Origin of the sequence: Mucilaginibacter achroorhodeus, from assembly GCF_007846095.1 — a bacterium.
Taxonomy (GTDB): domain Bacteria; phylum Bacteroidota; class Bacteroidia; order Sphingobacteriales; family Sphingobacteriaceae; genus Mucilaginibacter; species Mucilaginibacter achroorhodeus.
This window is the reverse complement of the sequence record NZ_VOEI01000002.1, coordinates 457,651-688,336: the sequence shown is the minus strand read 5'-3', so window position 1 is coordinate 688,336 and position 230,686 is coordinate 457,651. Positions and strand designations below refer to the sequence as shown.

Below are 230,686 nucleotides of genomic sequence, written 5' to 3'. Positions count from 1 at the left end.
TGTGGGTATCAGTAACCATTATATATGGGATGCCGGCAGTGTTGTGGTTGATAAGGCTACCGGTCGCCGTTCAAGTATGCAGGCTGCGTACTCTGTACAGGGAACTGATTTCAAACAATCGGTACAATTTGGTCGCAACGCACTAAGCTGGTTCAGCAGTAACTGGCCGGGCGTACCTTACCCGTTCCCTAAGATGACAGCTTTCCAGGGTTTTGCCGATATGGAATACCCAATGATGGTGAACGACAGCCAAATGGGCGATCCGGGTTTTGCTCAACTGGTGCAGGATCACGAGATAGCACACACCTGGTTCCCTTTTTACATGGGTATCAATGAAACCCGCTATGCCTTTATGGACGAGGGTTGGGCTACTACACTTGAGTACCTGATAGGCACTGCCGAAAAAGGCAAAGAGAAAGCTGATGCCTTCTATAAACAATTCCGTATCAACGGCTGGATCAACAATAAATCGAGCAACCAGGATATTCCTACCATTACCCAAACCAGCGAACTTACCACCGGCTACGGTAACAATGCTTACGGTAAACCATCATTAAGTTACCTTGCCCTTAAAGATATGCTTGGCGATGAGCTGTTTAAAAAAGCCCTGCACGGCTATATGGACAGATGGCATGGTAAACACCCTATTCCCTGGGATTACTTTAACTCGATGAGCAATGTATCGGGCCGTAACTTAAACTGGTTCTTTAACAACTGGTTCTTCACCAATGGTTATGATGACCTGGCTATTAAAAATGTAGTTACCGGTAAAGATGGTTACACCTTTACGGTTGCCAACATTGGCGGTTTCGCTATTCCGTTTGATGTGGTTACCGAGTACACCGATGGTACAAAGAAAACTATCCACCAAACCCCTGCAGTTTGGGAAAAGAACCAGAAAGAAACGCCGGTTACCTTCAAAAATGAACGCGGCAAAAGCTTAAAATCCATAACGCTGGATAACGGCATATTTATGGATGCAACCCCGGCTGATAATGTCTGGATGCCGAAAAAATAAATTAGAAAGAGCCCTCATTTGAGGTCTCTTTTGTTTAAAGCTGTTATCATTCACTGGTCGAAGTTTAGCGCAGCGTAACTTCCGACCCGAAATGTGTTAACCTTGCAGCTTAACACGCAAGCAGGATGCTTGCAATACTTCAGATCGAAGTTAAAAACTTCGACCAGTGGAGTGCTTACCGCCTCTTGCGAAGGCCACATAAATACGTTAACAGTTGGTCCATCACCCAGTTGATTCATTTATTCTTTTTCATCCTATTTGTAAAACAAACTTTCACGGGGCAATTGAATTATCCAGCACAAATCATTGTAACAAAGATATTTCCATCAAACTTTCTTAAATAATTTAAAAAGTACACTATATTTAGCTAAACCAATTTCCGGGAACAATTAACATTGATCATAATGGCTGCAACTGAACCTGATATCCCTCCATCATCAGATGTAAATACCTCACCTTTCACTTATGAGCGGCTATATTCATTAGATGCGCTGCGCGGGTTTGATATGTTTTGGATCATCGGCGGCGAAGAGATCTTTCATACGATGGCTAAGGTTACAGGTTCGCCGTTTTGGAAGGCTTTGTCTACACAGTTCACCCACCCGGATTGGAATGGCTTTCACGTTTACGATCTTATCTTCCCGCTTTTCTTGTTCCTGGCAGGGGTGGCAACGCCTTATTCTGTTGGCCGAGAATTGGAAAAGGGCGCTACAAAAGGCCAACTGGTTTGGCGGGTTGTTAGGCGTGCTATCATTCTTATTTTACTGGGTCTGTTGGTCAATAACAGCCTGAAGGAGTTAAAACCTTTCGAGGAGATCCGTTTTGCATCGGTATTGGGCCGCATAGGTATTGCGTACATGTTTGCGAATCTTATTTATCTTTTTGCCAATCGCAAGTGGCAATTTGCCTGGTTTTGGATTTTTATCATCGGTTATTGGCTGTTACTCAAATTTACATCGGCACCCGGTTTTAAACCTGGCGATCTTACCATGGACGGCAACTTTGCCTCCTATATGGACAGGCTGATATTGCCCGGCAGGCTGTATTTGAAGATCCACGACCCGGAAGGTTTGTTCTCAACCATCCCGGCAATCAGTACAGGCTTGTTAGGTATCCTGGCAGGCACACTGCTCAAAACGGGTCATCAGCATAAAGGGCGGAAAGCATTTATCCTTGCTGCAGTAGGTGTGATATTCCTGATAGTAGCTCAGATATGGAACCTTGATTTCCCTATCAATAAAAACCTGTGGACAAGTTCGTTCGTGATGCATGTAGGTGGGCTTAGCTTGTTACTGCTTGCCTTGTTCTATTACATTATAGATGTGCTGGGCTATAAAAGCTGGGCTTTCTATTTTAAGGTGATCGGCATGAATTCCATTCTCATTTATATCTCCAGCAAATTTATCAACTGGAATTATGCCACGGCCGGTTTCTTTGGCTGGCTGGGCCAGTTAGTTGGCGACCCCTGGAACATTGTGGTAATGGCTATTTGCTTTGTAATGGTAAAATGGGCCATGCTGTATTTTCTATATCGTAAAAAAGCATTTCTTAAAGTATAACTCATATGAGAAAAACTATTTGCCTGTTAGGCTTAGCTGTTTTGTTGATCACCGGTAACCTATCCGCGCAGCAAAAACTGCCGAAGTTAATGCTCCGCCTGGATGATATAGGCATGTGCCACGCCGTAAACATGGCCATGCAAAAAATGGCCGACACTAAAATGCCGTTCTCGGCCTCGGTGCAATTTGCCTGCCCGTGGTACCAGGAGGCTGTTGCTATTTTAAAGAAAAACCCCCAGATAAGCGTAGGCGTGCACCTAACGCTTACATCAGAATGGCGCTATTACCGCTGGGGACCGGTAACTGGCCGCGAAGCTGTGCCAAGTTTAGTTGATAAAGATGGTTACTTCCATCAATCAACCGATGCCTTCGCTAAAAGCGGTTATAAACTTGATGACGTAGAGAAAGAGCTTTCGGCCCAGATTGAGCGTGCGCAGGCATCGGGATTAAAAATAACCTACATAGACCCGCACATGGGCATAGCGTTGTCTACGCCGGAGCTGCGTGCCCTTACTGAAAAACTGGCGCATAAATATAAACTGGCTATATCAACCCTCAGTGATGTGGTGTACTTTGGCGAAACCTACCACGAAATGTGGGGCGAACCCGTAGCAACCAAGAAATCGGCTTTCTTAAATTATGTAAGCACAAAATTGAGTGCTGCAAGGCCAAACCTGGTAGTAATACATGTTGGCTTAATGCAGCCCGAAATGAACGCGCTGTTTGATATGAACAGTAACATGATGAACGGCAAAGATGGCAAACCACTTACCAGCCTGCACCGCCAAACCGAATTGAACATGATGCTATCGCCCGAGTTTAAAGCTTTAGTGAACAAGAAGTTTGTGCTCACCAATTATACTGAATTGGTAAAGGAAAAGGGCCTCGCCGGCATGAAGAAGGAAACGGTAAAAAACTAAGCGGTTTACGCTTTTCCTTTGGCAGACTTTGGCGACTTGCTTGCCATTACAATAACGATAGCAATTACGCCCCAAAGCAGCATTTGCCAGGTGCTCATGTCCCAGCCGCCCAGCTTCCATGATAGCAGGCCAAAGTAAGTACCTGCAGAACCACCAATAAAATAAGTGGTCATGTAAATGGTATTTAAGCGGCTGTGCGCATGTTCGTCAAGGCTGTAGATACGTGCAAAGTTGGTTATCTGCGCAGCCTGCACACCTATGTCAAGGAAGAAGATAGCAACGATGAGCGCCACAAGCGAATAGGGTAATACTTTTATCAGCAACACACTTGCAATGATCATCCCAACGGATATCAACAAAGAGCGATGGGTGTCACCTTTATCGGCCAGTTTACCAAACCATGGTGCAACCATTGCGCCGCCTATAGCTATCAACCCAAACAGACCGATGGTACCGGTAGCGTAATTCAGCGGGTCTGAACTAAGGTGAAAAGTTAATGTTGTCCAGAACGAGCAGAATATCCCGAAGGTAAAGAAACCCAAAAGAGCAGCTTGTCTTAATATCTTAAATTCGGGTATCAGCGACAGGGCGGATTTTAGCAGGCTACCATAATTGCCCTTGAACTTAGCGGGTACGTTGGGCAGGTAAAATTTAAGCATAATGGCTACCATAAAAACCATTATGGCAGATATGCCATAAACCCAGCGCCAGCCCAGCCAGTCGGCAATTAAGCCGCTTATTACGCGTGCGCCTAAAATACCAACCAATATACCGCTAAAAACCTTGCCTACGGTTTTGCCGCGGTTAACGCTATCCAGCGTAGCTGCCATAGGCATCAGTATCTGTGCCGATGTTGCCAGCAGGCCTACCAGTAAGCTAAGCGCATAAACCTGGTATATTTTGGTGGCAAAGCTAAAACCGGTTAAAGCAACAATAAGCAGCGAGCTTAAAAGCAATATGAGGTTTTTGCGATTTACTTTATCGCCAAGAGGGATCAAAAAAAACATACCCAGGCCGTAACCCAATTGCGCAAACATCGATACCTTTCCTATTTCGGCACCGGTAGCTTGTACCGATTGCCCTATGTCCTTAAGAATGGGCTGATTATAATAGATATTGGCAACGGTTACACCGGCCGCAACTGCCATAACTGGTATTACTGCGGGGTGTAATTGGGGCGTGTTTTGGGTAGCAGTTGAGCTCATTTGTGGTGCAAACGTAAATAATTGAGGGTTGCGGTCAAACCCTGCACAAACTAATCTGCTTGTAACACGTATATTTGTGAGAGTTAACTGACAAAAGCACATCACAATGGCCAAAATTTGCGTTGTTGAAGACGAAGAAAAAGTATCGTCGTTTATAAAAAAGGGACTTGCCGAACACAATTATGAGGTAGACGTTGCCGCCACTGGAGAAGCTGCTTTAAAGTTATTTGACAGCAATGATTATGATCTGGTGATACTTGATGTGATGCTGCCCGATATGACAGGTATTGAAGTATGCCACCAGTTGCGAATGGACGAGCCGCAGATACCCGTTTTAATGCTGAGCGCCTTAGGTACTATAGATGATAAGGTTAGCGGTTTGCACTCCGGTGCGGATGATTACCTGGTTAAGCCTTTCCATTTTAATGAATTGCTGGCCCGTATAGAGGCCATGCTGCGCCGCCGTAAACTGGCCGACAGCGATAGCCACGTGCTAAGCTTTGCCGACCTGCGCCTGAACACCTGGGACAAAACCGCCGAGCGCGATGGTAAGCAGATAAACCTTACTGCAAAAGAATATAGCCTGCTGGAGTTGTTCATCAAAAACCCGAATAAGCTGCTTTCCCGCGAGCAGATTATGGAACGCGTATGGGGAATTAACTTTGATACCGGCACTAACATGGTTGATGTTTACGTAAATTACTTGCGCAACAAAATACAGAAGGGGTTTGAAAAGAAGCTGATACATACCGTTATAGGTATGGGCTATATTTTGAAGGATTAGAAATAAGTATCTATTTAGAAGTAGCGGGAGTGAGGAAGCCGGAGCGAGTTAAGCTCAAAAAAATACATCTTCTGCTTTGCAATTTCCCGCTTGTGGAAGATTTCTCCTCGTACCTCGTTCGAAATGACATTATGCGTTAAATCAATATTCCACCAACGTGAAAATAAAAACCCGCCTTTCGCTCAACTTTACGCTCCTCAGCTCGGGGGCGTTGTTGCTGGTATTGGTTGCGCTTTACATTGCGGTGTATTCGTTTTTTGTTGCTGATTTTTACAACCGCCTCGGCGACCGTGTTAACTTGGCCTCGCAGGTTTACCTGAAAGCCGACGAGCTTGCTGCAGATTCATTGATGCAGGTACAGGATGAATATCTGGAGAAGCTGCCCGATGAGGTGATACGCGTATACGACAAGGATGACATGTCGGCCTTTAAGGTTAACCATAATATTTACTGGACAAAAAGTATTATTGAACAGGTGCGCCGGGAAGGCCTTGTTGAATACGAGGAAGGTACCCGCAAGGTAGTTGGTAAGTTTTTCCATGATAACCAGGGCGATTTTGTGATACTGGCCTCCGCTGTAGACAACAATACGCCAAGGCGTATGCTGGTTTTGGGAGAGATCGCCGGTTCGCTGTTCATTATTTTCGGTGTATTGCTGTTTTTTGTGGGGCGGTGGTTCGCTCAGCGCGCTTTATCGCCTGTTGATAGCATAATAGCGCAAATAAGGCTTATCAGATCAAGCAACCTACACATGCGGGTTAACCAGGTAAAAAACAAGGATGAGATAGCAGTACTGATAGATAATTTTAACCGCTTGCTTGCCCATCTGCAAAATGCATTTGAATTGCAGCAAACCTTTGTAGCCAACGCATCGCACGAGTTGCGCACGCCACTTACCAGTATCATGGGCGAGGTGGAGGTTGCATTGGAGAAAGACCGCGAACCCAAGGAATATCAGCGAATTTTATCATCGATAGTAATGGACGGCGCACGACTGCAGGAAACCATTACCAGCCTGATGGAGCTTGCCCAGGTTGATCTTAATTATACCCGCGCAAAACTTTCGCCGGTTAGGGTAGATGAATTGATATGGGAACTGGACGAGCAGTGGACCATCCGCAAGGGAGCCGGCATGCTGCGTATAAAATTAGCAGACCTGCCCGAAGACGAAGCTTTGTTAACCATTCCGGCCAACAAGCAAATGCTTTATATCGCCTTAAATAATATTATCGATAACGCATTTAAATATTCAAATGCCAGGCCCGTTATACTTGCATTTGAAGCCACAGAAGCATGGATACGTATCTCCGTTACTGATGAAGGGCCCGGAATAAGCAAAGAAAATATCGATCGTATCTTCCGGCCTTTTGTGCGGGTAAATAAAGATACTATGGTGGCCGGCAGTGGGATAGGATTGTATATAACCGTTAAAATCATTGAGCTGTTCAATGGCACTATTCGCGTTGAATCTGATGGGCAAAACGGCAGCACCTTCATTGTGGAACTTACCAAGCCGGAGGAAATTTTGTTGTGATTTAAGGTATTAATTAATCGTTAACTATTTATTTATCAGGACACAAAATAAGCCTTACATTAATTCTAATTACTTTCTAATGCACCTTTAATGTAGCTTTAATTTTGGTGTGATAGCTTTGTTTCATCAAACAATCGCACTAATGTTACTCAGATATTTAAAGATATCCGCATGTTTATTTTCTGCACTTTTAATTGGTCAGCGAGCATCGGCACAAACCGATACACTCCGCTTAACTTTTCAGGATGCAGAGAAACTCTTTCTCACTAATAACCTGCAACTTATAGCGCAGAAGTATAATGTTGATGCATCCCAGGCGCTTATTAAACAAGCCAAACTATGGGACAACCCTGTGCTTAGCACTGATCAAAACATCACTGACGCCAACAAGAAATTTTTTGACCATAGCAACGGCCGCGGGCAAATTTTTGTTCAGTTAAGCCAGGTATTTACAACAGCCGGCAAACGTGGTAAGCAAGTGCAAATAGCCCGGGATGGGGTGCAGATACAACAAGCAGAGTTTAATGATCTGATGCGTAACCTTCGCTACAACCTTTTACTTGATTTTACGCAGGTTAATAACCTGATGGAACAACGCAAGGTTTACCAGACTGAGATCACTTCGGCAAGTGCTATGGTTAACGCTATCGATAAATCTTACCAAAACGGTAATAACTCGCTAAAAGATCTTATCCGTTTAAAGGCCTTGCTATTTGGTTTACAGAATGACCTGGTGGAAATAGATCGCCAGATAAATGATCTGGAAGCTGAATTGAAAACGCTGCTGGTTACAGATCCATCAAAATTTATTGCCCCTCAAATAACATTTACAAATAACCAGGTAGCATTAGATGTACCATCATTGATTGAACAGGCTAAGGCAAACCGTGGTGACTACTTATCTAACGTTTACCAGTTAAACCAAAACCAGCACAACCTTGCTTTACAAAAGGCAATTGCTGTGCCCGATGTTACCGTTGGAAGTGCCTTTGACCAGAATAGCAGCTATGCCCGTAATTATGTGGGATTGCAAATAAGCCTGCCGCTTCCTTTATGGAACCGCAACCAGGGTAACATTAAAAACGCCAGGCTTACGGCGCAAAGCCAGGAGTATACCCTTAAAAACGCCGAAGTAGGGTTAAATAACGATGTGTATTCGGCAGTAAAGCAGTATGGTTTAAGCCAGCAGTTGCTTGGTAAGCAGGAAGATGATTTTTACGATAAGTACGATCAGTTGTACCGTGGTATGGCCAAAGCTTACCAGATAAAGCAGATAAGCCTGCAAGAGTTTGTAGACTTTTTTGACTCGTACCGCGACACCAAGTTGAAAATACTTAATCAGAAACTGAACTTGCAAAAGGCCATTGCCGAATTAAACTTTGCCGTTGGCGCAACGGTGGTAGCACCTTTATAAGTAAGAAGTAAGCCTCTCCCCAATCCCCTCTCCGGGGGAGAGTGGCTAAAAGTTTCCCCTTTTGGGGGAGATTTAGAGGGGCTAAACAAAACATAAAAATAAGAATAACAACCCCCGCATAAACATTGATGAAAAAGCAATTCATATACTTAGGCCTCGGTTTGCTGGGCCTCACCGCCTGCCAGGAAAAGAAAACGGGTACCATGGAAACCAAACAGGTTTGCATCAGCGATTCGTTAGCTAAAATGGTTGAAATTGACACCGCAAAAAGCACCCAAATGGCAGATGAGCTTCCGTTATCGGGCGAGGTATCATTTGACGAGAATAAAGTGGTTAAGGTTTTCCCGGTAACCAGCGGCCAGGTAATGGAAGTAAAGGTTTCCCTGGGCGATAAAGTAACTAAAGGCCAAACGCTTGCCGTTTTACGGAGTGCTGATGTTGCCGGCAATTATACAGACCTGTCATCAACTAAATCAGACCTTTCAATCGCAAAACGCCAGTTAGACCAGGCAGAATACCTGTTTAAAAACGGTATCTCAAGCGAGCGCGATTACACCGAAGCGAAAGAGAATTACAATAAAGCGGTTGCAGCCAACTCAAAGGTAAAGCAGCAAATTGCCATAAACGGCGGCGGCAACACCAGCGCCAGCGGTACTTTGGTGATCAAGGCGCCGGGCAGCGGTTATGTTGTAGAAAAAAATATAGCTGCGGGTAACTTTATACGCCCGGATAACAGCAGCAGCCTTTTTACCATATCAGATATGAAAGATGTATGGATATGGGCAAACGTTTTTGAGACCGACATTGCCAAAGTGAAAAAGGGCTACGATGCTAAGATCACTACCCTTGCTTATCCCGATAAAGTATTCAACGGTAAGATAGACGAAGTAAGTTCGGTACTTGACCCTGATAATAAGGTGATGAAAGTGCGCATAGCGCTCAGCAATCCCGATCTGTTGCTTAAACCGGAGATGTTTACCAATGTGGTGGTTACCAATAAAGAATCGGCTACATCTGTGGCAGTACCAGCATCGGCAGTAATATTTGATAACAGCAAGTTCTTTGTAGTGGTATACAAAAGCAAGTGCGATCTGCAGGTGCGTGCGGTAGATACCATTAAAACCGTGGACAATGTAACTTACATTTCATCAGGCGTTAAACCCGGCGAAATGGTTGTATCTAAAAGCCAGTTGCTGCTTTACAACGCGCTAACGCAGGAATAGGGAAGCAAGATGTCAAGAATCAAGATTCAGGATAGAAGAAATTAGATATAAAGAATAGGATCAGGATTACAAGATCCAAGATACAAGTAGGAAAGCATAGTGCTTCTTCTGATTCTTGCCTCTTGACATCCTGCTTCTCTTAAAATTTCAACATGAACAAGCTTATCAAAAATATCATATACTTTTCGCTGAGGCACAGGGCGATGGTATTCTTCATGACCGGTGTGCTGGCTGTATTAGGCGTCTGGAGTTATTTAAATACCCCTATTGAAACCTTCCCTGACGTTACCAACACGCAGATCATCATCATAGCGCAATGGCCGGGCCGCAGTGCCGAAGAGATAGAGAAAATGGTGACCATCCCGATGGAGACCGTTTTAAACTCGGTGCAAAAGAAAGCTAACCTGCGCACTACTTCATCATTCGGTCTGTCATACGTGCGTATCATTTTTGATGATGATGTTGATGATGCTTTTGCCCGGCAGCAGGTAATGAGCCGCATCATGAACGTGGAACTGCCGGATGGTGTTAAACCGGAAATTGAACCACCTTATGGCCCAACAGGCGAGATCTATCGCTACACGCTTAAAAGTAAAACCGCATCCCTGCACGAGCTTACTGCCATACAGGATTGGGTGTTAGACCGCCAGTTTAAAGCTATCCCCGGCGTTGCCGATGTGAACAGCTTTGGTGGTGAAGAAAAAACTTATGAGGTAAGCGTTAACCCGGCGTTGCTTCGTAAATATGAACTTACCTCGCTTGATATCTACAATGCGGTTAACCGCAGCAACATTAATGTTGGTGGCGATGTGATTGAGAAGAATAACCAGGCCTTTGTGGTGCGCGGTATAGGTTTGATCAATAACATTGGCGAGATAGAGAACATCATCGTTAAGAATGTTAACAATGTACCTATCCTGGTTAAAAACGTTGCCGACGTTAAAGAAAGCGGTTTACCGCGCTTAGGCCAGGTAGGGCGCGACAAGAACAACGATGTGCTTGAAGGCATTGTGGTAATGCGTAAGGGCGAAAACCCAGCCGACGTACTGCAGCGCATCCGCGCCAAAGTTGTAGATCTTAACGATAACATCCTGCCAAAAGGCGTCAAAATAGATACTTTTTACGACCGTACAACCCTGATGGATTTTTGTACCGAAACGGTGATCCATAACCTGTTAGAAGGTATTGTACTGGTTACGGTAATCGTGTTCTTGTTTATGGCCGACTGGCGTACAACGCTTACTGTGGCCATTATTATCCCGCTTGCACTGCTGTTCGCATTTATATGTATGCGCATAAAGGGCATGACGGCCAACCTGCTCTCAATGGGCGCTATTGACTTTGGTATTATCATAGACGGTGCCGTGGTGATGGTAGAGGGGATATTTGTTGCCTTAGACCATCGTGCTAAAGAGCTCGGCATGGAGAAATTCAACAAGATAGCTAAGCTTGGCCTGTTCAAAAACGTGGGTGCCGAAATGGGTAAGGCTATCTTCTTCTCTAAACTGATCATCATCACCTGTTTGATCCCGATCTTCGCTTTCCAGAAGGTTGAGGGTAAGATGTTTTCGCCTTTGGCTTACACGCTGGCGTTTGCATTATTAGGTGCCTTGATATTTACATTGACGCTGGTGCCGGCATTATCAAGCATCCTGCTTAAAAAGAATGTAAAAGAGAAACACAACCCGGTTGTACTGTTCTTTGAGAACGGTATACGAAAGATGTTCAATTTTACGTATAAGAACCAAAAGCTAAGCCTGCTTTGCGCAACAGGTTTTATGGCGTTAACATTTATATCAGCCAAATTTTTAGGTACGGAGTTCCTTCCGCAACTTAACGAGGGTGCCCTTTGGGTAACCGCGCAGTTACCCATGAGTACCTCGCTTGATGCATCTGTTAACGTAACCAATAAAATGCGGCAGATCCTGGGATCTTTCCCCGAGGTTAGGCAAACCATGTCGCAAGTGGGCCGTACCAATGACGGTACCGATCCTAAAGGTTTCTTTAACGTACAGATACAGGTTGACCTTTTACCGAAGAAGGAATGGAAACGCCACATAACACAGGAAGAGCTGATAGCCGAAATGGATAAAAAGCTCAGTCAGTTCCCCGGTATCGTGTTCAACTACTCACAGCCTATCATTGATAACGTGGCCGAAGCTGTGGCAGGTGTGCCTGCATCCATGGCGGTGAAGATATTTGGTCCTGATTTTAAAACGTTAGACCAAAAAGCTAACAGCGTAATGGCTGTACTGAAACAAATAAAAGGTGTTGAAGACCTGGGTGTACTGCGCAATTTGGGCCAGCCTGAGTTTAGGATAGAGCTGGATCAGCAAAAAATGGCGCGCTATGGCGTAGCTACTGCCGATGCAAACTCTGTGATAGAGATGGCCATAGGTGGTAAGGCGGCAACTGAGCTTTACGAAGGCGAGCGCAAGTTTGATGTTCGTATCCGCTATCAAAAAGATTTTCGCGATACCGAGGAAAAGATCGAGAACCTGATGGTGCCAACTTTAAACGGCTCTAAAATATCCATCAAAGAGATCTCGACCATTAAACAGCTTACCGGCCCTGCATTTATTTACCGGGATAACAACACCCGTTATATAGCGGTAAAATTCTCTGTACGTGGCCGCGACTTGGGTAGCACCATCGCCGAAGCGCAGCAGAAAGTTGGCAAAGCCGTTAAGCTCGATAAAGGTTACACCTTTACTTGGAACGGTGAATTTGAGAACCAGATCCGCGCATCTAACACCTTATCGCGCGTGGTACCTATTTGTTTGCTGGTTATCTTCCTGATACTTTATGTAACCTTTGGTAACGCTAAAGATGCCATACTGGTGATCCTTAATGTGCCGTTTGCACTGATAGGGGGCATATTGGCTTTGCATATCACGCAGATCAACTTCAGTATATCTGCGGGTATTGGTTTCATAGCCTTGTTTGGGGTATGTATCCAGAACGGGGTGATCCTGATATCGGTATTCAAAAAGAACCTTGAAGAAAAAATGCCGCTGAACGAGGCGATACTTGAAGGTGTGATATCACGCGTGCGCCCTGTGGTGATGACCGCCCTGATGGCTGCCATTGGTTTAATGCCTGCTGCAATATCAACCGGTATTGGCAGCGAAACCCAAAAACCCCTTGCCATTGTGGTGATAGGTGGTTTAATAACTTCTACTATACTTACCCTCTTAATATTACCGGTGATATATGCTATGGTATATCGCCTGATACACCGTCGCGAAAACCGTAAATTGTTAAAAAGGATGGGTGTAGTGAGTGCTTAGTTTATTGTTTGAAATTGCATATCCAAATAACCCCGGCGCGAGGCCTGGCAGGATATGCAATTTTTTCTATTGATGTTTGAGTCTGTTGATAGCTTTATCCTGTAAGCTGCTCATCAAAACAACCATAGTAATGGCGCCGATAGTGGCAAACAGCATATCAGATTGCGTATCCCAAACATACCCTTGCGTACCCAAAAAGGAATCGCCTGATGAACCTGAGAGAACCGACACCAGCCACTCGATAAATTCGTAAGTAACGCTGATACTCATACAAACGCATACCGTTAAAAAAGCCAGCCAGCGTTTTCCGTTAATTATTTTCTTGCGTACAAATAGCTCCCTAACAATCATTGCAGGGACAAAGCCCTGCGCAAAATGGCCGATCTTATCATAATTGTTTCTCGACTGATGTAAGACATCGCGCAGCCAATTAAAAGCGGGCACCTCTGCATAGGTGTAATGGCCGCCAACGAATAAGATGTAGCAGTGCAAAAGAATAAACCAATAGGTAAGGCTGGTAAACCTGAATTTTTGATAGGTCAGTATCAATATAACAGATCCAATTATCGCCGGAAAGACCTCCAGCAACCAGGTGAAATAATCATGGGGTTTAATGGCAGATGTGGCAAGGCCGATAATAAATAGTACGACGAGGATAAGGTGCTTTCTCATTGCTGAAAGATATAAAAAGCGGTGAGAAGTGTAAAAAACTTCATTTGTAAATTGCTGGGAACCAGTTTTTAAATACTTGTTTTTTGATTAAAAAGCCTTTGCAGGGCAATCTTACAAACATTTTTTGCGTTTAAACAGTTGTTAAAACAGAACAAACGTAGAGCCTATAGAAAAAAATAATACACATTAACCAAACATTGAATTAGTTTATGAATTACGCGAAAAGATCAATTTTAGCTTTGGGTGTTGTATTATTTATAGGTGTTGCTGCTAACAATGCATCGGCACAAACCACGCCCGATACCGCCAAGAAAACTACTACAACCACCACAACTCCTGCACCTGCCCAGTCTGATGCAGCAAACGTTGTACAGGCCCTGCAAAGCAACTCGGATTACTCAACCGCTTTTGAGCTGGTAAAAGAAGCAAAGCTCGATTCTGCTTTAACAGTAGGTGGCCCTTATACCATTTTTGCACCAACTAACAATGCATTTAACGCACTGCCTGCAGGTACGATTGATGCCTTGAAAAAAGACCCGGCAAAATTGGCTACTATATTAAAAGGACACGTGGTAAATGGCACTTATGATAAAGCCGGATTAATTAAAGCCTTAAGTGCTGGTAAAGGTAAAGCTACCGTAACCACACTTGACGGCCAAACGCTAACCCTTTCTGTAACTGCCGATAAAAAACTCCAATTGACAACTGCAGCAGGCAAAAGCGCCCAGGTTGTACTGTACGACCTTAAAGGCGGCACCGGCGTAGTGAACGGTATTAATGCCGTACTGCAATAATTAATACACGGTCAAATTTAATTTATAGCATCAAGGGCCTGTTGATTTTTCAACGGGCCTTTTGCTTTAAAAGATTATTGACGTAGCTTTACTTTACTACCAATTGATAAATATTATGCAGCACAACGCAAAAGGCATCAGGCCGTTTATAGGCGCCAAGGACTACGATCTGTCGCGCGCGTTTTACAGCGCATGGGGTTTCGAGGAATTTGTTATCTCACCCGATATGTCGGTTTTTAAATTGGGCGATATGGCTTTTTACCTGCAAAAATACTATAACCAGGATTGGGTAGATAATACCATGCTGTTTATGGAAGTAGATAACGCGCAGCGCTACTACGAAGAACTGAAAGCGCTTGATCTGCCATCAAAATATCCCGGCGCCCGCGTGTCGCCGGTACGTGTGGATACCTGGGGCGACGAATGCTTTGTACACGACCCATCAGGCGTGCTGTGGCATATCGGGCATTTTAAGGGGTAGTTATTCAGTTTGCGGTTGCAAGTTTGCAGTCGGCAGCTTCCATTCATCTCTCGAGAGGGGTCGGAGTGTGTCATCTATGTCTGTCATGGTTAGGCTGTTGAACCACGAATCGCGCGCACGGTCTTCGACAAGCTCAGACTGACACTTGCTGAAATGATAGAAGAATGTATTATCTGGCCTTGTCATGGTGAGCCTGTCGAACCACATAAACTTTTAGTTCAGACACCTTTCACCATCTCCACGTGCGGGATGCCATCTTCATCGTAAACATCACCCTGCTCCACAAAGCCAAATGACTGATAAAATTTAAGCAAATACAACTGTGCGCCAATGCGTATAGGTTCGCGGCCAAATAGCTCATAGCAACCCTGTATGGAAGCTTCTATCAATTTCTTTCCTACACCGGTTCCGCGGTGGGCAGGGGAGGTGATAACTCTTCCTATAGACACTTCATCAAAAGATAACCCCGCAGGCAGCAAACGCGTGTAGGCTGCAAGCTGATCGCCGGCGTAATACAGCAGGTGATGGCTTTGCTGGTCCTTGTTATCCGGGTCAAGGTAGGGACAGTTTTGCTCAACTACAAAAACCTCCGCACGCAAACGCAGCAGGGCGTAAAGTTCATGCGTGGTAAGCTCGTTAAAATGTTTGATGGTGTAGTGGTAGTTCATATGGTTAGTAAACAAAGGTAAGATAATGGTGTAAACCTAAGGCTTTGTAATCGCGAATGCCCTTGTCCAATTAAAGTGAATGCATATTAGTATTTTGATTATAAACCTGATACATTATATTCGTGTTAACAAAAAAAACCTTATTGCATGAAAAAACTTTACACAATTCTAATTATTGGGATTTTTGCTTGTAAGCTATCTAAAGCCCAAGACAATGCGCAACTCCAGATTGATTCGCTTGAAAAAAAATTCACCTATCAACATGGTACCATCAAGCTTGGTAACGGTGTAGGTTCAATTACAGTTCCACCAGGCTTTAAATATCTCGACTCTGTACAGGCACTTAAAGTGCTTACCGTTTTATGGAATAATCCGAAAACAGAAAACATGACGCTTGGGTTTATTCTGCCCGAAAAGCAGGGCATTTTAACCACCGGCGGTTATGTGTTCAATATCCAGTATGATGCTATCGGTTATGTAAAGGATGATGATGCTAATGATATCAATTACGATGAACTACTAACCAACCTAAAGAAAGAAACGGCTGACGAAAATGACGAACGCACCAAAGAAGGTTACCAACCTATTGAAGTGGTTGGCTGGGCTGCCAAGCCTTATTACGATGCTAACCGCCATATCCTGCACTGGGCAAAAGAGGTTAAATTTGGTGCCGATAGTGTAAATACACTTAACTATAACGTACGTGTGCTTGGCCGTAAAGGAGTGTTGGTGCTTAATGCTATAGCAACAATGCAAGAGGTAAATGCCGTTAAAGCAGGTGTGCCGCATGTTTTAAATGTTGTAAACTTTGCAGATGGCTACAAATACACTGACTTCGATTCTGGCGTAGATAAGGTAGCTGCCTGGACGATAGGCGGACTTGTAGCCGGTAAAATACTGGCTAAGGTAGGTTTCTTTGCCCTGTTGCTCAAATTTTGGAAATTGATCATGCTGGCATTTGTTGCGGTAGGGAGTTTCTTCCGCAAGTTATTTAAAGGACGTAAAAAGGAAGAGCCTGTATTTGTACCGGAGCCTGCACCGGCAAATGAAAATACAGCATGGGTTGCAAGCGAAACAGCAGATAAACCGCTAAATGAATTAGCGGACGTGGAAGAAGAAAAAAAATAATTCAGAAATATCTTGATTTCAAAAAATAATACTTATAATTGCATCATGAAAACAACAACAATACAAATACAATTGCCGCAACCGATTAGTCGGAGGTGATTGGGTATGTATTGTAAAAAATAACTGAATACTTGAGATCCTCTTAGACATTTTCTAAGGGGATTTTTTGTTTTCAGGCCATTTCAGGGTAGTATATCAATTGGTTAGATTACCGCATTTGGGATGCGGAGGCTCCCGGTTCGAGTCCGGGTTACCCTACTGATTTATAAGGAAATATACCTTAATGGTTAGAGCAGTGCCCTTATACGGTACCGGTTGAAGGTTCAAGTCCTTCTATTTCCACTTGTTCTATTTTCCTGTGGTGCAATGGTAGCACGTCTGATTTTGGTTCAGAAGATCGTGGTTCGAGTCCATGCAGGAAAACATGGTTTTTTATCTGCAATATTAAAGTTAAAATCATCTACAGATGGGTAGGGGATGGTGTGTTTTTTAATAAAGAAAAATCTTTATTATATTCTGCCTTTGATTGGGGCGGCGGGGGTAGATGTCATGGTGAGCCCTTCGAACCACTTTTCGCTTTATAGGCCTTCGACAAGCTCAGGCTGACAATAATTTTTCCCTCCCGGGCGATTTGTTTTTTATTCCCAACATTTATACTGAATCCACCTGATGTGACCCACTCTTAATCAATTGCTTTAAACTTTCGCAAAAGCTGTTTGTTATTCATTGAAAACGCTAACGCCATGAACGACAAAGTATTTGCACAGCAATTTGCCCACGAGCTTGACATGGAAACCACATCAACCCTTAAATGCCTGGAGCGTATTCCGCCGGAGTTGTATAGCTACAAACCGCACGAGCGATCAATGGAAATGGGTTACCTTACCTTGTTGGTTGCCGAGATACCCTTGTGGATAGCCTTGATAATTGAACAGGGCGAAATCGATTTCGCCACCTATCAGCATCGCGAAGCTAAAACCACGCAGCAAATAGTAGATCATTTTAATGATAATATAGCTAAAGCTAAAAATGCGCTTAACAATGTTGAGGACGGCTTGCTGGAACAGCCGTTTTATTTAAAAAGAAGCGGTGAGATATTGCTGCAGTCTACCAAGCGCGAGCAGATAGAGAGTACCATTAACCACATGGTGCATCATCGCGGTCAGCTTACCGTTTACATGCGCCTCAATAATATTGATGTGCCGTCGATATACGGCCCTTCGGCTGATGACAGGAGCTACGGTGCCGCACAATCTTCATAATAACATATAACACAAATGAGAATAGTAACCCTAGAAGAGCATATCTCTTTCCCCGAAATGAATGAGTTGCTGCCGGCAGCTATTGTTGCGGCTAAGGATACATCCGGCCCAGCCGCGCAAATGATGCCCAAGTTGGCAGATATAAGCGGCGATAGGCTTGCCTCGATGGATAAGAACGGCATAACGGTGCAGGTGCTTTCTGTAGAAAATACCGATGTGAACTTGCTGGATAGCAAACAGGCACCGGGTTTTGCATCGCACTACAATGATCTGATAGCGCAAAAAATAAGCCATCACCCAGATCGTTTTGCTGCCTTTGCGCATCTGCCAATGACGGCCCCTGCCGCCGCTGCCGATGAGTTAGAGCGTACCGTTACCCAATACGGCTTTAAAGGGGCAATGATAAGGGGCCATACCAACGGCGAATTTTTAGACAACTCCAAGTTTGCACCGATATTTGAGCGTGCACAAAAGTTGAATGTGCCCATTTACATTCATCCCGGGATACCGCCACAGCCGGTAATGGATGCATACTACAGCAATGTTGGCGGTGTTGCCGGTCCGTTAAATTCATTAGCCTGCTGGGGTTGGGGCTGGCATTCTGAGACCGCTATACATGTGCTAAGGCTGCTGGCCGCCGGTACGTTTGATCAATTCCCAAAGCTTAAGGTAATCATAGGCCATATGGGCGAAATGCTGCCCATGATGTGGGTGCGCTCGCAACGCGGGTTTCAGCCGGGTGCAGGCGGTCAAAATCAGCGTGGCCTGCAGGAAACCTTTCGTGAACAGGTGTATATTACCACCAGTGGTTTTTTTACGCAGCCGCCCCTGCAAATTGCCCTGGACACCTTCGGCATAGATAATATGATGTTTTCCATAGATTATCCGTTTAGCACCAATGAAATGGGTGCGGATTTTCTAAATCAGGTAGAGCTGCCAAAAGATGACCTTGAAAAGTTTGCACATGGCAATGCGGACAGGATCTTAAAACTTCGCTAAAAATATTTTGCAATTTCCATATTAATCGTAATATTGCGATTGATATGGGAGTTACTAAATCAGAGATATATACGGAGGAGCAGAACAAGCTGGCTATGCAATTGAAGGCTATTGCGCATCCTGCACGTATTGCCATTCTGCAGGAACTCATCAAAGCCAATGCCTGCATCTGCGGCGACTTGGTTACCGAACTCGGCCTGGCACAGGCAACCATCTCACAACACTTAAAGGAACTTAAGAACGCCGGCTTGATACAAGGCACCATCGAGGGTGTTAGTGTTTGCTATTGTATCGAACCCAAAGCATGGAAAAGTCTGCAGGCAGAGTTAAACCAGCTATTTACTTCTTATAAAGACAATAATAACTGCTGTTAAAAAAATTTGAAACAATTAATCGCAATATTACGATGGAAACTAACGACCAACTAAAGGAAATTGTAAGGCAAAAGTACAGCGAGATAGCCTTGCAGGATAAGGATGTTAACGCATCATCATGCTGTGGCGCTACCGGCTGCTCAACCGAGATCTATAACATCATGAGTGATGATTACACCGAGATGGAAGGCTACAATGCCGATGCCGACCTTGGCCTGGGCTGCGGCCTGCCTACGCAATTTGCCAAAATTAGGAAAGGCGATGTGGTGATAGACCTGGGCAGCGGTGCCGGTAACGATTGCTTTATAGCCCGTGCTGAAACCGGCGAAACCGGCAAGGTGATAGGTATTGATTTTACCCCGGCCATGATTAATAAGGCCCGCGCCAATGCCGAAAAGCTTGGTTTTAACAACGTAGAGTTTAGGCAGGGCGATATTGAGCACATGCCGGTTACCGCCAACATTGCCGATGTTATTGTGAGCAACTGCGTACTCAACCTGGTGCCCGATAAGGATGCCGTTATCAGGGATATTTACAGGGTACTGAAACCCGGCGGGCACTTCAGTATATCTGATGTGGTGTTGGTTGGCAACCTGCCCGATGCACTCCGTAAGGATGCAGAGATGTACGCAGGCTGTGTAGCCGGGGCTATCCAAAAGAATGTGTACCTAAGCCTGATAAAAAGCAATGGCTTTACCAACATCACCGTACAAAAAGAGAAGGTTATTGTAGTGCCTGATGATATCCTGAACAAATACCTGGGCACTGCCGAACTTGAAAGTTTTAAAGCCGGCAGTACAGGCATTTTCAGCGTTACCGTTTATGCCGAAAAACCTTCGGACGCGGCTTGCTGCCCGCCGGGATGCTGCTAATCAAAGAACAACACACATGAAAAATATATTAGTGCTTTGCACCGGCAACAGTTGCCGCAGCCAGATAGCCGAGGGTTATCTGCGCTATTTTAGCGAAGGGAAAGCCAACATTTACAGCGCCGGTATCGAAACACATGGCGTAAACCCGCGTGCCATTGCTACCATGCAGGAGGACGGTATCGATATCTCCGCCCATACCTCAAATAATGTAGACGAGTATGCCAACGTGCCCTTTGATTACGTGATAACCGTTTGCGATAACGCCAAAGAGAACTGCCCGTACTTCCCGACCGAGGCCGTCAAACTGCACCACAACTTCCCCGACCCTGCTAAAGCGCAAGGCACAGAAGAGGAGATAATGGCAGAGTTCCGCAAGGTGCGCGGGATGATTAAGGATTATTGTAAAACGTTTACCGAAAAGTATTTAAGCTAATGCCAGATCATTGTGCGCCGGCTGCAGAGCGCAAAAAACTAAGTTTTTTGGATAGGTATTTAACCGTTTGGATCTTTAGCGCTATGGTTATTGGCCTGGGTATCGGTTACTTTGTACCATCGTCATCTGGTTTTGTAAGTTCATTTTCAAACGGGACCACCAATATTCCTTTAGCCGTTGGTTTGATACTGATGATGTACCCGCCGCTGGTAAAGGTAGACTATACCAAAATAGGGGAGGTTTTCAAAGACTTGAAAGTATTAAGCGTATCCCTTGTTTTAAACTGGATCATCGGCCCGGTGCTGATGTTTTTGCTGGCTATTGTGTTTTTGCACGATCATCCGCACTATATGGTGGGGCTTATTTTAATTGGTTTGGCCCGGTGCATTGCCATGGTGGTGGTATGGAACGAATTGGCCGAAGGGAACCGCGAGTATGCCGCCGGACTGATCACCCTTAACAGCATCTTCCAGATCTTACTTTACAGCGTATTGGCTTACCTGTTTATCACGGTGCTGCCGCCCATGTTTGGGCTTAAGGGATTCAGCATCAACGTTACCATAAAAGATATCGCCAAAAGTGTTGGCATTTACCTGGGCATACCGTTTTTAGCTGCGGTAGTAAGCCGGTTTATTTTAATTAAAGCCAAAGGCAAAGCCTGGTTTACAGATAGCTTTGTGCCCATGGTTTCGCCGGTTACATTGATTGCCCTGTTGTTTACCATTGTGCTGATGTTCACCTTAAAGGGCGAACTGATCCTGAAGATCCCGCTGGATGTGTTGCGGATAAGCATACCGCTGGTTATCTATTTTGCGGTGATGTTTGTATGCAGCTTTTTTATAGGCAAATGGTTCGGGGCCGATTACTCGCGCTCGGCAGCGATAGCCTTTACCGCAACCGACAATAACTTTGAATTGGCCATAGCCGTCGCCATAGGCGTATTCGGCATTAACTCCGGCGAAGCCTTTACAGGCGTAGTTGGTCCGCTGGTAGAAGTGCCTGCGTTAATAGGCCTGGTGAAACTGGCTTTTTGGTTTAGGGAGAGGTGGAGATTCAAGGGGTAGATGTGGGGCGCACGAAACTTTGTTAATCGGATTAGCTTTGTTAGATATTGTTCACTCCAATCTCCATAATCGGAGTTTGAAAAGACAATAGAAAACATTAAATTGCCTGTCTAAATCTTATTACAACATGGCTAAAAAGAATAATTTCTATTCTGATTCTTTTCGAATATTTAAAAAAATATCAAAAAAAATTGTTGATTCAGAATTGACTGACGATGATAATATCATTGAAAACGCTCTTTTTTTTGCAATTGGAATAGAAAAATTGTTAAAAGGGATAATCTATGACGTCAATCCATTATACATATTGGAAAGCCCAGATTTCAAAAATTCAGTGCCGCTATATTATGGATCGTTAATAAATGATAAGACGGAAATTACAAAAAGTCCGAATGGAGACGTGATTGCCTTTCACTCAAGTGTTTTACGAGCCGCTACATTCTCAAAGGCGATACTCGATAATAAAAACACATTAATGAAATTAAAAAATGCGCGAGACATTATCGTACATCACAATTATAAGAATTTAGAAATCGAGGAATTGAAAATATTATTAGAGCGTGATTTTTATCCTCTTTTATCGGCCATATCTGCCGAGCATAATTTGGGAGGACAAAATAATTTTTTTAGCAATCTACATTCTAAGCTTGCCCGAAAAAGTAGTACTCTTCAGAACGACGTTGAAAAGCAAATAAAATTGAAAATGGAAAGTGCATCTGCTCATTGGGCTACACTGAAAGGAAGTTCAACATTTGATCGAAAAGTGGGTGAGGCGAGAACTGCAGAATTATTAAAAAAGGTATTTGCATATCCTGCGGAATGTCCGAGTTGTAAAAATTATGGGGTTGTTTATACAGCACCATTGATGGAATTCGATAGTTACAAAAATGAGATGGTACAAACAGGGCTTGAAACAAAAGCCTTTAAGTGTGGTTTTTGTACTTTGGAAGTGGCTGATTATAAGGAGTTGGACTATTTAAAAATTAAACCTGATACTAAAAATAAAGACAAAATTATTTTAGAATACAAAGGTGATCTTGAAGTCCTCGAAAATTCAAAATAAATTTTTAAAATGCTGCACAGATTTGCAGACGCATACGTGCGCAATATGCTCATGTTAATGTAAGCACATGACACATTTAATCGTAGATCTATTATGTCAGAAGCTACCGAAAAGGAATAGTTAATAGGAAATAGCTGCGTTGCGGCCTTTTCTTTAATAACAATTATATAAAAAGTAATGCAAACCCTAACTGAAGAACAAGCAGATTATGTAATGGCGCATTACAGCAGCCTGCTTAATTTACCTGAGCAAAGGGCTTTGCGGCATTACAAGTCTGAAGTTAAAATTGAAGGCCCAGACGCTGAAAGGCTAAAGCGTGTTTACATGCGCACGGGCTGGCTTACAGATGATCCGGTTATTTTAAGTTACCTGCGTGAGGGTTATGTGAAATTTACGCTTAACTGTGCAAACCGTATAGTAAGGGATAATCCTGATAAAGTGTTTTTTAACCTCTGCCCAAATTGCCAAAGGCTGGCAAGAACACCTTATGCCAAACAATGCCGTTTCTGCAAGTACAACTGGCATTAAATTTTTTTGCGTTGACCGGTGTTCACGCCATAAACGCAATCACCTTAATTTTCCTCCACCATCGGCAGGTTCATGATATGTTGGCGGCTCCAGTTGGATAGCTGCGTTAGGATAGGGCGCAGTGTTTCGCCCTTTGGGCTTAGCGAGTACTCCACCCTTGGCGGTACCTCGGGGTAGGCCTTGCGGATAATGATGTCGTCGGCTTCCAGTTCCTTCAACGTGCGCGAAAGTACCTTAAGCGCCATGCCGGGGATTATCTTATGCAGTTCGCCAAAACGTAATGGGCCTCGCATCAGCAGCCACAAAATGGGTGGTTTCCACTTGCCGCCTATCACATCTATGGTAGCGGTGATGGGGCATTCTTCGGCTCCGTGATATTTTTGTAAATTATTTTCAGCCATAGCTTTACGTACAAACAAATACTACCAAATTGTTATTAGTAGACAAAAAGGTAACTACTTGACAAAAGTATAGTATTGGGATACATTTGTCAAAAAACAAAAGGAATAATCATATGAAAATTATAGTGATAGGTGCATCGGGCACCATTGGTAAACACGTAGTGAACGCATTGGCAGAAGGTAACGAGATCATCAAGGTAGGCTCAAAATCCGGCGATTACCAGGTAAATATTGCAGACGCGGCTTCCATCAAAAACCTGTTTGAACAGGTTGGTCCGTTCGATGCCCTGGTGAGCACCACCGGTGATGCTTACTTCGGCCCATTCAAAGACATGACCGAAGCCAACATGCGCGTAGGTATCGATAGCAAGCTGATGGGGCAGGTGAACCTGGTACTCATTGGTCAGCACTACATTAACCCAAAAGGCTCGTTCACCCTTACCTCCGGCAGTTTAGCCGACGACCCTGTGCCAATGGCAGCAGCCGCAGGTACCGCAAACGGCGCGTTAGATTCATTTGCCAGGGGCGCGGCCATCGAACTGGTGAATGGTGTCCGCATCAACACGGTAGCGCCGGGTGTAGTAGAGGAATCTCCTGCCTATTTCCCATACTTTAAGGGTCACATCCCGGTAAATATGCACCGCGTGGCGCAGGCCTACGTTAAAAGCGTCCTCGGCGCACAAACCGGGCAGGTGTATAAGGTATTGTAACAGACAAATACAGAAGCCCTCTCCAAATGAGAGGGCTTTGTTTTTGTACGATATTTAAGTTTGCCTTGAATTTCGAAAGGTTACTACGGCCATAACTATGCAAATTATTCCCAATATAGATAGTGACTCACCTTTACCGCTTTTGACGTAGCCGGTAAGCAGTAGAAAACCGATACTTGCAAGCGGTAAGATTGCCAGCAACGCAAAAAAATTTATGCTCACCTTTTTGTGTGCAGCAGGTATTATGCGCGGTTGTGGATATATATACAGATCATGTCTACATTCCAGGGTTTTTTTGATTTCTATCTCTGCTGTTAGTTCGTCGCTAAGCTGATTCCATTCTGGATAATTATCAAAATTGAATCTCTGATAAATACTAAGGAACCTTATTACATTGAACCTTAAATTTGGTTCGTTCACATGGCCGTACAAAAACTCATAGTCTTCTAAGTCATAAGCCTGCAGGCTTTCATAATCAGTTAATTTATAGCGGGGCAAAGATTCGATATAGAATACGGCTTCGGCAACATTGATAGTCTGGTTGTGAAACCTACGCCAAACTTCAGAAAGTAAAGCTCTTGTAATTACGAGATCGTCAGATTCAGGAACGGTTTGATTTATTACCCCTATCAACTCATTGTCATCCCGGCTCATAGATAAGGCTATAAACGTATAATCCGGTTCATCAGTGTGCATGATGATCTCGTCTGCCCACGCTACAACATCGGCCTTTGTTATCAAACCTATGCGTAATCCTAACCTATATGCCTGCAGAAGTAATTTATAATCTGATAGCGAAGCATCCATGTTTAAAAAATTAAAACGGCAATCTAATAAAGATTGCCGTTTGGTTGTTATCAATCCTCCGGCCTTTCCTTAGGGTCAGCCATGCGGACTATTCTCGGTTGAAATTTAGCCAGTACATCAACCAGGTCATGCTGTGCAGCTATTACGGTGTGTATGTCTTTGTACACCATCGGCGCCTCGTCAATGTCGCTACCCAACAGGGTTATCTTCTTATCCAGCAGTTCGGCCACTACCAGGTCGCGTTTAATGGTTTTAAAGGCCGCGCTACGGCTCATTAGCCGCCCTGCACCATGGCTCGCCGAATTGATAGAAGTAGCTTCACCTTTACCACGCACCAAAAAGCCCGGTGTGCTCATACTTCCCGGAATGATACCCAGTACACCCTCGCCGGCTGGCGTTGCACCTTTACGGTGTACCATTACTTCGGTTCCATCGGGCAGCTGCTCTTTCCAGGCAAAGTTGTGGTGGTTCTCTATTCGTGCCAAAGGCTCAAGCATCATTTCTTTAGCTATCTTGTTATGTATCTCGTGGTGATTGGCGCTTGCGTAATCACCGGCCAAATTCATAGCCAGCCAGTATTCATGGCCCTCTTCGGTATCCAGATCCAACCATGCCAAATGCTTGGCCTCATGCGGCAGCTTGGTTTTCTTCATGGCAATATCTGAGTAGTAATTGGCAATGCTTCCGCCAAAACCACGTGAGCCGGAGTGCGATAGCAAGGCCAGGTAATTACCGCCTGGTATGCCCTCTAAAGCGCCATCGGCTATGCTTAGCTCGCCCCACTCCACAAAATGGTTACCTGTGCCTGATGTTCCTAATTGCCTGTAAGCTTTGTTCTTTAACAAACGTATCTGTTTGGTTGCACTCCAGTCGGCACGGTCAAACAAGCTATCATCATAATGGGCACCACTTTCGCTACCGATACCAAAATGCGTGTTTTTTAACAGTAAGCTTTTCAGGTTATCCTGTTTAGTATCAATGGTTGTAGCAGGCAACTCAAAAATGCTTAAGCACATTCTGCAGGCAATATCCACACCCACAGCGTAGGGGATAATGGTATTGGCCGTAGTGGCCAGCACGCCGCCAATGGGTAGGCCATAACCCTGGTGTGCATCGGGCATAAGGGCGCCGGCAACGGCTATTGGCAATTGTATAGCCGTCCTCATCTGTGCCAGCGCCCCGGCCTCAATATGTTCTATCCCGTAAACCGGGAATTCCGCTATCTCTTTTTTAAGCTCATGCACGCTGCGCGCTTGTTTAACAAACTTGCCTTCTTTTCTCAGGTCGATAACCTTTTCGGCAATGTTCTTAAACTTGCCACCCTTTTTTAGTGCATACGGCATCGGGTCGTCAATCAACGATTCAAGGTTGGCCAGTATTTGCGGCTTATCCATCACCTGGTTCTTAAGCAAGCCATTAGCCACACGGCTAAATGCAACCAGCAGTTCCAGGTCGTTAATGCCTAAAGCACTTATTTCTCCGTTTGATATTTTTTCCTTTTCCATAACCTCTTTTTTGTCTCCGCCCCGTGTTAGGCGGAGACGTTTTTTATTTTTCTTTTCTTGATTATGATACAAAGTAAAATACCAAGTGCGCAGTGTTTTTGCGCAGTAAAAAATATTTTCAATAAAAATTAATTATTATTGCGAAACACCTATCACTAATCTTAAAGTGGAAACGATTCTAAGGTATGGCGGCTGTTGGATACAGACTGATAAAGATACTATCTACGGTAATTATGACGCATCGTTTGGAAAAGAACGCTGGCAGATAACGTTACAAAGCGAAACTTTTTGCTATATCAATGACAACGTAAAAACCTTTTTTAACGTTGCCGATGTCAAAGAAATCCAATTTGAGATTGGAGATCACCCAAGGCGCGGTTCATCTTCTTTGCCGCAGCCTTCTGTTTATGTAATTCTAAAAAATGATCCTGACCCTAAAGAATTTTTTCATTTCATCGTAAACGAAGAGTTTGTTTTATCTAACAAAACCCGCGCTTATGATGCTTGTGAAAAACTTGTCAGCCTTATAGGGGAGAGGTATGGTATTTCAACGTCTTATAAATTATCAATTGACACCAAAAAGAAAAGGAATGCGATAGCACTGGTACCACTTGTGTTAATTATTATCGTGATCGTACTTCTGCTGAGACTCAGACAATAAATTCAATTGCTCAACTATGCCTGTTAACCGCAACGCCCTTATCCGCTATCGCACTATCGATAACTGCCTGCGCAACCGTTTTAAGAAATGGACGCTTGAGGCCTTGATAGATGCTGTATCAGATGCCTTGTACGAGTTTCAGGGTATAGACAAAGGTGTGAGTCGACGCACCATCCAGGCAGATATTGAGATGATGCGCAGCAACAAACTGGGTTATGAAGCACCTATTGTTGTGGTTGATAAAAAGTATTATACCTATAGCGATAAGGATTACAGCATTACCAACATCCCGCTTAATCACCAGGATATGCAGGTACTTACCGAAGTATCAAACCTGCTGAAACAGTTTAAGGGCTTTAATCACTTTGCCGATCTTAACGAGATGGTGAGCAAGCTGGAGGATAAGATCTACACGCAAAAAACCAACAGCCCGGCAGTTATTGATTTTGAAAAGAACGAAAACCTGAAGGGGCTTGAATGGCTTGAGACCATTCGTAAAGCCATCGTTGCGCGCAAGGCTATCTGCGTAACTTACAGATCATTTAAGGCAAGGCAGGCCAGTACCTTTTGTTTTAGTCCGTACCTGCTTAAGGAGTATCGTAACCGCTGGTTTGTTTTAGGGGTATCACATGCGCGCAATAAACCCTTACTTAACCTGGCGCTGGATAGGACAGAGACCATTGAAGAACATCCGGATGAGTACATACCTAACCGGCAGATAGACCTGAGTACCTATTACGATGATGTTTTGGGTGTAACTAAAACCCCTAATCAAAGGGCATGCGAAGTTGTTTTCTGGGTAGATGACAGTAACGCGCCTTATGTGATAACGAAGCCGATACACCACACGCAAAAGTTTCTGACGGATGAAATGGACGGCAAGATATTCAGCATAAGGGTGATACCAAATTTTGAATTGGAGCGCGAACTGCTCGGGTTTGGTTCGAGGTTAAGGGTGCTTGGCCCCCGCAGTTTACGCAAGCGTATCAAAGAAGAACTGCAACTGGCAATAAATGGCTACGATGTACAGATACAGGCCATTAACGAAGATTCGGAAGGGACGGTGTAAAGAAATTGTCAGGGTCAGAATTGCCGTGCTTTCAGAATTAGATTGGTTTTTTAAACAGCTTGCGCGCATACCGGGTATGCTTAAGCACCACTGCCAAGATCCTGTCAGCGTTCACGGCGTTCACGGCGTTCACGAGTGTTCATGGCGTGAACATGAACGCTTGTGGTAAGGGGTGGATTGCAGGTAATGATTAGAAAAAGTAAGCCAAAGTAAGGCCTAACTAAGTACATTGTAGTGCACTACGAGCGCACCATGACACAGGACGAAGCCATCAACAAAAAAGCCGCCCCCAACCTAAGTCGGGATGCGGCTTCCTCAGATCACTCATCAACAAGAGATCATTTCCAGCCACCACCAAGCGAGCGGTAAAGCTCGGCTACGGCGCTTAGCTGCTGGCGTTTAATGGATGCCAGTTCCAGTTCGCTTTGCAATACATTACTTTGGGCGGTGATCACCTCAAGGTAATTCGCCATGCCGTTCTTAAACAGCAGGTTGGCGTTGCCGGTTGCCTGTTGCAGGGTGCTTACCCTGTTGGCAGCAATGGTTTGCTGTGCTTTTAGTTTTTCTATTTTTACCAAGGCATCAGATACCTCACCAACAGCATTCAACACCGACTGGCGGAACTGCAACACGGTTTTCTCGCGCTCAACTTTGGCCACCTCGTATTGAGTTTTCAGCCTTTTGCGGTTAAACAGCGGCTGTGTAATGCCCCCTGCCACCGTACCAAACAGCGAGGCCGGTAAGCTGAACCAGTTGCTGGCCCTGAACGAGTTTACACCACCCTGCGCAGTAATGGTAAGCGATGGGTACATATTAGCAGCAGCTATACCCACGTTAGCATTGGCAACGTTAAGTTCCAGTTCGGCGCTACGCACATCCGGCCTGCGGCTTACAATGGCTGATGGCAAACCTGTGGGTACGTTTTCCGCAACAGGCAGCTGATCTAAACGGGTATTGCGCTCGATTGCAGAAGGCAATGCACCTGCAAGTATGCGTAAGGCATTTTCCTGTATGGTGATATTTTGCTCAAACTCGGGTACCAATTGTGCAGCTGCCAGGCGCTGTGCTTCGGCCTGCTGAACGGCCAACGAAGTAACTTGTCCTGAATTGAATTGCAGGTTTAAAATACGCAGCGTGCTATCTGTAAGGTTTACGTTACGCTTGGCAATCTGCAACTGCTCATCCAGCATCAGCAGGTTGTAATAACCTTGCGAAACTGAAGCAACGATGTTGGTTTGGATAGCCTTGCGTGCTTCTGCAGTTTGCAGGTACTGTGCCAGGGCGGCCCTGCTTTGGTTACGGATCTTACCCCAGATATCTGCTTCCCATGACAGGCCAAGGTTAGCGTTGTAATCTTCAATGTGTTTAGCACCTAAAAACTGGCCTAAGCTTAAGCCGTTAAGGCTGTTATCGCTTGGGCGGGTGGTGTTGGCGGTAACGTTTAGGTTTACCTGCGGGGTGTAGTTGAACTTGATCTGATTAAATAATAACCGTGAAGATTCAATGTTCTTCAACGCGATCTGCAGATCATAATTATTGCGGATGGCATCATCTATCAGCTTTTGCAAGGTTGCATCAGCAAAAAAGTTTTTCCATTGGATATCTGCAATGCTGCTGGTATCAGCAGTAGTTACTGTATTCCTGAAAGCCACAGGCAATTCAGGCTTTGGTGTTTTAACGTCTTTTGAAACGTTACAGGCGCTTATTATCAGTGATAATACAAATAGCCCGCTTAATATCTTTTTCATTTTGTTGTTGTGTTGAGGACTCACCCGGTCATCGCTACCGCTTGACCACCCTCTCTCCGCTTTGCGGAAAGAGGGTTTAGCCTTTTATAACCCTCTTTACGGAACAGAGAGGGTCGACCAGCGTAGCGTGGTCGGGGTGAGTTGATTTATGATAATTCCGGTTCCAATTGTTTTGCGTGTTGGTCCTGGTTGGTACCATCCAGGTGTTTTTCTATCGGCGTACCGCTGATTTTTTCCTGCAGATGCTGGAAGATGACAAACAGTACCGGGATGATGAACAAACCTAACACTACACCGCTCACCATACCGCCAGCAGCACCAATACTGATAGAGTGGTTACCCTGTGCAGATGGGCCGGTTGCAATACTCATCGGGAACAAACCGAACACGAAGGCAAGCGAGGTCATCACGATAGGGCGGATCCTTAATCTTGCAGCTTCTATGGCAGCGGTAACCAGGCTCATACTCTGGCGGCGCTTCTGCACCGCAAACTCTACTATCAAAATAGCGTTCTTGGCCAGCAAGCCGATAAGCATGATGAGTGCTACCTGCACGTAGATGTTATTCTCGATACCTGTTAAGCCCAGTACAGCAAACGTACCGAAGATACCTGTAGGGATCGACAGGATAACCGCCAATGGCAGTATGTAACTTTCGTACTGCGCTGATAGTAGGAAGTAGACAAACACCAGACACAGCAGGAATACCACCGCTGACTGACCGCCTGATGAGATCTCCTCGCGGGTTTGGCCCGAGAACTCGTAGGCATAACCAGCAGGTAGTTGCTCTTTAGCAGTTTCCTCAATGGCCTTGATGGCGTCACCGGAGCTGTAGCCGGGTTTAGGTATAGCGTTCACCTCGATAGAGTTGAACAGATTGTAACGAGAGGCGGTCTCTGAACCATACACACGGGTTAGTTTTACCAGGGTGTTGATAGGCACGGCTTCGCCTGCTTTGTTTTTCACAAACACACGGTCGATAGTTGTAGGGTCGGTACGGTCGGCAACATCAGCTTGTACAACCACACGGTAATATTTACCGAAGCGGTTAAAGTCTGATGCCTGCGCAGTACCAAAGTAAGCCTGCATGGTAGACAGGATGTCTTTCACATTTACACCCAACTGATTAGCTTTCTCGTCGTCGATCTCTAATTGTAACTGAGGATAATCTGCTTTGTATGATGTAAAGGCGTAAGCCACGGCAGGTTTCTGCATCAGTTTAGCAATAAAGTTGTTTGCTACACCGCTAAACTTATCCAGTTTACCGTTGGTACGGTCTTGCAGCATCACGTCAAGTGCTTCCACGTTACTGAAACCAGGTACGGTAGGGAAACTAAACACGAAGAATGTACCACCTGTTACTGAACCCAGTTTGCCGCGAACGATGTTTTGGATCTCATCAATGTTCTTCACTTCGCCACGCTCTTCTGTTGGCTTCAACAGCAGGAATATAACGCCCGCTGAAGGGCTGCTTGATTGGGTTAAGAAGTTAAAACCCGATAGCGCCGTAACGAACCTTGCTGATGGCAATGTTTTTAACTGGTCTTCGGCATCTTTGAAGATCTTGTTGGTGCCGGCAAGTGATGTACCTGATGGAGTTGAAACCGCAATGGCCACAAATCCCTGGTCTTCCGTAGGTATAAAGCCGGTTTTGGTTCTATTCACCAGGAATACTGTAATAGCAGTAAGCAGTACAAGGCCGGCAACACTTATCCATTTATTTTTGATAAGTACTTTGATACCGCCAACATATTTATTGGTCATATAATTAAAGCTGCCATTAAAGCCTGCATAAAACCTTTGCACAAAGCCTTGTTTTGGTGCGTTATGGCCACCGGTGTGATTGTTTTTAAGGAACAATGCAGCCAGGGCCGGACTTAGCGTTAGCGCGTTTACTGCAGATATAATGATCGCGATAGCCATAGTTAAGGCAAACTGGCGGTAGAAGATACCAGTAGAGCCCGTCATGAAACTCACCGGCAGGAACACCGCTGCCATTACCAGTGTAATGGATATGATAGCACCCGTGATCTCATGCATTGCTTCGGTAGTTGCCTGCTTAGGCGAAAGGCTTGGGTCGTGCTCCATTTTGGCGTGCACGGCCTCAACCACCACAATGGCGTCATCCACAACAATACCTATCGCGAGGACGAGTGCGAACAGCGTAAGTAAGTTCACCGAGAAGCCAAACAGGCTCATAAAGAAGAACGTACCTACAATGGCCACCGGTACCGCAATTGCCGGAATAAGCGTAGACCTAAAATCTTGCAGGAACAGGAACACAACGATAAATACCAGCACGAATGCTTCTATCAGTGTATGCTCTACCTGGTTGATAGATTCGTCCAAATCGGTTTTGGTACGATAGAACTGGTTGTATTTGATACCAACAGGGAAGCTTTTAGATGCTTTCTCCATCAGTTTATCAATAGCTATTTGTATCTCGTTGGCGTTCGATCCTGATAACTGGATGATACCGATGATCACACCATCCTTGCCATTCAGATTACTATAGCTGTTGTATGAGTAAGCACCCAGTTCAACACGTGCCACGTCTTTAAGGTGTAGCACAGAACCATCTGCATTGGCACGGATAGCAATATTCTGATATTCTTCCGGCTTAGTAAGTTTACCCTTATATTTAATTACATACTCAAAAGCCTTATCGCTGCGCTCGCCGAAACGGCCCGGGGCAGCTTCAACGTTTTTATCCTGTATGGCAGCCATTACTTCGGCTGGAGTTATCTTGTAGGCAGCCATTTGTGCTGGGTTTAACCACACACGCATGCTGTAATCCTTAACACCACCAAATACCTGTGCAGAACCTACGCCGGGGATCCGTTTTATCTCGGGGATAATGTTGATCTGCGCATAGTTGGCAACAAAGGTTGCATCATACTTTTTAGGGTCTTCGGTGTATATGGCCATAGCACCTATAAAGCTGTTTTGCTGTTTGGTGGTGGTAATACCATATTGCACTACCTCGGCAGGTAACTGGCTGGTAGCCTGTGATACGCGGTTTTGCACGTTCACCGCCGCCTGGTCAGGGTCGGTGCCTTGTTTAAAATAAACAGTGATACCCAAAGTACCATCATTACTGGCAGTAGAGGTCATGTAGGTCATGTTCTCAACACCGTTGATGGCTTCTTCCAGAGAAGGTGTTACCGAACGTAAAATGGTTTCGGCGTTAGCGCCCGGGTAAACAGCGGATACCAATACTGCCGGAGGGGCAATATTGGGGAAACGCTCTAAGGGTAATTTGGTGAGGCCGAGGATACCTACTATCACCAACAGGATAGAGATAACGGTTGACAGTACCGGCCTTTCTATAAATTTCTTAAACATTTTATTAATTATTACGGAACTTTTTGAGCAAAGCAGTGGCTGAGAGACGCTGTTTTTACGTCTATGGTCGAATGGAATCAAGAGTCAGGATGTCAGGAGAAAAGATTTTTTATCTTGCTTACTGATTCTCATATTCCCGGATCTCTTTCTTTCCTGCTTGCTTCTTTTTCCTGATTCTTGTCTCTTGTTTTCTTGACTCTGAGCTGTGGGTTGCTTATCTGCTTGCTACTTTGTTACCCTGTGGTTGTGGTTTTATAACCATACCTTCCTGTAACTTGTCAACACCGCTGGTCACTATCTGGTCGCCGGCTTTAACACCGTCTTTCACCAGGTAATTGTTGCCGCTTGTGCCAATGATGGTGATAGGCAGTTTCTTTACTTTATTGCTATCGGCAAGGGCGTAAACAAACACCTTATCCTGCATTTCAACAGTAGCATCCTGCGGAATGATCAGTGCATTTGGGTGTGAGAGGCTTAACCTCACTTTACCTGTATTGCCTGAGCGCAACAAGCCTTGCGGGTTAGGGAAGCTCGCCCTTACACTGATAGCGCCGGTAGTTTTATCAAACTGTCCGTCTATCATATCTATATGGCCCTGTTTTGCATATTCGGTATTATCAGCCAATAATAAACCAACGGCAGGCAGGTGTTTCAATTTGTCCTGGATGCTGGCACCTGCATATTGTTCTTTAAAGGCTACGAAATCCTTTTCGCCTAAAGAGAAATATACGTGTACATTATGCACATCAGATAGTTGGGTTAACGCATCAACATCCTGCGGGGCAACAAGGCTACCTTGTTTTTTAAGCAAGCGGCCAATGTAACCACTAACAGGCGCTTTTATCAGCGTGTAACCTAAGTTGATCTGCGCGGTTGAAACGTTTGCCTTAGCCGACTCGATATTTGCTTTGGCTACCTGTTGTGATGCTTTGGCTGATTTAAGTTGAAAGTCTGATACCACTTTGTTTTGTACAAGCGGGGTAAGTTTTTCTACCTCTAAAGTTGAGTTGGCATAAGCAGCTTCGGCAGCGTGTTGTGCAGCCAATGCATTGTTTAAGGCAGCGCGGTAAGGCTGATCGTTGATCTTAAATATTGGCTGGCCTGCTTGTACAAAAGCACCTTCGTCAACAAATACTTTGTCTAAAGCGCCGCTTACTTGTGGCCTAACCTCAACGTTAACGGTACCCTCTATAGATGCAGGGTATTCCTGATAGGTTGTGGCATTGCCGGTTTCAACGCTGCTCACCGGTAGTACTGGCGGGGGCGGGGCCTGCGGCGTTTGTGGCCCGCTTGAGCAGCTGAATAATGATATTGCTATTATAGCAGCTAAGATAATTTTCATGATGATGAGTTTTGATGATGATTTACTTGATGTGAGTGCAGCCCTAAAGCTGCTGATATATAGTGTGTCGGTTGTTTTTGTATTGTTGTAGTACATGGCGCTAAATAGGTTGGGTGCTGATAGATGTTAAAGTTTCACTAAAAATATCACCGGGGCTAATAATGGCGGAGTGCAAAAGTTGTTAACATTGATAGATTATTTAACAGTGTTAAGTACATATTAAAAGTTGCTGATGATGTTTTCATGTCTTATAAAGTTTTTGAGTTTTAATTTAACACCGTTAAGTTGTTTAACAGTGTTTAAAAAAGCTTAAATTTTTTAAGGAGTGATAGACCTTATGATGCCAGTGATGGCATCTCTTAAAACCTGTTTATTTACCTCGTCAGAATTACCGCGATCTACCAGGTTAATTGAAACCAAACCATGTACTACCGACCAAAAGGTGTAATACTTGGTACAGATCACCTCAGACTCCATGTCTTCAATTTTCATGAGTTTGCCTATTGAGTCGGCTATAATGTCCCATGGGCAACCGGCTTCAGGTAGTTTGTTAACCATTTCACAGCTGCAGCTTGCGTTAATACCAAACATGATCTGGTAGAGCTCTTTATTAGCGAATGCAAAGTTCCAGTAGGTAAGCCACATATCCTCTAATTGCTTGGCCGGAGATGTGTGTTTGTCTTTTACTTCCTGCAGTTGTTTGGATAACTTTAAATACCCCTGGCGGGTAAGCTCCAATATTATAGCCTCTTTATTTGCAAAGTACTCATATATAATAGGGGCTGTATATTCAATGGCATCAGCTATCTTACGCATACTTAATGCCTGCCAGCCTTCTGTTTTTACAATATCAAAGGCAGCCTTCAGGATGTTTATCCTGGTATCTTCTTTTAGTCTCGCAATTCTTTCCTTGCTGGCCATGCCTTAATTTTTCTACTCCTATTAGATTATTTAACAGTGTTAAGCAAATGTACAACGTTAAATTAAACACCGTTTCATTTAATTGTCATTTGCATCGTAATTTTTAATTTTTTTCGATGCAGTTATGTTCTTCGTGAAATTGTACCAGTTTTAACATTACATCAATGGCAATGTCGTAATTTTTAGAGCCTACTACTTTTTTGTATTGGGCCTCAAGGTCTAATACCTGATTTTTAAGGTGATGGTAAAAGGTTTCGCCCTGGGTGGTGTAGTGCAACATTACAACGCGCGCATCATCGGGGCTTTTTTCGCTTTTAAGCATATTAATGGCTTCAAGCTCTTTTACTATTTTGCTTGTGGCCTGTTTAGTAACATTCATTTTAGCAGCAAGCTCGTTGTTTGAGATACCGCTTTTACCGATGGTCATAAACAGGGGCAGGTGTGCGCTGTTAAAACCAGGCTCATTAATGCGGCAAAGTTTTTTCCCCATCCACTCGTCCAAAAGGCGCTTAAGCAGATAAACCAGCTTAGGAGCAACCTTTTTATTTTCTTCAGTAATTAAACTTGGGTTCGCCATAATATCTTTTAAACTGAAAATAGGTCAACTTGGTTTACGAATTTACCATTAAAAGTCAAACTTAACAAAGAACCTCACGCCCCATTCTGGTGCGCCGGGATGGTCTAAGTAAGTAAAGCGTTTAACAAGATCAACACGTAATATTTTAAATATGTTACCAACACCAAAGCTACCCTCAACATAAGGGGTGCTGCCTAATGTGTAAGTACCCACGCCGCCCGCGCCTATATTAGTAGGGAATCGCAGTAACGAAGGATCGTTACTTGGGTTGTTTTCTGCACGTACACCGCCCCATAATGCTTTCACATCTATGATCTCGCGCAGCTTCAGTTTCTTAAGCAGGGGCACCTTATTAAAGAAGAAACCATTAAAGTTATGGTCTACAAAGATGCTGGCATAATGGTCGCTCACAAACTCCTGGAAGTTCATCAGATTGTACGACTGTAACTGAAACGCATAGGTTTGGTTAGCATGATGAATATCCAATAGCGGGAAAGGCACTTTGCCAAACAGGTAGCCACCCTCGGTAGTAACATCGGTGTAACCTAATTGCGAAAAGTAGAAACGTTTGCTGATGTTACCGATAACATTCTGGTAATTATACTGGCTGCCAAATAAACCTGACACACCCTGTGTATAGTTCAAAGTAAATATTGGGTATTTATCAGGGATTGGTACGCGGTAAAGCTTGCCCTGGTAAAAGCGCTCATGCGGTGCCCAGCGTATTTGTGCAGAAAATTCAGTGGTTTTTAGCTGGTTAACGTTATTTAGCGTGCCGTTTGGCAGCAGGTTTTGGTAAACCAGCGCACCGGCAGGGCTTTGTGCCCAGGTTTTAAAACCTAATGAGTAGGAAAAGTGGTTGCTGTACTCTTTTACATAATCCAACCGGAAAATATCGTTATACAACCATATATCGTTCACCCCGCGCTTAAATGATAGCAGGAAGTTGCTCTCCTGCACAAACTGCAGTTCCTGGCCCGGTATTTTGGTATCGTGCTGGAAGCTGGCGCGGATGTAATTCTGCGGGAACGAATAGATAGACTTATTATTAAGCGAGTAGGTACTGCTTAAAAAGTATTTAAAGCGTTCATCGCGGAAACCATAAGCGCCGTAAGTTTCAAAGTAGTATCTTTTGCTCAGCTCTGGTGTGGTACGGCCACCTATACGCAAGCGGAAACCTTCTACCGGGTTAAAGCTGTAAAAAGTGTTGGCGGGGCCCAACTCAAACTTACCGAAGTTTTTGTATCCAGCTAAAACCAGCGTTGCAATGTCCATGGTTTTTTTGAACGATGGGATAGTTTGCAGGCTATCAATATTCTTATAGATACTGGCCGATGCAGCATCAAGCGTATCCGGGCGTGCCTGTTCCCAGTAGGCATCGTTTTGTTCTTCGGCGTTAAGCGCAATCACCTGCGACGGGCCTTCGTAAGTTTTCTTGTCTGCAGGTTTATTCAGCTCAAAGTTGCTAATGTTCACCAGGCGCTCGCCATACATGCCGCCGCCTTTTTCCTTATTAAGAGCAAACTCTATCTTCAGGTCGCTTTGGCTCAGATGGTAACGGCCGTCAGGATTTTTCTCGAAAGAAAGATTGGCCTGCATCTGGCGCACAAAGTTAAGATTGATGTTTTTGTTGACAGTTAAAAAGGCATTCTGCACGGCATAGTTACCATCCATGGTAATGTAGATGCGGCCCTCAAACAACATATTGTTGGTGTTGCGCGGCGTAAAGCTCAACTCTATCAGTTGCGGCGTAACATCCTTAAGGGTATCAGTGATAAAGAATTTATAAAACGATGGTGAATTATCTGCAATAGGACTAAGTAACTGATTGCTGAGTAAGGATACATTGTTATCATAGATATTAATGTCCTGGTACATCCGGTCGAAGTATGATTTAAGACCATTGTTATCTACAAAGTTCTCATCATATTTAACCTGTTTGCTTGCAGTGATCACCTGCTTTTTAGCGTAAGGCACTTTACGATAATAGTTTTCAGAAAGCTTTTCTTCCTGGTAAACAGGTAACAGGATCTTGCCGCCCATTGCGGTAGAATCTGCCTGTTCACGGAAAAGGAACTGGTAGTTCTTAAAGATCTTTTTGTTCTTAAACTTTTCGCTTAGGTTACTTAACGATACGTTCATACGCTCGTACTGTTTGTATTGGGCGTAATCGTAATTCTCAACCTGGTTTTGTGCTTTGTGGGCAATTACTTTGCGTATCAGCTCCACAGCAGGGTTATTTTTATTGCTGTACTTCTTTTTCTTGCCGGACCTTACCATCACTTCGCTTAACCTGCGGTTATCTTCTGAAAGGGCAACGTTTATGGTTTGTTCCTGGTTGGGGGTTATGTTTCTTACGGCAGTACGGAAACCAACAAAGGATACCTGTATCTGCTTTACATCCTGCGTAGTGGTTATGGTGTAACGGCCGTCGGCATTGGTGCCGGCGCCAATGGTTGTGCCTGCAAAGGTCACCGTAACATAAGGCATGGGTTGTTTGGTTTTGGCATCGGTAACCACGCCGCTAACCTTTGTTTGCGCAAACGCCGCAACCGACGATAGCAATACCAAACAGGTTAAAAATAATTTATTAAATAGGGTAAAGGACAATTTCATTATTTGTGTTGAGATGTTAGATAGAGGTTTGGCTGATGTTTACCGGTTTTGCTTATAAACCTTCGCACTGCTTTTACAGATTCAGATGCATAGCTGCGCACGGTTAGCGTTAAAAATTCCATGTCGATATCGGCACCCAATAGGTTTTGCTTTAAACCTTCGCTAAGAACACCGATCACATATTGTGCGGGAGTAAGCTGTTGTTTAAGTTTAGCGTCGGTCCTATCAGTGCGGAACTGATCGGCCGTTTGCTCCTTAACCTGGAAAGGAACTGAGTTTGAATAAGGTAAAGTAAACGCTTTCATGAGTGCCCGTTATTAATGGCACAAATGTAAACCGAGTTGACTATATTCGTCAACTGAATTTACCATTTTTAACAGTTTTTAACTTTTGGCTGACAAAAGTCAGGCGGATGGAAAATTGGATGACAATTGAAATGTTAAAGGTGTGTTAAATGGACACTTAGATAGGGGCGGTTTCCCAAGTATAGCCTTGTAATTTTGCTTCTTCGTTAGGAAGGGCAGTGATGTTTTGACAAGCCTGTGGATGTACTTTTTCTTTTTCCGCTAAAGAAAAAGTACCAAAAAGAAAACTCGCTGCTACGGTAACGCGCTACAAAGTTTCTGCTGCTGCAATACCTGTGCGACCGCACGTTACGCTATGCAGCCTTTGTTCGGTTACGTTAGGTTCATCACGGCATTTATATTCTACTTTTCTTTCATCCTTGTCAGCAAAAACGCTTCGGAAGAAAGGGGGCAGAACAATAGTGGCCTTGTGTGTTGGCAAGGGCATAGCAATACTTGCCTGAAGCGATGGCTAAAAGCGAACGAAGTGGTGGCAAGATTTTGCAGCCCGTGGTTCTGACTGCTTGCAGGGTAAAGGCCCTGTGCGGCAAAAGAAGCCTCTTTGCTGACTTGATCTTTGGTTACTTTGTATCAAGACAAAGTAACAGCCCTCCGCGGCGATTGAGCATCACTATATCCTAAAATTCATAGACACATAAGGATACCAGCCTTCTTCAGAGTGCCCTACAAGCACTTGCAAAATAGTTAATCCGGCTGGAGAGAAGTACACACCGCCGCCAACTCCCTGGTGAATCTTATCTGATATCTCGCTTGGTGCCCAAACGCGGCCGGCATCGTAAAAACCCGTTATCCCTAACTGACCCGGAACGATGTAGCTATTTACATTAAAGAGTTTTACCCTTGCCTGCAAATTGTTGTAAGCCATGTGCCTGCCTGCAAAACGGTATTGCAGGTAACCTAACAAATTACCCTGCCCGCCCAAAAACATCGACTGGTAAAAAGCAGGCTGACCGAAGCTGACGCCTCCGCCAATACGATCTGAAATCACCACAGAACCATTGCCGGTGATCTTTTGATAAAAAGTAAACTCGGGCCGTATTTGCAGGTAAGCTTTTGAGTAGCTGTTTAAGCCGTCATAACCTTGCACATTCAGATTAAAATAATAGCCACCAACAGGCAGCACACCACCTTTACGCTGGTTGCTATTGAAATTTAGGGTAATGCCCAAATGCGCTTTATCCTTGTCTACAAAGGCACTGTCATAAGATCCTATTTTGGATGTGTTGGTGATAAAACGGCCCTCATTATCTTTCAGGTCGAGGTGGTAAAACTCAAAAGATGGGCCTGCCGTAAAGGTGCTGTTCTTGCCGACATTCCAGCGCAATGCGGCGTCAACCTGGTAGTTATCAAACCTGGTTCGGTAAAACCTGCGATAGCGGGGCTGGTTCTTATTTATTGGTGTGCCATTTCCTAAACCGAAGAAGTTTGCGGTATTGTCTGGTGCTTGTGCATAACCCTGCAATAAAATGTCGGCATTGCCTATCGCCTTTATCCACTCGCCATTATACTTCACGCGGAATGCATCAGTAGCAAATGCGTGTGTGATCATAATTTGCTGCGAACTTGTGTAAGGTTCTTTCCTGAAACCATCCTTTTTGATGTACTTAACGCCTGCGCCAATTAGCACACCGTCATCGGCATTTAAACCGGCGGTGGCAAGCGGCATCCAAACGTTGTAGAGGTTGGTTTGCAAAAAGCGTGTGTTGAGGCTGTCATTTGATAGATGTTTGCTGGCCCTGTTTTCTTGCCCCTCAAATTTGGCATCCTTGCGGGAATAAACCTGCAGTGTACTTTCCGAGTTTACAATATTATAAACCTTATCGCCCTTATCACCTATAAGTCTGATATGGATAGGAGAGGTTTTATTATCAACTGTTACCTGGTCGTCGCCCTTTGATGTATAAAAGCGAAGCTCATTAGTGTATCGTGGTTGATATATCATTGACATCAGCGTGTCTTTAACTTCACCTTCTTTATTGATCTTGTTTACCTGTACCAGTAAGCTGCTGTCCGGCTGGCCGGTTATCACTACTTTTTCGTTCTTATCGCTCAACCTCACATCAACAATGCGGTATATAAAGCGGTAATACCTGTCCATAGCATCAGGTAAAGCCGCCCTGCGCGATTTTAATTTCGCCAGCAATACATCGTGCCCCATTTTATAAGTATCGCCCGGCAACTGTTTAAGCGCTTCTTCAAAAACCACATCGGTTTGTGTAGCTATAAAATCATTTACAACTTTCATCCAATGCTCGTGCGACATCTGGAAATCAGGATAAGGGTTAAGAAAGCGGGTTTTGGCCAGGTTGTATTTTACCTTGGGAATGTTGTAACTAAAATCGCCAAGCAGCGGACTAATATATGGCAAAGCCGCTATGGTAGGGAATACCCCTTCTTCCAGGTGAAATACCTGGTCGCGGTCGCGCGGAACGGCCAAGTACATTTTGCCTTTGCCTTTTTTCACATCGGCCCAGCGCCATTGGTCTTCGTGGCGGTCCCAGTCGCCTATTAGCAGGTCCAGCATACGGGCTTTCAGGAATTCATCGCCGTCGAAATGATTATCGTTATCATCCATTAGCTTATCCAGCAATTTCTCGCTGTTATCTGAGTCGCCAATGGGTTCGCGTTCCTCCAGCAGGCAAACCATATTTTTAAACTTTGCGTTGTATTCGCCCAGCGCCTTATCCTCAGCAATCACACCAATAACCGGATGCGAATGCGGAACGCCGGCAGCTTTTGCCATAGGCGGCACTACCAGCGCCGAGAATGGGTGCTGACCGCTCAAAGCATCGTCCAGCCAATCTATTACAAATGTTTGGCGCAAGGTAGGGGGCAGCAATTTATCCGGCGTTTTCTCTACGCTGCGGATAACCCACTCTTTGCCATCTTTGTCCTTTAGGCGCAAAGATTTTGACTGCATGCCTCCACCTTCTTTTTCGGGCTCAAGTCCGCCCATTATTTCGGATATGCGAATAACCGGTAGCTTAACGGCGGTAGCCCATTCCTTACGATAGTTCTCGCCAAAAAGCCAGCGGTGTACCTTACCACGTTGGTTATAGCGTGGGTGCACCCTAACCACTACGCTATCGCGAAAGCGGTAATCAGGTTCAATATCTTTAGCTTTTTTTTGTGCAAAGGCTGATACCGTTGCCGTGACTAACAAAAGCGTTATAATGTGTTTTGCTGGTTTCATGTTTGATAAGTGCTTAGGGTTTACAGTTATCGTTTGTATTTAAAGAGCAAAATATTGCCGGGTTGTGTTTTGCTGCCTTCGTTAGATATGTAGAGGTTGCCTTGGTTGTCAAAAGCCATACCTTCCGGCTGTAAAAACATATTGGGGTCTATCGGGTATATCTGTTGCACGTTCCAGTTGGCGTCGGTAACAACGATCATCTTGTTTACTGACGACAGGATGTACCATTGCCTGGTTAACGGATTTTTAGCCAATGCCGAAGGATGGAACTTCATTTTTTTTGCACCTGCCAGTGCCGCTATTTTTTTAACATCGATACTGAAATTACCTGTTTTGTTCAGCGACCCGTTTGATGCCAGGCTTACGACGTAGCCATTGCAGATCTTGTTATGATCCACACCTTTACCAATTTTGCATAGCACGTAAAGTTTACCGCCGTAGGCATGCATGCCTTCGTATTCGCCGGCGGGCAATAGCTGTTTAAATTCCTGCACGCCGCTTGCATCTTTGGTGTGGATGCCGCTTAGCGGGAAGGTATAAAAATTTGCGTCGCTGCGCATCAGTATGGCGTAGTTATTCATAATAGCTACGTCCTCATAATCACCATGCTTGCCGAATTTGGTGTGACTGATGTTTTTACCACCCGGCTTAAACCAGAAAAGTTTCCCGTCCTCATCCTGCTCGGCATAAATGGTGCTTGCATCGCCGTTGTTAAAGGCTATGCCTGATATTTCCAGCAGATCGGCAGGCATATCATATTTAACCGGGTGGTTAAGATCGTATCCCGGCAGATTCCCCGATGCGCTTTTACCTTGTCCGCATGAAACGGTTGTAACACCAATAAAAAGTATGGTTATGAGGTAGCTTAGTTTTTTCATAGTGATGTTTTCAGATGCTGATAGATTGCCTTTTGCGAAGCTAATAGTTCACCGTCTGTTTCAGGCTTTAGCTGCTCCAAATGCTCGTTTAAAATTACAGCTTGTGCGGTATCATTCAACTGCAGTTCTATCAATTTTTCTATTTGTTGTTTAATGGCTTCGTCATAAACCGGGAAACAAACCTCAATACGGTGGTAAATGTTTCTGTTCATCCAATCAGCCGATCCCATGTAAACCTCCCGCTCGCCATCGTTGTTAAAGATAAAAACACGGCCATGCTCAAGGTAGCGGTCGATAATGCGTTTGATAGTTATATTTTCGCTAAGGCCTTTAACGCCGGGCACCAGGCAGCAGATGCTGCGCACTATCAACTGCACTTTAACCCCGGCCTGCGATGCCTCGTATAATTTATTGATAAGCACCTGTTCTTCCAGGTTGTTAAGCTTAATGGTGATAGCTGCGGCTTTGCCCTGCTTTGCAAATTCAATCTCGCGATCAATCAGATTCATAAAACGGCGCTGAAGGTTGAAACCTGCCACCAACAAGTTCTTAAAATCTATCTGGTTGTCTGCACTGGGTTTTTCTCGCTTCGCCAAAAATATAAACAGCAACTCAACCTCGCGTAGGATCTTGTGGTTACCTGTAAACAGGATATGATCCGTATAAAACTTTGCGGTGCCCTCGTTGAAGTTGCCGGTAGCCAGCAAACCAGTGTAGGTAATGCGGTCGCCTTTGCGGGTTTTCACCAGCGCAATCTTGGCATGCACCTTAAGCGCGGTAACGCTGTAGATGATCTGCACGCCGGCGTTCTTCATCTTTTTAGCCCACTTGAGGTTATTGGCCTCATCAAAACGGGCCTTTAACTCCACTACAACGTTAACTTTTTTGCCATTCCTGGCAGCGCTGATCAGTGCATTCACAATTCGTGAATCGCTGGCAACGCGGTAAAGTGTTACGTTGATCTCCTCTACATCAGGGTTGATGGCCGCCTCGTTAAAAAAACGAAGCACCGTATTGTATGATTGATAAGGCGTGTTAATAAGAAAATCACCTTTGGCAATAGTATCAGCCAGCGGTTCGTCTGTTGGTATGTTAAGTGAAAGCGAAGGCCATTTGTCGTAAACCAGTTCCGGTTTGCTTGCAGGGAAAGCCATCAGGTCTTTAAGGTTATGATACCTGCCGCCTTCTACTGCATTGGCCTTTTCCAAACCGAGATGTTCGGTTAACATTTGTACGATCCGAAACGGTGTATCTGCCTGATAAAGAAAACGGGTGGCAAATCCCTGGTCGCGCTTTTGAAGTTGTCGCTCTATCTGGTCTGATAACTCGCCGGGGTACTCGTCTTTCAGGTCGAGCTCTGCATCACGGGTTACTTTAATGCTGTAGCAGCCGCCAACGGTGTAAGCCTTAAATAACGCAGGTAGATTATCGCGAAGAATGTCGTCAATAAAACAGATGTGTTGCTCATTGCCTGCTTTGCTGCTGTAAAAGCGAGGTAAGCTATCTGATGGTATGTTGATGAGCACCAGCTTTTCCGCCTTAACGCCATCGTACAACTGTACCAAAAAGTAAAGCTTATTATTCTCCGGGAAGTAGGTGGTATCGGCATTGATAAATACCGGCTGTAAAAAAGCCAGTATGTCCGACTGGAAATAATCTGTTGTCTCCTTTTTTAAAAAGTCGGGTAACGGCTCATTGTATATCAGCGAAATATCGTTCTGTTTTAAAGCAGGCAAAAGCTGTTTGGTTAATATTTGCCCAAAGTGCTGTTGTTGTGCCATAACCATTTCACTGGCTTGCTGCAAAACGTTGGTTTGCTCATCGGTATCCAGTTCGTCGCTTTTTTTGCTTATCTTTTTTAAAGCCTGCAGCACCGGAAAACGCACGCGGTAAAACTCATCCAGGTTAGATGAGTAAATGGATAGGAACTTTATCCGCTCTATCAGGGGTACTTCGGGCTTGGCGGCCTCTTCAAGCACACGGCCGTTAAAGGTTATCCAACTAATATCGCGGTTAAAATATTTAGGCTTCAGCATGCTAATGTTTGTCTTTGGCATTATTTACGGTTGCGGCAATAACAAACGCCAGCACAGCAATAATTAATCCGAACATAAAGATATTATAGGCATTTCGCAGCAAGCGGTATTTCTTACCAAGTACCACACCTTGTGCGTAAACATCGCGGATGAGGCTACCATATAGAAAGTCTTTATCTTCCATCATCTTTACCATACCGTAGGTATAATCATCTAACGACATTTTGTAGAAATTGCCGAAGAACAGCAGGTTAACTCTTTTCTGGTCCACATCATCGCGCTGAAAGGTGCCCTTTGGTATTGACGGGCGGGTGGATAGGATAGAAAACGTCATGGCCAGTAAACTTACTGCCAGCAATATAAAAGTAGGAATAATGAGATATTCATACTCGGTAAGTTTACGCAACAGCAAACTGATTATAGCTGATAGGATGATGGAGTTAACCGTGATCATGATATGGGCTTTGTTGTCGGCCATATCGCTAAGGCGTTGATGGTTGCCGCTGCTTATCCTGAACATGGTTTCGATACCCTTGTCCGGGCGGTCTTCCTTTTTCTTCTTTTTGGGTTCTTCTATTTCCACTTCGTGATGTGTTTGAGGTTGGGGGGCAAGTGTGCCAGGTGAAAGTTTATGCTTGGCTTCGTAAGCTGCTAACTTATCTTTTAATATTTGAATGTTTTTTTGTTTGCCGCTGTTGAGCAGTACGTTGCAATAATCAGTATGATACTGATGAGCCTCTAAAAACCTGATGCTCTTTTTGCGCCACTCGTTCTTGCTCATTTCGATGCCGTGTACAGTAGAAAGCTCTTTAAGCAGTTGTTTATCTGTCTTAAAAAAATCATCGGTACCTAAATGGAACAGGTCGGCATCGCAAACTATTTTCTCGAGTTCTGTTTTGGGGCTTTGTGGCATTTGGGTAGCTATAATACAGCCTTCTATTTCACCAATAATCTGCGGGTCAACGTCATACTGTTTTAAAAAGTTGGCAGCCAGTTTAGCACCCTCTTCTTCATGGCGCTGCATATCAACCATGTAGCCCAGGTCATGAAACCAGGCAGCAGCATGTATGATAAAAAATTTTCGCTCATCTAACTGGTAGTGGTTGCCGATCTGGGTTGCGGCCGTAAGCATGTTTTCGGTGTGCTCAATATTGTGATAAACCAGCCGGTCATCGGCGTGTGTTTTATAATAAAGCAGGGCATAATCTTTAACCTTGTGAAGCAGGCCTGTATAACTCATGAGCTTTTGAATAAGTAGATGCGGCCCATTTGCTTTATTACCCGCAACTGACCTTTTAAACGTGTAAATATTTTTTACTTTGGTAAAAATAAAAATAAATATCACCCAAAAGTTAATGAAGCACGTTAAGGGAACATATCAATTGTGGATTATAGCTGTAATACAGTCCTTTCTCGTGCTATTTACCGCTGTTACTTCATTTGCACAATCGCAAATTCAACAATTTGATGACAGGATAATGCTTGATCTGGCGGCCAGCCGAACCCCCGGGCAAACCGAAGTAATGCTTTTTTTGTCAAAAAGCTACAAATATGTTGATGTTGGTGTTCCTGCCGGTTTGCTGGTAGGCGGCATCATTAGCAATGATAAGCAAATGCGCCAGAACGCTATGTACATAGCCAGCAGCACGGCAATATCTTACGGTGCCATGCTGCTTATAAAGCACCTCACCAAACGGCCAAGACCTTTTGTGCAAAACATTAACATTGTGCCGGTTTACCGTGCAAGCAGCACATCGTTTCCATCGGGCCATGCTACCAGCACGTTTTCAACCGCTATGGCGCTGTCAAATGCTTATCCAAAATGGTATGTTATAGCGCCATCGTTCTTATGGGCGGGTTCTGTTGCCTATTCACGGATGTACCTGGGGGTACATTATCCTACTGATGTTACTACCGGTGCTATTTTAGGTACAGGCACAGCATTACTGCTGCAGCCCTTAAAGAAGCTCTGACTCACCCGGTCTGCGTTACGCTGGACAACCCTCTCGTTCGCTTCGCGAAAAGAGGGTGAGAAGCTAATGCACTTGAGTAGACAGTGAGACACCCACCGAACAGGAACAGTTCTGGACGAATAAAATAGCTTCTTGATACTTATTTTAAAAGATTATGTTGCCTCAATCGTTCTTCTTATTAAAGTCATAAAATCGGCTTTGCAATAATATCGTATATGATATTGTATAATTTTGTATTATAATTTGTTGGCGCTAAGCTTTTAGCCCACTTTGTTACTAATGAATTTAAAAAGATATATTGATAGCCCGTTAGAGAATTGTATCTCTTTCCATGCGCTGATTGAGCACCTTGAAGAAGTTGCTGCAACCGGCCTGGGATTGGATGCGGAACGGGCAAAACATTTACTTGAACGCGTTGAACCATTCCCGGAGCTAAGGGAAGGGACAGATGATATTGAGTTGATTGAAAAACATATCGAACTGATCAAAGAGCTTTTGGCTGATCTTTTCCCGGCTATCCTCACAAAAAACGAGATAAAGGCCATAACTGTGCCTTTCCAGGATGTGTTGCTAAATCCAACCAAAAGGTTACAGAATATTTTAGCGGAAGCGGGTCCTGCTTTTGATATCTCTATACGAGATTTTAACGATCACCAGATATATGTAAGTACCTGCTGCCTTATTTTAAATGAGCATTACGGCACTAACTTCAATTTCTCCCGCCCGTTATTTTATGATATACCTAACGCGCAGGGTATCATGAAACATTATCGGATATTATACAATGCCGACTTTATGGACCTTATACCTACAGATAAAGCTGTAGATATAACGCCTGAAGACATTGAGTTGCTTCGTGATAATTTTGAAGATCTGGCGCTTTGGAAAAAGTATTTCCCAATCGGCAGCTGGATATTAAAGGGCTTTGCCATTTTGAACATGTATGATGCAACGGTTGAAAACGCTGTATCGGCGCTTAAAGGCACCTTGCTTGGAGGATCTCAGGGTAACGACCTGCGGGAGAAGGTACTGGAGGTGTTTCGCTCTATTTTCAAGATACCTGATCTTAAGCTTGGTTTTACTTCATTTAATGAGGCAGAGAACAAATTCAGCCAGGCTACCTTCAACTCTAAACTAAAAAGTTTTTTGTTAAAGGATGGTGATGACGAAGAGTGTTTTGAGGCTATCTGCGTAAAATCAATGCAGCAGTTGGTTCAGGAACAAAAGTATTTTGCTATCGCAAACGTTTACCGTTTTCTGCAGCAGGAGCCGGGCAACGTGATGGCGCAGCGGCTATTAGACCAGGGCGTACAAAGCATAATACTTGCACCGGTTGTAAAGAATGGTCATTTGCTGGGTATTATTGAGGTGGCATCAGAAAATGTTGGCGAATTGAATAGCGTTAATGCCAACCAGTTAGAGATCGTAATGCCGTACATTACGGACACTATTGACAGGCAGTACAGCTTTATGCAAAACCAGGTACAGGCCCTTATTCAGAATGAATACACCACCATACACCCAAGCGTTTACTGGAAATTTAGAAAAGAAGCACAAAAGGCACTTAAAGCCCGCGCTGAGAAGAAAGAGTATAATCTGAGAGAGGTGACCTTCCCTGATGTTGTGCCGCTTTACGGGCAAATAGATATTAAAGGTTCATCAGATACCCGCAACCGCAGCGTACAGCTTGATTTGCAGACGCAGTTGACTGATCTGATACCTTTATTTGAAGATTTGCACCAGGGTTCAAAGGATCCTGACCTTAAACAAAACATCAAAAACCTGCAGGAGCTTGTAATGGATGTGCAGAGCACATTAAAGGCTGATACCGAACAATTTATACAGAATTATTTAGAAACACATATACACCCTATATTACGATCTGCCCGCAACCTTACTGTTGCCCAGCGTAACGCCATTGATGATTATTTTACGCAGACCGAAAAGAGCGGTAAGTTTCATAACAATCGCCGCAAGTATGAGGATACGGTAGCGCTGATCAACCAAAAGATGGCATCAATTATTGACATGGCCCAGGTTGGTGCACAGGCAGCCTATCCGCACTATTACGAGCGTTTTAAAACTGATGGGGTAGAGCATAACATGTATATAGGTGCTTCCATCAGCCCGGCTAAGATCTACGATGTTACCAAGCTTTACAACCTGCGCTTATGGCAATTGCAGGTGATGTGCCAGATGGAACTGGAACAACGTTTCCTGAAAAGTAAATTGCCTTACCCGCTGGATGTAACTTCGCTGATATTGGTATACAGTCATGAAATGTCTATCCGTTTCCGCATGGATGAAAAACGCTTTGATGTGGATGGTAGTTATAACGCCCGGTTCGAGATCGTAAAAAAACGCATAGACAAGGCATTTATTAAGGGAACACAGCAAAGGATCACGGCCATAGGCAAGATGACGATAGTGTACTCTAACCACGAAGAAGAGGTAGAGTATCTTAACTATATCCGCTTTCTGCAGGCAAAGAAGTTGTTAGAAGATGAAGTAGAAATGCTGGAGGTTGAAGACCTGCAAGGCGTATCGGGATTAAAGGCTTTACGGGTAAGTATCTGTTACAACACCAGCCTGCCTGTTGCCGGGTTCTATACTTATCAGGAAATGCAGGAACAGAGTAATGTTTTTACCACTTAAGGCTGTTGCTTTGGCGCTTAAAAGTTCAAATAAGAAACCCCAAAAGGTTAAGGTTTGTATTAAGTTTATTAGTTTAGCAGCAGCATAATTACTTGATGGATACCGATACAACCCGTTTAAGCAGCGAAGAACTCCTTGAAATTATTTCTTTAGCCAATAAAGCTATAGCCGTATACACCGGAAAAGATATTATTATTGAAACAGCAACCGATGCCATGCTCCGTTTTTGGGATGTTGGCCGGGAGGTTATTGGTAAACCGCTTGAGGAAGCTGTACCTATTTTAAAAGATCAGGAATTTATAAATATTCTTCGCAACGTTTGGCGTACCGGGCAAACCTATATGGGAGAGGAAACGCCTGCGTTTTTAACCCGCGACGGGAAACTACAGCAGTTTTATTATGATTTTGAATACAGGGCTGTTTTAAACCCGGATGGTAGCACCCGTTGCATATTGCATACAGCAAAAGATGTTACCGAGCAAGTTCTTGCGCATCAGCGCGAATCTAATTTACAAACTGAGTTAAAGGCTATAAACGAAGAATTAATTAGTACCAATGAGGAACTCGCTGCGGCTAATGAAGAACTTGCTGCAAGTAACGAGGAGATGGCTGCCAGCAATGAGGAATTGCTTAGTACCAACGAGGAGCTTAACGAGGCCAACTACAACTTAGGCGAAAGCGAATCAAGGTTCAGGAACATGATCACGCAAGCACCTGTGGCTATAGCCATGTTTACCGGTGCGAATCTCGTGATTGAGGCAGCTAATGAACGCGTACTTAATATTTGGGGGCGAACGGATGATATCATAGGTATGCCAATAGCTGATGCCTTACCCGAATTACAAGGCCAGGACTTTTTGCAATTGCTCAACGATACCTTTAACACGGGTAAAGAATATTATGGTTCTGAGGCGGTTACCAATACTATGCACGATGGGCAGCTTTACCACGGTTATTACGATTTTATCTACCATCCGCTTAAAAACAGTGATGGCGTGGTATATGCTATATTGATGATAGCTACGGAGGTTACCGAACAAGTTAACTCCCGTAAACGACTTCAGGAAAGCAAAAACCGGCTTGCCAGTATGGTAATGACTGCGCCGGTTGCTATGACGGTGTTAAAGGGCCGCGACCTGGTAGTAGAATTGGCAAACCAACACATGTTTGAGATATGGGGGCGTACGCCGGGCCAGGTTATCAATAAAAAATTGCTGGATGTTTTTCCTGAACTGATAGGGCAGCCCTTTCCCGATATGCTGAAGGGGGTATTTGATACAGGTAAAAAGTTTGCTTTGCCAGAAATTTCGGTAGATGTCTCTACTGCTATGGGGATGGTTAACTATATAGTTGATTTTTCATACGATCCATTGTTTGATATGGAAGGCAACGTAGAGGCTATTATGGCAACGGTAATGGACATCACCGAAAGGGTAAGCTCCCGCAGGGAATTGCAGCAAGCCCGCGATACACTAAAGCTGGCAATAGAGTCGGCTGATATTGGCACCTGGTCGGCTGATCTGGAAACCGGTAAACTTACTTTTTCAGACCAGGCTTTGCGCTTGCAATCTATCCCTGTCGATGCAAACATCACATTGGATGAATCATACAGGCTTATATTACCGGAGTATGTTATTCCCGTTCAGGATAGCATACAACGCAGCATAGATACGCACGAGAGTTTTGAGGTTGAGTACAGGATAACTCCGATGGATGGCAGCAGCCCACGTTGGCTGCGTTCTACCGGACAAGCTTATTATAACGACAGCGGTAAAGCGTTGAGTATTGCAGGTACCATGCTGGATATCACCGAAAGCAAGGCGCACGACCAGCAGAAAGATGATTTTATAAGTATTGCCAGCCATGAACTTAAAACGCCTGTAACCAGCCTAAAGGCCGCCCTGCAATTGTTGGATAGGATGAAAGATAATCCATCTCCCGGCATGATGGCGCGCCTCATAGAGCAAAGCAACCGAAGTATGGATAAGATAAGCAGCCTGATAGAAGACCTGCTTAACCTGAGCCGTATGAACGAAGGACAGTTGCAGCTAAGCAAAACAACGTTTGATATTGTTAAATTGATTGACGATTGCTGCAGCCATGTGCGAGCAACTGGTAAACATGTAATTTTGCAAACAGGAGAAAATTATCTCGAAGTTTTTGCAGACGAACACCGGATAGATCAGGTAGTGGTCAATTTGGTTAACAATGCCGTTAAATATGCACCTAACTCTAAAGAGATAACGCTGAACGTTGATAAAACCGATGGCCGGGTAAAGGTGTCGGTTGTAGACAATGGGCCGGGTATACCTGCTGATAAGCAAGCCCGTTTATTTGATAGGTATTACCAGACAGATCCATCTGGATACAATAATTCCGGCTTAGGCTTGGGGTTATTTATCAGTGCTGAGATCATTAAGAAACATCACGGACAAATAGGTGTTAATAGCTCGTTAGGAAAGGGCAGCACTTTTTGGTTTACATTGCCCATAAAATAGATTAACTTTAAATCACCTTTAAGATCTTAATTTGAACGATACCTTTCCTGTTCCTGAAAATGAAGACGGCCGGCTAAAGTCGCTTTTTGCTTACGATATGATGGATACCGAAGCAGATACCGCTTTTGACGAACTTACTGCGCTTGCTTCAGAAATAGCACAAACACCCATTGCGCTGGTAACGTTATTGGATGGTAGCCGCCAATGGTTCAAATCGGCGCACGGAACAGAACTTAAACAATCTCCCAGAGAACACGCCTTTTGTTCACATACCATAATGGATCAGTCGCAACCGATGATTGTTCAGGATGCGCGGCGTGATGACAGGTTTAAGAATAATCCGCTGGTAACCGGTGATACACAAGTTGTTTTTTATGCGGGTATCCCGTTGGTTAACGAGGATGGTTTTGCCTTAGGGTCACTTTGCGTTATTGACCATGAACCTAAGCAACTGAGCGATTCGCAGATAAAAGCTTTAGGTACGCTTGCCAAACAGGTGCTTACACAAATGGAACTGCGCAGGAAGATCGCTCAACTGGAAGATATCAATAAGGCGTTAACAGAAGCCAATATCTTTATCCAGAAGTTTGCGCACATGGCCGCGCATGACATTAAAAACCCAATGAGCAGCATCATGTTAACGGCACAGGCGCTTGAGGCAAGGTTAAAAGCCGTTGGTGACGAAAAAAGCATGGGGTTGGCTGTAATGGTTTATAAAGCTGCCAAACGCCTTATAAATCTCCTTAACGAGATGCTCGATTATTCCAAAGAGCCATCTGCTTTAGTGCTGAAACAACAAGATGTTTGCCTGCCCACGTTGCTAAAAAGCATTGTGGACCATAGCGATCTTCCAAACAACGTTAATATTAGTTTACCACAGCACGAATGCATTGTGCGTACATCAGCCGTGGCGCTTGAGCAGATTTTTATGAACCTGCTTAATAACGCCGTTAGGTATAATGATAAGGAAGCAGGAGATATTAAAATAAGTTACACCGACGAAGGTGAACATCACAGCTTCACCATAAAAGATAACGGCATAGGCATAGCCGCTAAAAACATTGATCGTATTTTTGACCGGTCGGTAACCCTTAACAAGGTTGATAGATTCAACAAGCCCGGTAAAGGTTTAGGATTGTATACCGTTAAATCACTTGTAAATAAATTGGAGGGAGATATCAGGGTTGAATCAACTCTTGGAGAAGGTTCTGTTTTTACCTTCACCATTAAAAAGCAACTTGCTTAGCGGCTTAATCCCATACCACGTACCATTTCCCATCATCGTTTTTGGCATAACTTAATCCGTCGCTCATTTGGTGGACATCCCGGCCTTCATTACTGCTGTAATAATTTCGCCTTTCATAAATCCTGATGCCATTGTTTTCTCGTTGCAAAAAAACCATAAGGGCGTTCATGGACGGCCCTATCTCGTGCAACCACTGGCTATCGCCCTCTTTAACAAATGCTGAACTCATAATAGTATATTTAAAGTTTAGATATAACACTATTCGTGCCGAAACCTTGTTATAAATAAGATGGAACAGCTTAGCTTTTTTGATGGCGGCCTGCAAAGTACAAGGCACCTGCCGCTTCATCTGCTTGATTATCGCTCAAACTTCTTTACTGCCGGTGAGGGCAAGGGCTTTATGGAGAAGCTTAAAACGGATATAGACTGGAAGCAGGAGACCATCCAGATGTACGGTAAGCTATTGAATACGCCCCGCCTCACCGCCTGGTACGGCGATAACGAAAAGACGTACGCCTACAGCGGTAACAAATACTTCCCTATGCCGTGGACGCCCGAATTATTAAAAATAAAACAGCGTGTAGACGAAGCGTCAGGTATTCGCTTCAATAGCGTGTTGTTAAATTACTATCGCAACGGTAACGATTCTGTAGCCTGGCACGCCGACGATGAGCCGGAGCTTGGACGCAACCCGATCATTGCTTCAGTAAGTTTTGGTCAGGCACGGCGGTTTGATATCCGCCACAAGGAAGACCACAAGTTGCGCCACTCGGTAGAACTGGAGAACGGCTCACTCCTCATTATGAAAGGCGACCTGCAACACAATTGGGAGCACCGGGTACCCAAATCAACCAAAGCAGTAAAGGAAAGGATAAATTTAACTTTTAGGGTGATAGGGTAGGGGCTGCAAGTTACATCTCTTTTTGATTTAAACTCGCTATCAACCTCTCCTTGTATGATTGTCCTATAGCCAGATCACGCTCACCCACGCGCAAAAAATTACCTTCAATAAAGCGAATACATGTAGTATTTACCATGGTTGAGCGATGGATGCGGATAAACCCTGATGCAGGCAACAATTTCTCCATCCTGGCGAAGGTCATGTAGGTCACATAGGTTTGGGTAGTAGTATGCACTTTCAGGTAATCGCCATAGGCCTCTATATAAATAATATCGGCAAGATCTATCTTAACCAGGCGTCTGTCGACCTTTAAAAATATATGAGCAGGGTTATCCGGCTGCAAAGTGCTTACTAACCTATCGGTAGCAACGTCATTGGTAGTCCTGATCTTCTGGATAGCTTTTAAGAATCGCTCAAAGGTAATGGGCTTTAGCAGGTAATCTACCGCTTCCAATTCAAAGGCGTCAACGGCATATTCACTGTAAGCAGTGGTAAATATCACCTTTGGCGAATCTTTTAAAGACTTGATGAAATTGATCCCTGTAATGCCTGGCATTTGTATGTCAAGGAATATTACATCAACCTTATACTGGTGCAACAAACCGAAAGCCTCAACAGCGCTTTGGCAAGTGGCAAGGCAATTAAATCCCTGCAATTGGCTTATATAACCCTCCAGCAAATGGCGGGCAAGCGGTTCATCATCTACAACAAGGCAATTGATCATTGAGGTAATTGAATCGTTAAAGTTACGGTATAAATGCCATCGGACTGGTGCATAAGCAAGGTGTGTTTACCTGGGTAAAGTAGTTCAAGCCTTTTTCTTACGTTATGAAGGCCGATACCCCCTTCAATATCATCTTCGGCAGTCCACGCAACCGGGTTTGCAGTTTGGAATATCAGTTCATCATCATCAATCGCCAGCACTATCTTCACCCACTTGTCTGAAATGTTTTTCTGTAACGAGTGCTTAAAGGTGTTTTCTATCAAAGGTAAAAACAGGAGGGGTTCAATCTCAATGTGGCTGATATCGCCTTGTATCATTAACTCTATCGCTTCAGGCTTATCATGCCTCACGTTTTCGAGATGAATGTAACTTTTAATGAAATCAATTTCCCTTTCAAGGCTCACCTTTTCATGCCGGCTGTTGTACAAAACATAGCGCATGATGGCTGATAGGTCTGCAATCATTTGCGGAGTTTTGGGCGAAGCCTGCACACTTAGTGCGTACATATTATTCAGTGTATTAAAGAAAAAGTGAGGTTGCACCTGCTGTTTTAGATGGTCTAACTCCAGGCGAAGTTTAGCGGTTTCTAACGTGCTCAAATTCTCCTGGTTTTTAAATAGCAGGCGTATCACATAGATAGATGTTGCAGCCAGCAGAACAAGGCTGGTATAACCGAGCGTTTGATTAAAATATCCGTGAGAGAAATCTTCCGGATGGGCTGATTGAAGATTGTCTTTGTAGGCCTTCGGCACAAACGGCATATGTATCATTGCAATGGTTGTAAGGCGCCCCCAAATTTCATAAACCATGATGTAGACCGGTAAAAGCAATACAAACAACCAGTATTTCTTGCGACCTACTGTTAGCGGTAGGTATGCTCGGTAATACAATACTATCACGAGTATATCCATTATGTTTAGGAGCACCAAACTAAACGTGAACGATAGGTTACCCCAAATTTGATAGCCCACCGCAAACGGGCTTATCACGCTCACAAACACAAGATACGAAAGCTCGGCAATGAGGCTTTTTTGTTTATAAGTGAGCGGGGTGGTGGGGTAGGGCATAGAACAAAGGTAAGTTTACACACATTAAGATAATGAGTTTTTAGATGAATGGCTTGTTTTGCTCGTTGAATTTTAAAAGCGATGATTCAACGAGTTGTTGGGGCAGTTAATCGAAAATATTGAATGCTTGCTGGAGTCATTTGCATGTTTGAGGTATGAAAAAGCTACCCTTAACTCTCATCATAATTTTAACCTTTACCGTAGGTGTTACGCAAGCGCAAAACCGCAGGCAGGTTGATCATCTCGCTACTTTTGCTAAGGTGTGGGGATTTTTAAAATACTATCATCCTGCGGTAGCTAAAGGCACTGCCAATTGGGATAAAAAATGGCTAAATTCGGTGTTAACTATAAAGAAAATTGGTTCATTAAATGAATATAAAAATTTTATAATCAGCTTTTATAATAGTTTACCTAAACAAAAAATTGATTATAGTTTGATGCCACCAAACGGTGACTCTGTTTTTCGTGTATTTGACAAAAATGACTTGAGGGATTTCAAAATTCCTGCTCAGATGAAAGCAGAGTTCAGTGACCTTTACCTTCACCACCAGCCGGATTCTAATCGCTACGTCGATAATCTCTATAAGCCCGGTGTTACGCTCGATTATGTTTATTTCAAAGAGGAGGAATATCCAAAGCCCGACTATCCTGATGAAGCGCACCGGTTACTGGCTTTGGTAAGGTACTGGAATATCATTAATTACTGGTATCCTTATAAGCGGGAGTTTGCTCCGCACTGGGACAAGGTGCTTACCGATTTTATTCCACAATTTATCAATGCAGCCAATAAAGAAGAATATCGGCTGGTATTTTTAAAGCTTACGGCTCAGATAAAAGACAGTCATTCTTTTTTCAGGCAGAATGACTTTTACAATAAACGCCTGCAAAACGCGCCTTTCCTTTTGTATTACTCTGGCGGTAAATACTTTGTTGGGAACGACCAATATCCTGAGCTTTTAAACAAACAAGATATTAAAGCAGGTGATGAAATAGTTTCGATAAACAACAAAAATACAAGGGCTTGTGAGGATTATATAAAGCAATATTGTACAGGTAGTAATGAAGCAACGCTGCATAGAGAGATTGGCAGAAACCTCTTTAGAATGGATACCGCCAAAAGCGTTCAGATTACCATATTACGCAACGGAAAACTCATTACTCAACAATTGAAACTCTATTCTTACAGTGAGCTTTACCAATACCGCATTAAGCACCAACCAAAACTTTGGGAAGATATGGGGGACGGTGTATTCTACGTACGTTTCTGTAAAATAACCGATAGCAACCAATTGAAACAAATGTATATGGCTATCCAAAATGCTAAAACAGTAATATGGGAGATGCGCGATTATCCATACTTCCCTACAACGCAGATCTATCGCCCCGGTCTATTTGGAAACCAAACGAGCGAGGAAGTGAATTATAATGCCGAACTATTTTATCCAGGGATGTATAAGGCTCACAAAGAGGTTGGCGATATGGCTACGGACACTTTGAATTTGCCGCACTATAAAGGGCGCTTGATTGTACTTGTGAACGAGTTTACCCAAAGCCTTGCCGAAAGCGTTGCAGCGGCGCTAAGATGCCGTCCAAACACTATTGTAATGGGCAGGCAAACGGCAGGAGCAACCGGTAATATGTTTTTTACCGATTACCCAGGCGGAATAGCTGCCGCTTACACTGCAGTTAAAGTTGTTGGACCTAACGATAGTTTTAAGCAGGGGCAGGGCGTTAAACTTGATAAGGAAATAAAGATCAGTGCTGCAAAAATGCAATCTTCCCCTGATTATGAGCTGGAGCAAGCGTACCGGCAGGCTTTAAAGGATTTAAAATAATCCGCTATATTTGTTTGTCAATCAAATAATAAACCAAATGAAAAAGATTATTCTCTTTGCGATATGCTTAGGTTTTACCACCATTGCTTTTGCGCAAACAAGCATAAGACCTGCAGAAGCGGGTGTTACTTACGGCAAATCCGTTACTGCTGATAATGCTGTTACCACTGCTGATCTCAATAAAACGCTTTCAACAGATTCTGTTTACAACGGCAAGATCACCGGTACGGTTGTGGAAGTTTGCAAGAAGAAGGGTTGCTTTATGAAACTGGAACAGGCTAATGGCACACCTATAATGGTTCAGTTTACAGATTACGCTTACTTTATGCCGCAGAATATTGTGGGTAAAACAGTAGTGGTTGAGGGTAAGGCTAAAGTTAAAGAAACTTCAGTTGAGCGCCTGAGGCACTATGCCGCAGACGCGGGCAAAAGCAAAGAAGAGATAGCTGCTATAAAAGAGCCAAAGCGCGATATAGGCATTATGGCTGATGGCGTTTTGGTGGTTAAATAATCTGATCCTGACTTGGAACGATAGCATAAAGTCCTGCATATTTGCGGGACTTTTTAATTTTATAAATAATGCAGCAACAACCCAATAACCCATTGCATGGTAAAACTTTACAGGCTATACTTGAAGCATTAGTTGCTCATTTAGGCTGGCCCGAGATGGGCTATCGCATCCGCATAAATTGCTTCCTGGATACCCCCAGCATCAACTCGAGTTTAAAGTTCCTGCGCAAAACACCATGGGCACGCCAAAAGGTGGAAGACCTATACGTGGAATACTACAAAGAGTTAAACCCTTAATGCTTTTTAGCCTTGTTCATCTTTGCTTTTTTAGATGAACTGATGTTATAGGTTTTGGCATTCTCAGGCTTTTTCTCGTGGAACGCCGGGCCGGGTGTGTATTTATCTTCTGCTTTATGTACCTGCTTTGGGCGGGCGGCTTTCTCAGCTTCTTTTTCCTTGCGGTCTTTTTCTATCACCAGGTCGTCGGGCAGGTCTGCAGTTTGCATTTTTTGGCCGGTGGCCTGCTCAATTCGCCTTACCTGATCCAGCTCAAGATCTGTGGCAAAAGTTAAAGCGATGGTTTCGCTTTCCTCGTCACTGGCTTGGATTTCAACGTGTTTAATGTAAACTTCTTTATCGGCCGGGAGATCAAAATTAATGATAAACGGTACACCAGTAAGATCAACCTGCTCATCCAGTTCGTTAGCTATCAGCAATACCCTTAGTTTATCGTTACGTAAAAAATCAGCAACGTTATCTGCAACTGGATATTCGTATGATAATGGTTTAATAAAAGCGCTCGATAATCGTGCTTTCCTAAGCAGGCTTTTGTAGATGGTTTCAGCAGTAAGCCTGGTATTGGTGAATACAACCGTTTTAGTAAACACCTCAACATCCTGTAAAAACAGGTTTAGCAAATTTATCTTGGTGCCAAAGTTAGGTACGTGGTATAACATCTGCGGGAGCATACCCAATTGAGTTTCGCTCATTTCCTCAACCTCAACGGTAGATGGCAGATGCATAAGCGGATCTATCATTTTGGCAAGCTTATCGTGCATTACTTCGGTAAACACAAGGCGTTGCGCTTTGCCTATGCTTGTTGATAGCTCCGTGGTTGGCAGCTGCAAACCTTTTTTGACAATGGCATGTGCATCATCTATCACCAATAACTCAACCTTATTAAGGTTTAAGCCCAGCTTTAGGTAAATGGCGCGGGCCCTGTCAGGCGTGGCAATTACAATATCAGCACCTTCGGCAAGGTCGTCCATTTGCTGGTCAACACCGATACCGGCATGTAATAAAACTATGCGGATAGTTTTATTACGGTTAAGCAGATTAAAGCGTTCGTTAATAGCTTCAACACCTTCCTGGTCTGGCGATAGAATAAGCGCGGCAGGTACATTATCGGCACTATGTTTAAAACGGTTAAGCGTAGCAAGTACTAAGGTAGTGGTTTTACCACCGCCCTCTGGCGCAATAGCAATCACATCCTGCCCGCCATTGATACGGCTTAAGGTTTTTTGCTGTAACTCTTTAGGATTATCAAATCCCGCTTCCGTTAATGATCGTACCAGCTGTTTGTTCAGCTTAAATTTTTCTGCCCAGGCCATATCAACTTTAAAAGCTGCAAAGATAACTAATAAATATTTGCCGCTGATGATAGCTATTTTAAGGCAGCATTTTGAAATGACCCATATAAAGATATTTGCTACATTTAGTTTTACTAACCTGAAAAACCATGAGAAAGCTTTTTTTATTTGCCTGGATGCTGGGCATCTTCGGCCTAAGCGCCCACGCTCAGCAAAAATTTAACGGATTAGACAATAATATGGGTACCATCTTCCGCACGTCAGATGCGGTTAGCCGTTCTATTAGTCCGGAGAATTTTACAGGGGAAAAAGGCAAAGGAGGGATGGCGACAGAGGGTACAGGTAAGGCTGCTGCACGCGACCTGGGCCAGGGTTGGAAGGTGAGCCCCAGTGTGATCATAAAAAAACACACAACGTTCACCGTGGCCGAGATAAATGGCGAAGGTGCCATCCAACACATATGGATGACCCCTACAGGTAACTGGCGTTATTCTATTATCAGGATGTATTGGGACGATGAGACCACACCATCTGTAGAGGCACCTGTTGGCGATTTCTTTTGCATGGGCTGGGGGAAATATGCGCCTGTTAATTCATTGGCGGTAACCGTCAACCCTGGTAGTGCCTTTAACTGTTACTGGCCGATGCCGTTCCGCAAAAAGTGCCGTATTACCATGGAGAACATCGACGATAACGATATGGTGCTTTATTACCAGGTAGATTATACCCTGACCAAGGTGCCCGAGGATGCGGGTTATTTCCACGCGCAGTTCAGGCGGGTAAACCCCTTGCCTCATAAAAAGGACTTTGTACTGGTAGATAGCATTAAAGGCAAAGGCCAGTATGTAGGTACTTACCTTGCCTATGGCTCAAACAAAAATGGCTGGTGGGGCGAAGGGGAGATTAAATTTTACATGGACGGAGACACCAAGTATCCAACCATCATCGGCACCGGTACTGAAGATTATTTCTGCGGATCATACAATTTTGAGACCCGCAAACGAGACGAGCAGGGACGAGAAACCCGTAATTACACCGAATTCTCGGGCCCTTACACAGGTTTGGCGCAAGTGATAAAAGGGGATGGGTTGTACAACGTAGCGCAACGCTTTGGCTTATATCGCTGGCACATCGCAGACCCTATCCGTTTTGAAAAAAGCCTTGAGGTAACCCTGCAGGACCTTGGCTGGCGTGGCGACGGCCGCTACCTGCCCTTGCAGGACGATCTGGCATCAACCGTGTTCTGGTATCAGCAAGGTCCGCATGGCGCATTCCCTAAACTGCCAACAAAAGATGAACTGGAAGTTAATTAAAACTGTTGTTAGCTGCCTTTAAATAATTATATTGAGCCCTCCAATTATTAATTGTTAAATACACACATTAATGTCTAAAGACAAAAGCCTGGCCGCGGTTGCGCTCATTACATCCTTGTTTTTTTTGTGGGGGTTTGCATTAAACCTTAACCCAATACTTATCCCACACTTGAAAAAGGCCTGCCAATTAACAGATTTTCAATCATCATTAATAGATTCAGCATCATACGTAGCCTATTTTCTGTTACCTATACCAGCAGCACAGTTTATGAAGCGCTACAGCTACAAAGGCGGTATCATACTCGGCCTTCTGCTGTTCTCTGTTGGGGCCGCGCTGTTTTATCCGGCTGCTGCTGTACGTAACTATGCATTTTTTTTAGGTGCATTGTTTGTGGTTTTCTCAGGCATGGCTTTCCTGGAAACCGCTGCCAATCCGTTGATCACCTTAATAGGCGACCCTGCAAGTGCTACCCAACGTATTAATTTTGCGCAATCATTTAACGGTATGGCGGCTGCTTTGGCGCCGTTTATTGGTGGCACCTTCATACTCTCAGGCACTGTTTTAACAGATGCCCAGGAAAAGGCAATGTCGTCGCAACAGTTGGAGGCGTATCTAAATCATGAGGCATCCTCAGTACAGATCCCTTACCTGGTAATCAGCATTGCGGTTTTACTGGTGGCCATCTTTGTTTGGCGTACTGCTTTCCCGGCCATTAAAGAAGAATCTGCCGAAACAAAAGCGATAGAAAATAAACCGCTCCTGGGCAGGATAATAGCCCTTACCAAAAACAAACATTTGATGAAGGGCGTAGTGGCAGAGTTTTTTTACGTAGGAGGGCAGGCGTGCGTAACCAGTTTCTTTATTCGATACAGTGAACACGTAGCCGGCTTTGGCGAACATAGCGCTGCAAAATTGTTGAGTATCGGTTTGCTGTTATTTATGCTTGGCCGCTTATCCGGCACTGCGTTAATGCTGGTTTTTAACCCTGTAAAACTGCTTGTAACCTATGCGATCATCAATATTTGTCTAATAGCAGCTGCAGTAACCTTACATGGGCCGTTTGTAGTTTATGTGTTGATGGCGGTGCTGTTCTTTATGTCTATCATGTTCCCAACTATCTTTTCGTTAAGTATAAGGGGCCTGGGGCCGCAAACCAAGTTAGGTTCATCATTAGTGATAATGGGCATTGTTGGCGGCGCAATTATGCCACCGATAATGGGCCAGCTATCAGATATGTTTAACATACAAATAGCTTATGTTGTACCGGGGGTGAGCTTTGCAGTAATACTTTGGTTTGCGCTGCAAAACCTCAAAGTGAAAAACCTTGATGTTGTGGGCGGGCATTAATTGAAAATTTTATGGATCTGAATTTAAAAGATAAAGTGATCATCGTTACTGGTGGTGCAAAAGGTATAGGTGAGGGTATTGTTATGTCGCTTGCGGCAGAAGGTGCCATCCCGGTTATTATTGGCCGTAGTGAGCAAGATAACCTTAAAGTGGTTAATGGGCTTGAGGCTAAAGGCGTTCAAAGTTTCCAGGTAGAGGCTGAACTTAGCGACCCTGCACAATGTGTTGCAGCGGTAAAGGCAGTTGCAGAGAAATACGGCCGCATTGATGGCCTCGTGAACAATGCCGGTGCGAACGATGGCGTAGGTTTAGAACATGGCGACTACGAGCGATTTATGGCTTCTCTGCATAAAAATATGGTGCATTATTACCTAATGGCGCATCATGCCTTGCCATACTTGAAGGAATCAAAAGGGGCTATCGTAAACATCACCTCAAAAACTGCCGAAACCGGGCAGGGTAACACGTCTGCCTACGCTGCCTCAAATGGCGGGCGCAACGCGCTTACACGCGAATGGGCTGTAGAACTTCTTAAATACGGCATACGTGTTAACGCCGTGGTAGTTGCCGAATGCTGGACACCCCTTTACGAAAGCTGGATAAAAACACTGCCCGACCCTGATGGTAAACGAAAAGAAATTGAGGCCAAAATACCCCTTGGCAACCGGATGACCACTACCGCTGAAATAGGTGATGCTGTTGTATTCTTGCTGTCCGGCAGATCAAGCCATACTACCGGACAGATCGTTTATGTTGACGGTGGATACGTGCATTTAGACCGTGCTTTGGCCAACGCTTAAATAATTTTTTAAATCAGCAAGATTTATTAACCTTGTAGCTGATAACCTTTAACTTATGGGCGAGTATACCGGCCAAACGCGAATTTTAGTTGCCGTTGACTGTATCATTTTTGGATTCGACGGATCAGATATCAAAATACTACTGGTAGAGCGCGACCTTGCGCCTGATAAAGGTAAGTGGAGCCTGATGGGCGGTTTTATGCGCCCCAACGAAAGTCCGGAAGATGCGGCCAATCGTGTGTTACAGCTACGCACAGGCCTCAACAACGTATACATGGAGCAGTTTAGGGTGTTTGGTAAGCCAGACCGCGATCCGGTTGAGCGCACACTTTCAATTGCCTACTTTGCGTTGATAGATATACAACAATACCAGCAACAGTTAGTAAGCGATAATCACCCCGAGTGGTTCCTGCTTACCGATATGCCTGATCTGATATTTGACCATGCCGAAATGGTTAAACTCGCTTTAAAAGAGTTACGCTACAAGGCGGCTTTGCATCCCATATTATTCCAGTTGTTACCCGGTAAATTTACCATCCCGCAATTGCAGGCACTTTACGAGGGGGTTTATCAAACCAGGTTCGATGACAGGAACTTTAGCCGCAAATTACTATCCACCGGTTTGCTTGTGAAGCAAAATGAGAAGGATAAACAGTCATCAAAAAAGGGAGCTTTTTACTATCAGTTGGATCAGTCGCATTATGAAGAAAAGTTTGAGAAATTTCTTAACTTGGTTCCCAATCCTGACAAATTTTTCTAAAACCAATTAAATGCTTAAAAAAGCATTACCAATTATTATCACAATTTGCTTTATTGGGACAATTGCTTCAGCACAGCAAAAGCCACAGTACACGCAGTATATATTCAACAACCTTTTATTAAATCCCGCGGTATCCGGCATAGAAAATTATACCGATGTTAAGTTAGGTTATCGCAGCCAATGGAGAGGCATTGAGGGTGCACCGGTAACAGCTTATGCAAGCATCACTGCTCCTTTAGGTTCTGAATTTACACAAGGTGATGCCGCCGGCTTTCTGCCTTATGATGGCGAAAGCCCTTACAGCCGGATGTACACTTCTGATTACCGTGCATCGGCCCCGCACCATGGTATAGGTTTTATGGTGGTGACGGACAAGGCTGGCCCGCTCGATCAAACTAACGTTGCCGCTTCTTATGCTTACCATTTGGGTATCACCAGTAATTTTAATCTTTCAGTAGGTGTATCTGCAGGAGCAAATCATTTGCATCTGGCTACGTCAGAACTTGCATTTGAAAACCCTGACGATCCGGTTTTGCAGGGGATTGAGAATAATAAATGGAAGCCTGATTTAGGGGTTGGTATTTGGGGCTATGCTGCAAATTATTACTTCGGCGTATCTGCTCAGCAAATCTTACCGCAGGTACAATACATCTCAACCAGAACGGCTAATTCATCTCTGAATCGTACTGTGCCACATTTTTTTGCCACAGCAGGAGTTAAGTTCTACCTGTCAGACGATGTGATGCTTTTACCATCTGCGCTGCTTAAATTTATAGAACCCACGCCAACAAGTTTCGATATCAATATGAAGCTGTCCTTCCGCGATAGGTTTTGGTTTGGTGGCTCCTATCGCCGTAATGATTCATTTGGTGTGCTTGCGGGCTTTAATCTCAATTCGCTTATCAACGTTAGCTATGCTTATGACATTACCACTTCTCCGTTAAATACGGTAAGCAATGGATCACACGAGTTGGTGATCGGCATCTTGCTCAATAACAAATACAGACTAACGGCTCCTCAACATGGATGGTAATTTCACAGAGGAAACAAGAATCAAGAGCCAAGAATCAAGACCGCGTGATTGTGTAAAAAAAGAAAGCCCTTAAAAATTTAAGGGCTTTCTTTTGTCTTGATTCCTGACTCTAAAAGTCTTGATCCTCTTTATAGCTCTTTCCTGAGCCTTGCCACCGGGATGTTCATTTGTTCGCGGTACTTGGCAACTGTGCGGCGGGCAATATTATAGCCGGCCTCTTTTAATATTTCAGTCAATTTCTCATCGGCAAGCGGATGGCGTTTATCTTCTTTGCCGATATTTTCTTCCAATATTTTTTTCACTTCCTTATTTGACACTTCCTCGCCGCTTTCAGTTTGGATAGCCTCACTAAAGAATGATTTTAGCAGGTAGGTACCATGCTCGGTTTGTACGTATTTCGAGTTGGCTACGCGCGATACCGTAGATATGTCCATACCGATGCGGTCGGCAATATCTTTCAGGATCATTGGCTTAAGGTTCTTATCGTCTCCGGTAAGGAAGAAATCGTATTGATACTGCATAATGGCGTTCATGGTTTTAAGCAGCGTTTGCTGGCGCTGTTTAATAGCATCGATGAACCACTTAGCAGAATCGAGCTTTTGTTTTACAAACTGAACGGCCTCTTTCAGCTTTTTATCTTTTTGTGATGCCTTATCGTAATGCTGAAACATCTCCTGGTAAGAGCGGCTTACCTTTAGTTCCGGGGCATTCTTAGAGTTAAGAGTTAATAATAGTACACCATCATTGTTCTTGATGTGAAAATCAGGTATCACCTGCATTTGCTTGGTACTAACCTCGTTGCTATCACCCGGTTTTGGGTTAAGCTTCAATATCTCACCAACCACTGCACGCAACTCGTTCGAGTTCATGCTTAGCGATTTTTCTAACTTATCATAGTGTTTGCGGGTAAACTCCTCAAGATAGTTTTCTACCACCAGGATAGCTTTCTTTACAATCGGGTCGTTCCCATCTTTACGGCGAAGCTGTATCAACAAACATTCTTGTAAAGTGCGGGCACCAACGCCCGGTGGGTCAAAGGATTGGATAACCTTAAGCATATCCTCAACCTCTTCATCCTCGGCCATTACATTCTGCGAAAAAGCAAGGTCGTCGGTTAAGGACATGATGGGGCGGCGCAGGTAGCCATCATCGTCCAAACTGCCTATAATCTGACGGCCAATGGCAAAATCGTGGTCAGATAGTGGCAGCAGATCTAATTGTGCCTGCAGGTTTTCAAAGAAAGAGCTTTGTACGGCAATTGGAATTTCCTTGCGGTCATCTTCATCATCACCGTTATTATCGTAGCGGCTTCCGTAATCACTCACGCTATCGTCTTGCAGGTAATCGTCTATGTTAAACTCATCCATTTCGCCACCCTCATTATCACTATCGTAATTATCGTCGGGGTCGCGGTCAGGGTACTGTTCTTCAGGCTCATTGATATTGGTCAAACTCATATCTTCAAGCGCAGGGTTTTCCTCCAGTTCTTCTTTGATACGGGTATCGAGCGACACGGTAGGCACCTGCAGCAATTTTATAAATTGAATTTGCTGAGGCGAAAGTTTCTGTAGGAGCTTTTGCTGGAGATTCTGTTTTAACATAGTGTAAGACGCGAGGTCAAAAGTACAGCAATTAGCTTATGTTTTAAAATGGTTTTGTTGCTGTAATAATAATCCTAAAATGTTTTTAAGCAGGTTTTGTTTGGAGCAGTCAACTTTTTATTGATAACTTTAATAACACAACAAATAATAAGGATATGGGATTTGTAAAAGAATTTAAAGAGTTTGCCGTTAAGGGCAATGTATTAGATCTGGCAGTTGCGGTTGTTATTGGTGCGGCCTTTGGCAGCATCGTAAAATCATTGGTTGATGATATCATTACCCCCGCAATACTTACCCCGGCACTTAAAGCCGCACACCTAAGCAACCTTAGCGAACTGGTGATACCCGGTACGGCCATTAAGTATGGTAACTTTATATCTCAGGTTATTTCCTTTATCATTATTGCGTTAGCGTTGTTCCTGATTATTAAAGGCCTTAACAGCTTTAAAAAGAAAGAAGCCGCTGCACCTACAGTTGAGCCTGTACCAACAAAAGAAGAAATATTATTGACAGAAATACGCGACCTGTTGGCAAGGAAAGGCTAAGCATTTTGGGCCGATTTAGCAATATGCTCTTGCTGTTTGTTATACTTACGGCAGGGGCTTTTATGTTTTATTTCTACTCATATAAAAGCAATAGTTTATTTGCAACAGGGGCGTGCGTTGCCATGGCTATAGGCTTTACAGGGCTGGGTTTAAATTGGTTTAGTTTACGCGGCAACCTGCACCGGGTTTTAGAAATTGCCTCGTGGGTAGTTTATCTGTTGATAGGAGTTGGGCTTTTTGCAACCCTTCTTACGTTTAAAGGGCAGCGAGAAACCAGGGTACTTAAAGCGCACGGCGTGAAAGTAACAGCCATTATCATTAGCAAAGGGAGTGCATACAGCCGTGGCTCTTCAAGCAAATGGGCTATTGTGCAATACGTTTATGGCGATAAAACATACCTTCAGGATATTGCTTACCGTCCTAATTATAATGTGAATGATACCGTAACAATGGTTTGCCTGCCTAATGATCCTGAATTAGCCCGCCCGCTTTGGTGGTTAAAATATTGATGATGGACAATTCAAAAATGCTTCGCGAGATAGCTTGCTCGCTTCCTGAAGTCACCGAAGAACCTCACTTTGATAAAATATCCTTCAGGATAAATAAAAAGATCTTTGCAACAGTGGTGGCGGAGCAAAACCGCGCCACTGTTAAACTTACCCCGGAAGAGCAGGATATCTTCTGCACTTTTAATAATGAGGTAATACATCCAATACCCAATAAGTGGGGCAAACAAGGCTGGACGCATATCAACCTGTTATTAGTGCAAGCAAATATGCTCACCGGGATATTAAAAACAGCCTACTGCGGCATCGCACCCAAACACCTCGCCGCCCAAATAACTTTTGAGGAAGATTAAAGCCGTCCGCTAAAAACAAGCTTTTCATTAATGACCCAATGACCCAATGATCAAAAAGTTTTCGGCAACTTAGGATCGGTGAGGATAATAAAGTCGCCCATTTTTTCAAATTTGGTCCAGTCGGGGTTATCAAAACTGTCATCGGCGTAGGCTGCAATGTTTATGATACGCGCTTTAGGTGAGTATTTCTTTAGCTGAGCAGCCGTGCCCAGTTTCTCCTCGGTGTGGAAACCACCATTAACCTGCATTACTTTAAAATCTTTATGCGTTTTAAGGAATTGGGCAATATTGTAGCCCATGGTTGCATCCCATACATTTTGCGATTGGTAGATCTTCATATCACCCATGGCGCTGTGGCCACCCATAATATTTACAAACTTTTCATAATAAGGGCCGGTTGCTGTATCGATAGGCAATGGTGCCAGCCAGGCTTTTGCTTGTGGACTAAGCTGGTTTAAACTGGCTAAACCGCCACGGGTAACCATGTTGGTGTAGCGAGTGGGGGCATTGGCAGCAATTACAGGTGTGTGGGTTTGTTTTGCCTGCTCTATCATGGGGCGATAGTCTTTATAGTTATTCCAGGCGCGGCCTTCGGTAATTAGGTTCTTCTCGCGGATGAGGCCTGCCAGGTATTCGTTTAAAACAATCTGGCAATCGGTCTGGAACATCTCCAATGATAAAGCTGATCTGCCCGGATATTTCTGTGTAAGCTTTTTAAATAATAAAGCTTCCAGGTAATGGCCGGTAGAATCATTGTGTTCCTCGCCAAAGAAAATCACATCAGCCTTATCCATGCTGTTTATGATATCATCAACCGTAGCCGGGGCTTTTTTAGCTGTGTTATATATTTTATAATGAGATAGCATGGTATCTTGCGCAACGGTGGCAACAGGGGCTAACAGCAGCAAAAAGGCAATAATCTTTCTCATTAAATTGATGTTGATTTCAATGTTAATAAAATTAGCCAAATAACTGCATTAGTATTTGAAAAAACTAAAAATTACGCTACATTTGCACTCTTGTTTTTAAAAGCAAAAAGATTAGAATACGAATAGAATAAAGTATAGCCATGAAAAGAACGTTCCAACCTTCAGTAAGGAAAAGAAAAAATAAGCACGGTTTCCGTGAGCGCATGTCATCTGCAAACGGCAGAAGAATACTTGCTGCAAGAAGAGCTAAAGGCAGAAAAAGATTAACTGTATCTGACGAACGCACGCACAAAGCATAATAATGGTTGTATCTTCTGCTAAGCAGAGGGGCTAACCGTTTTTGTGTTTGATAGCTGCGGTTCGGCATTAACAACTATGTATACTTTCAAAAAAGAAGAACGGTTATGTAACAAAAGGCTTATTGATGGCCTTTTTCATAACGGTTCTTTTTTTTTATGTTATCCCTTCAAGGTATCTTGGATGCCTGCCGATGCTATGCAGCAATATCCCGTGCAGGTGGTTTTTGCGGTAGGTAAAAAGCGATATAAACACGCTGTAGACCGCAATACCGTAAAGCGCCGCATGCGCGAGGCTTATCGCCTCAATAAACAATCTCTTCTTTACGATGCGTTAAATAATAGCGAAAAAAAGTTGTTGTTATTTATAAGCTATATAGGCAAAGAGATTGCTCCCTACGATTTTTTTGAAAAAAAAATGGCTAAGCTGTTAACGCAACTTGCAGCGGAGGCTACCAAATGAATGCGCTTTGGAATGGAATAAAAGCCATATTCAGCGCTTTTTTTTTGCTGCTGATAAAGCTTTATCAATACCTTATTTCTCCTATACTACCTAACTCATGCCGTTATACGCCCACTTGTTCGCAATATGGGGCAGAAGCTATAAAAAAATACGGACCCTTTAAAGGTGGCTGGTTAGCATTAAAACGTATTGCCCGGTGCAACCCCTGGGGCGGGCACGGGCATGATCCGGTACCTTGATTGTAAGTCAAATTCAAAAGGTAAAATTCAAAAGAAATTTCCTTTGGGTTGGGGAGGAGCTTAAGTTTGCTCCTTTGTTGAGCCAAAATTCAAAATTAAAAAGTCAAAAACACAGATCGATGAGCAATTTTGAATTTTGAATTTTTACTTTTGACTTCAGAAAATGATTTTACAGATAGAAACTGCAACTACAACCTGTTCTGTGGCATTGGCTGCCGATGGCGAGCTTATTTCTTTTAAGGAGATCAACGAACGTAATATACATGCCGAGGTTGTCACCGTTTATATAAACGACCTGATAAAGCAGCAAAACGCCACGTATGATAACATTGATGCCATAGCAGTTAGCTGTGGACCCGGGTCTTACACAGGTTTGCGTATAGGCGTTTCTACCGCAAAAGGATTATGTTTTGCCTTGGACAAGCCACTGATAGCTGTAAATACACTTGAAGCAATGGCTAAAGGCGTAGCGCAACGGATAGACTTGAGCACCGATACTTTACTTTGCCCCATGATCGATGCCCGCCGCATGGAAGTTTATACTGCTGTTTACAAAGCTGATGGTACGTTAGTAAAACCGACTGCCGCTGAGATTATTACAGATGAAAGCTTTGCCGATCTGCTTTCAAACAATAAAGTGTTATTTTTTGGAGATGGCGCTGCTAAATGTATTGATGTACTGGGACAAAATCCTAACGCGTTATTTGATACTGATTTCTCAAATTCAGCACGTGATCTTACCGCTTTGGCACAACAGAAATTTGCTGATAAGGAATTTGAGGATGTGGCTTACTTTGAGCCATATTATCTTAAAGATTTTATAGCTGGTAAAAAGGCAAACGTTTAATCGCCGTTATCTTTACCCCATATACCATTCCACAGGCGTTTTAGAAGTCCCGGGCGTTCGCCTATCGGGATCAGATTGGCGTTAAGTGGATGCTCTATTACATGGCCGAATTTAAGAGAGAACCCCATAAACACGTCGGCACCGCTGTAAAAGCCCGAGCTATTGATCTGGCTTTCGCTTTTTCTTGATGCCTGCGCTAAACTTACGGTTTGCAATAACCTATCGCTACCGATGAAAAACTCAGCGTTGGTTGATTTTACCATAAACTGAAGCCCGGCGTTGATTACTTTATAATTATTGATAGCAGCTACGATAGTACCGGTGTAATTTTTATACTGAAACGGATTTGATAAAGCGGCTGTATAACCTTCGTAAAATAGTTCCTTCTGCAAGATAAGTGTAGGAGAATACTTGTATTGCATCGCGTTATCCAGCCAGTAGGATTTGTTAGCACTCAGCTCAAATTTGGCATTGGTAGGTGTTGTAAAGCCCGTTTGCTGGCCGTTAGAGCGTACAATTTGATATGCTGTTGCATAAAGTCTGTCTTCAAGTCTTGTTCCGTTAACATTAGGTACTGTATCAGGGCTTGCTACATTATTAAACACGTTCTGTGCAGATTTTCCGTACCAGTGTATAAAACCAAGGTCTTTGATGTTGGCTTGTATAATAAAGTTATCGCGTGTTTGCAACCTTGTACCTATACTTATTGAAGCTCCCGGATTTCTGAAGTTTGGGATAAGATCGCCCCGGTTAAATTTTCCGGATGTATAGCTTATTCGGTAATCGCCCTGTAAACCAAGCAACGCGGTGTTATTTGCATTATCAAATTGCAATGAAGATTGATTGATATTTAACCGCTGATATTGGATTCCCAAAAGCGCGCTCAACTTCACCCCGAAGGAAAACTTTTTACTGAACTTTTCCCTGTAAGCAAAGCTTATCTGATGATAGCCCTGATAGCGATAATTGTTATTTAGCCCGGTGTAAGTAACACCGTCCTGAAATTCTCTTGCCCCGTTGAGCAGCATCAGCGTTTGGTCTGTAAATATGCCTTTGCCTTCTGAACGCGTTTGCCATGAAAAACCTATCTCCTGGTCGCCATCAAGGCTTTTAAATATGCGCAGCATCAGCAGGTAGGTATTTGCATCAGCATTTGCGCGGCTATATCTGTTAGGATCAAGGGTAAGGTTTGTGTTAACGTACCTGCCGGTAAAAGCACGTGTTTTTAACGGAATTTGTCCGTTCCCGGTAAGGAAGATGTTTGCACCAAAATTTGGTATAAAAAAGTTGAATGACACGTATCGGCTGCTATCAGGCGTAAAGTTGGTTTGTGCCGGATTCTCGAACGAGTCAAATAAAGTGCCGGTGTTATACTGAGAAAATTGCTGGCCAAATGTTGTAGCAGAAACAAATAAGAAACATACAACCAGTAAAAAACGATTCATATAGCTGTGTAATGTTCGCGGGTAATTACCATAAATTCGCGACTAATATCAGCTATTTAAACGTATAAAAAAGGCCTTGGGTTGCGTTTTTTAAAGGTTCTAATCATTTTTTGGAGAAGCGGTACTATCAGGCGTATTTTTTAATAAGCAAAAATTAGTGTAGAAATTTTTATCAGTTGCGCCAAACTGAAAAGAAGCAGCGTAGAAATTTCGCCATGATAAATCGTTGTCTTTATAAGAAAGATAAAAATCGTCTTTTAAACTTTGTTTTAAAATTTGTTGCGCATTCTTAAAGTGTAAAAAGAACGAAATATTGCTTCGTTCGGCAAGCAGATCATCAAAAGGAAGGTAGCTGTTTGTTTTGCTTAGAAACTTCCTGTTAAGATAAGTGTCGGCATAGCTGGTCAGTTCCGTTTGGCTGTTGGCTAATATCAGGTAGTTATCAATAATTCGGAAGTATGGTCTTCTGAAAGCACTAAATGCATCCCCCAATAAGAAGTAGGGTAATTTTTGAAATTTGAACTGGCCAATATCGTCTGTCACCATTGTGCTGATATTGGTCATGAATGGCCGCAACAGCGATCCGTTCTTCACAGTTATTATTGCAAACCTTTCCTGAAAACGTGTGATAACAACCCCAAACTCATTACTTACCAATTTTTCAAACTCAGGTTTTATGTTGATGCCCGTTTCCTGTTTTACTTTAGCCAACAAGGCATTTTTTTCTTTTTGTAAACCCGCCTTTTGCTGAAAAGTAGATAGATCGGCAAAGAACTGCGGACTATTTGATATGGCCATATCTATCGCATAAGCCGTAGTAGATGGATAGATGTCCTTGAGATTATTGACAATTGGTTGCTGGTTGGCAAAAATATTAAGATAGCTCCCCGGCTTATTAGTCTCAATATTGGTGTAACCTGCAAACATTACCGCATTATTTTTAAAGTTGATGTTCAGCGCAGCCAAGGCAGGTAACATCCGGAATGGTTTGAAGATGTCGGTGTTTTCCTTAAATAATTGACCAAACAATGGGTCAAGATGTTGGTAGTTTACGTAGAGATTGATGAGGGAGTTAGCGTTTTGCTGATCAGGTAACAGCATAAAAACATGCTGCTCGCGTTGCGGTTTGTAATTGGCTGCATCATTTATCAGCTCTTTTGAAAAACTTGCCGAGAATACGTTGTTACCGCTGTAAAGCAGGTATAAACGTTTCTTAAGCGATTGAAAATAGATATTATAACCACTTTTTTCGCCTATCCTAAGCGGAGTTATCAACATCCCGGTATTGCGTTGCTTAGCTAACTCCTCAAACGCCCTTAAGGGTACATCCTTAACAGACGTGGTTAGCAGCATCCTTACTTCGCCATCTTTAGCCGGATGTATGGAGATGAATATATTTCTATTATCAAAAGCTTTGTTAAGAGCCGGGTTATTGATGAGCCGGTTTTTAATAGTATCCAGGTCAATCAGTTTTTCTTCGCCAACCAGGTTGCCCAATAGCGTGTTGCCTTTATAAATATCGTACAGGCTGTTCTCGTTGGTAAACTCAAACACCAGTGCAGCGTTATCGGGTATGGTGCGGATAACATTACCTGCATGCATACCGGCCGTGCCTAAGCTGTTAAAATATTTAACGGTTACCCACGCAACTGCGGCAATCAAAATTAAGGTAATGGCTATCAGTCTCTTCATTTACGGTGTTACGGTTGCAATTTAGAATTTTACTGTACCACAATAAAGTAATACTTTCATTTGGTTAACTTAGCCTTTTTATCTGCATGAATAAACAAATCATCGTAACGGCTTCATTTTTTGGTGCCGTAGCTGTTATTGCCGGGGCTTTTGGCGCACACGCTTTAAAAGATGTGCTTACGGCTAAACAGTTAGATACCTGGCACACAGCAGTTCAGTATAATTTTTACCACGTGTTTGCCCTATTGTTTTTATCCACCTTTGGGCGTTTTAAGAACAAGCTTATCAGTGTTGCCTATTATATATTTACACTGGGTATTTTGTTTTTTTCAGGTTCGCTTTATTTGCTATCGTGCCGAGATCTGTTACATGCGCCCGGCCTTATAGCCCTTGGCCCCGTAACGCCTTTAGGTGGCCTGTTGTTTATTATAGGATGGATAGTTTTAGCAATAGCTGCTTTCCGCAATAAATAAAAATAATGTTAGAGTTTGCCGAAGGTGCTGCAACTAACCGCAAAACGCTTTTTGTTGAAGTGATATTGCCTTTAGCCATCAGCATTAATTACACTTACCGCGTGCCGTTTGAGCTTAATGATGCCGTTACTACAGGCAAACGCGTTGTGGTGCAGTTCGGTAAAAGCAAACTTTATACAGCAATAGTGAGCGCGATAACAGAAACAGCGCCCGGGAAATATGAAGCAAAATACATACTCGATATTTTAGACGAGCAACCGGTTGTTACCACCAGACAACTACAATTCTGGCGCTGGCTCGCCGACTATTATATGTGTAACGAAGGCGAGGTGATGAATGCCGCCCTGCCAACAGCCCTTAAGCTCGCCAGTGAAACCAAGGTAATGCTCAACAAGGGTTTCGAGTATGATAAGGCCGCTCTTAATGATAAGGAGTATTTGATCACTGAGGCGCTTGACATCCAACCCGAACTTACGATAAGCGACATAGCCAAACTGCTGGGCCAAAAAACGGTGATGCCGATCTTAAAATCATTGTTTGAGAAAAACATTATCAATATCTCTGAGGAAGTTGCCGAGCGTTACAAGCCCCGCAAACGGGCTTTCTTAACATTAAACCCGGCTTACCACAACCAGGACAACCTGCAGGAATTATTTATTATCCTGGAGAAGAGGGCGCCTAAACAGGCGGATGCGGTGCTGGCTTATATCAAATTGTCGCGGCAACAAAAAGTTGTCTCAAAAACTGAATTACTTGAGGCAAGCGGTGCCGGCGAATCGAGCATTAAATCGCTTGTAGAAAAAGAAGTGTTCTTTGTTGAGGAAAAAAACGTATCGCGGCTTGGCTATAACGAAGACGAGGACGAAATAATCAATTTCGTTTTAAGCGACGCTCAGCAAGCGGCACTAAATGAGATAAGGCAGCATTTCACTGAAAAAGATGTGGTGTTGTTACACGGGGTAACCTCATCAGGCAAAACGCAGATATACATTAAGGAGATAGAGCGTGTTATGGCTGCAGGTAAACAGGTGTTATACCTGTTGCCCGAAATAGCTTTAACAACCCATGTGATAGAACGCCTGCGTATCTACTTCGGAAACGCCATAGGCGTTTACCATTCCCGCTTTAATGATAATGAAAGGGTAGAGGTTTGGCAGAAGGTTTTAAACGGCGAGTATAAGGTGGTTTTAGGTGCCCGTTCATCTGTTTTTCTACCGTTTAATGATCTTGGACTTATTATAGTTGATGAGGAGCATGAAACTTCATACAAGCAGTTTGACCCTGCCCCGCGTTACAACGCCCGAGATGCTGCCATTTACCTTGGCAATATGTTCGGTAGTAAGGTATTGCTTGGTTCGGCCACGCCGTCTTTTGAATCTTACTACAACGCACGTACCGGCAAGTACGGTCTGGTAGAACTCTCCGAAAGATACGGAGGTGTTCAGTTACCGTTGATACAGGTAGTAAGCATTACAGAAGAAACCAAGCGCAAAACCATGCAGTCGCACTTTAGCAGCGTATTGGTGCAGGATATTTACCAGGCGCTTGATGCCAAAGAGCAGGTAATACTGTTCCAAAACCGCAGGGGATATGCGCCGGTGCTGATGTGCAAGGTATGCGCCTACACACCAAAATGTATAAACTGTGATGTAAGTTTAACCTACCACAAGCACACACATAAACTGCATTGCCATTATTGCGGCTATAAGGAGGATTCGCCATCCGTATGCCCGGCATGCGGCTCAACGCATTTAGAATACAAAGGCTTTGGAACAGAGAAAGTAGAGGATGAGCTATCGGTGCTGATGCCCGAAGTGCGGCTGGCCCGCATGGATCTGGATACCACACGGTCAAGAAACTCCTTACAGAATATCCTAAACAGCCTCGAAGAAAAAAAGATTGACGTATTGATAGGTACCCAAATGGTTGCCAAGGGTTTAGATTTTGCAGATGTAACCGTTATAGGCATCATCAATGCTGATAGCCTGCTTAAGTACCCTGATTATCGTGCTAACGAACGCAGTTACCAGATGCTGGCCCAGGTAAGCGGCCGCGCAGGCAGGCGCGATAAACAGGGTAAAGTTGTGATACAAACATATGACCCAAACCACCGCGTAATACGGCAAGTAATTGCTAATGATTACAGCGACCTGTATTTCACCGAAATGGAGGAGCGTAAAAGCTTTAAGTACCCGCCATATTACCGCATCATTAACCTGGATGTAAAGCATAAAGACCCTGAAGTGCTGTACAACCAGGCCGAATACCTGGCAGGGGAACTACGTAAACACTTTGGCGATAGAGTGATCGGTCCGGAACCTCCTCTGATCAACCGGATAAGGAATTATTACATCAAATCTATTATGCTCAAATTTGAGCGCGACAGCATTTCTATTGTAAAGGCAAAAGCTATTATCAGGGAGACTATCACCCAGTTTCAAACCACCAAATTAAGTAAAGGCAGCATTGTACAGGCAGATGTTGATCCGTACTAAAAAGATCGTTAAAGTGTGTTTTAGCTTCCGCAAAAAGTTTTTAACAACGATCTGATAACCACCGCGCTAAAAATCAACAATTCTTAACAAAAAGATAAAGTGTGTAAAACTTTCATTTAATGTACGTTGTTGATTTTTATATCGACATACTATAGATAAATCGTTATGACAAACTCTATTCTTGAAATAAACGAAAACGAATATCTGATCAAATTAAACAGAAGAAGTTTTGATCTTTCATTTATTCGCAGCCTGCTGAAAATGGTTGAGGTATCTGAACCGGTAAAAGCCGAAAAGGAGGTTAAAGAGGAGAGTTTTGAAAGCTTTTCTTTTGCACCGGCGCCCTTGGTTGACAGGCACATTGAGCCAAACCAGAACAATTCTGCCGAGCCTGATTATTTCAGCAAGCTCGACGAGAAATAGTCTTTATTTTTTTTTTAGAACTTAGGGCGGTAGTTGCGAACAACCTGTTGTTTGTCCATCTGCGCCATTTGTCCCTTCATCATTTTTATCTGGTCGGCAAGTAACTTGTTCTTGTCGTCCTTAGCAGCCTCTTTGATATACATTTCTGCCTCGCGCTTATTGCGTTTAGCCATTGAGATACCCGCCAGGCTAAGTTTCGCTAACGCGTTGTTGTGCGACATGCTCATACCTAACTGCAATGCTTTCTTAAAATATTTTTCGGCCTTTAAAGGCGCAGTGCGCGATTCTATCAAGCCGATAAGCATATTGTAATAACCCCACTGATTTTTATTCAACTCTTTCTCGTAGTTTTTAATACGGTATAAGAATTGTTCAGCTTTAGTAGTATTTTCTTTACGCAGATAAAACTGCGCTAATATCATGTTTTCGTTAAAGAAGAAGGTAAGCAGCGTTATGCCACCTAATAAAAAAACGGTTATTCCCCAGCCCCAAAAACCAAAGGCACAAAGCGTTACACCGGCACCCATTATAACACAGGCAATAACTAACCTAACTATATTCGACATAATTTGTATTACTATAAAAACAGTGGGCAAATATCGTTATTTGTACGCTAATTAAACATCAGTATTTAATATTTATGGCAGGAGAATTAGACCCTTCGTGGAAGCAGCATTTAAGTGCGGAATTTGATAAACCATACATGCAGCAGCTCAGAACTTTTTTAAAGGAGGAGAAGGACGCAGGCTATACAATTTATCCCCGCAACGCCGATATTTTCAATGCCTTTAATATTACACCCTTTGATGATGTAAAGGTGGTGATCTTAGGGCAAGATCCTTATCACGGGCCGGGCCAGGCGCACGGCCTATCATTTTCGGTACAAAGGGGTGTGGCTGTTCCACCCTCATTAAAGAATATTTACAAGGAGCTATCTACTGATATTTCGGGATTTGTGACACCCAACACCGGCGACCTCACCAAATGGGCGCAACAAGGTGTATTGCTTTTAAATGCAACCTTAACCGTACGTGCGGCAACTGCAGGCTCACACCAAAAAAAAGGCTGGGAAAAATTTACGGATGCGGCTATCAAAACACTGTCTGACGAGAAGCAAGGCCTCGTATTCATCCTATGGGGTGCGTACGCGCAATCAAAAGCGCCTTTGATCAATCCGAACAATAACCACTTAATCATTAAATCAACCCATCCATCGCCATTAGCAGTAAGCCATGGCGGGTTCTTCGGTTCAAAGCCGTTTTCAAAAGCAAACGATTTTTTAGAGAAGCAAGGGAAAAAGCCGATCGATTGGCAGATATAAAAGAGAGGCAAGACAGTAAGAGTCAGGAAGTAAGATAATAAAAAAATGGAAAAGCCCTTTTGTGTAACTAAAGGGCTTTTCCATTTGAAGCGAGTCTTGGCTCTTGATTCCAAAAGTATTGGCTCTCTTGTTAGTATTCCAACGGCACGATTGGTTCTTTTTTGCTGGTGCTCATGATCATCATGGTTTGGAAGGTTTTAACAACCGAGATACGGCTTATCTTCTCCATGATCAATTGTTCGTATGATTTGATATCACGCACGTAAACCTTCAGCAGGAAATCACACTGACCAGTAACGTGGTGGCATTCTGTTACTTCCTTAATGGTTTTTATCTCATCTAAAAACGTCTGAATGGTATTTTTCTGGTGAAAGTCCAGCGATATCTGTATAAAAGTTTTGATACCAAGGCCCAGCTTTTCTTCATCCACCAACGCATGGTAGCTTTTTATGAACTGTGCATTTTCCAGTTTCCGCACCCGCTCAAGGGTAGGGGCCGGAGATAACCCAATTTCATTGGACAACTGCAAGTTGGTGATGCGGCCGTTTTCCTGTAATATCTTGAGTATCTGTAGGTCTATTTTATCTAATTCTGACGCCATGGTAAATGCAAATATATACTATTCTCAATCTCACAAAATATAATTTTTTTTAAATATCTCACAACAAAACAATTCTACTTGGTAATTGTAATTTTTAGGCAAGTCTAAAAAAATAATTAGATTTACTTAAATGAATACGTTAGCCGAGGAGAACTATTTAAAAGCTATTTACAAGTTATCGTGTGCGGAGGGCAATGTAAGCACCAACCAAATTGCAACAGAATTGGCTACCAAGGCATCATCTGTTACGGATATGGTACGCAAACTGGCCGATAAAGCACTGGTAAATTATGCTCGTTATCAGGGTGTAAGTTTAACACATACAGGAGAAAAGATTGCCCTGAATATTGTTAGAAGGCATAGGCTGTGGGAGTATTTTTTGGTTGAGAAGCTACATTTTAAGTGGGATGAAGTGCACGATATGGCCGAGGAGATGGAGCATATTTCATCAACCGAATTAATAAACCGCCTCGACGCCTTTATGGGATACCCTACCCGTGACCCTCACGGCGACCCTATACCGGATTGTGATGGTAATATAAAAGCTTCGGCTTTAAAGCCTGTGTCGGCAGTGAAGGCTAATACATCTGGTGTAATCTCAGGCGTGGGCGACCACTCGACTCCGTTTTTACAATACCTGGAACAGCAAAAGCTTACAATAGGGAAACGGGTAATGGTAAAAGAGATCATCGGTTATGATAACACCGTAATACTGGAAATGGATAATAAACAATTACATATAAGCCGCGATGTGGCCAACAATATATTAATAGCAATATGACGCAGCACGACTCGCATTCGTTAGGTAATGTACATAACACCGTTACTACCGAAAATAAAACCGGCTGGCGTAAGGTGTTATCATTTCTCGGCCCGGCTTACCTGGTTAGCGTGGGCTACATGGACCCGGGCAACTGGGCCACTGACCTGGCAGCCGGTAGTCAGTTTGGATATAAGTTGATATGGGTATTGCTGCTATCTAATCTAATTGCCTTGCTACTGCAAAACCTTTGCGTAAGGTTGGGTATCGTCCGAGGGTTAGACTTAGCGCAGGCTTCTAAAAACAGTTATCCGCCATTCGTTAACTTTTGCCTTTACGTAATGGCACAAATAGCCATTATAGCCTGCGACCTTGCCGAGATCATTGGTATGGCAATAGGATTGAACTTGCTATTCGGTTTGCCGCTGATATGGGGAGTATCTATCACTTTACTTGATACATTGCTGCTTTTGTTGCTGCTAAACAAGGGCATGCGTAAGCTGGAAGGTTTCATTATTTCCCTGATATTCATAGTAGGCGTGGCCTTTTTGGCGCAGATGTTTATTGTAAAACCGCACATGATGGATGTTGCCAAAGGTTTTATCCCTACACAGCTAAACAGCCAGGCTTTATATATTGCTATAGGAATCATCGGTGCTACCGTAATGCCGCATAATTTATACCTGCATTCATCATTGGTGCAAACACGCAAGATTGATCGCTCGGCGGATGGTATTAAAAAAGCCATCACTTATAATTTTTGGGATACTACTATTGCCTTGAATTTGGCTTTCTTTGTGAATGCGGCGATCCTGATATTGGCTGCAGCTGCCTTTTATTACCGCGGTTTTCATGAAGTGGCGGAGATACAGGATGCGCACAAATTGCTCACCAATATTTTCGGCAAATTGGCACCGGCATTGTTTGCTATAGCTTTAATAGCTGCCGGGCAAAGCTCAACGGTGACGGGCACTTTGGCCGGACAGATCATCATGGAGGGACATCTTAACCTGCGGATTGCTCCATGGCTGCGCCGTTTGCTCACCAGGTTACTCGCTATTATACCGGCTTTCTTCACCATTTTGCATGCAGGTGATGAAGGTTTAGGGAAGCTTTTGATATTAAGCCAGGTAGTGTTGAGCTTGCAGTTGGGTTTCGCGGTTATTCCGCTGATACACTTTACATCAGACAAAAAGCGCATGGGCGAGTTTGCCAACAGCGTACCCATGAAAATTGCGGCCTGGGTCTTTGCCGTAATTATTGTTGGGCTTAACGTACGTTTGGTGATACAGGAAATTGATACCTGGGCTTCTGAAGGGCCCGGTGCTGCAAACCTGGTTCATTTTGTGATAAGCCCGATAGCTGTTGGTATAGGCGTATTAATGTTGTACGTTTTCCTGAGGCCGTTGCTATACAAACATGCCAACGAGCCCATAAAAGTGCCGCACGGTTTGGCCTCAACGCTTGATAACCTTGAGGCTGTGCATTACAAGCAGATAGGTATTACGATAGATTTTTCTAAGAACGACCAGGACACCATTCGCCATGCTTTAATGCAGGGCGGCAAACGGGCGCACTACATTCTTATTCACGTGGTAGAAACCGCAGGTGCACGCTATTATGGTAAACAGGTAATGGACAGCGAGACCCAAAGCGATGTAGATAACCTTGACAAGTATGTGAAAACACTTACCGAGCTGGGTTACAAGGCTGAAGCAAAAATTGGTTTCGGTGGGGCGGCCGGTGCAATCTCGCAGATCACCAAAGAAATGAAGATAGATTTCCTGGTGATGGGTTCTCACGGGCACAAGGTTTTAAAAGATCTGATATTTGGCACAACGGTTGATGCTGTAAGGCATAAGGTAAATGTGCCGGTGCTGGTAGTAAAACCACAGAAGAAGTGAAGCAGGATTATTAGATTCAGGAGGCAGGAAAGAAAGGGCATTCAGGAAAATAACAATTATGAAGCAGAAATCTAAAAACTCTTGTCTCTTGATATCCTAATTCCTGAATCACTTAAGTCCGATATCCTGATTCCTGCCTCTCTTTTAATCTTGATTAACTTAAATAATCGCATATTTGCAATCCCAGAAAGTTAAGCATGGAGCAGAACGTATATATCAAAAATAAAAAAGCCTACTTTGAGTACAGCATACTGGATAAGTATGTGGCAGGCATCCAGCTTTTGGGTACTGAGATCAAATCTATTCGTAACGGCAAGGCAAACATTAACGATGCTTTCTGCACCTTTATAGATGGCCAGCTATACGTTCGTAACCTGCATATCTCTGAATACTCTTACGGATCATTCTACAATCACGAGGCCAAGCGCGACCGCGTGCTGTTGCTCCACAAAAAAGAGTTGAAAAAGCTGCAAACCCGTGGCGAAGAAAAGGGCTTAACCATTGTTCCCTTGGCTTTATTCATCAGCGAACGTGGTTTTGCCAAACTGGAAATAGGCCTTGCTCAAGGTAAAAAAACCTACGACAAACGCGAAACCCTGAAAGAGCGCGATACCAAGCTAGAGATAGATAGGGCGATGAAAAGGTAGTTTGAAGTTTTTAGTCGGCAGTTTGCAGTATAATAAATTAACGGTCTAGTAAGTGAGACTGCCTACCGCAAACTCGATACTGCCAACTGAATTCACCATGCCCTATCACCCACCAACGGCACAAACCTGAAGGTATCTAACACATGGCGTTCGTAGTCATTGTCGCTGGTTTTTAGGATCGTTACCATCTTTTGTGATTTTTCGTCGCCTACCGGAATCACAAGAATACCTCCAATTTTGAGTTGTTTCAATAGAATTTCGGGTACGGTTGGGGCACCTGCCGTAACAATGATCTTATCATATGGTGCATCTGATGCAATACCTATTGAGCCATCACCTAAAAAGAATTTTGGTTTATAGCCCATGTACGGTAATACCTGGATGGTGCGTTCGTAGAGCTTCTCCTGGCGCTCAATGGTAAATACCTTTGCGCCAAGCTCTAATAAAATGCAGGTTTGGTAACCGCAGCCGGTACCTATTTCCAGCACCTTATCGCCCTTGCTGATGTGCAGCAACTCCGTTTGATAGGCAACAGTATAGGGTTGGGAAATGGTTTGCCCTTCACCTATGGGGAAGGCAATGTCTTTGTATGCCTGGTTCCAGAAAGTTTCGTCGAAGAAATAATGGCGTGGCACCTTACCAATGGCGGTTAAAACTTTTTCGTCTTCGATGCCTTTTTTTCGTAACAGCTCAACCAGTCGTTTTCGTGCCCCTTGCTCGCGGTAATTGTCAATAAACTTATACGCCATAATCCATCGCTAAAATACTATGATTCGGGCATTAATTAAGGCCTCGCGAAGCAAATTAGATTTTACCGGCTGATTTTAAGACAGATTATTTTTAAACAAAAAAAGGACGTTATATTGCTATAACGTCCTTTAATATTTGTTAATCGATGTGCTTATGCAAACCAGGCTATTACGTCATCTTTAGCAGGCATGGCAATTTCAAGCTTCAGCTTTTTGCGCATACCGCCAAGATCGTTAAATACCTTGTTTGGGTTGCCTGCTTTAAGTTCTTCAACACTATTAAAGCCCATTTTATTTAGCACTGGTACCCATTCTGCAGGGATGCCGATTGCGGTAAAATCTTCAATGGTTGGTGCTTTTACCTTTTTCTCCGGGCGCATCTGCGGGAAGAACAGTACTTCCTGTATAGTGCTCTGGTTAGTCATCAGCATAACCAAACGGTCTATACCGATACCAAGGCCCGATGTAGGCGGCATACCATATTCTAATGCACGCAGGAAGTCGTCGTCCATAGCCATCGCTTCTTCGTCGCCACGGCCGGCCAGTACCAATTGCTCCTCAAAACGTTCGCGCTGATCAATCGGGTCGTTCAGCTCGGAGTAGGCATTACCTATCTCTTTACCGTTCACAAATAACTCGAAACGCTCTACCAAACCTTCTTTGCTGCGGTGCTTTTTGGCAAGCGGCGTCATCTCAATAGGGTAGTCGGTAATATAGGTGGGCTGGATAAGGTTAGCCTCAACTTTAGCGCTGAAGATCTCATCCACCAGTTTGCCTTTACCCATGCTGTCATCCACCTCAATGCCCAGCTCGCCGCAAGTTTTGCGTAAGCCGGCCTCATCCATAGCTGAAACATCAATACCGGTATATTTTTGTATCGACTCATACATAGACAATTTCTCGTACGGTCCTGCAAAATTTATCTCGTTTTGGCCAACCTGTACCACAGGTACGCCGTGTACGGCGCGGGCAACGGTTTCTAAACATTCCTCAACCATGGCCATCATCCACACATAGTCCTTGTAGGCTACGTAGATCTCCATGGCTGTATACTCCGGGTTATGGGTGCGGTCCATACCCTCGTTACGGAACATCTTGCCAAACTCGTATACGCCATCAAAACCAGCAACTATCAAGCGTTTCAGGTAAAGTTCATTAGCAATACGCAGGAACAAAGGCATATCCAGCGTATTGTGGTGCGTAGTAAACGGACGCGCCGCCGCACCACCATGTATAGACTGAAGAATAGGGGTTTCCACCTCCATCCAGCCCTGTGCGTTAAAGTAATTACGCATAGCTGTAATTACCTTTGAACGGTTGATGAAGATCTGCTTAAAATCAGGATTTACGGTCAGGTCAACATAACGCTGGCGGTAACGTAGTTCGGGATCAGTAAAACCATCGTGCACGGTGCCATCATCCTCGCGTTTCACCACCGGTAGCGGTTTTAGCGATTTAGAAAGGATAGTTAGTTCCTGTGTATGGATAGATAATTCGCCGGTTTGAGTAACAAAGGCGTAACCTTTAATACCCACATAATCGCCAATATCTAAAAGCTTTTTAAATACGGTATTGTAAAGCGTTTTGTCTTCGTCCGGACAGATATCATCGCGTTTAATGTAGATCTGTATGCGGCCGGTGCTATCTTGTAACTCAAAGAAAGATGCACTGCCCATAATGCGGCGCGTCATGATGCGGCCGGCAACAACTACCTGCTTATACTTCTCCGGTTCAGCTTCAAAATTTTCAGTAATTTCCTTAGCCCAGGCGTTTACCGGGTAAGCTTCGGCAGGGTACGGGTTGATGCCCAAATCGCGCAGATCACTTAACGATTTACGACGAAAAATTTCCTGTTCGGATAGCGCAATACTCATTGTAAAAAACGTATTAAATAAGGGTGCAAAAATAGGTTTTTTTGGGGAGAAATAGGGTGTTGGATGTGAGAATGTCAGCGCGCTATCTACTCACCCCGACTATGCTATCGCTGGTCGACCCTCTCTTCGCTGCGCGAAAAGAGGGTGAGAAAGGAGGATGGAATTAAATTCCCCTCTTTGCGTAGCAGAGAGGGGAAGGGGGTGAGTCAGCTTCTTTGCTATGCTATTTTACTCACCCCGACTACGCTATCGCTGGTCGACCCTCTCTTCGCTGCGCGAAAAGAGGGTGAAGAAACAAAAGACAAGGTTCCCCTCTTTGCGCAGCAGAGAGGGGCAGGGGTGAGTAATTTTGTAAGCGATAAATCTACTATTCTCCTCATTCGCATAAATAAATAACTTTGCCCTCATGAATATCAAAGTAATTGCTTTTGACGCTGACGATACGCTTTGGGTAAATGAACCTTATTTTCGTGCGTCGGAAGAGCGGTTTTGTGAGCTATTGGGCGAGTATGCATCGCTACAAGAACTGGAACGAGAATTATTTAAGATAGAAATAGAGAACCTTGCGCTTTATGGTTATGGTATAAAAGGTTTCGTGCTATCGATGATAGAGACGGCCCTTAAAGTAAGCGGTAATACTATTAGTCCGGATATTATTGAGAAGATCACGGAACTGGGCAAGCAGATGTTGAATCAGCCTATTGAGATATTGGATGGTGTTGAACAGGTTTTGCAAGCTTTAAAAGATAAATACCGTATTGTTGTTGCTACCAAAGGCGACCTGCTTGACCAGGAGCGTAAACTAAAACGTTCTGGTTTGGGTGACTATTTTCACCACATAGAGATCATGAGCGAAAAGGATGATGCCAACTACCTTAAATTGTTAAAGCATCTGGACATCAAACCGGAAGAATTCCTGATGATTGGCAACTCGTTAAAAAGTGATATTTTGCCTGTGCTCAACATTGGCGGGCACGGTGTGCATGTGCCTTACCACATTACTTGGGCACACGAGCAAATTGAAGAAAGCATCGATAACGAACGTTTCCGCAGCGTTGAGCGTATCACCGAAATATTGAACTACCTGTAATGAAAACGAAAATTGATTTTGCTACCTGGGAGCGTACCGACCATTTTAAATTCTTCAACAGCTTTGAGGAATCGTTTTTTGGCGCAACGGTAAATGTTGATTGCACGAAAGCTTATGCTAAGGCTAAAGAGCTGGGTATTTCCTTCTTTTTGTATTACCTGCACTGCACATTAACAGCGGCAAACAAATTAAAGCATTTCCGGTACCGGGTTGAAAACGGAGATGTTTATTTATACGATATCATAGGTGCTTCGGCAACTGTTGGCCGGCCGAATGATACTTTCGGATTTTCATACATAGATTATTATCCCGACCTAAACGAGTTTGCCAAACATGCTAAAAAAGAAATGGAAAGAGTTGCTGCAGGCACTGGTATTGAGCTGCGCCCGGTGACTAACGTGATGCATATCTCGGCCATACCATGGCTTAATTTCACTGGACTAACCCATGCCCGCGGATTCCAGTTTGAAGATAGTATGCCCAAAGTATCCTACGGCAAAATGACCGAAAAAGATGGTATCAAAACCATGCCTGTTTCAGTCACTGTGCACCATGGTTTAGTTGATGGTAAACATGTTGGAGATTTTGTAGCGTTATTTCAGGAGTTGCTTAACGCATAGTGCTTATAATATGAAAGCCCCACTACTGCGGGGCTTTCATATTAATCTTCCTCCGTTTCCTGCAGATAAAGCTCGTCTATTGCATCGGCGTATTTCTTTTCAATCACTTTGCGTTTTGCTTTTAGAGTAGGAGTAATCTCACCTGCGTCCATGCTGAAAGGTGTGCGCTTCACCTTGAAGTTTTTGATACGCTCAAATTTAGCCAGGTCTGTGGATAGGCGTTTGATGTCCTGGCCTATCCAATCGTTTATTTCTTTTTCGTCAATGAATAACTCTGGTTTCTCAAAGTAATCATCCTTCATCTTAAAGGTTTCCTGCAGCGCTTCACGCGATGGAACTACAATAGCGGTAATGTATTCACGTTTATCGCCAATCAAAAATATCTGCTCTATTTTAGGGCTTTTTAAATAATTGTTTTCTACGGGTGTAGGGTATACGTTTTTACCGTAAGCGTTCACCAGCATATTTTTAAGCCTGTCGGTGATCTGCAGGTTACCGCGGAAGAAGCGACCGATATCACCTGTGTGAAACCAACCGTCAGGATCTATCACATTGGCAGTTTCCTCAGGCTTTTTCCAGTAGCCCTGCATTACGCAATGGCCGCGCACGATGATCTCGCCCTCCTCACTGGTAAAATCAGGATTAAAGTTATCATGTGTTTGTATAGTGTAGATCTCTTTGGTATCTACGTGTTGTATAGCCACCTCAATACCCGGTATAATGCGGCCAACAGTACCGTAAATAATACGGTCATTTTCCGTTACCGCCATCACAGGTGAGGTTTCGGTTAAGCCGAAACCCTCAAGCAGCTTGATGCCAATATCGCCAAAGAACTCGCCAATGTTTTTAGGTAAAGCGCCACCGCCGGATAACAATACTTTTAACCGGCCACCGGTTTTTTCTTTGATCTTGCTGAAAACTAACTTTTCGGCCAGCTTTAGTTGCAGGCCTAACAGCAGTCCGGGTTTTTTGTTGGCCTCGCTTAGCAAGCGGCGTTTGCGGCCCGTTGATAATGCCCATTTAAATATCTTTGTTTTTACACCTCCGGCAGATAAACCGTTCTTCATGGCGCGGTCATGTATCCGCTCTAAAAGACGCGGTACACAGCACATTACCGTAGGCCTCACTTCGGCCATGTTGCGAGCCAACAGATCAAGACTTTGGGCAAATGCTATCTGGCAGCCCATGGTTAAGCAAATGTAATACGTTGCTGTACGCTCAAACACATGCGATAACGGCAGGAAGGACAGGAACATGTCTGTACTTTCAATTATAGGCAACTGAATTAAGCTGGTGCGGCAGTTCTCCACCAGGTTAAAATGGCTTAGCATAACACCCTTTGGTGTACCCGTGGTACCCGATGTATAAATGAGACAGGAAAGATCTTCCGGAAGAACGGCAGCTCTGGCATCTTTGATAGCCTGGTCGTAATTACTGATCAACGCTTTACCCTGGTCAATTACTTCCTTAAAACCAACAACCTTTGCTTTTAATTCTAGCTTATCCGTGAATTTTTGATAATCATCAAACGCAGGTAGGATATACTGTAAGGCCGGGCAATTGTTAGCGATCTTAAGCACTTTACGGCATAGGAATGGGTTGCCAGTGATAATGGTTTTAGCTTCCGAATCGTTTAATATATATTTTATCTCTGCTTCAGATAACGTAGGGTAGATGGACGTGTTGATGGCACCCACTTGCTGCAAAGCCTGATCGTAATAAACATAATCAGGGCCGTTCTCTATGATAAGTGCCAGGCGGTCGCCTTTATTGATGCCAATGCTTAAGAACCACGCTGATATAGCATCTATTTTTTCAAATGCTTCCTTATAGGAGATCTCAACCCAGGCATCTTTTACCTTATATATCAGGAAAGTTTGCGTTTCGGGGTGGATATTAGCTACTATATTTCGGATAAGGCCGGGTATAGTTGATTGCTCAGCTACGCTACTCATTCAGTTTAAAATTGGTTATTCGTAATAACAAATCTAAATAATTCGGAATGAATATGTAAGCTGTTAACGTAACAATATTAAATTGAAAGGTTAATAGTAAACCTTAAACCGTTTTCGGCTCAGTTGCATAGTAAATGCAACCGTCATACTGAATGCCTAAATAAGCGGCGGTGTGTTTAAATGGAACTTCAAAACCATCCGGGATGGTAGGATCGGCGCCAACGGCTATCATAGATGCATGCTTACCTTTAAGGCTGCGGCCAAGCTCTTTTTTTATGGTGATAAGATCCGTAAGACGGTCAAAGAAAACTTTCATCACGCCGCTCATACTATACCAATATACCGGCGTTGCAAAAATAATTTTATCGTACGGGAGTATGCTGTTGATGATATTATCAAACTCATCGGCAGCCGGGTAGTTGCCATCGTAATTATAATGGACAATGGTATGGTCAAGCAGGTCTATCAGGTCGAAATCCGCATCACCTAATGCTTTACGGGTGATAGATTCGGTAAGGCTGTTTTTACGGTTGCTGCCCAGTATAACGAGGGGTTTGGTTTCCATAGCAAACAAAAAAGGTTGACTATCTAAATATAGTCAACCTTTTTCGAAATATTTATTAATAAACCGTTAAAATTTAACGCTTTATACTTCCTCCTTCTTCGGTGGAGGGGGTTGGGATGAGGCTTAAACAGAAAAACTCTCCCCGCAACCGCATGTACGGGTAGCATTGGGGTTATGGAAGTTAAAGCCTTTACCGTTAAGGCCATCGCTAAAATCAAGTTCAGTGCCGGCCAGGTATAAAAAAGACTTCATATCTAAAGCCATGCGAACGCCTTTGTCTTCAAAAAACTGGTCGCCCTTTTTCTCTTCGTTGTCAAAATCCAAATTGTATGACAAGCCCGAGCAGCCGCCACCCTGTACACTCACACGCAGAAAATAGGAGGCATCAAGCCCGCTATCCTGCATCAGGTGTTCAATTTTTGACTTTGCTTTATCAGTTACAGTTACCATTTTAGTTGATTAGTTAACCAGAGATTAGAGATTAGTTTTCAGATTAAATCTTTCTCTGAATAATGTTATCAATATGATTGGTTAACCAGATTTAAAAACTAATCTCTGATCAACCAATCTCTAATCACTAAGATTAATTAGTGATGTGATTTTTCTAATTCAATCGGTTCCATGCCATTTTTAACGCGGAAGTCATTAATGGCAGCTTTGATGGCGTCTTCTGCCAAAACAGAGCAGTGAATTTTAACCGGTGGCAATGCAAGCTCTTCAACAATATCCATATTGTCTATTTTCATTGCATCGTCAACGCTTTTACCTTTAAGCCACTCGGTAGCTAAAGATGAAGAAGCGATAGCCGAACCGCAACCAAAGGTTTTAAATTTTGCATCGGTGATGATGTTGTTATCATCAACCTGAATTTGCAGGCGCATTACGTCGCCACACTCAGGCGCACCTACAAGGCCGGTACCAACCTTGTGGCTGCTTTTATCTAACGTACCCACGTTACGCGGGTTAGTGTAATGATCAATTACTTTATCTGAATAAGCCATAGCTTTATTAATTTATAAATTTGAAAATTTGATGATTTGAAAATGATATCCGATCATCGTTATAATATTTTTCTGATGCCTGTAATTTTCAAATCTTCAAATTACCACATCTTCAAATTTTTTAGTGTTCTGCCCACTCAATTGAGTTAAGGTCAATGCCTTCTTTAAACATTTCCCAAAGTGGTGAAAGTTCGCGCAGGTGGGTAACCGCTTTTTTAGTTACCTCAATGGCGTAGTCAACTTCTTCTTCAGTTGTGAAACGGCCTAAACCGAAACGGATTGAAGAGTGTGCCAGATCATCGCTTAAGCCCAGGCTTTTTAACACGTATGATGGTTCTAAAGAAGCCGAAGTACAGGCAGAACCCGATGATACTGCAAGGTCTTTCATGGCCATCATCAAACCTTCGCCCTCAACATATTTGAATGATATGTTGGCTACATGTGGTAAACGGTGGTCAACGTTACCGTTAACATAACTTTCTTCCAGCACGGTTAATGCATTTTGCAATTTATCGCGCAAGCCTGAAAGGCGTTTTGCCTCTGATTCCATTTCCTGGCCGGCAATTTCACATGCTTTGCCCAAACCAACAATACCCGGAACGTTTAGGGTACCGGAACGCATACCGCGCTCGTGGCCACCACCGTCCATTTGTGCGGTAACTTTAACACGTGGTCCTTTACGGCGTACGTATAAAGCACCTACACCTTTAGGGCCATACATTTTATGTGCTGATAAAGCTAAAAGGTCGATGCCATCTGCGTTTACATCAACTGGTATTTTGCCAACTGCCTGGGTAGCATCTGTCATGAACAAAGCACCATGTCTGTGGGCAATTGCGGCAATTTCTTTAACCGGTTGTATAACACCGATCTCGTTGTTACCATACATAATAGATACCAGAATGGTCTCAGGTGTCATGGCAGCTTCAAGCACGGCAAGGTCAACTAAACCATCTTCCTTAACAGGCAGGTAAGTAACTCTGCCGCCCAATTTCTCTACGTGTTTGCAGGCATCCAAAACAGCCTTATGTTCGGTAACCGCTGTTATGATGTGGTTGCCTTTGTCTTTATACATTTCAAACACGCCTTTGATGGCAAGGTTATCAGATTCGGTAGCGCCCGAAGTAAAGATGATCTCTTTTTCGCTTGCACCTATCAACTTTGCAACCTGCTCGCGAGCATAATCAACGCCTTCTTCGGCCACCCATCCAAAATGGTGGTTACGGCTTGCAGCATTACCAAATTTGTTGGTAAAGTAAGGCAGCATAGCATCAAGAACCCTTGGGTCCATTGGCGTAGTTGCGTTGTTATCTAAATAAATTGGGATGTTCATGCAGTAGTTTTTAAACAATACAAATATACGCAAAGTTTTACTTTTGCATCTTTTGCCAGCTATAAATTGCTTTAAGATGCCATTTATTTACAATATTTGGACATGGCAGTACAAGAGGTGAAAGGCTAAAGCCAAAAGCATAAAGCTAAACATTAAAAAACCATTCACACACTCAATAATTCACTAAATCGCCCTTCGATAAAATGAACAGGATAGAGCACATCGGCATAGCCGTAAACAGTATTGAGGTTGCCGGCGACGTTTATGCTAAACTATTGAATACAGGTGTTTACAAGATTGAGGAAGTTATAAGCGAAGGCGTTAAAACAGCTTTTTTGCAAAGCGGCCCCAACAAGATAGAGCTGCTTGAAGCTACCAACGCGGATAGCCCAATTGCAAAATTCATTGCCAAAAAAGGTGAGGGCATCCATCACATTGCCTTTGATGTCACCGATATCAAAGCCGAAATGGAACGCCTGAAAGCGGAAGGATTCATTCTATTGAATGAAGAACCCAAACCAGGTGCTGACAATAAACTGGTTTGTTTTGTGCATCCCAAAAGCGCAAACGGTGTGCTGGTAGAACTTTGCCAAGAAGTACAATGAAAACGCAAATTTATCCATATAAGCAAATAATTGCAGGTGCAATTATTTGCAGTTTTATCCATGCTTGTAGATGTCCGCATAATAAATCTAAAAACACTGAGGCATGGAACAACCTAACCGTTGTTGACAACCACAATGTAGTCTTTAATATTTACAACGATGACGACTCGACCACTGTGATGCACCGCAAAGGGGCAGGGCCTTTTTCCCATTCACACAAAAATTTTATAGATACTATCAAAATAAAATTTACGCCCGTTGAAAGAGACAGCATTTACAAACTGGCAAAGGCAATAATTACTAATCCACAGCAGCGTATCAGTGGGTGTACAGATTATGTTGGTTCAATCGTTTTGATGATCGATTACGGAGCGTATAAATCTCCAGGAAGCTACCGCCTGACCGGCGAATACTCTGGTGTATGCAAGTGGGATACTTTGTCAATCGCGTGTGCGACATTAAATAAATTGCTGTATAGGCATGTTAAATTTAATTAAGGCAATCCGAAAAAACACCTAAATATTGCTGGGTTTTTTAGAGGTTTTTGCAAAGAATTTTACTTCATTCCTAAAAGTACTAAATAAAGCAACTATCTAATAAACCGTTACGTATAAGGTCTTGTGGACTGGAACAGATTATAAAATCCCCTATTAATCTACTTGAGCGATGAAACTTCCTGAGAAAATGTTAACCGCACTGGCTGCACCGTTGCTGGCCTTTTCGTTAATGATGTGCGCTAAACCCAACATTAAAGTTGATAAACCACTAAGCGTAGTACAAGAAGGTACTACTAAAGCAGATACTACTGCCCCCGGCGCTGGTGAAGCAGTTATTGACCCTTCTACAGATCTCGACCTGCCCGATACAACCGCCGGCCTGCGTGCCATAAATGCCATAACCACTACCATAACCGTACAGCCATCGCAATGGATGATAGATGGTTCTACTTTACCTGCCGGAGCTATTATTTATATACCAGCCGGTACACGCGGTGCGTTGCTGCTTAAGAACATCAAAGGGACGGCGTCTCAGCCGGTGATCATCGTAAATAAAGGTGGGCAGGTGAGGTTTTCTGCATCCAAGACAGCTTCTTATGTTTTCAAGACCCAAAATTGTAAAAATTTCAAGGTGCTTGGTACAGGTGTAAGCAGCACTTATTATGGCTTTGTAATGGATGGTGGCAATATCAGCGTAACTATGGATGATCTCTCATCTGATTTCGAGATATCGAACATAGAAGTGAAAAATAGCGGTTTTGCAGGCATCATGGCTAAAACAGACCCATCTTGTGATAAGGCAACCTGGCGCGGTAATTTTACAATGGCCAACGTTAAAATCCATCACAATTACATCCATGATACCGGGGGTGAAGGGATCTACATAGGCAACTCGTTCTACCAGGATGGTGTGTCTACGTCTTGCGGCAAGGTAATGCCGCACGATGTTAAAAATTTGAAAGTGTATAAAAACACGATCATATCTTCAGGGTGTGAGGGGATACAGATAGGCAGTGCAACCTCGGGATGTGAGGTGTACTATAATACTGTCCTTTCTCCGGGCAGGTCGCCTTTTGCAAGCGGGCAAAACAACGGCATACAAATAGGCGAGGGCACCGGCGGTAAATGTTTTAATAATTTGGTTAAAGATGCACCGGGTAATGGTATCATCGTTTTGGGCTTGGGCGATAATACCGTATATAACAATTACATCATCAATGCCGGTGAACATGGCATATTTGCCGATTCGAGATACACGCCGGGGCCTTACTTCAGGTTTTTAAATAATACAATTGTTCAACCTAAAGGCGATGGTGTTAAGTTAAACTCTACAACTATCCCGATGAACGTGGTGGTGAACAATGTAATTATAAGGCCCGGATCGGGGCAGGCCATCCATCGCATGAATAGCGATGTAAAGCTTACCGCATCCAATAATTACGTTAATGACGATGTAAATACCTGCAAATTTGTAAACTTCGCAGGCGGTAATTACCATTTACAGGCTGGCTCGCCATTATCAAAGGCTGGTGCAAACGCTTATACCTATGGCGTAGCGTATGATTACTACGGTGTTAAGCGCACAATTGCCGGTGCTTTTGATATTGGTGCAACTACCTTTAAGTAAGATTGTGGATGTAACTGAATGCAAATGTTGATAATTTTTTGCTAACAGCTTTTTACATTAAATATTTTTGATTACATTTGCGCCTCTTTTGAGAGGAAAGAATATAAGAACATGAAAAAAGATCTGCATCCATCAAACTATAGATTAGTTGTATTTAAAGATATGTCTAACGACTATTCTTTCATCACTAAATCATGCATCGATACCCGTGAATCAACTACATGGGAAGATGGTAACGAATACCCTTTGGTAAAATTAGAGATATCACACACTTCACACCCGTTCTATACTGGTAAAATGAAGTTGGTTGACACTGCGGGTCGTATCGACAAATTCCGCAGCCGTTACAACAAAAAGTAATTGGTATCTTAACAAAATATTCAATGGTCCCCCGCCAAAAGCAGGGGACTTTTTTTATTTTTGACCCATGGCCATTATTCTTTTTGACGATAACGCCCGCAACACACTTTTACCTTTAACATACACCCGCCCGGTTGCCGATCTGCGCATTGGTATATTAACTATAGCCGAAAAGTGGGAAAAACATCTTGATCAGACATCCTCATTCCTTACCGAAGAATATTTACAGGCCAAATTTCCGGTTACAATAACCGATGACAACCTGTTTATAAACGGATCATACTGCCCTGATGAAGCTTTGATTGAAGAGGTGAGCAAATTAGAGACTGGCCAATCCATAACTTACCGTAATCAGCTGGTAGCAGTACGCTTAAATGCTGATGATGCCAAAGGGTTTGGAGCGCAACAGGTTTATCCGGATCCAATTATTCATGAGCGTATCCCGGTTACGATAAAGTTTCCTGAGGATATTTTCAAGAAGAACGATATAGAGCTACGTAAAGATTTTACCCTGCTTACCAAAGGCCGTACAAGCGCGGTTATGAGCAGTACCAATACCATTATAGGTAATGATTTTTTTGCCGAAGAAGGTGCCATTGCCGAATGTTGCACATTCAGCACCCACAACGGCCCTATTTATCTTTCTGCTAAAACAGAGGTTTGGGAAGGTACCAACATCCGTGGCCCGTTTGCATTGTGCGAAAATTCGCAGATCAAAATGGGTACTAAAATATACGGCGCTACCACCGTTGGCCCATATTGCCGTGTGGGCGGCGAGGTTAATAACGCTGTGCTATGGGGGTACTCAAACAAAGGCCATGAAGGCTACCTCGGTAATTCTGTAGTGGGCGAGTGGTGTAACATAGGTGCAGATACCAACAACTCTAATCTTAAAAATAATTATGCAGAAGTAAAGCTGTGGGATTATGCATCGCAAAGCATGCGTAAAACCGGTTTGCAGTTTTGCGGCCTGATAATGGGCGATCATGCTAAATGCGGTATTAATACCATGTTTAACACCGGTACGGTGGTGGGCGTAGGCAGCAACGTTTTTGGTGGTGGATATCCGCCAAACTTTATCCCTGATTTTTCATGGGGTGGTGCCGAAGGTTTAGAGGAGTATGCCTACAATAAAATGATGGAAACTACGGAAAGAGTTTTTGCTCGCAGAGAACATCGTGCTTTTAACGATGCTGAGAAGCAAATACTTACCGAGGTTTTTAACCTGACCAAAGAACTTAGAGAACTAAACGGTTGCGTTAATAATTAACGTAGCTACCTAAATATTTATTAACTAAAGGCTATGAACTATCAACCATAGTCTATGAACTAAAAACAACATGAGAAAAAACATTGTAGCCGGAAACTGGAAAATGAACCTTGATTATAACGAAGGTTTATCGCTTTTTTCTGAAGTGCTAAATATGGTTAAAGACGAAGCAACCGGTGCTCAGGAAGTGGTGGTTTGCAGTCCGTTTATTCATTTACATAGCCTTGCGCAATTGGCAAAGGGTAATGGCCGTGTGTCAATAGGCGCACAAAATGCCCACCAGGCTGAGAGCGGCGCTTACACCGGCGAAGTATCTGCAAAACAGATCAAATCGGTAGGTGCAACTTATGTGATCCTGGGCCACTCGGAGCGCCGCCAATACTTTGGCGAAACCAACCAGTTGCTTGCTCAAAAAACTGATACAGCGTTAGCTAACGGCTTAAAGCCAATCTTCTGTATCGGCGAAACCTTGCAGGAGCGCGAAGCCGGCCAACACTTCAATATTATCAAAACACAGCTTGAAGAAGGTGTTTATCATTTAGATGCCGACAAATTTGCTCAGTTAGTTTTAGCTTATGAGCCGGTTTGGGCTATTGGTACCGGTGTTACTGCAACATCAGAACAAGCGCAGGAGATCCATGCCTTTATTCGCCAGGAACTGGCTGCAAAATACGGTCAGCAGGTTGCTGATGATACCACAATACTGTACGGTGGTAGCTGTAATGCAAAAAACGCCCCTGAACTTTTCGCTCAGCCGGATATTGATGGCGGCCTTATCGGTGGCGCCTCACTTAAATCACGCGACTTTACCGATATCGTAAAAGCTTTTAATTAAGCTTTAGAGATCAGAGATTTGTGATCAGAGATTAGTTATCTTGACTAATCTCTGGTCACTTTCTTTTTAGCCTAATCTCTAATCTCCCACCTCTAATCTTTAAAACATGAATTACTACGAACTGCTTTTCACAACCATTACTACTGAGGATTATCAGCAAGATCTGCTGATAGCTGCCTTGGGGGAAATAGGTTTTGATACTTTTGAGGAACTCGACCTGGGTTTTAAGGCTTACATTCCTGTGGATGATTTTGACCAGCAGGTATTAGATGAGGCATTGGAGCCTTATCGTGAGATGTTCACCTTTAGTTACGAGGTTACCCTGATTCCTCAAAAAAATTGGAACGAGGTGTGGGAAAGCAATTTTGAACCCATACAAATAGGCGACCAGGTATTTGTGCGCGCTACCTTTCATGAAGCTAAGCCCGAGTTTCCATACGAGATAGTCATCGACCCTAAGATGGCGTTTGGTACCGGGCATCATCAAACTACTGCCATGGTGATGCAGCTGATGCTGGAGAACGATTTTGCTGGCAAAAAGGTGTTGGATATGGGCTGCGGAACCGGCATATTGGCTATCCTGGCCGCAAAATTAGGCGCAGCGGATCTTACAGCTATCGATTACGATCCGGTTTGTTATGAAAGCACCATTGAAAACGCGGCGCTAAACCACGTAAACAATATCAAGGCAATTTGTGGTTCAAAGGAAGTTATCCCTGCCGAACAATACGATATTATACTGGCCAATATTAACCGCAACATCCTGCTTGATCAAATGGATAGCTATGCACGGGTATTAAAGCCAGGCGGCGAGATCTACTTCAGCGGTTTTTATGAGTCGCCAGATCTGGACATCATCACCGAAGAAGCCCGTAAATACGACCTTAAGTACATCACCCACAAAAAAGACAAAGACTGGGTGGCAGCAAAGTTTGTACTTTAGAAATAACTACATGCGTCATGCCGGATTTATTTCGGCATCTCACTTGCTAAGTTGACATTCATATCTGCTCGGCTGATGAGATGCTGAAATAAATTCAGCATGACGATTTTATTAATATCCTACGGTAAAACGCTGTTTTATAAACTGGTTATTTTCCAGCTCGTTAAATATGGCAACGGCAAGGTCGGCAGTTGATATATCCGATTTGCCTTCAGCATTAAACACAGGGCTTTCGGTGCCTATGCGAAACTCAGCGGTACGTTTACCTGGGTGCAGGTTGATAGCGGGGCTTAGGAAGGTCCAGTCCAACTCCTGTTCGTTGCGCAGTTCGGTAAGGTAATCGCGGGCAGCAGAAGCCCCGGGATAATATTCTTTCGGGAACTCCGGAGAATCTACCAATTGCTTGCCATCTATAAATAAACTACCGGCACCACCAATGGTTATAAAACGCTTAATGCCTGCTTTTTTAACCGCCTGCTGTATGTTTTTTGAACCTTGCAGAAAATCGTTATAAAGGTTAGGGTTGGTCCAGCCTGCGTTAAAGGAATTGATCACTGCATCATGGCCGGATAATGCAGAAGCCAATGCATCTACATCATTAACATCTGCCGATACAGCGGTTACGCCGGCCTGTTTCTCAACTTTATCGGTATTGCGGGCAATGGCAGTTACCTCGTATCCACGTAAAATACCTTCTTTTACTAACTCCGGGCCTACAAAGCCAGTGGCCCCAATAATTACTACTTTCATGTTTGTTGTTTTAATTGTAATTTATTTTGTTACATATTGTTTTAAATTTTTTTAATCGAATCTTTTATAAAATTCGGCAAGGGTAGTGTTGCCCAGCTTGTTAACCATCACCTGCTCAATATCGGCATCTAAAGCCTTTAAATGGCTGTTGATCTGTTTGCCGATAGGGCAAGCCGGGTTAGGCTCATTTTTGGCCTGCCCCAAAATAGCATTGGGCTTAACCGCTTTATAAATGCTTGCTATGGTAATTTCCTTAGCAGGCTTAGCCAGGCTGTAACCACCATTTTTACCTAACTGACTGTTGATAAGCCCATGTTTAAGCAAGTTGCTAAGCTCCTTACGAACCAGCACCGGGTTTATATTGATACTGCCTGCCAAATAATCAGACGATTGCAGGTTATCATCCGCGCAAAGCAGTGTCATGATATGAATAGCTATGGAAAATCGTCCGTTCATTTTTATGTGTAATAAAAATTATTACAGTACAAATGTAGTGTGTTAAATTGAAAAAGCAATAGCTAAATTTATGCGTTATATTTTATGAAATCGTTTTGACAAACCTTGATGTTACAAAGCGTATGTTTGACACATTGACTGCCGGTTGCAAGAACCGGCGCTAAATATTCCATTATGAAAACCTACCTCGTACCAGTTGATTTTTCTGAGGCCGCTTTCAATGCCGCCGACTTTGCTGCCAGGTTAAGTAACCAAACTAACGTGGAACGTATCATTTTGCTAAATGCTTATTATATCTCGCCTTACGAAGAGCTATTACCTAATGCTGATATGGTAATGCTGCGCGAGCAGGAGATATTGGAGAGCCTGGATGAGCGCCACGCTAACCTTAACAAGCTTAAGCACAAGTTAGAAAAGTTAGTAAGGGCAGGCGTGCAGATAGATGTGTGGGTAAATCGTTCGCATTTGGTGCGCGCGGTGGTTGATAGGGTAGAGGCTTATAATGCCGATCTGGTTATCATTGGCAGCGTAGGTAACAGTAGTGCAGAAGGGGAAGGTTTAGGAAGCCATGTTATAGGCATATCAAAAGCCAGTCCGGTGCCTGTTATGGTTATACCGCCTGCATTTAAATACCGCAAGGTTGAGCGCGCCATTATTGCCTGTGATTTCAAAAAGGTTAAGGAGAACGTACCGGTTGATGTGCTGCATAAGTTATTGGGTAAGCAAAATTTCGAGTTGCTGGTAGTGAACATTGATGCTGATAATAAGCATGACAGTAACGATGCCGAACAATTGGCCGAAGAGACTACATTAAAGGGTATGCTGCAAACTTACAAGCCTACTTACCACTTTGTAAACTCGCCGGATGTGATAAAGGGTTTGCTAAACTTTGCAGAAGAAAAACATGCCGAAATTGTGATAGCATTACCGCACAAATACAGCTTCTTCAGGTCAATTATCCACAGTAGTATATCGCAACAATTGGCCTCCAGTTCACCGGTGCCGGTATTGTTATTAAAATAGCTTAACGGGTTAATAAATTTAATTGCTATGATAAACCTTTTTGTGTTTATTTGCAGCCTTATTACAAATGAGAGTACACTTTATAGCTATTGGTGGCAGTGCCATGCACAATTTGGCAATTGCCCTTCATAAAAAGGGCTTTATTGTTACCGGGTCTGATGACGTTTTGTTTGAGCCATCGGCCTCACGCTTAAAAAAATATGATATACTGCCTGCACAGGAAGGCTGGGATCCCGAAAAGATCACCAATGATCTGGATGCCGTTATCTTAGGGATGCATGCCCGTGCAGATAATCCTGAACTGCTAAAGGCGCAGGAATTAGGCCTCAAAATTTACTCTTACCCTGATTACATTTACGAGCAATCTAAAGATAAGCTGCGTGTAGTTATTGGCGGCAGCCATGGTAAAACTACTATCACCAGCATGATATTACATGTGCTGCAGCAGGCTGGTAAAAAGTTTGACTACCTGGTTGGCGCACAGTTAGAAGGTTTTGAAACCATGGTTGGCTTAAGCCACGATGCACCTGTGATGGTGATAGAAGGTGATGAGTACCTTGCTTCGCCGATTGACAGGAGGCCCAAGTTTCATATTTATAAAGCTAACATTGGTGTTATCAGCGGTATTGCCTGGGATCATATCAACGTATTCCCAACATTTGAGAATTACATAGATCAATTCAGGATATTTGCCGATACCATAGAGCCAAATGGCAAACTTATTTATTGCCAGGCGGATGGTGTGCTAAATAAAATGGTTGGCAGCTTAACAAATGGAGCTGAGAAGCTACCTTATAACCTGCCCGATTATTCTATAAGCAACGGTGTTACAAGTGTAAACGTTAATGGCAAAAGCTATGCGTTGCAGGTATTTGGCGAGCATAACCTGTTAAATATGCAGGCTGCCCGCTTAGTATGCGAGGCATTGGATATCAATCCAGATGAGTTTTACACGCACATTAGTTCCTTTAAAGGAGCAGCGCGCAGGTTAGAGGTTATTGGCAGTAACAACAACAGCACTATTTTTAAGGATTTTGCACATTCTCCATCTAAGCTTACGGCTACTATTGATGCGGTAAAAAAGCAGTTTCCTGATCGGAAACTGATCGCCTGTATCGAACTGCACACCTTTAGCAGCTTAAACAAGGATTTTTTAAATGAATATGCAGGTACATTGGATAAGGCCGATGAAGCTATTGTTTTCATAGACCGCAAAACATTTGAACAAAAGAAAATGGAACCTTACCCGGCAGAAACGGTTAAGAATGCCTTTGCAAATAATAACTTATTATTTTTTAATAACCCATCAGATCTGCTGTATCATTTACAACAGTTAGATATTAATAATGCTAACTTATTGATGATGAGTAGTGGTAATTTTGGTGGTATTGATTTATTATTGTTAAAAAATAATCTATTATAAATTTATTGATTATTAGTTTGTTAATAAAAAAATTGTAACTTTATTAACTATTGAGAAACCTTACCTAATTAACTTTATATGAAGACACTCGGAAAAAAAATTCGCTTATTGCGCCACCAAAAAGGCTGGAGCCAGGAAGAAGTAGCTAAACGTTTAGACATTTCTATCCCTGCCTTTTCAAAAATTGAAACTGGTATAACTGATATTAATCTATCTCGTTTAGAGCAGATAGCAGTATTGTTCGAAATGTCTGTTGTGCAGTTGCTTACTTACAACGAAACAGAGCAAGATCAAAAAATGGCCAGCGAGTTAGAAAGTGTTAACAAGAAGTTGATGGATCGCGAAACCGAAGTTATTGATCTGCAAAAGAAAGTTATCGAACTTTTTGAAGAATTAAGGCACAAGAAAGTTACTGCATAAGTTTTAATGCCCCTTTCCCCGGGGCGGTTAAAATTTATACCGCATGGTTAAGTGCTTTTTTGCGAAGGTTGCGCCCACCGCCTGGTGAATAGCGATCATCTTATCATTAAAGTCGCCCACCCATGATAGCTCAAGTTCGTCATACTGCTTCAGCGGCAAAACGTATTCTTTAAGCTTAATAAACAGGCACGATTCCAGCCCATGTTTCTGGAACTTTTGCTTTGTGCCCATAACTATTGCCCGCATCCGCGTTACACCGCGCCATTTGCGGTAAACAAATATTAGCTTGCCCCAAAGGTTAAGCTTGCCATTCAATGGCTTTATCATTTGATTGGCATCAGGCAGTATCACGATGAACGAAGCCGGTTCACCGTCTACATAAGCAAACCAGATCAGCTTTTCGTCCATTATGGGCTTCATCTGCTTAAGGCTTTCCATAATGGTTTGATGTGTTATAGGCACAAAACCATCAAAGTCTTGCCAGCCATCATTGTATATCTCTATAAAGTCGGCAGCAAATTTTTCAAGTTGGGATAATTTAAAATGCTCAAATGTATAGCCTGGTTTGGCCATTACCCAGTTAGCAATTTTAGTAAACCTTTCTGAAAATGGCTTATGAACATCTAAATGGTTAGTGATCTGTTCGTATAAAGTATTAAAGCCATAAGCCTTAAATAAGGCGTTATAATACGGGAGATGGTAGTTCATCCCGTAAGAAGGAGGGATAAACCCTTCAACCAACAGTCCCCAAAAATTATCGTTCTCGCCAAAGTTGATGGGTCCATCCATGGCTTGCATGCCCTGTTGCTGTAACCAGGCTTTTGCGGTATTAAATAGCAAAAAAGCAGCGTCCTGATCATCAATGCATTCAAAAAAACCGCAGCCACCGGTTGGTTGCTCGTTTTTATAGGCTTTCTCGTTATTAACAAATGCCGCAATGCGTCCTATCAGATCACCTTTATTATTACGCAGTACCCACCGGGTAGCGCATCCATGGCTATGAAAGTTATTTCGCTGCGGATCAAATACGGCCTCAACATCGTTGTCCAAGGGGCAAACCCAATTTGGATCATCCTTGTAAATAATGCGTGCAACGTTTAAAAATGCCGTTTTATCGGCTTTACTTTTTACTTCGGTAATGTTCATAGGAACTGGATGGTAAGATACAAAAAAAGCACCCTGAGAATTTCAAAGTGCTTCGCTTATAAGATGGCAACGATAATTAATCGTCGTCTTCGTCATCATAAGGGTCATAAGAATCAAAACCACCCAGATCATCGTCTAATGGCGTATCCTCATCAAAGTCGTCGTCCTCATCGACAGCTTTTTTACCTGATGCTGGCTCATCATCAAAGTCATCATCATCCTCGTCGCTAATTTTTTTTGTAGAAGGTTTTTTCGGAGTTGCCATCTTAAAATGTTTTACGTTTTAAAACTTTTTTAAATTGATCTGTTGTTTATTGTTTTGCTAAAAAGCTGCCAACCCGCAGCGTTTACAGGAGTAAAAATAAGTAAAAACCGATTTAATAAAAATCATTTTTCAATTTATTCTGCTTGCTCCCCAATACTTGATTCTTCTGAGCTAACATCTTTAAGTTGAGGTAGTTCGCTGATGTTGTTAATGCCGAAATAATCCATAAACATGTTGCTGGTACCGTATAAAATAGGTTTACCAATAGCATCAGACTTGCCCGTAATTGCAATTAACTCCTTTTCCAATAGTTTTTGTATAGAATAATCGCAGTTAACGCCGCGTATCTGTTCTACATCTGTTTTGGTAACCGGTTGCTTGTAGGCAATTATTGCCAGGGTCTCTAAAGCAGCCTGGCTTAGTTTTTTCTTTGAGCGCTGTATCTGCAATAGGCTCACAACGGTATGGTAGCTTTTTTTGGTAAGGAATTGATAGCCATTGTTGATCTTCGCAACCTCAATGGCAAAATCGTTACTACCATATTTTTTGGCAATAGCTGCAACACTTGCTTCAATTTCATCACTGCTGAAATCGCGCTCAAAGCTGGCTTGCAGGCAGTACATGATCTCCTCTGTGCGGATACCCTGTTCTGATGCAAATATTAAAGCCTCTATATATTGTTCTATGTTATCCACTGAGTTAAACTAAGGTTCGAAAATAATAAAACATCATTAATTAACGGCTTATCCAATGGGAATGGTTCGGCAGAAACAAAAAAGGGTGACGCAAATTAATGCATCACCCTTAATATAGATGATTGTTGATTTTTACTGGTTGTATACTTTCACCATAAACACATAGTTACGCAGCTTTTTAATTTGCTGTGTACGGCTCAAATTAGCCATTGTATTTTTGGTGTTAAGGCTAAGCGCTTTTGAAAGTGAATCGCCGGGGATACTTTCAATAGCTTTAAGCAGATAGTTTGATTTTTTAGCAAAGCCTACGCCGGTTGTTTCGGTCTGTTTACCGTTAATTACACCTATGATATTGCCTTTGCTATCCAATAACGGGCCGCCGCTGTTGCCTGGGTTTATCGGGATATAAAGTTCGTACTCTGTGCTGTCGCCCTTGAAGCCTGTAGCACCGGTTACAGCACCAGGCGAAAGTTTAACATCGTTAGCAGGGTAGCCCAAAGTATAAACATCTTCACCTAAATCGCTTTTAGATTTTTTGAAGGTGTATGGGATAGGGCCTAAGTTTTTGAAGTTAGGATCGGTAATCTGTAAAAATGCAAGATCGTTATTCGGATCGGTATAGATCACTTTAGTGTGGAATGATTCGCCTGCATCGTTTTGTACATAAACACTGTCGCCGCCATTAACCACGTGGAAGTTGGTTACGATATAACCATTGCCGGTTATAGCGAAACCGGTGCCTTTAAACTTAGCATTAATAGTAGGGCCGTTGGCTTTACCATCTTTAATGATCTTATCGGTTTTAGTGTTAAGCTGCTCTGTGCGGCCTTTAATCTTATCAACCTCACGCTTTAGTTGAATATAACGCGGATCTTTATTACTCAGGTCACCGGTGATGAACAGTGTAAGGAGGATAGCCAGGATAGCTACCGACGCTGCTACAGATATTTTTGAATGGTGGTTACGCCACATTTGAACTATCCATGATGGATGTGCCATCAGGTCTTCTTTCAGTGTGTGCACATCTATCTCCTGGTGGATGGCGTTCAGGCGTGTCTCCAGTTTTTTACGCTCATTGTATTGTTTTATCAGCGACGTAAAATCTTTATGCTCGGCCATCTTAACATCGATGGAAGCGTCTTTTTTACGCAGCGCCTCAAATTCTTCACGCTCCTGCAGGGTCATTTCTCCCCCAAGGTAACGTTCAATCATTTCTAAAAGTTGATTATCCCTCATGGTCATCACTTATTTTATTGCTGAAAAAACAGTTTTTTCAGCCTTTGCAGACATTTATATTTCTGCGTTTTTGCATTATCAGCATTAGTATAGCCAAACCTTTCGCATATATCCTGCATGCTGCGGTTGTGCATATAAAAATCTTCCATTATAGTTTTACAAGGTTCGCCCAATAATTTAAGGGCTTCGCCCATTTTGCTGATCTGTAAGTCGCGTTCCTCATGGCGTTCAACTTCTTCCTCAACAGGTAAAAACTCTTCAAAGTCTTTGATGTCGCCACCGGCGTAACGGTTCATTTGTTTAAGCCGCTTAAGCCATAAACGCCTGCATACCGAATAGATATACGTTTTAAGCTTGCTGCTCAGTTCAAAATCGCCACGCTTTATTTTATTGTAAAGAACTATAATGGCTTCCTGGTAAATATCCTTGGCCTCATCCTCATCGCCGTTGTTGTTGACGATAAGTTGCAAAACCATTGGAAAATAGGCCAGGTAAAGCTTTTTTAAAACACTATCAGAGTTGTTCAGTATCCCGATGATCACTTCACTGTCTGACGGTATTTCCACATTTAACTGATTATTCACTCTTTAATACTTTTTATATTGAATAGTAACCCAATAAAATCAAAAATAATTACGGCTATGGGCTAACGCTTTTATGCCATTGTTAGTTTCGGCTCCCGGAACCCTTAAACGGCATCAATTTTGAACGCTTCCTGCTAAACTAAAACTTTAACTTATGAAAATTTTTTTGAGGACAGGCCTCCTTGCAACTGCGATAGCAATTTCATTTGCCGCCTGCAAAGGTAACAATTCAACCCACGTACCGGATAGTACCCGAACAGATGATACCGCCGCCGTAGGCAAAACCGTTGGCCGGAACGGATCCGGATCCGGGATAGATAGCAGTGCAGATAACAGCGGCTCAGGCGGAACAGATACTGTAAAGGCCACTGATACAACAAAAAAGAAAATGTAAAATATCAACGGAAAGCCGGAACCCATGCCTCCGGCTTTTTTGTTTTCTGACGACTTTCTATTTTTAACTTTTTACTTCCTGATTGGGTTACCTTTTTCAGCATCCGGCCATTAATGCTAAACAACAAAACAAAACTAAAATGAAAAAGACATTAAAATTAGCGTTTGTGGCTGCAAGTATAGCCCTTACCGCTGTTGCATGCGACCCGGCTAAGAAAACTTCAGGCGACTCTGTTGATTCTACCACTGTGGCCGATTCTGCAAAAAGAGATAGCGCTGCAAAGGTTGATTCGGGCATGACAGATACCACCAAAAAAGATTCAGTAAAAAAATAATTATTTGTTGGGTTACCTTTTTCAGTTGGCGGTATTAAGCCTTACAAAGAATAAGATACTTCACAATTAATTAAAAACATTAAAATGAAAAATTCATTCAAAGTTGCTTTTTTAGCTCTTACTATCGCTGTTTCTGCTGCTGCTTGTAAAGGTTCTGGTTCAGGTTCAAAAGCTGACTCAACTGCTGATACAGTAGTTAAAGTTGACTCAACTGTTAAAGTTGATTCTACCGTTAAAGTTGATACTACTGCTAAAGTTGATACAACTAAGAAAGACACAACTAAAAAATAATTTAACCGGTAGGTTAAATACCTAAAAATTACATTGTTAATTTTTAAGTTTTTAAGTTTTAAAAAAAGGTAACTCTTATGGGTTACCTTTTTTGTTTTTGGGTATTAACACTTGAAAAACTGTTAAATCACTTAAAAAACAAAACAATGAAAAATTCATTCAAAGTTGCTTTCTTAGCATTAGCTATCGCTGTTTCTGCAGCTGCTTGTAAAGGTTCTGGTTCATCATCTTCAGCTGATTCTGCTGCTGATACTACCAAAATGGACACTACAGCTAAAATGGACACCACTAAAATGGATACCACTAAGATGGACACTACTAAAAAAGATACTACTAAAAAAATGTAATATCGCTTTTAGCAAAACAAAAAAGCTCCTTGGTTTGCCAGGGGGCTTTTTTTATGTCTCTATTTTTAAAACAATGGCTTGTAGAATTGTTTATTGCTTAAGCTTGAGATTATGAGATACGCCGACTGGAAAAAACTTACTGATGAAGAAAAAAAAGCAATCCATTGGCGCAAACACCCGCATATACGCACAGCAACCATTTTTAGCATAGTTGGGGCGCTGATATTTGCTTTATTTATGTTACGAGTTTTCCAGAATAAGCGGGTGCATGTAAATCGCAAACCAAATGATAAAGAGGCCTATGAAGCGGCTAAACGTATTGTTAACGGCAAGCTATTACTGCCGCAAACATCCGTTTTCCCTAAAAGTGATTTTACCTCAAATATTGATACTGCTAAAAATACCTATACTATTCACTCAACCGTGGATACGCAAGACAGCAGTGGTAAAACCGTAAAGATGGATTGGGAAACTAATATGTCTTACCAGGGCGGGGACTGGGCAGATAGCCGAAGCTGGCTTGTTAAAGCAATTACGATAGATGGAAAACCTGCACGATAGTATACAAAAAAGCCTCTTAACAAATTAAGAGGCTTTTTTATGTAATATTTATGATCTTCCTCTGAATGCCGAAATGATCCAGATGATGATAACTATTACTACGATGACCGCAATGATGCCCACTGCAGCGCCGGCTTTGAAAATTCCGCCAATAACCTCGCATCCGCTAAAGGCAAAAACCAATAGGGCAAGCGCTAATAAATTTAACTTTTTCATGGTAGAGGATTGTAAAGATTTATGATAATCCAACAATACAATAATCAGACCATGCAGCAAAAATGGTTCAGGTTAGGTTAATCTTCAATCTCTGCACGTTCAACCGGTAAAAATTGTACGGCAATTAATACAACCGCAATGGCAGCCAGGCTCATCGGAACAAGTACTTCTAAAGCTGATAACAAAAGTTCCATAGCAAAAATAATTTAGGGGGGTTAATTACAAAACTAATATTTAATTGGTTAACCTCTCAAATTGGCAGTAGATCATAGAGATTTACTAATCTATTAATAGTTTAAGTTAAATAACAAGAAATGTTGATAACTTTTTAAAAAAGTGGATGAAGTGAAAAAATCATTGCCTGATTCACTCATATCAAAGTTTTTAATGTAGCTATAAAAGTTAATAGTAATTTGGGCGGCATGGAAAACACTTTGTTGAGTGCCCGCAACATTTCGCTAACATTAGCAGGCAACAGGCTTTTCAACGGACTCAATTTTACATTAGATAACGCCCAGCACTGGGCCATTGTAGGGAAAAGTGGTTCTGGTAAGAGCGTTTTATTACAAACGCTTGCAGGCAACATCGGCTTAAGCAGCGGCAGCATTGATTATGTTTTTTTAAAGTTTCTACCCGCTGAAGATCGTTATACAAATCCGCAGCAGTTTATTGCTTTTGCTGGTGCCAAACATCACTTCAAAAATTTATCAAACACCAATGACCTTTATTATCAGCAGCGGTATAATTCGTCTGATTCTGAAGATACGCTAACTGCCAGGAAGTACTTGCAGGCCATTAAGGTGAACGATCATAAACCAACTTACTGGGATATCGATAAAACTATCCATGCACTTAATTTAAACCACCTGGCCGATAAGGAGATCATTAAACTATCTAATGGCGAAACCAAACGCCTGATGATCGCTGCAGCCTTGGTGAAGAACCCGCTAATATTATTGCTTGATAATCCGTTAACAGGTTTAGACGTTGATACCCGGGCGTATTTTAACCGTTTATTCGAAGAAATAGTAGCTTCCGGCATTCATTTGATAATGGCTACCTCGCCAAAAGAGATCCCATCTGTTATCACCAACGTGCTGATAATGGCCGATGGGATTGCAGAACAGCAAATGACAAAAAAGGCGTTTGAAGAAGAATATATCGAAGTTGAACCCGAACCTGAGGTTAAAACCAAAGCGCTTACTGATCTTATCAGTCTTTTTAAGGACATCCATCAATATGATAAGGTGGTCGATATAAAAAATATACATATCAGTTATGGCGATAAAGTAATATTAGATAAAATCAACTGGCAGATCAACACCGCTGATCGCTGGGCACTACTCGGGGCTAACGGAGCTGGGAAATCTACGCTGTTGAGTTTAATAAACGGCGATAACCCCCAGGCTTACGCTAATGACATTGTGCTTTTTGACCGTAAACGGGGAACCGGGGAAAGTATATGGGATATAAAAAGCAAGATAGGATTTGTATCGCCCGAGCTTTACCAATATTTCCCTGCAGACAGTTCGTGCCTGCAGGTAATAGAGAGTGGCTTTTATGATACGCTGGGATTATTCAGGCCCAGCATCAAATCGCGCGCTGACCTGGCGCTTGAATGGATGAAAGCGCTGGAGATAGAAAAATATAGCCGAAGCCTGCTAAAGAATATACCGGCCAGCGCACAACGCCTTTGCCTGCTGGCCCGGGCGCTTATAAAGAACCCTGCACTTTTGATCTTCGATGAACCCTGCCAGGGTTTAGACGAGCATCAGCAAAGGCATTTTAAAGCGGTGGTAGACGCTATTTGCGACAATAGCAATGTCACGCTCATTTACGTAACGCATTATCAGCATGAGATTCCTGATAGCGTGAACAAGGTTTTGAAGTTAGATAGGGGGAGAGTTGTCTGAGATCAGGATTTTAAGGATTTTAGAATTAACATAATAAAAAGTGCATCTTAAAACCTTTATGTTACTAAGAAAAATTCTGAGAATTCTTTTCTTTTGAAAATTCTGATTCCGACACCGTAATGTAACCTTTCACCCTCTACCTTTCGCCTTTCACCTCGCACAGCGTATATTTGTAATATGAATACAGCGGATCTGTTGCAGCGTGCCTTAGCATTTGATTTTTTGAGCATTGAGGAAGGTGTTTACCTTTATCATAATGCCCCAACTGCCGACCTGATGAACGTGGCCAACCAACTACGTAAGATACAGGTGCCGCATGGTAAGGTTACCTGGCAAATAGATCGTAACGTTAATACCACCAACGTATGTATTGCCAATTGTAAGTTCTGTAATTTCTTCCGTCGCCCGGGGCACGAGGATAGCTACATTACGGATATTGAAACCTACAAACGCAAGATAGAAGAAACCTTTCGCTACGGCGGCGACCAGTTACTATTGCAGGGCGGCCACCATCCTGATCTTGGCCTGGAATTTTATACTACGCTATTCCGCCAGTTAAAAGAGCTGTATCCTAAACTGAAACTGCACTCTTTAGGCCCACCGGAGATTGCGCACGTGGCGAAACTGGAAGGTATGAGCCATATTGATGTGCTCAGCGCTATGAAAGAAGCGGGTTTAGATTCCCTACCCGGTGCAGGTGCCGAGATATTGAACGACCGCGTACGCCGCCTGATATCAAAAGGTAAATGCGGAGGTAAAGAATGGTTAGATGTAATGCGCGCAGCGCATCAGATAAATTTGCCAACATCGGCCACCATGATGTTTGGCCACATTGAAACCATTGAAGAACGTTTTGAGCACCTGGTTTGGATCCGCGAGGTACAATCAGAAAAACCTGAAGGTAACCACGGCTTTATCGCCTTTATCCCATGGCCGTTCCAGGACGATGGTACACTACTTAGAAAAGTACGCGGCATTACCAATAACGTAACCGGCGATGAGTATATCCGCATGATAGCTTTAAGCCGCATCATGCTGCCAAACGTTAAAAATATACAGGCATCGTGGTTAACGGTAGGTAAGCAGGTTGCACAAATATGTTTACACGCAGGTGCAAATGATTTTGGGTCGATAATGATCGAGGAAAACGTGGTATCTGCTGCTGGCGCACCTCACCGCTTTACAGCCAAAGGTATCCAGGACTCTATCCGTGAAGCCGGCTTTGAACCGCAATTACGCACGCAAAAATATGATTGGAGAGATATGCCTGCTGAGATTGAAGAACAGGTGATAGATTACTAACCTGCACTTATAAAAAGCTTAAACGCCTGATAATATTAACGATACTATCAGGCGTTTTTTATTTACGAGCATGTTTGGTGTTATCTATCTACTTCTCCTAACACAAAATCTATAGAACCGATGATGGCAATTACGTCTGCTATCATTACATTTTTGCTTATAACCGGCACAACTGATAAGTTGTTATAGCTTGGTCCGCGGGCTTTAACGCGAAAAGGTATTTCAGAGCGTTCGTTATCGTGGATAAAATAAAAACCTAATTCGCCTTTTGCACCTTCAGCACGCAAATAAAAGTCCTGCGCTTTAGGGGTAAGTTTGCGGGGCAGTTTTGCCCGCGGGTCAAAATCCGGCGTGCGCTTAAGCTCTTTTTGTAATCTGTCCAGGCATTGTTCAATAATTCTCAGCGACTGGTCTATCTCGTCAACACGCACCTTGTAGCGGTCCCAGCAATCGCCTGTGGTGCCCATTTTGCCGGTACCTATCGGTACTTCAAAATCAAGCTCAGGATAAACCGAATATCCATCTACGCGGCGCAGATCATACCGCAAGCCCGATCCTCGTAAAACAGGGCCTGTGCAGCCATAGTTTATGGCGACATCAAGCGGTAGTATCCCTACGTTGGCGGTACGGCTAATGAATATCTGGTTATCGGTTAACAGTTGGTTCAACTCAACCATTTTGGGCTTAAAATAATCTACAAACTCGCGGCAACGCTCCTCAAAGCCTACCGGCAGGTCGTAAAATAAACCGCCAACCCAAATGTAATTATACAGCATTCGTGAGCCCGAAGCCCATTCCAGCATCCCCATTATGTGTTCCCTGTCGCGGAAACACCACAGGAAAGGCGTAAATGCGCCTATATCGATACCGTAGGTGCCTATGGCTATCAAATGTGATGCAATACGGTTCAATTCGCAAACCAGCACGCGGATGTATTCTATGCGTTTCGGGATATCTTTATCTATACCCAGCATGCGTTCGGCACCCATTACCCAGGCATGGGCATTGTTCATAGATGCCAGGTAATCCATCCTGTCGGTAAAAGGGATGGTTTGCTGGTAGGTGAGCGATTCTGCATGTTTTTCAAAGCAACGGTGCAGGTAACCCACATGCGGGATAACCTCTTTTACAATCTCCCCATCGGTTATCAACTCCAAACGCAAAACACCGTGTGTAGATGGGTGCTGCGGACCCATGTTCAGGATCATGTCCTCAACCGAAGCATCGACTATTTTTTGCTCATAGCGTTTTAGAGCTTCCTGGTATTTAGGATTTTTATCTTCAGCAACTTTATAGCTTACCTTTTCTACAGTATCCTTTGCCTGTACCGGGTATTCTATTGGAATGCCCTTGTAGTATTCGGTAGCTACGTAATCCTTACGCAAAGGGTAGCCTTCCCAATCATCAGGTAACAAAATGCGCCTCAGATCGGGATGTCCCTCAAAAAAAATACCTACCAGGTCGTATGCCTCACGTTCGTGCCAGTCGGCCGTAGCGTAAACATGCGAAAGGGTAGGAAAGGTGGGTAACTGATATTCGTTCCTGTCGTTCTCTACACTTACTTTGAGGTTAATGTGCAGGTTGTATGGAATAGATGTAAGCTGATAAACAACGCCAAAACGGTTGGCTGCAACACCGTAATCTACGCCGCTTAAACAATTAAGCAGATCAAAGTAGGTTTTAGGATTGTCGCGCAGCTCCAGGCAAACGTCGGCAATGCGGTTAGGCTGTATAAGCAGGGCAGGCTGCAGGCCTGTACGCTCTTCGCCAACAATTACTTCGTTGCCAAATTTGGCTGTCAACAGGTCTTTAATATCATCAAAACTCATGGAGCCAGGCGTACTATTTTCCAGTTTTTATTATCTGTTTTTTTATAAACTATCCTATCGTGCAGTCGGCTGCGGCGTCCCTGCCAAAACTCTATCATTCGCGGTTTTAAAATATAACCACCCCAATGAGCAGGTTTTGGTACTTCACTGTCTGCATATTGTGCTTCCAATTCCTGCATGCGGGCCTCAAGTTGCTCGCGGCCATCTATTTCCTGGCTTTGCGGCGAGGCAACAGCACCTATCTGGCTCTTTTTGGGGCGCGAGTGAAAATATTTTTCTGAATACCACTTATCCAGTTTTTCGATGGTGCCCTCAATGCGTATCTGGCGCTCCATATCGCCCCAAAGAAATACCAAGGCAGCGTTTGGATTTTTAGCCAACTCGCGGCCTTTGCGGCTTAAGTAGTTTGTGTAAAATTTAAACCCGTCATCGCTAAAGCCTTTTAACAACACTACTCTTGCAGATGGGCGGCCATCCGGTGTGGCGGTAGCCAGTGTCATGGCGTTTGGTTCGTAAACTTTAGCGTTTATAGCCTCGTTAAACCACTTATCAAACTGCCTTACCGGGTTGGCATCTACATCTTTTTCGCTAAGCGAAGCGGCTGCGTAATCCTGCCTTAAATTTTCTATATCTTTTTGCTCCATCATTGCAAACTTACAAATTAATTGAGCCGTATGTTAAGCAACCGTTGCTTTTTAACCGGTAATGAACATATTTTTACATTTGGCGTTAATTTATAAAATGTTAACCTTATGCTAAGTACTATTGCACCTGCTGCAGGCCGTTTACTGATATCTGAACCTTTTATGGCCGACCCTAATTTTAAGCGGTCGGTTATTGTGCTTACGGAATATTCTGAGGGCGGTGCAATGGGTTTTGTACTTAACCACCAAACGGAATATATGCTGGGCGATATACTGCCTGATCTGTCTTATTCCGAAATACCTGTTTACGCCGGCGGGCCTGTAGCGGCAAACACATTGCACTACATACATCGCGTACCTGAGAAAATTGAAAATGGTATTGAAATAGCCAGCGGGATCTACTGGGGTGGAGATTTTGAACAGATAAAGGAACTGATAACCAATTACCAGCTAACTGAAGACGAGATCAAATTTTTCACCGGCTATAGCGGCTGGACCCCCGATCAGTTAGACCAGGAGCTCCGCGAAGATTCATGGATAGTTACCGACAACTTTGAGGTGGATAACGTATTTAGTAACAACGAACAAAACCTTTGGCGGGAGGTGGTTATAGGCCTTGGCCAGCGTTATGCACACATCGCTAATTTCCCGGAGAACCCAACGTTGAATTAGGCTTGTAGCTTTATCTCGTTGTCTTTAGGTAATGTAAAGCTAAACTCACTGCCCTGGCCGGCAATGCTGGTGGCTTTTATAGATCCGCGATATTTTTCTACCAGGTCTTTACAGAATATGAGCCCCATGCCGGTGCCAACTTCGTTTAGGGTGCCTGCCTGGCTGCTTACCTTGCCGGCAAAAAGTCTGTTCAGCTGCTCGGTACTCATGCCAACACCGTGGTCCTTGATAATTAGCTCAATACAATCAGGAACCTGCTTGGCGTTGATCTCTATAGCGCTATCGGGATGAGAGAACTTGATGGCGTTAGTAAGCAGGTTATGCACAACTATACGGATAGATTTTGGATCTGCTAACACCACATGACCTTTATCTACTGCATTTAAATAAGTGATGTTCTTTTTCCTGAACTGATCATCCAGTAGCTCAAGCTCTTCTTTAATCACTTCGCAAAGGCAGAAACTCCTAATAGTTTCGTTAATATCATCAACCTGGCTGTTTATCCAGAATAGCAGCGTATCTAAAAAGTCTGACGTGTGCTCCAGTTTTTTAAAAACAACCGGCACCATCTGCACAAATTCTTCATCACTTACATCTTTGGAGATGAGTAAGGAAAACGCTGATCGTAAGGTGCTTAAAGGCGCTCGCAGGTCATGCGCCAATATAGCTATCAGCCTATCTTTAAGATGATTCAGATCATTCAGTTTATCTGCCTGCTCAAGTACCTCTTTGTTTTTCTCCGCTAAAAGCGCATTGGCTTTGAGTTGTTTGCGCTTGGCATTGTAATAGAACACAAGCACGGTTGTCATCACCACGATGATGATACCATAGATAATATTGGTGCGCTGCTGCTGCGAAAGTTTATCTATCAGCATCGCTTCTTTACGTGCCATCTTACGCTGACTGTCCTCAAATTGCATGGCCTGGTTATAAGAGGCAAGCTTTTGCACACTTTCATCGTTTTTAAGACTATCGCGCATCATCAGGTAACTGCTATGCGTCTCATAGGCTTCTTTAAATCTATTTAGGCCTGCTAAGGCGTTGCTTAGCTGGAGGGTAGCATCGGCGCGCAGGTTAAGGCTTTTAATTTTGTCAGCACTTTGTTTGGCAAGCAAGGAATATTTGTAAGCATCAGCGAAATTCTTCTCCAGGTTTTTCACCAGTGCCATGCCGATGTAAGCGTTGGCAAGGTTGTAGGTGATCCCACTTTTTTTTGATGCTACAATAGACTTGTTAAGGTAAAAAGCTGCAGAATCGGGCTTACCGGTGTAATAGTGATAAATGCCAATATTATAGTAGATAAGGCCAATACCTTCTTCGTCGCCCAGTTCATGGTACAACGCCGATGCCTTTGCGAAATACGGATAAGCCTCCGTGTATTTCTTCTGCGCCAGCAACACCTCACCAATATTTTGGTAGGCCGTGCTGATGCCTTGTTTATCATTTAAACGCAGCCAAAGCTTGTTAGCCTTGTTAAAGTACTCTAAAGCTTTGGAGTAAAGTTCCAGATGCTGCATCACCACGCCAATGTTGCAGTAATTATCTGCAGCAGAGAGTTGGTTATCAAGTTTAAGATCGATACTTAACGATTTAAAGTAATTTTCAAGCGCTTTCGTGAGGTCACCTTTATTATCGTAAGTGATGCCCAGCATGGCGTAGCTATCAGCTATCTTTATCTGGTTGTTAAGTTTTTTGCGTATCGCAAGAGACTGATTATAATATTTTATAGCGCTATCGTAATTACCTAAAAAGTCTTCAACACGACCCAAGCCTATCAATGCGTCGCTAACACCAAGTTCATCTTTAGCTTTCGTATAATATGCTAATGACTGTTGATAGTTAAGCTTCGCAACGCTGTAATTGCCTTTAAAGGAGTTTACCAAGCCAAGTACGCGGTTACCCGCTGCCATCCCTTTAATATAGTTGATCTTTTGAGACTTGGCCAAGGCTACCTTAGCGTAAAAGGTGCTGCTATCAGGTGCCGACTCATAAAACTCATCGGCCAGTTCAATTGTACGATTTATGTTAACAGAATCTGACAGCCCAGCCGGTTTTGTGGACTGCCGCAATAATAACCGCAAACTATCTATTTCACCGTCGTGCTTGCCGGCAAAGCAATGCCCGCTTATCAAACAAAACACAATAAACAGTGAAAGATTTTTCAAGCGGCAGATATTGTCAGGTGAAATATAGCAAATGTTTTGCTGGCAAATGTGAAAGCCTGCACTAAGCAGGCTTTTACGAAATCATTAACTTAAAGTTTGTTGTAATGTTTGCGGATTACAAAACATTTTTCCAGCTAACCAGGTCGCCTATAATGCGTTCCAGGTCATCTGCGTTTACACGTTCCTGCTCCATCGTATCACGGTGGCGTATGGTTACGGTATTATCTTCTAATGACTGATGATCTACTGTGATACAGAAAGGTGTACCAATAGCATCCTGGCGGCGATAGCGTTTACCAATAGCATCTTTCTCCTCGTATTGCAGGTTAAAGTTTAGCTTCAGTTTGTCCATAATCTCACGAGCTTTCTCCGGCAAACCGTCTTTTTTAGTAAGCGGGAAAATTGCTGCTTTAACCGGCGCAAGGGCAGGGTGCAGGCGTAACACGGTGCGGCTATCCTGTTTCTCTTCGGTGCTTAGGTCTTCCTCTTCGTAAGCGTTTATCAGCGTAAGCAGGAACATCCTGTCTAAACCTATAGACGTCTCAATTACATAAGGGATATAGTTGCCATAAGGTTTGCCGGTTTCAGGGTCAACCTCAGGGTCAAAATACTGCATCTTCTTGCGTGAGAATTTCTCGTGCTGACTCAAGTCAAAATCTGTACGGCTATGGATACCCTCAACTTCTTTAAAGCCGAACGGAAAGTTATACTCAATATCAAAAGCGGCATCTGCATAATGTGCCAGTTTTGTGTGCTCGTGGTAACGGTATTTCTCCGGTGCAGTACCCAATGCAAGGTGCCAGTTTAAACGGGTTTGTTTCCATTTATCAAACCACTCGCGCTGTGTGCCCGGGCGAACAAAGAATTGCATCTCCATTTGCTCAAACTCGCGCATGCGGATGATGAATTGGCGTGCAATCACTTCATTACGGAAAGCCTTACCAATTTGGGCGATACCGAACGGGATTTTCATCCTGCCAGATTTTTGCACGTTCAGGTAGTTCACAAATATACCCTGGGCCGTCTCCGGGCGGAGGTAGATGGTATCAGACTCATCAGCAATGGCACCAACCTGAGTGCTGAACATCAGGTTAAACTGGCGTACATCCGTCCAGTTGGCAGTGCCGCTTACAGGGCATTTTATATTTTGTTCGATGATCAGTTCGCGCAGTCGGGGCAGGTTCTCTGCCTTAAGCGCGTTATCCATCTCAATTTGCAATTCTTCGGCTTCGCTGGTTTTGCCTTCCTCATCTAACTGGGCAATGCGGTCTTCCAGTAACTGATCCGCGCGATAGCGTTTTTTGCTGTCCTTGTTATCAATCATCGGGTCGCTGAAGCCATCAACGTGGCCGCTGGCTTTCCAGATGGTAGGGTGCATAAAAATGGCAGAGTCGATACCTACAATGTTCTCGTTCATCTGCACCATGGCTTTCCACCAGTAGGTTTTAATGTTGTTCTTTAGTTCAGAACCATTTTGGCCGTAATCGTAAACAGCGCTTAATCCATCATAGATCTCGCTGCTTTGGAAAACGAAGCCGTATTCCTTAGCGTGTGATATTACGTTTTTAAAAAGATCGTCGGTTTGCGTACTCATAATGTGGCAAAGATATATTTTAGAGGCTAATATTAAAGGTGTTAATACGGAATAAAGAGTACTGAGTGCCTTGAATAAATTAATACCTACGGCAACTTACTAAGTCTGCAAATTAAAATGGCAACAATTATCAGTCTTTACTATCTTGTTGGCATGAATAAAGTTCTCATAGCATTATTTAGCTTGTTTGTTTCTTCAACTGCCTACAGCCAGCAAAAACCAGTTACTAAATTTTACGCACCCCGCAAAATAGAGCAGACCATCGGTCAGAAATATGTTCTTTTGCCCGCTGATAGCAGTAAGATGAATTACAATTTTTACCTCCATAAATGGGTAGATGGTGAGGAATTGAAGGCTACTCCTGCCACAGATGAAGGAAAAGTTATGGTGCTTGCTAATATTGTAGAAGATACGCACGCTAAGTTTACAGCTGAATGGGGTGTTATATATTTTCAGTATTTTAAACCCGGAGATGATGGTACCATGTCGTTCTTCGCACCCGCTGCTGATTATGAAAAGGCAAAATCTTTTGTAAACAAACAGGTCTGGCTTAAATCAGATAAAAAAAAAGTTACCATAACCGGTGTTAAGCTTACACCTGATAACAACGCTCCCTTTAAGTTTACCTACAAATACGCCAATGGCAAACAAGGAATTATTGCTCTCGCCTTAAGCGGCACCAACTCAAAAAAAGACAAGGTGCAGTTGTTTGATGAGAAGTTTTCCTTTGTAACTCCATAACGAATCTGAAATCTCTTATCCCAAATCTCATATCTATCCAATAACTTTGCCCCATGAGCATACAGGTAGCCGCTTTAAGTAAAGTTTACGGAGTACAAAAGGCTGTTAACGCCATTAGCTTTGAGGCTAAAACCGGAGTGCTTGGTTTTTTAGGCCCTAATGGTGCCGGCAAAAGTACCACCATGAAAATGCTTACCGGTTACATACCGCCTACAGATGGTACTGCTACGGTAAACGGGTTCGACATTATCAAACAACCGCTCGAGGTGAAACGCAGCATCGGCTACCTGCCTGAGAGCAACCCGCTTTATACGGATATGTATGTTAAGGAGGCGCTGGACTTTATCGCCGGCATACACCAATTGCATGATGCTAATAAACGTATAGCAGAAGTGATAGAACAAACCGGACTTGGGCCTGAGCAGCATAAAAAGATAGGACAATTATCTAAAGGTTACCGCCAGAGAGTAGGGTTGGCACAAGCTATCCTGCATGACCCGCAGGTGCTTATACTCGACGAGCCAACATCCGGGCTTGATCCTAATCAGCTCATTGAGATACGACAATTGATCAGTGAGTTGGGCAGATCAAAAACGGTTATCCTTTCTACCCATATCATGCAGGAAGTTGAAGCTGTTTGCAACAACGTTATCATCATCAATAAAGGTAATATCGTAGCTAATGATACCCTTGCTAATCTGAGGGACAAAAATGCTAACGCTTCGCTCGAAAGCATTTTTATCAAGCTCACCAACGCTTAAGTAACATCCATCTAATATTACAAACCTGAACGTTGGATGCGGGGGTTAACTAAAACCAGCGATCAGCGTACAGGATATTTGCGTTTTGTCCGTAGCTGCTCAGCTCAAATAACAACTGTTAAATCTCATAAAGCCTTAAGCTATAGCGCTTAGCCCAGTACATTTTTAAAACCGGGATGTTATTTTTTTGTTATGTGGTTATTATTCACAAACAACATTAATCTTATAGCAAAAAACTCTATGAAAAAATTATTTTTTGTACTGGCTATTATTGCCGGTACGGCCTTTACGGCATCAGCACAATCAAGTTCATCAGGACATTTTAGCATCGGTTTTGATGGCGGCTTTCCGGTAGGCAGTTCAAGCGATGTTTACAGTGTGGTATTAGGCGGTAACTTGAAATATGAGCAGCCAATAGCGTCGGCAACTTACTTCACAGTTTCAGCCGGTTACAGTTCACTTAAAGTAAAAGATGTTTTCGGTGGTGGTTCATTAGGTTATGTTCCGTTGAAAGCTGGTATCAAGTATTACTTTAACGGTGCCGGTTTTTATGGTGAAGGCCAGTTAGGCGCTGCTATCAGCACTGAAAGCGGTGGCGGTACTGCGTTTGCTTACTCACCAGGCATCGGCTACACCATTGATGGCGGTTTTGATCTTGGCGTTCGGTATGAAGGATGGTCTAAGAACGGTACTTTCAGCCAAATAGGTTTCCGTGTTGGTTATAATTTCTAACAGCAAACCTTCATAAAAAATAAAGGGCTCCCAATTTGGGAGCCCTTTATTTTTAGTCTTCTTTTACTGCTGTTTTAGTATCTTCCTGGGCAGTTTTAAACTCTTTCATGCCCTGGCCAAGGCCACGCATCAATTGAGGAATTTTTTTGCCGCCAAACAGTAATAATATCGCGATGATGATCAAAATGATCTCTGGTGCACCTAAACCCATAACTTTTTATTTAATGATTATATGTAAATGTACTGATAACTTTTTAGATAAACGAAGTATCAGCTTACATGGTTTTTAAACCTCAAATTAATTACTTTCCATTTCCCTGGCAGAATCTTCTACCTTTTTCTTCAAATCTTCCTTGAATGCGATGAGGTTGCGGGTCAGGTATTCATCTGCAGTGGATAATATCTGCGCCGCTAAAATACCAGCGTTCTTGGCTGCATTTAAAGCAACTGTAGCCACCGGGATGCCATTTGGCATCTGCAGGATAGACAGGATAGAGTCCCACCCATCGATAGAGTTGCTTGATTTTACCGGGACGCCGATAACCGGCAAGTGTGTCAATGAAGCCACCATGCCCGGCAAATGCGCAGCACCACCTGCACCGGCTATGATCACCTTTATACCACGATCTGCCGCGGCACGCGCATAGCTGAACATCCTATCAGGAGTGCGGTGGGCTGATACCACGGTTATTTCGTAATCAACACCTAATTCTTTCAATACGTCGGCAGCATCCTGCATCACATGCAGGTCTGATTTGCTACCCATTATAATGGCTACTTTTGGTTCTTTCGGGTTCATAGTTTTTAGTTCATGGTTCATAGGTGATGGTCCATGGCTGTAATTAAAGTGAATTTCTTAGCGATGTAATCATCTTTACCAATACTTCGTACTCGGTATATAATGTTGCAAAGTTATCGTCCTGTATATAACCTCTGCTTTTGGCGATAAATAAGCAACTTACAACTTCTATGGCAGATCTAAGCGAATAGCTTAAAAAGGTTTTAAAAACAGGCTTAGTTTGTCCCGTTGACCCTTCTGCAATATTCAACACCACAGAATCTGCAGCTCTTTTTATTTGAGATGTTAAGATGAATATTTCATCTTTCGGAAACGTCTTAGCAAGTTCATTGATTTTTTCATTCATAAACATAGCTTTCTGCCACACCTGAAGTTCTTCAAATCTAAAAGCCATTTGCAATAGTTTGTGTTTTTTTTCTATGAACTATGAACTATGAACTATGAAACTATGAACTATGAAACTATGAACTAACTTATCACCTTCAACGTCTGCTGTACGTATCGCGCTTTCTCAATCGCTTTTTCTCTATCTGCATCAACAATGGTTACGTGGCCCATCTTGCGGAAGGGTTTTGTCAACGCCTTGCCGTAAAGGTGCACATAAACGCCTTCGCATTTTAAGATCTTTTCAATGCCTTCGTAAACTGCCGGGCCTTCGTGACCGGCTTCGCCTAAAACATTCACCATAATGGCGTTGCTCAAACAGGTTGTATCGCCTAAGGGCTGATTAAATATAGCACGCAGGTGCTGCTCAAACTGTGACACTACGTTGCCTTCAATACTTTGATGGCCGCTGTTGTGCGGGCGCGGTGCCAATTCGTTAACCAATACTTTGCCGTCTTTGGTCAGGAACATTTCAACAGCCAGTATACCTACTATCTTTAGCGTGTCGGCAATCTTTTTGGCAATATTCTCAGCTTCCTGGTGTATCTCGAACGGCAGGGTAGAGGGCTGTATTAAAAACTCAACCAGGTTGGCTTCAGGGTTAAATTCCATCTCCACCATAGGGAAGGTTTTTACCTCGCCGTTCTCGTTGCGGGCCACTATAACGGCTATCTCTTTTTCAAAATCTATCCAGCGCTCTATCAGGCTTGGTTCGGTAAAGGCTTTGGCGAGGTAACTTTCGTCTATCACCTTGTAAACGCCTTTGCCATCATAACCATCGCGTCGCAGCTTTTGAATATATGGGAAAGGGATGCTGTTATTTTTCAATTGATCAGGCGTTGCAATGATCTGAAATTCGGCAGTAGGGATGTCGTTCTCTTTAAAGAACTGTTTCTGCAGGCCCTTATCCTGTATTAACCTGATGATGCGCGATTGCGGGTAAACCATTACGCCTTCGCGTTCCAGTTGTTCCAGTGCATCAACATTCACCTTCTCTATTTCGATGGTAAGCAGGTCAACCTTTTTACCGAAGTTGTAAACGGTTTCGTAATCGCTTAATGATCCTACAACAAACTCGCTGCACAGCCTGCGGCAAGGTGCCTCGCGGTCGGGGTCGAGTACCTTAACGGTAACGTTGTAGTTGATGGATTGCTGTATAAGCATGCGTCCCAACTGGCCGCCGCCTAAAATTCCTAATCTTAAATCGCCGTAAAATGCTTTCATAAGTTAAGCGGCAAATTTAACCTAAATCTTTTAAAAGCAGACACTAAAACTAATTATGCGCTTAAAAAACGGCTTAAAAAGCATACCTTTGCAGCGTTTTTACTCCACATACACACTACTATGAGCACAAAGATCGCTGTAGCTAAAGGTGACGGTATCGGGCCGGAAATTATGGCCGCCGTCCTTCGCATTTTCGAAGCCGCTAATGTTCCTCTCGAGTACGAATACGTTGAAATGGGGAAATCTTATTTTGACGCAGGGCACTCTACCGGGATGACACCTGCCGCAAAAGAAACCATTGAACGTTTAGGCCTGCTATTTAAGGGGCCAATGGAAACCCCAAAAGGCAAAGGCGTTAAAAGTATAAACGTTACTGCCCGCAAGGTTTGGAATACCTACGCCAATCAGCGCGATTTCCGCTCGCTAAATGGTGTTGATACCGTTTTTTCAAAAGCCGGTATCCCTATCAATTTAACTATCGTTCGCGAAAATATTGAAGATACTTACGGTGGTATAGAGCACTTGCTTACCAACGACGTAGCAGTTGGCCGCCGTATCATTACCCGCCCGGGCAGCGCCCAGGTTATCCGTTATGCTTTTGAAATGGCCCGCCGTAAAGGTTATACCAAACTGGCTTGCGGCCACAAGGCTAACATTATGAAACTTACCGATGGTATGTTCCTGGAGACCTTTTACGAAATTGCTAAGGAGTTTCCGGATATTGAGTCATCAGACATTATTGTTGATGACCTTTGTATGAAGCTGGTATCGCGCCCGGAGATTTTTCAGGCAATTGTGTTAACTAACCTGCAAGGCGATATCGTATCAGACCTTTGTGCCGGTTTAGTTGGTGGTTTAGGTTTTGCGCCGTCTGCCAATATTGGTGATAACATTTCCATTTTTGAAGCAGTGCACGGCACCGCACCTGATATCCAGGGTAAGGGCATCGCTAACCCAACTGCATTATTGTTATCGGGTATCCTGATGCTGCGTTATTTGGGATACACCACTGCTGCTGCTGCTATTGAAAACTCATTGCTTTACACGCTTGAGCAGGGCATACATACCGGTGATTTTGGCGACAAATCAACTCCGTCTGCAAATACCGAAGCTTTTGCTGATGCCGTTATCGCTAACCTTGGCCAGGTGCCTGTTAAAGGTGCCGTTGTTGCCCAGCCCGATATGGAGGTGAAAGCTAACCACGATCATCCTACAAAAAATAAGCTTACCGTTGTTAAAAAAGACAGCAAGGAAGAAATTGTTGGTGTAGACGTATTTGTTGAATCGAACAAACAACCTAACGAGCTTGCCGAAATAGCGCAGAAAAAACTGAACGAGAATACCCAACTTGTAATGATATCAAACCGTGGAACACAGGTTTGGCCGACAGGCTCTATCTACACCGAGCTGGTAAACGAATACCGTATCCGCGTTGAGAAAAAAGATGGTGGAGAGATCTCACAAAAAGAGATCCTTCACATCGCCGGCGAACTATCTGAAGATTTTAAGATCTGTTCGGTTGAGTTCCTGATGAAATTTGACGGAAAAATTGGTTATACCCTGGCGCAGGGACAATAACCTTCGGTTAAGTCAAAAGTTAAAATTCAAAATCAAAAAGGGCCTGTCTGGTTTCAGATGGGCCTTTTGTTTTCATCAAACATCCAATTGCGGCTTCAAAAGCATAGGTTCTACCGTTGGGCGATTGATGTAACGCAGTATTAAAACCAACAGAACCAACGCGCCGCATGTGGCACCAATAACCGGCGCACCAACGTACGTCATGGCCCAGCCGGAGATGTAGGCGCCCATTACATCGCAGAAATTTACCAGCGCCATGTAGGCCGTAAACTGCGAACCTTCAACTTTGTCGCGGCATAAGGCCATTAGCACAGGCATTGCAGCTACGCTGAACATAGGGTCGGCAAAATTCCATAAGATAAGGCCCGATACACTCAGTGATTTGTGCAGCCACAAACCACCCATACAATTGAAAACGATGAGGAAAAGGCAAATGGCCAGCATCACTTTGGTCTGCAGCTTTGGCGCGCCTATTCTATCTGCCAATACACCACCGCCAAGGGTTACCAGCAGCGTAGCTAAAGTTCCCCAGCCGCCCTGCAGTACCGATACGGAGTTGTATTGCCAGTGCAGCGTATGGATGAGATGATAAGAGTATGACCTGATGAAAACGCTATTACAGGTATACACCAGTGCTATAACCCCAAACGTCCGCAAGCTTTTTGGTGTTATGATGCCGATATAAAGTTGCTTAAAAAGCCATTTTAGTTGCGGATTATTAAGTTTCTCCTTTACAACTCTTGCCTTATTACGAATGTTAAAAGCGGGGATATAGCTATCGGCCTGGTCAAGCTTGATGAGGTAGGTTATAATAGTAAATACAAGCAGCAGGCCTGACTGTGTTAACGCCGCGTAAAAGAAACCGCTGTGATAAAGTATGGTTGAGAGCCCTGCCGAGCCCAACGCAATACCCAGTAGATAACCGCCACGCATAAAGGCATTTACCCGCCCGCGCTCGCTTTCGGGCACTATAGATATAGCCATGGCATCAACACTTGCATCCTGCACGCTGGCAAAATTGCTGTGTATAAAAAATGCCAGCGAAACCATGCCCAGTTGCTTAACCGGGTCGTGTATAAAAAGCAAACTTAACGAGGCTATGAAAGCCATAAACTGGGTGAGCACTATCCATTGCTTGCGATGCCCGATAACAGAGAACTGATACCTATCTATAATTGGTCCCCATATAAACTGTATGATCCAGGGGATGCCAACAATGGCAACAAACGTTCCCACACTTTGCGATGATAGCCCTTTACCTGTTAAATAGTTAGCAACTGCAGTTAAGGCAAAGCCCGACGGGATGCCCTGCATGATATACAGGTACAAAAACGTAAAGTAACGCAGGCGAGCGCTTTCCTTTAAAACGGGTAACTTTCTTAACAAGATAATGGGTTTATAATTAGGATAATTTACAAACCTTTAAATTGTTTTACAAGGCAATTATTATTCTTAATCGGAGTTGGGGGTAGACATGCCAACTTCGTTATCATCCGGCTCATCGGGGTTTATTTTCTTTACATAGATCTCATCTACCAGGATAATGATGATAGAGAGCAGCGGTACAGCAAGTATGATCCCTAAAACACCTGATACCACACCCATTATAACCTGACTAATAATGGTTAGGGCCGGAGGGATGTTGATCATCTTTTTTTGGATAAGCGGCGTAACAATATTGCTTACGATGGTTTGCGATACCATGTAAAGCAGCGCGGTGATGATAGCTGTATTGAGATCTTTGGTAAGCGCCAGTAAAACACCAGGTATCATGGCAGCCAATGAACCAAAGTTTGGCACCAATTTTAAAAGTGCCGTAAGTAAAGCTAACACAAGGGCTACGGGGATGCCTATGATCCATAAGCCGGTGGTTATCATTACAAATATGAGCACCATAGATAGCATCATACCCTTTAACCAGCCCTTAAGCGCCTGGCTGGTGCGGTCGATCACTTTACGGGCCAAGGGTTTATTTTGCAACGGGAACAGCTTTACGATGCCATCTTTATACAACGAAGGATGTGTTGAAAAGAAGATCCCTAGGAACATGATGATATAAATATCGCCCAGCACACCGAAACTTGTGTTGAAGAAACTCTTCGCGGTCGACATCATTTTATCATTGTTATCGCCCTGCGTAAAGTATTCCAGCACTTTTGCACCTACCGGGGTTGATCCTAATTTGGCTTTAAAGTTATTGATGGTTTCGGGCAGGCTATCGCTTAAGGCTGCAACTTGCTTTTGTATAGTAGTACCCATAAACCAAAGCAGGGTAAGTAATATCAGGAATGATCCCGCAACAGAGATGGTCATACATACTTTGCGGTTCCACTTGGTGCTGCGTTCAATCATATCGCCCAGCCCGTGGAAATAAACCGAAATGAGCGATCCAGCCAATATCATCAGCAATACGTTGAAGGCCACACGGGCAATCAAAATAGCCACTACTAACAGTGCTACAATGGATACGGTATGCCACACTTTTTCGTTAAAAGTGAGCTCTTTAGTTGCGTGTGGTTTTTCGGGATGGTCTTTTGGCGGCATTATGTGCAGTTCCTTTGCTCATAATGACAATCTTTTACACTTAAAAGTTTTAAAAGAATTTTACCAATGCGGTTTAGCGCTTATCAGCCGCCTTTACTTTATTAAAGTATTGTATCAGTTTCTCAATGCTCCGCAAATTGTATTTGCCAGCCTGTATCTGTGCAACTACTTCAGGCTCATCACCCATGGCTTCGCTCATAATGTCCCTAAAGTTTTCATCGGTAAGGTGGCGCATGGTAGCCGTGTTGCCACCGTAATAATAGGTAAGTTTGGTTCTGTTGCCGCCGCCGCTATCGCCTAATGATATACCCAGGCCACCGCCATAGGCTGCACCATAAGTGCCTGCGCCAATACCTACACCCGGCGATACATGTATTTTTTTACCGCCGCCACCGCCACTGCCTGCGCCGCGGGTAGCGTATATCTTTATCTCTTCGTTAAGCGCAACGCGTACAAAATCAAACTCCTGTTTGTTCCATGTTTCGTTACCCGGCGCATGTGCTACAACAAAACTGTCTTTACCGGCAACAAAAGATTGCAGGTCACTCGTAGCAAGCGAGTAAGGCTCGGCCTTTTCACTCTCTTTAAAATTGATAAATCCCTCGCCCTGTATCGGCCCCTTGCCGCCGGGGTTAGGGTAAATAAAACCATCTGTTTTATTGCCTTTTACATCAATGAAATAGCCTGGTAACCACTTTTGCGCAAAAGCACTTTGGCCTGCCATCATAAAAACGATAGCTACTAAAACACGACTGATTTTAAATGATCTATTGTTGCTCATTGTTAACAGGAAGTTTGCCGGTGTAGTAATATTTGAGCAGGGCATCCATGTCGCCATAACGGAAAGTTTTGTCTTTAATTTTAGCTACCACCTCCGGTTTATCGGCAAGGATAGTGCTCATGGTCTCAACAAAATTTTTCTTATCAAGTTTAGTGGCGGTGTTTGGCGTTTTACCAAAATAATAGCTGGTTTTTACGCCCCGGCCAATGGCAGTGCCTACTTCTAAACCCATCCCAAAATTGCCGCCACCGCCGCCCGAGCCGATAAGCAGGGGAAAGCCTTGCTTAAATATTTTAGCAGCATAAAGGCAAACCGGCCCATCAACCTCAACCAATAAAATAGGATTGTTTTTTAGGTTGATGTTGGTTGATACCACAAAGCTATCGCGCCCCATGGTAAAGGCCTTGATCTTGAAATAGGGTATCGGGAAAATATCAGGCGAGCCGGAGTTTTTAAAAAATATCTGGTCACCATCAGGATATTGTCCCTTCATGGGTGGTGCCCATGATACCAGTCCGGTAAAAACCTCTCCGGTAGTGTGGTATACTGTGCCTTCGTCCCACTGTTGGGCAGGAGCTTGAGCATTAGCGGTAAATGAACAGATAAGAATGAAAAGAACGAATAAGATTTTGCGCATTGCGTTATTTTTGATTGTCAGCAGCTTGCGCTGCTTTTTTTTGGCTATATGCCCATTGTTGTAAAGCAACCTCCACGTCTTCCATATCACGTAAACTCTTGCTTTCAATTTCCTTGACAATTAACGGTATATTAGCTAATATCTTGCTTGTAACTTCTGTAAAATTCTTATTATCAATTTTGATTACATTATTAGGATTTTTACCATAGTAGTAAGCTTTTTTAGTGTAGTTAAAACTTGCACCTACCATAGCGGTAACTGCACCAATGCTACCTACACCGAAACCAATGCCCGGGGATGAACGTTTTTCCATAGAGCGATAGATCTTTAAAGTATCATTTGTATTTACCAACACATTTAAAAACGGCTTCCGCTTAAATATTTCGTTTTTAGATACCACAAAGCTATCAACACCGATGATAAACGATCTCAATTCGCTCGATTTGATTTTTACCATATCCGCATCCTTCTGTGTTTTGTAAAAGATTTCATCACCGTCACCGTTAAAAAGAGATTTTTGTGGTGCGGTCCACGATATAAGGCCCTGATGTTTTACGCCCTGCAGGTCATAATAAGAGCCCTCATCCCAATGTTTTCCGAATAGTTGCGCCTTGGTGCTGATTGTAATACTTAAGATACAAAGCAGGAGTAATAATTTTCGCATAATGGTTTAGATTTGAAGACCAAATATAAAATATTATCTGACATGATGAATGTTGATCTGCGCAGCGATACGGTTACCAAACCTACCCCTTTGATGCTTGAGGCCATGTGGAGCGCCAAAGTAGGCGACGATGTTTTTGGCGAAGATGAGACCGTGAACGCGCTTGAAGAAAAGGCTGCCGCGATGTTCGGGATGGAAGCTGCCATATTTTGCCCATCGGGCACCATGACCAACCAGATAGCCATTAAGTGTTTCACGCAGCCACTTGATGAACTGATAGCCGACCAAACGGCGCATGTGTACCGTTACGAGGGTGGAGGAATTGCATTTAACTCGGCAGTATCTACCAGGTTATTGAACGGTTACAGGGGCATCCTTACCACCGAAATGATAGAACCCGAAATAAATGCGGAAAATATTCACTACCCGCATACCAGTTTGGTAGTATTAGAGAATACGGTAAATAAGGGTGGGGGCGCATGTTACACCCTCAACCAGATAGCACCTATTGCTGCACTGTGTAAAGAGCGCGGATTAAAGCTACACCTGGATGGTGCCCGCGTTTTTAATGCGCTTGCCCATACCGGCGACAAGGCGGTTAACTATGGCAATTATTTTGATGGTATTTCGGTTTGTTTGTCGAAGGGCTTAGGTGCGCCGGTAGGTTCGGTACTACTTGCTGACAAGGCAACTATCAAATATGCACGACGTATCCGCAAAGTATTGGGTGGTGGAATGCGACAGGCAGGCTTTTTAGCCGCTGCAGGTATTTTTGCCCTGGATCATCATGTAGAACGCTTACACATCGACCATGCGCACGCTCGTATCCTGGCTGATGAGCTGGCCGGTTGCACCTGGGTGAGCAACATTATCCCGGTAGAAACCAATATTGTGCTGTTCGATACCATTGAACCGGCAGATGCGGTTTTAGCCAAGCTTGCTGCAAAAGGCATCAAAGCCGGAAGTACCGACAAACATCGCATCCGTTTTGTAACCCACCTGGATGTGCATGCCGACCAGGTAGAGTATGTGATATCTGTTTTGAAGAGTATTTAACTCGAAGCCTGCAGTCCGAAAAGTCTGAAGTCCGACAAGTTCGAAAGTCAAAAACTATGTCATTGCAAGGATCCCGATGAATTCGGGAGACGCGGCAATCTCATCGAGTTCATCTACAAGCGACGAGATTGCCACGCTATCGCTCTCAATGACATGATTTTATATTGACTCATAAAGTTTCTTACAAGTCAAGGCCCCCAACTTAAAACTTTCGACTTAAAAGCATGTTATCTCTAACAAATGAACCGCCTGATACAAAAGTTAGAGAAGATCGGCCGTGATCCTAAGATCACTGCCAAGGCCGTGGGTTTGCGTTACGTTTCAGACTCAACGCCCGGCTACACCCGAAAAAAATCAGGCAAGGGGTGGACCTATCTCGATGCTGAAGGCAAAACCGTTAAGGACAAGGAACTAATAAAACGTTTCAACAGCCTGGTGATACCACCAGCTTATACCGACGTGTGGATCTCGCCCTATGATAACAGTCACCTGCAATTTACCGGCACGGATGCTGCGGGGCGCAAGCAATACCGCTATCATACACATTGGAACCAGATCCGCAATCAATCTAAATATCATCGTCTGCAAACATTTGCGGCCCACCTGCCAGCAATACGCCAACAGGTAGACCATGATCTTAACCGCCGCAACCTGGATCATGAAAAGGTTGTTGCGCTGGTTGTACGCTTGATGGAGCTTACCAGCATACGCGTAGGTAACGAATCTTATAAAAAACTTTATGGCTCTTTCGGCTTAACCACTTTAATGGATAAGCATGTGAAAATAGAAGGCTCAAAAATGAAGTTTGAGTTTAGGGGCAAAAAAGGGGTGATGCACAAAATATCGCTGCAGAGCAAAAAACTTGCAAGGTTGGTAAAGCAGTGCCGTGATATACCCGGTAAAGAATTGTTTCAATACTACAATGATGACGGCTCGCGCTGCACCATCGGTTCAGGTGAAATCAACGATTACCTGAAGAAAATAACCGGCGAAGATTTTACTGCCAAAGATTTCCGTACATGGGCAGGTAGCGTAAGCGCACTTTATGCATTTAAAGAAGCGGGTGAGTTTAACACCCTAAGCGAGTGTAAAAAGAAGATCGTTAGCGTGCTTGATGAGGTAGCCATTAACCTGGGCAACACGCGTACTGTTTGTAAGAAATACTACGTGCACCCATCGGTTATCAAAAGTTATGAAGAAAAGACCATCTTCAAATACATCGATAAACTGGACGGTAACAAAGACATCCAATCATCAGAACTAAACCTGGCCGAAAAAGCCCTGCTTGATCTGCTGGAGCACGAAAAGCTGGCCGTTGCGAGTTAAGCGCTTTTCCTTTTTCCTACAATCATTTCGCGGTGTTTTACACCCCAGTCAGATAGCATATTGATGATGTCGCGCAGGCTTAAACCATAATTGGTAAGGCTGTACTCAACCGTTATAGGTTGCGTGTTAAGCACTTCCCTTGTGATGAGTTTATTTGCCTCGAGCTCTTTCAGCTCTTTACTTAACATCTTATTGGAGATGCCTTCAACATCATTTAAAATATCAGAGAACCTGCGTTTATTAAAATAGCAGATAGAAGATATGATGGAGATCTTCCACTTGCCATTCAATACATCCATAGCATCATGAACGGCACGGATATTCTTTTGGCCCTGGATAGGGCAGCAGGATATTACTGTTGCTTCTTTGGTGATTGCTTCGTTAGTCATAAGTTACTTGGTTACTCAAATGTTACTGTTACTTTTGGTTACAAAGTAACTAAAATAAATTCAATAACCATATGTTTGCAGTGTTAATTTAAAATTTACTAAAATGAATTTCGCAAACAAAAATGTAGTAATAACCGGCGGAACCACAGGAATAGGTTTTGCCACCGCAAAAGCATTTATAAACGCAGGCGCCAACGTTTGGATCACCGGCCGCAAAGCTGATAACCTGGAAAAGGCAGCAGCAGAAATAAACAGCCCCAATTTAAAAACGGTATTGTCAGATACTTCAAAAGTAGCTGATATTACTGTGCTGGAGCAGGCTTTTGCACAAAGCGGCCAAAAATTAGATGTGCTTTTCCTGAACGCAGGCGTAGCCAACTTTGCGCCGATTGAACAAGCCACAGAAGATCAATTTGATTACCAGTTTAACACCAACGTTAAAGGCCCATACTTTACGCTGCAAAAATTTATTCCGCATTTAAAGGATGGTGCTTCTGTAGTGTTCACATCATCGGTAGTTGCAACGGCATCTAACATTGGTACCAGTATCTATTCTTCAACCAAAGGCGCTTTGAACAAAGTGGCGCAAATTGCTGCTAACGAATTAGCCGAAAGAAAGATCCGTGTGAACATCGTTAGCCCTGGCCCTATACAAACACCAGGTTTAGAAGGTGTACTACCGGAAGAGGCTAAAGCCCACATTGCGACCCTAACCGCACTGCAAAGATTAGGCACTGCTGATGAAATAGCGAACACAGTGTTGTTCCTTTCATCTGATGCAGCAAGCTTTATCAGCGGCACAGAGATAGTGGCTGATGGCGGCTACCTTTCTTATGGCTTAAAGTAAACAAAGCCTTCCTCTAACAAAAAATGGGCACCCTTGCGGCGCCCATTTTTGTTACTATTAACTAAACTTACTATTAATTTTTACCTTTCTTGGTAGTAATATAAACGATGCCGTTCTTCGCTTTTTCGCCATATTTCTCTATCGCTTCTGAAGAGTTACCGCGTGATATGCTCATGCTGTCAATATCATAAGCCGATAGTTTTTTCATTTCCTTTTCGCTGGCAACTTTATCATCTATCACAATTACCTTATCTGATATTTTATCAAAACTATTACGGAGGGTGATAGTTGCCGGATAATTTTGCACACCAACGGCTCCTTGCAAGCCAAAAGTTGATGGTTTATCATTCAATATAAGGACATCGCTTGTTTTTGCAGTACCCTCCGCCTTGTATTTAGCGCTATCTAACCTTATCATTATCGTATTTTTTGCAGGTTTCCCATCGATAATGACCTGATCTCCTTTATTAGCTAATGTGGCGCTTCCTGCCTGCGTGATAACAATATTAGAAACCACACCTTTTGTTGGTGGCATCCTGGCGATAAGTTCTTTTTCTTTATCAGTTAATTTTGCGGGGTCTTTAGCAACGCCATTGATAGTAATTCTAGTGATGGGATTTTCGATCGCCGAATTTTTCATCACTGCTTTGCCTTCTTCGGAGTCTTTTGTGATGATAGATACGGTCTGCGCTTCTGCTTTAGCCGCATCACCTTTCATAATCGTTACACCCGCTATTTTATTAGGATCAAGTTTAGCCATTTCTTCTTTGCTTATCCTTTTACCATCTACCACAATTCTCATTGAATCGAGGCTGTGCTCTTTATCCATTTTAATTACAAATGCTGCTTTTTTTACCGTATCGCTTTTCATCAGGTAAACCTGCGTTACTTTACGATTGCCTGTGTCACGTTTAGTAACAAACTTTTTGGCAGGCACTGTATCAGTAAAAGTGATCCCCGCATCTTTCGCAGCCTCTTTTATAGCAGTCGTCATCGGTTTAATGGCATTGGTCAGCTTTATGGTTAGCGGTTTAGCTACGTCAGCTTTTGATATGGTAAATACCAGCAGCGAGCAAACCACCACGGGTATTACAAATGCATAACGGGTAAGGTTAGCTTTAGAAGATCTTTTTGCGTTCATCATAATTATGCGTTTTTTAATGGTTGATAGATTAAAGTGGTTCACAATGCCGGGCGTGGTATTATTAAAGCTTACGTTCACCAGGCTGTACTGATAGCGTTTGCTGTCTGCACCATCATTCAATACTTTGCGGTCGGTTATAAATTCAATGTTTTCGCGTACTGCCTTTTTCATCAGCCATATGCCGGGGTTAAACCAGTAGAATACACAGCTTATTTCGGCCAGTAAAATGTCCATCGTATGCCAGCCGTTAACGTGTATCTGCTCGTGCTGCAAAATGGCATCAAGGTCCTGGCCGGAGTGATTGGCCGGGTTGATGTAAATGCTTTTCCAGAACGAAAAGGGGGCAGCTTCGCCGCTGATCACTCTTACATCGTGGTTGTTTATTCGCTGCGGTATTGAATTGCGGTAAAGCATGTACAGCGAAAAAAGCTGCATAATAAACCGTATACCTAAAATAACTACGCCGACCCAAAACAGCACGGTAGCCCATTGCCAGTAATCAGGCTTATCAAGAATTTCCCGGGCAGGCATTTGCCAGTTATAAATTACCACCTGCACAGGTTTTGCTAATTTGCTGTGGCGTTCTGCAAATGCTGTAAGATCAATGTATGGATAAACCGAAGCAAATATGATGGCGGCTACCAGGTACGCACGGTTAAGTGAATAAAAGGTTAGCGGGCGCAATACCAAATAATAACCGGCGCAAAACAAAATCAGCGCAACGTTAACCTTAAACAGAAATATTATTAAAGCAGGCATGGCGGTTTATTTTTTTGGTTTTTCAATCAGGTTGATTATCTCCTGCAGGTCGCTGGCACTTATTTTTTTATCCTTAGCGAAAAAGGTAACCAGGTCTTTATATGAGTTTTTAAAGTAATCGCTTACAAAGCCATTCATAAAGCGCTTTTTATATTCTTCCTCTGCAATGGCAGGCGAGTAGCGGTAAGAGTTACCCAATTTTTCGCCGGTTACAAAGCCTTTACGCTCCAGGTTTTTTACGGTGGATGCTAATGTTGTGTATGGCGGACGGGGATCATTAATGTGCTCTAAAAAATCTTTTATAAAGCCTTTGCCAATTTGCCAGATCGCCTGCATCGCTTCTTCTTCCTGGGGAGATAATTTTTCCATTTCTACGAGTTTTTCGTAAATATACGACCACTTCGTAATAATGCAAATCTTTTTAACAATATTTAACAAAGGGTTTTTAGGTAACTGCCTTATTTATGCGGTAGTTATGTTTGCCTATGTAAGCGAAACACTTATATTTGGTTACTAATTAATTTGATTAAAAATGCCTTTTATTACCACTGTTATCACCGGCGCCACATCAGGTATAGGCCGCGAAACTGCTCTTGCACTGGCAAAAAAAGACCACGCTATTTACATGCTGGTACGCAACCTCGAAAAAGGTGAAGAGGTAAAGAATGAAATTATTTCAGCATCAAAAAATAAAAACATTTACGTAGTTGAATGCGATCTGGCAAATTTAGAGAGCGTACGCAATGCTGCTGATGTTTTACGCAGCAGTTTGCTGGGAATTAATATATTGATCAACAACGCCGGCGGTATCTTCGGTACACGTGAGGAAAGTGCCGATGGCCACGAGATGACCTTCGCCGTAAACCACCTTGGGCATTTTCTGTTGGTACAATGTTTAATGCCTTTGTTAGAACGGGGGCAGGCACGTATCATCAACGTAAGTTCAGAAGCCCATCGGTACACAGATGTGAAGTTTAATGATCTGGAATGGCGCAGCCGCCCTTACTCACCCTGGAAGGCCTACGGTAACGCAAAACTTTTTAACATATACTTCACCCGCTCTTTAGCTACCAAATATGGCACTAAGGGCATCAGTTCTTTTGCTTTGCACCCCGGCCTGGTTAACACCTCATTTGGTGTTGGTATAAGCGGTTTTGGTAAATTTTTGCTGTGGCTTGCAAGGCCGTTCATGATCAATGCCGAAACAGGTGCTTTAACCACTATCTACCTGGCAACAGCCCAGCGCATCGATTCAAAAAGCGGGCAGTATTTTAAAGACAGCCGACCGGTAAATCCATCTGCAAAAGCTGTAGATGAAAAGGGCAGGCAACAACTATGGGACATCAGCATGGAAATGGTTGGCACGCATTTGGTTTAAGTTGTAAAAAGATTGTCACACTATTGTCAGTGTGATTTTAATGATTAAATTAGACGTTTAAACCCACAACCATGAATTTGAACAAAAAACTGCTTGCTGTAATTGGCCTTTCATCAGGCGTATTGTTTATGGCAATGTCTCCTGCAACCCAAAAAGCCGACGAGCCAAAATTTAAAAATCTTAAGGTACTGCCAAAAAATATCACCGGCGAGGAAATGCACAAAACCATGGAAGAGTGGGAGCATGCCTTAGGCGCACGTTGCAGTTTTTGCCATGAGCGTAATGAGGAGACCAAAAAGATGGACTTTGCCAGCGATGCCAAGCCCGAAAAGCAAATGGCGCGCGAGATGTATAAAATGACGCAGGCCATCAACAAAAAATATTTCCACTCAAAAAAAGATAGTACAGGTATGGTGGTAGAGAGCAATGTAAATTGCTACAGTTGCCACCGTGGTGTTTCGCACCCGGAGATCATCAGGGCATCAGAACTGCCACGGGCACAACGCCCCGAAGGCCAAGCACCGACAGGAACACCTCCGCCGCCGCCACCAACGCCACCTGCGGGCGCACCAGCAAGTGGAAAATAAATAAAAGCATAAACCGGGCACCTGCATTTGCAGGTGCTTTTTTATTAATATCACAGTTAAAATATCATGAAAAAAGTAACAGGTATCGGCGGCATCTTTTTTAAATGCCGCGACCCAAAATTGATGAACGAATGGTATGCCCAAAACCTGGGCCTGCCAGTAGAGCAGTACGGCACCATGTTTAAATGGCGCGATGCCGATGATCATGAAAAGGAAGGCACAACGGTATGGTCGCCGTTTAAGGATGATACGAAATACTTTGAGCCATCAAAGAAAGATTTTATGATCAACTACCGGGTAGAGAACCTGGAAGCGTTGGTTGAGCAATTGAAGAAAGATGGCGTTACTGTGGTTGACGAGATAGCTTCTTATGATTACGGCAAGTTTGTACACATCCTTGACCCAGAAGGCAACGCCATTGAACTTTGGGAAGATCTGGGTTGATAGGAATATTGACTCACCCGGCCTACGCTACGCTCGACCACCCTCTCAGCTGCAAGCAGCAAAGAGGGTAAGAAGTGAATTTTTTTTATACCCTCTTTACGCTTGCGTAGAGAGGGTCGACAAGCGAAGCAATGTCGGGGTGAGTCAACTAAGCTTGTCTACGCTACGCTCGACCACCCTCTCTGCTGCAAGCAGCAAAGAGGGTAAGAAGTGAGATTTTTTTTACCCTCTTTACGCTTGCGTAGAGAGGGTCGATAATCCGCCAACTGGCGGATATGTCGGGGTGAGTTGACTGAGTGATAACACCCGTCTACCGGAAAGAATTGACTGATACCTGATCCTTTATATGCTCTGCGCGATAACAAACCCGCTTGCCCATGCCCATTGAAAATTGTAGCCGCCCAGCCAGCCGGTAACGTCAACGCATTCCCCGCCAAAGAAAAGGCCGGGGATTTTTTTTGCCTCAAGCGTTTTTGATGATAGCTCGTCGGTATCAACGCCGCCAGTCATTACCTCGGCTTTGTCGTATCCCTTGCTTCCTGCCGGTTTAACCTTAAACTCGTGTATCAAATTGCTGATGCTTTCCATGTCGGTTTTTGATAGCGAAGCCAGGTTTTTGTTTACCGGTAAATGCCCGCTTAAGGCATCAGCAAATTTTTTTGTGAACAGCCCTGCCAGGTAATTCAGCAAGGTTTTTTTGCCGTTCTGCTCGCGTTCGGTCGTAATTAGTTCGGCAATGTCTTGGCCGGGCAGCATATCAACGTATATCAACTCGCCCGGTTTCCAGTAGGATGATATTTGCAGGATAGCAGGCCCGCTTAGGCCCCAATGGGTAAACAGGATGTTTTCCTCAAAACTTGCCCTATCGTTCCAAACCCGGCAAAATATACTGTTACCGGATAGTTGCTCATACCAGGGCTGGTCTTTGCCGGTTATAGTGAGCGGTACCAGTGCAGGGGAGGTTGTTGTAACCCTCATGCCAAAACTTCGCGCTACGCGCAATCCAAAATCAGATGCGCCTAATTTCTGGATAGGCAGCCCGCCGCTGGCAATAACCACTTTAGTGGCGAATAATGTTTCCTGCCTATTGTAATGCAAAGTATCTACCTCAAAACCTTCTGATGTTTGGCGTACTGCTACAACCTCGGTATTGCACTGTATCTGCTGGTCAAGGTCGTTACATAAACTGGTAAACATTTCAACAATATCTTTAGCCTTATTGGTAGCAGGGAATAATTGACCTAATGTTTTTTCCTTACCCTCAATGCCATAGGTTTCAAAAAATGAAATGGTATCGTCAACCGTCCATTGTGCAAGCGCAGATCTGCTGAAATGCTCGTTCTGCGAGATGAATTGTTTATGCGTGGTGTGCAAGTTGGTATAATTGCATCTGCCGCCACCGCTAATGAGGATCTTCGCACCTACGCGGTCGTTCTTTTCAAGTACCAGTGTGCGTTTGCCCAAAAAGCCGGCCTGCACAGCACACATCAATCCGCAAGCGCCGCCGCCAATTATTATAGCATCAAAATGGGTTTGTTTTGTTAAATTTGCCGTCATGGGTGGTGTTGCGCAAATATCAGAATTTGGAAAGATACTTATCTTTTTAATTACAGGTACCGTTGCCATAGGTGGTTTATTTTTTGTAAACCGCTTATTAGCGCCGCGTAACCCCAACACCGAGAAGCTAAGTACCTATGAATGTGGCGAGGAGCCGACCGGTAATGCCTGGCTGCCATTCAATTCCCGCTTTTATGTTATTGCCCTGGTTTTCCTGTTGTTTGATGTAGAGATGGTGTTTGTTTTCCCGTGGGCAACCGTTTTTGGGGATAAGCAACTGATTGCTGCCGACAGCCGCTGGGGATGGATCTCGCTTACAGAGATGTTTATCTTCCTGGGCATTTTGATACTTGGCCTGGCTTACGTGTGGGTTAAAGGCGACCTTAACTGGATAAAACCGAAACTAAACGTTCCGCGCAGTACAACAAAAATACCGCGTAATTTATACGAGCAGGTTAATGCGCTGCAAGGCCAGTTCACGGTACGTGATTTTAATGCTGAGCTTGTGCCTGTCACTGCATCAGAGCCTAAACCGGCAGCCGCCACGGCAACTGCTGAGCCACGCAAACCTATGTTTAAACCAACTTTTAAAAAGCCGGCCAATGATGCCTGATACCACAAGCGAGAACGGTGGCATAATGGTCACTAAACTGGATGACCTGCTCAATTGGGCAAGGCTATCATCGTTATGGCCCATGAGTTTTGGTATTGCCTGCTGCGCCATAGAAATGATGGGGGCCATGGCATCAACCTATGACCTTGACCGGTTTGGGGTATTTCCGAGGCCATCAGCACGGCAATCAGATGTTATCATTATTGCCGGTACGGTTACTTTTAAAATGGCCGAGCGTATCAAACGCTTATACGAGCAAATGCCCGATCCGAAGTATGTGATATCGATGGGATCATGCTCTAACTGCGGCGGCCCATACTGGCAGCACGGTTACCATGTGGTAAAAGGCGTAGATAAGGTGATCCCCGTGGATGTTTACGTACAAGGCTGCCCGCCCCGCCCCGAGGCACTTATCGGCGCCATACTGGAGCTGCAGAAGAAGATTCAGAAAGAACATATTGTAGCCGGCCCTGCGGCAATTTAAATTTACTGACATTTTCTTGTCAGCGTTCATAAGCGTTCACGGTGTTCACAGATGTTCATGGCGTGAACGTGAACACCCATTAATGACGACTTGTTGCTGGATACCAAAAAATTTCTTTCTAAAACCAACCCCATAGTAAGGGCATTGTAAGCCATTGTAATATGGTAGTGATTTAATCGCGAGGTAGGTTTCTATCTGCATTTACTTTAACTACATTTGTTAAGTATGCAAAAGATATTGGTAGCCAACCGCGGCGAAATTGCGCTGCGGGTAATGCGTTCGGCCCGTGAAATGGGTATTAAAACCGTAGCTGTTTATTCTGAAGCCGACCGTGATGCGTTGCATGTGCGTTACGCAGATGAGGCCGTTTTTATCGGTCCGCCGCCATCCAACCAGTCTTACCTGGTAGGAGCCAAGATCATCGAAGCCTGCAAGCAAACCGGCGCGGAGGGCATACATCCCGGTTACGGTTTCCTGAGCGAAAATGCCGCCTTTGCACGCCTTGTACGCGAAGCCGGGCTAACGCTTATTGGCCCGTCGCCGGAAGCTATGGAAGTGATGGGTAACAAGCTGTCAGCCAAGGCTGCTGCATTAAAATATAATATCCCCATGGTACCCGGCACCGAGGAAGCCATAACCGATATTGCCGAAGCCAAGCAACGTGCGGTGGAGGTAGGTTTCCCCATCCTCATCAAAGCTGCTGCCGGTGGTGGCGGTAAAGGCATGCGCATTGTAGAAAGTGCAGCTGATTTTGAAGAACAAATGAACCTCGCCGTTTCAGAAGCGACATCTGCCTTCGGCGATGGGTCTGTTTTCATAGAGCGTTATGTGTCTTCTCCGCGCCACATCGAGATACAGGTGTTAGGGGATAACCACGGTAACATTGTACACCTGTTTGAGCGCGATTGCTCTGTACAACGCCGCCATCAAAAGGTAGTGGAAGAAGCACCGTCATCGGTGTTGACGCCGGAGATCCGCGAAGCTATGGGCCGCTGTGCGGTTGACGTGGCGCGCTCGGTTAATTACACCGGCGCCGGCACAGTGGAGTTCATTATGGATGATAAACTCAATTTCTATTTCCTGGAGATGAATACCCGCCTGCAGGTAGAGCATCCTGTTACAGAGTTGATTACCGGCATCGACCTGGTGAAGGAACAGATAAACATTGCCCGCGGTCATGCCATCAGCTTTAAACAGGAAGACCTAAAAATAAAAGGCCACGCGATGGAACTCCGCGTATATGCCGAAGACCCGGCAAATAACTTCCTGCCTGATATTGGCACCCTGCAAACCTATGTTACGCCTCAGGGCCCCGGTGTAAGGGTAGATGATGGCTTTGAACAAGGCATGGAGATACCCATCTACTATGACCCCATGATAGCCAAGCTCATTACCTACGGTAAAGACCGTAAAGAAGCTATAGACCGTATGGTAAGGGCTATTGACGAGTATATTATAACAGGCATAACTACCACGCTACCATTTGGTAAGTTTGTGATGCAACATGAGGCATTTACTTCGGGTAACTTTGATACACATTTCGTTAAAAAGTTTTTCACCCCGGAAGTACTTGACACTGAAAATACGGATGAAGCAGAGATCGCGGCGCTGCTAATGGAACGCCTGCTCAATAGCAAAAAAGTAGCCGTTACAGAAACTGCGGGCGTTCCTGAAAGTAATTGGGTAAAGAACAGAAGGGCATTATAACAATAGCATAGTTGCCAATTCCTCCACCAGCTTCACTTGGGCAGGTATGAGTTTTTGTTCTGCTTCCTGAAGTGTGAACCATCCCGCGCGATCTATCTCAGGAAAGCTTTTGCGCTTACCTGATCTGGGTGGCCATTCTATTTCAAAAGTGTTGCTAACGATGCTGGTGTGGTCTATGTCAGCTTCAACGGCCCAGGCGTACACCGTTTTACCACTCTTTTGCCTAATGGGTTGCAGCTTGATGAAATCGCCATCAATTGTTTTACCTATCTCTTCAACAAATTCCCGCTTTGCTGCTGCAAGGGCATCTTCATCATCATCAAATTGCCCTTTAGGTATTGACCACGAGCTATCATCTTTTTTGGCAAAGAATGGCCCGCCGGGGTGTACCAGGAAAACCTGCGTTCTATTTTCAACAGTGCGATAAAGCAGCAGACCGGCGCTTTGCTTCATTTATTTACAGAATTTATAATTTGATAACGCTTGGTTTATTATTCAGTTTTGATTTAAGTATTAAGATAATTTAAATAGCTTTAATGTAAATTAAAGACTCGGTTTGCTTTTTCTTCAATAATTATTTAGTGTCGGTAAAGTGAAAATTTATAAGCTAAATGTTTAAAAATGAATTATTTTTGTGGCATTAATTAAAGAAACCTAAATACTTAAAGTATATGAAATTCAAATCGCTCGCAACCTTAACCTTCACAGCCCTAACGGTTTTCCTTTACTCAGCTTGTACTAAAGAGACAACCACTAGAACTGACAGCGACAACAACAAGGCTATTGCCACCCAAATTGCTGTTAACCTTACCAACTCTTTAGCAGCCACAGTTGCCAGCGGCAACAACTATTCCGGCCTACCAAAAACCAACAGCGTAGTTAACGGCAAAAAAATAAATGATCTTACTTGCGGCCAATTTATAGAGCAGCCATTTGACAACACCTACACCAAAGGTGATTCTATCAAGGACGTAATGGTTGGTTCAAACAAATTTGTGATCAGCTGCGAAAACAACCAACCAAATGGTTACACCTACACCGGCGAATACGTAAACAGCGGGTTTAGTCCGTACTTAAGCAATTACAAAAACACCGTAAAAGAATTTTATACCCTTAAGTCATTAGCTGATGGATATACCAAGATGCAAATAGATGGTGCGCAAAATTCTACTTATAACTTTACTACCCGCAAAGATGGAGAGGTGATGGTACAAACCAACACTTATAACCTTAAAGGGTTGATTATCGATGCTACATCAAAACCGTTTGATATCACTGCCGGCGTTGCTGAGTATGTATCTAAAGGTAACAATGCAGGTCGCGAGTTTAGCTTTGCAGGTACCATTACTTACCTTGGTAACCATAAAGCAAAGGTTACTTATAATGGCCAAAGCATCGATATCACTATCAACTAAGAATTTCTGATAAAAATTAAAAAAAGCGGACCTCTAAGTCCGCTTTTTTTATGAGCCACGATTTACAAACGGAATATGCAAATTCTTTACTTTTGAAACATGTTTACCGGAATCATTGAGACTTTAGGAAAGGTTGCGGATCTACGCACCGAAGGCGGAAATCTGCACATTACAGTTGAATCATCAATAGCCAACGAGCTTAAGATAGACCAATCTGTTGCGCACAACGGTGTTTGTTTAACGGTAGTGGCTTTAACCGATAGCACCCACACGGTTACTGCCATAGAGGAGACTTTAAATAAAACCAATCTTTCTCACCTAAAAGTCGGTGAACCCATAAATCTTGAACGCTGCATGCAAATGAATGCCCGTTTGGATGGGCATATTGTGCAAGGCCACGTTGACCAAACCGCTGTTTGTACCCGTTACACAGAATTAGATGGTAGCTGGGAATACACCTTTAGCTATGACCCCGGCGTTGGCAATGTGACCGTAGAAAAAGGATCTATCTGCGTTAATGGAATTAGTTTAACGGTAGTTAATTCAGGCCCGCGCGAGTTTTCTGTTGCCATTATACCTTACACTTACGAGCATACCAACCTGCACAACGTACGCGAGGGTTCTGTGGTAAACCTTGAGTTCGATATTATAGGCAAATATGTGGCAAGGCTGATGCAGCGCTAAGTATTATTGCCCTAAGGTTGCGATTCTGCTTTTGCTGTAATCGATGTAAGCCTGCTGTTTGGCTATCGGCGGCTTACCGGCAAGGTATTTTCGATAATATTTTACAGCGCTTTTTTTGTCTTTTAGATAAGTGTCATATACGTTCGCCAGAGAGTAATATATCATTGGCTCTTCTGCAAATTGCAGGCTTTTCTGGTATGCAAGCACTGCCTTTTTGTAATGCTTTAATTTCTCATTACTATCTGCTATCTCTCCGTAGTATGCACCTGCGTTAGGGGTGATGCCATCCTGTAGTGCCAGGTCGAGGAATTTGATAGCCATTAGCTGGTCTTTAACAGCTTTGTAAGCCAGGGCTGTAAAGTAATATGATGATTCGTTTTGTGAGATCTTATCTATTGACAAGAGGGAAGACAAAGCACATTCGTAATTTTTTGTATTGTAATAAGCAACCCCCATTTTTGATAACACAGGCCCACTGCTGTCGCCACTTCCTATCAGTTTGTTTGCCGTTGCAATAACGTCAGGCCATTTCTTTTGGTTATACTGTAGCTTAAGTAAACTGTTCATCAGGATGATATTTTCAGGATCATCGCTGATAGCCTTGGTCAATACCTTCTCTGCCTGGGCGAGGAGTTTCAGGCTTATATAAAGATCGGTAAGGTCTGATGCCACATCGGGTTCGGTAGGGTTGAGCAAGTTTGCCCTTTGCAGGTAGGCTATCTGGCCGGGTATATCATTCCTGTCGCCACTTAGCTTTGCAAGTTGCTTATAAGCCATAAAATTGCTTGTATCACGAGCCACTATCCGTTTGTAATAGATCTCCGCTTTGGTGTTATTGCCTCGGCGAAGATTGATGTTGCCCAGGCTGATCAAGACGCCGGTGTTGGTTGAATCAATATCGTAAATGCGCTGGTAGTATTTTTCTGCATCAGCAAGCCTGCCTGCCATGTTTGAAGTGTACGCCAACTGACCTAAAGCCTTTACACTTTGCACCGGCTCGCCATAATTTTGTTTCAGGTAATCGGCAGCTTCCGCGAAGCGTTGATTTTGGTAGTAATCTAAAAGTAGGGCATCGTCTACTTTTGTGGTAGATTGTGCTAATACGCTTATATTTAAGCATAAAAGAAGTGATAGGCCGGTGATGTATTTCATATAACTAATTTATTAGTTATATAGATTGAAACCAAATTTATTTTCAACTGGCACTGTTTTGGCTATAACAATCCATATAAATTAAGATACTTATGGATAAGCTGAAAAAATTTGAGTTGATGGAGAAGATCGTTAACGAGTTAGAAGATCTTAAAAACAGTAACCAGGCGTTGATCCAAAAGATCACCAAAATAGAGGTGGATAATATAGACCTTGGTAACAAACGCCTTGAAAAAGACCTGCCTGATATGCATCAGCGTGTTTCAGACAACCTTGATACTATCGCAAGCATATTAGATGATTTTGCAAGCCAAACAGATGAGTTTAGCGACAAAAATAATATCGCGGCGCTGAAAGAACAAGAAGCGTTAAAGCAGATATAATAAAAAATCCCCCGCCAACCGGCGGGGGATTTTTTGTTTACCCATCTATTGGTATTGTATGTAAATAGGAGAGGGCTTTAAGCTTAGCACCTCTTTAGGAGTCATCATCTTGTTAGGGACTTTCTTAATGTCGTTCTTATAGAAAAGCTTAAAGCCTGTAAACTGCACAGGTTCGCCTGCAACGTAATATTTGTAAGTCCCTTTCTTCAGCTCCGGGCCGCCCCAGCCATCCATATCCATTACAAATTGTATGTTTTTGTCCAATTTGATGTCTTTATAGTTGGTTACCATACGTTTAGTGAAACGGTGTACTACAAATATTTTAGGTGGCAGATTGTACTTGTCGCAAAGCTTGCTTAGGTATTTGCTTACAAAGTTAATATCATTAGCATCAAAGGTGCCTATTCGCTTACCCGGTACGCTACCCTCTTTCATTGAAAATTCAGGATCGATGCCGAAATGTACATTGGGCATTTTAAGATACTTCTCTAACAATGGCAGTTCTTTTTGCACGGTGCTGTATCCAACCTGTATATCCAAAAAAACCAAAGCATTAAGCGGCTTAGCCATTTCAATAACCTTATCTATTTGGCTAAAAGGCATGCGTAAATTGTGCAGTCCGTTTGATCCTGCATCAGCCTGGGCGGTTACACATATATAGTGAAGGGCTGGCTTAACAGGAATTTCGGGATCGGCAGCTTCCCAGTTCTTTACCTCGGCTTTGAGTTTGTCACGCATTACCGATGGCTCATACTGGCCCAAAACTCCCATATTTTTAGAATACATATTGCCGTAGTAAGCAATCACCCTGTAAAATGGCAGGATTGCCCCCGGTTTAGGGTAAGGTGCGTTCTTTACAGGCCATTTACCGGTTTTATCGCCGTTGGCCAAATGCATCATCAATGAATCATAACGGGCGGTGTCGAGTTTTGCAGCTTTTAGGGTGCTATCAGGCTGTGTGGTTTGTGCTGATGCTGTAAAGGATAATGATGCGCAGCATATCGCTAAAGCAAATTTTAAAGTGTTTTTCAAGTGTGTTAGTTTATAGATTGCTACAAATAAAGCATTTTAATCTGAGGAGTTTAAGCTTTATGAGAAAACGTTTTCAATTACTTCTTCGTTAGTGATGGAAGCACTTAATCGATTGTCAGTGGATGTACTTTTTCTTTTTCCGCAAAAGAAAAAGTACCAAAAAGAAAACTCGCGGCTGCTGCAAAATGCTTTCAAGTTTCTGCTAAAGCAATGCCTGTGCTTACCGCCTTTTGCGAAGGCCGCATGAGTTCGGTTACGTTAGGTTCGTTGCGATATTTATATCCCTACTTCTTACTTTTATTTCCTCCTGTCAGCAAAAAAGCATCGGGCGAAAGCGAGCAGAATATAGCAGCCTTGTGCATTGTCAAGGGCATAATAATACTTGCCTGAAAGAAGAAGCGAAAGCAGAAAAGAAAGTTACATCCACTATCGATTCGAGTTCGCATAACCATTCCTCACGAAGAAATGACCTTATGACTTTAAGGACTTAAATTTTACTTTAATTGTACTGTTACTCAGTACCACCTTCAATGCTTTTTCCTTTCATAGCAGTAGCAATAGCAACATCCATAACACGCTCTGCAAATGGACGGGTAAGGTTATTCAGTTCATCAATTTTGGCGTGGATAAGGTCTTTATCACCTGATGATAGTGCAGCTTTAAGGGTTTCCGTATATTGTTTGGTATCGTTAGTTTCCTGCTCTGATAATAGCTGCCCGTTCTTCTCCAGGAAACGTTCAACGGTGTAGATCATTTGCTCCGCTTCGGTTTTCGCTTCAATGAGCATACGGGCGCTTACATCATCTTTAGCATTTGTAATGCTGTCCATCAGCATTTGCTCAACCAGATCGTCAGTAATACCATAAGCCGGTTTAACTTCCACTTCCTGTTTTACACCACTACGCAGTTCAATGGCCTGTATTTTAAGTATGCCATCGGCATTAAGGATAAAATTGATATCCACCTTTGGGAAGCCCGCAGGCATGGCAGGGATACCTTTCAATTCAAACTCAGCAAGTTTGCGGTTCTCTTTGATCAGATCGCGCTCGCCCTGGTAAACGGCAATTTTCATGTTTACCTGGCCGTCTTTTGATGTGGTATATTGGCGGCCCGCCTTTGTCGGGATCTTTGAGTTACGCGGAATAATGGTGTCCATTAATCCGCCCATAGTTTCAATTCCTAATGAAAGTGGCGTAACATCCAGCAACAAAATATCACTGCGGTTACCTGCTAAAACATCAGCCTGTACAGCTGCACCAAGGGCAACTACTTCATCAGGATTTAACTCATTATGCACATCACGACCAAAAAAATCTGATACCATTTTCTTTACCAGATCCGTACGCGTACTGCCGCCTACCATCACCACCTCGTCAATATCGGCAACGGTGAGTTTAGCATCTTTAAGCGCATTTTGGCAGCTGGCAATGGTTTGTTGTACTTTAGGCAAAATAAGTTTCTCAAAAGTTTCACGGTCAAGCGTGCACCAGATCTCGCACAGCTTTTCGTTAAAGAGGCTTTGGTGCGACAACGCTTTTTTAGCTTCCTCTGCCTTTAAACGAAGGGCCTGTGTTAATTCACGGTTGTTTGCCAGTTCAGTTTTATCGATGTTGTTTTTCTCTATCCAGTAGTCGGCAATGGCGCGGTCAAAGTCATCACCGCCCAAAAAAGTATCACCGTTGGTGGATAATACCTCGAAGATTCCATTCTGTATCTGTAAGATAGACACATCGAAAGTTCCGCCACCAAGGTCGTACACGGCAATGGTTTTAGTTTCTTCGGGGTTTAAGCCTAAACCGTAGGCTAAACTTGCTGCAGTAGGTTCATTAACAATACGTAATACATCAAGTCCGGCCAATTTACCTGCGTCGCGGGTAGCCTGTCGCTGCGAATCGTTAAAGTATGCAGGAACGGTAATTACCGCGCGTGTAACGTTTGTTTTAAGTGCGTGCTCGGCACGTTCTTTCAGTTCTTTAAGTATCAGGCCGGATAGCTCGATAGGTGTATAAAATTTATCACCTACCTTTATCTTTACCAGGCTTTCGGTATCATCATCAATAACCTTGTAGCTAAAAAAGTTTTGGTAGTCCTTTACATCGGCATAAGAGCGGCCAAGTAAACGTTTAACAGAGAAGATGGTGTTCTGCGGATCGCTGATCAAAAACTCTTTGGCTTCGTTGCCAACAGTTATATCACCGGTAGGGCCAAAATGGACTACCGATGGTACCAGCACGCCCTTGCCGGCATCATTTATAACGCGAGGGTTTTTATCCGGATCAATAAAAGCCACCAACGAATTGGTGGTGCCCAGATCGATCCCTACAATAATATCTTCTTTTTGTATAGAACCCGTTGCCAGGTTAATAGAAACTTTAGCCATGGTAAAATTTTACTGGGCAAATGTACTTAGTTTTAAGGCAAGGAGTGTCATTTAGATTTAATTGTCTGAAGATGTCTGAACTCGAATTGAAAGAATTAAGGAATAAATAAACTCAAATTGTCATTACGAGGAACAAAGCAATCTTAGAGGCCAAGCTTATGGGATTGCCATGATATCGGCGGTGATAAAAGGGGTGTATATATTGCGGCTATTAGATTTCTATTAATTCTTTTTTATTATGATAATTTCCATTCCAACAATTTTCATACTTTCAGGGCAATGAAGCGCTTGCTCATACCCCTGTTGATATTGACTGCTACGTTTGCCAGAGCGCAGCAATTTGGCGGCAACCCGCCATCAATCAAATGGAAACAGATCAATACACCCACTACACGGGTTATATTTTCGCAGGGTATGGACAGCATTGCGCAGCAAGTGGCGACCACGGTTGTGCAGATGAACAACCTTATTAAACCAAGCATCGGGTTTAAACAAAGGCAGGTAAACATTGTGCTGCAAAATCAAACCACTGTTTCAAATGCTTATGTTGGTTTAGCGCCTTTCCGCAGTGAGTTTTACTTAACGCCATCGCAAAATAGTTTTGATGTGGGCAGCCTGCCCTGGTGGCAGCAACTGGCCATACATGAATTTAGGCACGTGCAACAATACAATAATTTTAATGTAGGCTTTTCGAGCGTGTTGCGGGTTGTATTTGGCGAAGGTGGGCAGGCCCTAGGTAATGCCATGACCGTGCCCGACTGGTTTTTTGAAGGCGATGCAGTATTTAACGAAACCTTGGTGAGCAACCAGGGCCGGGGCAGGCTGCCTTATTTCTTTAACGGTTACCGTTCGTTGTGGGCCGCCGGTAAGGATTACAGCTGGATGAAGCTGCGCAATGGGTCATACCTGGATTTTACGCCGAACCATTATCCTTTAGGATACATGATGGTAGCTTATGGGCGTGAAAAGTATGACGATGTGTTCTGGAAAAATGTTACGCATGATGCGGCAGCTTTTAAAGGTGTCTTTTATCCTTTGCAGGGAGCTATCAAAAAATACTCGGGGCAAAATTTTACGGTGTATCGCAAAAGCGCGCTGGATTATTTTAAAGAGGAGTTTAAAGATGACGCACGTGTAAAGCTAAAAAGCAAACACTTTGTTGCAGATGAGGAATATCCTGCTTACGTAAACGATACGACGCTGATCTATCTGCGTAATACATACAACCATGTGCCAAAATTCGTGATCCGCGAGGGTAGTAAAGAAAGGTCTATCGCTGTACAGAGTGTCACCAATGATAGCTATTTCAATTACAGTGGCGGTAAAATTATATACAGCTCTTATCGGCCCGATCTGCGGTGGGGTTATCGAAATTATGGCGAGCTCCGCGTTTTGGATATAGCAACGGGCCGGGAGCGCTTACTCACACGAAAAACCAAATACTTTGCGCCATCATTCAGCTTCGATAATAAATCCATAGTTGCGGTAGATGTCCCTGCAACCGGGTTGAGCAGCCTGCATATACTTGATGCGCAAAGCGGGAAGTTATTGACAGCTATTCCAAATCCTGATGGCTTATTTTACACTTATCCTAAATTTTACAGCACAGATCAACTCATCGCTGCAGTGCGAAACAGCAAAGGTGAAATGAGCCTGGCGCTGGTAGATACTAAAACGGGCAGCAATACCTATCTCTTACCATTCAGCTACGGGCCCATTGCATTTCCGCAGGTAAAAGGCGATACCGTTTATTTTAGCAGAACCAACGGTAAAAATGACGAGCTTTTTGCCGTTGATATTAAAAGCAGGCAAGCGTTTAGTATTAGCGGTGTGTCGAAAGGTTTGATAGGATATTATCAGCCTAATGTATCTGCTTCTAAGCTCGCGTTTACTACGTTTACGGCTAACGGATACCAGCTAAAGCAGGTTGGCTTGGATAGCATTAAACTTGTGCCTGCACAATTGAGTACCAAGCCATCTGATATGGGCATATCGGCGCTTGAACAGGATAGCGCAAGTCATTTCGTTGACAATGCCAAAACGCAGCAGTTCGAAGAGAAAAGGTACAGCAAAGCGCATAACCTTTTCAACTTTCACAGCATATTTCCAACGCTTAATGATCCTAATTACTCGCTGGAATTGGCCGGGCAAAATATTCTTAACACTTTTCAATCAAGCATTCTGTTTAATTACAACCGGGATGAGGGCTATAAGCAATTTGGTTACCAGGCTACTTACGGTGGGTTGTTCCCATACCTGTCTGCAGGCGGAAGTTACACGGTTGACAGGCGCGGGTTTTATAAAGGCAACAGCATTTACTACAACGAAACCTCGCTTAATGGAGGATTTACTTTGCCATTCAATTTCAGCGAGGGCAAGTACTTTACCCGTTTATCTGTAGGTAGCAGCGTTAATTACAGTCGTAACACTTTTCAGGATGCATTTCGCAGCATGTTTAAGGACACTTATTATACTTACCTAAGCAACAGCATCGGTTTTAGCAACCAAACACAGCAGGCAAAGCAGCAAATAAATCCGCACTTTGCGCAAAGCATCAACCTTAATTATAAAACGACTGTTTTTGGCAGGGATGCCAAACAGTTTCTTGCTGTTGGCGCATTGTATTTCCCCGGCATATCTACAAATCACAGCTTGGTGTTTAATGGCGCTTACCAGCATAAAGGCCAAAATAATGCGGTTGGTTTTTCTAATGATTTTCCTTTCTCGTACGGTTATTCTGCGGAGAGCCTTGATGACATGTACCGCATGGCTGTCAATTATCATTTCCCAATCGCTTATCCTGATGGTGGTTTTGGTAACCTTATTTACCTGATGCGTCTGCGCGGAAATGTATTTTTTGATTATACCCATGCCAGTGCTGCCAATATATTTGCCAACGGTGCCGGATTTGAAGGTAATTTCCGTTCGTTAGGTGGTGCGTTGTTCTTCGATACCAAAATATTCAATCAGGGTTCCCTATCATTTGGTATCAGGTACAGCCGTTTGCTCGATCCTGATTTCTTTGGCGGCAGCGGACGGGACAGGGTAGAGTTGGTGCTGCCGGTCACCATCTTTTAAGTTTATCAGCTAAGCAATCCCGATGGTGTTTTGCAGTTCCTATGCATTTGCTACCTTTAGGCATTCGCTTACATTTTATGAAAAAACTATATACCCTTTGCTTCACGCTATCGCTTTTAGCTTGCTCAACCTTAACCAATGCCCAAAAAAGGCAATATGTTGACCTGGCAGGATTAGACCCTGCAACTAAACCGGGCGATAATTTTTTCCGCTATGTAAATGGGCGATGGTATGATACCGTTCAGATAGATAAAGACCAGGCAGGGGTAGGGTCGTATTCATTCCTGAATATTCCGCAGAAGCGTTTACTGCAGAATATTTTAGATAGCGTATCAAAATCAAAGAACACACCCGGAAGCATCGAGCAAAAAGTGGGAGATTTTTACGCTTCCGGTATGGATATGGCTACCATCAACCGCAGAGGTTATGAACCGGTGAAGCCTATTTTAAATCGTATCAATGCCATTAACAGCACCTCAGCTTTGCTTAAATTTTTGGCTACTGAACTTACCAACGGCAACAGATCGGTTATAAGTTTTGGCATATCGCCGGATAACAAGAACAGCTCCATTAACATCGCACACGTTTACCAGGCAGGCACAGGCTTGCCCGAGAAAACGTACTATTACAAAACCGATTCGGCCACTCTGCAAGTGCAGCGCGCTTATAAAAATTACATCAGCAACTTATTCCAGCTTACAGGCAGCAGCAAGGCAATAGCTCAAAAAAATGCGGATATCGTTTATGGTATTGAGAAACAGTTAGCTGCAGGCAGCAAAACCAATATTGAGCTAAGGGATGTTAACGCCAACTTTAACAAAATGGCAGTGGCCGACATTGACCGCAAACAGTCTAATATCGGCTGGAAAACTATGCTAAGCAGCATAGGCTCTCAGGTTGATTCAATTGACGTGGCCCAACCTGGCTATTACGATAAACTGAACGCAAAGCTTAAATCGATAAGCCTTGCTGATTGGAAGCTTTACCTAAAATCGTCTACCTTACAAAATTATGCCGATGGACTGAGCCAACCTTTTATTGATGCCTCCTTTGCATTTAATAAGGCACTATCCGGTGAGGACACGCAAAAGCCACGCAGGCAGATCATGACCTCATACGTTGACGGCCATTTGGGTATGGCATTAGGGCAATTGTATGTTAAGCGATATTTTAACGAAGACGCGAAAAAACGTGTTCTGGCGCTGGTTAACAATCTCCAAAAATCTTTTGAGAACCGCATTAATCATCTCGATTGGATGAGCGACAGCACCAAGCAAAAAGCCAAGGAGAAGCTTTACACTATTATAAAAAAGATAGGCTATCCTGATAAATGGCGCAATTATGATGCTGTGCAGATCAGCAGGAACAAGTTTTTTGAAAATCTTCTGTCGCTCAACAAAAACGATTACCAATATGAATTGGCTAAGCTAAACAAGCCTGTTGATAAAACCGAATGGGGAACCACGCCATCTACGGTTACAGCTTACTACAATCCGCCGGTTAATGAGATCGTTTTCCCTGCAGGAATACTACAGTACCCTTACTTTGATTTTGCTGCCGATGATGCCATTAATTACGGCGGGATAGGGATGGTTATAGGCCATGAAATGACCCACGCCTTTGATGATCAGGGTGCCCAATATGACAAAGATGGCAATGTTAAGAACTGGTGGACTGCAGAAGATCTAAGCAAATTTAAAGAGAAGACCAGCCAACTGGCCAAGCTTTACAGCACATTTACCGTGTTAGATACTGTGCATGTAAAAGGATTGCTAACCTTGGGCGAAAATACTGCGGATAACGGCGGCGTTGCCATAGCTTATGATGCCTTTAAAATGACGGAGCAAGGTAAGGGTAACGAAAAGATTGACGGCTTTACGCCAGATCAGCGTTTTTTCCTCTCTATTGCCCGAATATGGCGTGTTAAAACAAGGGATGCTTTCTTGCGCACTTACGTTAATACCAATCCACACTCCCCGGCCATGTGGCGTGTAAATGGTCCGCTGATGAACTTTGAACCGTTTTACAAAGCTTTTGATGTAAAGCCGGGCGATAAAAACTACAAGCCGGTTGCTGACCGCGTAAGGATCTGGTAAGGTATATATGCAAAATTTTTAACGATTAAGTAAAAGTTCTTTAAAACTATCAAATGTTGTGCTGGTTACTTATTTGTAAGTAATGGGTACCAAACGCAATTCTATCAACTTCGTTATAATCTGCTTTGCCTTAGCGAAGCTGTTAATGCATTTTGCGGCTAACGGTAACTATGGCTTACATGCTGATGAACTTTATTACCTGGCCCTCAGCAACAAGCCGCAGTGGGGATACATCGACAACGGTCCGTTCATCGTGTGGATGGTCAAGCTATCCGGTTTCTTATTCGGCGAAAGCTTATTTGCCTGGCGATTACTGCCGAGCCTGGCGGGCACGGCAATTTTAATCCTAACCGGTAAAATGGCTGAACGCCTTGGAGGCGGCAAGCCGGCAGTTGTAGCAGCCTGTATGGCAGTGCTTTGTTCGCCAGCCTTCACAGCAACTACTTATCTGCTGCAACCTGTCATTTTTGATCAGTTTTTCTGGACGGCTATTGCCTATTGCATTATAAGCTACAACGCAACTAAACATACTAAGTACCTGTATTTAGCTGCTGCTTGTACCGGCCTGGGTTTGTTAAACAAGTATTCAATATTGCTGTATCTGGCCTTCTTTGTTCTGCCTTTAATTTTAAGCATCAAACAATTAAGAAAACCGGTAAACTTTTTTGTATGCTTAGCTATCATCACCATTATCATTTTACCAAATGTTACCTGGCAGATCAATCATGGCTTCCCGGTATTTAATTATCTAAATGTGGTAACACATCGGCATATTTATAGTAGCCTGGGCGATTTTATCTTCCAACTGGTATTTTTTCATGGCGCTGCAATGGCTGTGTGGTTGGCCGGAGTAGCGTATCTGCTCACTACTAAAGATTGCATTAAACAGTATCGCGTAGCGGGATATGGTTTTTTAATTATGCTGCCTGTGCTGTATCTGCTTAATGGCAAACTTTATTATATCATGGGTGCGTTCCCTTTCTTAATGGCGATAGGAGGGGTTTGTTGGGAAAAAATGTTGGTGAGAGCCGCAGCTGCTGTAAAGATTTCATTGGTAAGTAGCCTGGCACTTGTTGCTTTGATAGCTTTACCGGTTGTGTTGCCGATCTTGCCTTTACCAATGACTAAACAATACATCGGTTTGATGAAAAATTATACCCCTATAACCCAGCCCTTAGTATGGGAGGATGGTAGGATACATCCTTTGCCGCAATACTTTTCAGATATGTTAAGCTGGCAGGATATGGCAACTAAGGTAATTAAAGCAGCAAGACGGAGCGGCGGGCATGAAAGTATTCCGGTGGTGTACACAGAAAGTTATGCCGCCGCAGGTGCCATCTGTTATTACAGTAAAAAGCCCTTAATTCTGGTAGCCGATGCAAACAGCTTTGCGCAGTGGTCGCCAATTACGTTGCCTCCACGAATCATCTATATCTCGCAGGAGAACTTGAAGATAGTTTCTTCGTATGCTGACGCGGTTACAAGATTTAACGGTATTACAGACGATTGTGCCAGTGCATCGCAATTGCATATCTATTTACTTAGCGGGCCAAGCAGTCGGTTTACAGACCGTTACCGAACTAATAAAAGTAAATTTGTAGCTGATCGCAAACCTTTAATTTCTGAGGATATCAAATTGACGGCTGAACGTTTAGTTTATTAATGCTTTGCTTTGGCCCGGTGGAAGCGTAAACCAAAAGGTACTGCCTTTGCCAACCTTACTATCAACTCCAATTTCACCGCCATGGCCGTGGATAATTTTGGCGCAAACATATAAACCCAAGCCCATGCCTGAGTATTGCGCACTCCTTACATCTGCTCGGTAGTAGCGGTCAAATAAAAACTTGAGTTTCTCTTCTTCTATGCCCTTGCCCTGGTCAGTGATGCTCACTTTGATCATTTCGGTTAATGATCGGTTTACATCAATGGTAAGCATTTTTGATTCGCTGGCATATTTAAGCGCATTATTGATAAGGTTTATCATCACTTGTTCTATTTTGCCGGTATCAGCATAAACAATTGCGGCACTTTCGCCGGTGATATTTACCTTGGTGTTTGCTATGTTTAAGTTGCCTGCCGTCTCATGTATCAATTGCACGACATCAAAAGTAGAGGCATTGATGGATAATTGTCCTAATCCAATGCTGTTAGCTTCCAGCAGGTCGGCGATGATCTTATTTAGTTTCTTTACGTTTTTAAAGCAGGAATTTACCAGTTTGATAAGTGAACTATTGTCAGACTGCCCCTTCAACAGCGCACGTTCTATAACCTGTATGTTTGCAGATAAACTTGTTAGCGGCGTTTTCAGCTCGTGGCTGGCAATATTTATAAAATCGTCTTTTTGTTGTTGCAGCAATTTCTGGTCGTTAATGTCGGTACATGTGCCAAACCATTTAATGATCTTGCCATGCTCATCAAAATAAGGTGCTGCCCTGCCTAAAACCCAAATATATTCGCCGGTGTATTTTCTTAAGCGGTACTCAATCTCGTAAGGCGTCCCGGTTTGTAACGAATGCCTCCAGGTATTCCAGGCGCGTTGCTGGTCGTCCGGGTGAAAAACCTGGTTCCAGCCCTCACCTTCGCTTTCCTCGTAAGATGTCCCAGTAAAATCGTACCAGCGCTGGTTATAATATTCGTGCATACCATTGGCATCTGTTACCCAAACCATTTGAATAATGGCATCAGCCATCTGCCGCAATAGCATCTCACTTTGTCTTATTCGTTGATCAGCAATTTCCTGTTCGGTAATGTCGATCATGCTGGCAACAAACTCAACCAGAGAACCGTCTATATGCAGCGGCACCACCTTCATGGATAGCCAATGTAAGCCATTTGCCTTATCTATAACACGGAACTTGGTCTCGTACGAGCCACTGTTCTTAACGGCATCATGAAATAATTTGCGTTGTTCATCAGTATCATCAGGATGGATGGCCTTGAAGGTGCCTGCCCCTAAATTTTCATCGTGAGAGGTGCCTGTAAGTTTCATCCAGGCATCGTTAACATAAATACAAGATACACCTGCAGAACGCCATATCATGTACGGCGATTCATCTGCCAGAGCCTTAAAATACCGCTCTCGTGATTTGAGGAGTTTACTTTCAGTAACATCAGTTATGGAATGGATGATGTATTCAAGTTTACCATCAAGCACAACCGGTGTGTTCACCGGTACCCAGAAACGTTCTACAAATTCACCATCATCAGGAAGTCTTACAGGGTAGCGCTGCACCGGCATTTCATCCTTGCAGAGCGTTGCAATCACTCTTTGAAAAGATGCCGTCAAGTTTTGTTCACCGTCGGCTAACTCGTCACCCGGTACATTAGGAAATACCTCAAATATACCCTTACCGATGATCTCATCGCGGGTAGTGTAAGTGGCTTCATTGTAAGCCTCGGTAATTTCTACAATGGTAAAGGTTGGATAATTTGGCAAAACCACGAGGTAATTACCGGGCAAATTTTTGATGATTGCCAGCAGGCCCTGGGGATCTTTAACCTGTGTGATATTCAATTACTGTAAGTTTGGACGTAAATGTAACTGTAAATTCTGAAACAGAGATTTTGTTTGCAGCAAATAGCAACTTACACTTATTGAAATTCATTGCTACCTTTGCCCATCAAACCTATGCAAAAAAACCTTTATCTATTTCTCTTTTTCGCAATTATAAGTTTAACATCCTATGCCCAATCCAAGGGTAACCTTACCGGCTCTGTTACCGACCGCACAACCTCACTTGGGCTGGCTGATGTTAACATTGTGGTATCACCGTCTGGTAGCTTCTCTGCCATTAGCGATTCGCTTGGGCGGTTTAAGATAGAGGGCATACCGGTGGGGACGTATACTTTTCGTATTTCGCGTTTAGGGTACAAAAGCGAAACGGTTTATAACATTGTCATCTCATCCGGCAACGAGCAAACCTTTAACGTAGAGTTGGATAGGATTGATACCCTCAATGAAGTTAAAATTGTTGCCGCAAGATCTGCAACGGCAGCAACACTGGCGACACCCCTATCTGTTCAGCGCCTCACTGCCGAAGAGATCAGGAGCAATCCGGGCGGTAATTTTGACGTGTCACGCGTAATACAAGCCCTGCCCGGCGTTACAGGTACAGATGGCAGCAGCGGTAGTTTTCGAAACGATATCATTATACGAGGCGGCGCACCCAACGAAAATGTTTTTTACCTGGACGGGATAGAAATGCCGGTGATCAACCACTTTTCAACCCAGGGAAGCAGCGGCGGCCCGGCCGGCATTTTAAACGTATCTTTTTTACAGGATGTTAAGCTAAGCAGTTCGGCCTTTGATGCACGTTACGATAATGCATTGAGTTCCGTTTTACAGTTCACCCAAAAGAACGGCAATACGGACAGGTACCAGGGCAATGTAAGGCTAAGCGCATCTGAGCTTGCATTGACCACTGAGGGGCCTATCTCACCCAAAACTACGTTCCTTGCCTCGGTAAGGCGCTCATACCTGCAATTGCTTTTTTCGCTTTTAGATATACCTGTACGGCCAAACTACTATGATTTCCAAACCAAGATAACGCATAAGCTCAATCCAAAAACAACACTTACATTTATTGGGTTAGGGGCTATAGATGAGTTCAAATTCGGAACAATCAAAAACGCCACACCCGAAAAACTTTATAGTCTTGCCAATTCGCCCAGTATCAATCAATATAACTATACCATTGGCGCTACGCTTAAAAGATCTTTAAGGAACGGTTTTTTCAACCTGGCATTGAGTAGAGACGTGCTGAATAACCGGATAGAAAAATACGATGATAACGATCAGAACGATCCTTCTAAATTGAGATTGGATATCGGCTCGCGCGAGATAGGGAATAGGTTACGTGCGGATTTTAACTTTAGTAAAGATGGTTGGCAATGGTCGTACGGCGCAACTGCCCAATACATTCAGTCCAACAATGATTATTACCAGCGCTATCGCGCCCAATTAAATGATGAAAATGGCAATGTGACGCAGCCCGCACAAATATTTCAATCGCAGGCGGCATTAAATTATTTCAAGTTTGGTGCCTTTGCACAAGCAGGCAAACGTTTTTTAGATAGCAGGCTTGGTGTAAACCTGGGTGTACGCACCGATATGAACTCCTTTACTTCAGACGGTATGAATGCCGGACGCACGCTTTCGCCTCGCATATCGTTCACATATGCACTTGCCGAACAATGGAACCTGAACGCATCTGCAGGTATTTACTATAAATTACCTGTAAATACAATTTTAGGCTTTACCGACGCAAATGGTAATTACCTGAATAAATCTGCCATTTATACGCGCAGCACGCATTATGTAGCGGGAGTAGAGTTTTTGCCGCGGGCGTCAACACGTTTTACCCTCGAGGTTTATAACAAGCAATACAGGAACTATCCTGTATCTGTACGCGATGGTATTTCGCTGGCAAACGAAGGTGGCGACTACAACGTGGTGGGCAACGAAGCCGTAGCAACAATCGGCAGCGGGCAGGCTTATGGTATCGAGTTTTTTGCCCAGCAAAAACTGACAAGCCGGTTTTTTGGTGTACTGTCTGCCAGTGTCTTCAGGAGTAAGTTTACAGGTCTTAACGGCAAGTATGTGCCATCTGCTTTTGACAGCCGTAGATTGGTATCGCTTACTTTGGGATATAAATTGCCAAAAAATTACGAGATCGGGCTAAAGTTCAGGTATGCAGGCGGTGTGCCCTACACGCCGTTTGATGATGCTGCCTCAAGGGCCAATTATCTGACCACCGGGGCGGGCGTTTATAATTACAGCCAGGCAAATACGTTAAGGCTCGGACCGTTCAACTCATCGGATATTAGGATAGATAAACGTTGGAACTTCCGGAAAACCAGTTTTGATCTGTACATTGATGTAACTGATTGGTATGGTGCCATCTTCCCGGCTTATCCGGATTATACGTTTGCCCGTACAACTGATAACACCGCCTTTTTAACAACCGACGGCAAACCTATACGCCAGGACGGCTCTAACGCTGTACCTCTTTTGCTAAGAAATACTTCGGCCGGCACCCTGCCAACCATTGGCTTTATCTGGGAGTTTTAACTTTCGGTAGAGTGTAACTTGACCGAAATAAATTGATATTTCTGTTACTAAGTCCACGAGGGCTCATTATATAGATTTAAAGATCATTAAAGTGCCCAATCAACCCTAAGCGAGCTACTTGTCTTGCTTTTTTACGTTATACCTATTTTCGAAGATGAAATTTAAATAGCTAACTCTTAGTGCTTTATTAATTAATAATATTTTTTATTGTACTTAAAGTTAACAAAAAGATTGTGCTACCCGTTTAAGGGTTAGTAGCGTTAATTATGTTTCTCTTTGAGAAAACATAATTGACACAGTGAGCATGTCTATCCCCCATAATCATGAAATTGTTAACAAATCAATCCGCTTTACCTAAACACACACACATTCGAGAAATTCCTCAATGATGTGATGTTATGAGATATTTTACAATTGCTATAGCTATTCTGTGTTTTTTTGTAAGCAACAAAGTTTATGCACAGGGTTGCTTAATCCCGAATTACGACCCTTATAATAAAGTATTTAACGTACCCACCTCAACCGGCGCAAGAACGTTTCTGGCAGGTAACGGCCGCAACTTTGTATTGTGGCAGGGTGTCTGTGGGCCGCATACTTATGTTGCAACAACAAGCAGCCCAAATGGTACCTGCACAGTACAAGGTATCATACAAACAGGAACGTACTACCCAACTGTTTCTACGCCATTTACCAGTCCCTGTCCAGTTCCACTGGATGACCATATATGGGTTGTCTTGTTTTTAACGTGTATCCTGTCATTTTTTATGCTGAAACAGAATAACACAAACCATGTAAAAACGTAAAAATATTCCTAAGGATGTACGGTTGCCCATCCTTCGTATTGGCGCAGGATAATTTCGCCGTTACCACTCGGCACATAAGAGATAAAATCAAAGAGTGTATTTTTATCTATATGTCTTTCTCTTACTGTGTTGCTGCATTGTGCCAAAATTACTCCTTTGGCTTGTAAACCTTTTAGCGCTTGCTCAAAGGATCCGCTTTTTTGATAGGTAGCTACGCCATCGCCGAAAGCTATGAGCTCTATGTTCAATTTGCTTTTTAAACGTGGGTCTTCAAGGGCGTTATTGATGTTTCTGATCGTAGCACCTATCTTTTTTTCATCACTTGAATTTATGATGTAAAGTGCATCATAATGATTTAGTTTAGGTTGTGCACCTGTAAAGGCGGCAGGATCGTTGGTTTGGGCTACCGCTGGTTTCATAACAAAAATGCCTGCGGCAAGTACCAGTAATCGGAATAGTTTTTTCATGAGTTTTTATTTTTGTAGGTTAGTAACTGAACTCATCGATCGGCCGTTATGTGCGGCTTTGATTGGCGCAAACGGCCCATACTTATGCTGTTTTTCGCTAAAACTGTCTGGATATGGTCCAAATGGAAAATCGATCGGTTTTTTATTTAAATCTTTCCAATCGCTATGCTGGTTTTGATGAGCACGGGGCTTTGATTCTATAAATGCAGCTACATCCCAGGCCTCCTCATTTGTTAGTTGCGGATTTTGGTAAGTGGCTCCAAGTGGCATGTTGTTTTTCACGAAGCCTGCGAGATTGCCAAGGCGGTACATCCCGGCTCCATCATTGTAGCTATGATTGCCCCATAATGGCGGGTAGGTGTAAGAGGTACCATCGTGCGACAGAACTCCTTCGCCATTTTGCCCATGGCAATTTTGACATTTAAGCGAGTATACGGCATTGCCTTTTGCAGTATCTGCTGCGAATTTTAAATAAGGCAGTTTCTCAGTACTTGCTCCGATCAGGTTGACGCCATGTTTACCATCCTTACCGACCCAACGCATATAAGCTAATATAGATCGAATTTCGCGGCCAGAGGTATCTGGCGCTTTTCCATTTAAACTGCGTTCAAAACATTCCACCAACCTTTCAGCCGGCGATTCGATCTTTCCGGCTCTTCGGCTCATTTTAGGATAAGCGGTGATAAAGCCGCTAAAATTATTGCCATATGGACGAGTGCCTGCATCTAAATGACAATTTTGACAGTTCATGCCGTTTGTGATTTTTGCTATTGTTCCCTTAGGTCCTAAATATTTGCTCGTATGAACAATTAGCTCCCGGCCATATCTGATTATTTCGCCTTCTTTTCCGGTAGGTATAGTTTCATCTTTCGGTGCTCTCCAAGTATTGGAAGTTATTTGATGTAAGGTGCTTGTTCCTACGCCAGATCCACCATTTGCCGTAACTTTACTGTTGCCTGATTTTGATAATTCAGGTCGTTTTCTTGTCATCAGAGTTACAGTAGCTATAGTCACACAAGCTGCGGAAAATATTACAATATAAACGAGATATTTTGGCAATTTGGTAATGGCTTTAGTGTATTCATCCTTTTGCCGCGGCTTTTTGATGAGTAGCTATTAAGAAAGACTAAATATACTATTGTAATATTGATATAAAGCCCCATAGTTTCGATAATGCCCTGAGAAAAATTTTAAGCCATCAGCATGTGATCAAATTCCAAAAATACCGATCCAACAGATCGGATGTAAAGAAAATTTTTATAGAATAATCTACTTTAAACCGGCAATGCGCGGAATAACCTTCTTTTATTTGGGTAAATCCAGACTTAAATAAACCTCATTTTCATATTGGCAATGTTTAAAGCTGTGCAACTTTTGCACAGCTAAGTTGGTAATTCACCACTATTGGTACACACATTTCTCTAAAATTCACGATTGGTGATACAACCCCTTAAATCAGCCATTTTCTTGCCTTGGCTTGTGTAATTTAACATCATAATATTTATTCGATATCCGCATAAATATTCTCTTTAAAAAGAAAGCGCTTTATGTAAGCGAAATGGCGAAGCTATACTTTAACCCGAAAATGCCGCAGTCTTTCTTTTTGTAAAAGCATAATCAATCTTAAACAATACGGTCTATTATGAGCAAAAAGCGCGTGCTGCTGCTTGGGATTAATTTTTCTCCCGAGCTCACTGGCATAGGAAAATACACCGGCGAAATGGCCGAATGGCTTGCCGGCAACGGTTTCGATTGTACTGTGGTAACGTCATTCCCGTACTATCCGCAATGGAAAATGCAGAAACCTTACACGGGAAAATGGTATAAAAAAGAAGTATCGGTAGATGGCAATTTGTGTGTTTACCGGTGCCCTTTGTATGTACCTGCTTCGCCAACAGGTATTAAGCGCATTTTACATGAACTAACGTTTTGCTTCACCGCATTTTTTGTTTTGCTGAGGTTGTTTTTTAAACCATCAAACGATATCGTCTTTTGTATGGCTCCACCTTTTTTGCTTGGCTTTTTAGGCCTATTCTACCGTTTTTTTAAAGGCGGTAAATTGGTTTATCACATCCACGATATGCAGATAGAAGCAGCCCGTGATTTAAACATCCTGAAGTCTGACGCATTGTTCAGATTTCTATTTAGAATAGAGAAATATATTCTAAATAGCAGCGATTACGTAACCACTGTTGCCGTGGGAATGAAAAAGAAAATTGAGCTTAAAACCAGGCATAACGTTATACATTTTGCCAATTGGGTGGCTATTGAAAACTTTTGGCCCCTTAAAAATGACACATCTGCAAAGCAGCATTGGGGCTTTAAAGAAACCGATAAAATAGCCCTCTACTCGGGTGCGATAGGAGAAAAGCAGGGGCTCGAATCGCTTATAACCGTAGCTGAAAACCTGAAAAATGAACATCATATTAAAATTGCCATATGCGGCACAGGGCCATACAAAGAGCGCCTGATGCAAATGACAGAAGAGAAGAACCTGGATAACATCGTCTTTTTGCCGCTTCAGGAGATGGATGTTTTTAATCGCTTCTTAAATATGGCCGATGTGCACCTCATCATTCAAAAAAGAAAAGCAGGTGATTTAATGATGCCCTCTAAACTAACTAACGTACATGCTGTGGGCGGCCTTGCATTGATAACTGCCGACCCGGGCACTAATTTACATGAAGTAGTAACCGAGCACAATATCGGCGTACTGATACCTGCGGAGGACGACAAAGCTTTACAAGATGCAATAGTAAGGTGTTGTGCTGATGACTTCACCCCGCAAAAAAGGAACGGCCGTATTTATGTGGAACGGCATCTCGCCCGTACCAGTATATTAAAAGCATTGTTAGCAACAGTAAGTGGCGATTCCGTAAACGCAGATGCGAATCCTTCTATGGTTAAACCGGTACTTAGCTAAGGTAGTGGTATGAAACAAGTGGTATTAGTTTTCAGGAAACCGTTTGAAGGGCAGGTAAGCATTGAGTATTTATTTTACAGCTTGTCTTCTTATCTGAAAGAACAAAACGTAAGTATCATAAACAGGCAGCTGTCGCATTACAGCAAGGGTTTGCTTAACCGTTTGCGCAACGTGTTCACAATAACGCATTATCACAAAAAAATAATTCATGTTACCGGTGATGTGCATTACACGATACTGGGCGCCTGGTTTAGCAAAAGAATTCTTACCATACACGATCTGGGTTTTATGTTAAATAAAGGCCCGGCGGCCAAATTCACATACTGGCTTTTTTGGATCTACCTGCCGGTAAAATTTTCGCACCAGGTTACCGTAGTGTCAGAAAACACTAAACGAGATCTGTTGAAGTACATCAATGTAGAAAATTCAAAGGTTACGGTAATAAGCAATTTTATTGATGCCATTTACAAACCTGTTGTTAAACCAAAATGTAATTTATCAACCATTCAATTGCTGCAAATTGGTACTGCTTTTAATAAAAACATAAGCCGTTTGCTGGATGCTTTAGAGGGGCTTGATTGTGTATTAACCATAATAGGTAAACTAACTGATAACCTGAAAAAACAGTTAAAAGAGAAACAAATAACATACAGGAATTTAACTGATCTGAGTATTGATGATCTGTATCTCGAATATCAGCAGGCCGACTTACTGTGTTATGTCTCTACCCTTGAAGGTTTTGGTATGCCCGTTTTAGAAGCACAGGCAACCGGGACCCCCGTAGTGTGTTCAAACTGCTCATCAATGCCCGAAATAGCGGGGGATGGTGCTTGTTACGTTGATCCGTACGATATCGCATCAATAAGAAACGGTATTGAACAGGTTGCCAACGATAAACAATTAACCGCAAAACTGATATCAAGCGGCCTTATAAATGTCCGGAGGTTTTCTAAGGATGCCGTTGCAAAAGCTTACCACAAGATTTATCAGGACCTATAATAAAACCATTTAATATTTATGAAAATACTGCATGTTATCGGGGCATTTGATAAAAAGCTCGGAGGCACTTATTCCGCTATACTTTCTATCATAAGGATTGAAAAAGCCTTGGGCTTTGATAATGAGGTGCTTTCGCTTGTTTCAAACGGCCAGGAGTATGACAGTGAACTTGATGAACTGGTGCACTTGTTTCCGCCATCTTTTCCCTATATGTTCAGTAACTCGTTGCGGGCAGATAACTGGATGACAAAAAATATTAGCCGCTTTAGCCTGGTTATAATACATGAAGTGTGGGGAGCTACAGCCATAAAAGCAGCTCATAAAGCACATAGAAATAATATACCCTATGTGATTTGGCCGCACGGTTCGCTTGATCCGTTTGATTTGCAAAAGAAACGGTTACTGAAAAAGCACCTCGCCAGCAAGTTTGTAAAGTCCGTAATATGCAACGCAGCTGCTATTTGCTGTACTTCAAAACTCGAAGGCAATTTATTGCAAACTTACAACGAGCCCAATGGTAACATTTACACACTGCCATTGCCCATTAATTACGAAGGCAAAGGGAACAGACAGGCATTCAGAGAACGCCATAAGATAGGTAAGAAAGACTTTGTGTTGCTGTTCTTGTCAAGGGTTGACTATAAGAAGGGACTTGACCTGTTGCTAAAAGCCGTACAAATGTTTATAGATCGATCATGGACGTATAACACGCGGATATTAATAGCCGGAAAAGGCAGTGAAAGCTATGAAACTTATATCAAATTTCTGGTTAAAGATTTTCAGATCGAGAAATACGTGATTTTCGGTGGGTTTTTAAGCGGGCAGGATAAAGCTGACGCCTACGCAGGGGCAGATTGCTTTGTGCTGCCATCTATGAATGAGAATTACGGCATTGCGGTTATAGAATCGTTGCAATCTGGTTTGCCGGTGCTGATATCAGATAATGTCTACATATGGGAAGATATTGTACCTGATGGCGGATGGGTATGCAAGCATCAAATAGAATCAATCTATGCACAAATAATTGAGATACATAAAGCTTTTTTAAGCAGAGAAATTGAAGACAAAGACCCAGTTGCAGTAGGTAATAAATTTAACCAGGAAAGCCTAATGCCCCTATATGCCGCATTTTATGACCGCATGCTGCACAAACGATCTCAACCTGTAATTAACCAAGAATTATTTATATAAACCATGCAGTACCAAGATTTAAGTTCATTTACTGTGCCGTCAAATTTTCGCGGTCGGTCAAAGGTAGTAGTACAGCTTTGGTGGTTAGTGCAGAGTACTTTTTTTGCATTATCACCGCAGGTTTTTTTTGGCTGGCGCCGGTTTTTGCTGCGACTATTTGGGGCCAAAATTGGCAATAATACCTCTATCAGGCCATCGGTTAAAATTACTTATCCCTGGAAGTTAACCGTTGGTTCTAATACCTGGATAGGCGATGATACAACGCTTTATACATTAGGAGAGATCATCATAGGTAACAATGTTGCCATAGCGCACCGTGTTTACTTAAACACCGGCGGCCACATTTATACAAAGCCAACATTTGATATTTTCTGCGAACCTATCATTATCGAAGACGAATGCTGGATCACTAATGATGTTTTCGTGGCATCGGGGATATCCATAGGTAAGGGAACCATTGTTGGCGCGCGTAGTACAGTACTGCATAGTCTTCCATCAAATAAAGTATGTGTGGGATGCCCGGCCCGCCCGGTAAAAGACCGCATACCTGTTCCATCAAACGAATTTAATAACGCTAAAGATCTGTTGAATGTTTAAGGTATTAGTAACCGGTGGTTCGGGGTTTATTGGCACCAACCTTATCACCAATTTGCTCAAAGATAATTTTCAAGTGCTTAGTGTTGATATTGCCCTACCGGCAAATCATGATCACTTATCTAAATGGGAAATGCTGGATATTTTAAATTATCAGGAGTTGGAAAAAACAGCTCTTGCATTTGATCCTCATTTTATTGTACATCTCGCGGCGGTAACTGATCTTAATGGTAAAACATCAAATTATTACCACACTAATGTTGAAGGCACACAAAATGTGATCAAGGTAGCTGAAAAATTACCGCGCTTAAAAAAGATAGTATTTGCCTCTTCAATGTACGTTTGTAAACCCGGTAATGTACCGGCAGATTATAAAACCTTCAATCCTCACACATTGTATGGCGAAAGTAAGGTAGAAGGGGAACGCCTGGTTAATGAAATTAAAGATGCTAACTACAAATGGGTAATCATTAGGCCCACATCCATATGGGGCCCATGGTTTAAAATACCTTACATTGATTTTTTTGATGTGGTTTACAAAGGTAAATTTGTAAATTTTAATAAAATATGCACAAAAACTTACGGCTACGTAGGTAATACGGTTTTCCAGATACGGTTACTGATGGCCGCCGATGATGTGTACAGCAAAACATTTTACCTGGGAGACATGCAACCAACACCAATATCAGAGTGGGCAAACGAGATCTCTGAAAAACTTGGTAAAGGCCGGGTAAAATCAGTCCCTTTTATTATCGTAAAAGCAGCAGCATTGTTTGGTGATGCTTTATCAAAACTTAAAATCAGTTTTCCTCTTACAAGTTTCAGACTTCAAAATATGATGACAGATAACATATTTTCTTTGAAAGACCTTTATGCAATAACCGGCGACGGGCCTTACACCCGTGCCGAAGGTACCACAGAAACTATTAAATGGCTGGTAAAATACAGAAGTTACCGCTTGCCTGCTAAAGCAGATATATCTGCATAAAATTAATCTGCTACCAATAATTCTTAAAGCTAAATTTATGCAAAACAAGTACCTGTATTTTCTTCGTTTGGCTTTGTTTGTGTCTGATTGTATCGCACTTAATCTGGCTTTTTTTACTGCTTCAAATATCGCGGATATTCAACGTGGCAACAGTTTTAACGACTGGAAGTATTCATATTTTGTTATCATACTTATTTGGGTTATGACCTCAACAGTGTTTAAACTGTATCAATTAAACCCGATTAATAATTTCAAGGGAGTTGTATGGGCAACCGTGCAAAGCACGCTTATGCAGATATTTATATTTCTTGCATACGCCAATTTTGTAGGTACCGAACATATTTGGTATTTCCTGTTGATCTTTATCACAGTTTTATTTTCGGCGTTTATTGTAAGCCGCTACCTCTTCATGATAACCGAGCCTTTTGTAAATAAGTTTTTTGGGCCCAAAAAAACGATTTCATTGTTTGAGCTCTATTCATCAAACAGGCAATTGGCACCTTACTTAAATAGTTATGCCATGCATCATCAGTTTGAGGCGGTGACCATTGACGGACATAAAGATTGGGAAAACGAAAATGAAGCATCTGCTTACCGTCACTTTTTTAAAGAATCAGCAGAAAAGGGGTTAAGTGAGGTGTACGTATCATTACCAACCGTAAATGCCGAAATTACTGCTCAGTTACAAAAAGAAGCAGATCGGTATGGTATAAGGCTAAAGCTGATCTATAATTATAACAGGTTCATTCAGTCACCATTTTTGACAAATATAGGTAACATACCAGTTCTAAGTCTTCGGAAAGAACCTTTAGAGGATATCAACAACATAGTGGTAAAACGCCTGTTCGATATTGTCTTTAGCTTGTTGGTTATAGTATTTATTCTCAGTTGGCTGTTTCCCATAATTGCTTTGCTAATAATCTGTGAAAGCAAGGGTGATGTGTTCTTTAAGCAAATGCGTAATGGTTTGAACGGAAAGCAATTTCAATGTTACAAGTTCAGGAGTATGCGGATAAACAGCTTTGGCGATGTTCTGCAAGCCCGCGAAAACGATAGCCGTATCACTACCATAGGTAAATTTTTACGCAAAACCAGTATTGACGAGTTGCCGCAGTTTTGGAATGTTTTGATTGGTAACATGAGCATTGTTGGCCCAAGGCCCCATATGCTTAAACACACAGAAGAGTACCGCGCGCTTATTAATAACTACATGGTTAGGCATTACTTAAAACCAGGCATAACAGGCTGGGCACAGGTAAACGGATTTAGGGGCGAAACCCAAACGCTGGATCTGATGGAACAACGGGTAGAACACGACATCTGGTATATCGAAAACTGGTCTACCAAACTTGATGTGCAGATCATATACAAAACCTGTTTCAATATTTTTAAAGGCGAAAGTAAAGCTTACTAATTTTCGTAACCAACAACCAATATATAACCCCAAAGTTCATAGCATAGCGATTGCACTTGCGTCCGTCCCGTAATGTGCGATCCTGCTGTGGGCAAACCCAGTAGTTCTATCCAGATGAATATCGTAAACTCTGTTAAATACGACTATATAATTATTGGCGCTGGTTTGGTGGGCTTATCGGTTGCATATCAACTTAAATTAAAAAAACGTAGTGCTAAAGTACTTGTCATCGAAAAAGAATCTACAGTAGCACAGCATCAATCAGGTCATAACAGTGGTGTTATCCATAGCGGCATCTATTATAAGCCCGGGAGTTTAAAAGCGCAAAACTGCATTGCGGGTTACAAAAGTCTTTTAGAATTTGCCAAAGAATACGGTGTCCCATTTGACATATGCGGGAAAATCATCGTAGCCACCAAAGAGCAGGAAATTGATCGGTTACATTCCATTTACGAGCGCGGTATAGCGAATGGTTTAACAGGAGTTAAGTATATCTCAAAAGAAGAAATAAAAGAAATTGAACCGCATTGCGCAGGCATAAAAGCATTACACGTACCGCAAACAGGTATTATTGATTACCCTGCTATGGCTTTGACCCTGCTTGATCTTTATCATAAACTGGATGGAGAATCTCGCTTTGGTGAAAGTGTTATAAAGGTTGAATCGAAAAGTGATACCAATGAAGTGGTCACAACGGCCGGTAGTTATACAACTAAAAAGTTGGTAAGCTGCGCGGGGTTGTTTTCTGACCGGATCGCTAATTATACAGAGACGGAAAATGATCTGAGGATCATTCCTTTTAGGGGCGAGTATTACGAACTGAAAAAAGAAAAGCAATATTTAGTTAAAAATCTTATTTACCCGGTGCCTGATCCCAATCTTCCTTTTTTGGGCGTACACTTTACTCGTATGATAGGTGGCGGGGTTGAAGCAGGGCCAAATGCAGTTTTAGCTTTTAAACGCGAGGGCTACAAGTTCAGCGATTTTAACGCACGCGATTCTTGGGAAACCCTAAGCTGGCCGGGCTTTTGGAAAGTGATGGGCAAATATGGTAAAACAAGTATTGGCGAGATACATCGTTCATTGTCAAAATCAGCTTTCACAAAAGCACTGCAAGTTTTAGTGCCCGAAATTACTGAGGCCGATATGGTAAAAGGCGGGGCCGGTGTGCGCGCGCAAGCCTGCCACAGGGATGGCAGCCTGGTTGATGATTTTAAGATTTTAAATAAAGGCTCTATAATTCACGTTCTTAACTCACCGTCGCCGGCGGCTACGTCATCTTTAGCAATTGGCAGATATATACTGAATGAAATAGATTGAAAACTGTTGCATCCTTTAAATGACAGTTCATAATGCCCCCTCATTAAATATTGCTAATCCAATTAAGTATGACCCATGTTACGGAAAAAGACGTCCTCGGTTTTTTAGAAAACAAGATAACACATCACGTCCGCGAGATACATCGCATAAAAGAAATAATATCTGCCATTAATGATAACTATCTCGAAAGTATGGAGGCAACCAGCAGTATGCTTGAGGGGCTTTCGTCAGAACTGCTTGCAATCGGGCATCAAAGGCAGGTAGCAAAGACTCCCGGAAGATATAAACCACTTGTTATACCGGAAAGTTACAGGCCGCAATTGTCATTGAGTTTAAAAATAGCTTTTGTACTTAGCAAGATAAATGCAGGCGTTAAAGATGAAATAGCCAGCCATTTAATGTTGCTACAGCCCGAGTTACAATTAGAACCGCTGATCAAACATCTTTCTACTGTATTGTCTGATCTGAAATCTAAAAATTTGTTGGCCACGATCAAGGACGGAAGACGATATCGCTACAGCCTGGTGCAAAACAGTCATTAATCTTCATATCAATATCCGTTAATCATGATCAAGCAGCTGGTAACCGTAGTAATACCAATTTATATGGAGAAGCCCACAGCGCTTGAACAAGTTTCATTGGCACAAACGCTAAAAATTCTTGGTAAATATCCTATAACATTCATGACAACGGTTGATCTTAATGTTAAATGGTACGAAGATTTTTGCGCGGGTAAAGGCAAGATAATATTTGAAAGGTTTGCCTGGAAAGGGTACGAACAATTTAGTGTTCTACAAAGCAGCCCTGTCTTTTACAAGCGTTTTTCACCCTTTCAGTTCATACTTATATGCCATTTAGATGCCTTCGTATTTACCGATCAATTGGAGAAGTGGTGCGCCAAGGGTTACGATTATGTAGGCTCTGTTATTTACAACCCTGTATTCAATTTTAAAAACACAACCATCAGAAAACTAACGGGCTTTACCCGGCCCGAGTATTTTGGCAACGGAGGTTTCGGTTTAAAAAAAGTGAATACCTATTACAACATCACTTCTAAGTTTAAAATATATATTGATCTCTATCATTTTATACGAAAGCTTCGCAAGAATCCCTTTTACGACGATCTGTTTTTTACACAGCATTTTCCTAAACTTTCACCGTCATTTACCATAGCACCATTAGAAATGGCGCGTTGGTTTGGTGCTGCATATGAGGATTTTATTGAAAGCGAACTTCCTTTCAGCAATAAAAAAAGTGCAACACTACCATTTGGTATTCATGGCTGGATACAGCACAATCGTGAGTTTTGGCTGCCGTGTATAAGAGAATACGGTTATACAGTTTAATATTATTGATTATGCGATTGTTAGACACCATAAAGCTTGATATTAAAATAAATAGTTGCAGCAGAAAAGCCACAATAGCGGTTGTACTGTTTAGAGTAGCTCATTCTGTAAAAACGCGTAAATCTTTATTGGCGAGGTTGTTAGGCCTTCCGGTGCTCGCAATATATCAGTTATTAATAGTTTGGTTGTGGGATATCGATATTCCCAGCGAAACCGAAATTGGTGTCGGCTTTAATTTAGCACATGGCAGCAAGGTTGTGATAAATGGTGCAACTAAGTTAGGAAACCATGTATTGGTCCGCCAGGGTACAACTGTAGGTAATAAGAGTGCCCATATAAATGATTCGCCCGTAATTGGTAACCACGTTAATATTGGCGCAAACTGTGTAATAACAGGCGGCATATCAATAGGCAACAACGTAACCATTGGCGCAGGCACTGTAGTAACTAAGTCAATTCCATCTAATTCCATTGCATATGGTAATCCTTTAAAAATTGTAGGTAAAACCATAATTGGCAAGGTAAATCCTACAAATTTTAAGCGGATCCAACTTGTTGAAAAACAAGGTGAAATGTTGAACAACGGTTTGTACACAAGTGCATAATTGACATTATATGATAACACGCCTAAGCAGTATAAGCCAGGAGAAACTCCTGTCGGTTTTTGTTGATTATCTCGATATAGTTTACCTGGCCAAAACTCACTTTGTTGAGCGTTTTTCAGAAGTATCTGATAGTGCAAACTTTAACGATTTAAAGGCTGCTATCGATGAGAATGTGTACGATATCAGAAACCAGATAATGCGAATTGAGGCTATCTACATTATTATAGAACGTGACCCCGACATGGGTGCATGTGATGCATTTGTTAATATGGCCGAGGAAGCATTTTACAAGATTCAAAAAAACAGTATTGATACACAGATAAGGGACCTGAATATTCTTTTTTACATGCAAAGTATCGAAAATATGGAAATAGCAGCGTTTCAGGTTTTGCAATTAATAGCAACCAGGCTTAAGTTAAAAGCGGTAAGGGCTATGCTTCGCGAGAGTTTTGATGAAGCGAAAGAAGATCGTGTGCTGCTCTTATCCATTATGGGAAAAATGATAAACGTTTGATCTGCGAACGTATTTTGACAATGAGTATCAAGTTCTTTATAAAAATAATGATCAGTTTAATTCAGGAATTAAACGGTTGCATGGTACTTGCTGCCGTTTATAAAAAACTGCTTTTATGTTAGGGTCTTTAGCAAAAGCGTTAACAACGTTATTTATGCTGACGGGATTTGTGCAACAGGTGAAGGCAGTTAACGTAAACAACCCCAAAACCGCTGCCCAATATGTTTCACCTGAAGATTATGGCGCTGCCGGAGATGGAATAAAAGACGATACACGTGCTATTCAAAGCATGTTTAGCAGCGCGACATTAAAAAAGCTAAAAGTTGTAATCCCTGCGAAAACATACAAGATCACCAGAACTATAAGCATTGTGCCGCCAGCCGGTTCTAATGAGTTTAGGCTGGATGTAGAGGCTAATGGGGATAACGTATTTTTATACGGTGGCTCAACAGGCGCATGCCTGCGTATCGTAGGGCTTCGTTTTTCCACATGGAAAGGGGTAAAAATAAAGTTGTTAAATGCTCCAAACATTGTAGGTATTGATCTGGATACTGATGGAACTGCTCATTCTACCTCAAATATTAATTTTACAACATGCCATGTAAGCTTGGGTAAGGGTATAGGGCAGCGGGGCTGGCGCATAGGTGCAGTATCTAGTGGTGGTGCTGATATCAGTATAATAAATTGGAATAACTGTTCTGTATATGGCAACTATGGCAAAGTAATAAATGGGCAAATTGGCTGGCATAACGAAGGCCCAAATTCTCTAAATAATGTTCTTAATACTTGTTTTGGCGCGTATCTCGACAAGTTTTTTAGCAATACATCAACAGACACTAAGAACACGGGTAACGGTGCATTTTATTTTTATGGTACCGGCACATCACACAATAACCTGGAGTTTGAAATATCAAACGCGCAAACATATTTGATAAACGGAGGCCGTTTTGAACTCGGCAAACACATGCTGGTTGTGCATAACGGCAACGTTGCCCCGGCTATTATCTTCAGAAGTATTGAAATAAGCAATTACAACCCAGCGGAAACATCTGACCTGATGAACGGCTGTTTGTTTTTTTTGGATATGCCTTGTTCTCTGAAAATCGATGGCTGCAATATTGGTAATCAAACCCCCTATACCGAAAAAATGATAAGGGCTTTTGGTGGGGGGGAAGGAAAAGCCATTGGTACAATTATTATTGATGGCGGCAGCATTGCAGCGCTTAAAAATAAATTTTACCAGGTGAATTTGAATAAAACCAAATGGAGTGTTTACCTGCGCGGTGTGGGTCGCCTTGTAAAGGGTGTCCGCTCAGATATGATGGATGATAAGGCAGGTATGGTTCAAAAGTAGACTGGCAACGCTTTATTCTACTATGGTCTGCATTTTCCTATCCTTATCCTCCTGGGCAGTTTTAAGCTGTAATGCTAATAATGCCTGAAACTCTTCTAACAGATCAATGTACTTGTTTTTCCAAATGATATCATCATCACGGTTTGCCAACCCGTTATAAAATAATGGCGGCGGTTTATCATCGTGTGATCGCTTTTTAAAATCATCAGAAGAAAAAAGCTCTGGCATCTCTATCGAAAAATCGTAATCTAAAGCTATCCCAATCTTGTAGATGATTCCCGGGCTTAAACGTTTTTGATTAAACCAGTTATAGACTGATCGGCGGTTTACTTTAGTAAGGGCAGCAAGTTCAGTTATACTATAACTATTGCGCCTTACAATTTTTTCTACAATTTGACCGTAGTGTACGTCTATTTCCATATTTGTAAGATGAAGGCTCGGCTTTTGTCTTTAAGGTCAGCTAAGCAGTGATTCGGGTTAGGGTATTTACAATAAAGATAATCGATTTTACGATAAATTGTTTACCGCGGTTTTTATTTAAATTGATAGTAATGAAAGACTTATAGATACTAATAAGGATTTTTTGTAATTAAGAGTTAATTTGTTTTTACTCCGAATTTATATAACTACCTGTGTAGAAATTTATCCTACTATTTAAAATTAACCTATTATTAAATTTTTGGAATTCTTTTAACTTATAAAAACATAAAATAATCGTCAGATGGCCTATTAAGGTTGCGATAGATGACCTTTGTATGACTTTTATTTTTCAATATCCTTTATTCAACTATCCATGTGGCCAAAAACTTCGACACTAGTTTCTAAATGCAAGCCGTATTATCTTATGCAGTGTGGGTGTAACCGCGGCAACAACACGATAGTCTGGCTTAAGAAAGGCAAGGGTGACCTTTAATTATTTCTATTTAACAAAATACTGTAAGAGTCTGGTTTTATAATAATTCACCAAAACGAGTACTAAAATGGAAAATTCTTCAAAAATATATGTGGCCGGCCATACCGGTATGGTAGGCTCTGCAATTTTGCGGAAGCTGCATAAGGAAGGTTATACCAATATAGTCGTCCGCACATCGGCACAGCTCGATCTGAGAGATCAGCAAAAGGTTGCCCTTTTTTTTGAAGAGCAACAAATAGAATACGTTTTTGTGGCGGCGGCCAAAGTAGGGGGAATAATGGCCAACAATACTTATAAAGCCGATTTTTTGTATCATAATTTACAGATACAGAACAACCTTATACACTATGCCTGTAAAACAGGTGTTAGCAAGTTGTTGTTTCTGGGTTCAAGTTGTATTTATCCAAAAATGGCACCACAACCTTTACAGGAGGACAGCCTGCTTACGGGGGCATTGGAACCAACTAATGAGCCTTATGCGATTGCCAAACTTGCCGGGATAAGAATGTGCCAGGCCTACAGGCATCAATACCAATGTAACTTTATTTGCGCTTTACCTGCCAGTTTGTATGGCATCAATGACAACTACCATCCGCAAAATTCTCATGTGTTGCCAGCCCTTATCCGCCGTTTTCATGAAGCCAAAATGCAGCAGTTGCCATTTATTACCATGTGGGGTACTGGCTCTCCTAAACGCGAGTTTTTATACGTGGATGATATGGCCGATGCCTGCTATTTTCTGATGCAAAACTACAATGGGGCTGAGGCAGTAAACATAGGAACAGGTAAGGAGGAAAGCATTGCAGAACTTGCACATTTGGTTAAAAACGTTGTCGGCTATGAAGGCGGTATAGAGAACGACCTCTCTAAGCCTGATGGTACGCCACGTAAAGTACTTGATGTTTCAAAATTAACGCAAATGGGATGGACAGCGAAAACGGACCTTACCGAAGGGTTAGAAAAAGCATATTTGGATTTTTTGGTGCGCTATGAAAACCTCCTGGCTGTATAAATTAAGCCTTATTTAAGATTTGATCAAGGTTTAATTTAAGATGAATTAATTGATAAAAACAAGTTCTAACAAAAAGTTGAAACTAATTCAAAATCCTGCCAGGCAATCTGTTCACAGTATTTCTCTCTTTTACTCAATATAGTACCCACAATCTAAAACTACTGTTTAAACCATTTTTTTGTGATTAAATTTAAGGTATTAAACGCCAGGGAAATTAAAATTAATCTCCTGATAGGGGCGAATTTAATAAACATAATAACGGCGTTGTAAGACAAATGGCGAAGCTTTGGCCAATCGCCTGCAATCCGCATTCCTCGGCATAGTTTATTGCTGTTGCCTTAATCCAAATAAATTTAATCAATCACTTACTAATGAAAAAAAGTCTATTTTTTCAGGCCATAGCAGTTATGGTTTGGTTATCGTCCTGCAGTTCTTACAAAAACGTACCTTACTTTCAGGATGTAAAAAGATCGCCTTCTCCGCAGGAAGAGATCACAAACTATTCGCCGCTTATTATTCAACCGCAGGATATTCTCAGCGTAAATGTAACCAGTGCTAACGCAAGCGCCTGGCAAGACTCAACCGGCAAAGCCGAATACCAGGTAAGTCAGCGTGGCACTATACAATTGCCTTTATTAGGCGAGGTTTTGGTGGCCGGCTCAACGGCAGATGATCTTCAAACAAAGCTTAAAACATCACTTAGCAAATATCTAAGAAACCCAACGGTGAACGTTAAGATCACCAATTTTAAAATATCGGTATTGGGCGATGTTTTACGGCCTGATGTGTTCAAAATAGCCAACTCCAAAGTAAGCGTATTAGATGCACTCAGCCTTGCCGGCGATCTGAATATCACCGCCCTGCGAACCAATGTATTACTAATAAGAGAGGTTGAGGGCAAGCGGTCTTACATCAATATCGACCTCACCAAAACAAGCACTTTACGGGCAGATAGTTATTACCTGCGCAATAACGATATTTTGTATGTACAACCCGATAAAACAAAATTTGCCGAAGTTGACAGGGGATATCGTACACTTAGCTTATTGTTATCGGGCCTGTCAATTGTGGCAATAGTACTGGCTAATGTTTTAAGAAATTAAAACCACGAAGATGAAAATGCAAGATCAACAATATTTGTATAAAGAATCTGCAAGCAACAACAACTCGCAGAATGTAAAAAGGATTTGGAGTACTTACTCTTACCATTGGCCCTTGTTTTTGATAAGCGTAGCGCTATGTTTAACAGGAGCTTACTTTTATATCCAGAATAATGTGCCGCAGTATCTGATAATGGCAAAAATAGCCATTAACGATGCCGGAAAAGACCAGACAGAGACTAAAACAGCGCTTGAAAAATTGGATATTTTGCAATCTCCCAAGTTGGCTGAAAGCGAAGTAGCTATTATAAAATCAAGACCTTTGATACGCAGAGTAGTTAATGAACTGCAATTGGAAATTAATTACCAGGTGCCCTATCATCTTACTTATCGCGATGTTTATAACACAGTCCCGGTAACTTTTAAAATTAACAGCCCGCTAAAGTTAGGCGACAAGACCAAAGTGCTGGACCTAACCATTATAAATAACAAATATTTTGAGCTAAAACAAGATGGTGGCAAAACGGTGAGGCTTCCGTTCAATGAACCGCTTGTGAATAAGTTTGGCCGTTGGCAGTTGAACAGTGGGGCTGATTTAAATGGTTACATAGGCAAAACCCTGCGTATAAATGTACAGGATACCGAAGCCGCAATAACCCGTTATCAAAAAGCTTTAAATGTAATATTAGACAGGAACGCCCCGCTGGTTGATATTCAGATGAATGACCAGGTAGCTGCGAGAGGCACACTAATACTGAACCATCTTATCGGTGCTTACAAATATTCCAATATTGATTTTAAAAATCAGGAAACCGCCCGTACGCTTAAGTTTATTGACGACAGGCTATCATTACTGACCAATGAATTATCAGGTGCCGAAAAAACAGTTGAAGATTATAAAAGCAGTATCGGATTAACAGATATATCATCACAATCGCAGCTGTATTTAAACAACATACAGTCTAATGATGTTAAGTTAAACGAGGTAAACATTCAGCTTAACGTGATACGCGAGACAGAAGCGTTTGTCAATTCAGCATCGCACACTTCGGCACCTGCTACAATCGGCATTGCTGATCCCGGGCTTGTTAGCTTGGTAGACCAATTAGCAGGTCTGGAATTGAAGATGACACGTATGCTGGCCACCACACCTGCTGAGAACCCGATTTTTGACCCGGTTGTAAGCCAGATAAAAAGCACAAGGGAAGCTATCAAAAATAAGATCTCCAGTATCAAATCTTCGCTTATTGCCACAAAGCGTCAATTAGAGTCCAATAACTCAAATTTCGAATCGTCAATAAAAAGTATACCAGGGCATGAGCGCCAGTATGTGAGCGTTAAACGCCAGCAGGGGATCAAGGAAAATCTGTATGTATACCTTTTACAGAAACGCGAAGAAATTGCCTTGAGTTACGCATCAACATTAAATGATGCACGCACAGTTGAAGACGCTTATTACGAGTTGCCGGTTTCTTCTGCAAAGTTCCCCGTAGCTATAGCGTTGCTATGTGGTTTAATTATGCCCGCTGCATTTATTTCTACACGCAAAGCGTTCAAAAACCGCATCCTTACAAAACATGAAATAGAGCTTAAAACATCTGCACCAATAATTTGCGAGCTTTTAAGATCAAGAGATAAAAGTAACTTGGTGGTTTTAAACAAGGGACATTATGCCATAGGCGAACAGCTGAGGCTGCTGCGTACAAACCTACTGCAGGCAACAAACCCATCGGCAAAAGCCAGGGTTACACTCTTTACATCAAGTAAGGCCGGTGAGGGTAAAAGTTTTGTGGCCAGTAACACGGGCGCATCTCTTGCTGTATCTGGTAAACGTACCATCCTGATAGAGTTAGATCTGCGCAGGCCCAAGATCTCAAAGTTATTCAATATCAGCAACACCCGCCCGGGCATGAGCGAATACCTGCAAGGAAAAGCTTCAATTGAAGAAATTATACAACCATCAGGTATCCATCCGGATCTGATGCTGATAAAATCAGGTGCTATACCAGATAACCCATCAGAACTGCTTGAAAGCGAACGAATGGAGCTGATAATCAATACATTGAAATTTGATTATGATAACATCCTGATAGATTCGCCGCCAATGCGCCTTGTGACTGATACAGCTATACTGGCCCCGCTGTGCGATGTATGCCTGTACATTGTAAGGCATAATTACACCAATAAAGCAGAGCTGGAATATATAGAAGAGGTGTACCAGTCAAACAAGCTCAGGAACATGCAGATAGTTTTCAACAGCGTAGAAATGGACGAGCGTTTTGGATACTCAATGGATTGGGATTACTATGCCGACAAAAAAAGCAAAGAAGAGCCACAATCGGTATTTACAGATTTTGCCGCCAGGTTTTAAGTATCACCCTATCTATTACTCATCAGTATTTATTAAACACATATGTCTATAGCCAGGCGCTTAATTAACGGAAGTTTAGCCTCATGGTCGCAGATTTTGATAACTGTATTTACGCAGGTGCTTTTAGTACCGGTTTATCTCTCATCCTGGGATATTAAAACCTACGGTTTATGGTTAGCGATACAGGCCCTTTCAACCTTGCTCACCACTATTGATATCGGTCATCACAGTTTCCTCAGTTTTGAATTTCTGCGTATTGGTAAAGCAAACCCCAAAAAGATAGGCCTTTACTTATGGTCTGGAGTATGGGTAGGGTTGGGTGTAGGTGTTTTAGAAGTAATTTTGATCATACTCTTGATAAAAACCAGCCTGTTTGGCCTTATACTTAATGAGATAAAAGGCCTTAGTCCGTCGCTTATACACACGGCAGGCATAGTAATTATTATGCAAAGCATTGCCTGGTGTGTTTTTTACAGTGGCTTAGGGGTTATAACACGTGCTTTGCCGGTATTTGGCTATTACCCCCGCGTAGCCTGGTGGACAGCAGCTACAATGGCTGTTAATGCAATTGCGCCGGCTGTTGCTGTTTTATACGGTGCAAGCTTTTGGCAGGCAGCAGTAGCAATGACTGTTGCCGGCAGCGTTATTTATACCATTCAATACATAGATCTCTTTATTCTTATTCATCGGCAAAAAGTAGTGTTCAGTAAAGGATCAATACCATTAGGGTGGCGAAATTTTATTCATTCCATAAATGTATCAGCCAAAAATATGCTTGAGAATTTAAGAAATGTAGGAGTAAGGGTAATACTGGCCCCATTAACTGGTGCTGCAAACCTTGTGGCATTTTCAACTATACGCACGGGAGCTAATTTTGCCATGCAGGGCTTGCACAGTATATCAAATCCTATGTTGCCGGAGCTGATGCATTTTTTAAACAAACGCGAGCAGGAACGCAGCGAAATTGCGCTGGGGACTATATGGGTGGTAATAATTGCGCTGATGGCGCCGGCAGTAGTTGCGCTGCAAACGTTTATCAAACCGCTCTTCAATATGTGGACAAGGGGCAAAGTTATTTTCGATCCCTTGTTGTTTGCAATTTTATCATTAAGCGTTCTGGTATATGCCATTGCACAACCCGCCATCGCTATAGTTACAGGAAATAATCTTTTAAAAGTGCAGTTGAAAATATCTGCTGTTGCCGCTGTTATTGTAGTAGCAGGTATGGTATTGATGGTGCCCTATGCAGGTTTAACCGGTGCGGGCATGATATTGCTTGCTGCAGAAATTGCAACAACAGTTGGCTACATCAGCACAGCTAAAAGCTGGTTAAAATACAACGGCCTTATGTGGCCAAAGCGGGCATCTGTAATTGCTACGCGTGCAGTTTTAATAGCAGGAGTTGGCATGGCACTCATCATTCTATTTGAAAGCAGCCGTTTTATACTGTTGCCAATAATTCTTGCAATGATGCTTTTGAACGGGTACGATTACTGGAGAAGCATGCCTTCGTTCGCTCGTTACCGCGCAAAGGCTATGTTTAGTAATATACAGGCATTCAGGAAATAACATATCTCTCAAACCAGATACTTCATTTATTTTATGAATTTAAATATCTCACAGGGCGGCAGTATCTCACTTCCTGGTGACAAGTATAGCTTTATTGAAAGCCTTCAAAAGTGGTCGTGGTGGGTATTGGTGCTCACTTCGGTTTTGCAAGTTTTTGTATTCACCACACTGCCAAATGCTGTTGCGGTTGTTTGTGTGCTGGCTACCTGGTACTATACCAAAACGGTGTTCCTTAAAATAGGGATGATAAAAGATTACCCGCTTTCAACTTTCCTTATCTTAGGCTTTACTTTAACACAGTTTTACTTCCCGCTGCTGTTTACCCTTGCTGAATGGAAGCCTGTTGTATTTAACTTTGTACTGCCGTACCAGGTATTTCTTCACTCTACGCTTACGTTCGCCGTTTTGGTAATTGCACACTATTTATACAGGCAATTGCCATATACGCTTCACAAACGAGAACGATCATTGCTGGCCAAAGCTGGTTTGTATACACCGCCAACCCATATACAACTATGGATAATGGGTTTATTAGGCATAGGTGCTACTTTTTACGTGTATTTGTATTCGCCCAATATAGGGTGGGAAGTTACCGGCTCTGCAAGTGATAAGGCTATTCAATCTTTAATGCCGTTTTCATACGCACCGTTCTTTATACCTTTTACCGGGCTATATGGTAGTAAACAGCCATTACCCAAAATGCTTATCGCATATCTTGTAGGCTTCACCATGTTATTGTTCCTGGTAAGTATAGGGCGTAACAGCAGAGGTGGTTTTATGATAGGTTTCACGTCGGTAGGTTTCTCTTATTTTATGGGATTACTGCTGGGTGTTTACAAAGCAAAATTTCTTACTGTAAAAAATGCGGTAATAGCATTGGGGGCTTATTTATTATTTACCGGCCCCATAGCAGACATAGGAACAGCGATGGTGCTTGTGCGCGGGCAGCGTATGGATATACCATATGACAGATTGATCAGCCTTACTTTTGAAGCTTATCAGGATAAAAGAACCATTGAACAGTACCGCCAATCTGATATAACCGGCAAGCCGGATTGGGACGAGAATTATTTGAACAATATTTTTTTGGCGCGTTTCTCAAATATTAAGTTTAATGATGCCAGCCTCATAGAGGCAAAGCGAATAGGCCGGCAGGATCCGCTGATGCGTAAGTTCAATATCGATTATGTGTTGTCTATTTTACCTCAGCCGCTGCTTGATGTACTTAAGATAAATGTGGATAAGAAAATGCTCCGCGGCGTTTCCATAGGCGATTATTTATACTATCGGGCTGGAGGGCCCAAAGCCTCTTTGGGCGGATATCGTACTGGCAGCATGGCAGGTATCGGTATGGCAACATTTGGGTGGTGGTACCTGGCTATTTTAGGTATAGGTATAGTGCCGGTATTTTACTTGTTCGACTTGCTTTTTACTAAACAGATCATTCCCGGGAGCATACCAGGCTCATCAACTACTAAACTGAGTTTTAGTTTATGCGGGATGTTGTTGCTCGACTCTATTTTTCGGTTTTTGCCAGCGGAAAGCGCAACTGCCACGGCTACATTTTTAATACGCGATTTTCTACAATTGGTGGTGCTTTATCTTGTTGTTTACCACCTTACTAAGGTTTTTAATATCCTAAGTCCAAAGCCAAAGGCGTTGACCCGAAGGAAGTTGGACATGATTGACAACAACAGTAAGACTCACCCGCCCATATCTTTAAATTTTTAGTATCGATCTATGGCCAATATACTTTATTTGGGTAATAGCCACCCGTCAACCACATCATGTCACCGGGCTAACGCGTTACGCCGGTTAGGGCATACCGTAAAAATTTATGATGTAGATGAAATGGCCTGTCGGCTTGCGTTTTCAAAATTTCTTGAACCAATACATTTTCGTACAGGTTACCGCTTTTTGCAAACAAAAGTTGTTAAATGGGCCCGTAGGGTTGTAGCAGAAAACCCTGAGACTGATCTCATCTGGGTAAACAGCGGCGATAAGTTTGGCCCTGAATGCATGGCTGAATTTAAGAAAAGAGGTGTGCCGATTATATTGTATAATAACGACGATCCAACAGGCGGCAGAGACGGCGGCCGCTTCAATTCACTGCTGGCATCCCTGCCTTTTTATGACCTATGTGTTGTGATGCGCGAGGTAAATGTTGAAGAGTTTAAAGAAAAAGGAGCAAAAAAAGTGCTACGCGTAATGATGTCTTATGACGAGATCATTCATAAGCCTTTTATTGATCCAGCAGATATTCCTCAGGCGTTCAGATCGGAGGTTGTGTTTATAGGCACATGGATGCGCCATGAAAAAAGGGACGAGTTTATTCTTAAACTGATCAATAGCGGCTTGCCATTGGCTATTTATGGAGAGCGATGGGAAAAGTCGCCGTATTTTAAGGACCTAAAGCACTACTACCGGGGCAAAGGTTTAAGTGGAAGGGATTATGTTGCTGCCATACAAGGTGCAAAGATTTGCCTCGGTCTGTTATCAAAAGGTAACCGGGATTTGCATACACAGCGCTCGATGGAAGTGCCTTACGCGGGTGGTTTGCTATGCGCCGAGCGTACTTCAGAGCATACCGAACTCTACAAAGAATATGCTGAAGCAATTTTCTGGAGCGATGCCAACGAATGCATACTGGTTTGCAAGCAATTACTGGCAAACCACAAAATGCGTAACACTATCACTGCAGCAGGAAAACAGCGGGCAAATCAAAACAAAAACGGAAATGAGGACGTGTGCTACCAGATTTTAAAAGAGGTGAACCTGATGGAGCGAACGGATGTGCAGCTTCAATATATAAAATAATTACAAAGCAAGATCAATACTATACCCCTAATGATGATCAGCCAACAAACAGATTCGGCATGGATAAATGTATTCATAACATCAGCGTATACCGATGATGAGCCAATATCCTCTATTTTTAAATATGCGGCATTAGATAAGCTTAAGAAATATAAGGTTGTAAAAAATGCAGATATAGCGGACATTATTCTATTTGTAGAAAACTCCAGGCACGTAGCAGATAGGTTTTACAAAAAACTTAAACAGCATCACCTGGTAAAAAAATATCCTCAAAAGGTATTTATGTATAACCCTCATGACAAGCCCTGGCTGGTGCTGCCCGGTTTGTATGCATCAATGCCTAAACGCTTCTTTGATAAAAACTTCATAGCAGCCTCACCCTATATCGAAAATATAAATCCATATATAAAACACGAGTTATGCATCGCCCCAAAATATCTGTTCACTTTTGTTGGTAGCCCAAATTCGCCCCCGCGGCGTAAGATATTAAGACTTCAGCATCCGAGAGGGATATTGCAGGCATCCCTAAAAAATATGTTTGGCGATAAAGATCACAGGCGTGATAAGATTGATTATGCTGAACTAATTGGGCAAAGTAAGTTTGTATTGTGCCCACGTGGCGCCGGTACATCATCTTTCAGGATATTTGAAACCATGCAGGCAGGCAGGGTGCCGGTTATTATCTCAGATGATTGGGTTGCGCCTCAAGGCCCAGTGTGGAAAGATTTTGCACTTTTTGTAGCCGAACGCGATGTATTTAATATTCCCCTCATATTAGAAAAAGCTGAACATGAATGGGAAGAACGGGCTGCGTTGAGCCGGCAGGCCTGGGAAAATTTTTTCGCTCCGGAAATCATCTTTACCTATCTGCTTGAAAGTATTTTCAGATTACCCAAAACTCAGTCAGAAATTACCTTTTCGTTAAAGGCAAGGCACGTTATACCTTATGCGAGGTATGTTTTCAGGGTTGTATTTATTCAGCCACTAAAGGCTTTGATCGCTTATTAAATATAGCGCAATCCCCTCTGCATATTCTTCATCCTAATAATTGGTCATCACATTAAAATAGTTCAAATGAAAGCAGTAATACTTGCCGGCGGGCTGGGTACGCGTATTAGTGAAGAAAGCGGGGTACGCCCTAAGCCAATGGTTGAAATTGCCGGTAAGCCTATTCTTTGGCATATCATGAAGTACTATTCATCATACGGCATAAACGATTTTGTAATTTGTTGTGGCTATAAATCTTACGTTATAAAGGAATATTTCTCCCGTTACTGTCTTAACAATTCAGATGTAACGTTTGATATGACAACTAATAGCATAGATGTGCACAAGCAAAACGCCGAACCCTGGAAGGTTACGCTGGTTGATACCGGTTATAATACGATGACGGGCGGCCGAATAAAACGCGTAAAAGAATACCTGGGCTCCGAAACATTTTGCATGACCTACGGTGATGGTGTAAGCGATGTGAACATCACAGATTTAATTAGTTTTCATCGCACACAAGGTACATTGGCAACGCTTACTGCTGTACAGCAACCCGGAAGGTTTGGAGCGTTCAATTTAGCTGAACAAGACACCCGTATCAACCATTTTCATGAAAAGCCATCGGGCGGTGATATGCCGTGGATAAATGGCGGATATTTTGTGCTTGAACCTGAAGTTTTAGATTACATAACCGACGACGAGACCACCTGGGAGCGCGAGCCGATGGAGTACCTTGCCAAACAAGGCGAACTTTCTGCTTACAAACACACCGGCTTTTGGCAGCCTATGGATACACTACGCGATAAAATGTACCTCGAAGAGCTTTGGGCGGCGGGGAAAGCTGCGTGGTACCCTAAAGCCACAACTACCGCACCTTGACCACTAAATAACTTATCATATCATGAAAATTTTAATCACAGGAAACATGGGCTATGTTGGCCCGGGCGTTGTAGCGCAATTGCGTGCCGCACTGCCGGATGCTAAGCTTATTGGTTTTGATATGGCTTATTTTGGATCGTGCCTCACCAATGCAGCTATTTTGCCGGAGCGTAAACTTGATGTACAATTATTTGGCGATATACGTAATCTGCCTGCAGAGTTATTACAGGGTGTTGATGCTGTTGTCCATTTGGCCGCCATTTCTAACGACCCGATGGGAAGCCGGTTTGAAAATATTACGCTTGACGTAAATTATCGATCGAGCGTGAGACTGGCTGAGATGGCAAAAGATGCAGGGGTAAGATCATTTGTATTTGCCTCAAGCTGCAGCATGTACGGGGCTGCAGAAGGGGCACCTAAAACTGAAGATTCTACGCTGAATCCCCTTACGGCCTATGCGCGATCAAAGGTTTTCACTGAGGCGGATATTAAACCGCTTGCAGATGAAAATTTTACCGTCACATGCCTGCGTTTTGCAACGGCTTGCGGCATGAGCGATCGTTTGCGGTTAGATCTTGTATTAAATGATTTTGTAGCGTGTGCGGTTTCGGCCGGTCATATCAGTATCTTAAGTGATGGCAGCCCATGGCGTCCGCTTATTCATGTTAAAGATATGGCGCTTGCCATTGAGTGGGCTGTGAACCGCGATAGCAAAAACGGAGGGCAGTATTTGGCTGTTAACGCCGGTAGTAACTCCTGGAACTATCAGGTACACCAACTGGCAACTGCCGTTGCAAAAGAAATATCCGGTACACAAATAACCTTGAATACAGATGCGCCGCCGGATAAACGATCTTACTGTGTAAACTTTGATCTGTTCGCCAAACTGGCACCAGCTCATCAGCCCCGTTACACACTTGAGGGAACTATAAAAGAACTTGCCGAAGGTTTAAGCGCTGTAAACTTTACTGATGCAGATTTTAGAAATTCTAAGATGATGCGTTTAAAAGTTTTAACCGGCTTACAGGATACCGGCCTAATAAATGACGACCTGGAGTGGACGGATAAGGTAGCATATATTGCCGAACGTTCATCTCCCTTTGAAACCGTATAATCCATCATCATGATATTTACCGAAACAAAATTAAAAGGAGCATTTACCATTGATGTAAAGCGCCTGGAGGACGATCGCGGCTTTTTTGGCCGCTCATACTGTATGGAAGAGTTTGATATACAAGGACTAAATATAAATGTAATGCAGTCTAATGTGAGTTTCAACAAAAAAAAGGGGACGTTGCGTGGCATGCATATGCAGATTGCGCCTTATGGAGAAACCAAACTGGTACGCTGTACCCGTGGATCTATATATGATGTTATAGTTGATCTGAGGCCAAAGTCAGAAACTTATACACAATGGGTAGGTGTAGCACTTTCTGCTGCCACTTACCGGATGCTTTATGTACCAGAGGGTTTTGCCCACGGCTTTATTACCATGCAGGATAATACAGATGTTACCTACCAGGTAACCCAAATGTATGTTCCTATAGCTGAAAAAGCCTACAGGTGGGACGATCCTGCATTTGATATAAAATGGCCCGTAGATCCAGTTGTAGTTTCAGACAAAGACCGGTCGCACGCACCATTTGAGCCGCATATCATGGCGTAATAGTTATTAATACTTCACTCTTAATTTACACAAAATGATCATAGTTGATACCGCACTGGCCAAACGCGCGGCTCAAAATAACCCCGTGAGGGTTGCAATGGTAGGTGCCGGCTTTATGGCCAAAGGCATAGCCATACAAATATGTAACTATGTGCCGGGCATGGAGCTCGTTGCAATTGCTAACCGCAATATTGAACATGCTAAAGTTGCTTATAACGAAGCAGATATTTTTGATGCAAGCACGGTTGATACCGTTGCCCAACTGGAGATAAACATTAAAAAAGGCGTTGTTAGTGTTACTGATGATGCCTTTTTGCTTTGTAAAGCCAATGGGATAGACGCAATAGTTGAGGTTACCGGCGCTGTTGAATTTGGAGCTAACCTTATACTTGCAGCTATTGAAAACCAAAAGCACATCATTTTAATGAACGCTGAAGTTGATGGAACGGTTGGACCGATACTGAAAACTTATGCCGATGAAGCGGGTGTAGTGTATACCAATGTTGATGGTGACCAACCCGGCGTTCAAATGAATTTGTATCGTTTTGTAAAAGCGCTTGGGGTAAAGCCGGTGCTTATAGGCAACATTAAAGGCCTCCACGACCCGTATCGTAATCCAACCACACAAGAGGCGTTTGCAAAAAAATGGGGACAAAAGCCTGCAATGGTCTCTTCATTTGCAGACGGAAGCAAAATATCGTTTGAGCAAGCTATTGTTGCAAATGGTACCGGTATGCAGGTAGCAAAGCGGGGAATGCTTGGCCCAACAGCAGCACCCGGTACGCCGCTTAAAGAAGCCATTGCGCTATATCCCATAGAAGAATTGATCAACAATGGTCCTGGTATTGTTGATTATGTGGTGGCTGCTGAACCAGGGCCCGGCGTGTTTGTAATTGGTACGCATGACCATCCTCGGCAAAAACATTATCTTAATTTATATAAGTTAGGAGAGGGGCCGCTTTATCTTTTTTATACGCCTTATCACTTGTGCCATTTTGAAGTACCAATGACCATTGCGCGTGCGGTTCTGTTTCACGATGCTGCATTAACCCCTTTGGGCAAGCCTTATGTTGAAGTTGTTGCCGCTGCCAAAATCGATCTTAAGGCAGGAGATGTTATTGATGGAATTGGCCATTACATGACCTATGGCCTGTGCGAAAATGCCGATACCGCAGAAATGGAAAACCTGTTACCAATAGGCGTAGCCGAAGATTGCATCCTAAAACGAGATGTTAGTAAAGACACAGTTTTGACCTATGACGATGTTATCCTACCGGAGGGGCGTACAATTGACAGACTTAGAGCGGAACAACGCGCGTATTTTAAATCTGAACATGAATTAAGCAAACAGGTATAAGCATGTCAAAACTTTCCATATCTCACCGCCTCAATATGGCAGTAGCCGAGCGTAAAAGAGTACTGATAACAGGTGCAGCCGGGTTTCTCGGCTCGCATCTTTGCGATAGATTTATAAAAGAGAATTTCCATGTTATTGGCATGGATAATTTGATAACCGGCGACTTGCGCAACATTGAGCATCTGTTCAAACTCGAGAACTTTGAGTTCTACAACCACGATGTTTCCAAATTTGTGCATGTGCCGGGCGAACTGCATTACATCCTGCATTTTGCATCGCCGGCCAGCCCTATCGATTATTTGAAGATACCCATCCAAACTTTAAAGGTAGGATCATTGGGTACGCATAACCTGCTGGGTTTGGCACGTGCTAAAAATGCACGTATGCTTATTGCTTCAACATCAGAGATCTATGGCGACCCTACCGTTAACCCACAGCCTGAAGAATACTGGGGTAACGTAAATACGGTTGGTCCGCGTGGTGTGTATGATGAGGCAAAACGTTTCCAGGAATCCATCACCATGGCTTACCACACCTTCCATGGTTTGGAAACCCGAATTGTGCGCATCTTTAATACCTATGGTCCGCGTATGCGCCTTAATGATGGCCGTGTGCTACCTGCCTTTATCGGCCAGGCTTTGCGTGGCGAGCCGTTAACGATGTTCGGCGATGGTTCGCAAACGCGTTCTTTCTGTTATGTTGATGACCTGATAGAGGGTATCTACCGATTGCTGTTCAGCGACTACGCACAGCCAATGAATATCGGTAACCCGGATGAGATAACCATCAAGGAATTTGGGGAAGAGATCATTAAACTTACCGGCACAAACCAGGAGTTGATAAGCCTGCCCTTGCCAACCGATGATCCAAAGCAACGCAGACCGGATATTACCAAAGCCAGAGCAATTTTAGGCTGGGAGCCAAAAGTATCCCGTGCGGAAGGTTTGAAGATCACTTACAATTATTTTAAGTCTTTGCCGGAACACGAGATAAAACACAAGGATTTTACCTGGTACAATAAAAGTTTATAGGTTGATCTTTACTATTAAAAACACTGAATTTTTTGCTTAAAAAATGAAACTTCCTATATTGGTTTTTCGTAAAAGAGTGTAGTTGATATAGCTTACGCTTTGTTCTATAAACAAGGTGCAAAAAGAGTTAATTAACGTACTGCTGCCCTTTAAGAAAATGGACCGCATACACTAATTCTTTAACCAATATGAGTACAGTTATGAGTTCTGAACCAGGCATCTTAAAAAGTATGAACATAGAAGTGGCTGGGTATACCTATACCGTAAATTCAAGCGATATAGCCGATTTTCTAACCGCTTGTGAGGCGTTTATGGCCATACGCGGCAACGAGTTTGAGATAATGACGCAGACTATTACAGATACCATTATCGATAATTGCAGTGATAAGCTCACCTTGGAAAGTTTGCGCCCGCAACTCAAATTTCTGCGTGAAGTGGGTTATCTTTTAAATGGATTTGTCTCAAATATGGGTGAGTGACCGCTGTTAGATTTCCTGTTGATAATCAATTTAACCTTCATTGATTTTAGCGCTTTGCGATAACTCTTGCACACTGCTCCTTAAAAGCTCGTTATATTTCTCCAACAGTGTTATATATCGGTCTTTCCAATAATTTTCGTCTTTTTCTTCCTTAACCGGCAACCAATCACTTGTTCGAGCCTTGTTTTGGATGTGTTGAAAATCATCTGCGCTAAACAGCGACGGAAAGTCTTTTGAAAAATCATAATTAAGTGCAAGGCCTATACGGTAAATAATTTCCGGTTTTAGCCGTTTTTGCTTGAACCAGTTATATACCGATCTGCGATTAACGTTTGTTAATTTGGCAAGTTCGCTTATACTATACCCATCCCTCCTTATTACTTTTTCTACTATTTGACCAAAATGATCCATTGCTAAATTATGTTTAGGCGACCGCGGTAAAACACAGATGATTTGTCTGGCTGTTACTACGAAAGGCACGTCGAAATATGAGTAATATGATTTTGGCTCACCTTCACAACTAATGCGCAGCCCAGTTGCTCAAGTACCATTAGTATTGATGAACCGTTGATATCGGCTATGTGGCCTTCCTGATTTATAAAAGGCCCGTGGTTGATATAAATCCTATCGCCCACACCAAATTGTTTGTAATTAATAACTTCAAGATTGGTGTCGTTCACGGTTATGATATTCTTTACCCTTTCCATCTCATCTTGCCGTATCTGCACCGGTAAACCGCAATGTTTTACAAAGCTGATAATACCCGGTACTTGTAATACTCTGTTCTGTTCTGACGGCGTAATTTGCACAAAAAGGTATGACTTAAATAGGGGTATTTCCACTGTTTTATAACGATCTGCCCACTTTTTTTTAACCTTTATAATCGGGCAATAGCTAACCAAATCATTGTCAGTTAAAAGTTGACCGGCTTTTTTTTCCCAGTTGGAACGAGTGTATACAACCATCCAGTTTTTCGATGCCGGCATCAAATTTTTTTTTATAACTAACGGTAATTTAGAAGCAAGCATAATGTTAAAGTTTAGCGTTTTGTTTATTGTTGAATTGCAATAATGACTAAATTTAAGTATTAACTAAGCGTGTTAATATTAATTTCAAATTCTGTATAACGATTTGTAATTAAGTGTGAAAATCTGTAAAACTTGGTGTGTTGATTTTAGATTTAGTGAATAAAGATTGGGCTGCTGTTAAACACATCCATTATTAAGTGTAGATAATAGCCCAATAATATTTACTTTTTTAAATCCAATTGCGGCTGGTAGGTTGCCGTATTATACTGGAAAATTAAATTTCAATCTCTGATTCAGATAAATCTGAGGAAAAGTTGCAAGAAATTTGGTTTGGCCTTTTGTGTTTTGCATCTGTTCAATTATATCCAGTAAATTAATTTCGCCTTGTTCGGCTACGTTGTTAATTTTTGCATAATAAAACGCCAGAATTGGTTCCGGTATTTATATGCATGATAGGTAAACTATTGAGTTATCTGTTCGAATTCGAATTGCCGGATTTACTCAAAGTTGAGACTTTGGATTTTACGTATTAGCAATTGACACGTTTGGCAGATTAGGTAAGTACACTAAGTGGTTTTTACACTAACTAAACCTTGATGCGAGCGTATTTGCTCACATAGTAGCGAAAGATGTAAGTCTGTTTTATTTTCGCTTTGATAGATATTTAATAAATTGATAATGCGATCGTCATTCAACCCGGTCATTAACAATTCGATGCTCTTGAGTGAGGAAACGGCCACGGCATTTGTTATATTGAGATAATACAGTAGTGCAAGGTTCCGCTCAATAATATTATCACGGGTATTCAAAATGTTATCGAAGGCATTTTCCATAAAACCGATCAGATCCTTACAGCACATAAAAGAATAATCCAAGTCTGTCAATGCGTAAATTGATTCGAGTACTGAACACCGTCCCTCTGCATTTTGGTAAAAGTTATCAATAAGGCTTCTGGAATCTTCAAAATCGGGATGTGTGCATATTTCAGATAATCGCTCTACAAGATGCGATTCTGCACAATAGAGTTGATTTAGATACCCTGAAAATTGAGTATAGAAAGTCATAGGTCAGTTTTGCACTATTGATGTATAACAAAAATACCATCATGTATTTTTACTATGCGGGTAAATAACACCAAATTACACGGTTAAATACTTCACTTTTTTTAACCGTATTACAAGTCTAATTTTATGGTTACTTTTATCACCTACCTATTAAGCGCAACCGATGCCTGAGACACCCAAGAAGAACGAATTTGCAGAACAAGCAGAAGAAGTAACGGTTGAAGCCGACCCGAGGAATACATCGTCTGAATCTTTTCCTGTAATAGGGCTTGGCGGATCGGCAGGTTCTTTTCTGTCTTTTGAAAAATTTTTTTCTAAAATGCCGACAGATAGCGGGATGTCTTTTGTGGTTATCATGCATCTTGATCCAAATTACCGCAGTCATCTTGATGAAGTGTTTCAGCGTTTTACTGGCATGCCGGTATCTGAAGCCGTTGACGGTGTGGTTATCGAACCCAATAAAGTGTACCTCATACCCCGTAACAAAGATATGGGTATTCATAACCGGCGGTTATTATTAATGCCCGCATCTAAAAATAAAGGTGTACGCCAGCCAATAGATTTTTTTCTGCAAAGCCTTGCTGACGACCAATGGGGGAAAGGGGCGGGGGTTATATTCTCAGGCATGGGTTCTGATGGCGAAACCGGTATACGTATGCTTAAAGAAAAGCTTGGCGTAACTTTAGTTCAGGACCCCATGACTGCAGAATACGATAGCATGCCCAGGGCTGCCATTGGAACGGGCCTGGTTGATTTTGTGCTTGCGCCGGAGGAGATGCCAAATACCCTGATCCGTTACATGAACCATCCTGCGCTCGCACTGGATTCAGATCAGGAGCGGTTTGCCATGCAAACGGGTAATGCCGTGCAAAAAGTTTTGATGTTGCTACGGTCATACACCGGTAATGATTTTGCTCAATATAAGATGAGCACCATTACCAGAAGAATTGACAGGCGGATAGCTTATTATCAGTTAAAAGATTACGATAGTTACGTAGATCTGCTTAACGAGAACCCCCAGGAAATAAAAACACTTTTTAACGAACTATTAATAGGGGTTACCAAGTTTTTCAGAGATGAGGAAGCTTTTGACAGGTTAAAGTTAAAAGTATATAACCTGCTGAAAAATAAAAGCGCAGACGATCCAATACGTGTTTGGATCGCAGGATGCTCCACCGGGGAAGAAGCTTATTCTATTGCCATGATCATCATGGAATGCCAGGACCAGGAACCTAATCATATTCAGCGTAAAATACAGATCTACGCTACTGACCTGGATCAGGATGCCTTGGAGTATGCGCGGGCTGGTGTTTATCACAGTAATATTGCTGCTTACGTATCACCAGAGCGGCTGAAGAGGTTTTTTACCAAAAGGGGAAACGAATACATTGTGAACAAGCACATGCGGGAGATGATCGTGTTTGCTCAGCAAAACATCATCAAGGATGCGCCTTTTATACGTCTTGATCTGGTTTGCTGCCGTAATATGCTGATCTATTTTACCGCTGAACTTCAAAAAAGGATTATTCCGCTGTTCTATTACGCACTTAATCCAGGTGGTTTATTATTAATGGGGCCTGCCGAAACGATCGGGGGCTTTACTGATATGTTCTTATCGGTAGACCATAAATGGAAATTATTTGAACGGATTAAAGGTAATGTACAGGTAACCAGACTGGCCGATTTCCCTTTTAATGTTGCTCCTGTACCATTGCCAGAAAATAAAATAGATAAAAAAGCTCCTATGTTAAACCCAGTAAAGTCGGCAAATGATTTTTTTAATCAAGTTTTGATAGAACACCTTGCACCTGCTGCAATATTGGTAGATAGAAAAGGAACCATTTTATTTACAAATGGAAAAACCGATGAATTATTATCCTTTCCAAGCGGCCAGGCAACCATGAATATTCATAAAATGATACGGGAAGAGTTACGCTACCCGATAGACTATTGCATAAGTCAAACTTTGGCTGACGAAAAGAATGTGGCTGTGCGCGATGTAAAGCTAAAAGGTGAAAAATCTAATCAGTTGATAAACCTGCGTGCTGTTAGAGTTGAACAAGAAGGAATGCAAGATTCTGTGTTGTTGATTTTTGAAAAATTGATGGCTCCTGTAAAGCGTGGCGCCCGGATAAAGGCTGCAACTGCGGACGAATCTTCCCGGGTGTCTGAGCTTGAACGTGAACTCCTGTTTACACGGCAAAGATTAAATAATACCATTGAGCAAATGGAATCATCAATGGAAGAACTTAAATCAACAAACGAAGAATTGCAGAGCACAAATGAGGAATTGCAGAGTACTAATGAAGAATCGTTGACCACGAAAGAGGAAATGCAATCGTTAAATGAAGAGCTGATGACGATAAATGTGCAATATCAATCGAAGGCAGAAGAGCTTACACGGCTTAACAACGACATGAAAAACCTGCTCGACGTTACCGAGATCGGCACCATCTTCCTTGACAACAACTTAATTATTCTTCGATATACGCCACAGGTTAAAAAGTTATTTAACCTCATCTCAACTGATGTAGGGCGGCCTATTATGCATGTGGTAGATAATTTTGAACAATCACTTAAGGAAGATGATATCAGAGAAGTAATTGAGAAGCTTACGATCAAGGAAATAGACATGAGTACATATGACAAGGAATGGTACCGTGTCAGGATTATGCCTTACCGTACGTCTGATAATTTTATTTCAGGGGCTGTGATCACCTTTACGTTGATAACAGACTTTAAATTAATGCAGTCGCAACTAAACACACTTAAAGAGTATGCAGATGCGATGGCCGAACAATTTACCCAGGCAATGTGCAGGTTAGACAGATCATTGTCTGTCACATACGCAAACCGGGCATTTTTTAATTTTTTTGAAGTGCTTAGGACGGATGTGCTTGGAAAACCGCTGCCCGCTTTTCTTCGCCAGCGCTGGCAAACAGATGCAGCTACCGATACCTTAAATAAATGCATATCGACGGGAATGCCGCAAGAAGCGGCTATTTTGATACCCGGGAGGGACAAAGAAATAATTATCAGGTCTCGTCTTTTTGATGCTGAACTCAAAAGTGACATTTCATTAATGTTGTTTACGATCGATGACGAAACAATCAGCCAACCATAAAGGGGATAAATCATCGGGTGATGTTTACCTTCTCCAGCAACTGCAACTTCACCAGGCTGAGCTGGAAATGCAGAACGATGAACTGAGGTTAGCTAACGAACAGTTGGAACTGCAGCAGTTGAAATTTGCAGGTATCTACGACCTGGCCCCGATAGGATATTTTATTTTAGATCCTGAAGGAATAGTAAATGAGGTAAACAATGCCGGCATGAACATGTTGGGGACAACCAAACACAGGATTCTGAACAAGCGGCTGCACTCATTTTTGTCGCCGGAATACGCTGATCGCTACCACTTTTTTTTTCGGGATCTAATCAGGACCAAGACTAAGCAAAGTTGCCTGCTTAAATTACTTACAGAAAATGCTTCGGAAGTTTACGTACAGGTAGAAGGTATTGCTATATCTCCCGCGGACGCCATGCCGCTTCAGTGCGACATAGCCATGATCGATGTTACTGAACGCGTAAATGCCGACAAAAACCTGATTAAAACTAAAGAGCGGCTCGAACTCGCGCTCGAAGCTTCTGCCTCTGGCACATGGGAACTGGAACCGAATACCATGACCTTTCATCTGGATGATACTAACTTTCAAATATTTGCTATCGAAAACAAGGAATTTGACGATAAGTATCAAACCTTTATCAATATGGTTCACCCGGATGACCGTACAAGGGTTGATCAGCACTTTCGGAAATCATTAAATCAGCAAAGCGAAATCGATGTGGTCTGCAGATTTTTAAACTATGCCGGGAGCGAATGTTTTGCAAGTATTCGCGGCCACATCATTCACGAGGAGAACCAGCCCGACCGATTTATCGGTATCATGATGGATATTACGGAAAAAAGACGCATCGAGCAAGAATCCGCCCAATTAAAACATGATCAACAAACGGCTATTGCACTGGCCACATTGGCAGCCGAAGAAAACGAGCGAAAAAGGATAAGTGATGCCCTGCACGACGGGGTAAGCCAGTTGCTATACGGCATTCGTATCCGCCTGTCGGCTTTACAGACTGAAGATAATTTACCGGAGGTGAACGGGGTTAATGCGTTATTAGACGCCGTTATTGATGAAACCAGGAATTTATCCTTTCAACTGGCGCCCGCTATTCTCACAGATTTTGGATTGGGAGCAACTCTTGAAGAACTTTGCACGCGGCTGTCTACTGAGCACATGACCATAACAGGCAAACTCAGCGGTTTTGCCAGAAGGTTTTCACTTGATATTGAAATATGTATCTTTCGTATTATACAGGAATTGGTAAACAATGCTATGAAGCATTCAGGCGCCTCAAGAATTGCTATCGACGTACATAAGAATAAACTTATCGAGATCAATGTTACTGATAACGGAAGAGGTTTCCCCCGTACGGCCCCCCAGCAAGTACCAACCGGTGCAGGGCTTACAAGCATTCGGAATCGTGTAAATCTTTATAATGGTACATTAAAAATTGAATCGAACGCCGGCAGCGGTACATCAGTGACCGCGACGTTAAGTTATTTGAGAACTGATAAAGCAGATAGCATATGATACATATTATATTGGCCGAAGACCACCACATTGTTAGGGGAGGGATACGTTCCCTGCTGGAAAAAGAAAAAAACTTTTCAATTACAGGTGAAGCATCAAATGGCGAAGACGTGCTAAATTTACTGGAGAGAGGCGTTAAAGCAAATATTGTTCTGGCAGATATGAATATGCCACAAATAGGTGGGATTGAGCTTGCTGAAAAGCTTAAAACAAATTATCCTGAAGCAAAAGTGATCATTTTAAGTGCTATGGATAACGAGAAGTACGTATTAAAAGCTTTTAAAGCCGGTGCTAAGGGGTATCTGTTAAAAAGCGTCAGTCCGGACGAATTGGTATTTGCGATCAAACACACCCATCACTTTACGCAATACATTTGTTCAGATCTTTCAAGACGGTTCCTGAATAGATTGCTTGCACTTCCTGACCCTGTAACGCATAAAAACGTTCAGAACATCGATTTTTCGAACCGGGAAATTGAAATAATATCGTTATTGGGTGAGGGTTTTACTAACCAGGAAATTGCAGATAAATTATTTACCAGCAAACGAACTATTGAAAATCAGCGGCAGGCGATGATCGACAAAAGCGGCACTCGCAATACTATTGCACTTGTACGGTTTGCCATGCTTAATGCTATCATTTAAACTCTGGGAACAAATTTTATTTAGCATTTTGCTCATTTGCCTGTTTGCAATAAAGCTTTAGCAGGTTGTGGTGCTTTTCCAGTAATTCCACGTATTTATCTTTCCAGGTGAATCCTCGGCTTTCGTTAAAGGAATGATCATTCTCTGAAAATGATCTGACTGAGTCTGATGAGAAATTGAAATCCTCTGTGCTGAATAATTCCGGTAGGTCTTTTGAGAAATCACACCTTATCAGATTGCCTATTTTAATGATCTGACTTTTGTTTAGCTCCCTCCTTTGAAAAAAATTATATAACGATCTTCTGTTTATCTTAAGTTCTGAAGCCAGTGTACTGATACTGTAACCGCACCGTCTGATTCGATATTCTACTAATTGCCCATGATGTTTTTCCATACTCATTCTGTAAGCAGGACTAAAAATAGGCCTTTCGGTTTTTCGTTCTATAGTAAAATTACGCTCGAGATGTTGTATAACTACTCTGTTTTCTTGTAGCTGATGTATCAGAAGAAACTGATCTATTTAAAAATTCAATTTTATTTTAAAACAAAAAGCCTCTAAATCATACGATTTAGAGGCTTTTTAATTTCTTGCGGAGAGCTAGGGTTCAGAACCTTGGCTCTTATATATTGATTATCAGTAATTTACATTTTAAAAAGTTCCTTACTCTACGAATGACGCATTTAGCAAGTTTACTCTAATCGTTAAGTCAAATATAGCTAATTTTCAAGTATTTCAAAAGATGTTTCAATTTTTCTGTTTCCTAATTTGTTGATCAATTTTTTAAAAGATTTGGGATACTACATTTTTATAGACCATTGCTTTATAAATAGTTAGTAAATTTTTACACATTTTAAGCTTTTAGAGAAATGCTTATGTAAGTAATTTAGATTTCGAATTAAGCTATGGTTTTGGAAATTTATCCAAACCTTTTTTATCCACCCAAAGTCGGAATTTATTTCAAGAACTAATCAAATTTTTATACTTGATAAGCAACTATTACTAGTCAGTTTTAGGGTTGAAAAATTTTTCATTTTCCTCTTGATATCTTTTGACATCATCGGGTTTGAAATATCTGATGTCGGCCGTATGTCCTGCTTCCCACTGCGTAGTTCCCATACCATAAAAACTGGATAAAACATTCGGATGATAGGTGCCTTTTAACAACGCGATTATATCAAATGCAAACTCCGAAAAATAGCTTTCAGAGTGGGTGAGTTGCGTCTTAAAATACAGACCTTCGCTTACTTTCTTGCTTTTGGAGGTTGCCCAAAAGAATAATGATTTATTCGAGGATTTGCGATCTTCAGCGTCCCTTAGCAAAGATAGTTTTCCACTGTAGTATTTATCGAGGGTATCGATGCGTAGGATATACCCTCCGTAAAAACCCCGTAAGATTGATGCTTCAACCAGGGCATCCAGTGCTGCAAAATCCGTTTCATCTTCTTTCCGGAGTTCAAAGAAAACCGTAGCGCAAAAGAAATTCCCGGGTAGGTATAATTTAACAGGAGAATTAGCTGCATCTATGTAGGACATCAAAGGCTTTAGCTTAGCCAGCTGTTCAACAGCTTTCTCTACAGAGTTTTTCTTAAAGGCAGATTTTACCTCAATTACACCTCTAACATATTCCACCGGCACCGCCAGCGATCTTCCCTGTGAAGAAGCGTCCGAACTATTATCAACCCATAATATTGGTGATTCCAACTGATCGTAGATAATCACATCATAATGAACCATGTGCTGAGCGTTCGGCACCCCCTGAGAAATAATATAACCAGAAGTTACGCCATATCTTTTTGGCAAAAAGTTAATCAGCCATTGTCTAAACTCCGCTTCCGCTACCACGCCATGGCTAGTTTGAACAGCTTTTTTCGCGCTCAACGTGCGGGCCTTATCATAAGCAGCAAGCATTTCATCCCTTGCGGTAAGAAACTGTTTCCATCCCTGATTAGGGATCTGGACGTTAAGTGGAGAATGATTGTCAGACATAGCGTTTGGTTGTGGAATCTAATTTACCAATTTCATAATATGAGTGTTGGAATCGAGATGTTAAATTTTGGAATTAGAAAGAACATAAACAGATAGGTGGTTGTATTTGTCAATGCGAGGGGCGTCGTTAAATGTGGTACAGGTAAGCGCTATGCGCCAATTAAATAAAATTGAATAAAATGAGCTCTAATTTGATTGTTTTATCTGAATCCTTGAAATGCCGAAAAGTATATGAATACGAAGTTTCTTTTCGTTGTCCTTCAAATTTGAGGTATAGAGGGTGAGATTTTACTGTTTCGACAGCAGTTTCCATTATTTTAGTAAAACCAGATGCTGTTGTATTAAAAATAAGGAGGGCAGCTTTACCATCGCGCCAAATCACATATCGTTTAAAAAGCTGATCTAACGCCTTCGTTAGATGTGTTTTTCCTCCCCATAATTTACACTCTGCGACTAACAATACTTCTTTATTGCTGTTTCTGATCAAGATGTCACTTTTGCCAGATCCATGAAAGGTTTCACCCGTGGCAGTATGAGAATTTGAAATGGCATCTAAGTAATTAACGAAATAATCCCGATAGCGCTCTTCATCCATCTTGGTAGCCAAACTGCGATAGGCTTCCAAACCGGTACCCAATTGAAGCATGTAATCCAATATTTGAAAATACGCAACATTACTGATCCCAGAAATGGTTTCTTCTTTAAAGATGGGATCAGCCGGACTTCTCGAAAAATAGTTTTCTAATGTGAGATTTACTTCATCCTTGGTTTCTTCAATCGCGAAAGGCTTTTGATTATAGACCGTTAAATTGTACTTGCCGTTCTTCGCCTTCGTAGTATTGACCAATCCTACTGAAGGTAATTTGTCAAGGTGTTTGGCTATTGAATCAAGTAGATCGCCGGATCTTAAAAATACTTTCAACCAGACCTTCCCATCTCCAGATCTGATCTCAGTTTCAAATTTTTGTCCGGGTACATTCAAAGACTCTAAAGCTATTTCGTTTGATTCAGTTCGAGCGGTAAAAGGTGAGGCTTTATCCACTGATTTTTTATGCGAATCAATAATTTCTTTGCAGATGGTGTCCTGTGGATGATCTTTTGCCACTTCGTAAAGCATGGCCTTTGGCGCCCGCTTGTACACCATGTGTATCAGTTTGAGCAAATGATCATCCTTTAGATGATACTTGTTTTGACAGTGGGCGATTAATAAGATATCCAGGTCATGATTTAAGTCTTCTAATTTTTCTTGATCAGCGCCGCTAACTGATTGGAAAAAATGTTCCATGAATATACTGATCGCATGTGCAATGCTGGGATCTTCATCCAGCTTATTCCCGTGATCATACAGTAACCTGATAACCTCGCTAAATTTGCCTTGACTTAAATTTTGATAAATGATTTCTTGGGTTAACATTTGGCGCTTTGTGAATGGATTAAAGTTAAGGTGGTTAGTGCGGTAAAATTAGGCATAATTGCAAAATTGATCTTCATACTATTTCCGCCCGATCATCTGCTTTAAATAGCAACAATAAATGCAGGTTCTAAATTAGATCAATGCCCATCGTCATCAAATACTATATTAGGATTGCCGTACAAATGCATAGCAGCCCAACCTCGTGGCGAGTAAAATCCAAAGTATTCATCAAAACCTTTTTTTGCTGAAATTTGATTAGCTTGTTGAACGGCGAATGCAAGCCTATTCCCGCTTTTCAAGCTTTCCAAAAAGCTATCGAGCCAAATCCCTGTAATTGCGGGATTAAATCGCCAGGCGGGCGCTACAACCGCCTGATAGCCGAAAGATAAAATCTCATGAACTAGGGAAATCAGCTTTTGATTGAATATATCTTTAGTCATCGCGCCCGAATCGCAAATAAAAATAACAGCAATAAAACCAGTACCAAATACTCTGGCCACGCCCGACTCATTGATGAGTGCATGTCCGGCGTTTTGCCCCCTGGTATGTACAGACCTGAATCCTGTTACCGTTTTTGCACCATGGGCAACAAATACATTAATTAAGGCATTGAGTGCGGGTTTGGGATAAATAGTAGTTTGAATGGCCGTATTATATTTGCCTTCGATAACGGGTCGTAAGGTATTTTCCGCAATAAACAAAACCATGTCTTCATCAACTATGGGCACCCAGCAGGCGACGCTTAATTCTGACACTTTTTTTGTGAGAAGACTGCTATGAGCCGAGAAATATTCTAATGATATAATATTAGTAACAGGTTTATGAAACCCAATAAAATCATAGGGTTGTTCTTTTATATGGTCTTGTACCCGAACTTCGTGTTGTTCAATATTTTCAGGCTTTGTTTGATCAACTGGGATTTCTAAAAGATTTGGCGGGTAAGCCGCTAAATCAAAACTATAATAAACTAAAAGTTCCTCGTATGGAAATGGGCAATTCAACCTTGAAAACTCCAGTTCTTTCAGGTCGTCAATATAGTCACCTTCCTGCTGATTGATCGGATAGCCATTTTTTTCGTCAAAATAATAGTCAGGAAGCTTATTTAGCCAGTCACGCATCGCCTTGATGTCCCAATTCGATAATTTTTCAATGGCTGATCCTTTATTTTCATCAATATATAATGCATAAACTTTGTTATCAAACTCAAAAATCCAGGTTATAACCTGACCCGATTTTATAGGTATAGATTTTATTAATTCGGTTCCGTAGTTCTCTGAGAATGATTTACCATCTGCTTTGGTAATAAACTCCAGTGTTTCGCTGATTACTTTTTGATGGAAATTAAGTGTCTGGTCATTGATCACTAATCCACACAGTAACAAATTATCAATGTGCAAAGGATCAACTGAAAGGCTTGCAACGTTATTTGCTAACAGTTGCAGCGCAGTAATTTCTGCCGCATAATCTTCGGTACTTCGGGTTTCTAACGCCTTATTCAAAGAATCTTTTAATAAGTCAACAGAAGTCTCCTCATTAGGAAAAAACTGTCCCTGCATGTTTTTGAGGGTTGTAGGGTCGATGACCTTTTCAAATTCTGCTAAGAAAACTTTTAAGGACGCTGGTATAGTAATGTGGCCTCTTGATTCTATGTTTACCAAGTTGTATATAAGTGCGGTCCAAGGTAGCGCACCCTGTTGCCCATGCTCTGTAATTTGTAAGATATTGTTCGTTAAAAAGTCTTCCGCCAGTTGCATGTAGCCTTGCAGGCCATCTATATCTTCGAGCTTTGAGTTAAGGTAACTCAATGTAATTTGCTGCCGCTGATATGATTTTAGCGGCATCGAATTGAGGCTTTGAAAAAAGTTATCCGCCATATCGTTAAATCCAAAGTTTCGGAAAAATAACATGGCATTATAAAAACCGTCGAAAACCTGGTGCTCTTTAACAACGGATAAGGCGTTTAAAGCTGCGAAATAAGCGCCGCCATAGAACGCAGCATCATGGACACTTTTTTGTTTAGCAAAGCATTTAAATTGCACGAGCCAGCCCAGTAGGGGAACTCTTTCGTAGTTGAATGAATATGCCAGCGCTTCCTCGCTAAAATCACGTGCTTTCTGATAATGCCCATTATAGTTGAGCAAGTCCATTAAATTTAAAAACAGTGTGTACACTTCCTTCTCAAAATGTTCCAATCCTGCTGCTAAACCACTTATGATGGTCACTAATATGTATAGATCGTTAATTTGTTCCTCCGTATAAATACCAGGCCCGAAAGCTGCTGCCAGTGAAAAGAGATGTCTTATCAGGTTGTCGCGGTCTTCATCAGAAAGATCGTGCGTGAATTGAAAGGTTGATGGGCTTACCGGCCCACCTGCAGTCAATTTTTCATTAACCTCGTCCCATTGTTTCGTTGCTCTCTCATGATCAATCGGAGGCAAACCAGCTGGTTTATCTTCTTTAAATCCCTTTTTAGCAACCTTCCTACTTAAATTCAGTAAGTTGTTTACCAGCTGCACCATCCCGTCTATTCCAACTTTCTTAAAGTTTGAAAGTAGCGTCATGCGGGAATTCCTATTCGTTTTATCAACGGAGAAATAACTGAAGGTTAGTGGTGTCAAAAAATCAATCCTTTGGGTAATCAGTCTTTTTCCTTCAGGATCTTTTTCGTAATCCGTATTAAAATAATACAATTGTTTTAAGCAGTCTTCCAATTCAAACACCAAATTATTCATGCTGTCTCTGAGCGATTGCATTTCAGGATGTTGTGAAAATACAATGGGGGTGGCATCACCGGGAGATATTTTAAAATTCTCCATGTGCATGTTTTTCTGTAACTCGTACACCGGTGCAGGTTGATAGGCGAAAGACAAAAAGTTAGCATCAAATGTCTCATCGTCATGATAATATGGATAAGATGATAAGGCCTCCGAGTCAACTTTTCCAGCGCCTGCAACAAAAATCGCGCGGGTATATTTCCCGGTATCCAGGTAATTTTGCAGGAGTATAGCATCAAGTACCGGAAATTGGTCTAAAACCATGCCACTGAAAACCGGATGATTGGTGACCAGAATCCCCGTTATTTTTATTTGATCCAGCCCGGTTAGCTGTTTAATATTTTGTTGTACGATCCCGATGTTGCTTCTGAGTACGTTCCCCCTTTCAAAAAAGTGAACCATTTGTTCAGCTGTTGCTTCCGCTTCTAAAGGAAACTTTATTAAACAAAGTTCCATCACTACTAAGTGTTTCAGAGATTGGTAAATCAGCAAACCGTCGGTATTTAACTGGTCACTAATTTCTTTGAAGTCTATCTGATTAAAAGTGTATTTATGCTTTTCTTCGAGTGTATTAAGTTCTAATTCCAATAAATTTTTGAAATGCTTTAGTTGATTGGCCTTAGAAATAAAACCATCTATGATGCGGTCAAACTGGTACGCAAGATGCCCACCCACAGTAGCAACGAGGAACAAAAAATCATCTCCTATTTTAATAAACGGTTTCGCCCAAACGTCCATCGACTGACTTAGGGGCTGAGAAAGCCCATCGACAAAACGTTGAACAAATTCGGCTGGTAAACCACTTTCCTGAGTCAGAAAGGAAACTAAATGGACAATATTTATTTTAAATGGAATATCCTGATAATTTTGGCTCGCCGTTGCGCTATCGATTATAGCATCAACATCAAAGGAAAAGAAATACACGCGGACGTGTTCGAATAGCTTGAATAGGTCACTAACGAGGAGATGATCGGAATAATCTATTTTAATCAGGTGCAAATGAAAATGAAAAGTCAAAAAATCTGACTGGATCAGCATGTCCAAACCTGTTTGGTCTTTCGATGTACCACTATTATACTCAATAGTACCCTTATCTAACTTGTAGAAAGGTTTATTAATAGGTTTGCGGGGGAATTTAGTTGCAGTAACAAAGAACTCCGTTATAAGACTCCTTTGCCGCATTCTATTTGCGGCTTTGATTGCAAAATAATTTCCTGGTGTTTTTTTAAAAGTTATGGTATCTAAGTCTAATTCGATAGAAGCTGTTTCAAATTTGAACTCATCAAAATTAGTTTTCATAGCATTCAAAATAGATGCCACTTGCAATGCTCGCTGAAGTTGTTTGGTGACCTTGGCTTCAATGATGGGCGTTTGCTCCCGAACACTCAAATCGAGCTTTAACAGCAAACTGATAATTTCATTTGCAGCATCATTTACGGAATCACTAACATCTGTCGCTGCAACACTGGCTCCATTCATGTTTTTGAATTTGCCTTTAGCCAGAGAATTTATATCCTCGATACGACCATCGCTATCTTTTTGTTGTTGGCTGTGCTGCTCCTTAATTACCGTTAAATAATAGTAATTGGCCGATGCAATTATCCTTTCGATAAGGTCGGACGTATTCAGGCCGGTTTGCTTAAGGATTTCAGATATCTCAGATACCTGGTCTCCATAAATTTTATTTAGTTCCAGAAGCGCAGAAACCAGCTTTCCTCCGTTCTGATCATATTCTACTTCCCCCTTGTATTTATCTTTAATTGCGTTATCTATAATAGCCGTCACGTTTGTCCTGTCGAATAGATCATTAAATGGGTTTAAAAGATCACTTGCGCGGACTTCAATCTCAATTACTTGTGTTAGGGTGATTTTAGACATGTTGTAAGGTTTATGATCAAAACTAAATAATATTCCCGGCGCATAAATACATTTAATTATATTTAGGATATGCTGATCTACCTCGACCTGAATGTTATACTGGATCTAAAAAAAGATGACGGCGCACGGTTGCTATCATTTATAAAATCGGATCAAGACCGAAATATTTATTGTTTCTCAGAAGCACACCTACATGACCTAAGCTGGGATCAGACTGATGAGAAATATAGTGACATGGACTTGATCGCCCTGGTAGCAGGTGATCACTGTTTTAGTTTTGACGGCGAAGTTAAATTTCAATACGAAACGCCCCGGGAGTATTTTGACCGTTTTGAATGGAATCAAACCTTGCAGTTGCTGAATGAAGGTTCACCGGGATTTAATTTGATGACAGAAGTATTTAAATTAATCCCGCTGAGTTTTCGTCAAGCGATAGGTGATAATCCTTTGCCCGATGATATGCCCGATCAATTTAAAACCATACTCGATCAGACAACTAATTTTAATGAGTTTATTGATTTATTCTATGGCTTTACAAAAGATTTGAACGATCAACAGAAAAGCTTCAAAGCCTTGCTGCAATATTTACACCAACACAACTATGTTACCAACCCATTATATGCACTGGGAATAGAAGGATTTAACGGCACAGAGATCACGGACCGCGATACATTTCTTAGCAGCTATTCGACATTCTGCATGAAAAATATGGCAAACTCCAATATTTATGAAGCTTTTGTAAGAATGTATTATGTGCTGGAATATTTAGGCATAGTAAAAGGCAAACCGGCAAAACAAAAAATGCTCAACCTGGCCAATGATGGCAAACATGCCTTTTTCGGCGGCTACTGCGATATCGTCGTCTCTAAGGATGAGGATTTTTTAACTAAAGCCAGCTTCATGTATGAAGCCACTGACATTTATCCGCAATTGATGTCCGCTAAAGAATTTTATGAATGGGTAGAGGCTGGTCCCCGGCCTCATGATAATATGGCAGGGCTGACAGGTGAACTTTTAAGGCTAAACGAATTATCTTGCATCAACCAACACGAAAACGATAATACCAAATACACAACATATTCCTTATCTAAAATATACTTCGAGCACTTTAATATTTTGACTATCGGGGATGTTTCCGGTGAATACTTTTTCTATTTTTCAGCAGAAAAACGACGATTCAGCAAAGGAACGTTAGTCTTGCAAATCAAATTATTGACTGATCTGTTATTAGCGGACTTAGGACAAGACCTTCAAGAAAAAGGGGCATTTTATATTGAAGAAATGTCTGATAACAGTTGGCCCGGACGTGCCTGGCGTTATAGTGACTATATCGTCGAACTAATATTAAATGATGGTTTACACCTGACCTTCAATAGCATTCCTGATAAGCCACACGAAGAAAACAAATGATTAAAGCACTCTGGTACGTTATGACTAATTAAATCAAGGCGGTCTGTCTGAAGACGCCAATGAATCTTCAGAGTCTAGCATGCTCGTTAAAAAAAAGGAGGTTGCTGGAATGAAAGATTCTCTAAGGAATGCCTGGTAATAGCCGTGTTAAGAAAAAATAAAGAGTTTAAGAGGGTTAGGGAAATGGCAACCGTACAGCCTGTTAGAATAACCGCGCTGTCCGGTTAACAGTACCGTCTGTTCCCTGTAACTATTCTGATCAAGTCAGCAGGTTTACCGCATAATCATGTCATCTTACGATGTGAAAAACTAAATACAGCGATTCCATAAAAGCTAATTATTTTAGTGCTTCACAATTAACGGTTAAGATGGCAACGAACAGTAATGTATTTTCTCAGGGTAGTGGTGGCAGCTTTTACGAAAACGAAGTTCAAACGGGTTTTTTTGTTTCGTTTCTGTTAGGGCTGATCGTACCGGGAACGCAGGAAGGGACGATCACATACTATCGTCAGCAATCAGGCTCTTTAGGTTATCAGACCGATGACCTTTTGCTGTATTCCGTTGAAAACGGTGTGACTTCCAAAATCATCATGCAGATCAAACATAACCTGGTCATATCCGCTAAAGGGCAGATATTTCAGGAAGTGCTCGAGGCCGCCTGGAAGGACTTTAACAATAAAGATCTTTTTTCTTCCGCTACCGATAAGATATTCATTATAAAGAGTAACCTGACTTTGGATGAGAAGAACCATTTGAAGGTTATCCTGGATTGGGCCCGCGTAAAGAAAGCGCCTCCGGCAGATTTTATCAATGAAGTTTCCCGCATTCAGCAAAAGAAAAAATACTTTGATCTGATCCGGGGGATCATTGCCGACATTGAACCAGACCAAAAGATCGAGGACGCCGTTTACATCGACTTTCTAAAGACCTTATATGTTTTGGAGCTGGATTACGGAACGGACAACAGCCAGCAGAAAGCGATCCTTTACGGCCTGATCAATAACTATAAACAGAACGAAGACCTCAGTGCCGCGCAAATATGGAGCAGCCTTTCGTCTCACCTGATGGATGCGAACAGCAAAGGCGGTGTTTACGAAAAAAACGCACTGTCTGAAGAGTTCCGTTCGATCTTTAATACGGCGAACTATCAGCGGGAAGTACGCCAGTTGCAGCGCTTCGGTGCTCAAAAAGCGGAGATACTGGATGCCATAGAAGACACCATCGGCGGCTACTCGTTACGGCGTGATAACCTGACCGATGAAGTCAGGACATTGCTGAATGCCACCAACGTGGTCGTTATTGCCGGTGATCCGGGAACAGGGAAATCAGCAGTAGCCAAAGCCGTAATCAGTGAAATGCATAGTAGCTGCGATGGGTTCGTGCTTAATTTCAAGTCTGATGAATTAAGTTCGAATAGCCTGACGGCATACTTCAGCAGCTATCAGATACAGCATTCGCTCAAAGATATATTTTCATTATTTGGACTCTTTAAGTCGAACCTGATCTACATCGATGCAATGGAAAAGCTTTTGGAAGCAGATGGTTTAGCGGCAAACCAATTGCTCAGCGCTTTAAAATCCATTACGAATGTCAAGGTACTCATCACCTGCCGGAAATCAAACCTCGGCCTGATCGAGATGAAGTACCTGAGTCCTTTGAACTATGCCAAAACGGAGATCGCCGTACTCACCGAAGACGAGCTCACGAAAGTATATGAGGAGGTTCCGGCCTTGCGTGCTTTAGCCGGTAACCCCCGGCTTAAATCACTCATTCGTGTGCCAAAATATCTGGACTTCGCCTATCGGGCGATCGGGCAAAGCCATCAAAACCTGGATAATATCAGCGAAGCAGATTTCCGTGAATTGCTGTGGCAAACGATCATCGAAAACAAGATCAATGAATTTCATGACGGCCTGCCCGAGCGCCGGAGCCGGTTGTTCGTGCATGTCGCAGTAAACCGTTCCAAGCTGATGCGTCCTTTTACACCCGTCACCTTGGATGATCCGCTGGCGCTGGAAAAATTGCTTAAAGAAAATGTGATCCTTGAAAGCCACGATGGAGGGGAGTTTGTACCAGCCCATGATGTATTGGAAGATTGGGCCTTGATCAGGTACGTGGATGACTGTTTTCGGAAACAAACGGATCATCAGGCCTTCTTTGACGAGCTGGGGCAGGAACCCAGCATGCGCCGGGCTTACCGGCTTTGGGTGCAGTCTGTATTGCAGACAAGAGCGGCGGCAAAACTAACTTTTGTGATGGGACAGCTTTTTACCGCCGAACTGGATAGCTACTGGCGCGATGAGTCGCTGATCGCCATCCTGTATTCAGAATATTGCGCGGTGTTTTTTGAACAGTATCGTGCAGAACTGGTTAAAGATGACTATCGTTTTTTATTCCACCTGATACAAATTATGCGGACGGCCTGCCGGGAAAACATTGGCAACTTTTATGCGAAGAACTATCTCCCGAGGGGCTATGGCTGGGCTCCGGTATTCCAACTTATTTTAGCTGACTTTGAAAAGATCAACAATGAACAATATGACCTGATTTATCAAATACTCAGTGACTGGAGCAAGATTGTCAACAGCCAGGAGGAATTGCCCGAGGGTACGCGCACCGCCGGCCTGATCCTGTTAAAGCTCCTGGGTAAACATATCAGTTTAGATGGCTACAGGAATTCCGAAGCTGATGCCGCGGTGGAACTTTTATGCCTTTTCACCGGAGGATTGATCGAAGAAATTACAGCTATTATCAAAAGCGATAAACCCGAGGATAATGAGGAGGTAAACGAAGATGATCCTTATGCAGACAGCGATTATTTTTTTGAAGGAGACAAGCTAAAAACCAAGATCATCAAGGTGGCGCTCAATGGCCCTGTGTGTGCCCAGCTATGTAAGTATATGCCGGATACGGTCATTGCCCTGGCAAATGAGCATTGGTTCCATAGAACCTGCGCCGTTCGCTACCCAGAGACCGAACATGACCGGATGATGTACCAGATACATCGCCGGCCGGTAAGGTCAACGGATGTTAATGTTGATTTTGGTTTGCGGGGGGAAGACAGGTTGGAGTATTTCCCCGGCAGCGCCTACCAAACGCCTGCGCTGTGGTTGCTGAGGTATCATCCCTTAAAAGCAGCCATATTTATTACCGAAATGGTGAACTGGTGTGCCGAAAACTACCGCTATTCTGACTTTGCATCGGACGATACGATCGGGGTCACGACCCTTCATCTCAACGACGGTACGGAAGTCATTAATTATGGCAGTGATCATCTCTGGCAGGTATTTCGGGGCACAGGACGCGTATCGCCATATTTATTGCAATCTGTGCTGATGGCTTTAGAAAAGTACCTGCTGGAGCTTGGTGCTGAAGGTGAAAAGAACCGGGATGCCCTGAATAATTTGACTGATTTCCTTTTTAGGAACAGCGTATCGGTCATGACCACCGCGGTTATAGCGAGTGTCGCGCAGGCTTACCCTGCTATGGCAGACAATTTTGTTGTGCCGCTGTACGCAGACCATAAGTTCATCAGCTACGATATTTCACGTTTTGTACATGACAGGGAAAGCACCATGAATACTTTCCATGCCCTTCACGACCAGGAACGCCTGGCGGCGAACGGTTTGCCTCACCGTAAAAAATATTACGGCGGATTACGGCACTTTATCAATTTTTACTGTTTTAATTACGGCGCCGCCAACTTACAGTTGTTCGCGCTCTTCGACAAACTTCGGACAAATGCTGACCCGCAGGACCTGAATTGGCTAAAGATGCTGGATGAGATGGATATTCGCACCTGGAGAATTACCAAAACTGTCGAAAATCCCGAAAGTAGAAACTTCATTATTGAACCGGTCTATCACGACGATATTAAGGATTATGTTGCTGAACTCAAAGAGGAACAGGCAAAAATCGATGTGGAAAACACGCAGTTTAATTGGCTTCATAAGGTTCAAAAATGTGAATTGACGGCCGAGATTACCTATTGGCGCGAGGTCTACACTTACTACATCAGCCTTGAAAGCTACAGTATCATACATCATCGCCCGAGTATGGTCGCTGAAACAGGTATACGATACTTATGGACCGAATTAAAGGAAGAAGAAAAACATTGGAGTAAACAAACAACTTTTTCGATACTGGAAAAGAAAGTGGGTAAAGCTTACCGACCGTTCGATCTTGATCTTGGATTTTCATCGATTGATTTTGATTCGGCTATAGAGGTCTTTCCATTGTTAACTACGTTAGTGCAAGACGAGGAACAAAAAGAGTTTGAACGTCTCGCGCTGTATTTTCTGACTGCTCCATTCCAGGAGAACGATCCGGATGCCGACGATTTTTTTCAAGCCTTAAAAAAAGATATGTGGAATTTAAACGAAAGTTTAGCTTATAAAGGCCTCTATGGGCTTATCCGATTCGCTGAATTTTATAAAGAACACGCACCGAAAAGATTCCGGCCAAGGTCTGAAGCAGAGGAAGAAAAGTATTGGGAGGACTATAACACACTGATCGAATCGCTTATAAGCGAGACCGAAGCGATCCCGGAGATAGACAAAATTACAGCGGACACGCATGCACTGGAATATTTGATCAGAGCCACCAAAATATTGCCGGATAAAACAGACCTTCCGCTTGTCTATCAATTTACAGAAAAGGTATTCAACCTTTGTTTGGCCGAGATGTGGAAAGATAAAGATGACCTGGATCGATCTCAACTGAACTACCGCTTAAAGTGGGTCGTAGAGGAAAAAGTGAGTAGTTTGATATTCTGGAATCGAGGTGAACGCTCCAATCATTTGTTTGAGCACTTCATCAAAGCTGCACATAGCTTCATCAAGCTTAGTTCTGAAAGTAAAAAAAGTAAAGTAGGCGATTTTATTAAATTTTTCTTTAGCATAGCAGAAAAACTAATCAATATAGCGGACAAAAATTTGCCCTTGGACAAGCCGGAGGATACCAGCCATACCGTAGCTTGCTTTGCCGCTACTTGGACAAAGTTTGACGAGATCTCCCGTACATTAGGTTCAAAGCTTTTTGGCAGCACTATTTTGTTGAGCTGGGACATTACCTGGCGGCAAGATGTAATAAGTTGGCCACCCATCGAAAGTCAGCGCGAAAAATTCATCGAGTATATCAAATTATATGGTGAAGATAGCCTAAACGCCGTTGTGAATCTGCTAAGTCATATTGGTGATCAGACCCTATTGATGCCTATGCTAAACTGGCTTATAGAAAAACTGAAGGCAGAAAATATACGACCTGCCATTATGCTGATCAAGCATATCGAGCAATTGGTTGGCCGCGTATATTACAATCATTTGAACGAATTATTGCAGGACCAGACCTTGTTTACGAACTACCTGTGGTTACTCGACCAAATGGTAGAGCAACAGTCGTCAGATGCTTATTGGTTGCGTGAATTTATTGTTCATTTGAACATGGAAAAACGCCAAAGTTAAGATTCCTTGTGCTGTATTGATAAGGGCATATCGGTCCTTCGGGCTATGACAACTATCTTTAAAAGGTGATCGATGCCAACTATTATTGTGAGCTCTTTGACACATCTGACTAGTCATAAAGCTTTGGAAAAGGCTTAGCTACATACTATTAACATCCATCACAGCGATCGCTTTAAACGTTTTCGTAATGATAGCCTGTTTATGATTGGTCTTATCAGTAGAACCGATCTTCCCAATGGTAATCATTTAATAATCAACCAATAGGGTAATCGCGCATACTGGTTTTTGTAAAATGCTAATGATAAATCAGATAAGTCAGAACAATCGCCTTCGCAACCAAAACTTATTGCTTATGGCATACGACCAGTAATTATTAACACCACGGCCTATACGTATTTCTCCAATCATACCAATTTAAATACTAAAAATGATTAATAACCCTTATTATTTATATTGATAAGGTAATTTGTATTATATTTGATTGTAAATAATTGACATTGATGTCAAAATTTAATAAAGATGATTAAAATTGTTAATTATAATTTATCGTATTACCGGAATATCAGGTCTGCAGTACTGAATTTCGAGAACTATAACGTGATAATTGGAACTAATAACTCCGGTAAATCCAACTTCATTCAATCGTTCGGCTTTCTGGATTTCGTGATCAACGCTGCAGCCGAGGAAGTCAATCAAGCATTTGAGACCGGATTTAAAGGAGGGCTGTATGAAAAAGTATTGCCCAATAAACACTATATCACCGAAGACGCCGCTGCCGTTCCCAGTATACGTTTTCAGATGGAGTGGGAAAACACGGAGACCAACAGACGATTTAGCTACGGATTGACCCTGAGCTGGAGAGCCGGCCGGTCGGTGGCCATGACACCTATTTTTTATATCGACGGCGAAAGTCTTTCCTACAAAGACCTCGGCAAACCAGGTACATCCGTCCGGATTTTTGGCCGTCATGAAAATAAGGTCACTTACGGAGCAGATTTTCCAAAATTTAAATCAGAGGCCAGCCTCTCGCCCTCGGTCAGCACCATTCGTTTGCTCCAGGTATTGGGCACCGTAAACCCTGCATACAGCGATGCCCTGACTTCTCTTAATCAGGTTTTAAAGACGCCGATATTTTATTTTTCGCATACCGAACTCACCAAGAACAGCAAAGACAAACTCAATATTCATAACGGCAGGCTCATCGCGTTTGAACTGGAAGAAGAGATTATTCAACTGGAACAAAGCCCGAGCTGGCATATTTTTAAAAGCGCTGTCCATCACGTCCTGGGTATTGATGACGTCGATATCGGCAGCTTCAAGATCGGCAACAATAGTCATCACAGCGGTCAGGAGATCAAATACCTTAGCTTTACCCATGCCCGGTCGATCAAGAACCTAAAAGACTTCTCCGACGGCAGTATTTTGCTGATCGCGCTGATCGTCAAAGTACTCAACAGTGGCCATGATATTTTCTTCATCGAAGAACCCGAGAATTCCACGCATCCAAAAGCCCTGGTCGATCTCGTAAACTTCCTGCAGAGCTTTGCCGAATACAAACAGTTCATTATTACCTCACATTCCATTGTCCTGCTGAATAAAAGCAAGGTCGATCAGATCATCACCGCCCGTCAAACCGAAGACGGAATGAGCGAATTTGCCAACGTCAGCAGCCGCAAAGAACTGAAAGCCCGCTTGCGCTCCGGGACCACCAACTTTGCAGATGAACTATTCTTTGACCAGTCAGAAGTGGAGGATTTTGACTAATGGCCAAGCAGACGATTAATCCCAATTCAATCCTGTTCCTTTATGAAGGTGAGACAGAAGGTGAGTTCTATAAAAAGCTGTTCGAGCGCTATATTCCGGAACGCGTCATCCGGCTCAATACCGGAAACCTGCAGGGCGTCTATGGTCTGAACGATAAGGTGAAAAGCAAGATTAAGACCTACTTGCTGAACGATAAGTTCAAAGATTGCAACCAGATCCATGTTTTTATCGCCATCGATCGCGAAGCCGAGCGACATGAACCTTCGCAATTGCAACTGCAAGATCTCGAAAAAGAGTTTATCGGCAAACGCAGCCGGATCAAAAAGATCCATCCGCTTATCGCTACCAAAGACCTCGAAGCATGGTTCTTCCATGACCTTGAAGGCATTTACCGTTATCTGGAGGTGCCGCAGGCCCAGCGCAAAATGGACGCTTTTCCCAATAAGGATAAATGCGATAACCGCAAACTATCCGCTCTTTTTCATCGCTACGGTAAACACTATCAAAAAGGCCGCCGTGCAGCCGGATTCATTGATAGCCTAGATATGGAATTGATTTACAGTCAGGTGCCTGAGCTACAGACCGCGTTCACGGCCATGAACGAATTGGTTAAGAAACCTGAAACTGCAAAGAAATAACATCACCCCAAATAAAACCTCAACGGCCTTGGGTTAGTCAGCGCAGGGTTGGCGAGAGCCGCGTGTGCTGTCGAAGCGCAACCAAAATTGCGGCGGGTGCTCCTGCGGGTAAAAGCAGGTGAACCGGCTGCCCGCACAGCTCAAAGGCAATTTAACTTAACGACTAACACATGCAAAATTCAGTCGCCCGCCAAAGGCCGAAGCCTTATCACCCTTCTTAAGACCTTATAACCTATGCGACCAAACAAAAAGCGAAATATCCGCAAAACAGCCTCCCAGCTTCCGGATCTTCGCCAGTTTATCTGCACAAAATGTAAAGCATTTGAAATAAGGATGCCCTTTAGTCCAACGGGCCCGAATTTACCGGTAACAAAATCCATTTAAAAGTAATCTCTGGAGACCAAAACTCCTGCGGTTAGCGGTCAATCCCTGTTATCTGGCTGTTTTTATTTAAAATAGTCGACGAGGCCAAGGTAAAAGTCCTCGAACCATAGCCCAGGTCGGCCCAGTGGCATATGGTATCATTAACGATGGCATTATCAATTTGAGAGGTCGCTTCTTTTACCTCGAAATTTTAATATTATCGTGATTAAATATAGGAGGGAGAGTTCTGAACTACGGTATTCTTCTTTTAACAATCAGTTAGTTAAATTGATAGTGTTCTTTACTCTACTATTGACGCAAAAAGTAGGTTTACGAACAAAGATAATTTACAAAATCCATATCAACGATTACCTGACATGTAGGGCATTTATACGTGGAGTTTACTTTAGGCGGTAATAAATTAATCTCATGTTTATGATACAGTAACAGTTGAATCATTTGTTTGAATAAGTTAATAGTAAACAAGTAAAGCGCAACCTTGCGCTTTACTTGTTTACTAACGAGCCATTACCAAAAGGTAATAACCAATTTAAACCCTCTCCAATTTTCTTTTTAATAATTTCATATCCTTACTGATTTTTACATCAAGAACTTTAGCATAATGTTGTGTTTGTTTTAGTGACTTATGTCCCAACATTTTTGACACTGTTTCCATTGGTACGCCATTAGTAAGCGTAATGGTAGTGGCAAAAGTATGTCTGGCAGTATGAAAAGTTAGCTTTTTATTTATAGCAGTCACATCAGCAATCTCCTTTAAGTAAGAATTCATTTTCTGATTAGTTAAGACAGGTAGGAGAGTGCCCGTTGTTAAGCATTTAGGATGATCATTGTATTTTTCAAGAATAGCCAGTGCATTCGGAAGTAACGGAAGTCTTGTGCTTGATTTAGTTTTTTGCCTGGTCGTGATGATCCACTTATCGCCATCTATACCAATCATAATATCAGTAATGCGAAGTTTGTAAACATCACTATATGCTAACCCGGTATAACAACTAAAAAGAAATATGTCCCGGACATGTTTTAGTCTTTGTGTGTCGAATTGTTTATTCCTTATCCTGATCAACTCATCTCCGGTTAAGACTACTGGTACTACCTCATCTCGTTTTGTTCTAAAACCTAAAAACGGATCTTTGATAAGCAACCCTTTTTGTTGACACTCCAAGACTATTTTTTTGAAATTCCCCAAGTATTTGATAGCAGTGTTATTTGCACAATGCCTCTCCGTTTTAAGCCAGAATAGAAATTGGGAGATAAACTCGTAGTCTAAACTTCTAAGCTCCAGGTCTTCTTTTTTATACTTCCATTTGATGAAGTTTTGTACATGGTCGCAGGCTGTCCTGTAGCGGGTTAATGTGGCGGGAGCAATCTCCCGGCCTACTAAAGCTTTAATTTGCTTATTATGGCGCACAAAGGCTTCTACAATGAAATGCTTTTTTTCATTGTTTCCAGTCAATACATCTTTAATGTTGTCGGCGGTTAATGGTTGATTACTTTCCAGTAGTTTGGATTTCGCCCGATAAACCTTAACAGAAATCAAATCTAAATAAGAATTCAATTCTTTTGCTTCTTCGCTGATACCAGTTGTCCTGCCTAATTGTGCGTTCCATTGATCCGGTATCCATTGTCTTTTGGTTGATATTTCCCGGCGCTCTCCGTCTACCGTGATACGTAGATAAATATATCTGTTTTCATTTTTTTGATTTTTGGTTTGCTTTAAATAGTAAAGCAAACCGAAGCTTTTTTCTAACATGTGTTCTTTTTAAATTTCGACAAAGCTGTCAAAGGTTATATTGAAATAAAAGAATAGTATTTTACATTCCTTAGATCTCAAATCCGGGGTATTACTTGAGATATGAGGAACACTTTATTAATAAGTTTTTGCTTTGTAAAATAGAACTTGGTGAGTCATTTTTAGGGCTAAAAAACGCTCCAAAAGACGCTCATGAGTTTTGCGATATTTAACGTTTTTTCCTGTTTTTAAGCAAACTCAACAATGAAAAACCCCCTAATTAGCGAAATTAGAGGGTTTTTTATTTTTAAAAAGTTAGGTTCGGGAGATTCGTACTTATTAAAAAAGCCCTGTAAATGCTTGATTTACAGGGCTTTATGTTTTTGGCGGAGAGCTAGGGATTCGAACCCCAGGACCTGTTACAGTCAACAGTTTTCAAGACTGCCGCAATCGACCACTCTGCCAGCTCTCCGGGGACAAAAGTACAAATCCGGCGCGAATTGCCAAATTCGATGTTAACTTTTTTTAAAATAATTGTAAGGTATTGATAGCCAAATTATTATTGCTTGTCCGGGTTGGATTTTTTCGATTTAAACGTGTTAAAACGTGGTTTCGCGATCCGAATTGTGCGTTTAGAAAGGTCTACAGATGCATTTAATTCGAAACCGATAAGCAAAACCATTGAGTTTAGATATAACCATATCATTACCACAATGAGGGTGCCTATTGCGCCATACACGCTATTATATGATGAGAAATTATTGGTGTAATAAGTAAACCCAATAGATGTTAGAATAGCCAGAGACGTCGCCAATATAGACCCGGGATTAACAAACTTCCAACGGTTCTTATTAGCAGGCCCGTAGCGGTAAAGGATACTTATACTAACGAAGAATATTGCCAGTATGATCAGCCATCGTAGTAAAGCGATTAACAATCCCCAAAAATAACCTTTGCCATCCAGTTTTAATTGCACGTAGTGTATGGCAGCTTGTCCCGCTATCATTATAACAATAGCGATAAGCAAAGCAATACTTATAACCACAGTAAGTACAATGGCTACCAGCCTCCTTTTTATCCAGCTGCGGGTTTCCAAAACCAATGATGACTTATTAAAAGCCTGCATCAGATTACTTACGCCATTTGTTGCAAAATATAAGGCTGTTATCACACCAATGGACAACAATTGTCCGTGTTGTATCTTGATAATATCAACAAGGGTTGTTTTAAAGGCCTCAAATGCGTTATGAGGTAATATTAAGGCGATAAGGTTAAGCAGATAGGTCTGGAAATTATTAATAGGTATGTACGCTATCAGCGTAAACAAAAAGATGATAGCTGGGAATAGCGCCAGCATAAAGTTGTATGCTAAGGCAGCCGCACGGTTATTAAGCGACGACTTTTGTATCTCTGATGCAAAGAATACCAGGACCGTATGCAGCGGCAGAGGCCTAAAACCGGGTATGTAAACGGTTTTGGTCCAGTCAGTAAAGTATTGGTAAAATCTAAAATGCAGTAAAAAGCGATGCAGCCATTTCATCAGGCTTAAAATTACTCAAAAAATGGCTTCAATTTTTCAAGAAATTCGGTAGGGGGCAGGCAAGGGCGATTGGTTTTCATGTTAATGAAAGCCAGTAACGTTTCGCCAATATGTATCAATTCATCACGCTCGTTAAACAGATCGTAGCGGAAATGAATCTTAACGCCGGGGATTTTGTCCATTATTACGTTTACGGTTATCTCCTCGTCATAACGGGCCGGTTTTAGGTATTTACACTTCATCTCGAGTACAGGCATCATTATGCCAGAGGCTTCCATCCGGCTGTAAGTTAGCCCCAGGCTGCGCAGCATTTCTACACGGCCAACCTCAAAAAACTCGGCATAGTTACCATAGTACATGTAGCCCATTTGGTCGGTTTCGCCGTAGCGCACCCTTATTTTTGTTGCGTTTTGGAACATTAGCGTTTAATATTCCTTTCGTTCAGGGCTTCATGGTATTTGCGGGCGTTCTCGCGATGTCCGGCCTCATCCTTTGCGAAATTGTGATGACCCGAGAAGTCTTCTTTTGCTACCATATAAATGTAATCGTTATGCTCGTAGTTCAGCACCGCATCGATTGCTGCAATAGACGGCATCATGATTGGCCCAGGTGGCAAACCTTTGTACAAATAAGTGTTGTAGGGCGAATTGGTAAGCAGGTCGCGTTTAAGCACACGCTTAATAGTAAAATTTTTCAACGCGAAAATTACCGTAGGGTCTGATTCCAGCTTTTGACCTTTCCTTAAGCGATTAAGATACAAACCTGCAATGGTTGGCATCTCACTGTCAAACAAAGCCTCAGAATCTACTATAGAAGCCAGTGTATAAACTTCCTGTGGGGTAAGATTTATTGCAGCCGCTTTTTGCTTGCGCTCCGGCGTCCAGAATTTCTCATAGTTAGCATAAAGGCGTTTAAATAATTTCTCGGGAGTTGTATTCCAATAGATCTGGTAGGTGTTTGGAATAAATACCGTATAAATATTATCAGTGGTAAGCCCGTACTGCTGCGCAAATTTTGCCGAATCGAGCAATTGCATCATTGCGGCGGAATCAGGTTCCAGATTTTTGCCCACGTAGGCAGCAAATTGTTCCTTTAATCTAAAGTTATGGAAAGAGAAATTAACCGGTTCCTGGTTACCGGCCTTAAGCATATTAATTAAGTTCCGGTTGCTCATCCCTTCTTTCAAGCGATACTTACCGGGTTTTACATTACGGTATTTCATGCTATGGGCGGCCTGTAAAAATGATGTAGTATCATTTACTATTCCTTCTTTCACAACAGTTTTATAAACATCATCAATGTTTGAGCCTGTTTTAATGTAAAGGTATTTTTGGTTATCAGTTACATTTGGCCCAAAAAAGCGCAGGTAATAAAATACGCCTGTGCCAATAAGCGATAGCACAACGATGATAACCAGTGCGATCCAAAATTTTTTCATGTGTATTAAGGTAGATCTTAAATTTAATTTTTTGTTCTCTGCAAAGCTATTAAACCGCCCTTTAAGTTTGTGACACTTTTAAAGCCGTTAGCCTCCAGTATTTCGCAGGCTCCCTCACTGCGTATGCCTGCACTGCAAATAACGATGATCTCATCATATTTGTTGTACTTGACAGCATCAAGGTTATTGCGAAGTTTATTTACCGGGATGTTTTGGCCACCTATATTAAAACTATGAAATTCTATTGGCTCCCTTACATCAAGTATTTGCAAAACCGCGCCATTTGTTAGAAGCTCATTCAAGTGTTTAGCATCAATTTGGAACATCAGAGGGTTTGCCTTGCGTAACAGTAAGGTTAATGCGGGTGCCAATGCTGGTAGTGCTCAAAGAATCGGTTTTAGCAGGCGATTGCGATACTACTACCACGTTTGCCGAATCTGTGATGGCACCCTGGTAGATAATAGATCCCACTGTGAGTTTAGCCCCGCGAATGGCGAATTTAGCAGCATCAAGGTCTAAGTTAACCAGTTCAGGTATCTCCACTTCACTGGCGCCTTCGCCGTTGCCCAATACCAGGTCAACCTTTGAGCCTTTAGGTATTTTTGTGCCTGGCTTTATAACCTGGCCGCCCATGCGTACTTCAAGCACACGGTCGCGGGCAATATCTGATACATAAGAAGTATCACCTACTTTAATGCCATAATTCGATAGCACGGCAACAGCCTCGCGATATATGCTTTGTTCAGTAATAATATCCGGTAATGAAACATTGGGTGCCTGCTGCGTTACCATAGTAAGATAGATGGTACGGTTTTCTTTTACATTAGTGCCTGCATCAGGGTCTTGTTCTACAATAGTACCCGGCGCCTGGTCTAACACAAAAACAGAGTCTATCTTGTAATTAAAGCCCTGGTCTTTTAATACCTGCATGGCTTTGTCTACGTTCATGCCTTTTAGGGATGGAACAGGTATGCCCTGGCCGTGGCGGGTATAGTAACTAAGGCTAAAAAATGCAATAAGTACAATGCCAATAGTTGTTGCTACAACCAATAATATGGTGTTTCGAAATTGCCTGGTTTTTAAATAAGCCCCAAAATTACTCATACCTCTTATTCAGAATTTACCGTCAAACATAACAATTTGATTTGGCAAATTTTAATTGCTTAAACTATAGCTATCTGTTACAGTACATTAAACTTACGTTTTACACTTCGGGCTAATACCATATCTTTGGCTATCATGAATACCATCAATATAGCCCTTTTGGCCGGCGGTTATACCGGCGAGTACGAAGTTTCGATAAATAGCGCTAAAAATATCGCAGCCAGCCTGGATGCATCAAAGTATAAAGTATATACAATTTTAATTGGCCGCCATGAGTGGATATATGAGGATGGAAACGAAAAGATAAACGTTGATAAAAACGATTTTTCCATCACTGTTGATGGCGAAAAGGTAAAATTTGAATACGCCTTTATCACCGTGCACGGTACCCCCGGCGAGGACGGTAAACTGCAGGGCTATCTGGATATGATAGGCATACCCTATAATACCTGCGATGCCACAACATCAGCCATTACCATGAATAAAGCTTATACTAAAGCCATTGTTAATGGAATACATTGTTTGCACACGGCTAAGTCAGTGCAGTTGCACCAGAAAGATGATCATGATATTGCCGCAATTGCTGCCACATTAAAATTTCCGCTGTTTATAAAGCCTAACAATGGTGGCAGCAGCGTTGGGATGAGTAAAGTTTACAATGTGAGCGGCCTGCATGAAGCTATTGAAAAAGCTTTTAAGGAAGACGATCAGATCCTGATAGAGGAATTTATAAAGGGCCGCGAATTTAGCATCGGTATTGCCAGGCTCAACGGGAAGGTAATCGTGTTGCCTGCCACAGAGATCATCAGCTCAAAAGACTTCTTCGATTATGAAGCGAAGTACACACCCGGTGTTACTAACGAAGTAACTCCGGCTGATATACCTGCCGAAAAGAACATCCAAATAGCCGAAATAGTAACTCAGGTTTATTTGCGTTTGAATTGCCGTGGAATGACCCGCGTGGATTTTATATTGTTAGAAGGTTCTGAGGATTTTTATTTCATCGAGATCAATACCACACCGGGCCAATCGGCCAATAGCTTGATACCGCAACAGGTGAGGGCCGCCGGTATGAACGTTACTGATTTTTATGGTCATTTGATTGAAGGCACCATCAAAGGTTAATTTCATTTAAATGTAAAAGTGGGTAAGATTAGTGCTCAAAGTTTGTATTTAGTTTGAATTATGTAACTTTGAGCATGGCATCTACAGAAACACTCGAAGAATTCTATCAAAATAAATTCAATTGGTTGCCCGACAACCTGAGCAGGGACATTGGACACTTTAACGTTTTTAGGATAGAGGAATGCTTAAAACCCGGGGCTGCACCTGTCCAATACAGTCGCCGCGAGTTTTACAAGATCAGCCTCTCAACGGGGCGTAGCATTGTACACCACGCCGATAAAAGCATTGAGGTAGATGGGAATACGCTATTATTCTTTAGCCCTAATGTGCCTTATACTATTGAAATGTTTGGCGAAAACCGCCAGGGCTATTTTTGCATATTTACTGAAGCCTTTTTTACGGAAAGTTTGCGTAGCAGCGCGCATGACCTGCCCATGTTTGCCATTGGTGGTCATCCTGCTTACGAATTAGGTGTAGATCAGTTTAATAACGCAGCCGGCATATTTGAAAAGATGCTTGCCGAGATAAATTCTGATTACCGATTTAAATATGACCTGCTGCGTAACTACGTTACCGAGCTGATACACTACGCTTTAAAGGTACAACCTGCAGAGACGCTCTACAAACACCCTGATGCCAATTCGCGGATAACTGCGGTATTTACTGAATTGTTAGAACGCCAGTTTCCTATAGAGACGCCATCTCAGCGCTTTGGCCTGCGGTCGGCTAAGGATTTTGCAGATCAGTTGTCGGTGCATGTTAATCATCTAAACCGTGCTATCAGACAAACAACAGGTAAAACTACCACAAGTCACATTGCTGATCGATTAGTAGCTGAGGCCAAAGCTTTGCTGCGCCATACCAATTGGAACGTATCTGAAATTAGTTACACCTTGGGTTTTGATGAACCGGCCCATTTCAATAACTTTTTTAAAAAGCAGACCAATACTACCCCCTCTAATTTCAGGATTGTTTGATTTTTGTAAGTAATGGTTTGAATAGCGCAAACGCTTCCGCCCTTTGCAGATATAAATTTGTGATATTAAAAATCACAGAAATTTATGGAAAGCAAAAGAACATGGTTTATTACAGGGGCCTCAAAAGGTTTTGGTTTAAGCCTGGTGAAGCAGTTGCTGGCTGCAGGTCAGCGTGTAGTTGCTACCTCCAGGAACTTAACCGAATTGGTTGATGCAGCTGGTAAAGCCGGCGAAAACTTTTTACCATTACAGGTAGATCTTACCAATGAAAGCAGCGTTGCAGCTGCGATCGAATCAGCACATACAAAATTCAAGACCATTGATGTAATAATTAATAACGCCGGCTACGGTATAGGTGGCAGTATTGAAGAACTTACCGACCGCGAAACCCGCGATAGCTTTGATGTTAACGTTTTTGGTACCATCAACGTTATCCGTAACGTAATGCCTGTTCTACGTGAACAGCAGTCCGGCCATATCATTAATATTGCTTCAATAGCGGGTATAACGGGTGTCACCGGCTGGGCAGTGTACGCAGCAACCAAATTCTCTGTAGTTGGTCTTTCAGAAGTACTGGCAGACGATGTGCGCTCATTCGGTGTAAAAGTGACAGTAGTTGCACCCGGTGCATTTCGTACCAGCTTTCTAAGTAACGAGTCGTTAGTGATAGCCGAGCATCCGATAGATGCTTACCGCGAGGTACGCGAAATGCACACCCGTTACCTTAATATGAACGGTAGCCAGGCCGGCGACCCGGAAAAGGCAGCAAAGTCCATAATCGATATTGCCAGGGAAGAAAATCCACCGCTTTACCTTCTGTTAGGTTCAGACGCATATGACCGGGCCATGAGCAAGCTCGATAAGCTTGAAAAGGAATTTAAGCTTAACGAAGAATTGAGCCGGGCAATGGCTTACAACGCTTAATTATCAAAATCACTCAAACTCAATCAACATGCAAAACAAGAAAATATGGTTTATAACCGGTGCCTCTAAGGGCCTTGGGCTGGCATTGGTTACCCAGGCGCTGCAAGCCGGGCATAAAGTTGCAGCAACATCTCGTAACATAAACGCGTTGGAGCAGGGTGTTGCTAATCACCCGCATTTTTTACCACTGCAAATGGATGTAACTAATGAAAAAAGTGTCGCAGAAGCCATTGCAAAAGCTATAGCACATTTTGGCAGGATCGACGTTGTGGTTAACAACGCCGGTTACGGACTTACCGGTAGTCTTGAGGAATTGACAGATGCAGAAGCTCGCGAGAACTTTAATATTAATGTATTCGGTTCGTTAAATGTTATCCGTACCATGATGCCATTCTTCAGGCAACAAGGCGCTGGTCACATCTTTAATATATCATCCATTGGCGGTTTTACCGGCAACTATCCGGGCTTTGGTATTTATTGCGCAACTAAGTTTGCAGTACAAGGCTTTACCGAATCATTGCATGCAGAAGTGAAGCCATTCGGTATCAACGCAACGGTAGTATCTCCGGGATATTTCCGTACTAACTTTTTAGAAGCTGATTCATTAGTGACACCAAAAAATGAAATTGCGGAGTACCACGAAGTAAGAGAAGTCCAGTCGGCACATCAGCATCAGATCAACGGGAACCAACCTGGCGATCCGGTAAAAGCTGCACACGCGATCATTGCCGTGGCAGAGTCTGCAAATCCGCCTTTGCACTTGTTTTTAGGCCAAGATGCCTATGACCTTGCCTATCAAAAAATGGGCAGGCTAACAAAGGATTTGGAGTGCTGGCGTGTTGTTGGTACAACCACCGCCTTTGATGAAATTACAGCTTAAATTAATAGGGCAATGGCACCGAACAAACACGGTGTTATTGCTGTTTATATTTATCGGCTGCTGTTGTAGCCAAACGAAAAACTAACTTATAAAAATAAATATCATTATGATTTCAGCAAAAAGTTACGCCGCACAAAGCCCTGAAACAGATCTTGCTCCATGGGATTTTGAGCGCCGCGAAGTTGGCCCTCACGACGTACAATTCGATATTCTTTACTGTGGCGTTTGCCACTCAGATCTTCACCAGATCAAAAACGACTGGTTCCCGGGAATTTTCCCGATGGTACCTGGCCACGAGATTGTTGGCCGTGTGGTAAAAGTGGGCGATCACGTTAAAAATTTCAAGGTAGGTGACCTTGCCGGTACCGGTTGTATGGTAGACTCTTGCCAGGTTTGTGAGAACTGCAAGCAAGATCTTGAGCAATACTGCTTAGAGGGCAACACCCAAACTTATAACAGCATGGAGCGCGATGGCTCTCGCCCAACGTACGGTGGTTACTCTAACACTATTGTTGTGCGCGAGGAGTTTGTGCTGCATATTTCAGAAGATGTTGATTTGGCTGCAACTGCACCTTTGCTTTGTGCAGGTATCACCACCTATTCGCCGTTGCGTCACTGGGGCGTTGGCAAAGGCCATAAATTAGCCGTTTTAGGCCTTGGTGGTTTAGGCCACATGGGCGTTAAATTTGGTGTAGCCTTTGGAGCTGAGGTTACTGTATTGAGTACTTCTGCAAATAAGGAAGAAGATGCTAAAAAATTAGGCGCTCACCATTTCGTAGTTACTAAAGATGCTGAGCAAATGAAAGCTGCTGCAGGTACATTTGATTTTATATTGGATACCGTTTCTGCAGAGCACGATATGGATGCTTACCTTAAGTTGCTAAGAACAAATGGTGTAATGATGTGCGTGGGCGTACCATCAAAACCATACTCTATCCAGCCGTTCTCATTATTGGGCGGCCGTAAAAGCGTGGCAGGTTCAGGTATTGGCGGTATTAAAGAAACCCAGGAAATGCTTGATTTCTGCGCTGCTAACAATATAGTGTCTGATATCGAGATGATCGATATTAAAGATATTACCGCAGCTTATGAGCGCATGGTAAAAGGCGATGTACGTTACCGTTTTGTGATAGATATGGCTACGCTGTAAGCGCTTATCGGTTTAATAAATTCATTAAAGGCGAATAACCGTTTGGTTGTTCGCCTTATTTATTTGTCCATGAACTTATTGGCAAATCAACTGTATTGTTCATGTGCAACGCGTAATTCCTTATCTGTTACTGATCTTTGGTTTGGCAGCCTGCCATAACCCCGAACCTACCTACGTAATAACTGCGGGCGGCGACACCGTTGCTAATAACAGGAGAGATACCCTGCCGTCGGCTTTGCCGGATAGCGCGGGGCTGTTCACCAAAGTTGATGTAGGCAATTTAAAGCCCTTAGAATTAGTCTCTTTCGCACAGAAATTAAAGGGAATACCATACAAATATGCCTCAACAGATCCAACGCAAGGTTTTGATTGTTCCGGCTTCATTACTTATGTGTTCAATCACTTCGGCATTATTGTGCCGAGGCGTTCATTTGATTTTTTGCACGTAAAACGTGATGTTGATATCAACGCAGCCAAACCCGGCGACCTGATACTATTCACCGGCACCGATGAAACAGACAGGGATGTTGGCCACATGGGTATTATTGCTTTTCATTCTCCGGATTCTACGATTTTTATCCATTCAACATCCGGCCACAACAATAAGGGCGTTGTAGAAACACCATTAAACGAATACTACAAAAAACGTTACGTTAAAACAGTACGGCTATTTGCTGATTAATAATTTATATATCTTGCAGATAGACAAGCCATATCCAAATGACCGAGAAAGAAAAAATGATAGCCGGGCAACCCTACATCGCCAATGACCCCGAACTGGCCGAAGAGCGTAAACGTTGCAAGCAACTTTTAAAAAAATTAAACATTGATGAGTTTGTCGTTGACGAGGCTACCGATGATATACTGGCCGAGTTGATACCCAACGCCGGTAAAAACCTGTACATAGAACCACCTTTCCATGCCGACTACGGATACAACATAGTGACAGGCGACAATGTATACTTTAACGTTAGCTGTGTGGTGCTTGATGTTTGTAAAGTAACCATTGGCAACAATGTGTTTTTTGCTCCTGCGGTGCAGGTTTACACAGCAACCCATCCCTTGGATGCTGTATTGAGGCGGAGCCAGGAAAGCGGCAAACCAGTTACTATCGGTAACGATTGCTGGATCGGCGGAGGCGCCATTATCTGCCCTGGTGTTACCATAGGAAACCGCTGCGTGATAGGGGCAGGGGCGGTAGTTACAAAGGATATTCCTGATGACTCCTTAGCAGTAGGTAACCCCGCCACAATTATCAGAAAGCTGGAGCACAGCGATGAGAACTAATTTTTAATAAACGCGAGAGTACTATTTTTAAACTGCGGTTTCTGCAATTGCCTGCGCAAGCCTTCAAAGCTTTTGGTTGGGCCTTCGGTAGCAAACAGGTTTACCAGCCAGGCAGGTAATGCACCTGCAGGATTTACGTGCAAGGTATACTCAACCTTTGATCGACCGCCCTCTACGGGTGCGATAACCCATTTCCCGGTTGATTCAGTAACCCTAACGATATCTTCTTTAACAGGTACAAGTCCGTCAACAGCGGGGCCGTTCACAGTAACTACTTTGGTTTCGGGATTTTGTGTCGCAGTCAAATGCGCTGTAAAATCACGGTTTGAAGCCGGCCAAGGCAAGCTAACTTCCGAATAATAGTATAACTCGTTAGCTGCAGGTTGCTTTAGTAGTTTAATTGATTTGGTGTGGTAAACCCATTCTGTACAGGTGTTTACGTCAAGCAGCACCGCAGTTATTTGAGCGGGGCTGGCATTAAACGTGCACTCAACCTTTATGGCTTTAAATTTTGAATTGGTAATGCTGCCTGTGTAAACCTTTATTCCATTTGTGTTTGATCTTAGCAGCCAGTCGGTTTGAGCAAACGCAGAAAAAGAAATACTGATAGCAATTGCAAGGCTTAGAACGTTCTTTAACATTGTAACAAAATTAACGATCAAAAATACACAGGTACTATAAAACAAATGTCACAACTGCTCCATATTCGCTGTAGGTTTAAATGACAAAAAAGTAATCTGACTGTCGGTAAACCTTAAAAAATGTATTTATTGTTAAATTTGCATTCCACAAAAGTTAACGATGTTAATATCAACTGACGAAGAAAAAGCCGGTATACAGAAAATAAGCGATGCAGTAGCTATAACGCTCAGGAAAATGCGCGAACATGCCAAGCCAGGCATATCTACCAAAGAACTTGATGATCTTGGCCGCAAATTGTTGGAAGAAATGGGCGCTAATTCGGCACCTCATCTTACCTACAAATTTCCGGGATTTACCTGCATCAGTGTAAATGAAGAGGTTGCACATGGTATACCATCTGAAAATCGGATCTTACAAGAAGGTGATCTGGTTAACATCGATGTTTCTGCGGAACTAAATGGGTTTTGGGCTGATAACGGCGGTTCATTTATTTTGGGTGATGACATTTACGGCCACGGCAAATTAGTTAATGCATCTAAAGAAATATTGAAAAGAGCCATCAGCAATATAAAAGGCGGTGTAAGGATTTCTGAAATTGGTAAATTGATAGAGACTGAAGCTAAAAAAATGGGTTACACAGTAATCAAGAATCTAACCGGCCATGGCATAGGCCGTGGTTTGCATGAGGAGCCGCACGAGATCGCAAATTATTGCGATCGGTTTAATACAACCCGTTTCAAAAAGAACTCCGTTGTGGCTATTGAAACATTTATCTCAACGAGATCTACCATTGCAGAGACGCAGGATGATGGCTGGACGCTTATAGGTAACAAAGGCGGATTTGTGGCACAGCACGAGCATACCATTATGGTTACAGGGGGCGAACCATTTATTTTCACAGATAAAAACGGTATTTGGGATTAATCTTCAACTACGGGCAGCGTAAACCAAAAGGTGCTGCCTTGCCCGGTTTCGCTGGTTGCGCCAATTTTGCCGCCATGTCGTTCAACAATCTCAGCGCTGATATATAAACCCAAACCCAGCCCTGAATACTGAACACCGGAGGACTCGACACGATAATAACGCTCGAACAGGTGCGGGATCTTGTCAGATAAAATGCCCTCTCCAAAATCTTGCACAGAAATTTTTACGGTTGATTTTCGTTGGGCAAACTCAATGATGATCTGCTTTGAGCATGGCGCATATTTAACAGCGTTGTTTATCAGGTTTACTAATACCTGCTCAATTTTTTGTTTATCGGCAACAACCTCAAGCCCTTTGTCACCGTTTATCTTAACCTCGTGGTCGCCGGCAAGCCGCACGTAATCGCAACTTTCATTTATCATCTCGGCCACATTGAACCTGCTTTTGGTTAGTTCCAACTGCCCGGCACTTATACGCGATACATTAAGCAGGCTCTCTACCAGGTGCTGCATTTTGTTAAGACTGGTGCTGGCCTTATCAATAAAGGTTGAGATCTTTTCGGGATTATTTCCAGTCCTGATCAACTTATCCAATATCTGTATGGATGCTTTGATGGATGTCATAGGTGTTTTCAGTTCGTGGCTGGCTACACTTATAAAATCGTCCTTCTGTTGCTGCAAGCGTTTAAATTCGGTAATATCCAGTACCGTTCCCAATATACGTACAGGTTTTTGAGCTTTATCGTAATAGATCTTACCTTGCACCCGTATCCAATGCAGGGAGTCATCGGGGTGCAAAATCCTGGCTTCATAAAATAGAGACCCAGTGCGGATCGCTTCCTGATGTGCTCGTTCCCGTATGTGCTTATCTTCAGGATGAAAAGCGTCTAACAAACGGAAGTG

212 protein-coding genes, 4 tRNA genes and 1 pseudogene (2 of these 217 running past the window's edge) are annotated in these 230,686 nt (G+C 42.7%); 133 read left to right on the top strand and 84 right to left on the bottom strand.

Going from position 1 to position 230,686, the window contains the following annotated elements:
• The 3 genes from FPZ42_RS09040 to FPZ42_RS09030 all read left to right on the top strand — a co-directional run.
• Nucleotides 1–1,018, top strand: partial view of a M1 family metallopeptidase gene (locus FPZ42_RS09040; protein WP_146270516.1) — the 3' portion only. It extends 869 nt beyond the left edge of the window; the window shows 1,018 of its 1,887 coding nt (coding positions 870–1,887); its start codon lies beyond the left edge, outside the window; its stop codon occupies nucleotides 1,016–1,018.
• Between the two features lie 404 nt (nucleotides 1,019–1,422).
• Complete coding sequence (locus tag FPZ42_RS09035) at nucleotides 1,423–2,577, top strand: acyltransferase family protein (protein WP_146270514.1); 1,155 nt, start codon at nucleotides 1,423–1,425, stop codon at nucleotides 2,575–2,577.
• A gap of 5 nt (nucleotides 2,578–2,582) precedes the next feature.
• Nucleotides 2,583–3,497, top strand: a complete 915-nt coding sequence (locus FPZ42_RS09030) for a ChbG/HpnK family deacetylase (RefSeq protein WP_146270512.1) — start codon at nucleotides 2,583–2,585, stop codon at nucleotides 3,495–3,497.
• 5 nt (nucleotides 3,498–3,502) lie between these two features.
• Here the strand turns inward: FPZ42_RS09030 and FPZ42_RS09025 are convergent, their stop codons facing one another.
• Nucleotides 3,503–4,702, bottom strand: coding sequence for an MFS transporter (locus FPZ42_RS09025; RefSeq protein ID WP_146270510.1), 1,200 nt, complete (start codon nucleotides 4,700–4,702; stop codon nucleotides 3,503–3,505).
• Nucleotides 4,703–4,808: 106 nt separating this feature from the next.
• On the opposite strand from FPZ42_RS09025, the gene FPZ42_RS09020 reads away from it, so the two are divergent.
• The 5 genes from FPZ42_RS09020 (at nucleotide 4,809) to FPZ42_RS09000 (ending at nucleotide 12,947) form a co-directional block, all read left to right on the top strand.
• Nucleotides 4,809–5,486 (top strand): response regulator transcription factor, encoded by a 678-nt coding sequence (locus tag FPZ42_RS09020; protein ID WP_146270508.1) that lies wholly within the window; start codon nucleotides 4,809–4,811, stop codon nucleotides 5,484–5,486.
• Between the two features lie 157 nt (nucleotides 5,487–5,643).
• Entirely contained in the window at nucleotides 5,644–7,020 is a 1,377-nt protein-coding gene (locus FPZ42_RS09015) for a HAMP domain-containing sensor histidine kinase (protein WP_146270506.1), read from the top strand.
• Nucleotides 7,021–7,162: 142 nt separating this feature from the next.
• Entirely contained in the window at nucleotides 7,163–8,434 is a 1,272-nt protein-coding gene (locus tag FPZ42_RS09010; RefSeq protein ID WP_146270504.1) for a TolC family protein, read from the top strand.
• Between the two features lie 128 nt (nucleotides 8,435–8,562).
• Nucleotides 8,563–9,657, top strand: a complete 1,095-nt coding sequence (locus FPZ42_RS09005; RefSeq protein ID WP_146270502.1) for an efflux RND transporter periplasmic adaptor subunit — start codon at nucleotides 8,563–8,565, stop codon at nucleotides 9,655–9,657.
• Nucleotides 9,658–9,809: 152 nt separating this feature from the next.
• Nucleotides 9,810–12,947: an efflux RND transporter permease subunit gene (locus tag FPZ42_RS09000; RefSeq protein WP_146270500.1), complete on the top strand. Its 3,138-nt coding sequence runs from the start codon at nucleotides 9,810–9,812 to the stop codon at nucleotides 12,945–12,947.
• Nucleotides 12,948–13,013: 66 nt separating this feature from the next.
• Here FPZ42_RS09000 and FPZ42_RS08995 read toward each other — a convergent pair whose 3' ends face one another.
• Nucleotides 13,014–13,619, bottom strand: coding sequence for a DUF2238 domain-containing protein (locus FPZ42_RS08995; RefSeq protein WP_146270498.1), 606 nt, complete (start codon nucleotides 13,617–13,619; stop codon nucleotides 13,014–13,016).
• Nucleotides 13,620–13,828: 209 nt separating this feature from the next.
• Here FPZ42_RS08995 and FPZ42_RS08990 point away from each other — a divergent pair, with 209 nt between their 5' ends.
• Both FPZ42_RS08990 and FPZ42_RS08985 read left to right on the top strand, forming a co-directional pair.
• Nucleotides 13,829–14,413 carry a fasciclin domain-containing protein gene (locus FPZ42_RS08990; RefSeq protein WP_146270496.1) on the top strand — a complete coding sequence of 195 codons (585 nt, stop codon included), beginning with the start codon at nucleotides 13,829–13,831 and terminating at the stop codon, nucleotides 14,411–14,413.
• 115 nt (nucleotides 14,414–14,528) lie between these two features.
• Complete coding sequence (locus tag FPZ42_RS08985; protein WP_146270494.1) at nucleotides 14,529–14,894, top strand: glyoxalase; 366 nt, start codon at nucleotides 14,529–14,531, stop codon at nucleotides 14,892–14,894.
• A 218-nt stretch (nucleotides 14,895–15,112) separates the two neighbouring features.
• Here FPZ42_RS08985 and FPZ42_RS08980 read toward each other — a convergent pair whose 3' ends face one another.
• On the bottom strand, nucleotides 15,113–15,562 hold the full coding sequence (locus FPZ42_RS08980; protein WP_146270492.1) for a GNAT family N-acetyltransferase: 450 nt from the start codon (nucleotides 15,560–15,562) through the stop codon (nucleotides 15,113–15,115).
• 147 nt (nucleotides 15,563–15,709) lie between these two features.
• Here FPZ42_RS08980 and FPZ42_RS08975 point away from each other — a divergent pair, with 147 nt between their 5' ends.
• The 12 genes from FPZ42_RS08975 to FPZ42_RS08920 all read left to right on the top strand — a co-directional run bounded on the left by FPZ42_RS08975 (nucleotide 15,710) and on the right by FPZ42_RS08920 (nucleotide 23,285).
• Nucleotides 15,710–16,690 (top strand): DUF2167 domain-containing protein, encoded by a 981-nt coding sequence (locus tag FPZ42_RS08975; protein WP_146270490.1) that lies wholly within the window; start codon nucleotides 15,710–15,712, stop codon nucleotides 16,688–16,690.
• A 184-nt stretch (nucleotides 16,691–16,874) separates the two neighbouring features.
• A tRNA-Pro gene (locus FPZ42_RS08970) sits at nucleotides 16,875–16,948 on the top strand.
• 11 nt (nucleotides 16,949–16,959) lie between these two features.
• Nucleotides 16,960–17,032: transfer RNA gene (locus FPZ42_RS08965), tRNA-Ile, on the top strand.
• A gap of 10 nt (nucleotides 17,033–17,042) precedes the next feature.
• Nucleotides 17,043–17,113, top strand: a tRNA-Gln gene (locus FPZ42_RS08960).
• Nucleotides 17,114–17,433: 320 nt separating this feature from the next.
• Nucleotides 17,434–17,952, top strand: coding sequence for a DinB family protein (locus FPZ42_RS08955; RefSeq protein ID WP_146270488.1), 519 nt, complete (start codon nucleotides 17,434–17,436; stop codon nucleotides 17,950–17,952).
• Between the two features lie 15 nt (nucleotides 17,953–17,967).
• Nucleotides 17,968–18,951 carry an amidohydrolase family protein gene (locus FPZ42_RS08950; protein WP_146270486.1) on the top strand — a complete coding sequence of 328 codons (984 nt, stop codon included), beginning with the start codon at nucleotides 17,968–17,970 and terminating at the stop codon, nucleotides 18,949–18,951.
• A 44-nt stretch (nucleotides 18,952–18,995) separates the two neighbouring features.
• A complete protein-coding gene (locus tag FPZ42_RS08945; RefSeq protein ID WP_146270484.1) occupies nucleotides 18,996–19,325 on the top strand; it encodes an ArsR/SmtB family transcription factor in 330 nt (109 codons plus the stop codon).
• A gap of 32 nt (nucleotides 19,326–19,357) precedes the next feature.
• Nucleotides 19,358–20,197 carry an arsenite methyltransferase gene (locus FPZ42_RS08940; protein ID WP_146270482.1) on the top strand — a complete coding sequence of 280 codons (840 nt, stop codon included), beginning with the start codon at nucleotides 19,358–19,360 and terminating at the stop codon, nucleotides 20,195–20,197.
• 16 nt (nucleotides 20,198–20,213) lie between these two features.
• Nucleotides 20,214–20,630 (top strand): arsenate reductase ArsC, encoded by a 417-nt coding sequence (locus tag FPZ42_RS08935; RefSeq protein WP_146270480.1) that lies wholly within the window; start codon nucleotides 20,214–20,216, stop codon nucleotides 20,628–20,630.
• A complete protein-coding gene (gene arsB, locus FPZ42_RS08930; RefSeq protein ID WP_146270478.1) occupies nucleotides 20,630–21,694 on the top strand; it encodes an ACR3 family arsenite efflux transporter in 1,065 nt (354 codons plus the stop codon). Before FPZ42_RS08935 ends, arsB begins: the two co-directional genes overlap by 1 nt.
• A 127-nt stretch (nucleotides 21,695–21,821) precedes the next feature.
• Nucleotides 21,822–22,757 (top strand): hypothetical protein, encoded by a 936-nt coding sequence (locus FPZ42_RS08925; protein WP_146270476.1) that lies wholly within the window; start codon nucleotides 21,822–21,824, stop codon nucleotides 22,755–22,757.
• A 177-nt stretch (nucleotides 22,758–22,934) separates the two neighbouring features.
• Nucleotides 22,935–23,285, top strand: coding sequence for a hypothetical protein (locus FPZ42_RS08920; RefSeq protein WP_146270474.1), 351 nt, complete (start codon nucleotides 22,935–22,937; stop codon nucleotides 23,283–23,285).
• Nucleotides 23,286–23,329: 44 nt separating this feature from the next.
• Here FPZ42_RS08920 and FPZ42_RS08915 read toward each other — a convergent pair whose 3' ends face one another.
• Nucleotides 23,330–23,686, bottom strand: coding sequence for a winged helix-turn-helix transcriptional regulator (locus FPZ42_RS08915; RefSeq protein WP_146270472.1), 357 nt, complete (start codon nucleotides 23,684–23,686; stop codon nucleotides 23,330–23,332).
• Between the two features lie 74 nt (nucleotides 23,687–23,760).
• On the opposite strand from FPZ42_RS08915, the gene FPZ42_RS08910 reads away from it, so the two are divergent.
• Nucleotides 23,761–24,396: a short chain dehydrogenase gene (locus FPZ42_RS08910; RefSeq protein WP_315898393.1), complete on the top strand. Its 636-nt coding sequence runs from the start codon at nucleotides 23,761–23,763 to the stop codon at nucleotides 24,394–24,396.
• Nucleotides 24,397–24,450: 54 nt separating this feature from the next.
• On the opposite strand, the gene FPZ42_RS08905 is transcribed toward FPZ42_RS08910, so the two are convergent.
• Entirely contained in the window at nucleotides 24,451–25,203 is a 753-nt protein-coding gene (locus tag FPZ42_RS08905) for a hypothetical protein (RefSeq protein WP_146270468.1), read from the bottom strand.
• Nucleotides 25,204–25,253: 50 nt separating this feature from the next.
• The gene (locus FPZ42_RS08900; protein ID WP_146270466.1) at nucleotides 25,254–26,708 is read right to left on the bottom strand and encodes an RtcB family protein; all 1,455 of its coding nucleotides are present in this window, start codon (nucleotides 26,706–26,708) and stop codon (nucleotides 25,254–25,256) included.
• Nucleotides 26,709–26,874: 166 nt separating this feature from the next.
• Here FPZ42_RS08900 and FPZ42_RS08895 point away from each other — a divergent pair, with 166 nt between their 5' ends.
• A complete protein-coding gene (locus tag FPZ42_RS08895) occupies nucleotides 26,875–27,369 on the top strand; it encodes a hypothetical protein (RefSeq protein WP_146270464.1) in 495 nt (164 codons plus the stop codon).
• 16 nt (nucleotides 27,370–27,385) lie between these two features.
• Nucleotides 27,386–28,438 (top strand): helix-turn-helix transcriptional regulator, encoded by a 1,053-nt coding sequence (locus tag FPZ42_RS08890; protein ID WP_146270462.1) that lies wholly within the window; start codon nucleotides 27,386–27,388, stop codon nucleotides 28,436–28,438.
• A gap of 338 nt (nucleotides 28,439–28,776) precedes the next feature.
• Here FPZ42_RS08890 and FPZ42_RS08885 read toward each other — a convergent pair whose 3' ends face one another.
• The 11 genes from FPZ42_RS08885 to FPZ42_RS08835 all read right to left on the bottom strand — a co-directional run bounded on the left by FPZ42_RS08885 (nucleotide 28,777) and on the right by FPZ42_RS08835 (nucleotide 46,698).
• Entirely contained in the window at nucleotides 28,777–30,186 is a 1,410-nt protein-coding gene (locus FPZ42_RS08885) for an efflux transporter outer membrane subunit (protein WP_146270460.1), read from the bottom strand.
• A 146-nt stretch (nucleotides 30,187–30,332) separates the two neighbouring features.
• Nucleotides 30,333–33,530, bottom strand: coding sequence for an efflux RND transporter permease subunit (locus FPZ42_RS08880; protein ID WP_222431555.1), 3,198 nt, complete (start codon nucleotides 33,528–33,530; stop codon nucleotides 30,333–30,335).
• Between the two features lie 214 nt (nucleotides 33,531–33,744).
• Nucleotides 33,745–34,872 (bottom strand): efflux RND transporter periplasmic adaptor subunit, encoded by a 1,128-nt coding sequence (locus tag FPZ42_RS08875; protein WP_146270458.1) that lies wholly within the window; start codon nucleotides 34,870–34,872, stop codon nucleotides 33,745–33,747.
• 318 nt (nucleotides 34,873–35,190) lie between these two features.
• Nucleotides 35,191–35,793, bottom strand: coding sequence for a TetR/AcrR family transcriptional regulator (locus FPZ42_RS08870; RefSeq protein ID WP_146270456.1), 603 nt, complete (start codon nucleotides 35,791–35,793; stop codon nucleotides 35,191–35,193).
• Between the two features lie 103 nt (nucleotides 35,794–35,896).
• Nucleotides 35,897–36,370, bottom strand: a complete 474-nt coding sequence (locus tag FPZ42_RS08865) for a MarR family winged helix-turn-helix transcriptional regulator (RefSeq protein WP_146270454.1) — start codon at nucleotides 36,368–36,370, stop codon at nucleotides 35,897–35,899.
• 48 nt (nucleotides 36,371–36,418) lie between these two features.
• Nucleotides 36,419–38,986 carry a DUF5686 and carboxypeptidase-like regulatory domain-containing protein gene (locus FPZ42_RS08860; RefSeq protein WP_146270452.1) on the bottom strand — a complete coding sequence of 856 codons (2,568 nt, stop codon included), beginning with the start codon at nucleotides 38,984–38,986 and terminating at the stop codon, nucleotides 36,419–36,421.
• Nucleotides 38,986–39,291: a hypothetical protein gene (locus FPZ42_RS08855; RefSeq protein WP_146270450.1), complete on the bottom strand. Its 306-nt coding sequence runs from the start codon at nucleotides 39,289–39,291 to the stop codon at nucleotides 38,986–38,988. The genes FPZ42_RS08860 and FPZ42_RS08855 overlap by 1 nt, the downstream gene beginning before the upstream one ends.
• Before the next feature lie 670 nt (nucleotides 39,292–39,961).
• Nucleotides 39,962–42,544: a BamA/TamA family outer membrane protein gene (locus FPZ42_RS08850; protein WP_146270448.1), complete on the bottom strand. Its 2,583-nt coding sequence runs from the start codon at nucleotides 42,542–42,544 to the stop codon at nucleotides 39,962–39,964.
• Nucleotides 42,545–42,570: 26 nt separating this feature from the next.
• Nucleotides 42,571–43,422: an SdiA-regulated domain-containing protein gene (locus tag FPZ42_RS08845; protein ID WP_146270446.1), complete on the bottom strand. Its 852-nt coding sequence runs from the start codon at nucleotides 43,420–43,422 to the stop codon at nucleotides 42,571–42,573.
• Nucleotides 43,419–45,479, bottom strand: a complete 2,061-nt coding sequence (ppk1, locus tag FPZ42_RS08840) for a polyphosphate kinase 1 (RefSeq protein WP_261382255.1) — start codon at nucleotides 45,477–45,479, stop codon at nucleotides 43,419–43,421. The genes FPZ42_RS08845 and ppk1 overlap by 4 nt, the downstream gene beginning before the upstream one ends.
• Complete coding sequence (locus FPZ42_RS08835) at nucleotides 45,460–46,698, bottom strand: Pycsar system effector family protein (RefSeq protein WP_146270444.1); 1,239 nt, start codon at nucleotides 46,696–46,698, stop codon at nucleotides 45,460–45,462. The genes ppk1 and FPZ42_RS08835 overlap by 20 nt, the downstream gene beginning before the upstream one ends.
• 115 nt (nucleotides 46,699–46,813) lie before the next feature.
• On the opposite strand from FPZ42_RS08835, the gene FPZ42_RS08830 reads away from it, so the two are divergent.
• The 4 genes from FPZ42_RS08830 to FPZ42_RS08815 all read left to right on the top strand — a co-directional run bounded on the left by FPZ42_RS08830 (nucleotide 46,814) and on the right by FPZ42_RS08815 (nucleotide 53,830).
• The gene (locus FPZ42_RS08830; RefSeq protein WP_186458725.1) at nucleotides 46,814–47,431 is read left to right on the top strand and encodes a phosphatase PAP2 family protein; all 618 of its coding nucleotides are present in this window, start codon (nucleotides 46,814–46,816) and stop codon (nucleotides 47,429–47,431) included.
• A gap of 279 nt (nucleotides 47,432–47,710) precedes the next feature.
• Nucleotides 47,711–50,086 (top strand): GAF domain-containing protein, encoded by a 2,376-nt coding sequence (locus FPZ42_RS08825; protein WP_146270443.1) that lies wholly within the window; start codon nucleotides 47,711–47,713, stop codon nucleotides 50,084–50,086.
• 95 nt (nucleotides 50,087–50,181) lie between these two features.
• The gene (locus FPZ42_RS08820; RefSeq protein WP_146270441.1) at nucleotides 50,182–52,584 is read left to right on the top strand and encodes a PAS domain-containing protein; all 2,403 of its coding nucleotides are present in this window, start codon (nucleotides 50,182–50,184) and stop codon (nucleotides 52,582–52,584) included.
• Nucleotides 52,585–52,615: 31 nt separating this feature from the next.
• Nucleotides 52,616–53,830, top strand: coding sequence for a sensor histidine kinase (locus tag FPZ42_RS08815; RefSeq protein WP_146270439.1), 1,215 nt, complete (start codon nucleotides 52,616–52,618; stop codon nucleotides 53,828–53,830).
• A gap of 4 nt (nucleotides 53,831–53,834) precedes the next feature.
• On the opposite strand, the gene FPZ42_RS08810 is transcribed toward FPZ42_RS08815, so the two are convergent.
• Nucleotides 53,835–54,059, bottom strand: a complete 225-nt coding sequence (locus tag FPZ42_RS08810; protein ID WP_146270437.1) for a hypothetical protein — start codon at nucleotides 54,057–54,059, stop codon at nucleotides 53,835–53,837.
• A 60-nt stretch (nucleotides 54,060–54,119) separates the two neighbouring features.
• Between FPZ42_RS08810 and FPZ42_RS08805 the strand changes: the two genes are divergently transcribed.
• Complete coding sequence (locus tag FPZ42_RS08805) at nucleotides 54,120–54,731, top strand: alpha-ketoglutarate-dependent dioxygenase AlkB family protein (protein WP_146270435.1); 612 nt, start codon at nucleotides 54,120–54,122, stop codon at nucleotides 54,729–54,731.
• Between the two features lie 10 nt (nucleotides 54,732–54,741).
• Here FPZ42_RS08805 and FPZ42_RS08800 read toward each other — a convergent pair whose 3' ends face one another.
• Both FPZ42_RS08800 and FPZ42_RS08795 read right to left on the bottom strand, forming a co-directional pair.
• The gene (locus tag FPZ42_RS08800) at nucleotides 54,742–55,455 is read right to left on the bottom strand and encodes a LytR/AlgR family response regulator transcription factor (RefSeq protein WP_146270433.1); all 714 of its coding nucleotides are present in this window, start codon (nucleotides 55,453–55,455) and stop codon (nucleotides 54,742–54,744) included.
• Nucleotides 55,452–56,522 carry a sensor histidine kinase gene (locus FPZ42_RS08795; protein WP_146270431.1) on the bottom strand — a complete coding sequence of 357 codons (1,071 nt, stop codon included), beginning with the start codon at nucleotides 56,520–56,522 and terminating at the stop codon, nucleotides 55,452–55,454. The genes FPZ42_RS08800 and FPZ42_RS08795 overlap by 4 nt, the downstream gene beginning before the upstream one ends.
• 155 nt (nucleotides 56,523–56,677) lie before the next feature.
• Here FPZ42_RS08795 and FPZ42_RS08790 point away from each other — a divergent pair, with 155 nt between their 5' ends.
• The 3 genes from FPZ42_RS08790 to FPZ42_RS08780 all read left to right on the top strand — a co-directional run bounded on the left by FPZ42_RS08790 (nucleotide 56,678) and on the right by FPZ42_RS08780 (nucleotide 59,164).
• On the top strand, nucleotides 56,678–58,357 hold the full coding sequence (locus FPZ42_RS08790) for a S41 family peptidase (RefSeq protein ID WP_146270429.1): 1,680 nt from the start codon (nucleotides 56,678–56,680) through the stop codon (nucleotides 58,355–58,357).
• A 37-nt stretch (nucleotides 58,358–58,394) separates the two neighbouring features.
• Entirely contained in the window at nucleotides 58,395–58,868 is a 474-nt protein-coding gene (locus FPZ42_RS08785; protein WP_146270427.1) for a DUF4920 domain-containing protein, read from the top strand.
• Between the two features lie 68 nt (nucleotides 58,869–58,936).
• Nucleotides 58,937–59,164 carry a VF530 family protein gene (locus FPZ42_RS08780; RefSeq protein WP_146270425.1) on the top strand — a complete coding sequence of 76 codons (228 nt, stop codon included), beginning with the start codon at nucleotides 58,937–58,939 and terminating at the stop codon, nucleotides 59,162–59,164.
• On the opposite strand, the gene FPZ42_RS08775 is transcribed toward FPZ42_RS08780, so the two are convergent.
• Entirely contained in the window at nucleotides 59,161–60,477 is a 1,317-nt protein-coding gene (locus FPZ42_RS08775; RefSeq protein WP_146270424.1) for a DEAD/DEAH box helicase, read from the bottom strand. The two genes, FPZ42_RS08780 and FPZ42_RS08775, sit on opposite strands and share 4 nt — an antisense overlap.
• Nucleotides 60,478–60,605: 128 nt before the next feature.
• Here FPZ42_RS08775 and FPZ42_RS08770 point away from each other — a divergent pair, with 128 nt between their 5' ends.
• The 5 genes from FPZ42_RS08770 to FPZ42_RS08750 all read left to right on the top strand — a co-directional run bounded on the left by FPZ42_RS08770 (nucleotide 60,606) and on the right by FPZ42_RS08750 (nucleotide 65,710).
• Entirely contained in the window at nucleotides 60,606–61,769 is a 1,164-nt protein-coding gene (locus FPZ42_RS08770) for a glycoside hydrolase family 172 protein (RefSeq protein ID WP_146270422.1), read from the top strand.
• Between the two features lie 70 nt (nucleotides 61,770–61,839).
• Nucleotides 61,840–63,117: an L-fucose:H+ symporter permease gene (gene fucP, locus FPZ42_RS08765; RefSeq protein WP_146270420.1), complete on the top strand. Its 1,278-nt coding sequence runs from the start codon at nucleotides 61,840–61,842 to the stop codon at nucleotides 63,115–63,117.
• 11 nt (nucleotides 63,118–63,128) lie between these two features.
• On the top strand, nucleotides 63,129–63,917 hold the full coding sequence (locus FPZ42_RS08760) for an SDR family oxidoreductase (RefSeq protein WP_146270418.1): 789 nt from the start codon (nucleotides 63,129–63,131) through the stop codon (nucleotides 63,915–63,917).
• 55 nt (nucleotides 63,918–63,972) lie between these two features.
• The gene (locus FPZ42_RS08755; protein ID WP_146270416.1) at nucleotides 63,973–64,677 is read left to right on the top strand and encodes an NUDIX hydrolase; all 705 of its coding nucleotides are present in this window, start codon (nucleotides 63,973–63,975) and stop codon (nucleotides 64,675–64,677) included.
• 10 nt (nucleotides 64,678–64,687) lie between these two features.
• A complete protein-coding gene (locus FPZ42_RS08750) occupies nucleotides 64,688–65,710 on the top strand; it encodes a PorP/SprF family type IX secretion system membrane protein (protein ID WP_146270414.1) in 1,023 nt (340 codons plus the stop codon).
• A gap of 128 nt (nucleotides 65,711–65,838) precedes the next feature.
• Here FPZ42_RS08750 and rpoN read toward each other — a convergent pair whose 3' ends face one another.
• Entirely contained in the window at nucleotides 65,839–67,311 is a 1,473-nt protein-coding gene (gene rpoN, locus FPZ42_RS08745) for an RNA polymerase factor sigma-54 (protein WP_146270412.1), read from the bottom strand.
• 155 nt (nucleotides 67,312–67,466) lie between these two features.
• Between rpoN and mscL the strand changes: the two genes are divergently transcribed.
• The 3 genes from mscL (at nucleotide 67,467) to FPZ42_RS08730 (ending at nucleotide 68,715) form a co-directional block, all read left to right on the top strand.
• Nucleotides 67,467–67,856 (top strand): large-conductance mechanosensitive channel protein MscL, encoded by a 390-nt coding sequence (mscL, locus tag FPZ42_RS08740; protein ID WP_146270410.1) that lies wholly within the window; start codon nucleotides 67,467–67,469, stop codon nucleotides 67,854–67,856.
• A gap of 62 nt (nucleotides 67,857–67,918) precedes the next feature.
• Nucleotides 67,919–68,365, top strand: coding sequence for a hypothetical protein (locus FPZ42_RS08735; RefSeq protein ID WP_186458724.1), 447 nt, complete (start codon nucleotides 67,919–67,921; stop codon nucleotides 68,363–68,365).
• A gap of 2 nt (nucleotides 68,366–68,367) precedes the next feature.
• Entirely contained in the window at nucleotides 68,368–68,715 is a 348-nt protein-coding gene (locus FPZ42_RS08730; protein WP_146270406.1) for an MmcQ/YjbR family DNA-binding protein, read from the top strand.
• 50 nt (nucleotides 68,716–68,765) lie between these two features.
• Here the strand turns inward: FPZ42_RS08730 and FPZ42_RS08725 are convergent, their stop codons facing one another.
• Nucleotides 68,766–69,644 carry a ChaN family lipoprotein gene (locus tag FPZ42_RS08725; RefSeq protein ID WP_146270404.1) on the bottom strand — a complete coding sequence of 293 codons (879 nt, stop codon included), beginning with the start codon at nucleotides 69,642–69,644 and terminating at the stop codon, nucleotides 68,766–68,768.
• Between the two features lie 140 nt (nucleotides 69,645–69,784).
• On the opposite strand from FPZ42_RS08725, the gene rpmH reads away from it, so the two are divergent.
• From rpmH to tsaB, 4 genes are all read left to right on the top strand, one after another.
• Nucleotides 69,785–69,943 (top strand): 50S ribosomal protein L34, encoded by a 159-nt coding sequence (gene rpmH, locus FPZ42_RS08720; RefSeq protein WP_146270402.1) that lies wholly within the window; start codon nucleotides 69,785–69,787, stop codon nucleotides 69,941–69,943.
• Between the two features lie 76 nt (nucleotides 69,944–70,019).
• Nucleotides 70,020–70,403, top strand: a complete 384-nt coding sequence (locus tag FPZ42_RS08715; RefSeq protein ID WP_146270400.1) for a ribonuclease P protein component — start codon at nucleotides 70,020–70,022, stop codon at nucleotides 70,401–70,403.
• Nucleotides 70,400–70,642, top strand: a complete 243-nt coding sequence (gene yidD / locus FPZ42_RS08710) for a membrane protein insertion efficiency factor YidD (protein WP_146270398.1) — start codon at nucleotides 70,400–70,402, stop codon at nucleotides 70,640–70,642. Before FPZ42_RS08715 ends, yidD begins: the two co-directional genes overlap by 4 nt.
• Nucleotides 70,643–70,805: 163 nt before the next feature.
• Nucleotides 70,806–71,489 carry a tRNA (adenosine(37)-N6)-threonylcarbamoyltransferase complex dimerization subunit type 1 TsaB gene (gene tsaB / locus FPZ42_RS08705; protein WP_146270396.1) on the top strand — a complete coding sequence of 228 codons (684 nt, stop codon included), beginning with the start codon at nucleotides 70,806–70,808 and terminating at the stop codon, nucleotides 71,487–71,489.
• Here the strand turns inward: tsaB and FPZ42_RS08700 are convergent.
• Together FPZ42_RS08700 and FPZ42_RS08695 are read right to left on the bottom strand one after the other, a co-directional pair.
• Complete coding sequence (locus FPZ42_RS08700) at nucleotides 71,486–72,934, bottom strand: DUF5723 family protein (protein ID WP_146270394.1); 1,449 nt, start codon at nucleotides 72,932–72,934, stop codon at nucleotides 71,486–71,488. The genes tsaB and FPZ42_RS08700 overlap by 4 nt on opposite strands.
• A 99-nt stretch (nucleotides 72,935–73,033) precedes the next feature.
• A complete protein-coding gene (locus tag FPZ42_RS08695; protein WP_146270392.1) occupies nucleotides 73,034–74,626 on the bottom strand; it encodes a hypothetical protein in 1,593 nt (530 codons plus the stop codon).
• Nucleotides 74,627–74,712: 86 nt separating this feature from the next.
• Here FPZ42_RS08695 and FPZ42_RS08690 point away from each other — a divergent pair, with 86 nt between their 5' ends.
• The 3 genes from FPZ42_RS08690 (at nucleotide 74,713) to FPZ42_RS08680 (ending at nucleotide 78,017) form a co-directional block, all read left to right on the top strand.
• Nucleotides 74,713–75,099 (top strand): DUF423 domain-containing protein, encoded by a 387-nt coding sequence (locus tag FPZ42_RS08690; RefSeq protein WP_146270390.1) that lies wholly within the window; start codon nucleotides 74,713–74,715, stop codon nucleotides 75,097–75,099.
• A gap of 5 nt (nucleotides 75,100–75,104) precedes the next feature.
• Complete coding sequence (gene priA, locus FPZ42_RS08685; protein WP_146270388.1) at nucleotides 75,105–77,594, top strand: replication restart helicase PriA; 2,490 nt, start codon at nucleotides 75,105–75,107, stop codon at nucleotides 77,592–77,594.
• 165 nt (nucleotides 77,595–77,759) lie between these two features.
• Nucleotides 77,760–78,017, top strand: coding sequence for a hypothetical protein (locus FPZ42_RS08680; RefSeq protein WP_146270386.1), 258 nt, complete (start codon nucleotides 77,760–77,762; stop codon nucleotides 78,015–78,017).
• A 14-nt stretch (nucleotides 78,018–78,031) separates the two neighbouring features.
• Here the strand turns inward: FPZ42_RS08680 and FPZ42_RS08675 are convergent, their stop codons facing one another.
• The gene (locus FPZ42_RS08675; protein WP_146270384.1) at nucleotides 78,032–78,583 is read right to left on the bottom strand and encodes a DUF2892 domain-containing protein; all 552 of its coding nucleotides are present in this window, start codon (nucleotides 78,581–78,583) and stop codon (nucleotides 78,032–78,034) included.
• Between the two features lie 74 nt (nucleotides 78,584–78,657).
• On the opposite strand from FPZ42_RS08675, the gene ung reads away from it, so the two are divergent.
• Nucleotides 78,658–79,338: a uracil-DNA glycosylase gene (gene ung, locus FPZ42_RS08670; RefSeq protein ID WP_146270382.1), complete on the top strand. Its 681-nt coding sequence runs from the start codon at nucleotides 78,658–78,660 to the stop codon at nucleotides 79,336–79,338.
• 130 nt (nucleotides 79,339–79,468) lie between these two features.
• Here ung and FPZ42_RS08665 read toward each other — a convergent pair whose 3' ends face one another.
• Nucleotides 79,469–79,939: an Lrp/AsnC family transcriptional regulator gene (locus FPZ42_RS08665; protein WP_146270380.1), complete on the bottom strand. Its 471-nt coding sequence runs from the start codon at nucleotides 79,937–79,939 to the stop codon at nucleotides 79,469–79,471.
• 130 nt (nucleotides 79,940–80,069) lie between these two features.
• On the opposite strand from FPZ42_RS08665, the gene FPZ42_RS08660 reads away from it, so the two are divergent.
• From FPZ42_RS08660 to smpB, 3 genes are all read left to right on the top strand, one after another.
• Nucleotides 80,070–80,720 carry a metal-dependent transcriptional regulator gene (locus FPZ42_RS08660; RefSeq protein ID WP_146270378.1) on the top strand — a complete coding sequence of 217 codons (651 nt, stop codon included), beginning with the start codon at nucleotides 80,070–80,072 and terminating at the stop codon, nucleotides 80,718–80,720.
• Nucleotides 80,717–82,603, top strand: a complete 1,887-nt coding sequence (locus tag FPZ42_RS08655) for an Nramp family divalent metal transporter (RefSeq protein ID WP_146270376.1) — start codon at nucleotides 80,717–80,719, stop codon at nucleotides 82,601–82,603. The genes FPZ42_RS08660 and FPZ42_RS08655 overlap by 4 nt, the downstream gene beginning before the upstream one ends.
• A gap of 197 nt (nucleotides 82,604–82,800) precedes the next feature.
• Complete coding sequence (smpB, locus tag FPZ42_RS08650) at nucleotides 82,801–83,250, top strand: SsrA-binding protein SmpB (RefSeq protein WP_146270374.1); 450 nt, start codon at nucleotides 82,801–82,803, stop codon at nucleotides 83,248–83,250.
• A gap of 92 nt (nucleotides 83,251–83,342) precedes the next feature.
• Here smpB and FPZ42_RS08645 read toward each other — a convergent pair whose 3' ends face one another.
• The gene (locus tag FPZ42_RS08645; protein WP_146270371.1) at nucleotides 83,343–83,999 is read right to left on the bottom strand and encodes a protein-L-isoaspartate(D-aspartate) O-methyltransferase; all 657 of its coding nucleotides are present in this window, start codon (nucleotides 83,997–83,999) and stop codon (nucleotides 83,343–83,345) included.
• A 152-nt stretch (nucleotides 84,000–84,151) separates the two neighbouring features.
• Nucleotides 84,152–85,873 (bottom strand): lysine--tRNA ligase, encoded by a 1,722-nt coding sequence (lysS, locus tag FPZ42_RS08640; protein ID WP_146270369.1) that lies wholly within the window; start codon nucleotides 85,871–85,873, stop codon nucleotides 84,152–84,154.
• A 406-nt stretch (nucleotides 85,874–86,279) separates the two neighbouring features.
• On the opposite strand from lysS, the gene FPZ42_RS08635 reads away from it, so the two are divergent.
• On the top strand, nucleotides 86,280–86,963 hold the full coding sequence (locus FPZ42_RS08635; protein WP_146270367.1) for an HAD family hydrolase: 684 nt from the start codon (nucleotides 86,280–86,282) through the stop codon (nucleotides 86,961–86,963).
• Nucleotides 86,963–87,583: a CatA-like O-acetyltransferase gene (locus FPZ42_RS08630; RefSeq protein ID WP_146270365.1), complete on the top strand. Its 621-nt coding sequence runs from the start codon at nucleotides 86,963–86,965 to the stop codon at nucleotides 87,581–87,583. Before FPZ42_RS08635 ends, FPZ42_RS08630 begins: the two co-directional genes overlap by 1 nt.
• Nucleotides 87,584–87,624: 41 nt before the next feature.
• On the opposite strand, the gene FPZ42_RS08625 is transcribed toward FPZ42_RS08630, so the two are convergent.
• The 5 genes from FPZ42_RS08625 to FPZ42_RS08605 all read right to left on the bottom strand — a co-directional run bounded on the left by FPZ42_RS08625 (nucleotide 87,625) and on the right by FPZ42_RS08605 (nucleotide 92,437).
• Nucleotides 87,625–89,538 carry an AMP-dependent synthetase/ligase gene (locus tag FPZ42_RS08625; RefSeq protein ID WP_146270363.1) on the bottom strand — a complete coding sequence of 638 codons (1,914 nt, stop codon included), beginning with the start codon at nucleotides 89,536–89,538 and terminating at the stop codon, nucleotides 87,625–87,627.
• 103 nt (nucleotides 89,539–89,641) lie between these two features.
• Complete coding sequence (locus FPZ42_RS08620) at nucleotides 89,642–90,103, bottom strand: flavodoxin family protein (RefSeq protein ID WP_146270361.1); 462 nt, start codon at nucleotides 90,101–90,103, stop codon at nucleotides 89,642–89,644.
• A gap of 123 nt (nucleotides 90,104–90,226) precedes the next feature.
• A complete protein-coding gene (locus FPZ42_RS08615) occupies nucleotides 90,227–90,553 on the bottom strand; it encodes a HesB/IscA family protein (RefSeq protein ID WP_065999069.1) in 327 nt (108 codons plus the stop codon).
• Nucleotides 90,554–90,690: 137 nt separating this feature from the next.
• Entirely contained in the window at nucleotides 90,691–91,104 is a 414-nt protein-coding gene (gene iscU, locus FPZ42_RS08610) for a Fe-S cluster assembly scaffold IscU (RefSeq protein WP_146270359.1), read from the bottom strand.
• A gap of 121 nt (nucleotides 91,105–91,225) precedes the next feature.
• Nucleotides 91,226–92,437 (bottom strand): IscS subfamily cysteine desulfurase, encoded by a 1,212-nt coding sequence (locus FPZ42_RS08605; RefSeq protein ID WP_146270357.1) that lies wholly within the window; start codon nucleotides 92,435–92,437, stop codon nucleotides 91,226–91,228.
• Nucleotides 92,438–92,640: 203 nt separating this feature from the next.
• On the opposite strand from FPZ42_RS08605, the gene mce reads away from it, so the two are divergent.
• The 7 genes from mce (at nucleotide 92,641) to prmA (ending at nucleotide 98,574) form a co-directional block, all read left to right on the top strand.
• Nucleotides 92,641–93,042, top strand: a complete 402-nt coding sequence (gene mce, locus FPZ42_RS08600; RefSeq protein ID WP_146270355.1) for a methylmalonyl-CoA epimerase — start codon at nucleotides 92,641–92,643, stop codon at nucleotides 93,040–93,042.
• Entirely contained in the window at nucleotides 93,039–93,539 is a 501-nt protein-coding gene (locus FPZ42_RS08595; RefSeq protein ID WP_146270353.1) for a hypothetical protein, read from the top strand. Before mce ends, FPZ42_RS08595 begins: the two co-directional genes overlap by 4 nt.
• Nucleotides 93,540–93,708: 169 nt before the next feature.
• A complete protein-coding gene (locus FPZ42_RS08590) occupies nucleotides 93,709–95,166 on the top strand; it encodes a right-handed parallel beta-helix repeat-containing protein (protein ID WP_146270351.1) in 1,458 nt (485 codons plus the stop codon).
• A gap of 111 nt (nucleotides 95,167–95,277) precedes the next feature.
• Entirely contained in the window at nucleotides 95,278–95,526 is a 249-nt protein-coding gene (locus FPZ42_RS08585) for a type B 50S ribosomal protein L31 (RefSeq protein ID WP_117393014.1), read from the top strand.
• A 67-nt stretch (nucleotides 95,527–95,593) separates the two neighbouring features.
• Nucleotides 95,594–96,796, top strand: coding sequence for a GlmU family protein (locus tag FPZ42_RS08580; RefSeq protein ID WP_146270349.1), 1,203 nt, complete (start codon nucleotides 95,594–95,596; stop codon nucleotides 96,794–96,796).
• Nucleotides 96,797–96,866: 70 nt separating this feature from the next.
• Nucleotides 96,867–97,631 carry a triose-phosphate isomerase gene (tpiA, locus tag FPZ42_RS08575; protein WP_146270347.1) on the top strand — a complete coding sequence of 255 codons (765 nt, stop codon included), beginning with the start codon at nucleotides 96,867–96,869 and terminating at the stop codon, nucleotides 97,629–97,631.
• A gap of 106 nt (nucleotides 97,632–97,737) precedes the next feature.
• On the top strand, nucleotides 97,738–98,574 hold the full coding sequence (prmA, locus tag FPZ42_RS08570) for a 50S ribosomal protein L11 methyltransferase (protein WP_146270345.1): 837 nt from the start codon (nucleotides 97,738–97,740) through the stop codon (nucleotides 98,572–98,574).
• 111 nt (nucleotides 98,575–98,685) lie between these two features.
• On the opposite strand, the gene FPZ42_RS08565 is transcribed toward prmA, so the two are convergent.
• Together FPZ42_RS08565 and FPZ42_RS08560 are read right to left on the bottom strand one after the other, a co-directional pair.
• Nucleotides 98,686–99,324 (bottom strand): NAD(P)-dependent oxidoreductase, encoded by a 639-nt coding sequence (locus tag FPZ42_RS08565; RefSeq protein ID WP_146270343.1) that lies wholly within the window; start codon nucleotides 99,322–99,324, stop codon nucleotides 98,686–98,688.
• Between the two features lie 51 nt (nucleotides 99,325–99,375).
• A complete protein-coding gene (locus FPZ42_RS08560; protein ID WP_146270341.1) occupies nucleotides 99,376–99,780 on the bottom strand; it encodes an Rrf2 family transcriptional regulator in 405 nt (134 codons plus the stop codon).
• A 174-nt stretch (nucleotides 99,781–99,954) separates the two neighbouring features.
• Here FPZ42_RS08560 and FPZ42_RS08555 point away from each other — a divergent pair, with 174 nt between their 5' ends.
• The 3 genes from FPZ42_RS08555 (at nucleotide 99,955) to FPZ42_RS08545 (ending at nucleotide 102,646) form a co-directional block, all read left to right on the top strand.
• Nucleotides 99,955–100,803, top strand: coding sequence for a universal stress protein (locus tag FPZ42_RS08555; RefSeq protein ID WP_146270339.1), 849 nt, complete (start codon nucleotides 99,955–99,957; stop codon nucleotides 100,801–100,803).
• A gap of 67 nt (nucleotides 100,804–100,870) precedes the next feature.
• Entirely contained in the window at nucleotides 100,871–102,226 is a 1,356-nt protein-coding gene (locus FPZ42_RS08550) for a UDP-N-acetylmuramate--L-alanine ligase (RefSeq protein ID WP_146270337.1), read from the top strand.
• A gap of 78 nt (nucleotides 102,227–102,304) precedes the next feature.
• Nucleotides 102,305–102,646 carry a helix-turn-helix domain-containing protein gene (locus FPZ42_RS08545; protein ID WP_117393022.1) on the top strand — a complete coding sequence of 114 codons (342 nt, stop codon included), beginning with the start codon at nucleotides 102,305–102,307 and terminating at the stop codon, nucleotides 102,644–102,646.
• A gap of 27 nt (nucleotides 102,647–102,673) precedes the next feature.
• On the opposite strand, the gene FPZ42_RS08540 is transcribed toward FPZ42_RS08545, so the two are convergent.
• The 5 genes from FPZ42_RS08540 to FPZ42_RS08520 all read right to left on the bottom strand — a co-directional run bounded on the left by FPZ42_RS08540 (nucleotide 102,674) and on the right by FPZ42_RS08520 (nucleotide 106,572).
• Nucleotides 102,674–103,792, bottom strand: a complete 1,119-nt coding sequence (locus tag FPZ42_RS08540; RefSeq protein ID WP_146270335.1) for a GNAT family N-acetyltransferase — start codon at nucleotides 103,790–103,792, stop codon at nucleotides 102,674–102,676.
• A gap of 76 nt (nucleotides 103,793–103,868) precedes the next feature.
• The gene (locus FPZ42_RS08535) at nucleotides 103,869–104,057 is read right to left on the bottom strand and encodes a hypothetical protein (RefSeq protein ID WP_146270333.1); all 189 of its coding nucleotides are present in this window, start codon (nucleotides 104,055–104,057) and stop codon (nucleotides 103,869–103,871) included.
• 134 nt (nucleotides 104,058–104,191) lie between these two features.
• Nucleotides 104,192–104,752: an SMC-Scp complex subunit ScpB gene (gene scpB, locus FPZ42_RS08530; protein ID WP_146270331.1), complete on the bottom strand. Its 561-nt coding sequence runs from the start codon at nucleotides 104,750–104,752 to the stop codon at nucleotides 104,192–104,194.
• 132 nt (nucleotides 104,753–104,884) lie between these two features.
• Nucleotides 104,885–105,988: a S1C family serine protease gene (locus FPZ42_RS08525; RefSeq protein WP_146270329.1), complete on the bottom strand. Its 1,104-nt coding sequence runs from the start codon at nucleotides 105,986–105,988 to the stop codon at nucleotides 104,885–104,887.
• Between the two features lie 14 nt (nucleotides 105,989–106,002).
• Nucleotides 106,003–106,572 (bottom strand): RNA polymerase sigma factor, encoded by a 570-nt coding sequence (locus tag FPZ42_RS08520; RefSeq protein WP_146270327.1) that lies wholly within the window; start codon nucleotides 106,570–106,572, stop codon nucleotides 106,003–106,005.
• A gap of 154 nt (nucleotides 106,573–106,726) precedes the next feature.
• Here FPZ42_RS08520 and FPZ42_RS08515 point away from each other — a divergent pair, with 154 nt between their 5' ends.
• From FPZ42_RS08515 to FPZ42_RS08495, 5 genes are all read left to right on the top strand, one after another.
• On the top strand, nucleotides 106,727–106,966 hold the full coding sequence (locus FPZ42_RS08515; RefSeq protein WP_146270325.1) for a hypothetical protein: 240 nt from the start codon (nucleotides 106,727–106,729) through the stop codon (nucleotides 106,964–106,966).
• 139 nt (nucleotides 106,967–107,105) lie between these two features.
• Nucleotides 107,106–107,300, top strand: coding sequence for a hypothetical protein (locus FPZ42_RS08510; RefSeq protein ID WP_146270323.1), 195 nt, complete (start codon nucleotides 107,106–107,108; stop codon nucleotides 107,298–107,300).
• 84 nt (nucleotides 107,301–107,384) lie between these two features.
• Nucleotides 107,385–107,591 (top strand): hypothetical protein, encoded by a 207-nt coding sequence (locus FPZ42_RS08505; protein ID WP_146270321.1) that lies wholly within the window; start codon nucleotides 107,385–107,387, stop codon nucleotides 107,589–107,591.
• A 146-nt stretch (nucleotides 107,592–107,737) separates the two neighbouring features.
• Nucleotides 107,738–107,938 carry a hypothetical protein gene (locus FPZ42_RS08500; protein ID WP_146270319.1) on the top strand — a complete coding sequence of 67 codons (201 nt, stop codon included), beginning with the start codon at nucleotides 107,738–107,740 and terminating at the stop codon, nucleotides 107,936–107,938.
• A gap of 111 nt (nucleotides 107,939–108,049) precedes the next feature.
• On the top strand, nucleotides 108,050–108,499 hold the full coding sequence (locus FPZ42_RS08495; protein WP_146270317.1) for a hypothetical protein: 450 nt from the start codon (nucleotides 108,050–108,052) through the stop codon (nucleotides 108,497–108,499).
• A 48-nt stretch (nucleotides 108,500–108,547) separates the two neighbouring features.
• Here the strand turns inward: FPZ42_RS08495 and FPZ42_RS08490 are convergent, their stop codons facing one another.
• Nucleotides 108,548–108,715, bottom strand: a complete 168-nt coding sequence (locus FPZ42_RS08490; protein ID WP_146270315.1) for a phosphatidate cytidylyltransferase — start codon at nucleotides 108,713–108,715, stop codon at nucleotides 108,548–108,550.
• A gap of 422 nt (nucleotides 108,716–109,137) precedes the next feature.
• Between FPZ42_RS08490 and FPZ42_RS08485 the strand changes: the two genes are divergently transcribed.
• Nucleotides 109,138–110,628 carry an ATP-binding cassette domain-containing protein gene (locus FPZ42_RS08485; protein ID WP_146270313.1) on the top strand — a complete coding sequence of 497 codons (1,491 nt, stop codon included), beginning with the start codon at nucleotides 109,138–109,140 and terminating at the stop codon, nucleotides 110,626–110,628.
• Between the two features lie 177 nt (nucleotides 110,629–110,805).
• The gene (gene mqnC, locus FPZ42_RS08480) at nucleotides 110,806–111,930 is read left to right on the top strand and encodes a cyclic dehypoxanthinyl futalosine synthase (RefSeq protein WP_146270311.1); all 1,125 of its coding nucleotides are present in this window, start codon (nucleotides 110,806–110,808) and stop codon (nucleotides 111,928–111,930) included.
• Between the two features lie 80 nt (nucleotides 111,931–112,010).
• Here the strand turns inward: mqnC and FPZ42_RS08475 are convergent, their stop codons facing one another.
• From FPZ42_RS08475 to pdxH, 3 genes and pseudogenes are all read right to left on the bottom strand, one after another.
• Nucleotides 112,011–113,138 carry an NADH-quinone oxidoreductase subunit D gene (locus tag FPZ42_RS08475; RefSeq protein ID WP_261382267.1) on the bottom strand — a complete coding sequence of 376 codons (1,128 nt, stop codon included), beginning with the start codon at nucleotides 113,136–113,138 and terminating at the stop codon, nucleotides 112,011–112,013.
• 159 nt (nucleotides 113,139–113,297) lie between these two features.
• Nucleotides 113,298–113,759 (bottom strand): annotated as a pseudogene (locus FPZ42_RS19275) (NADH-quinone oxidoreductase subunit C); the annotation flags it as partial.
• Nucleotides 113,756–114,406: a pyridoxamine 5'-phosphate oxidase gene (gene pdxH / locus FPZ42_RS08470; RefSeq protein ID WP_219125325.1), complete on the bottom strand. Its 651-nt coding sequence runs from the start codon at nucleotides 114,404–114,406 to the stop codon at nucleotides 113,756–113,758. The pseudogene FPZ42_RS19275 and the gene pdxH, both read right to left, overlap by 4 nt.
• A 105-nt stretch (nucleotides 114,407–114,511) precedes the next feature.
• On the opposite strand from pdxH, the gene FPZ42_RS08465 reads away from it, so the two are divergent.
• Nucleotides 114,512–115,075, top strand: coding sequence for a YqgE/AlgH family protein (locus FPZ42_RS08465; protein WP_146270307.1), 564 nt, complete (start codon nucleotides 114,512–114,514; stop codon nucleotides 115,073–115,075).
• Here the strand turns inward: FPZ42_RS08465 and FPZ42_RS08460 are convergent.
• Nucleotides 115,072–117,240 (bottom strand): tetratricopeptide repeat-containing sensor histidine kinase, encoded by a 2,169-nt coding sequence (locus tag FPZ42_RS08460; protein ID WP_146270305.1) that lies wholly within the window; start codon nucleotides 117,238–117,240, stop codon nucleotides 115,072–115,074. The genes FPZ42_RS08465 and FPZ42_RS08460 overlap by 4 nt on opposite strands.
• 115 nt (nucleotides 117,241–117,355) lie before the next feature.
• On the bottom strand, nucleotides 117,356–118,834 hold the full coding sequence (locus tag FPZ42_RS08455; RefSeq protein WP_146270303.1) for a glycine--tRNA ligase: 1,479 nt from the start codon (nucleotides 118,832–118,834) through the stop codon (nucleotides 117,356–117,358).
• Nucleotides 118,835–118,951: 117 nt separating this feature from the next.
• On the opposite strand from FPZ42_RS08455, the gene FPZ42_RS08450 reads away from it, so the two are divergent.
• The 3 genes from FPZ42_RS08450 (at nucleotide 118,952) to FPZ42_RS08440 (ending at nucleotide 121,068) form a co-directional block, all read left to right on the top strand.
• Nucleotides 118,952–119,575: a hypothetical protein gene (locus tag FPZ42_RS08450; RefSeq protein ID WP_146270301.1), complete on the top strand. Its 624-nt coding sequence runs from the start codon at nucleotides 118,952–118,954 to the stop codon at nucleotides 119,573–119,575.
• 53 nt (nucleotides 119,576–119,628) lie between these two features.
• On the top strand, nucleotides 119,629–120,336 hold the full coding sequence (locus tag FPZ42_RS08445; RefSeq protein ID WP_146270300.1) for an ATP-binding cassette domain-containing protein: 708 nt from the start codon (nucleotides 119,629–119,631) through the stop codon (nucleotides 120,334–120,336).
• Between the two features lie 240 nt (nucleotides 120,337–120,576).
• Entirely contained in the window at nucleotides 120,577–121,068 is a 492-nt protein-coding gene (locus tag FPZ42_RS08440) for a hypothetical protein (protein WP_146270298.1), read from the top strand.
• 52 nt (nucleotides 121,069–121,120) lie between these two features.
• On the opposite strand, the gene FPZ42_RS08435 is transcribed toward FPZ42_RS08440, so the two are convergent.
• The 4 genes from FPZ42_RS08435 to FPZ42_RS08420 form a co-directional block, all read right to left on the bottom strand.
• Entirely contained in the window at nucleotides 121,121–121,279 is a 159-nt protein-coding gene (locus tag FPZ42_RS08435; protein WP_146270296.1) for a Sec-independent protein translocase subunit TatA/TatB, read from the bottom strand.
• Between the two features lie 87 nt (nucleotides 121,280–121,366).
• The gene (gene purE, locus FPZ42_RS08430) at nucleotides 121,367–121,867 is read right to left on the bottom strand and encodes a 5-(carboxyamino)imidazole ribonucleotide mutase (protein WP_146270294.1); all 501 of its coding nucleotides are present in this window, start codon (nucleotides 121,865–121,867) and stop codon (nucleotides 121,367–121,369) included.
• 43 nt (nucleotides 121,868–121,910) lie between these two features.
• Nucleotides 121,911–122,261 carry a four helix bundle protein gene (locus FPZ42_RS08425; RefSeq protein ID WP_146270292.1) on the bottom strand — a complete coding sequence of 117 codons (351 nt, stop codon included), beginning with the start codon at nucleotides 122,259–122,261 and terminating at the stop codon, nucleotides 121,911–121,913.
• Between the two features lie 74 nt (nucleotides 122,262–122,335).
• Nucleotides 122,336–123,475 (bottom strand): 5-(carboxyamino)imidazole ribonucleotide synthase, encoded by a 1,140-nt coding sequence (locus FPZ42_RS08420; RefSeq protein ID WP_146270290.1) that lies wholly within the window; start codon nucleotides 123,473–123,475, stop codon nucleotides 122,336–122,338.
• Between the two features lie 120 nt (nucleotides 123,476–123,595).
• On the opposite strand from FPZ42_RS08420, the gene FPZ42_RS08415 reads away from it, so the two are divergent.
• Nucleotides 123,596–125,053, top strand: coding sequence for an NADP-dependent isocitrate dehydrogenase (locus tag FPZ42_RS08415; RefSeq protein WP_146270288.1), 1,458 nt, complete (start codon nucleotides 123,596–123,598; stop codon nucleotides 125,051–125,053).
• Nucleotides 125,054–125,128: 75 nt separating this feature from the next.
• On the opposite strand, the gene FPZ42_RS08410 is transcribed toward FPZ42_RS08415, so the two are convergent.
• From FPZ42_RS08410 to FPZ42_RS08390, 5 genes are all read right to left on the bottom strand, one after another.
• On the bottom strand, nucleotides 125,129–126,439 hold the full coding sequence (locus tag FPZ42_RS08410; RefSeq protein WP_146270286.1) for an MFS transporter: 1,311 nt from the start codon (nucleotides 126,437–126,439) through the stop codon (nucleotides 125,129–125,131).
• A 66-nt stretch (nucleotides 126,440–126,505) separates the two neighbouring features.
• A complete protein-coding gene (locus FPZ42_RS08405; protein WP_146270284.1) occupies nucleotides 126,506–127,597 on the bottom strand; it encodes an AI-2E family transporter in 1,092 nt (363 codons plus the stop codon).
• Nucleotides 127,598–127,670: 73 nt separating this feature from the next.
• The gene (locus FPZ42_RS08400; RefSeq protein WP_146270282.1) at nucleotides 127,671–128,378 is read right to left on the bottom strand and encodes a hypothetical protein; all 708 of its coding nucleotides are present in this window, start codon (nucleotides 128,376–128,378) and stop codon (nucleotides 127,671–127,673) included.
• Nucleotides 128,365–129,015 (bottom strand): hypothetical protein, encoded by a 651-nt coding sequence (locus tag FPZ42_RS08395; protein ID WP_146270280.1) that lies wholly within the window; start codon nucleotides 129,013–129,015, stop codon nucleotides 128,365–128,367. The genes FPZ42_RS08400 and FPZ42_RS08395 overlap by 14 nt, the downstream gene beginning before the upstream one ends.
• Nucleotides 129,016–129,019: 4 nt before the next feature.
• On the bottom strand, nucleotides 129,020–129,679 hold the full coding sequence (locus FPZ42_RS08390; RefSeq protein ID WP_146270278.1) for a hypothetical protein: 660 nt from the start codon (nucleotides 129,677–129,679) through the stop codon (nucleotides 129,020–129,022).
• A gap of 12 nt (nucleotides 129,680–129,691) precedes the next feature.
• Between FPZ42_RS08390 and FPZ42_RS08385 the strand changes: the two genes are divergently transcribed.
• Nucleotides 129,692–130,735, top strand: coding sequence for a threonine aldolase family protein (locus tag FPZ42_RS08385; RefSeq protein ID WP_315898391.1), 1,044 nt, complete (start codon nucleotides 129,692–129,694; stop codon nucleotides 130,733–130,735).
• A 240-nt stretch (nucleotides 130,736–130,975) separates the two neighbouring features.
• Nucleotides 130,976–132,061: a DNA topoisomerase IB gene (locus tag FPZ42_RS08380; protein WP_146270276.1), complete on the top strand. Its 1,086-nt coding sequence runs from the start codon at nucleotides 130,976–130,978 to the stop codon at nucleotides 132,059–132,061.
• On the opposite strand, the gene FPZ42_RS08375 is transcribed toward FPZ42_RS08380, so the two are convergent.
• A complete protein-coding gene (locus tag FPZ42_RS08375) occupies nucleotides 132,058–132,450 on the bottom strand; it encodes a winged helix-turn-helix transcriptional regulator (RefSeq protein WP_146270274.1) in 393 nt (130 codons plus the stop codon). The genes FPZ42_RS08380 and FPZ42_RS08375 overlap by 4 nt on opposite strands.
• Nucleotides 132,451–132,553: 103 nt before the next feature.
• On the opposite strand from FPZ42_RS08375, the gene FPZ42_RS08370 reads away from it, so the two are divergent.
• Nucleotides 132,554–133,297 carry an SDR family oxidoreductase gene (locus FPZ42_RS08370; protein ID WP_146270272.1) on the top strand — a complete coding sequence of 248 codons (744 nt, stop codon included), beginning with the start codon at nucleotides 132,554–132,556 and terminating at the stop codon, nucleotides 133,295–133,297.
• A 73-nt stretch (nucleotides 133,298–133,370) separates the two neighbouring features.
• Here FPZ42_RS08370 and FPZ42_RS08365 read toward each other — a convergent pair whose 3' ends face one another.
• Both FPZ42_RS08365 and FPZ42_RS08360 read right to left on the bottom strand, forming a co-directional pair.
• Nucleotides 133,371–135,200 (bottom strand): M56 family metallopeptidase, encoded by a 1,830-nt coding sequence (locus FPZ42_RS08365; protein ID WP_146270270.1) that lies wholly within the window; start codon nucleotides 135,198–135,200, stop codon nucleotides 133,371–133,373.
• 6 nt (nucleotides 135,201–135,206) lie between these two features.
• Nucleotides 135,207–135,569, bottom strand: coding sequence for a BlaI/MecI/CopY family transcriptional regulator (locus FPZ42_RS08360; protein WP_146270268.1), 363 nt, complete (start codon nucleotides 135,567–135,569; stop codon nucleotides 135,207–135,209).
• Nucleotides 135,570–135,732: 163 nt separating this feature from the next.
• On the opposite strand from FPZ42_RS08360, the gene FPZ42_RS08355 reads away from it, so the two are divergent.
• From FPZ42_RS08355 to FPZ42_RS08345, 3 genes are all read left to right on the top strand, one after another.
• Complete coding sequence (locus FPZ42_RS08355; protein WP_146270266.1) at nucleotides 135,733–136,578, top strand: SDR family oxidoreductase; 846 nt, start codon at nucleotides 135,733–135,735, stop codon at nucleotides 136,576–136,578.
• Between the two features lie 71 nt (nucleotides 136,579–136,649).
• Nucleotides 136,650–137,165, top strand: coding sequence for a c-type cytochrome (locus tag FPZ42_RS08350; RefSeq protein WP_146270264.1), 516 nt, complete (start codon nucleotides 136,650–136,652; stop codon nucleotides 137,163–137,165).
• A 66-nt stretch (nucleotides 137,166–137,231) separates the two neighbouring features.
• Nucleotides 137,232–137,609: a VOC family protein gene (locus FPZ42_RS08345; RefSeq protein ID WP_146270262.1), complete on the top strand. Its 378-nt coding sequence runs from the start codon at nucleotides 137,232–137,234 to the stop codon at nucleotides 137,607–137,609.
• Between the two features lie 342 nt (nucleotides 137,610–137,951).
• Here FPZ42_RS08345 and FPZ42_RS08340 read toward each other — a convergent pair whose 3' ends face one another.
• The gene (locus tag FPZ42_RS08340) at nucleotides 137,952–139,166 is read right to left on the bottom strand and encodes a BaiN/RdsA family NAD(P)/FAD-dependent oxidoreductase (RefSeq protein WP_146270260.1); all 1,215 of its coding nucleotides are present in this window, start codon (nucleotides 139,164–139,166) and stop codon (nucleotides 137,952–137,954) included.
• Between FPZ42_RS08340 and FPZ42_RS08335 the strand changes: the two genes are divergently transcribed.
• The 3 genes from FPZ42_RS08335 to accC all read left to right on the top strand — a co-directional run bounded on the left by FPZ42_RS08335 (nucleotide 139,165) and on the right by accC (nucleotide 141,970).
• On the top strand, nucleotides 139,165–139,779 hold the full coding sequence (locus FPZ42_RS08335; protein ID WP_146270258.1) for an NADH-quinone oxidoreductase subunit A: 615 nt from the start codon (nucleotides 139,165–139,167) through the stop codon (nucleotides 139,777–139,779). The two genes, FPZ42_RS08340 and FPZ42_RS08335, sit on opposite strands and share 2 nt — an antisense overlap.
• A complete protein-coding gene (locus FPZ42_RS08330) occupies nucleotides 139,769–140,263 on the top strand; it encodes an NADH-quinone oxidoreductase subunit B (protein ID WP_146270256.1) in 495 nt (164 codons plus the stop codon). The genes FPZ42_RS08335 and FPZ42_RS08330 overlap by 11 nt, the downstream gene beginning before the upstream one ends.
• 225 nt (nucleotides 140,264–140,488) lie before the next feature.
• Nucleotides 140,489–141,970: an acetyl-CoA carboxylase biotin carboxylase subunit gene (accC, locus tag FPZ42_RS08325; protein ID WP_146270254.1), complete on the top strand. Its 1,482-nt coding sequence runs from the start codon at nucleotides 140,489–140,491 to the stop codon at nucleotides 141,968–141,970.
• Here the strand turns inward: accC and FPZ42_RS08320 are convergent.
• Nucleotides 141,965–142,423: an NUDIX domain-containing protein gene (locus FPZ42_RS08320; RefSeq protein ID WP_146270252.1), complete on the bottom strand. Its 459-nt coding sequence runs from the start codon at nucleotides 142,421–142,423 to the stop codon at nucleotides 141,965–141,967. The genes accC and FPZ42_RS08320 overlap by 6 nt on opposite strands.
• A gap of 218 nt (nucleotides 142,424–142,641) precedes the next feature.
• On the opposite strand from FPZ42_RS08320, the gene FPZ42_RS08315 reads away from it, so the two are divergent.
• Entirely contained in the window at nucleotides 142,642–143,385 is a 744-nt protein-coding gene (locus tag FPZ42_RS08315) for a hypothetical protein (protein WP_146270250.1), read from the top strand.
• 99 nt (nucleotides 143,386–143,484) lie between these two features.
• Nucleotides 143,485–144,069 (top strand): riboflavin synthase, encoded by a 585-nt coding sequence (locus FPZ42_RS08310; RefSeq protein ID WP_146270248.1) that lies wholly within the window; start codon nucleotides 143,485–143,487, stop codon nucleotides 144,067–144,069.
• Between the two features lie 3 nt (nucleotides 144,070–144,072).
• Here FPZ42_RS08310 and FPZ42_RS08305 read toward each other — a convergent pair whose 3' ends face one another.
• Complete coding sequence (locus FPZ42_RS08305) at nucleotides 144,073–145,221, bottom strand: tetratricopeptide repeat protein (protein ID WP_146270246.1); 1,149 nt, start codon at nucleotides 145,219–145,221, stop codon at nucleotides 144,073–144,075.
• Nucleotides 145,222–145,313: 92 nt separating this feature from the next.
• Between FPZ42_RS08305 and FPZ42_RS08300 the strand changes: the two genes are divergently transcribed.
• Complete coding sequence (locus FPZ42_RS08300; protein WP_146270244.1) at nucleotides 145,314–145,604, top strand: hypothetical protein; 291 nt, start codon at nucleotides 145,314–145,316, stop codon at nucleotides 145,602–145,604.
• Nucleotides 145,605–145,649: 45 nt separating this feature from the next.
• Here the strand turns inward: FPZ42_RS08300 and FPZ42_RS08295 are convergent, their stop codons facing one another.
• Both FPZ42_RS08295 and hscA read right to left on the bottom strand, forming a co-directional pair.
• Nucleotides 145,650–146,636, bottom strand: a complete 987-nt coding sequence (locus FPZ42_RS08295; RefSeq protein ID WP_222431554.1) for a hypothetical protein — start codon at nucleotides 146,634–146,636, stop codon at nucleotides 145,650–145,652.
• Nucleotides 146,637–147,147: 511 nt separating this feature from the next.
• The gene (gene hscA / locus FPZ42_RS08290) at nucleotides 147,148–149,016 is read right to left on the bottom strand and encodes a Fe-S protein assembly chaperone HscA (RefSeq protein WP_146270240.1); all 1,869 of its coding nucleotides are present in this window, start codon (nucleotides 149,014–149,016) and stop codon (nucleotides 147,148–147,150) included.
• Nucleotides 149,017–149,295: 279 nt separating this feature from the next.
• Here hscA and FPZ42_RS08285 point away from each other — a divergent pair, with 279 nt between their 5' ends.
• The 3 genes from FPZ42_RS08285 to FPZ42_RS08275 all read left to right on the top strand — a co-directional run bounded on the left by FPZ42_RS08285 (nucleotide 149,296) and on the right by FPZ42_RS08275 (nucleotide 155,853).
• Nucleotides 149,296–152,094 (top strand): hypothetical protein, encoded by a 2,799-nt coding sequence (locus FPZ42_RS08285; protein ID WP_146270238.1) that lies wholly within the window; start codon nucleotides 149,296–149,298, stop codon nucleotides 152,092–152,094.
• Between the two features lie 77 nt (nucleotides 152,095–152,171).
• Entirely contained in the window at nucleotides 152,172–154,190 is a 2,019-nt protein-coding gene (locus FPZ42_RS08280) for a M13 family metallopeptidase (RefSeq protein WP_146270236.1), read from the top strand.
• A gap of 82 nt (nucleotides 154,191–154,272) precedes the next feature.
• A complete protein-coding gene (locus FPZ42_RS08275; RefSeq protein WP_146270234.1) occupies nucleotides 154,273–155,853 on the top strand; it encodes an ArnT family glycosyltransferase in 1,581 nt (526 codons plus the stop codon).
• Here the strand turns inward: FPZ42_RS08275 and FPZ42_RS08270 are convergent.
• The gene (locus FPZ42_RS08270) at nucleotides 155,842–157,704 is read right to left on the bottom strand and encodes a PAS domain-containing sensor histidine kinase (protein WP_146270232.1); all 1,863 of its coding nucleotides are present in this window, start codon (nucleotides 157,702–157,704) and stop codon (nucleotides 155,842–155,844) included. The genes FPZ42_RS08275 and FPZ42_RS08270 overlap by 12 nt on opposite strands.
• Before the next feature lie 114 nt (nucleotides 157,705–157,818).
• On the opposite strand from FPZ42_RS08270, the gene FPZ42_RS08265 reads away from it, so the two are divergent.
• Nucleotides 157,819–160,260, top strand: a complete 2,442-nt coding sequence (locus tag FPZ42_RS08265; protein ID WP_146270230.1) for a TonB-dependent receptor — start codon at nucleotides 157,819–157,821, stop codon at nucleotides 160,258–160,260.
• Nucleotides 160,261–160,658: 398 nt separating this feature from the next.
• Entirely contained in the window at nucleotides 160,659–161,063 is a 405-nt protein-coding gene (locus tag FPZ42_RS08260) for a hypothetical protein (protein WP_146270228.1), read from the top strand.
• A gap of 8 nt (nucleotides 161,064–161,071) precedes the next feature.
• Here the strand turns inward: FPZ42_RS08260 and FPZ42_RS08255 are convergent, their stop codons facing one another.
• A complete protein-coding gene (locus FPZ42_RS08255) occupies nucleotides 161,072–161,530 on the bottom strand; it encodes a DsrE family protein (protein ID WP_146270226.1) in 459 nt (152 codons plus the stop codon).
• A 6-nt stretch (nucleotides 161,531–161,536) separates the two neighbouring features.
• Entirely contained in the window at nucleotides 161,537–162,589 is a 1,053-nt protein-coding gene (locus tag FPZ42_RS08250) for a c-type cytochrome (protein WP_261382253.1), read from the bottom strand.
• 583 nt (nucleotides 162,590–163,172) lie between these two features.
• Between FPZ42_RS08250 and FPZ42_RS08245 the strand changes: the two genes are divergently transcribed.
• The 12 genes from FPZ42_RS08245 (at nucleotide 163,173) to FPZ42_RS08190 (ending at nucleotide 174,778) form a co-directional block, all read left to right on the top strand.
• The gene (locus FPZ42_RS08245) at nucleotides 163,173–164,453 is read left to right on the top strand and encodes a WcaI family glycosyltransferase (RefSeq protein ID WP_146270224.1); all 1,281 of its coding nucleotides are present in this window, start codon (nucleotides 163,173–163,175) and stop codon (nucleotides 164,451–164,453) included.
• Between the two features lie 9 nt (nucleotides 164,454–164,462).
• Nucleotides 164,463–165,452 (top strand): glycosyltransferase family 4 protein, encoded by a 990-nt coding sequence (locus FPZ42_RS08240; protein WP_146270222.1) that lies wholly within the window; start codon nucleotides 164,463–164,465, stop codon nucleotides 165,450–165,452.
• Nucleotides 165,453–165,470: 18 nt separating this feature from the next.
• On the top strand, nucleotides 165,471–166,643 hold the full coding sequence (locus tag FPZ42_RS08235; RefSeq protein WP_146270220.1) for a glycosyltransferase: 1,173 nt from the start codon (nucleotides 165,471–165,473) through the stop codon (nucleotides 166,641–166,643).
• A 3-nt stretch (nucleotides 166,644–166,646) separates the two neighbouring features.
• The gene (locus tag FPZ42_RS08230) at nucleotides 166,647–167,240 is read left to right on the top strand and encodes a WcaF family extracellular polysaccharide biosynthesis acetyltransferase (protein WP_146270218.1); all 594 of its coding nucleotides are present in this window, start codon (nucleotides 166,647–166,649) and stop codon (nucleotides 167,238–167,240) included.
• Nucleotides 167,233–168,225 (top strand): NAD-dependent epimerase/dehydratase family protein, encoded by a 993-nt coding sequence (locus tag FPZ42_RS08225; RefSeq protein WP_146270216.1) that lies wholly within the window; start codon nucleotides 167,233–167,235, stop codon nucleotides 168,223–168,225. Before FPZ42_RS08230 ends, FPZ42_RS08225 begins: the two co-directional genes overlap by 8 nt.
• A gap of 37 nt (nucleotides 168,226–168,262) precedes the next feature.
• Entirely contained in the window at nucleotides 168,263–169,639 is a 1,377-nt protein-coding gene (locus FPZ42_RS08220; RefSeq protein WP_146270214.1) for an exopolysaccharide biosynthesis polyprenyl glycosylphosphotransferase, read from the top strand.
• 72 nt (nucleotides 169,640–169,711) lie between these two features.
• Nucleotides 169,712–170,959, top strand: coding sequence for an L-2-hydroxyglutarate oxidase (lhgO, locus tag FPZ42_RS08215; protein ID WP_222431553.1), 1,248 nt, complete (start codon nucleotides 169,712–169,714; stop codon nucleotides 170,957–170,959).
• A gap of 68 nt (nucleotides 170,960–171,027) precedes the next feature.
• Nucleotides 171,028–171,501 (top strand): hypothetical protein, encoded by a 474-nt coding sequence (locus FPZ42_RS08210; RefSeq protein WP_146270210.1) that lies wholly within the window; start codon nucleotides 171,028–171,030, stop codon nucleotides 171,499–171,501.
• A gap of 24 nt (nucleotides 171,502–171,525) precedes the next feature.
• A complete protein-coding gene (locus FPZ42_RS08205; protein WP_146270208.1) occupies nucleotides 171,526–172,305 on the top strand; it encodes a DUF5672 family protein in 780 nt (259 codons plus the stop codon).
• A gap of 11 nt (nucleotides 172,306–172,316) precedes the next feature.
• On the top strand, nucleotides 172,317–172,910 hold the full coding sequence (locus FPZ42_RS08200; RefSeq protein ID WP_146270206.1) for a serine O-acetyltransferase: 594 nt from the start codon (nucleotides 172,317–172,319) through the stop codon (nucleotides 172,908–172,910).
• A 10-nt stretch (nucleotides 172,911–172,920) separates the two neighbouring features.
• Complete coding sequence (locus FPZ42_RS08195) at nucleotides 172,921–173,424, top strand: DUF892 family protein (protein ID WP_146270205.1); 504 nt, start codon at nucleotides 172,921–172,923, stop codon at nucleotides 173,422–173,424.
• Nucleotides 173,425–173,539: 115 nt separating this feature from the next.
• Entirely contained in the window at nucleotides 173,540–174,778 is a 1,239-nt protein-coding gene (locus FPZ42_RS08190) for a glycosyl hydrolase family 28-related protein (protein WP_186458723.1), read from the top strand.
• A gap of 12 nt (nucleotides 174,779–174,790) precedes the next feature.
• On the opposite strand, the gene FPZ42_RS08185 is transcribed toward FPZ42_RS08190, so the two are convergent.
• Nucleotides 174,791–175,198, bottom strand: coding sequence for a helix-turn-helix domain-containing protein (locus FPZ42_RS08185; protein WP_146270201.1), 408 nt, complete (start codon nucleotides 175,196–175,198; stop codon nucleotides 174,791–174,793).
• A 560-nt stretch (nucleotides 175,199–175,758) separates the two neighbouring features.
• Here FPZ42_RS08185 and FPZ42_RS08180 point away from each other — a divergent pair.
• From FPZ42_RS08180 to FPZ42_RS08120, 13 genes are all read left to right on the top strand, one after another.
• Nucleotides 175,759–176,703 (top strand): GDP-L-fucose synthase family protein, encoded by a 945-nt coding sequence (locus FPZ42_RS08180; protein WP_146270199.1) that lies wholly within the window; start codon nucleotides 175,759–175,761, stop codon nucleotides 176,701–176,703.
• 371 nt (nucleotides 176,704–177,074) lie between these two features.
• Nucleotides 177,075–177,806: a polysaccharide biosynthesis/export family protein gene (locus tag FPZ42_RS08175; protein WP_146270197.1), complete on the top strand. Its 732-nt coding sequence runs from the start codon at nucleotides 177,075–177,077 to the stop codon at nucleotides 177,804–177,806.
• A gap of 10 nt (nucleotides 177,807–177,816) precedes the next feature.
• Nucleotides 177,817–180,174 carry a GumC family protein gene (locus FPZ42_RS08170; protein WP_146270195.1) on the top strand — a complete coding sequence of 786 codons (2,358 nt, stop codon included), beginning with the start codon at nucleotides 177,817–177,819 and terminating at the stop codon, nucleotides 180,172–180,174.
• Nucleotides 180,175–180,216: 42 nt separating this feature from the next.
• Nucleotides 180,217–181,743, top strand: coding sequence for a hypothetical protein (locus FPZ42_RS08165; RefSeq protein WP_146270193.1), 1,527 nt, complete (start codon nucleotides 180,217–180,219; stop codon nucleotides 181,741–181,743).
• Nucleotides 181,744–181,776: 33 nt separating this feature from the next.
• On the top strand, nucleotides 181,777–183,474 hold the full coding sequence (locus FPZ42_RS08160; RefSeq protein WP_146270191.1) for a hypothetical protein: 1,698 nt from the start codon (nucleotides 181,777–181,779) through the stop codon (nucleotides 183,472–183,474).
• 9 nt (nucleotides 183,475–183,483) lie between these two features.
• On the top strand, nucleotides 183,484–184,560 hold the full coding sequence (locus tag FPZ42_RS08155) for a CgeB family protein (protein WP_146270189.1): 1,077 nt from the start codon (nucleotides 183,484–183,486) through the stop codon (nucleotides 184,558–184,560).
• 30 nt (nucleotides 184,561–184,590) lie between these two features.
• On the top strand, nucleotides 184,591–185,568 hold the full coding sequence (locus tag FPZ42_RS08150) for an exostosin domain-containing protein (protein ID WP_146270187.1): 978 nt from the start codon (nucleotides 184,591–184,593) through the stop codon (nucleotides 185,566–185,568).
• Nucleotides 185,569–185,634: 66 nt separating this feature from the next.
• Nucleotides 185,635–186,429, top strand: coding sequence for a glucose-1-phosphate cytidylyltransferase (gene rfbF, locus FPZ42_RS08145; protein ID WP_146270185.1), 795 nt, complete (start codon nucleotides 185,635–185,637; stop codon nucleotides 186,427–186,429).
• A 22-nt stretch (nucleotides 186,430–186,451) separates the two neighbouring features.
• Nucleotides 186,452–187,543 (top strand): NAD-dependent epimerase/dehydratase family protein, encoded by a 1,092-nt coding sequence (locus tag FPZ42_RS08140; protein WP_146270183.1) that lies wholly within the window; start codon nucleotides 186,452–186,454, stop codon nucleotides 187,541–187,543.
• Nucleotides 187,544–187,552: 9 nt separating this feature from the next.
• Complete coding sequence (rfbC, locus tag FPZ42_RS08135) at nucleotides 187,553–188,095, top strand: dTDP-4-dehydrorhamnose 3,5-epimerase (RefSeq protein ID WP_146270181.1); 543 nt, start codon at nucleotides 187,553–187,555, stop codon at nucleotides 188,093–188,095.
• A 34-nt stretch (nucleotides 188,096–188,129) separates the two neighbouring features.
• A complete protein-coding gene (locus tag FPZ42_RS08130; protein ID WP_146270179.1) occupies nucleotides 188,130–189,452 on the top strand; it encodes an NAD(P)H-dependent oxidoreductase in 1,323 nt (440 codons plus the stop codon).
• Nucleotides 189,453–189,454: 2 nt separating this feature from the next.
• Nucleotides 189,455–190,483 (top strand): UDP-glucuronic acid decarboxylase family protein, encoded by a 1,029-nt coding sequence (locus FPZ42_RS08125; RefSeq protein ID WP_261382252.1) that lies wholly within the window; start codon nucleotides 189,455–189,457, stop codon nucleotides 190,481–190,483.
• A gap of 200 nt (nucleotides 190,484–190,683) precedes the next feature.
• Entirely contained in the window at nucleotides 190,684–190,962 is a 279-nt protein-coding gene (locus FPZ42_RS08120; RefSeq protein WP_146270177.1) for a hypothetical protein, read from the top strand.
• A gap of 30 nt (nucleotides 190,963–190,992) precedes the next feature.
• Here the strand turns inward: FPZ42_RS08120 and FPZ42_RS08115 are convergent, their stop codons facing one another.
• From FPZ42_RS08115 to FPZ42_RS08105, 3 genes are all read right to left on the bottom strand, one after another.
• On the bottom strand, nucleotides 190,993–191,373 hold the full coding sequence (locus FPZ42_RS08115; RefSeq protein WP_146270175.1) for a helix-turn-helix domain-containing protein: 381 nt from the start codon (nucleotides 191,371–191,373) through the stop codon (nucleotides 190,993–190,995).
• Between the two features lie 56 nt (nucleotides 191,374–191,429).
• A complete protein-coding gene (locus tag FPZ42_RS08110) occupies nucleotides 191,430–191,927 on the bottom strand; it encodes a UpxY family transcription antiterminator (RefSeq protein WP_261382266.1) in 498 nt (165 codons plus the stop codon).
• A 629-nt stretch (nucleotides 191,928–192,556) separates the two neighbouring features.
• Nucleotides 192,557–193,054 carry a hypothetical protein gene (locus FPZ42_RS08105; protein WP_146270171.1) on the bottom strand — a complete coding sequence of 166 codons (498 nt, stop codon included), beginning with the start codon at nucleotides 193,052–193,054 and terminating at the stop codon, nucleotides 192,557–192,559.
• Between the two features lie 163 nt (nucleotides 193,055–193,217).
• On the opposite strand from FPZ42_RS08105, the gene FPZ42_RS08100 reads away from it, so the two are divergent.
• From FPZ42_RS08100 to FPZ42_RS08090, 3 genes are read left to right on the top strand one after another with little or no spacing between them, the layout of a single operon-like run.
• Nucleotides 193,218–196,178 carry a CheR family methyltransferase gene (locus FPZ42_RS08100; RefSeq protein WP_146270169.1) on the top strand — a complete coding sequence of 987 codons (2,961 nt, stop codon included), beginning with the start codon at nucleotides 193,218–193,220 and terminating at the stop codon, nucleotides 196,176–196,178.
• Complete coding sequence (locus FPZ42_RS08095) at nucleotides 196,153–197,709, top strand: PAS domain-containing sensor histidine kinase (RefSeq protein ID WP_146270167.1); 1,557 nt, start codon at nucleotides 196,153–196,155, stop codon at nucleotides 197,707–197,709. Before FPZ42_RS08100 ends, FPZ42_RS08095 begins: the two co-directional genes overlap by 26 nt.
• Nucleotides 197,706–198,353, top strand: coding sequence for a response regulator transcription factor (locus FPZ42_RS08090; protein WP_146270165.1), 648 nt, complete (start codon nucleotides 197,706–197,708; stop codon nucleotides 198,351–198,353). Before FPZ42_RS08095 ends, FPZ42_RS08090 begins: the two co-directional genes overlap by 4 nt.
• Before the next feature lie 16 nt (nucleotides 198,354–198,369).
• Here the strand turns inward: FPZ42_RS08090 and FPZ42_RS08085 are convergent, their stop codons facing one another.
• The 4 genes from FPZ42_RS08085 to FPZ42_RS08070 form a co-directional block, all read right to left on the bottom strand.
• Nucleotides 198,370–198,747, bottom strand: coding sequence for a hypothetical protein (locus FPZ42_RS08085; RefSeq protein WP_146270163.1), 378 nt, complete (start codon nucleotides 198,745–198,747; stop codon nucleotides 198,370–198,372).
• Nucleotides 198,748–199,353: 606 nt separating this feature from the next.
• Nucleotides 199,354–200,340, bottom strand: a complete 987-nt coding sequence (locus tag FPZ42_RS08080; protein ID WP_146270161.1) for a DUF6602 domain-containing protein — start codon at nucleotides 200,338–200,340, stop codon at nucleotides 199,354–199,356.
• Between the two features lie 160 nt (nucleotides 200,341–200,500).
• On the bottom strand, nucleotides 200,501–201,754 hold the full coding sequence (locus tag FPZ42_RS08075) for a hypothetical protein (protein WP_146270159.1): 1,254 nt from the start codon (nucleotides 201,752–201,754) through the stop codon (nucleotides 200,501–200,503).
• 137 nt (nucleotides 201,755–201,891) lie between these two features.
• Nucleotides 201,892–206,406 (bottom strand): hypothetical protein, encoded by a 4,515-nt coding sequence (locus FPZ42_RS08070; RefSeq protein WP_146270157.1) that lies wholly within the window; start codon nucleotides 206,404–206,406, stop codon nucleotides 201,892–201,894.
• A gap of 69 nt (nucleotides 206,407–206,475) precedes the next feature.
• On the opposite strand from FPZ42_RS08070, the gene FPZ42_RS08065 reads away from it, so the two are divergent.
• The 4 genes from FPZ42_RS08065 (at nucleotide 206,476) to FPZ42_RS08050 (ending at nucleotide 215,680) form a co-directional block, all read left to right on the top strand.
• Nucleotides 206,476–207,816 (top strand): hypothetical protein, encoded by a 1,341-nt coding sequence (locus FPZ42_RS08065; protein WP_146270155.1) that lies wholly within the window; start codon nucleotides 206,476–206,478, stop codon nucleotides 207,814–207,816.
• Between the two features lie 368 nt (nucleotides 207,817–208,184).
• Nucleotides 208,185–213,278 (top strand): AAA family ATPase, encoded by a 5,094-nt coding sequence (locus FPZ42_RS08060; RefSeq protein WP_146270153.1) that lies wholly within the window; start codon nucleotides 208,185–208,187, stop codon nucleotides 213,276–213,278.
• 597 nt (nucleotides 213,279–213,875) lie between these two features.
• On the top strand, nucleotides 213,876–215,042 hold the full coding sequence (locus FPZ42_RS08055; protein ID WP_186458721.1) for an AAA family ATPase: 1,167 nt from the start codon (nucleotides 213,876–213,878) through the stop codon (nucleotides 215,040–215,042).
• Complete coding sequence (locus FPZ42_RS08050; protein WP_146270149.1) at nucleotides 215,042–215,680, top strand: DUF4276 family protein; 639 nt, start codon at nucleotides 215,042–215,044, stop codon at nucleotides 215,678–215,680. The genes FPZ42_RS08055 and FPZ42_RS08050 overlap by 1 nt, the downstream gene beginning before the upstream one ends.
• A gap of 913 nt (nucleotides 215,681–216,593) precedes the next feature.
• On the opposite strand, the gene FPZ42_RS08045 is transcribed toward FPZ42_RS08050, so the two are convergent.
• The 7 genes from FPZ42_RS08045 to FPZ42_RS08015 form a co-directional block, all read right to left on the bottom strand.
• Nucleotides 216,594–217,814 (bottom strand): site-specific integrase, encoded by a 1,221-nt coding sequence (locus FPZ42_RS08045; RefSeq protein WP_146270147.1) that lies wholly within the window; start codon nucleotides 217,812–217,814, stop codon nucleotides 216,594–216,596.
• A gap of 363 nt (nucleotides 217,815–218,177) precedes the next feature.
• A tRNA-Ser gene (locus FPZ42_RS08040) sits at nucleotides 218,178–218,265 on the bottom strand.
• An 87-nt stretch (nucleotides 218,266–218,352) separates the two neighbouring features.
• Nucleotides 218,353–219,333 carry a YihY/virulence factor BrkB family protein gene (locus FPZ42_RS08035; RefSeq protein WP_146270145.1) on the bottom strand — a complete coding sequence of 327 codons (981 nt, stop codon included), beginning with the start codon at nucleotides 219,331–219,333 and terminating at the stop codon, nucleotides 218,353–218,355.
• Nucleotides 219,334–219,344: 11 nt separating this feature from the next.
• Nucleotides 219,345–219,752: an acyl-CoA thioesterase gene (locus FPZ42_RS08030; RefSeq protein WP_146270142.1), complete on the bottom strand. Its 408-nt coding sequence runs from the start codon at nucleotides 219,750–219,752 to the stop codon at nucleotides 219,345–219,347.
• Complete coding sequence (gene mltG / locus FPZ42_RS08025) at nucleotides 219,752–220,771, bottom strand: endolytic transglycosylase MltG (RefSeq protein WP_146270140.1); 1,020 nt, start codon at nucleotides 220,769–220,771, stop codon at nucleotides 219,752–219,754. The genes FPZ42_RS08030 and mltG overlap by 1 nt, the downstream gene beginning before the upstream one ends.
• 23 nt (nucleotides 220,772–220,794) lie before the next feature.
• On the bottom strand, nucleotides 220,795–221,097 hold the full coding sequence (locus FPZ42_RS08020) for a rhodanese-like domain-containing protein (RefSeq protein ID WP_146270138.1): 303 nt from the start codon (nucleotides 221,095–221,097) through the stop codon (nucleotides 220,795–220,797).
• The gene (locus FPZ42_RS08015; RefSeq protein WP_146270136.1) at nucleotides 221,084–221,875 is read right to left on the bottom strand and encodes a PASTA domain-containing protein; all 792 of its coding nucleotides are present in this window, start codon (nucleotides 221,873–221,875) and stop codon (nucleotides 221,084–221,086) included. The genes FPZ42_RS08020 and FPZ42_RS08015 overlap by 14 nt, the downstream gene beginning before the upstream one ends.
• A 135-nt stretch (nucleotides 221,876–222,010) precedes the next feature.
• Here FPZ42_RS08015 and FPZ42_RS08010 point away from each other — a divergent pair, with 135 nt between their 5' ends.
• The 7 genes from FPZ42_RS08010 to FPZ42_RS07980 all read left to right on the top strand — a co-directional run bounded on the left by FPZ42_RS08010 (nucleotide 222,011) and on the right by FPZ42_RS07980 (nucleotide 228,218).
• Nucleotides 222,011–223,000, top strand: coding sequence for a D-alanine--D-alanine ligase (locus tag FPZ42_RS08010; protein ID WP_146270134.1), 990 nt, complete (start codon nucleotides 222,011–222,013; stop codon nucleotides 222,998–223,000).
• 74 nt (nucleotides 223,001–223,074) lie between these two features.
• Nucleotides 223,075–223,977, top strand: a complete 903-nt coding sequence (locus FPZ42_RS08005; RefSeq protein WP_146270132.1) for a helix-turn-helix domain-containing protein — start codon at nucleotides 223,075–223,077, stop codon at nucleotides 223,975–223,977.
• Between the two features lie 84 nt (nucleotides 223,978–224,061).
• Nucleotides 224,062–224,901: an SDR family NAD(P)-dependent oxidoreductase gene (locus FPZ42_RS08000; protein ID WP_146270130.1), complete on the top strand. Its 840-nt coding sequence runs from the start codon at nucleotides 224,062–224,064 to the stop codon at nucleotides 224,899–224,901.
• A 28-nt stretch (nucleotides 224,902–224,929) separates the two neighbouring features.
• On the top strand, nucleotides 224,930–225,781 hold the full coding sequence (locus FPZ42_RS07995; protein WP_146270128.1) for an oxidoreductase: 852 nt from the start codon (nucleotides 224,930–224,932) through the stop codon (nucleotides 225,779–225,781).
• 106 nt (nucleotides 225,782–225,887) lie between these two features.
• The gene (locus FPZ42_RS07990) at nucleotides 225,888–226,931 is read left to right on the top strand and encodes an NAD(P)-dependent alcohol dehydrogenase (RefSeq protein ID WP_146270126.1); all 1,044 of its coding nucleotides are present in this window, start codon (nucleotides 225,888–225,890) and stop codon (nucleotides 226,929–226,931) included.
• Nucleotides 226,932–227,034: 103 nt separating this feature from the next.
• Nucleotides 227,035–227,613: a C40 family peptidase gene (locus tag FPZ42_RS07985; protein ID WP_186458720.1), complete on the top strand. Its 579-nt coding sequence runs from the start codon at nucleotides 227,035–227,037 to the stop codon at nucleotides 227,611–227,613.
• A gap of 38 nt (nucleotides 227,614–227,651) precedes the next feature.
• Nucleotides 227,652–228,218 carry a sugar O-acetyltransferase gene (locus FPZ42_RS07980; protein ID WP_146270122.1) on the top strand — a complete coding sequence of 189 codons (567 nt, stop codon included), beginning with the start codon at nucleotides 227,652–227,654 and terminating at the stop codon, nucleotides 228,216–228,218.
• Here FPZ42_RS07980 and FPZ42_RS07975 read toward each other — a convergent pair.
• Entirely contained in the window at nucleotides 228,215–228,859 is a 645-nt protein-coding gene (locus FPZ42_RS07975; protein ID WP_146270120.1) for an START domain-containing protein, read from the bottom strand. The two genes, FPZ42_RS07980 and FPZ42_RS07975, sit on opposite strands and share 4 nt — an antisense overlap.
• Before the next feature lie 160 nt (nucleotides 228,860–229,019).
• On the opposite strand from FPZ42_RS07975, the gene map reads away from it, so the two are divergent.
• A complete protein-coding gene (gene map, locus FPZ42_RS07970) occupies nucleotides 229,020–229,784 on the top strand; it encodes a type I methionyl aminopeptidase (protein WP_146270118.1) in 765 nt (254 codons plus the stop codon).
• On the opposite strand, the gene FPZ42_RS07965 is transcribed toward map, so the two are convergent.
• A protein-coding gene (locus FPZ42_RS07965) for a PAS domain-containing sensor histidine kinase (RefSeq protein ID WP_146270116.1) crosses the window boundary here: on the bottom strand, nucleotides 229,781–230,686 show its 3' end. The gene runs 918 nt beyond the window's last position; only the last 906 of its 1,824 coding nucleotides appear in the window; its start codon lies beyond the right edge, outside the window — the gene reads right to left on this strand; its stop codon occupies nucleotides 229,781–229,783. The genes map and FPZ42_RS07965 overlap by 4 nt on opposite strands.

Bases quoted from the DNA above. Each gene is read 5' to 3' on its own strand.
- FPZ42_RS08830 (WP_186458725.1), top strand. From the start codon at position 46,814: ATGAAGCACGTTAAGGGAACATATCAATTGTGGATTATAGCTGTAATA.
- tpiA (WP_146270347.1), top strand. From the start codon at position 96,867: ATGAGAAAAAACATTGTAGCCGGAAACTGGAAAATGAACCTTGATTAT.
- FPZ42_RS08580 (WP_146270349.1), top strand. From the start codon at position 95,594: ATGGCCATTATTCTTTTTGACGATAACGCCCGCAACACACTTTTACCT.
- FPZ42_RS08160 (WP_146270191.1), top strand. From the start codon at position 181,777: ATGAATTTAAATATCTCACAGGGCGGCAGTATCTCACTTCCTGGTGAC.
- FPZ42_RS09035 (WP_146270514.1), top strand. From the start codon at position 1,423: ATGGCTGCAACTGAACCTGATATCCCTCCATCATCAGATGTAAATACC.
- FPZ42_RS08715 (WP_146270400.1), top strand. From the start codon at position 70,020: ATGTATACTTTCAAAAAAGAAGAACGGTTATGTAACAAAAGGCTTATT.
- FPZ42_RS08730 (WP_146270406.1), top strand. From the start codon at position 68,368: ATGGACAATTCAAAAATGCTTCGCGAGATAGCTTGCTCGCTTCCTGAA.
- FPZ42_RS08890 (WP_146270462.1), top strand. From the start codon at position 27,386: ATGCCTGTTAACCGCAACGCCCTTATCCGCTATCGCACTATCGATAAC.
- FPZ42_RS08725 (WP_146270404.1), bottom strand. From the start codon at position 69,644: ATGAGAAAGATTATTGCCTTTTTGCTGCTGTTAGCCCCTGTTGCCACC.
- prmA (WP_146270345.1), top strand. From the start codon at position 97,738: ATGAATTACTACGAACTGCTTTTCACAACCATTACTACTGAGGATTAT.
- FPZ42_RS08620 (WP_146270361.1), bottom strand. From the start codon at position 90,103: ATGGAAACCAAACCCCTCGTTATACTGGGCAGCAACCGTAAAAACAGC.
- FPZ42_RS08415 (WP_146270288.1), top strand. From the start codon at position 123,596: ATGAGCACAAAGATCGCTGTAGCTAAAGGTGACGGTATCGGGCCGGAA.
- FPZ42_RS08035 (WP_146270145.1), bottom strand. From the start codon at position 219,333: ATGAAATGGCTGCATCGCTTTTTACTGCATTTTAGATTTTACCAATAC.
- FPZ42_RS08090 (WP_146270165.1), top strand. From the start codon at position 197,706: ATGATACATATTATATTGGCCGAAGACCACCACATTGTTAGGGGAGGG.
- FPZ42_RS08525 (WP_146270329.1), bottom strand. From the start codon at position 105,988: ATGAGGGATAATCAACTTTTAGAAATGATTGAACGTTACCTTGGGGGA.
- FPZ42_RS08235 (WP_146270220.1), top strand. From the start codon at position 165,471: ATGAAAATACTGCATGTTATCGGGGCATTTGATAAAAAGCTCGGAGGC.
- FPZ42_RS08195 (WP_146270205.1), top strand. From the start codon at position 172,921: ATGATAACACGCCTAAGCAGTATAAGCCAGGAGAAACTCCTGTCGGTT.
- FPZ42_RS08675 (WP_146270384.1), bottom strand. From the start codon at position 78,583: ATGTCGAATATAGTTAGGTTAGTTATTGCCTGTGTTATAATGGGTGCC.
- FPZ42_RS08845 (WP_146270446.1), bottom strand. From the start codon at position 43,422: ATGAAAAAACTAAGCTACCTCATAACCATACTTTTTATTGGTGTTACA.
- FPZ42_RS08935 (WP_146270480.1), top strand. From the start codon at position 20,214: ATGAAAAATATATTAGTGCTTTGCACCGGCAACAGTTGCCGCAGCCAG.
- purE (WP_146270294.1), bottom strand. From the start codon at position 121,867: ATGAACCCGAAAGAACCAAAAGTAGCCATTATAATGGGTAGCAAATCA.
- FPZ42_RS08375 (WP_146270274.1), bottom strand. From the start codon at position 132,450: ATGACTAACGAAGCAATCACCAAAGAAGCAACAGTAATATCCTGCTGC.
- iscU (WP_146270359.1), bottom strand. From the start codon at position 91,104: ATGGCTTATTCAGATAAAGTAATTGATCATTACACTAACCCGCGTAAC.
- FPZ42_RS07990 (WP_146270126.1), top strand. From the start codon at position 225,888: ATGATTTCAGCAAAAAGTTACGCCGCACAAAGCCCTGAAACAGATCTT.
- FPZ42_RS08440 (WP_146270298.1), top strand. From the start codon at position 120,577: ATGAAAAAATTATTTTTTGTACTGGCTATTATTGCCGGTACGGCCTTT.
- FPZ42_RS08485 (WP_146270313.1), top strand. From the start codon at position 109,138: ATGGAAAACACTTTGTTGAGTGCCCGCAACATTTCGCTAACATTAGCA.
- FPZ42_RS08425 (WP_146270292.1), bottom strand. From the start codon at position 122,261: ATGGCTTTTAGATTTGAAGAACTTCAGGTGTGGCAGAAAGCTATGTTT.
- FPZ42_RS08835 (WP_146270444.1), bottom strand. From the start codon at position 46,698: ATGAGTTATACAGGCCTGCTTCACAAGGTTAAAGATTATGCCCTGCTT.
- priA (WP_146270388.1), top strand. From the start codon at position 75,105: ATGTTAGAGTTTGCCGAAGGTGCTGCAACTAACCGCAAAACGCTTTTT.
- FPZ42_RS08420 (WP_146270290.1), bottom strand. From the start codon at position 123,475: ATGAAAGCATTTTACGGCGATTTAAGATTAGGAATTTTAGGCGGCGGC.
- FPZ42_RS08015 (WP_146270136.1), bottom strand. From the start codon at position 221,875: ATGAGTAATTTTGGGGCTTATTTAAAAACCAGGCAATTTCGAAACACC.
- FPZ42_RS08655 (WP_146270376.1), top strand. From the start codon at position 80,717: ATGACGCAGCACGACTCGCATTCGTTAGGTAATGTACATAACACCGTT.
- FPZ42_RS08595 (WP_146270353.1), top strand. From the start codon at position 93,039: ATGAAAACGCAAATTTATCCATATAAGCAAATAATTGCAGGTGCAATT.
- FPZ42_RS08175 (WP_146270197.1), top strand. From the start codon at position 177,075: ATGAAAAAAAGTCTATTTTTTCAGGCCATAGCAGTTATGGTTTGGTTA.
- rpoN (WP_146270412.1), bottom strand. From the start codon at position 67,311: ATGTTAAAACAGAATCTCCAGCAAAAGCTCCTACAGAAACTTTCGCCT.
- FPZ42_RS09000 (WP_146270500.1), top strand. From the start codon at position 9,810: ATGAACAAGCTTATCAAAAATATCATATACTTTTCGCTGAGGCACAGG.
- FPZ42_RS08360 (WP_146270268.1), bottom strand. From the start codon at position 135,569: ATGGAAAAATTATCTCCCCAGGAAGAAGAAGCGATGCAGGCGATCTGG.
- FPZ42_RS08265 (WP_146270230.1), top strand. From the start codon at position 157,819: ATGCAAAAAAACCTTTATCTATTTCTCTTTTTCGCAATTATAAGTTTA.
- FPZ42_RS08870 (WP_146270456.1), bottom strand. From the start codon at position 35,793: ATGGCCAGCAAGGAAAGAATTGCGAGACTAAAAGAAGATACCAGGATA.
- FPZ42_RS08925 (WP_146270476.1), top strand. From the start codon at position 21,822: ATGGCTAAAAAGAATAATTTCTATTCTGATTCTTTTCGAATATTTAAA.
- FPZ42_RS08110 (WP_261382266.1), bottom strand. From the start codon at position 191,927: ATGGTTGTATACACTCGTTCCAACTGGGAAAAAAAAGCCGGTCAACTT.
- FPZ42_RS08320 (WP_146270252.1), bottom strand. From the start codon at position 142,423: ATGAAGCAAAGCGCCGGTCTGCTGCTTTATCGCACTGTTGAAAATAGA.
- FPZ42_RS08140 (WP_146270183.1), top strand. From the start codon at position 186,452: ATGAAAATTTTAATCACAGGAAACATGGGCTATGTTGGCCCGGGCGTT.
- FPZ42_RS08700 (WP_146270394.1), bottom strand. From the start codon at position 72,934: ATGAATCGTTTTTTACTGGTTGTATGTTTCTTATTTGTTTCTGCTACA.
- FPZ42_RS09025 (WP_146270510.1), bottom strand. From the start codon at position 4,702: ATGAGCTCAACTGCTACCCAAAACACGCCCCAATTACACCCCGCAGTA.
- FPZ42_RS08565 (WP_146270343.1), bottom strand. From the start codon at position 99,324: ATGAAAGTAGTAATTATTGGGGCCACTGGCTTTGTAGGCCCGGAGTTA.
- FPZ42_RS08850 (WP_146270448.1), bottom strand. From the start codon at position 42,544: ATGAAACCAGCAAAACACATTATAACGCTTTTGTTAGTCACGGCAACG.
- FPZ42_RS08340 (WP_146270260.1), bottom strand. From the start codon at position 139,166: ATGACGGCAAATTTAACAAAACAAACCCATTTTGATGCTATAATAATT.
- FPZ42_RS08305 (WP_146270246.1), bottom strand. From the start codon at position 145,221: ATGAAATACATCACCGGCCTATCACTTCTTTTATGCTTAAATATAAGC.
- FPZ42_RS08350 (WP_146270264.1), top strand. From the start codon at position 136,650: ATGAATTTGAACAAAAAACTGCTTGCTGTAATTGGCCTTTCATCAGGC.
- FPZ42_RS08155 (WP_146270189.1), top strand. From the start codon at position 183,484: ATGGCCAATATACTTTATTTGGGTAATAGCCACCCGTCAACCACATCA.
- FPZ42_RS08285 (WP_146270238.1), top strand. From the start codon at position 149,296: ATGAAGCGCTTGCTCATACCCCTGTTGATATTGACTGCTACGTTTGCC.
- FPZ42_RS08980 (WP_146270492.1), bottom strand. From the start codon at position 15,562: ATGAACTACCACTACACCATCAAACATTTTAACGAGCTTACCACGCAT.
- FPZ42_RS08755 (WP_146270416.1), top strand. From the start codon at position 63,973: ATGGGCGAGTATACCGGCCAAACGCGAATTTTAGTTGCCGTTGACTGT.
- FPZ42_RS08855 (WP_146270450.1), bottom strand. From the start codon at position 39,291: ATGAAAGCGTTTACTTTACCTTATTCAAACTCAGTTCCTTTCCAGGTT.
- FPZ42_RS08120 (WP_146270177.1), top strand. From the start codon at position 190,684: ATGAGTTCTGAACCAGGCATCTTAAAAAGTATGAACATAGAAGTGGCT.
- FPZ42_RS08780 (WP_146270425.1), top strand. From the start codon at position 58,937: ATGCAGCAACAACCCAATAACCCATTGCATGGTAAAACTTTACAGGCT.
- mqnC (WP_146270311.1), top strand. From the start codon at position 110,806: ATGAATACAGCGGATCTGTTGCAGCGTGCCTTAGCATTTGATTTTTTG.
- FPZ42_RS08165 (WP_146270193.1), top strand. From the start codon at position 180,217: ATGTCTATAGCCAGGCGCTTAATTAACGGAAGTTTAGCCTCATGGTCG.
- FPZ42_RS08205 (WP_146270208.1), top strand. From the start codon at position 171,526: ATGATCAAGCAGCTGGTAACCGTAGTAATACCAATTTATATGGAGAAG.
- rfbF (WP_146270185.1), top strand. From the start codon at position 185,635: ATGAAAGCAGTAATACTTGCCGGCGGGCTGGGTACGCGTATTAGTGAA.
- FPZ42_RS08080 (WP_146270161.1), bottom strand. From the start codon at position 200,340: ATGTCTGACAATCATTCTCCACTTAACGTCCAGATCCCTAATCAGGGA.
- FPZ42_RS08875 (WP_146270458.1), bottom strand. From the start codon at position 34,872: ATGAAAATTATCTTAGCTGCTATAATAGCAATATCATTATTCAGCTGC.
- FPZ42_RS08130 (WP_146270179.1), top strand. From the start codon at position 188,130: ATGATCATAGTTGATACCGCACTGGCCAAACGCGCGGCTCAAAATAAC.
- FPZ42_RS08760 (WP_146270418.1), top strand. From the start codon at position 63,129: ATGGATCTGAATTTAAAAGATAAAGTGATCATCGTTACTGGTGGTGCA.
- FPZ42_RS08900 (WP_146270466.1), bottom strand. From the start codon at position 26,708: ATGGAAAAGGAAAAAATATCAAACGGAGAAATAAGTGCTTTAGGCATT.
- FPZ42_RS08115 (WP_146270175.1), bottom strand. From the start codon at position 191,373: ATGGATCATTTTGGTCAAATAGTAGAAAAAGTAATAAGGAGGGATGGG.
- FPZ42_RS08635 (WP_146270367.1), top strand. From the start codon at position 86,280: ATGAATATCAAAGTAATTGCTTTTGACGCTGACGATACGCTTTGGGTA.
- FPZ42_RS09020 (WP_146270508.1), top strand. From the start codon at position 4,809: ATGGCCAAAATTTGCGTTGTTGAAGACGAAGAAAAAGTATCGTCGTTT.
- FPZ42_RS08445 (WP_146270300.1), top strand. From the start codon at position 119,629: ATGAGCATACAGGTAGCCGCTTTAAGTAAAGTTTACGGAGTACAAAAG.
- FPZ42_RS08545 (WP_117393022.1), top strand. From the start codon at position 102,305: ATGAAGACACTCGGAAAAAAAATTCGCTTATTGCGCCACCAAAAAGGC.
- FPZ42_RS08510 (WP_146270323.1), top strand. From the start codon at position 107,106: ATGAAAAAGACATTAAAATTAGCGTTTGTGGCTGCAAGTATAGCCCTT.
- ppk1 (WP_261382255.1), bottom strand. From the start codon at position 45,479: ATGCCAAAGACAAACATTAGCATGCTGAAGCCTAAATATTTTAACCGC.
- FPZ42_RS08260 (WP_146270228.1), top strand. From the start codon at position 160,659: ATGAGATATTTTACAATTGCTATAGCTATTCTGTGTTTTTTTGTAAGC.
- FPZ42_RS08865 (WP_146270454.1), bottom strand. From the start codon at position 36,370: ATGGCGAACCCAAGTTTAATTACTGAAGAAAATAAAAAGGTTGCTCCT.
- FPZ42_RS08495 (WP_146270317.1), top strand. From the start codon at position 108,050: ATGAGATACGCCGACTGGAAAAAACTTACTGATGAAGAAAAAAAAGCA.
- FPZ42_RS08300 (WP_146270244.1), top strand. From the start codon at position 145,314: ATGGATAAGCTGAAAAAATTTGAGTTGATGGAGAAGATCGTTAACGAG.
- FPZ42_RS08985 (WP_146270494.1), top strand. From the start codon at position 14,529: ATGCAGCACAACGCAAAAGGCATCAGGCCGTTTATAGGCGCCAAGGAC.
- smpB (WP_146270374.1), top strand. From the start codon at position 82,801: ATGGAGCAGAACGTATATATCAAAAATAAAAAAGCCTACTTTGAGTAC.
- FPZ42_RS08800 (WP_146270433.1), bottom strand. From the start codon at position 55,455: ATGATCAATTGCCTTGTTGTAGATGATGAACCGCTTGCCCGCCATTTG.
- FPZ42_RS08060 (WP_146270153.1), top strand. From the start codon at position 208,185: ATGGCAACGAACAGTAATGTATTTTCTCAGGGTAGTGGTGGCAGCTTT.
- pdxH (WP_219125325.1), bottom strand. From the start codon at position 114,406: ATGATGGAGCAAAAAGATATAGAAAATTTAAGGCAGGATTACGCAGCC.
- FPZ42_RS08585 (WP_117393014.1), top strand. From the start codon at position 95,278: ATGAAAAAAGATCTGCATCCATCAAACTATAGATTAGTTGTATTTAAA.
- FPZ42_RS08465 (WP_146270307.1), top strand. From the start codon at position 114,512: ATGCTAAGTACTATTGCACCTGCTGCAGGCCGTTTACTGATATCTGAA.
- FPZ42_RS08500 (WP_146270319.1), top strand. From the start codon at position 107,738: ATGAAAAATTCATTCAAAGTTGCTTTCTTAGCATTAGCTATCGCTGTT.
- ung (WP_146270382.1), top strand. From the start codon at position 78,658: ATGGCAGGAGAATTAGACCCTTCGTGGAAGCAGCATTTAAGTGCGGAA.
- FPZ42_RS08200 (WP_146270206.1), top strand. From the start codon at position 172,317: ATGCGATTGTTAGACACCATAAAGCTTGATATTAAAATAAATAGTTGC.
- FPZ42_RS08095 (WP_146270167.1), top strand. From the start codon at position 196,153: ATGACGAAACAATCAGCCAACCATAAAGGGGATAAATCATCGGGTGAT.
- FPZ42_RS08475 (WP_261382267.1), bottom strand. From the start codon at position 113,138: ATGATCCTGAACATGGGTCCGCAGCACCCATCTACACACGGTGTTTTG.
- FPZ42_RS08550 (WP_146270337.1), top strand. From the start codon at position 100,871: ATGAGAGTACACTTTATAGCTATTGGTGGCAGTGCCATGCACAATTTG.
- FPZ42_RS08645 (WP_146270371.1), bottom strand. From the start codon at position 83,999: ATGGCGTATAAGTTTATTGACAATTACCGCGAGCAAGGGGCACGAAAA.
- FPZ42_RS07995 (WP_146270128.1), top strand. From the start codon at position 224,930: ATGCAAAACAAGAAAATATGGTTTATAACCGGTGCCTCTAAGGGCCTT.
- FPZ42_RS08515 (WP_146270325.1), top strand. From the start codon at position 106,727: ATGAAAATTTTTTTGAGGACAGGCCTCCTTGCAACTGCGATAGCAATT.
- FPZ42_RS08790 (WP_146270429.1), top strand. From the start codon at position 56,678: ATGAAAAAGCTACCCTTAACTCTCATCATAATTTTAACCTTTACCGTA.
- lysS (WP_146270369.1), bottom strand. From the start codon at position 85,873: ATGAGTATTGCGCTATCCGAACAGGAAATTTTTCGTCGTAAATCGTTA.
- FPZ42_RS08555 (WP_146270339.1), top strand. From the start codon at position 99,955: ATGAAAACCTACCTCGTACCAGTTGATTTTTCTGAGGCCGCTTTCAAT.
- FPZ42_RS08915 (WP_146270472.1), bottom strand. From the start codon at position 23,686: ATGGCTGAAAATAATTTACAAAAATATCACGGAGCCGAAGAATGCCCC.
- FPZ42_RS08085 (WP_146270163.1), bottom strand. From the start codon at position 198,747: ATGGAAAAACATCATGGGCAATTAGTAGAATATCGAATCAGACGGTGC.
- FPZ42_RS08975 (WP_146270490.1), top strand. From the start codon at position 15,710: ATGAAAAAACTTTACACAATTCTAATTATTGGGATTTTTGCTTGTAAG.
- FPZ42_RS08335 (WP_146270258.1), top strand. From the start codon at position 139,165: ATGGGTGGTGTTGCGCAAATATCAGAATTTGGAAAGATACTTATCTTT.
- FPZ42_RS08660 (WP_146270378.1), top strand. From the start codon at position 80,070: ATGAATACGTTAGCCGAGGAGAACTATTTAAAAGCTATTTACAAGTTA.
- FPZ42_RS08030 (WP_146270142.1), bottom strand. From the start codon at position 219,752: ATGTTCCAAAACGCAACAAAAATAAGGGTGCGCTACGGCGAAACCGAC.
- rpmH (WP_146270402.1), top strand. From the start codon at position 69,785: ATGAAAAGAACGTTCCAACCTTCAGTAAGGAAAAGAAAAAATAAGCAC.
- FPZ42_RS08905 (WP_146270468.1), bottom strand. From the start codon at position 25,203: ATGGATGCTTCGCTATCAGATTATAAATTACTTCTGCAGGCATATAGG.
- mce (WP_146270355.1), top strand. From the start codon at position 92,641: ATGAACAGGATAGAGCACATCGGCATAGCCGTAAACAGTATTGAGGTT.
- FPZ42_RS08820 (WP_146270441.1), top strand. From the start codon at position 50,182: ATGGATACCGATACAACCCGTTTAAGCAGCGAAGAACTCCTTGAAATT.
- FPZ42_RS08615 (WP_065999069.1), bottom strand. From the start codon at position 90,553: ATGGTAACTGTAACTGATAAAGCAAAGTCAAAAATTGAACACCTGATG.
- FPZ42_RS08490 (WP_146270315.1), bottom strand. From the start codon at position 108,715: ATGAAAAAGTTAAATTTATTAGCGCTTGCCCTATTGGTTTTTGCCTTT.
- FPZ42_RS08050 (WP_146270149.1), top strand. From the start codon at position 215,042: ATGGCCAAGCAGACGATTAATCCCAATTCAATCCTGTTCCTTTATGAA.
- FPZ42_RS08825 (WP_146270443.1), top strand. From the start codon at position 47,711: ATGAATTTAAAAAGATATATTGATAGCCCGTTAGAGAATTGTATCTCT.
- FPZ42_RS08225 (WP_146270216.1), top strand. From the start codon at position 167,233: ATGTTTAAGGTATTAGTAACCGGTGGTTCGGGGTTTATTGGCACCAAC.
- FPZ42_RS08245 (WP_146270224.1), top strand. From the start codon at position 163,173: ATGAGCAAAAAGCGCGTGCTGCTGCTTGGGATTAATTTTTCTCCCGAG.
- FPZ42_RS08885 (WP_146270460.1), bottom strand. From the start codon at position 30,186: ATGAAAAAGATATTAAGCGGGCTATTTGTATTATCACTGATAATAAGC.
- FPZ42_RS08625 (WP_146270363.1), bottom strand. From the start codon at position 89,538: ATGAGTAGCGTAGCTGAGCAATCAACTATACCCGGCCTTATCCGAAAT.
- FPZ42_RS08785 (WP_146270427.1), top strand. From the start codon at position 58,395: ATGAAAAAGATTATTCTCTTTGCGATATGCTTAGGTTTTACCACCATT.
- FPZ42_RS08005 (WP_146270132.1), top strand. From the start codon at position 223,075: ATGGCATCTACAGAAACACTCGAAGAATTCTATCAAAATAAATTCAAT.
- FPZ42_RS08100 (WP_146270169.1), top strand. From the start codon at position 193,218: ATGCCTGAGACACCCAAGAAGAACGAATTTGCAGAACAAGCAGAAGAA.
- FPZ42_RS08695 (WP_146270392.1), bottom strand. From the start codon at position 74,626: ATGAAGAGACTGATAGCCATTACCTTAATTTTGATTGCCGCAGTTGCG.
- FPZ42_RS08330 (WP_146270256.1), top strand. From the start codon at position 139,769: ATGATGCCTGATACCACAAGCGAGAACGGTGGCATAATGGTCACTAAA.
- FPZ42_RS08860 (WP_146270452.1), bottom strand. From the start codon at position 38,986: ATGAAATTGTCCTTTACCCTATTTAATAAATTATTTTTAACCTGTTTG.
- FPZ42_RS08065 (WP_146270155.1), top strand. From the start codon at position 206,476: ATGCTGATCTACCTCGACCTGAATGTTATACTGGATCTAAAAAAAGAT.
- tsaB (WP_146270396.1), top strand. From the start codon at position 70,806: ATGATTTTACAGATAGAAACTGCAACTACAACCTGTTCTGTGGCATTG.
- FPZ42_RS08770 (WP_146270422.1), top strand. From the start codon at position 60,606: ATGAGAAAGCTTTTTTTATTTGCCTGGATGCTGGGCATCTTCGGCCTA.
- FPZ42_RS08590 (WP_146270351.1), top strand. From the start codon at position 93,709: ATGAAACTTCCTGAGAAAATGTTAACCGCACTGGCTGCACCGTTGCTG.
- FPZ42_RS08680 (WP_146270386.1), top strand. From the start codon at position 77,760: ATGACAAACTCTATTCTTGAAATAAACGAAAACGAATATCTGATCAAA.
- FPZ42_RS08920 (WP_146270474.1), top strand. From the start codon at position 22,935: ATGCAAACCCTAACTGAAGAACAAGCAGATTATGTAATGGCGCATTAC.
- FPZ42_RS08990 (WP_146270496.1), top strand. From the start codon at position 13,829: ATGAATTACGCGAAAAGATCAATTTTAGCTTTGGGTGTTGTATTATTT.
- FPZ42_RS08310 (WP_146270248.1), top strand. From the start codon at position 143,485: ATGTTTACCGGAATCATTGAGACTTTAGGAAAGGTTGCGGATCTACGC.
- FPZ42_RS08240 (WP_146270222.1), top strand. From the start codon at position 164,463: ATGAAACAAGTGGTATTAGTTTTCAGGAAACCGTTTGAAGGGCAGGTA.
- FPZ42_RS08505 (WP_146270321.1), top strand. From the start codon at position 107,385: ATGAAAAATTCATTCAAAGTTGCTTTTTTAGCTCTTACTATCGCTGTT.
- FPZ42_RS08010 (WP_146270134.1), top strand. From the start codon at position 222,011: ATGAATACCATCAATATAGCCCTTTTGGCCGGCGGTTATACCGGCGAG.
- FPZ42_RS08395 (WP_146270280.1), bottom strand. From the start codon at position 129,015: ATGCGCAAAATCTTATTCGTTCTTTTCATTCTTATCTGTTCATTTACC.
- FPZ42_RS08405 (WP_146270284.1), bottom strand. From the start codon at position 127,597: ATGCCGCCAAAAGACCATCCCGAAAAACCACACGCAACTAAAGAGCTC.
- fucP (WP_146270420.1), top strand. From the start codon at position 61,840: ATGTCTAAAGACAAAAGCCTGGCCGCGGTTGCGCTCATTACATCCTTG.
- FPZ42_RS08750 (WP_146270414.1), top strand. From the start codon at position 64,688: ATGCTTAAAAAAGCATTACCAATTATTATCACAATTTGCTTTATTGGG.
- FPZ42_RS08940 (WP_146270482.1), top strand. From the start codon at position 19,358: ATGGAAACTAACGACCAACTAAAGGAAATTGTAAGGCAAAAGTACAGC.
- FPZ42_RS08450 (WP_146270301.1), top strand. From the start codon at position 118,952: ATGGCAACAATTATCAGTCTTTACTATCTTGTTGGCATGAATAAAGTT.
- FPZ42_RS08170 (WP_146270195.1), top strand. From the start codon at position 177,817: ATGAAAATGCAAGATCAACAATATTTGTATAAAGAATCTGCAAGCAAC.
- FPZ42_RS08075 (WP_146270159.1), bottom strand. From the start codon at position 201,754: ATGTTAACCCAAGAAATCATTTATCAAAATTTAAGTCAAGGCAAATTT.
- mscL (WP_146270410.1), top strand. From the start codon at position 67,467: ATGGGATTTGTAAAAGAATTTAAAGAGTTTGCCGTTAAGGGCAATGTA.
- FPZ42_RS08190 (WP_186458723.1), top strand. From the start codon at position 173,540: ATGTTAGGGTCTTTAGCAAAAGCGTTAACAACGTTATTTATGCTGACG.
- FPZ42_RS08690 (WP_146270390.1), top strand. From the start codon at position 74,713: ATGAATAAACAAATCATCGTAACGGCTTCATTTTTTGGTGCCGTAGCT.
- FPZ42_RS08805 (WP_146270435.1), top strand. From the start codon at position 54,120: ATGGAACAGCTTAGCTTTTTTGATGGCGGCCTGCAAAGTACAAGGCAC.
- FPZ42_RS08150 (WP_146270187.1), top strand. From the start codon at position 184,591: ATGATGATCAGCCAACAAACAGATTCGGCATGGATAAATGTATTCATA.
- FPZ42_RS08435 (WP_146270296.1), bottom strand. From the start codon at position 121,279: ATGGGTTTAGGTGCACCAGAGATCATTTTGATCATCATCGCGATATTA.
- FPZ42_RS08400 (WP_146270282.1), bottom strand. From the start codon at position 128,378: ATGAGCAACAATAGATCATTTAAAATCAGTCGTGTTTTAGTAGCTATC.
- FPZ42_RS08390 (WP_146270278.1), bottom strand. From the start codon at position 129,679: ATGCGAAAATTATTACTCCTGCTTTGTATCTTAAGTATTACAATCAGC.
- FPZ42_RS08630 (WP_146270365.1), top strand. From the start codon at position 86,963: ATGAAAACGAAAATTGATTTTGCTACCTGGGAGCGTACCGACCATTTT.
- FPZ42_RS08775 (WP_146270424.1), bottom strand. From the start codon at position 60,477: ATGGCCTGGGCAGAAAAATTTAAGCTGAACAAACAGCTGGTACGATCA.
- FPZ42_RS07980 (WP_146270122.1), top strand. From the start codon at position 227,652: ATGACCGAGAAAGAAAAAATGATAGCCGGGCAACCCTACATCGCCAAT.
- FPZ42_RS08955 (WP_146270488.1), top strand. From the start codon at position 17,434: ATGAACGACAAAGTATTTGCACAGCAATTTGCCCACGAGCTTGACATG.
- FPZ42_RS08995 (WP_146270498.1), bottom strand. From the start codon at position 13,619: ATGAGAAAGCACCTTATCCTCGTCGTACTATTTATTATCGGCCTTGCC.
- FPZ42_RS08315 (WP_146270250.1), top strand. From the start codon at position 142,642: ATGAAATTCAAATCGCTCGCAACCTTAACCTTCACAGCCCTAACGGTT.
- FPZ42_RS08180 (WP_146270199.1), top strand. From the start codon at position 175,759: ATGGAAAATTCTTCAAAAATATATGTGGCCGGCCATACCGGTATGGTA.
- mltG (WP_146270140.1), bottom strand. From the start codon at position 220,771: ATGAAAAAATTTTGGATCGCACTGGTTATCATCGTTGTGCTATCGCTT.
- FPZ42_RS09010 (WP_146270504.1), top strand. From the start codon at position 7,163: ATGTTACTCAGATATTTAAAGATATCCGCATGTTTATTTTCTGCACTT.
- FPZ42_RS08275 (WP_146270234.1), top strand. From the start codon at position 154,273: ATGGGTACCAAACGCAATTCTATCAACTTCGTTATAATCTGCTTTGCC.
- FPZ42_RS08105 (WP_146270171.1), bottom strand. From the start codon at position 193,054: ATGACTTTCTATACTCAATTTTCAGGGTATCTAAATCAACTCTATTGT.
- yidD (WP_146270398.1), top strand. From the start codon at position 70,400: ATGAATGCGCTTTGGAATGGAATAAAAGCCATATTCAGCGCTTTTTTT.
- FPZ42_RS08230 (WP_146270218.1), top strand. From the start codon at position 166,647: ATGCAGTACCAAGATTTAAGTTCATTTACTGTGCCGTCAAATTTTCGC.
- lhgO (WP_222431553.1), top strand. From the start codon at position 169,712: ATGTGCGATCCTGCTGTGGGCAAACCCAGTAGTTCTATCCAGATGAAT.
- FPZ42_RS08950 (WP_146270486.1), top strand. From the start codon at position 17,968: ATGAGAATAGTAACCCTAGAAGAGCATATCTCTTTCCCCGAAATGAAT.
- FPZ42_RS08380 (WP_146270276.1), top strand. From the start codon at position 130,976: ATGAACCGCCTGATACAAAAGTTAGAGAAGATCGGCCGTGATCCTAAG.
- FPZ42_RS08370 (WP_146270272.1), top strand. From the start codon at position 132,554: ATGAATTTCGCAAACAAAAATGTAGTAATAACCGGCGGAACCACAGGA.
- FPZ42_RS08210 (WP_146270210.1), top strand. From the start codon at position 171,028: ATGACCCATGTTACGGAAAAAGACGTCCTCGGTTTTTTAGAAAACAAG.
- FPZ42_RS08560 (WP_146270341.1), bottom strand. From the start codon at position 99,780: ATGAACGGACGATTTTCCATAGCTATTCATATCATGACACTGCTTTGC.
- FPZ42_RS09005 (WP_146270502.1), top strand. From the start codon at position 8,563: ATGAAAAAGCAATTCATATACTTAGGCCTCGGTTTGCTGGGCCTCACC.
- arsB (WP_146270478.1), top strand. From the start codon at position 20,630: ATGCCAGATCATTGTGCGCCGGCTGCAGAGCGCAAAAAACTAAGTTTT.
- FPZ42_RS08280 (WP_146270236.1), top strand. From the start codon at position 152,172: ATGAAAAAACTATATACCCTTTGCTTCACGCTATCGCTTTTAGCTTGC.
- FPZ42_RS07975 (WP_146270120.1), bottom strand. From the start codon at position 228,859: ATGTTAAAGAACGTTCTAAGCCTTGCAATTGCTATCAGTATTTCTTTT.
- FPZ42_RS08125 (WP_261382252.1), top strand. From the start codon at position 189,455: ATGTCAAAACTTTCCATATCTCACCGCCTCAATATGGCAGTAGCCGAG.
- FPZ42_RS08000 (WP_146270130.1), top strand. From the start codon at position 224,062: ATGGAAAGCAAAAGAACATGGTTTATTACAGGGGCCTCAAAAGGTTTT.
- hscA (WP_146270240.1), bottom strand. From the start codon at position 149,016: ATGGCTAAAGTTTCTATTAACCTGGCAACGGGTTCTATACAAAAAGAA.
- FPZ42_RS08540 (WP_146270335.1), bottom strand. From the start codon at position 103,792: ATGAACATTACCGAAGTAAAAAGTAAAGCCGATAAAACGGCATTTTTA.
- FPZ42_RS08355 (WP_146270266.1), top strand. From the start codon at position 135,733: ATGCCTTTTATTACCACTGTTATCACCGGCGCCACATCAGGTATAGGC.
- FPZ42_RS08365 (WP_146270270.1), bottom strand. From the start codon at position 135,200: ATGCCTGCTTTAATAATATTTCTGTTTAAGGTTAACGTTGCGCTGATT.
- FPZ42_RS08070 (WP_146270157.1), bottom strand. From the start codon at position 206,406: ATGTCTAAAATCACCCTAACACAAGTAATTGAGATTGAAGTCCGCGCA.
- FPZ42_RS08345 (WP_146270262.1), top strand. From the start codon at position 137,232: ATGAAAAAAGTAACAGGTATCGGCGGCATCTTTTTTAAATGCCGCGAC.
- rfbC (WP_146270181.1), top strand. From the start codon at position 187,553: ATGATATTTACCGAAACAAAATTAAAAGGAGCATTTACCATTGATGTA.
- FPZ42_RS08735 (WP_186458724.1), top strand. From the start codon at position 67,919: ATGTTTTATTTCTACTCATATAAAAGCAATAGTTTATTTGCAACAGGG.
- FPZ42_RS08665 (WP_146270380.1), bottom strand. From the start codon at position 79,939: ATGGCGTCAGAATTAGATAAAATAGACCTACAGATACTCAAGATATTA.
- map (WP_146270118.1), top strand. From the start codon at position 229,020: ATGTTAATATCAACTGACGAAGAAAAAGCCGGTATACAGAAAATAAGC.
- FPZ42_RS08535 (WP_146270333.1), bottom strand. From the start codon at position 104,057: ATGGCAACTCCGAAAAAACCTTCTACAAAAAAAATTAGCGACGAGGAT.
- FPZ42_RS08185 (WP_146270201.1), bottom strand. From the start codon at position 175,198: ATGGAAATAGACGTACACTACGGTCAAATTGTAGAAAAAATTGTAAGG.
- accC (WP_146270254.1), top strand. From the start codon at position 140,489: ATGCAAAAGATATTGGTAGCCAACCGCGGCGAAATTGCGCTGCGGGTA.
- FPZ42_RS08810 (WP_146270437.1), bottom strand. From the start codon at position 54,059: ATGAGTTCAGCATTTGTTAAAGAGGGCGATAGCCAGTGGTTGCACGAG.
- FPZ42_RS08455 (WP_146270303.1), bottom strand. From the start codon at position 118,834: ATGAGTACGCAAACCGACGATCTTTTTAAAAACGTAATATCACACGCT.
- FPZ42_RS08255 (WP_146270226.1), bottom strand. From the start codon at position 161,530: ATGAAAAAACTATTCCGATTACTGGTACTTGCCGCAGGCATTTTTGTT.
- FPZ42_RS08880 (WP_222431555.1), bottom strand. From the start codon at position 33,530: ATGTTTAAGAAATTTATAGAAAGGCCGGTACTGTCAACCGTTATCTCT.
- FPZ42_RS08220 (WP_146270214.1), top strand. From the start codon at position 168,263: ATGCAAAACAAGTACCTGTATTTTCTTCGTTTGGCTTTGTTTGTGTCT.
- FPZ42_RS08795 (WP_146270431.1), bottom strand. From the start codon at position 56,522: ATGCCCTACCCCACCACCCCGCTCACTTATAAACAAAAAAGCCTCATT.
- FPZ42_RS08945 (WP_146270484.1), top strand. From the start codon at position 18,996: ATGGGAGTTACTAAATCAGAGATATATACGGAGGAGCAGAACAAGCTG.
- FPZ42_RS09030 (WP_146270512.1), top strand. From the start codon at position 2,583: ATGAGAAAAACTATTTGCCTGTTAGGCTTAGCTGTTTTGTTGATCACC.
- FPZ42_RS08020 (WP_146270138.1), bottom strand. From the start codon at position 221,097: ATGTTCCAAATTGATGCTAAACACTTGAATGAGCTTCTAACAAATGGC.
- FPZ42_RS08045 (WP_146270147.1), bottom strand. From the start codon at position 217,814: ATGTTAGAAAAAAGCTTCGGTTTGCTTTACTATTTAAAGCAAACCAAA.
- FPZ42_RS08605 (WP_146270357.1), bottom strand. From the start codon at position 92,437: ATGAACATCCCAATTTATTTAGATAACAACGCAACTACGCCAATGGAC.